This is a genomic window from Micromonospora sp. NPDC051925, from assembly GCF_044548625.1.
Classification (GTDB): Bacteria; Actinomycetota; Actinomycetes; order Mycobacteriales; family Micromonosporaceae; genus Micromonospora.
Map to the genome: position 1 here is coordinate 8440 of NZ_JBIUCH010000002.1, position 230686 is coordinate 239125.

General features: G+C 72.3%; 151 protein-coding genes, 4 pseudogenes and 2 CRISPR repeat arrays. Of the genes and pseudogenes, 95 read left to right on the forward strand and 60 right to left on the reverse strand.

Annotated elements, in window-relative coordinates:
• Nucleotides 1–5 precede the first annotated feature (5 nt).
• Nucleotides 6–340: direct repeats of the CRISPR family, unit length 29 nt; unit sequence GGGATCACCCCCGCCTGCGCGGGGAGCAG.
• An 856-nt stretch (nt 341–1196) separates the two neighbouring features.
• Nucleotides 1197–1391: a hypothetical protein gene (locus ACIG87_RS03000; protein ID WP_396847631.1), complete on the forward strand. Its 195-nt coding sequence runs from the start codon at nt 1197–1199 to the stop codon at nt 1389–1391.
• Here ACIG87_RS03000 and ACIG87_RS03005 read toward each other — a convergent pair.
• Nucleotides 1370–1525 (reverse strand): hypothetical protein, encoded by a 156-nt coding sequence (locus ACIG87_RS03005; protein WP_396847633.1) that lies wholly within the window; start codon nt 1523–1525, stop codon nt 1370–1372. The genes ACIG87_RS03000 and ACIG87_RS03005 overlap by 22 nt on opposite strands.
• A gap of 177 nt (nt 1526–1702) precedes the next feature.
• Between ACIG87_RS03005 and ACIG87_RS03010 the strand changes: the two genes are divergently transcribed.
• Genes ACIG87_RS03010 through ACIG87_RS03020 form a run of 3 tightly spaced genes read left to right on the forward strand, consistent with a single transcriptional unit; the run spans nt 1703 to nt 4877 of the window.
• The gene (locus ACIG87_RS03010) at nt 1703–2380 is read left to right on the forward strand and encodes a hypothetical protein (RefSeq protein WP_396847634.1); all 678 of its coding nucleotides are present in this window, start codon (nt 1703–1705) and stop codon (nt 2378–2380) included.
• Entirely contained in the window at nt 2377–3231 is an 855-nt protein-coding gene (locus ACIG87_RS03015; protein ID WP_396847636.1) for a protein phosphatase 2C domain-containing protein, read from the forward strand. The genes ACIG87_RS03010 and ACIG87_RS03015 overlap by 4 nt, the downstream gene beginning before the upstream one ends.
• Nucleotides 3228–4877 (forward strand): hypothetical protein, encoded by a 1650-nt coding sequence (locus ACIG87_RS03020; protein WP_396847638.1) that lies wholly within the window; start codon nt 3228–3230, stop codon nt 4875–4877. The genes ACIG87_RS03015 and ACIG87_RS03020 overlap by 4 nt, the downstream gene beginning before the upstream one ends.
• Nucleotides 4878–5709: 832 nt before the next feature.
• Here the strand turns inward: ACIG87_RS03020 and ACIG87_RS03025 are convergent.
• Complete coding sequence (locus tag ACIG87_RS03025) at nt 5710–6084, reverse strand: hypothetical protein (protein WP_396847640.1); 375 nt, start codon at nt 6082–6084, stop codon at nt 5710–5712.
• Nucleotides 6085–6137: 53 nt separating this feature from the next.
• Between ACIG87_RS03025 and ACIG87_RS03030 the strand changes: the two genes are divergently transcribed.
• On the forward strand, nt 6138–9008 hold the full coding sequence (locus ACIG87_RS03030) for a CHAT domain-containing protein (RefSeq protein WP_396847641.1): 2871 nt from the start codon (nt 6138–6140) through the stop codon (nt 9006–9008).
• Nucleotides 9009–9093: 85 nt separating this feature from the next.
• Here the strand turns inward: ACIG87_RS03030 and ACIG87_RS03035 are convergent, their stop codons facing one another.
• The 4 genes from ACIG87_RS03035 to ACIG87_RS03050 form a co-directional block, all read right to left on the reverse strand.
• Nucleotides 9094–11325, reverse strand: coding sequence for a HelD family protein (locus ACIG87_RS03035; RefSeq protein ID WP_396847643.1), 2232 nt, complete (start codon nt 11323–11325; stop codon nt 9094–9096).
• Between the two features lie 746 nt (nt 11326–12071).
• The gene (locus ACIG87_RS03040; protein WP_396847645.1) at nt 12072–12332 is read right to left on the reverse strand and encodes a hypothetical protein; all 261 of its coding nucleotides are present in this window, start codon (nt 12330–12332) and stop codon (nt 12072–12074) included.
• A 258-nt stretch (nt 12333–12590) separates the two neighbouring features.
• The gene (locus ACIG87_RS03045) at nt 12591–13196 is read right to left on the reverse strand and encodes a GNAT family N-acetyltransferase (protein WP_396847647.1); all 606 of its coding nucleotides are present in this window, start codon (nt 13194–13196) and stop codon (nt 12591–12593) included.
• 287 nt (nt 13197–13483) lie between these two features.
• Nucleotides 13484–13663: a hypothetical protein gene (locus ACIG87_RS03050; protein WP_396847649.1), complete on the reverse strand. Its 180-nt coding sequence runs from the start codon at nt 13661–13663 to the stop codon at nt 13484–13486.
• A 753-nt stretch (nt 13664–14416) separates the two neighbouring features.
• On the opposite strand from ACIG87_RS03050, the gene ACIG87_RS03055 reads away from it, so the two are divergent.
• Nucleotides 14417–14902, forward strand: a complete 486-nt coding sequence (locus ACIG87_RS03055) for a cellulose binding domain-containing protein (protein ID WP_396847651.1) — start codon at nt 14417–14419, stop codon at nt 14900–14902.
• A 185-nt stretch (nt 14903–15087) separates the two neighbouring features.
• Here ACIG87_RS03055 and ACIG87_RS03060 read toward each other — a convergent pair whose 3' ends face one another.
• On the reverse strand, nt 15088–16272 hold the full coding sequence (locus ACIG87_RS03060; protein WP_396847653.1) for an acyl-CoA dehydrogenase family protein: 1185 nt from the start codon (nt 16270–16272) through the stop codon (nt 15088–15090).
• A 225-nt stretch (nt 16273–16497) separates the two neighbouring features.
• On the opposite strand from ACIG87_RS03060, the gene ACIG87_RS03065 reads away from it, so the two are divergent.
• Nucleotides 16498–17247, forward strand: coding sequence for a DUF899 domain-containing protein (locus tag ACIG87_RS03065; RefSeq protein ID WP_396847654.1), 750 nt, complete (start codon nt 16498–16500; stop codon nt 17245–17247).
• A 189-nt stretch (nt 17248–17436) separates the two neighbouring features.
• On the opposite strand, the gene ACIG87_RS03070 is transcribed toward ACIG87_RS03065, so the two are convergent.
• The gene (locus tag ACIG87_RS03070; RefSeq protein ID WP_396847655.1) at nt 17437–18300 is read right to left on the reverse strand and encodes a helix-turn-helix transcriptional regulator; all 864 of its coding nucleotides are present in this window, start codon (nt 18298–18300) and stop codon (nt 17437–17439) included.
• 128 nt (nt 18301–18428) lie between these two features.
• On the reverse strand, nt 18429–19313 hold the full coding sequence (locus ACIG87_RS03075) for an alpha/beta fold hydrolase (protein ID WP_396847658.1): 885 nt from the start codon (nt 19311–19313) through the stop codon (nt 18429–18431).
• Nucleotides 19314–19422: 109 nt separating this feature from the next.
• Here ACIG87_RS03075 and ACIG87_RS03080 point away from each other — a divergent pair, with 109 nt between their 5' ends.
• From ACIG87_RS03080 to ACIG87_RS03095, 4 genes are all read left to right on the forward strand, one after another.
• The gene (locus ACIG87_RS03080) at nt 19423–19761 is read left to right on the forward strand and encodes a YciI family protein (RefSeq protein ID WP_396847660.1); all 339 of its coding nucleotides are present in this window, start codon (nt 19423–19425) and stop codon (nt 19759–19761) included.
• Nucleotides 19758–21017: an RNA polymerase sigma factor gene (locus tag ACIG87_RS03085; protein ID WP_396847661.1), complete on the forward strand. Its 1260-nt coding sequence runs from the start codon at nt 19758–19760 to the stop codon at nt 21015–21017. Before ACIG87_RS03080 ends, ACIG87_RS03085 begins: the two co-directional genes overlap by 4 nt.
• A 96-nt stretch (nt 21018–21113) precedes the next feature.
• On the forward strand, nt 21114–21914 hold the full coding sequence (locus tag ACIG87_RS03090) for an SDR family NAD(P)-dependent oxidoreductase (RefSeq protein WP_396847663.1): 801 nt from the start codon (nt 21114–21116) through the stop codon (nt 21912–21914).
• Nucleotides 21915–22130: 216 nt separating this feature from the next.
• Nucleotides 22131–23591: an MFS transporter gene (locus ACIG87_RS03095; RefSeq protein ID WP_396847665.1), complete on the forward strand. Its 1461-nt coding sequence runs from the start codon at nt 22131–22133 to the stop codon at nt 23589–23591.
• Nucleotides 23592–24115: 524 nt separating this feature from the next.
• On the opposite strand, the gene ACIG87_RS03100 is transcribed toward ACIG87_RS03095, so the two are convergent.
• Both ACIG87_RS03100 and ACIG87_RS03105 read right to left on the reverse strand, forming a co-directional pair.
• Nucleotides 24116–25654: a GMC family oxidoreductase gene (locus tag ACIG87_RS03100; RefSeq protein ID WP_396847667.1), complete on the reverse strand. Its 1539-nt coding sequence runs from the start codon at nt 25652–25654 to the stop codon at nt 24116–24118.
• Between the two features lie 267 nt (nt 25655–25921).
• Complete coding sequence (locus tag ACIG87_RS03105; RefSeq protein WP_396847669.1) at nt 25922–26572, reverse strand: TetR-like C-terminal domain-containing protein; 651 nt, start codon at nt 26570–26572, stop codon at nt 25922–25924.
• A 96-nt stretch (nt 26573–26668) separates the two neighbouring features.
• Here ACIG87_RS03105 and ACIG87_RS03110 point away from each other — a divergent pair, with 96 nt between their 5' ends.
• The 3 genes from ACIG87_RS03110 (at nt 26669) to ACIG87_RS03120 (ending at nt 29357) form a co-directional block, all read left to right on the forward strand.
• Nucleotides 26669–28015 carry a carotenoid oxygenase family protein gene (locus ACIG87_RS03110; protein WP_396847671.1) on the forward strand — a complete coding sequence of 449 codons (1347 nt, stop codon included), beginning with the start codon at nt 26669–26671 and terminating at the stop codon, nt 28013–28015.
• A 156-nt stretch (nt 28016–28171) separates the two neighbouring features.
• Entirely contained in the window at nt 28172–28762 is a 591-nt protein-coding gene (locus ACIG87_RS03115; protein WP_396847672.1) for a hypothetical protein, read from the forward strand.
• Complete coding sequence (locus ACIG87_RS03120) at nt 28752–29357, forward strand: copper resistance protein CopC (protein WP_396847674.1); 606 nt, start codon at nt 28752–28754, stop codon at nt 29355–29357. Before ACIG87_RS03115 ends, ACIG87_RS03120 begins: the two co-directional genes overlap by 11 nt.
• Nucleotides 29358–29436: 79 nt before the next feature.
• On the opposite strand, the gene ACIG87_RS03125 is transcribed toward ACIG87_RS03120, so the two are convergent.
• Both ACIG87_RS03125 and ACIG87_RS03130 read right to left on the reverse strand, forming a co-directional pair.
• Entirely contained in the window at nt 29437–30312 is an 876-nt protein-coding gene (locus ACIG87_RS03125; protein WP_396847676.1) for an SDR family NAD(P)-dependent oxidoreductase, read from the reverse strand.
• 25 nt (nt 30313–30337) lie between these two features.
• A complete protein-coding gene (locus tag ACIG87_RS03130) occupies nt 30338–30937 on the reverse strand; it encodes a carboxymuconolactone decarboxylase family protein (RefSeq protein ID WP_396847678.1) in 600 nt (199 codons plus the stop codon).
• Between the two features lie 323 nt (nt 30938–31260).
• Between ACIG87_RS03130 and ACIG87_RS03135 the strand changes: the two genes are divergently transcribed.
• A complete protein-coding gene (locus tag ACIG87_RS03135; protein WP_396847680.1) occupies nt 31261–32301 on the forward strand; it encodes a carboxymuconolactone decarboxylase family protein in 1041 nt (346 codons plus the stop codon).
• Nucleotides 32302–32791: 490 nt separating this feature from the next.
• A complete protein-coding gene (locus ACIG87_RS03140; protein ID WP_396847681.1) occupies nt 32792–33532 on the forward strand; it encodes a helix-turn-helix transcriptional regulator in 741 nt (246 codons plus the stop codon).
• A gap of 205 nt (nt 33533–33737) precedes the next feature.
• On the opposite strand, the gene ACIG87_RS03145 is transcribed toward ACIG87_RS03140, so the two are convergent.
• The gene (locus ACIG87_RS03145; RefSeq protein WP_396847683.1) at nt 33738–34439 is read right to left on the reverse strand and encodes a maleylpyruvate isomerase family mycothiol-dependent enzyme; all 702 of its coding nucleotides are present in this window, start codon (nt 34437–34439) and stop codon (nt 33738–33740) included.
• Nucleotides 34436–35527, reverse strand: coding sequence for an SDR family NAD(P)-dependent oxidoreductase (locus tag ACIG87_RS03150; protein WP_396847684.1), 1092 nt, complete (start codon nt 35525–35527; stop codon nt 34436–34438). The genes ACIG87_RS03145 and ACIG87_RS03150 overlap by 4 nt, the downstream gene beginning before the upstream one ends.
• Nucleotides 35528–35760: 233 nt before the next feature.
• On the opposite strand from ACIG87_RS03150, the gene ACIG87_RS03155 reads away from it, so the two are divergent.
• Nucleotides 35761–36747, forward strand: coding sequence for a DUF1702 family protein (locus ACIG87_RS03155; RefSeq protein ID WP_396847686.1), 987 nt, complete (start codon nt 35761–35763; stop codon nt 36745–36747).
• Nucleotides 36744–38111: a cytochrome P450 gene (locus tag ACIG87_RS03160; protein WP_396847688.1), complete on the forward strand. Its 1368-nt coding sequence runs from the start codon at nt 36744–36746 to the stop codon at nt 38109–38111. Before ACIG87_RS03155 ends, ACIG87_RS03160 begins: the two co-directional genes overlap by 4 nt.
• Before the next feature lie 381 nt (nt 38112–38492).
• On the opposite strand, the gene ACIG87_RS03165 is transcribed toward ACIG87_RS03160, so the two are convergent.
• From ACIG87_RS03165 to ACIG87_RS03185, 5 genes are all read right to left on the reverse strand, one after another.
• Nucleotides 38493–38951: a flavin reductase family protein gene (locus ACIG87_RS03165; RefSeq protein ID WP_396848166.1), complete on the reverse strand. Its 459-nt coding sequence runs from the start codon at nt 38949–38951 to the stop codon at nt 38493–38495.
• A 63-nt stretch (nt 38952–39014) separates the two neighbouring features.
• Nucleotides 39015–39491 (reverse strand): acyl-CoA thioesterase, encoded by a 477-nt coding sequence (locus ACIG87_RS03170; protein WP_396847689.1) that lies wholly within the window; start codon nt 39489–39491, stop codon nt 39015–39017.
• 4 nt (nt 39492–39495) lie between these two features.
• The gene (locus ACIG87_RS03175; RefSeq protein ID WP_396847690.1) at nt 39496–45315 is read right to left on the reverse strand and encodes a type I polyketide synthase; all 5820 of its coding nucleotides are present in this window, start codon (nt 45313–45315) and stop codon (nt 39496–39498) included.
• Complete coding sequence (locus ACIG87_RS03180) at nt 45312–46289, reverse strand: enediyne biosynthesis protein (protein ID WP_396847692.1); 978 nt, start codon at nt 46287–46289, stop codon at nt 45312–45314. The genes ACIG87_RS03175 and ACIG87_RS03180 overlap by 4 nt, the downstream gene beginning before the upstream one ends.
• Nucleotides 46286–48202, reverse strand: a complete 1917-nt coding sequence (locus ACIG87_RS03185) for an ASPIC/UnbV domain-containing protein (protein ID WP_396847694.1) — start codon at nt 48200–48202, stop codon at nt 46286–46288. The genes ACIG87_RS03180 and ACIG87_RS03185 overlap by 4 nt, the downstream gene beginning before the upstream one ends.
• A 635-nt stretch (nt 48203–48837) precedes the next feature.
• Here ACIG87_RS03185 and ACIG87_RS03190 point away from each other — a divergent pair.
• Together ACIG87_RS03190 and ACIG87_RS03195 are read left to right on the forward strand one after the other, a co-directional pair.
• Nucleotides 48838–49152, forward strand: coding sequence for a hypothetical protein (locus tag ACIG87_RS03190; RefSeq protein ID WP_396847695.1), 315 nt, complete (start codon nt 48838–48840; stop codon nt 49150–49152).
• A gap of 153 nt (nt 49153–49305) precedes the next feature.
• On the forward strand, nt 49306–50859 hold the full coding sequence (locus ACIG87_RS03195) for an NAD(P)-binding domain-containing protein (protein WP_396847697.1): 1554 nt from the start codon (nt 49306–49308) through the stop codon (nt 50857–50859).
• 4 nt (nt 50860–50863) lie between these two features.
• Here the strand turns inward: ACIG87_RS03195 and ACIG87_RS03200 are convergent, their stop codons facing one another.
• The 3 genes from ACIG87_RS03200 to ACIG87_RS03210 form a co-directional block, all read right to left on the reverse strand.
• On the reverse strand, nt 50864–51463 hold the full coding sequence (locus ACIG87_RS03200) for a nitroreductase family protein (RefSeq protein WP_396848168.1): 600 nt from the start codon (nt 51461–51463) through the stop codon (nt 50864–50866).
• A gap of 149 nt (nt 51464–51612) precedes the next feature.
• Nucleotides 51613–52731, reverse strand: coding sequence for a glutamate--cysteine ligase (locus tag ACIG87_RS03205; RefSeq protein WP_396847699.1), 1119 nt, complete (start codon nt 52729–52731; stop codon nt 51613–51615).
• Between the two features lie 50 nt (nt 52732–52781).
• Nucleotides 52782–53948, reverse strand: coding sequence for a M20/M25/M40 family metallo-hydrolase (locus ACIG87_RS03210; RefSeq protein WP_396847700.1), 1167 nt, complete (start codon nt 53946–53948; stop codon nt 52782–52784).
• A gap of 237 nt (nt 53949–54185) precedes the next feature.
• On the opposite strand from ACIG87_RS03210, the gene ACIG87_RS03215 reads away from it, so the two are divergent.
• Nucleotides 54186–54737, forward strand: coding sequence for a carboxymuconolactone decarboxylase family protein (locus ACIG87_RS03215; RefSeq protein ID WP_396847702.1), 552 nt, complete (start codon nt 54186–54188; stop codon nt 54735–54737).
• A 52-nt stretch (nt 54738–54789) separates the two neighbouring features.
• On the opposite strand, the gene ACIG87_RS03220 is transcribed toward ACIG87_RS03215, so the two are convergent.
• Nucleotides 54790–55725, reverse strand: coding sequence for a hypothetical protein (locus ACIG87_RS03220; RefSeq protein WP_396847703.1), 936 nt, complete (start codon nt 55723–55725; stop codon nt 54790–54792).
• 115 nt (nt 55726–55840) lie between these two features.
• Here ACIG87_RS03220 and ACIG87_RS03225 point away from each other — a divergent pair, with 115 nt between their 5' ends.
• Complete coding sequence (locus tag ACIG87_RS03225) at nt 55841–56686, forward strand: maleylpyruvate isomerase N-terminal domain-containing protein (protein WP_396847704.1); 846 nt, start codon at nt 55841–55843, stop codon at nt 56684–56686.
• A 153-nt stretch (nt 56687–56839) separates the two neighbouring features.
• Nucleotides 56840–58024, forward strand: coding sequence for an acyl-CoA dehydrogenase family protein (locus ACIG87_RS03230; protein WP_396848170.1), 1185 nt, complete (start codon nt 56840–56842; stop codon nt 58022–58024).
• A gap of 192 nt (nt 58025–58216) precedes the next feature.
• Here ACIG87_RS03230 and ACIG87_RS03235 read toward each other — a convergent pair whose 3' ends face one another.
• A complete protein-coding gene (locus ACIG87_RS03235; protein WP_396847706.1) occupies nt 58217–59506 on the reverse strand; it encodes a low temperature requirement protein A in 1290 nt (429 codons plus the stop codon).
• A gap of 252 nt (nt 59507–59758) precedes the next feature.
• On the opposite strand from ACIG87_RS03235, the gene ACIG87_RS03240 reads away from it, so the two are divergent.
• A complete protein-coding gene (locus ACIG87_RS03240; RefSeq protein WP_396847707.1) occupies nt 59759–61951 on the forward strand; it encodes a S8 family serine peptidase in 2193 nt (730 codons plus the stop codon).
• Nucleotides 61952–62125: 174 nt separating this feature from the next.
• Here ACIG87_RS03240 and ACIG87_RS03245 read toward each other — a convergent pair whose 3' ends face one another.
• The gene (locus tag ACIG87_RS03245; RefSeq protein WP_396847709.1) at nt 62126–62746 is read right to left on the reverse strand and encodes a TetR/AcrR family transcriptional regulator; all 621 of its coding nucleotides are present in this window, start codon (nt 62744–62746) and stop codon (nt 62126–62128) included.
• Between the two features lie 147 nt (nt 62747–62893).
• On the opposite strand from ACIG87_RS03245, the gene ACIG87_RS03250 reads away from it, so the two are divergent.
• Nucleotides 62894–63658 (forward strand): siderophore-interacting protein, encoded by a 765-nt coding sequence (locus ACIG87_RS03250; protein WP_396847710.1) that lies wholly within the window; start codon nt 62894–62896, stop codon nt 63656–63658.
• Between the two features lie 29 nt (nt 63659–63687).
• Nucleotides 63688–65859: a 2Fe-2S iron-sulfur cluster-binding protein gene (locus ACIG87_RS03255; protein ID WP_396847712.1), complete on the forward strand. Its 2172-nt coding sequence runs from the start codon at nt 63688–63690 to the stop codon at nt 65857–65859.
• A 161-nt stretch (nt 65860–66020) separates the two neighbouring features.
• Here ACIG87_RS03255 and ACIG87_RS03260 read toward each other — a convergent pair whose 3' ends face one another.
• Nucleotides 66021–66641, reverse strand: coding sequence for a hypothetical protein (locus tag ACIG87_RS03260; protein WP_396847714.1), 621 nt, complete (start codon nt 66639–66641; stop codon nt 66021–66023).
• Nucleotides 66642–66864: 223 nt separating this feature from the next.
• Between ACIG87_RS03260 and ACIG87_RS03265 the strand changes: the two genes are divergently transcribed.
• The 7 genes from ACIG87_RS03265 (at nt 66865) to ACIG87_RS03295 (ending at nt 74435) form a co-directional block, all read left to right on the forward strand.
• Nucleotides 66865–68163, forward strand: a complete 1299-nt coding sequence (locus ACIG87_RS03265; protein ID WP_396847716.1) for an efflux RND transporter periplasmic adaptor subunit — start codon at nt 66865–66867, stop codon at nt 68161–68163.
• Nucleotides 68164–68266: 103 nt separating this feature from the next.
• Nucleotides 68267–68986 carry a response regulator transcription factor gene (locus ACIG87_RS03270; protein WP_396848172.1) on the forward strand — a complete coding sequence of 240 codons (720 nt, stop codon included), beginning with the start codon at nt 68267–68269 and terminating at the stop codon, nt 68984–68986.
• Nucleotides 68983–70635 carry a sensor histidine kinase gene (locus ACIG87_RS03275; RefSeq protein ID WP_396847718.1) on the forward strand — a complete coding sequence of 551 codons (1653 nt, stop codon included), beginning with the start codon at nt 68983–68985 and terminating at the stop codon, nt 70633–70635. The genes ACIG87_RS03270 and ACIG87_RS03275 overlap by 4 nt, the downstream gene beginning before the upstream one ends.
• A 46-nt stretch (nt 70636–70681) precedes the next feature.
• Nucleotides 70682–71926 (forward strand): efflux RND transporter periplasmic adaptor subunit, encoded by a 1245-nt coding sequence (locus tag ACIG87_RS03280; protein ID WP_396847720.1) that lies wholly within the window; start codon nt 70682–70684, stop codon nt 71924–71926.
• The gene (locus tag ACIG87_RS03285; protein ID WP_396847722.1) at nt 71926–72660 is read left to right on the forward strand and encodes an ABC transporter ATP-binding protein; all 735 of its coding nucleotides are present in this window, start codon (nt 71926–71928) and stop codon (nt 72658–72660) included. Before ACIG87_RS03280 ends, ACIG87_RS03285 begins: the two co-directional genes overlap by 1 nt.
• A complete protein-coding gene (locus ACIG87_RS03290) occupies nt 72657–73850 on the forward strand; it encodes an ABC transporter permease (RefSeq protein ID WP_396847724.1) in 1194 nt (397 codons plus the stop codon). The genes ACIG87_RS03285 and ACIG87_RS03290 overlap by 4 nt, the downstream gene beginning before the upstream one ends.
• Before the next feature lie 21 nt (nt 73851–73871).
• Nucleotides 73872–74435, forward strand: coding sequence for a hypothetical protein (locus tag ACIG87_RS03295; RefSeq protein WP_396847725.1), 564 nt, complete (start codon nt 73872–73874; stop codon nt 74433–74435).
• 179 nt (nt 74436–74614) lie between these two features.
• Here the strand turns inward: ACIG87_RS03295 and ACIG87_RS03300 are convergent.
• Nucleotides 74615–74863: pseudogene (locus ACIG87_RS03300) on the reverse strand (serine hydrolase); the annotation flags it as partial.
• An 11-nt stretch (nt 74864–74874) separates the two neighbouring features.
• Here ACIG87_RS03300 and ACIG87_RS03305 point away from each other — a divergent pair.
• Nucleotides 74875–75162: pseudogene (locus ACIG87_RS03305) on the forward strand (2-amino-3-ketobutyrate CoA ligase); the annotation flags it as partial.
• 75 nt (nt 75163–75237) lie between these two features.
• Here the strand turns inward: ACIG87_RS03305 and ACIG87_RS03310 are convergent.
• The 8 genes from ACIG87_RS03310 to ACIG87_RS03345 form a co-directional block, all read right to left on the reverse strand.
• Nucleotides 75238–75708, reverse strand: a complete 471-nt coding sequence (locus ACIG87_RS03310) for a DUF6314 family protein (RefSeq protein ID WP_396848174.1) — start codon at nt 75706–75708, stop codon at nt 75238–75240.
• Nucleotides 75709–75923: 215 nt separating this feature from the next.
• Nucleotides 75924–76895, reverse strand: coding sequence for a zinc-dependent alcohol dehydrogenase family protein (locus tag ACIG87_RS03315; RefSeq protein WP_396847727.1), 972 nt, complete (start codon nt 76893–76895; stop codon nt 75924–75926).
• A 74-nt stretch (nt 76896–76969) separates the two neighbouring features.
• Nucleotides 76970–78157 carry a thiolase family protein gene (locus ACIG87_RS03320; protein WP_396847729.1) on the reverse strand — a complete coding sequence of 396 codons (1188 nt, stop codon included), beginning with the start codon at nt 78155–78157 and terminating at the stop codon, nt 76970–76972.
• Nucleotides 78148–79683, reverse strand: coding sequence for a class I adenylate-forming enzyme family protein (locus tag ACIG87_RS03325; RefSeq protein ID WP_396847730.1), 1536 nt, complete (start codon nt 79681–79683; stop codon nt 78148–78150). The genes ACIG87_RS03320 and ACIG87_RS03325 overlap by 10 nt, the downstream gene beginning before the upstream one ends.
• 2 nt (nt 79684–79685) lie before the next feature.
• Nucleotides 79686–80264: a biotin transporter BioY gene (locus ACIG87_RS03330; protein WP_396847732.1), complete on the reverse strand. Its 579-nt coding sequence runs from the start codon at nt 80262–80264 to the stop codon at nt 79686–79688.
• Nucleotides 80265–80287: 23 nt separating this feature from the next.
• Nucleotides 80288–80938 (reverse strand): energy-coupling factor transporter transmembrane component T family protein, encoded by a 651-nt coding sequence (locus tag ACIG87_RS03335; protein ID WP_396847734.1) that lies wholly within the window; start codon nt 80936–80938, stop codon nt 80288–80290.
• Nucleotides 80935–81564, reverse strand: a complete 630-nt coding sequence (locus ACIG87_RS03340; RefSeq protein WP_396847735.1) for an energy-coupling factor ABC transporter ATP-binding protein — start codon at nt 81562–81564, stop codon at nt 80935–80937. The genes ACIG87_RS03335 and ACIG87_RS03340 overlap by 4 nt, the downstream gene beginning before the upstream one ends.
• 52 nt (nt 81565–81616) lie before the next feature.
• Nucleotides 81617–82105 (reverse strand): acyl-CoA thioesterase, encoded by a 489-nt coding sequence (locus ACIG87_RS03345; RefSeq protein WP_396847737.1) that lies wholly within the window; start codon nt 82103–82105, stop codon nt 81617–81619.
• Here ACIG87_RS03345 and ACIG87_RS03350 point away from each other — a divergent pair.
• From ACIG87_RS03350 to ACIG87_RS03400, 11 genes are all read left to right on the forward strand, one after another.
• Nucleotides 82093–82674, forward strand: a complete 582-nt coding sequence (locus tag ACIG87_RS03350; RefSeq protein ID WP_396847739.1) for a DUF418 domain-containing protein — start codon at nt 82093–82095, stop codon at nt 82672–82674. The genes ACIG87_RS03345 and ACIG87_RS03350 overlap by 13 nt on opposite strands.
• 232 nt (nt 82675–82906) lie before the next feature.
• Nucleotides 82907–84121, forward strand: coding sequence for a dipeptidase (locus tag ACIG87_RS03355; protein ID WP_396847740.1), 1215 nt, complete (start codon nt 82907–82909; stop codon nt 84119–84121).
• Nucleotides 84118–85758 (forward strand): ABC transporter substrate-binding protein, encoded by a 1641-nt coding sequence (locus ACIG87_RS03360; RefSeq protein WP_396847742.1) that lies wholly within the window; start codon nt 84118–84120, stop codon nt 85756–85758. Before ACIG87_RS03355 ends, ACIG87_RS03360 begins: the two co-directional genes overlap by 4 nt.
• Before the next feature lie 32 nt (nt 85759–85790).
• Nucleotides 85791–86744, forward strand: a complete 954-nt coding sequence (locus ACIG87_RS03365) for an ABC transporter permease (protein ID WP_328345372.1) — start codon at nt 85791–85793, stop codon at nt 86742–86744.
• A 55-nt stretch (nt 86745–86799) separates the two neighbouring features.
• Nucleotides 86800–87678, forward strand: coding sequence for an ABC transporter permease (locus tag ACIG87_RS03370; protein WP_396847744.1), 879 nt, complete (start codon nt 86800–86802; stop codon nt 87676–87678).
• A 5-nt stretch (nt 87679–87683) separates the two neighbouring features.
• Nucleotides 87684–88859: a M24 family metallopeptidase gene (locus ACIG87_RS03375; protein WP_396847746.1), complete on the forward strand. Its 1176-nt coding sequence runs from the start codon at nt 87684–87686 to the stop codon at nt 88857–88859.
• Nucleotides 88856–89689, forward strand: coding sequence for an alpha/beta fold hydrolase (locus ACIG87_RS03380; protein WP_396847747.1), 834 nt, complete (start codon nt 88856–88858; stop codon nt 89687–89689). Before ACIG87_RS03375 ends, ACIG87_RS03380 begins: the two co-directional genes overlap by 4 nt.
• Nucleotides 89689–90675, forward strand: a complete 987-nt coding sequence (locus ACIG87_RS03385; protein ID WP_396847748.1) for an ABC transporter ATP-binding protein — start codon at nt 89689–89691, stop codon at nt 90673–90675. Before ACIG87_RS03380 ends, ACIG87_RS03385 begins: the two co-directional genes overlap by 1 nt.
• Nucleotides 90659–91699, forward strand: coding sequence for an ABC transporter ATP-binding protein (locus ACIG87_RS03390; protein WP_396847750.1), 1041 nt, complete (start codon nt 90659–90661; stop codon nt 91697–91699). Before ACIG87_RS03385 ends, ACIG87_RS03390 begins: the two co-directional genes overlap by 17 nt.
• 39 nt (nt 91700–91738) lie before the next feature.
• Complete coding sequence (locus tag ACIG87_RS03395) at nt 91739–92941, forward strand: dipeptidase (RefSeq protein WP_396847751.1); 1203 nt, start codon at nt 91739–91741, stop codon at nt 92939–92941.
• 125 nt (nt 92942–93066) lie between these two features.
• Entirely contained in the window at nt 93067–93795 is a 729-nt protein-coding gene (locus tag ACIG87_RS03400) for a GntR family transcriptional regulator (RefSeq protein ID WP_396847753.1), read from the forward strand.
• Between the two features lie 207 nt (nt 93796–94002).
• On the opposite strand, the gene ACIG87_RS03405 is transcribed toward ACIG87_RS03400, so the two are convergent.
• Nucleotides 94003–94509 carry a hypothetical protein gene (locus ACIG87_RS03405; protein WP_396847754.1) on the reverse strand — a complete coding sequence of 169 codons (507 nt, stop codon included), beginning with the start codon at nt 94507–94509 and terminating at the stop codon, nt 94003–94005.
• A 25-nt stretch (nt 94510–94534) separates the two neighbouring features.
• Nucleotides 94535–94696: a hypothetical protein gene (locus ACIG87_RS03410; protein WP_396847756.1), complete on the reverse strand. Its 162-nt coding sequence runs from the start codon at nt 94694–94696 to the stop codon at nt 94535–94537.
• A gap of 197 nt (nt 94697–94893) precedes the next feature.
• A CRISPR array of direct repeats spans nt 94894–95166; the repeat unit is 28 nt; unit sequence GGATCACCCCCGCGTGCGCGGGGAGCAG.
• 188 nt (nt 95167–95354) lie between these two features.
• Between ACIG87_RS03410 and ACIG87_RS03415 the strand changes: the two genes are divergently transcribed.
• Nucleotides 95355–96368 carry a serine/threonine protein phosphatase gene (locus ACIG87_RS03415; protein WP_396847758.1) on the forward strand — a complete coding sequence of 338 codons (1014 nt, stop codon included), beginning with the start codon at nt 95355–95357 and terminating at the stop codon, nt 96366–96368.
• Between the two features lie 42 nt (nt 96369–96410).
• Here ACIG87_RS03415 and ACIG87_RS03420 read toward each other — a convergent pair whose 3' ends face one another.
• The 6 genes from ACIG87_RS03420 to ACIG87_RS03445 all read right to left on the reverse strand — a co-directional run bounded on the left by ACIG87_RS03420 (nt 96411) and on the right by ACIG87_RS03445 (nt 104167).
• A complete protein-coding gene (locus tag ACIG87_RS03420; RefSeq protein WP_396847760.1) occupies nt 96411–98798 on the reverse strand; it encodes an ABC transporter permease in 2388 nt (795 codons plus the stop codon).
• Entirely contained in the window at nt 98795–99514 is a 720-nt protein-coding gene (locus ACIG87_RS03425) for an ABC transporter ATP-binding protein (protein WP_396847761.1), read from the reverse strand. Before ACIG87_RS03425 ends, ACIG87_RS03420 begins: the two co-directional genes overlap by 4 nt.
• A 125-nt stretch (nt 99515–99639) precedes the next feature.
• Nucleotides 99640–100302, reverse strand: coding sequence for a response regulator (locus ACIG87_RS03430; RefSeq protein WP_396847763.1), 663 nt, complete (start codon nt 100300–100302; stop codon nt 99640–99642).
• Nucleotides 100299–101477: a sensor histidine kinase gene (locus ACIG87_RS03435; protein ID WP_396847765.1), complete on the reverse strand. Its 1179-nt coding sequence runs from the start codon at nt 101475–101477 to the stop codon at nt 100299–100301. Before ACIG87_RS03435 ends, ACIG87_RS03430 begins: the two co-directional genes overlap by 4 nt.
• A 151-nt stretch (nt 101478–101628) precedes the next feature.
• Complete coding sequence (locus ACIG87_RS03440) at nt 101629–103485, reverse strand: sensor histidine kinase (protein WP_396847767.1); 1857 nt, start codon at nt 103483–103485, stop codon at nt 101629–101631.
• Nucleotides 103478–104167, reverse strand: a complete 690-nt coding sequence (locus ACIG87_RS03445) for a response regulator transcription factor (protein WP_396847769.1) — start codon at nt 104165–104167, stop codon at nt 103478–103480. Before ACIG87_RS03445 ends, ACIG87_RS03440 begins: the two co-directional genes overlap by 8 nt.
• 102 nt (nt 104168–104269) lie before the next feature.
• Here ACIG87_RS03445 and ACIG87_RS03450 point away from each other — a divergent pair, with 102 nt between their 5' ends.
• The 5 genes from ACIG87_RS03450 to ACIG87_RS03470 all read left to right on the forward strand — a co-directional run bounded on the left by ACIG87_RS03450 (nt 104270) and on the right by ACIG87_RS03470 (nt 109254).
• Complete coding sequence (locus ACIG87_RS03450; RefSeq protein ID WP_396847770.1) at nt 104270–104854, forward strand: hypothetical protein; 585 nt, start codon at nt 104270–104272, stop codon at nt 104852–104854.
• Entirely contained in the window at nt 104838–105884 is a 1047-nt protein-coding gene (locus tag ACIG87_RS03455; RefSeq protein WP_396847771.1) for a hypothetical protein, read from the forward strand. Before ACIG87_RS03450 ends, ACIG87_RS03455 begins: the two co-directional genes overlap by 17 nt.
• A complete protein-coding gene (locus tag ACIG87_RS03460) occupies nt 105881–106552 on the forward strand; it encodes an ABC transporter ATP-binding protein (RefSeq protein WP_396847773.1) in 672 nt (223 codons plus the stop codon). Before ACIG87_RS03455 ends, ACIG87_RS03460 begins: the two co-directional genes overlap by 4 nt.
• A complete protein-coding gene (locus tag ACIG87_RS03465; RefSeq protein WP_396847774.1) occupies nt 106549–107736 on the forward strand; it encodes an ABC transporter permease in 1188 nt (395 codons plus the stop codon). The genes ACIG87_RS03460 and ACIG87_RS03465 overlap by 4 nt, the downstream gene beginning before the upstream one ends.
• A 144-nt stretch (nt 107737–107880) precedes the next feature.
• Entirely contained in the window at nt 107881–109254 is a 1374-nt protein-coding gene (locus ACIG87_RS03470) for a hypothetical protein (RefSeq protein WP_396847776.1), read from the forward strand.
• A 132-nt stretch (nt 109255–109386) separates the two neighbouring features.
• Here the strand turns inward: ACIG87_RS03470 and ACIG87_RS03475 are convergent, their stop codons facing one another.
• The 5 genes from ACIG87_RS03475 to ACIG87_RS03495 all read right to left on the reverse strand — a co-directional run bounded on the left by ACIG87_RS03475 (nt 109387) and on the right by ACIG87_RS03495 (nt 115658).
• Nucleotides 109387–110985: a hypothetical protein gene (locus tag ACIG87_RS03475; protein WP_396847777.1), complete on the reverse strand. Its 1599-nt coding sequence runs from the start codon at nt 110983–110985 to the stop codon at nt 109387–109389.
• Between the two features lie 592 nt (nt 110986–111577).
• Nucleotides 111578–112549, reverse strand: a complete 972-nt coding sequence (locus tag ACIG87_RS03480; RefSeq protein WP_396847779.1) for a nitroreductase — start codon at nt 112547–112549, stop codon at nt 111578–111580.
• Complete coding sequence (locus ACIG87_RS03485) at nt 112550–113638, reverse strand: GNAT family N-acetyltransferase (RefSeq protein ID WP_396847780.1); 1089 nt, start codon at nt 113636–113638, stop codon at nt 112550–112552.
• Nucleotides 113635–114075, reverse strand: coding sequence for a DUF4188 domain-containing protein (locus ACIG87_RS03490; RefSeq protein WP_396847782.1), 441 nt, complete (start codon nt 114073–114075; stop codon nt 113635–113637). Before ACIG87_RS03490 ends, ACIG87_RS03485 begins: the two co-directional genes overlap by 4 nt.
• A gap of 2 nt (nt 114076–114077) precedes the next feature.
• Nucleotides 114078–115658: a phenylacetate--CoA ligase family protein gene (locus tag ACIG87_RS03495; RefSeq protein ID WP_396847783.1), complete on the reverse strand. Its 1581-nt coding sequence runs from the start codon at nt 115656–115658 to the stop codon at nt 114078–114080.
• 467 nt (nt 115659–116125) lie between these two features.
• On the opposite strand from ACIG87_RS03495, the gene ACIG87_RS03500 reads away from it, so the two are divergent.
• From ACIG87_RS03500 to ACIG87_RS03515, 4 genes and pseudogenes are all read left to right on the forward strand, one after another.
• Entirely contained in the window at nt 116126–125872 is a 9747-nt protein-coding gene (locus tag ACIG87_RS03500; protein ID WP_396847785.1) for an RHS repeat-associated core domain-containing protein, read from the forward strand.
• A gap of 58 nt (nt 125873–125930) precedes the next feature.
• The gene (locus tag ACIG87_RS03505) at nt 125931–126374 is read left to right on the forward strand and encodes a hypothetical protein (protein ID WP_396847787.1); all 444 of its coding nucleotides are present in this window, start codon (nt 125931–125933) and stop codon (nt 126372–126374) included.
• Between the two features lie 3 nt (nt 126375–126377).
• Entirely contained in the window at nt 126378–127865 is a 1488-nt protein-coding gene (locus tag ACIG87_RS03510) for a hypothetical protein (protein WP_396847789.1), read from the forward strand.
• Nucleotides 127866–127879: 14 nt separating this feature from the next.
• A pseudogene (locus ACIG87_RS03515) lies at nt 127880–128173 on the forward strand (inositol monophosphatase family protein); the annotation flags it as partial.
• On the opposite strand, the gene ACIG87_RS03520 reads toward ACIG87_RS03515, so the two are convergent.
• Nucleotides 128160–128450 carry a hypothetical protein gene (locus ACIG87_RS03520; RefSeq protein ID WP_396848189.1) on the reverse strand — a complete coding sequence of 97 codons (291 nt, stop codon included), beginning with the start codon at nt 128448–128450 and terminating at the stop codon, nt 128160–128162. The pseudogene ACIG87_RS03515 and the gene ACIG87_RS03520 sit on opposite strands and share 14 nt — an antisense overlap.
• 81 nt (nt 128451–128531) lie before the next feature.
• Here ACIG87_RS03520 and ACIG87_RS03525 point away from each other — a divergent pair, with 81 nt between their 5' ends.
• Nucleotides 128532–128759, forward strand: coding sequence for a hypothetical protein (locus ACIG87_RS03525; RefSeq protein ID WP_396848176.1), 228 nt, complete (start codon nt 128532–128534; stop codon nt 128757–128759).
• 100 nt (nt 128760–128859) lie between these two features.
• Here the strand turns inward: ACIG87_RS03525 and ACIG87_RS03530 are convergent, their stop codons facing one another.
• Entirely contained in the window at nt 128860–129840 is a 981-nt protein-coding gene (locus tag ACIG87_RS03530) for a GlxA family transcriptional regulator (RefSeq protein WP_396847790.1), read from the reverse strand.
• 196 nt (nt 129841–130036) lie between these two features.
• Here ACIG87_RS03530 and ACIG87_RS03535 point away from each other — a divergent pair, with 196 nt between their 5' ends.
• Nucleotides 130037–130726 carry a DJ-1/PfpI family protein gene (locus ACIG87_RS03535; protein WP_396847792.1) on the forward strand — a complete coding sequence of 230 codons (690 nt, stop codon included), beginning with the start codon at nt 130037–130039 and terminating at the stop codon, nt 130724–130726.
• 144 nt (nt 130727–130870) lie between these two features.
• Here the strand turns inward: ACIG87_RS03535 and ACIG87_RS03540 are convergent, their stop codons facing one another.
• Nucleotides 130871–131368, reverse strand: a complete 498-nt coding sequence (locus tag ACIG87_RS03540) for a septum formation initiator (RefSeq protein WP_396847794.1) — start codon at nt 131366–131368, stop codon at nt 130871–130873.
• A 104-nt stretch (nt 131369–131472) separates the two neighbouring features.
• On the opposite strand from ACIG87_RS03540, the gene ACIG87_RS03545 reads away from it, so the two are divergent.
• From ACIG87_RS03545 to ACIG87_RS03555, 3 genes are all read left to right on the forward strand, one after another.
• Nucleotides 131473–132174, forward strand: a complete 702-nt coding sequence (locus tag ACIG87_RS03545; RefSeq protein ID WP_396847795.1) for a response regulator transcription factor — start codon at nt 131473–131475, stop codon at nt 132172–132174.
• The gene (locus ACIG87_RS03550) at nt 132171–133460 is read left to right on the forward strand and encodes a sensor histidine kinase (RefSeq protein ID WP_396847797.1); all 1290 of its coding nucleotides are present in this window, start codon (nt 132171–132173) and stop codon (nt 133458–133460) included. The genes ACIG87_RS03545 and ACIG87_RS03550 overlap by 4 nt, the downstream gene beginning before the upstream one ends.
• Before the next feature lie 87 nt (nt 133461–133547).
• On the forward strand, nt 133548–134081 hold the full coding sequence (locus ACIG87_RS03555; RefSeq protein WP_396847798.1) for a PepSY domain-containing protein: 534 nt from the start codon (nt 133548–133550) through the stop codon (nt 134079–134081).
• A 103-nt stretch (nt 134082–134184) separates the two neighbouring features.
• Here the strand turns inward: ACIG87_RS03555 and ACIG87_RS03560 are convergent, their stop codons facing one another.
• Entirely contained in the window at nt 134185–135567 is a 1383-nt protein-coding gene (locus tag ACIG87_RS03560) for a PQQ-binding-like beta-propeller repeat protein (RefSeq protein WP_396847800.1), read from the reverse strand.
• Between the two features lie 116 nt (nt 135568–135683).
• Between ACIG87_RS03560 and ACIG87_RS03565 the strand changes: the two genes are divergently transcribed.
• Nucleotides 135684–136076, forward strand: a complete 393-nt coding sequence (locus tag ACIG87_RS03565) for a hypothetical protein (RefSeq protein ID WP_396847802.1) — start codon at nt 135684–135686, stop codon at nt 136074–136076.
• A 296-nt stretch (nt 136077–136372) separates the two neighbouring features.
• Here ACIG87_RS03565 and ACIG87_RS03570 read toward each other — a convergent pair whose 3' ends face one another.
• Nucleotides 136373–136780, reverse strand: coding sequence for a nitroreductase family deazaflavin-dependent oxidoreductase (locus ACIG87_RS03570; protein WP_396847803.1), 408 nt, complete (start codon nt 136778–136780; stop codon nt 136373–136375).
• Nucleotides 136781–137034: 254 nt separating this feature from the next.
• Here ACIG87_RS03570 and ACIG87_RS03575 point away from each other — a divergent pair.
• The 4 genes and pseudogenes from ACIG87_RS03575 to ACIG87_RS03590 form a co-directional block, all read left to right on the forward strand.
• A pseudogene (locus tag ACIG87_RS03575) lies at nt 137035–137175 on the forward strand (adenylyltransferase/cytidyltransferase family protein); the annotation flags it as partial.
• Between the two features lie 130 nt (nt 137176–137305).
• A complete protein-coding gene (locus tag ACIG87_RS03580) occupies nt 137306–138958 on the forward strand; it encodes an amino acid adenylation domain-containing protein (protein ID WP_396847804.1) in 1653 nt (550 codons plus the stop codon).
• The gene (locus tag ACIG87_RS03585; protein ID WP_396847806.1) at nt 138955–140307 is read left to right on the forward strand and encodes a hypothetical protein; all 1353 of its coding nucleotides are present in this window, start codon (nt 138955–138957) and stop codon (nt 140305–140307) included. Before ACIG87_RS03580 ends, ACIG87_RS03585 begins: the two co-directional genes overlap by 4 nt.
• A gap of 16 nt (nt 140308–140323) precedes the next feature.
• Nucleotides 140324–141088 (forward strand): enoyl-CoA hydratase-related protein, encoded by a 765-nt coding sequence (locus ACIG87_RS03590; protein WP_396847808.1) that lies wholly within the window; start codon nt 140324–140326, stop codon nt 141086–141088.
• A gap of 42 nt (nt 141089–141130) precedes the next feature.
• Here the strand turns inward: ACIG87_RS03590 and ACIG87_RS03595 are convergent, their stop codons facing one another.
• The 3 genes from ACIG87_RS03595 to ACIG87_RS03605 all read right to left on the reverse strand — a co-directional run bounded on the left by ACIG87_RS03595 (nt 141131) and on the right by ACIG87_RS03605 (nt 147034).
• Entirely contained in the window at nt 141131–141811 is a 681-nt protein-coding gene (locus ACIG87_RS03595) for a response regulator transcription factor (RefSeq protein ID WP_396847809.1), read from the reverse strand.
• A 56-nt stretch (nt 141812–141867) separates the two neighbouring features.
• On the reverse strand, nt 141868–143196 hold the full coding sequence (locus ACIG87_RS03600) for a sensor histidine kinase (protein ID WP_396847811.1): 1329 nt from the start codon (nt 143194–143196) through the stop codon (nt 141868–141870).
• Between the two features lie 289 nt (nt 143197–143485).
• Nucleotides 143486–147034 (reverse strand): ThuA domain-containing protein, encoded by a 3549-nt coding sequence (locus ACIG87_RS03605; protein WP_396847813.1) that lies wholly within the window; start codon nt 147032–147034, stop codon nt 143486–143488.
• A 521-nt stretch (nt 147035–147555) separates the two neighbouring features.
• Between ACIG87_RS03605 and ACIG87_RS03610 the strand changes: the two genes are divergently transcribed.
• From ACIG87_RS03610 to ACIG87_RS03635, 6 genes are all read left to right on the forward strand, one after another.
• Nucleotides 147556–149067 (forward strand): sugar ABC transporter ATP-binding protein, encoded by a 1512-nt coding sequence (locus ACIG87_RS03610; protein WP_396847815.1) that lies wholly within the window; start codon nt 147556–147558, stop codon nt 149065–149067.
• Between the two features lie 114 nt (nt 149068–149181).
• A complete protein-coding gene (locus ACIG87_RS03615; protein WP_396847817.1) occupies nt 149182–150156 on the forward strand; it encodes an ABC transporter permease in 975 nt (324 codons plus the stop codon).
• Between the two features lie 2 nt (nt 150157–150158).
• A complete protein-coding gene (locus tag ACIG87_RS03620; protein ID WP_396847819.1) occupies nt 150159–151142 on the forward strand; it encodes an ABC transporter permease in 984 nt (327 codons plus the stop codon).
• A gap of 28 nt (nt 151143–151170) precedes the next feature.
• Nucleotides 151171–152352 (forward strand): substrate-binding domain-containing protein, encoded by a 1182-nt coding sequence (locus ACIG87_RS03625; RefSeq protein ID WP_396847821.1) that lies wholly within the window; start codon nt 151171–151173, stop codon nt 152350–152352.
• 6 nt (nt 152353–152358) lie between these two features.
• Nucleotides 152359–153231, forward strand: a complete 873-nt coding sequence (locus tag ACIG87_RS03630) for a sugar phosphate isomerase/epimerase family protein (RefSeq protein ID WP_396847822.1) — start codon at nt 152359–152361, stop codon at nt 153229–153231.
• A 161-nt stretch (nt 153232–153392) separates the two neighbouring features.
• A complete protein-coding gene (locus ACIG87_RS03635) occupies nt 153393–154469 on the forward strand; it encodes a cellulose binding domain-containing protein (protein WP_396847824.1) in 1077 nt (358 codons plus the stop codon).
• 94 nt (nt 154470–154563) lie between these two features.
• Here ACIG87_RS03635 and ACIG87_RS03640 read toward each other — a convergent pair whose 3' ends face one another.
• Nucleotides 154564–155289 carry a hypothetical protein gene (locus tag ACIG87_RS03640; protein WP_396847826.1) on the reverse strand — a complete coding sequence of 242 codons (726 nt, stop codon included), beginning with the start codon at nt 155287–155289 and terminating at the stop codon, nt 154564–154566.
• A gap of 344 nt (nt 155290–155633) precedes the next feature.
• Here ACIG87_RS03640 and ACIG87_RS03645 point away from each other — a divergent pair, with 344 nt between their 5' ends.
• The 22 genes from ACIG87_RS03645 (at nt 155634) to ACIG87_RS03750 (ending at nt 225567) form a co-directional block, all read left to right on the forward strand.
• Nucleotides 155634–156617, forward strand: coding sequence for a Gfo/Idh/MocA family protein (locus ACIG87_RS03645; RefSeq protein ID WP_396847828.1), 984 nt, complete (start codon nt 155634–155636; stop codon nt 156615–156617).
• A complete protein-coding gene (locus ACIG87_RS03650) occupies nt 156614–157576 on the forward strand; it encodes a Gfo/Idh/MocA family protein (RefSeq protein ID WP_396847829.1) in 963 nt (320 codons plus the stop codon). Before ACIG87_RS03645 ends, ACIG87_RS03650 begins: the two co-directional genes overlap by 4 nt.
• 33 nt (nt 157577–157609) lie before the next feature.
• Nucleotides 157610–157927, forward strand: coding sequence for a DUF5988 family protein (locus ACIG87_RS03655; RefSeq protein WP_396847831.1), 318 nt, complete (start codon nt 157610–157612; stop codon nt 157925–157927).
• Nucleotides 157928–157967: 40 nt separating this feature from the next.
• The gene (locus ACIG87_RS03660; RefSeq protein WP_396847832.1) at nt 157968–159161 is read left to right on the forward strand and encodes a cytochrome P450; all 1194 of its coding nucleotides are present in this window, start codon (nt 157968–157970) and stop codon (nt 159159–159161) included.
• Between the two features lie 40 nt (nt 159162–159201).
• Complete coding sequence (locus ACIG87_RS03665) at nt 159202–174669, forward strand: type I polyketide synthase (protein WP_396847834.1); 15468 nt, start codon at nt 159202–159204, stop codon at nt 174667–174669.
• Nucleotides 174670–174702: 33 nt separating this feature from the next.
• The gene (locus ACIG87_RS03670) at nt 174703–190494 is read left to right on the forward strand and encodes an SDR family NAD(P)-dependent oxidoreductase (protein WP_396847836.1); all 15792 of its coding nucleotides are present in this window, start codon (nt 174703–174705) and stop codon (nt 190492–190494) included.
• Nucleotides 190495–190539: 45 nt separating this feature from the next.
• Nucleotides 190540–195978, forward strand: coding sequence for a beta-ketoacyl synthase N-terminal-like domain-containing protein (locus ACIG87_RS03675; RefSeq protein WP_396847838.1), 5439 nt, complete (start codon nt 190540–190542; stop codon nt 195976–195978).
• Nucleotides 195979–196052: 74 nt separating this feature from the next.
• A complete protein-coding gene (locus tag ACIG87_RS03680) occupies nt 196053–201425 on the forward strand; it encodes a type I polyketide synthase (RefSeq protein WP_396847840.1) in 5373 nt (1790 codons plus the stop codon).
• 52 nt (nt 201426–201477) lie between these two features.
• Nucleotides 201478–211932, forward strand: a complete 10455-nt coding sequence (locus ACIG87_RS03685) for an SDR family NAD(P)-dependent oxidoreductase (RefSeq protein ID WP_396847842.1) — start codon at nt 201478–201480, stop codon at nt 211930–211932.
• A 68-nt stretch (nt 211933–212000) separates the two neighbouring features.
• A complete protein-coding gene (locus ACIG87_RS03690; RefSeq protein WP_396848178.1) occupies nt 212001–212723 on the forward strand; it encodes an arylamine N-acetyltransferase in 723 nt (240 codons plus the stop codon).
• 33 nt (nt 212724–212756) lie between these two features.
• Nucleotides 212757–212921, forward strand: coding sequence for a hypothetical protein (locus tag ACIG87_RS03695; protein ID WP_396847844.1), 165 nt, complete (start codon nt 212757–212759; stop codon nt 212919–212921).
• The gene (locus ACIG87_RS03700) at nt 212918–213979 is read left to right on the forward strand and encodes a 3-dehydroquinate synthase family protein (protein WP_396847846.1); all 1062 of its coding nucleotides are present in this window, start codon (nt 212918–212920) and stop codon (nt 213977–213979) included. Before ACIG87_RS03695 ends, ACIG87_RS03700 begins: the two co-directional genes overlap by 4 nt.
• On the forward strand, nt 213976–215244 hold the full coding sequence (locus ACIG87_RS03705) for a 3-deoxy-7-phosphoheptulonate synthase (protein ID WP_396847848.1): 1269 nt from the start codon (nt 213976–213978) through the stop codon (nt 215242–215244). Before ACIG87_RS03700 ends, ACIG87_RS03705 begins: the two co-directional genes overlap by 4 nt.
• Nucleotides 215244–216116 carry a shikimate dehydrogenase family protein gene (locus ACIG87_RS03710; protein ID WP_396847850.1) on the forward strand — a complete coding sequence of 291 codons (873 nt, stop codon included), beginning with the start codon at nt 215244–215246 and terminating at the stop codon, nt 216114–216116. Before ACIG87_RS03705 ends, ACIG87_RS03710 begins: the two co-directional genes overlap by 1 nt.
• 71 nt (nt 216117–216187) lie before the next feature.
• Nucleotides 216188–217354, forward strand: a complete 1167-nt coding sequence (gene rifK / locus ACIG87_RS03715) for a 3-amino-5-hydroxybenzoate synthase (protein WP_396847852.1) — start codon at nt 216188–216190, stop codon at nt 217352–217354.
• Nucleotides 217351–218427, forward strand: a complete 1077-nt coding sequence (locus ACIG87_RS03720) for a Gfo/Idh/MocA family protein (RefSeq protein ID WP_396847853.1) — start codon at nt 217351–217353, stop codon at nt 218425–218427. Before rifK ends, ACIG87_RS03720 begins: the two co-directional genes overlap by 4 nt.
• A gap of 11 nt (nt 218428–218438) precedes the next feature.
• Nucleotides 218439–219137: an HAD-IA family hydrolase gene (locus ACIG87_RS03725; RefSeq protein ID WP_396847855.1), complete on the forward strand. Its 699-nt coding sequence runs from the start codon at nt 218439–218441 to the stop codon at nt 219135–219137.
• A 3-nt stretch (nt 219138–219140) separates the two neighbouring features.
• A complete protein-coding gene (locus tag ACIG87_RS03730; RefSeq protein WP_396847857.1) occupies nt 219141–220127 on the forward strand; it encodes an ROK family protein in 987 nt (328 codons plus the stop codon).
• A 189-nt stretch (nt 220128–220316) separates the two neighbouring features.
• Complete coding sequence (locus ACIG87_RS03735; RefSeq protein ID WP_396847859.1) at nt 220317–221204, forward strand: NAD(P)H-binding protein; 888 nt, start codon at nt 220317–220319, stop codon at nt 221202–221204.
• 88 nt (nt 221205–221292) lie between these two features.
• Entirely contained in the window at nt 221293–222498 is a 1206-nt protein-coding gene (locus ACIG87_RS03740) for a cytochrome P450 (RefSeq protein ID WP_396847860.1), read from the forward strand.
• 188 nt (nt 222499–222686) lie between these two features.
• Nucleotides 222687–224642, forward strand: a complete 1956-nt coding sequence (locus tag ACIG87_RS03745) for a multicopper oxidase family protein (protein ID WP_396847862.1) — start codon at nt 222687–222689, stop codon at nt 224640–224642.
• Between the two features lie 151 nt (nt 224643–224793).
• A complete protein-coding gene (locus ACIG87_RS03750; RefSeq protein ID WP_396847864.1) occupies nt 224794–225567 on the forward strand; it encodes a PIG-L deacetylase family protein in 774 nt (257 codons plus the stop codon).
• A 430-nt stretch (nt 225568–225997) separates the two neighbouring features.
• On the opposite strand, the gene ACIG87_RS03755 is transcribed toward ACIG87_RS03750, so the two are convergent.
• Both ACIG87_RS03755 and ACIG87_RS03760 read right to left on the reverse strand, forming a co-directional pair.
• The gene (locus ACIG87_RS03755) at nt 225998–227209 is read right to left on the reverse strand and encodes a cytochrome P450 (RefSeq protein WP_396847866.1); all 1212 of its coding nucleotides are present in this window, start codon (nt 227207–227209) and stop codon (nt 225998–226000) included.
• Nucleotides 227210–227480: 271 nt separating this feature from the next.
• Entirely contained in the window at nt 227481–228746 is a 1266-nt protein-coding gene (locus ACIG87_RS03760) for a cytochrome P450 (RefSeq protein WP_396847868.1), read from the reverse strand.
• Nucleotides 228747–229242: 496 nt separating this feature from the next.
• On the opposite strand from ACIG87_RS03760, the gene ACIG87_RS03765 reads away from it, so the two are divergent.
• Nucleotides 229243–230439, forward strand: a complete 1197-nt coding sequence (locus ACIG87_RS03765; RefSeq protein ID WP_396848180.1) for a cytochrome P450 — start codon at nt 229243–229245, stop codon at nt 230437–230439.
• Complete coding sequence (locus ACIG87_RS03770) at nt 230436–230630, forward strand: ferredoxin (protein WP_396847870.1); 195 nt, start codon at nt 230436–230438, stop codon at nt 230628–230630. The genes ACIG87_RS03765 and ACIG87_RS03770 overlap by 4 nt, the downstream gene beginning before the upstream one ends.
• The last annotated feature ends 56 nt before the right edge of the window (nt 230631–230686 follow it).

The window sequence follows — 230686 nt, forward strand, 5'->3', positions numbered from 1 at the left end:
CCGTCGGGATCACCCCCGCCTGCGCGGGGAGCAGCGTACACCGGACGGGCCCCGTCCGAGACCGTCGGGATCACCCCCGCCTGCGCGGGGAGCAGCGTACACCGGACGGGCCCCGTCCGAGACCGTCGGGATCACCCCCGCCTGCGCGGGGAGCAGCTCAGAGCATCGGGGATGCGGTTTCGACTGCTGGGATTACCCCCGCCTGCGCGGGGAGCAGATGCCCAGACCATCGGGCGCGTTGCCGAACAGGGGGATCACCCCCGCCTGCGCGGGGAGCAGGCGGGCACGGTGGCAGCCGGGGACGACCCCCGGGGATCACCCCCGCCTGCGCGGGGAGCAGACTTCCTGACCTGGGGTGCTAAAGATCAAATCCGTGGTTTTCCTTCACTTTGCTTTGCAAGATCATCTCCGTGGAGTTTCCCTGGGTCTGATTGTCGCGTTCGGGTGCTTGATGGGTGAGCGTACCGGCCGGTCGTGCTTCTGGAGCCGCGCTGCGGTGGTCGATGCCAGCGGTGGTCGATGAGTGTGGACGGAGCCGTATCGCTCGTACGTGAAGTTCGTGCATACCGGAGCACTCGTTTCTGTCGGGCCCTGTGGTCTCGAGGAGTGGGTCTGTCGTACCCCTTTGTGGTGTGGCTGATGGGGGCGGTCTCAGCGAGACGGCGCGTCTGGTCTGGGGAAGACGAACCGTGACCGCGGGCTGGTCTGGTTGCCGGTGTTCCGGTACCTGGCCGGAGTGCTGATGTTGCCGGATTGTTGTGGGATGTCTGAGTACCGGTCACTGTCCGGCGGCGGTTGCCGAGTCACTGCCGGGTGGTGTGGTGGATGCGCGTCGAGGCGAGCCGTCTGCTGGCGTTGCCGGTGGTCGCGGCTTGGGCTTGGTCGAGGAAGTGAGGCCCAGTCGAGGTGGTAATTTGCCGTCCTCGTTGTTGCCGGTGCCGAGAAGGGACGTTCGCGTGACTGAGGACCACTCCGGGGCTGATTCTGTGGCCGAGGTGCCGAGGCGGCGTCGCGGTTGGGTCGGTCTGTTGGTGGTGTCCCTTGTGCTACTCGTGGTGGGTGGCGGTGGCGCGGCGGCGTACTGGCAGTGGGCTGATCGGGAGGATGAGGATCCTGGGGTGACGGCGTGTCGATCGGCGGGGTTTGTGGTGCGGGCTACGCAGGGTGACGTCGCGCCTGCCGATGAGGTGCAGCGGGTGGGTGAGCTGTTTCAGCGTTCCGCTCATGAGGATCTGAGGTCGGCGGGGGTGTTCGCGGTGGGCATGGTGCAGCGGGTGCAGGATCCTCGCGGTTATGAGGAGACGAACAACTTCGAGCAGGTCACCTTGGCTCGCGCTGTTCCCGGGCTCATTGCCGCCTGTGAGAACCATCAGGTCACCGTCAAGCCGTAGTGGCGGAGGCTCGACGTCGCTGCCGTGCAGAAGGTGACCCGCTCGGCGGTCTCGGCCAGTTGCCGGGCGAGGTGGTCGGAGCCGAACCGGGCCGACTCGATCGCGGTGGCGATCACCGAGGTCAGCTTCGCCACCGGCACGACCCGGCGGCCAACCAGCGGCAGCGGGTCGCTCGGCCTGAGCCGCAATCCGCCGGAGCGGGCCGTGATCCTGGCCGTGGACGCGGGCGAGACCCTTTCTGAGCGTGACTCTCGTATAGACGGGCGGTGCTACGTTGATGCCGTCCACTTGCGATGGTCTGCGGGGTGTGCATGGCTGAGACTGCTGGGCGGGTGCTGCCGGTCTACCTGGTGGCGGACGAGTCCGTCTCCATGACTCCGGTCGTGGACGAGCTGAACGCGGGACTGCGGTCGCTACACGACGCACTGCTGCGTGAGCCCCTCGCGGCGGCCAAGGTCCGCTTTTCGATCGTCGGCTTCTCCGAGGACGTGATCGTTCATTCGGCGCTGTCCGACCTGCGCAACGAGACTTCGCTGCCGCAGCTGTCGGTGCGGGCCGGGACCGCCTATGGCGTCGCGTTCAGCCTGCTGATCGATCGGATCCCGGCCGACGTGCGGGCCCTCAAGCGGGAGGGCTTCGCGGTGCATCGGCCGGCGGTGTTCTTCCTCAGCGACGGGCAACCGACCGACCCGGGCGAGTGGGAGCCGGTCTATGCCGAGTTGATCGATCGGGAGCGCACCCCGACCGCGCCGAACATCATCGCGTGTGGCATCGGTGACGCGCGTGCCGAGACGATTCTGCATGTGGCGACCCGGCCGGAGTTCGCGTTCGTGGCCACGCCGGGTGTGGAGGTGGGTTTCGCGATCGCCGAGTTCTGCACCGCCCTGACCCGCAGCGTCATCAGGTCGGGGCAGGCCGTCGGCGGTGACACGGCGGAGCTGGTCGTGGAGCGGCCGGACAGCTTCCGGATGGCCGTGGACGTGGTGTGACCTTCGACTGGGCGCCTCCGCTGATCGGGGCGACGGGCCCGGAGCTGTCGGCCCGCGCCCCGCAGACGCAGCCGTACCGACCGGACACGGTGATCGACGGCTGGGCGGCGGTCGGCTTCGAGGTGCGGGCGGCCTCGGTGCGCGGGCCCGGCCACCGGGCGTCCGGCGTACCCCGGCAGGATGATTTCGCGCTGGCCACGGCGGGCGGTTCGGTGATCGCGGTGGTGGCCGACGGGGTCTCCAACGCCCCGCTGTCCCACCTGGGCGCCACCATGGTGTGCCGGACGGTCGTCGACTATCTGCTGCGCGCCGACGCCCCGATCGACTGGCACGACCTGCTGCGCTGCGCCGGATGGGCGCTGGTGGAGTACGCCGGGCGGCAGCTGGGTGAAACCGATCCGCAGCGGGCCGAGACGCTGCTGGCCAGTACCGTGGTCATCGCCCATGTCCGGCCGGACGGCCCCGGTCGGGCCGTCGCCCAGCTGGTCCGGGTCGGGGACTCGGCCGCCTGGCGGTTACGCGACGGCAGGTGGGAGCCGCTGTTCGCCGCACTGTCCGACCCGCAGGACGAACTGCTCCCGGACGGTGTCGCCGCCCTGCCCCGGGTGCCCGCCGAGGTCGACCCGGTGGAGGTGGCGATCGCCGAGGGCGACGTGTTGGTGCTGGCCACCGACGGCTTTGCCGAGCCGCTCGGCGACGGCACCGGGGACCTCGGGCGACTGTTCCGCGACGGGCTGACCACGCCTCCTGCGATGACCCGGCTCGCCTGGATGCTCGACTTCACCGGCGGGTCGTGGGACGACGATCGCACCGTGCTGGCCGTCTGGCCGGTGTCGTCCGATCCGTCATGACCAGCCCGCTGCCGCCCGAGGTGAGCCTCTCCGCCCTCGGCCCGCGTACCCGCATCGGGGTCGGCGGTCAGGGCACGGTCTACGCCCTCGCCGAGGATCCGCGGTGGGTCTACAAGGAGTACGCGAGCCGGCTCGTCGACGACGTCGACGTCACCACGTTGAACCGCTTCGTCCGGCTCGCCGCCGAGGCCGGACCGGATGGGGACGCGCTGCTCGGTCTCGCCGCCTGGCCCACCGCGATCGTCCGCAAGGAGGGCGTGGTCCGTGGGTTCCTGATGCCACGGGTGCCCGACCGGTTCCGGGTCCGGATCCAACTGCCGCGAGGGCCGGACACCGTCCTGGCACAGGTGCAGTACCTACTGAACAGTGACGACTACCTGCTCGACCGCGGGCTGCACATCGACAAGCGGATGCGCCTCGAGCTGCTGCGGGACACCGGCGAGGCGCTGACCCTGCTGCATCGGCTCGGCGTCTGCGTCGGCGACCTGTCGCCGAACAACCTGCTCTTCAGCCTCGACGCCCGGCCACGGTGCTACTTCATCGACTGCGACGCGATGCGGCTGCACGGCGACTCGGTGCTGGCGCAGGCGGAGACCCCCGAGTGGCACGTGCCGGACGCGGACGTCGAGGAACTGGCCACGCCGGCCACCGACGCGTTCAAGTTCGGGCTGCTCGCGGTTCGCCTGTTCGCAGGTGACCAGCAGACACGTGATCCGGACGCGGCCCGGCGGCGGCTCGACCGGCAGCTGGTCGCCCTCGCCGGCAAGAGTCTCGACCCTGCTCCGGAACGCCGGCCGGCTCCGGAGCAGTGGTTGGACACGCTGGACCGGAGCATCCAACGCACGCCGCCGACGCCGCCGCCAGCGGAACCGGTTGCTCCCGTGACGGGCCAGGAGCCGCCACGCCAGGAGTCGACGCGCCAGAACGCGTCAGGTCAGCACCCCGTACGCCGGATCATCCCGAAGCCCAGGGTGGTCAGTCCTCAACCGGCCGGCCGACGCTGGGGTCCGCTCGTCGTCGCGGCGATGACCATGATCGCGGTGCTGGCCGGCCTGATCAGTGCCAACGGCGACTCGTCGGGCACGACCCCGCAGGCCCGGCAGAACCTGCCGACGGGATTCTGGTGGAACACCACCCAGCCGCCTGCCTACCCCGGGTTGTCGACGAGGATTCCGGGTCTGGTCTCGCCCACTGGCAGCTCGGGAGGGGTGCCCGGATATCCCGGCCTGCCCCTGCCGACCTATTTCGACCTCGGGAGCCGCTATCCCCGGGTCAAGCTCTGTCTCCTCGCCGACGTCAAGGTGGGACGGGGCCTGAACCGGACGTCCGCCCGGACGAAAGCCGCAGTCTCCGCCGTCCGCAGCTTCCTCTGCTCGATCAACAACGAGACACCACCCCTGGACGACCCGAGCAGGACCCAGGCCGCCCGCGTCGCCACGTTGACGGGGAAAGGCCCGTTCTACGTCGCGACGATCATCGGGATCCGCACCGCGGCCAACGGCAGCCCTCAGGTCAACGTGGTGTTCGCGCCGAGCGGTGACGGCTCGTCATCCGGTTGCTGGCGCTCCCGGCTGTCGCTCGCCAAGGACGGTGACGGATACCACGTCAGCTCGCTCTCCGCACCGGTCCGGGCCTCCTGCCCGTGACCGCTGGCACCCTTGTGCAGCAGGTCGTTGACGGCGCCAGCGGTGGACGGCGGCAGCGGACGACCCTCCTCGACCGGGAAGCCCAGCTCGGCGACCAGGCTGCGGTGACGCAGGTCGACGGTCGCCTCCACGATGTCGGAGTACAGGCCCGCCGCAGACCGGGCCCGCCGCCAGGAGACGGCACCGAGGGTCGCGCCGAGCAGCGCCGCCGGCCACCACCATGGCGTCAGCGCGAGATAGAGCACCGCCCAGCCGGCCGAGGCGACGGCCCGGTCGAGCCGGTCGCGTGCCTGCATCACGTCGGTCCGCCCGTCGGCGCTGAGCAGCAGCCACAGCCGCGGCCAGATCAGGCCCAGGCGGAGGCCGTACTGCGCGGCCACCCGGTCGTCGGCGAGCCGGATCCGGTCGGCGATCCACGTCGGACGCGCCGGCAGGTACACCGCCGGAACCACCCGGCGCTGCTCGGCCAAGCGACGTACGGCAGCGGCACGCCGGCGAGCGGTCACCGCAGCCGCGATCCGGCTCGCCGGGCCGGCCCAGGCCCCCAGCCAGATCTGGCGGGCGACCCTGCCGGCCGCCCGAGCGCCGACTGCGGCCGTCGCAGCGGTCGCGACGACGAGCAACCCGACCACCACGGCCAGGCTGGGCCGGTCCTTCAGTCGATCGAGCGCGTCGGCTGCGGCGAGCGCCGCGCCGGAAACGTCGAAGACGGAACTGCGACCCGGGAGTACGGCGAAGGCGGCCACCGCGCACCACAGCAGGGCGGGGCCGAGAGCCCGGGTCAGCCAGCGGTCGTTGATGCGCCGTCCGACCTCGCCCAGCAGCACTTCGATCATGGCTCGGACCGGTACGTCATCGGCGTCCCGGCGAGCGCACAGTGCGGCACCCGGCCCCGGTCGTCGCGGTGGGCCCGGCGCGAGCACCGGTGGCGCGGGCAGCGGTAGTCGCCGTCCAGCACCACCGGCGCGAGACCCTCCAGCTGGGCGCCCTCGGCATAGTCGGGGAACGACGGGCTGGTGCCGACGCTGCGCTCCGTCTCGATCTCGACCATCCAGCCGAGCTGCCGGCAGACCTCCACCACCGGTTTGCCGGCGGCCAGGTCGTCGAGTGTCTCGTCGAGCAGGTCGGTCCACAGCCCCGCCTCCGCACGCTCGCGCAAGGTCGGCACGGCGGCGCACAACGATGCCAGCAGATGACGTTGCTCCATGCACGACACTCCTGTCGGTTGACGCCCCGGCTGCTGTCGAATCTACTGAGTCGGTGCCATCCGCAGCGGACAACATCGATGCGGTGGACCCGCTCATCGTCGCGTACAACGACAGCGGCGACGAATCGCTGCTGGTCCGCGCCGAGGGCCTGGCGCGGGACCTGCTCGCAGCCGATCCGTCCCGGGTGGACGTGCTCGCCGCACTCTCCACCGTGTTGATGTTGCGCGGCCGGACCTCGGACCCGGCGTACCTCGACGCCGCCGTGGCCACCGCCGAGAAGGCAACGGCGCTGACCTCGCCCGACGATCCGTGGTGGCCGTACGTCAATGCCCAGCTCGCCTCGGTCGTCGGCTTTCGTTTCGAACACCGGCGCGAGGTGGCGGACCTGTCCGTGGCGAGGCGGCACGCGGACGTCGCGGTGGCCGCCGTCGGCGAGAGCGACCCCATCCGGACGGACGTGCTGATCCGCTGTGTGAACGTGTACCGGCTCAGTTTCGAAAGGTTCGGACGACTGACGGACGTCGACACCGCCGTCCGGCTCAGCCGGGAGATCCACCGGTCCACCGACCCGGACCACATGCTCACCGCCCGTCAGCTCCTGGCCCTCTGCCTGGTCATGCGCTTCGCCCGAACCGGCAGCCCCCGTGACATCGACGAGGCGATCGAGCACTGCCGCGGCGGCCTGGCCGCCATGCCTGAGCGGCACGTCGACCGGGCCGCCCTGAACGGCGTGCTGGTGATCGCGCTGGTGCAGCGCTGGGTGAGTGCCGACGGTGACGACGACGCCGACCTGCACGAGGCGGTCCAGGTCAGCCGGCGGGTCGTCGCAGACCTGCCGAACATCGGTACGGTCCGCGCGCAACTGTTGGCCACCCACGGCACCCTGCTGGTCGTGCACGGCCTCAGCAGCAACTCGTCGCTGCACCTGGACGAGGCGATCCGTAGCGCCCGGGAGGCCGTCGACTCGCCGACGGCCGGCACGCAACGGGCCGGCCACCTGATCAGCCTGGCGCACTCGCTGCTCATCCGGGCCCGGATGAGCAGCGACCCGGTCGGGGTCAGCGACGCCGTCGAGACCGGCATGGCCGCCCTGGCCGGATTCTCACCCGGTCACCCGGACCGGGCACGGGCCCTCAACGTGCTCGGCATGGCGTTGCGGACCCGCTACCTGATCGATCACGACCCGGCCGACCTCGACGCCGCAGTCGGCATGTGGCGCTCGTCGTCGGCTTCCCGGGCGGGTGCGATCGAGATCCGGATGACCGCGGCCCGCACCTGGGCGCAGACCGCCGCCGAAGCCGGCGACGCGGAGCTGGCCCTGGAGGCGTACGGCACCGCCGTGGGTCTGCTGCCACTGCTGGCGTGGCGTGGCCTGGACCGCACCGTGCAGGAGAAGCGGCTGACCGCGGTGACCGGCCTGGCCGGCGACGCGGCTGCCTGGGCCATCGCTGCCGGGCAGCCGGAACGCGCGGTGGAGCTCTTGGAGCAGGGCCGCCAGGTGCTGTGGTCACAGGCCCTACAGACCCGCAGCGACCTGTCCGAGCTGGCCGCGGTCGCGCCCGCGCTCGCCGACGAGCTCGACCGGACGCGCCGGGAACTGGACGGGGCCGAGGCCTCTCAGATCGTCGAACTGCCGGCCCACCCCGGCTGGGAGATGGGCCGTGACCTGCTGACCAGCGCGCTGGGTGGACCGCATCGCGCCGAGACCGAGGAAGCCGGTCACCGCCGCCGGTTGGCGGAGCACTGGGAGAACCTCGTGGCCGGGGCCCGCCGCCACCCGGGCTTCGAGAATTTCCTCCATCCGCCGTCGTTCGCCGCCCTGCAGCCCGCGACCACCGGCGGTGCGGCGGTGCTGGTCAACACCTCGCGGTGGCGCAGCGACGCGATCATCGTCACCGCCGACGGGGTACGGGCAGTGCCGCTCCCGTGGCTGTCCCACGCCACGGCACAGCATCGTGCTGCGGCGTTCCTCGATGTGCAGCGGGCGGTGGAAGGGGGCGGCGGGCCGGCCGAGCGGGTCGCGCTGCACCAGACGCTGGTGTCGCTGCAACGGTGGCTCTGGGACACCGTCGGGGAGTCCGTCTGCACGGCCCTCGACGACATCCTCGGTAGCGCGCCGGAGCGGCGGCACCGCGTGTGGTGGTGCCCGACCGGGCCGCTGACGATGCTGCCGCTGCACGCCGCCGGCCGATTCGGTGCGAGCGCGCCGCTTGCCGCGAAACGCCGGATCTCGGTCGCCGCCCGATGCGTGTCGTCCTACACCCCGAGCCTGTCCGCGCTGCTGCGCGCCCGCGCCACCCCGGCGCCACCCGGACCGCCGCGGGCTTTTGCGGTGGGACTCGGCACCCTGCCCGGCCAGGCACCGCTGCCGGCGGTCAGCGACGAGCTGCGTGCGGTCAGCTCGCACGTGCCCGCCCTACGGGTGCTGTCCGGCCGCAGCGCCACCGTCGATGGCGTGCTGACCGCGCTCGAACAGCACAGCTGGGCGCACTTCGCCTGCCACGGCAAGCAGGACTTCACGCGGCCCAGTGCCGCCGCCCTCAGCCTGGTCGACGGCAGGCTCAGCGTCCTGGACCTGGCCGGCCGTCTCGCCGCCCGCAGCCGGTCGGCCGGCGGTGCCGACCTCGCCTACCTTTCCGCGTGCCGCACCGCAGCGGGTGGCCGTGACCTGCCCGACGAGGCCATCCATCTCACCGCCGCGCTGCAGATGGCCGGCTTCCGGCACGTCATCGGCAGCCAGTGGGCGGTCTCCGACCGGGTGGCGGCCCAGGTCGCCGACGACGTCTACGCCGGCCTGAAGGCCGGGAAGCACCTGGACGCGGACGGTGCGGCCGTCGCGCTGGACAAGGCCATCGATCGGGTACGACGTGAGCACCCGGACCGCCCGGAACTGTGGGCGGCGCTGATCCACACCGGCCCCTAGCTGGCGTCCTGGCCGACCATGCTCGGTGTCCACGTCGCTGCTGTGTCGCGGCCCAACCCGGCCCAGGCACGCCCGGCAAGTGGGGCTACGTGAGAACCAGCTGTCCGAGTTCCTGGGTGCATCGGGTGAGCGCGACGTAGAGGCCGTTCCAGCCGCGCGGTTCGGCGGCGATGCCCTGGGGGTCGATGAGTAGCGCGGCATCCCATTCCAGTCCCTTGGACTGGGCGGCGGTGAGCACCGGCACATCGCTCAGCACGGCCAGGAGTTCGGCGATGCGGTTGGCGGGGGCGATGACGCCAACGGTGCCGCCGTGCCACCGTTCCCGCAGCTGTCGCACCGCTCGGGCGGCGGTGTCGGCAAGCTCCGCGGGCGTGATCGTGAGCACCCAGGGGGCGATGCCGGAGGACCGTACCGCCCGTGGCGGGGCGTTGTGGCTACCGGCTTGCCGCAGGACGGGTTCGGTGAGTTCCATGACCTCGCGCGGGGTCCGGTAACAGATGGTCAGTTCCGCAGCGGTCCAGCGTTCTCCGAAAGCTGCCTGCACCGCTTGCGCCCAACTGGTGTGGCGGTGCGCTGCCTCCGCCTGGTCGATGTCGCCGACCGCGGTGACGGAGCGACTGGGACAACGCCGTAGGACCATTTGCCACTGCATCTCGGACAGCTCTTGCGCCTCGTCGACGGCGACGTGGCCGTACACCCAGCCGCGCTGCCGGCGCGCGTGGTCGGCGACGAACTCGCCCTGTGGTGGCGGGGCCTCGACCTCGCCCAGCAGGTCGGCGAGGGCGTCGAGCAGGGGGATGTCGCTCGATGCCCACAGTGCGGGCTCGGCGGAGACGGCGGTGATCTCCTCCGTGGACAACCGGGGAGCGAAGCGGGCCAGCAGGGTGCGGTCGGAGAGGAGATCACGCAGGAGGGTCTCGGCGTCGACGGTGGGCCACCAGGCCTCGACGAACCGGGCGATGGTCGCGTTCTCCGCGATACGACACCGAAGTTCTTCTATTTCTTCCTCGGAGAGCAGCCCGTCGACGTCACTGCCGGTGGCCCCGCCGCGGAGCTGGTGGTCATGCTGCATGCTCCTGTCGACGCGGGCGAGGATGTCCTCGAAGCCCTCCTCCATCTCGTTCATCAGCACCTCGCGCTGTTCGACGACGGCTTCGGCGAGGATGTGGTGCAGCTGCTCGGCGAACGCCTGGCGGGCGCGGTGGTACGGGCGTCCCTGCACCGAGGCGAGCGCGTGTGCCACGGTGGCGGCGGCGATGACGTAGAACTCGCCCGCCCAGCGCAGCTTCAGCTCGCGGGGCCGGGGGAGCAGCGACGTGACGTAGCTTTCGAGCGCGGGTTGCCAGAGTGCGCGGCCCTTGATTTCGGCGAGAAGCCGGCTCTCGTCGCGGCCGACGCGGATTTCGGGCAGCAGAGTGTCGCAGGTCGCCGAGACGACGGCGGTCTCGCCGAGGGCGGGCAGCACCTGGGCGATGTACTGGAGGAACCGCGGGGAGGGGCCCAGGACCAGGATCGCTTGGTCGGCCATCTTCGCGTGGGCGAACAGCAGGTAGGCGACGCGGTGCAGGGCAACCACGGTCTTGCCGGTGCCGGGGCCGCCCTGAACGATCAGCGGGCCGGTCGCCTCCGCCCGGATGATGTCGTCCTGTTCGCGTTGCAGCGTGGAGATCGCCGTCGACATGCGACCGGTGCGTCGCTGATCCAGGGCGGCCAGCAGGGCGCCTTCACCGACGAGTTCCGTCGTCATGGCCCCATCCAGCGGCTCGTCGTCCACGCCGACGACGGCTGATCCCGTGGTGCGGATGTGACGGCGCCGTGCTTGGCCCTGCGGGTCGACAGCCGTCGCGGTGTAGAACGGCCGAGCTGCGGGAGCGCGCCAGTCCAACAGCAGCGGTTCGCTGTCCTCGTCGTCGCTGCGCAGACCGACACGGCCTACGTGCCGCACGGTGCCGTCAAGACCGTCGAGGCGGCCGAAGACCAGCCCTTCCTGTGCGCGCCGTAGCTCCTCGTACTGCTGGCGGAGCATGCGCAGCCGCGCCCGTTCCAACGCGTCCAGGGCGTGGGACGAGAGTTCGGCCTGTAGGTGGTCGACAAGTCTGTCGCGTCGGGCCGTGGCCAGGTCGAGAAACTCCTGTTCCTCGGCAACCGCGGATCGGCGCGCGACGTCCTCTGCGCTGGAGGCTGGCGCTGCGCTACTTGGCTTTATTCTGCTGGCGCCACCGGTGCCATTATGCAGAGCAGATTCCCGGCCCATTCGCAAATCCTTGTATTGGTGCCTTCCTTCGGCCCGATCGGGCGTCAGGTATTCCGGCGGCAAGCATAGGTTCGGTGTCTCCCCGTCGGACACAAACCCTGGCGGCGGAGATGAGAATCTCAATGCCTTGCAGTTCGGAGCCGCCTGTGGCCTCACTCCATCTTGATTCGCCTATTGAGAGTGCGGTTCTCACTTGATCGGGAATTCGACCGGTGGCGCTGCTCGCGGGCGGCACCCGACTACCGTGCGAATGTCGGCCACGGCACGGCCTTTGCGTCCACCCCTTTGTCCGCTGCCTCGGCAGGCGGGTGCTGCGGGTAGCGCTGCGCCGCGATGACGGGGTGGGATGCCGGTACCGCTGCGGCAGGTTGCCGGCATCCCACGGAGCGCCGCCGGGAGGGGCAGGGCGGCGTCGACGCCGACGGCCGATGTCACGGCCCGGATCGCGGTCCGGTCGTAGCCGAGTTCGGCGAAGATCTGGCGGGCTGCGGCAAGGATGCGCTCCTCGCTTCGGAGGCGTTGTTGCGCGCTGGTGGCGCGGGCGCTGGGTCCGGTCACGGGTTCATCTGGCGTCCGACCAGCAGGTATACCGGGCTGTGTGGAGGTTCGCGACCAGTTCCGCGGGTTCCTGGCCGGCAAGCCAACGGCCTCGTCACGATCGACGAGTACTGCAACACGATGATCCACCGGACCGCCGATCCCGAGGTGGTGATCGTCGAGTACGAGGCTCACGGCACCGTGATCTCCACGGGCGCCCCTGCATCAGCCCGGCGGGTGCTGCGGCGACCTGATCCGGTTGCCCGGCGGTCCTACCCCGGCAGCCAAGCCCGGAAGTACCAGCCGTCGTACTCGCTGTTGGGCAGGGTGCGGTACTCACAGCTGTTGCTCACCTCACCCCAGTAGCTGGCCTGGATGCGGTAGAGCTCGCACTCGTCGTAGGTCACGAAATAGCCGTTCCAGTCGAATTGCACGGCGGCGGCCGGGGTCGGCTGGACCGTGAAGCTGACGGCTGCTGCGGCAGCGGTGACAACTGCGAGACGGGTGAGCCTGCGGCGGAGCGGCTGGGGCATGGCGAGTCCTTCCGGAGTGGCGACGAGCCTGCCCGACCATCCTAAATCCATGGTCACCGATTCATGCTCCACCATTCGGGCAGTCCGGACCCGCTAATATCGGTGGATGTCACCGTCACTGCCGGCCTGGCCCTGGTCAGGCCGGTGCCTTCGGCGCGGAGAACAACGACGTCCTCACCCGGTTGCGCTATCGAACCCCGCTGTCACGGCTGGTGGTGATCTTGCCGGACAAGGGCGGAGCGAATCTCGCGTACTTTCTCACCGGCACCCCTGCCCTGGATCGGGAGCCTGGACGCTTCTACGCCGGGCGCGGCGGGTACGCCATTCCTCCGCCAGGACGGCGAAGACGCGTCGGTCGGCCCACCCTCCACGGAACAGGTAGCTCTCCACGTGGTACGCCTCCTGGCGCATGCCGAGCCGGGCCATCAGGCGGGCGGACGCATCATTCCTGCCATGACAGCGAGCGTAGATCCGGTGTAGACCGAACTCATCGAAGCCCCAGTCCAGGACGGCCGTGGCGGCTTCCGTGGCCAGCCCACGACCCCCGTGGTCGGGGTGGAAGACATACCCGAGTTCGGCAGTCCGGTCCGGCTCACTACGCCAGACCAACTCCACGATCCCGACAACCCCGAGGTCTGTCGCCGCCGCGAAGGTCAGGCAGTCGCCCTCCGTACGCAGCGCATCCTCGCCGGACATGGCGAGCACCGACGCCCGTGACTGCTCGCGGGTACGCGGCCCGGCCCCGTACATCCAGCGGACGACGTCGGACCGGCTCTGCCACGCGTGCACGTCGTCGAGGTCGTCCAGGGTGATGGGGCGCAAGGTGAGGCGCGCTGTCCGAATCGGGAAGGTCGGCTGGAACATCAAGCGAGCCTAGTTCCGTCAGGGAAATCGGAGATCCGCGGCACGGACGAGGGCGCAGGAATGACGGTGATGGTCTTCTGGGCGAAAGTGATCAGCTTCGACGAGCCCAGACACATCAGGCGTCGGTCGCTGTCCATCCGGACGTGGCCCGGTGCGGACCATGAACGCGGTGTGCGCGCCGTCGAGAACCTCGACACGGCCCTCTCGCCCTCGGCTCCCCGCGACCCATCGCGGGGAGCCGAGACGCATCCGGGATGGACGGCCCGCGATTCTCACACCGGTCCTGTTCAACCGTCCATGTTGCTGAGCGCTGCCTGCACCCACAGGATCGAGGCTGTGGCCACGCCCAGAAAGGTGAGAAACGACAGCCCGGACGCTGCCGCAGTGCCCAGTCGCTTGCGGGCGACGACGAAGACGGTGGCGGAGGTGACTACCGCGAACAGCGCCAGGTAGACCGAGAACCCCATTCTTGCTTCCCTCTTCCGGTTGGACGTCACACAGCTTCGGACTTTGCAGATGTTTGATGCTGGTGGTGTGGTTCGGCTCGGTGCCGAGGCGTCGCGTGCCGACACCGCGCCGTCCGTCGGCGGGTCGCCGCCACCCTGCTCGTGCGGCCGTACAGCCGGGTCACCCAGGGCTGTCACCCGGCGTACGGCAGGATCTGCAGGCCGCTGTACCCGTCCCCGGAGGCCGTGATGCGGCCGTTGTCGACTCGGAGGACGCCGTAGGCGCCGTGCAGTTCGAACAGCCCGGAGTCCGAACTTCTCGAATGGGCTGGCGGAGATCTGGCGGACGGTGCCGTCGCTGTCGGCCTGCGCTTTCCGGACGGCTGGTTGACTCTGTACAACGCCTTGGACGAGAACGGGCTCGCGTTCGGCCAACTCCAGCCGCAGTACCGCCGACACCGGTTGGGATAGGGCTTGTCCGGACATCGGGGCTCGGGCGGGAGGGCGTCGGCGTCGGTGGGAGCCCGGGGCCTGCTGTCGGCCGATCGGTCTCGAAGTGCCGGGAGATCGGCTGCTGGATCGGCCCGCCGGCCCGCCGTCCACCGTGGGCAACCTGGACGTTCACCAAGTGGGGCCGGTGCACCACCGGCTTGACAATCGAAAGTGCTCGATTAATGTTGGTGCTCGCGAGGTGAACCGAACGATCAGCGGCGGCTGGCCTCCCTCGTTCCGACACGCTGCCGTGCGCCGATCTCCGGAGGAATCGCCGCCACCATGAGACTGAAGAGCAGCCTTCTCGGTGTCGCTGCGGCGGCCGTAACGCTGGCCGCAGCCCTGGACGGCGCCGGCACGCCGACCACCGTGCCGGTCAGCATGACTCCGTCGCCCGGCAGCGCTCCGCCGCCCAGCACCGCCGTGCCGACCAGCCCGCCGCCGAGCGGGGCCGCGTGCAACGTCCGCTACTCGGTCTACACCTGGGACACCGGCCTGACGAGCAGCATCACCATCACCAACACCGGCCTGACCACGGTCACCTCCTGGAGGCTGAAGTTCCCGCTGCCCGCCGGGCAACACATCACCACCGGCTGGAACGCGGTGTACTCGCCGTCCAGCGGTGAGGTCACCGTCCGTGGCCTCGACGACCACGTCATCATCGGGCCGGGCGCCGCGATCGCCATCGGGTTCGTGGCCACCCACACCGGTGACACCGACAGCCCGTCCTCGTTCGCCCTCAACGGGACGCCCTGCTCGCTCGGCTGAGCTGCCGGTCGGTCAGGGCGGCCGGTCGGTCCGGGCGGCCGGGCCGGGGCACCGTTGCCGGTTTTGAGGCGGCTGGGATCAACGCGCTGCGCGGTTACTGGCGACGAGTAGGCGCCTACGAGAATTGGGGTGTGACGGGCCGCCCGGCGAGGGGTGCGCCGGGCGGCCCGCCACGTGGGGAAGGCTCAGATGAACAGGGTGTTCGGGCCCAGGCCGCAGACGATCCGGCCGTACAGCTCGGTGTTGGTGTCGGGGTTGATCAGCCCGTGCAGGCTCATCGCGTTGACGTCCCGCACGATGCGCTGGATCGGCACGTCGCGGTAGATGGACGTGCCGCCGCTGGCGGAGGCGAAGATGTCGACCGCCTCCTTGGCCAGCCGGGTCGCCCAGCCCTGGTCGGCGCGGACCCGGGCCCGCTGCTCGAGGGTCCACTCTGCGCCGGTGGCCGCGAAAGTGTCGACCAGGTCGGCGGCGTGGTACGCGTGGAACTCGGCCTGCTCGATCTTCATGAGCGCGGTGCCGACCTTCAGGTGGGTGACCGGGGCCTCGCTCTGGTTCTCGTACTCGGTGTAGGTGATCTTCCGGCCGGGCAGCCGGTCGAAGAACTCGTCGCGGGCGGACTTCGCCACGCCGACGGCCGCCCCCACGCCGGAGGCCGCCGCGTTGAGCGACGCCGGGGTACGCCACACGGGGGAGTCGGCGTTGCCCTGCGACAGGCCCTGCGGGATCATCGCCGCGCTCATCGGGATGATGTGGCTGCTCGGGACGAACACGTCCCGGGCCACGGTGGTGACGCTGCCGGTGGCGGTCAGGCCGGTGGTGTGCCAGTCGTCGACGATCTCCAAGCTGCCGATCGGCACCAGCGCCATGATCGGCTCCGGCTCGGCGTCCGGTCGCATCACGACCACCGCGATCTCCTGCCACTGCGCGTGGTGGGCCCCGCTGATGAAGTGCCAGCTGCCGTTGACGACGACGCCCCCGTCGGTGGGCACCGCCGTGCCGCCGACGCTGTTGGTGCCGCACACCCGGGCGTTGGGTACGGCGAACACCTCGTCCTGGGCCTCGTCGGGGAACAGGCCGGCGAGCCAGGTGGGAATCCACAGCACCGAGGTGACCCAGGCGGTGCTGGCGTCGCCCCGGCCCAGCTCGGTGGCGACCGCCACGAGCGTGCGGGTGTCTGCCTCGTAGCCGCCGTAGCGGCGGGGCGTGCGGAGCTTGAACAGCCCCGCTTCCTCGATCGCGGCTACCGTCTCGTCGTGGAGCCGACGATTCTCCTCCTGCCACGCCGCGTGCTTGCGGATCAGCGGGACTAGACCCGCCGCACGTTGGACCAGTTCCTCGCGGGTGGGTGCTTCGGTGGTCGTGGGCACGTGTCCTCCTCAACGGGCGACCGGATCGACCGGGGTCGTGTCGGCCAGGCACCATCGACGCTGTCACACTCCGTGTGCCGCCACCTCTTCCGGATTGCTCGGGTGTCGACTCGTGACCAGCGGCGGAAGGGCACGAGCGGAGAAGTCGGCCGTCCGGGCCCGTGTCACGCTCGCAGGTGTCGCCCGGCCTGCCCCGGCCCGGCGGCGACCGTTGAGGGAGGAACGATGAGTTTTCCGCAGATTGTCTCGCGCGATGAGTGGATCGTGGCGCGGGAGAAGCTCCTGGAGGAGGAGAAGGCGCTGACGCGCGCCCGCGACCAGCTCAGCGCCGCCCGCCGGGCCATGCCCGTCGTGCCGGTGGAGAAGGAGTACGTCTTCGACTCGCCCGCCGGCCGGGTCACACTGCTCGACCTGTTCCAGGGCCGCCGCCAGCTCATCGTGCGGCATTTCATGTTCGCCCCGGAGGCGGAGGAGGGCTGCGTCGGCTGCTCGATGCAGGCCGACAACGTCGGGGACCTGTCGCACATGCACGCCCGGGACGCCTCGTTCGTGATGATCGCCCGTGCCCCGCTGGAGAAGATCGAGCAGTTCAAGGCCCGGATGGGCTGGAGCCACATCCCGTGGGTCTCGTCGTTCGGCAGCGACTTCAACTACGACTTCAACGTCTCGATGGAGAAGGGCGAGCTGCCGGCGGTCAGCTCGTTCATCCGCGACGGTGAGAAGATCTTCCACGCCAGCTCGGTGTTCGACCGGGGCGGCGAGGTGTTCATCAACACCTACAACTACCTCGACGTCACCCCGCTCGGCCGGCAGGAGGAGGGGCTGGCGCACCCGTGGGACTGGTGGCGGCACCACGACCGTTACGACTCCGACGAGGCCGCCAACCCCGGTGAGAACTGGTGGACCGGGGTGAACAAGTTCCGGGTGCAGCACGAGGGCGCAGCCGCGCAGGCGGCGGAGGCCGGGACGCAGTGACGCCGGCGTGGTGGGGCGCGGCGGCGCTCCACCCGCTGGGGCGGCCGGTTCCCGGCCGGGCGGCTCATCCCGCCCCCGGGAGCCGGCCGCCGCCGCGTCCGGGCGGCCCTGTGTGCGTGGGCGGTCCCTGTGTGGGTGGGCGGTCCTGTGTGCGTGGACACGACCCGCTGTGTCGCGTGTGCGGGCGGCTCAGGGGACGGTGACGCTGTGCCGAGGCGCCGGCACCGGGGCCGGGGCGCGTCGGGGGATGCCGCCGAGCATCCGCAACGCCGCCGCCGACGGCGATCCCGCCTCGACGGTGAACGTCACCAGCATCAGGTCGGACGACTCCTCCAGCCGCAGCGTGTGCTGGTTGACCGTCAGCGCCCCGACCACCGGGTGGGCCATGTCGTAGGTCATCGTCTCGCAGGTGCTCACCGGGTGCTCGGCCCACATCCCGGCGAACTCCGGGCTGCGCGACAGCAGCTCCTCGACCAGCCCGACGATCCGGTGGTCGCCCCGGTAGCGGCCCACGGCCATCCGCAGGTAGGCCACCACCGAGCGGGCCTTGCCCGGCCAGTCGGCGTACAGCTCGCGCATGCGGGGGTCGAGGAAGACCGAGCGGCTCATGTTGGGTGCCTCGTCGAGGTGCCAGGCGAGCAGCGCGTGGCCCAGCGGGTTCCAGGCGTGCACGTCGGTCGCGGCGCCGAGCACCATCGCCGGCACGTCGGGCATCATCGCGAGCATCTGGCGCAGGGCCGGCGGCGCGGCGTGGGCCAGGGCGGCACGCTCGGACGCTGCCCGGCCGGGGCGGGCGAGCACGAACAGGTGGGACCGTTCGTCGTCGTCGAGCCGCAGGGCCCGGGCGACGGCGTCGAGCACCTCGTCGGACACGTTGTGCGCCTGGCCCTGCTCCAGCCTGGTGTAGTAGGAGACGCTCACGCCGGCGAGCTGGGCCAGCTCCTCGCGGCGTAGCCCGGAGACCCGCCGCCGCTCGCCGTAGCGGGTCAGGCCGGCGTCCTGCGGGCGGATGACGCCGCGTCGCGATCGGAGGAACTCGCCCAGCGAATTCATGCGAACCAGTATGACCGACGAGCATGACACTGTCAGTGGTACCCACGGTGGAAGTACCAACGGTTTCCGGCCGGGCGGAGCGGGGTTGCCGTGCCCGGCCGGAGCCGGTCAGTGTCCTGACCGGACGATCAGGCCGTCTCGGCCAGGAACCGCAGGATGTGGGCGTTGGTGATCTCCGGCTGCTCGGTGAGCGGCACGTGTCGCGAGTCGGGGACCAGCGCGCCGGCCGATCCCTTCGGCAGGGCCTCGACGATCCGGGCGAGCCTCTCCTCGTTCATCGCGAACGAGACGTCCTGCGCACCGAAGATGTTCAGCGTCGGCTGGGTCGGCAGGGCACCCCACAGCGCACCCTGCTCGGCTGCCCACTCCGGGCTGCCGAAGGTCGCCGCCGGGAAGTTGGTCCGGTACATGCCCAGGGCGGCGCGCAGGTTCTCCGGGTTGCCGAGGGCGGCCCGGATGTCGGCCAGGTCCTGCGTGACGTCGTAGCCGTCGCGGGAGTACTTGTGCAGCATGAACTCGAGGAAGGCCAGGTCGTTGGCGGCGACCAGCTCGTCGGCGGCAGCCATCTGGAAGAACCAGAAGTGGACCTGGACGTCGATGCCCCGGGGGTCGAGCACGAACTCGCCGAAGAACTGGAACGGCGGCACGTCGCAGGCGACCAGCCGCGACCAGCGTTGCGGCGCCTGCACGGCCGCGCACCACGCGACGGCGGCTCCGAAGTCGTGTCCGACCAGCACCGCCCGCTCGTCGCCGCCGAGAACCTCGTGCAGGGCGTTGACGTCGGCCATCAGGTCACGGATGTGCTCGCGGCCCGGCGGCGGGACCGAGCTGGGGGCGAAGCCCCGGGTGAACGGGGCCACGACCCGGTAACCGGCGTCGGCCAGCACCGGCATCAGGTGCCGGTACGTGTTGGGGGTGAACGGGAAGCCGTGCACGAGCAGGGCCAGGGGGCCCTCGCCCAGCTCACGGTATGCGATGTCGACGCCGTTGACGGTGACCTGTGATTGACGCATGGGATGCCTCCTCGGCGGGCACGGATTGCCCCAAGACTGGCCGAGCCGACCACCGCCCGCTTCTTCCTGCGTGCTGCCTCGTTGTAATGCGCGGACCTGGGAGGGGGCCGTGGAGTACGCACTGGTGATCTTTCACGACGAGGCCGGCGAGCTGAGCCCGGCGGAACTCGACGAACACCCCCGGCATCGCGCCTGGCTCGACGAGGTGCAACGACGGGGGGCGTTCGCGGGCGGGCAGCGCCTGCGCCCCGGCCGGGTCGGCCGCACGGTGCGCGCCCGGTCCGGGGCCATCCTGGTCTCCGACGGCCCGTTCATCGAGGCCCGGGAACAGGTGGGTGGGTTCGTCCTGCTGCGCTGCGCCGACCTCGACGAGGCGACGGAGCTGGCCGCCCTGCACCCGTTCGCCGAGCTGGGCACCATCGAGGTGAGGCCGGTCTGGACCCGGTGACGTTCGCGGTCGACGCCGCCGTGGCCGGGGCGTTCCGCCGGGAGTACGGCCAGCTCGTCGGCGGGTTGGTCGGCCTCACCGGGGACCGGGGCCTGGCCGAGGACTGCGTGCAGGACGCGTTCGCCGCCGCGCTGCGACGCTGGCGCGAGGAGGGCGTGCCGCGCCGGCCCGGGGCCTGGCTGACCACCGTGGCGCGCAACCGGGCCGTCGACCGGTTGCGCCACGAGAGCATGGCCGCCGCCCGGCTGCGCGAGGCCGCGGCCACCCTCCCGGCGTACGACGAGGCCCCGCCGGTGCCGCCGGTGATCCGGGACGCCCAGCTGCGGCTGATCTTCACCTGCTGCCATCCCACGTTGTCGCTGCCGTCACAGGTCGCGCTGACCCTGCGTACCGTCCTGGGGCTCGGCCCGGCGGAGATCGCCCGCGTCCTGCTGGTCGCGCCGGGGACCCTCGCCCAGCGACTGGTGCGGGCCCGGCGCGGCGTCCGCGACGCGGGCCTGTGCGGCGAACTGCCGCCGGTGGGCGAGCTGCCCGGCCGGGCCACGGCCGTGCGGGCGGTGCTGTACCTGCTGTTCACCGAGGGGTACGCCGCCACGGCCGGTGTGGACCTGCTGCGGCGCGGGCTGTGCGCGGAGGCCGTGCGGCTGGGCCGCCTGCTGGCCCGGCTGCTGCCCGACGACCCGGAGACCCTCGGGTTGCTCGCGCTGATGCTGCTGCACGACGCCCGGCGCGACGCGCGCACCGACGCCCACGGCGACCTGGTGCCGCTGGAGCGGCAGGACCGCCGGCGGTGGGATCGGGGCCGGATCGCCGAGGGGGTGGGCCTGCTGGACCGGGCGCTGCGCCAGGGCCGACCGGGCCCCTACCAGGTGCAGGCGGCGATCGCCGCCTGCCACGCCACCGCCCCCGACGCGGCGCGCACCGACTGGCCCCAGATCGCCGGGCTCTACGCCGAGCTGGCCCAGCTGACGCCGTCTCCCGTGGTGCGGCTCAACCGGGCGGTGGCGGTGGGGATGGCACACGGTCCGCAGCAGGGCCTGGCGCTGTTGGAGCAGGTGGAGCGTTCCGGCGAGTTGGCCGGCCACCACCTCGTCCCGGCCGTCCGCGCCGACCTGCTGCGCCGGCTGGACCGGCCTGCCGACGCGGCCGGGGCGTACCGGCGGGCGTGGGAGCTCGCCGGCAACGACGTCGAGCGCCGGTACCTGCGGGGCCGGTGGGCAGAGGTCACCGGCAGTCTTCCGGATCAAGCAGAGTAAATCAGCGGGGAAATGTATATTTCGCCGAGGTTCGCCCGTCGGTCTGACGAACTCGGTCCGGCATCGCCGGGCCAGCCCATGACGAGGGGATCAGACATGCTGCTGGAGAAGAGGACCGCGATCGTCTACGGCGCCGCGGGCGCGCTGGGCAGCGCGGTGTCGCGCGCCTACGCCCGGGAGGGCGCCACCGTGTACCTGGCCGGTCACCACCTTGACCGGGTCGAGACGCTCGCCAAGGAGATCACCGCCGAGGGCGGCCGGGCGTACGCCCACCAGGTCGACGCGCTCGACCAGGAGGCGGTCGAGGCCCACGCGGCGCTGGTCGCCGAACGGGCCGGGCGCATCGACGTGTCGTTCAACGCCGTCGGCCTGGACCACGTGCAGGGCGTCCCGCTGCGCGAGCTGGGCCTCGACGACTTCCTGATGCCGATGAACACCTTCGTGCGCACCCAGTTCCTCACCGCGTCGGCGGCGGCGCGGCGGATGGTGGCGCAGCACAGCGGGGTCGTCGTCATCCTGTCGACGTCCGCCGCGCGGGCACCCATGCCCTCGGGCGGCTTCGGGGTGGCCTGCGCCGGCATCGAGTCGCTCTCCCGTGAGCTGGCCGGCGAGGTGGGCCCGTTCGGGGTGCGCGTGGTCTGCCTGCGTCCCGACGCGATCCCGGAGAGCGTGCGGCACGGCTCCTACGTCCGCGAGACGTGGCGGCGCGCGGCCGAGGCGAACGGGGCGACGCTGGAGGACATGCTGGCGGCCAAGCCGGGCATGCCGAACCCGTTGCTGGGTCGGGCGGTGACCCTGGCCGACGTGGCCGGCACCGCCGTCTACCTCGCCTCCGACCTGTCCAGCGGCCTCACCGGCTCGATCACCACCGTCGGCTGTGGAGTGCTCGTCGACTGATCGTGCACCGGCCGCCCGACGGACTCCGTCGGGCGGCCGGTGTCCATCTCGACGCCGGGTGCGAAATTGAGCAAGCTCGAAGAGTGCCGCGACCGGGTAGCGTTGGTCGGGACCGCCAGCGGGTGCCGAGGGTGCCGTCACCGAGGGTGCCACTGCCAGTGGTACGCATGGCAGGGGGATAGGTAGCCGGGCCGAGGCTACCTAGTGTTCGTGGTCATGGCGGAGAACCAGAGCACGTCGGAGCAGCTCAGCTCCGCGCAGAAACTTGCCCTATTCGTCCTGCTCGGCGCACAGTTCATGCTGTCGGTCGACTTCTCCATCCTCAACGTGGCGCTGCCCAGGATGGGCGAGGGCGTCGGCCTGTCGCTGGCGGACCTGCCGTGGGTGGCCAGCGCGTACGCGCTGCCCGCCGCCGGCTTCACGCTCCTGTTCGGCCGGGTCGCCGACCTGTTCGGCCGGCGGCGGCTGTTCCTGACCGGCATCGCGCTGCTCACCGTGGCCTCGCTGCTCGGCGGCTTCGCGACCAACCCGGCGATGCTGTTCAGCGCCCGCGTGCTGCAGGGCTTCGCCAACGCGATCGCCATCCCGGCCGCGATGGCGCTGCTGATCACGACCGTCTCCGACGAGCGGGCCCGCGCCCGGGTGCTCGGCCTCAACGGCGCGCTGCTCTCCGGCGGCTTCACCGTCGGTGCCCTGGTCGGCGGCAGCCTGGTCAGCGCCCTGGACTGGCGCTGGGCGTTCTGGATCAACGTGCCGGTGGCGGTCGCCATCCTGGTGCTGACCCCGCTGGTGATCAAGGAGAGCGTCCGGCCCGCCGGCGTCAAGCTCGACGTGCCCGGCGCCGTGACGGTCACCGCCGGCCTGCTCGCCCTGGTCTACGGCGTGAGCATGCAGAGCTGGATCGCCCTCGTCGTCGGCGCGGTGCTCATCGCGGCCTTCTGGTTCGTCGAGCTGAGGGCCAAGGCGCCCCTGGTGTCGCTGACCCTGCTCAACCGGCCGAACATCAAGTGGGGCAACTACGGCGGCATCGTCGCCTTCGTGATGGCCAGCGGCGTCAACTTCGGCCTCACCCTGTACATGCAGGACGTGCTCAAGATGGCGCCGTTCACCACCGGTCTGGTGTTCGGCGTTCCGGGCCTGGTGGCCGTCGTCGCCGGCGTCATCGCGGGCCGCATGATCGGCAGGTACGGCTACCGCAACGTGCTCGCCATCGGCCTGCTGGCGCAGGGCCTGACCACCGTCCCGCTGCTGCTGACCGGCACGTCGACGACGCCGAGCCTGGCGCTGATCGTGCCGTCGCTGTTCCTGATGTACTTCGGGCACGTCACGGCCGTCGTCGCCTACACGGTCACCGCCACCTCCGGCCTGGAGGACTCGCAGCAGGGCCTGGCCACCGGCCTGGCCACCCTGGCCCAGCAGATCGCGGTCACCATCGGCATCCCGATCTTCGGGGCGCTCGTGGCCGCCCGCACGGACGTGCTGGACGGCGTCCACTTCGCCATGCAGGTGCAGATCGTCGTGATCCTGGTCTCCGTGGCACTGATCTGGATCGGCCTGCGGGACCGGGGCGTCCCGGCCGGACCGGCCGCTGAGCGGCAGGAGCCGGTGCCGACCGCCGAGGCGCAGCAGCCCGCCCCGGTGCCGCTGCCGCGCAATGTCAGCGAGAACACCGTCTAGCTAGCCGCAACCGGGTCCTTCCTGACCGTGGTGTACGGAGCGCCGGCCACCCCCTTGGGCGCGCTCCGTACACCACATGCTCGTGCCCCCGGGCCGTCCGCCACCCGGCGGGCGGCCCGGGGCCTGGGGTGGAGCGCGCAGACCTGTCGGCGCCGGCGGCGGGTGACTCGCCGGCACCGACGCCGCTGAGTCGAATCGACATCACGCACCCCCGACGCGCCCCGACAGGCTCCCCCTGCTGGCCCACCCGGACGCCCCGGACCGCCGGCCACGGGCGATGACACGCCCCGACCACGGACCACACGCCCCGACCACGGACCACACGGACCACCACGGGCGACCCGGAGACACGGACGACCAGGAGCGGCTACGTGGCCGGTGACGGCGCGGCCGGCGCGATGACGTCGGCGACTCGACCCACTGTGGGGCGGGCGGCACCGTCGACCGCTGCGCCCCCGGGGGCGGACAGCAGGACGGGCGCCCTGCGGGACTGCGCACCGCGGGACGCCCGTGCCGGTGACCGGTCAGGACTGCCTGAGCCAGTCGGCGAGCCGCTCACCGATCATGATGGAGGTGAGGTTGGTGTTGCAGTTGACGATCGACGGCATGACGGAGGCGTCGCAGACGTACAGGCCCTCGATGCCGTGTACCCGCAGCCGCTCGTCGACCACCGCTCCCTCGTCGCCGGCCACGCCCATCCGGGCCGTGCCGACGGGGTGGTAGCCGCTGTCCAGGCTGAGCCGGACGTAGTGGCGCATCAGCTCGTCGTCGGCGACCATGTCCTCGCCGAGCACCACGAACCGCTGACCCTGGTCGTTGATGCCCGCCGTCTGCATGAACTGCCAGCACTGGCGCACGGCGTCGACGAGGGTCTGGATGTCGCGCTCGGTGTCGAGGAAGTTGAGCACGACGTCCGGCGGCGCGGTGGGGTCGGCCGAGGTGAGGGTGAGCCGTCCCCGCGACTCGGGCCGCTGGTGCACGACCATCACCCCGAAGATCGTCTTTGCGGCGGCCAGCATCTGCAGCTCCGGGAAGAGCGTCAGGTCGAAGTGGTTGATCATGTAGTACTGGAGGTCGTTGAACTCCGTCGACCCCGGCGCGGTGGTCCGCAGGATCGTCTGGAGGAACGCGTCCTGCGGGTCGAAACTGCCCTCCTGCGGCACCATGAACGCGCCGGTGCGCGGGTGGTCGATCAGGTCGGCGCCGACCCCGGGCCGGTCCAGCAGCACGTCGATGCCCAGCCGCCGCAGGTCGCCGGCGGGCCCGATGCCCGAGCGCATGAGGATGGCGGGCGAGTTGACCGCCCCGGCGGCCAGCACGACGGTGCCGGCCTCGATCACCTCGGTGCCGCCGCCGGGCTTGGCGACCTCGACGCCGCGCGCCCGGTTGCCGGTGAACAGCACCCGGTTGACCTGGACCCCGGAGCGGATCTCCAGGTTCTCCCGGCCCCGGGCCTCGCTGAGGTAACCCATCGCGGTGGAGAACCGGTTGTTGCCCTGGCGGTTGGACGGGATCGGGCCGACGCCGGTGGCCTCCGGGTGGTTGTGGTCCTCGACGTCGGGGAAGCCGGCCTTGAGGCAGGCGTCGTGGAACACCTGCTGCACCGGGGCCATCTCGTCCTGGGTGAACCGGTGGATCGGGATCGGACCGCCCTTGCCGTGGTACTCGTCGTCGAAGTCCTGGTCGTCCTCGAGCCGCTTGTAGAACGGCAGCACCTCGTCCCAGGCCCAGGCCGGGTTGCCCAGCTCGGCCCATTCGTCGAAGTTGTTCGGGGTGCCGCGCAGCGCGATGGTGGCGCCGACGGCGGAGGAGCCGCCGGTGACCTTCCCCCGCGGGAAGATGATCCGCCGGCGGTCGGTGATCTCGGCCTTGAAGTGCCAGTCGTGGCGGTCCATCGACATGGCGCTGCCGTCGAGCAGATCGGATGGGGTCTCGGCCACCGTCGCGAAGTCGGGGCCCGCCTCCAGCAGCAGCACCCGGCGGGCGGGATCCTCACTGAGCCGGGCGGCCAGCGCGGCTCCGGCGGAGCCGGATCCGACCACCAGATAATCGATTCCGTGCATCATCGGCGTCCTTCGGTGCGTGGGGGATGGGCGATCCTGTCGGCGTGCCGGACAGGGGTGGATGCGCTTCCATTGCGGACGTGCTCGGGACCCAACCTGAGCATCACACCGAGCGCAGGCCGCCGCTTCTCCGCCGTTGCCGTGCCGCCCGCCGCGCCGCTGTCGTCGCGCTGCCGCTGCCGCTGCCGTTGTCGCCGTGCCGCCCGCCGCGCTGCCGTTGTCGTGCTGTCGTTGCCAGGCCGCTGCCGTCGCGTCGCGGCTGTCGCGTCAGGCGCGGGGCGAGCGCCGGCGCCGGGCGCGGGCCAGCGAGGCGGCTGTCGCCTCGTACCCGTCGCCCGCGCCGACCATCAGCGAGCGCAGCTGCGCCTCGAAGCAGACGTCGGCGTCGTACGGGTCGATCAGGTAGCCGCCGAGCTCGAGGCTCACCAGCCCGTGCAGGGCGATCCACATGTTCTGCGCGGCCAGCAGCGGATCCCCGGCGCGGAACCGGCCCTGCTCGGTGGCGCGGGCCACCGCGTCGACCAGCGGCTGGAGCGTGTACTTGCCGTGCTGCCGGTCGCCGTCGGCCAGGGCGAACCCGCCGAGCGCCCCGCTGCCGAACATGACCTGGTAGAGCTGCGGGTGGTCGAGCGAGTTGGCCCGGTACGCGTACCCGAGGGCCATCACGTCGGCGACGGCGTCGGAGGTGGCCCGCACGGTCGACATGCGCCGGTGCAGGCGGGCGAAGCCTTCGTGCACCATCGCCCGGACCAGGTTGTCCATGCCGCCGAAATGCGTGTAGACGGCCGTGGTCGAGGTGCCCACGGCGGCGGCGAGGCGGCGTGTGGTGAGGCCGGCGGCGCCCTCCTCGGCCAGCAGCCGGGCCGCGGCCTCGAGCAGGGCCGTCGCCAGGTTGGGGTCGATTCGGCGGGGACTCACGTTGACATGGTCTCACGCCCGGCGTACCTTCGATGAAGTAACGCTGTTACGTAACCGCGATACGCAAAAAGATCGCCCCAGCTCGTGGAGGTCCCAGTGAGCGTCGTCGCCCTCGCCCCCAAGACCCTCTCTCGCAACGACAACCGGCGCCCCGTCGCCACCGAGGCGACGGAGCTCGACCTGACTGTCACCGGGCGGCTGCCCGCCGAGCTGGACGGCTGCCTCGTCCGCATCGGGCCGAACCCGATGGGTGGCGACCGGCCCGGCCACGCCCTCGTCGGCGACGGCATGGTGCACGGGGTGCGGCTGCGCGCCGGCCGCGCGCTGTGGTACCGCAACCGGTGGATCCGCACCGACCGCACCACCCGCGCCCTGGGTGAGCTAGCCCTGCCCGGCCCCCGGCACGGGCTGTCCGACAACGCCAACGCCAACGTCATCCGGCACGGCGGGCGCACCCTCGCCCTCGGCGAGGCGGGCGTGCTGCCGGTCGAGCTGGACGACGAACTGGGCTCCGTGGCCCGGATCGACTTCGACGCCACCCTGCCGCACGGCTTCGCCGCCCACGCCGAGTGCGACCCGGTCACCGGTGAGCTGTTCGCCGTGGCCTACTACCACGAGCTGCCGTACGTCGAACACCTCGTGCTCAGCCCCGAGGGGCGGGTACGCCGCAGCGAGCGCATCGAGGTCAGCGGGCCGCCGCTGATGCACTCGCTGGCGCTGACCGACCGGCACTCGGTGCTGTTCGACCTGCCGGTCACCTTCCAGCCGGCGCTGGCCCGGGCGGGCTCCCGCTTCCCGTACGCGTGGTCGCCCGGTCGACCGGCCCGGCTCGGGCTGCTGCCCCGCGAGGGGCGGGGGGCCGACGTGCGCTGGTTCGACGTCGACCCCTGCTACGTCTTCCACCCCGTCAACGCCTACGAGGTCGACGACACCTGCGTGGTGGACGTGGTGCGCCACGACCGGGTCTTCGACCGCGACCTGCACGCCCCGGGGGAGTCCGCGCCGACCCTGTGGCGCTGGACGTTGGACCTGACCCGGGGCACCGTCGCCGCCGAGCAGCTCGACGACATCCCGCAGGAGTTCCCCCGCATCGACGAGCGCCGCAAGACGATGCCGCACCGGTACGCCTACACCGTGGCCATGCAGTCCGGGGCGGGGGTGCTGGGCGGCTCGGCGCTGCTGCGCCACGACCTGCTGCGCCGGGAGGTGGCGGTGCACGACTTCGGGCCGCACCGGGAGGCGGGGGAGGCGGTGTTCGTCCCGCGCGGCCCGCGCTCGGCCGAGGACGACGGGTGGCTGCTGACCTACGTCCACGACGGACGTACCGACCGCAGCGACCTGGTCGTGCTCGACGCCGGTGACTTCACCGGGCCGCCGGTGGCCGTGGTGCACCTGCCCGGCCGGGTGCCCAGCGGATTCCACGCCAACTGGATCGGATCCTGACCGGCATTCCGGGATCGGACAGATCTCCGACAGCATCTGGGCAATTTGAAGGAACCGTGGAACGGGCCGGCCGGTTAGCTTCGCGGCAACCGCTGTCTCGTTTCTCCACGGGCCGTATGGCGGATTCTCCCGCGTTTCCATGGAAGGTGCCAAAAGATGACCCAATCCCTCGCCGCCGCACCGTCTTCGGGGCTGCTCGCGCGGCTCAACGGGGCCTACCACCGGGCCGCCCTCAACGGCTTCCTCATCGTCGTGCTGGCGCACTGGGCCGAGCACCTGGTTCAGGCGTACCAGATCTGGGTCCTCGGCATGCCCCGGCCGAAGGCGCGGGGCGTGCTGGGCCAGTTCTACCCGTGGCTGGTCTCCTCCGAGTGGTTGCACTACGGCTACGCCATCGTGATGTTGGTCTTCCTCTTCGCGCTGCGCCGGGGCTTCGTCGGGCGTGCCCGCACCTGGTGGACCGTGGCGTTGGCCATCCAGTTCTGGCACCACATCGAGCACTTCCTGCTGCTGTGGCAGGTGCAGTCCGGCACCATGTTCTTCGGCCAGAAGGTGCCGACCAGCATCCTCCAGCTCGTGCTGCCGCGGGTGGAACTGCACCTGTTCTACAACTCGGTGGTGTTCGTACCCATGGTGATCGCGATGTACCTGCACCTGCGGCCGAACCGGCGCGAACAGGAGCTGATGACGTGCAGCTGCCTCGGACACCGCGTCGCCGGCCGGTCCCTCGCGCCTCATGCCGCGTGAGCTGAGCCGCCCGCCCGGCGGCCGTCGCCGGGCGGCGGCCGTCGCCGTGGCGGTGGCGGTCGCCGGGCTGCTCGCGTTCACCCCCGGCGCGGCCCGCGCCGACGGTGGCCCGGTCTCCGCCGACCCACCGGCCGGCGCGGCACTCACCGCCGCGCCGGCCGAGGTGACCCTGGGCTTCGGCGCCGGTGTCGACGAGGCACAGTCGCACGTCGCGGTGCTCGACGCCGGGGGCGGGCGGCTCACCGACGCCGAGCCGGTCCTGGTCGGCGCCACCCGGCTGCGGCTGCCGCTGCGCGTCGACGCGGCCGGCGACTACACGGTCGCCTACCACGTCACCTTCGTCGACGGCACGACCAGCACCGGGGCGTACCGGTTCAGTGTGGGCACGGGCATCGCTCCGGCCCCGCTGGACGCCGCCGCGCGCCGGGCCAGCACCGACGTGGTGGTCGACGCGCACGGGCACGGCATCGACGGCTTCAGCGCCTTCCTGCTGTTCGTCGACGGCGTCGTCCTGGTCGTGGTCCTCGCCCTGCTGTGGCTACGCCCTCGGGGCGGGCGGGCGCTGGCCCTGCGCATCGACGAATCCCGGACCTGACGGGCGGCACCACGTGACGGCAGTCCGGACAACGCGCAGCGGCGCCGACGAGATCCGTCGGCGCCGCTCGTGCGGGCGGTCAGGGGGTGGGGAAGAACGCGCGGACGAACTTCTCCCAGCCGCGCTCACCGATGAGCGCCCGCATCTTCGGCAGCAGGCGCGGCGGCATGCCGAGCCGGTAGCGGATGCGCGGGTTCGGGGTGGAGACCGCCGTCTCGAGGACCTTCGCGACGTTCTCGGCACGGACGGCGATCTTGCCGCGCAGCGGCGGGTTGTCGCTGAGCCGGTACGCCTGGTGCCAGTCGACGAAGTGCTCCCAGAAGTCCCGGTACAACGCGGGGTTCTCGTGCGAGTCCATGCCCAGGTCGGCGACGCTGTCGGGGACGAACCCGCCGAGGATGGGCGCCGGCTGGAGCACCACCACCTTGATGCCGAAGGGGGCGACCTCCAGGCGCAGGGAGTCGCTGATGGCCTCCAGCGCGTGCTTGGTGGCCTGGTAGTAGCCCCGGCCCGGGGTGGCGAACATGCCGAAGATCGACGACATCATGATCACCCGGCCGCCGCCCTGCTCCCGCATGCCCGGCAGGACCATCTGGGTGAGCCGGCACAGCCCGAAGACGTTCGTCTCGAACTGGGCGCGGACCTCGTCCATCGGGGTCTCCCCGATGGTGCCGTTGAGGCTGTACGCGGCATTGTTGATCAGCGTGCCGACCGCCCCGTGCTCGTCGGTGATCCGCTTGACCGCCGCGGCCATCGACTCCTCGTCGTTGACGTCGAGGTGGAGCACCGTGATGCCCTCGTCGGCCAGATCGGCCAGGGCCTCCACGTTGCGTCCGGTGGCGTAGACCGGCCAGCCGGCCCGGTGCAGCCGCAGCGCGGTGGCCTTGCCGCTGCCCGAGGACATGCCGGTGCCCGACGAGGCACCCGTGAGCAGGATGGCGCGTGACTGGGTCATGATGGCGTCCCTTCCCGGCCGGAGGTCACTCGTCGCCCAGCCGCGCGATGCGGCTGCGATCGACCGACGAACCCAGCCCGGTGGCGTCGACCAGGCGGTTGATGAACGCGAACAGGCAGGCGCAGAAGACCGCCTCCAGCATCTCGGCGTCGCTCCAGCCGGCCGCGGCGGCCTTCTCCCAGTCCGCGTCGGTGATCTTGTACGCGCCGGTGCTCACCTTCGTCACCAGCCGCATGAGCGGCATGGTGCGCTCGTCGACAGGCAGCTCCTCGACGCTGTCGGCGTCCGACACCGCCTCCAGCAGCTCGTCGCTGCCGCCGAACTGGCTCAGGAACCAGCTGTGCGTCCCGACGCAGTACGGGCAGCCGTTCAGCTTGGACGTCCAGGCCGAGATCAGCTCCTTGAGGTGCCGGGGCAGGGTGTCTCCGCCGAAGATGCCGCCGTAGCCGGCGAGCACCACCGCGAGCAGCCGCGGATTGGTGGAGGTGAGCCGGAACATGTCGGGCACGAATGGCAACCCGGTGACCGCCCTGATTTCTTCGTAGAGTTCGGCGGTGCGGCCCTGAGCCTGATCCTCGTCAATCAGCGGGACTCTGATTCCCGGCTGTCTCGTCGTCGTTTCCATGAGCCATCTCCTCGTTGCTCGGGCGATCCCGGGCCAGGTGGGCGACGTTGCGTTCCACGACGAAGTAGGGCCGCTGTCGGCGCTGGCCGCAGCAATCTCCGACGGGGCTGCGGGGCAACACGGAAACGCTGGCGACGGCGGTCGGGCAGCGATTCCGCTGGCCCATGATGGCACGTCGTCGCAGCTCCGGTGCTCTCCCAGATTGCCTAGTGCGGGAACTCCCGCGGTTGAACCGACGGCGCGGTTGAACCGTACTGCCTACTGGCTGAAGGCACTTTTCGCCGATAACCTGTTTCAATTCACAGAGATGGATGAGGTACGTGATGCCGGCAAGTGTTCTGCGACCGGTGCTGGGCGCGCTCGGGTTGACGCAGATTCGATACGTCGACCCGGTGCGTCGCGGGCGGGCCAGCGGCCTGGTGGCCGAGGTGTACAGGCAGTTGGAAAGGGACTTCGGTGTGCTGGCCCCACCGGTGGCCCTGCACGCCCCGGCTCCCGAGGTGCTGGCCGCCGCGTGGGTGCTGCTGCGGGAGACGCTGATCGTCCCCGGTGCCGCCCCCCGCGCGGCCAAGGAGGCGGTGGCCACCGCGGTCTCGCTGGGCAACGCCTGCCCGTACTGCGCGACCATCCACAACAACGCGCTCGGCCTGCTCGCCGGCGGCGGCTCCGCCCGGCCCGACGCCGGCGCGGCGGCGCTGGAGGAGGTCGTCAACTGGGCGATGCCGACCGATGGGGGCCCGCCGCAGCCGCCGCCTTTCCCCGCCGCCCAGACCCCGGAGCTGGCCGGGGTGGCGGTGCTGCTGCACTACCTCAACCGGATGGTCAACGTGTTCCTGCGCGACGTGCCGCTGCCGCCAGGTGTGCCGGAGGTGGCGTTGCCCGTCGTGCTGCGGGTGCTCGGCTGGGCCATGATGAGCGCCGCACGACGCCCGCACGGGCCCGGTCTCTCGCTGGACCTGCTGCCGGCCGCGCCGCTGCCGGCGGACCTGTCCTGGGCGGCCGGCAACCCGACGGTCGCCCAGGCGTTCGGCCGGGCCTGTGCCGCGATCGACGAGGCCGGCCGCCGCTCGGTCCCCGAGGCGGTCCGGGACCTGGTGCAGGTCAACCTGGTCGGTTGGCGCGGCGGTCCGCGGGGGATCAGCCGGGCCTGGGTGGAGGGGTTGGTCGAGGGGCTGCCCGAACGGCAGCGGCCGGTCGCCCGGTTCGCCCTGTTGGTCGCCTTCGCCTCCTATCAGGTGGACTCGGCGGTCGTGCGCGACTGCCGGGCCGCCGGCGCGGACGCCCCGACGTTGGTCGAGGTCTCCGCCTGGTCGGCGATGACCGCGGCCCGGTGGCTGGGTGCCCAGCTCCCGGCCGGGGGGTGATCGCTCCGGACAGGACTGGCATCGCCGAACAATTCGGATAATCGCTGCGCCTGTCAGAATAGATCGCCTGGCCGGGGGCGGGAACAGTCGAAGTCTCCGTATTGATTTATCTCCATGCGTGGTATCGTCCTACTTCATCCGGACCACATAGGAGCACTCACAGTAAGCGCGGTCCGATATGTTCCGGTCCGCTCTTACGCCACCCGACAAACCCGGCGTGCGGTATTTCGCGACAATTTAAGCCGGGTGGTCGAACACCTGTTCCGCCGCGGTGCGACGACGACGTCGTGGCCACCCTGGGCAGGGCCAGATCGCCGGTCGCCGGGATCCCGGCGACCGGCGACCCCAGCGCACGGGCGTGCCGTGCTTGGTGCGGTCGGAGTGTCCCCAACGTGTTAACCGAATGGAGTGATTGGCCGTGCACAACGCCGTCGAAAGAGCCATCTCGATCATGTGGGATCGCTACCACGAACCCCTGTCACTTAATGCGATGGCCGATTCTGCCTTTCTCAGTCGCTTTTACTTCTCTCGGCTGTTCCGGTCGAAGACGGGCACTTCGCCGGGGCGCTTCCTGACCGCCATCCGGCTCTACAAGGCCAAGAACCTGCTGCTCGAGACCGACATGAGCGTCACCGACATCGCCTACGCCGTCGGCTACAACAGCCTGGGCACCTTCATCAGCCGGTTCACCCGCAGCGTGGGCATCTCGCCGGCCCGCTACCGCTGGCTTGCCGAGAACGGCATCCCGCAGCTGTCCCGCACCCGCACGGCCGGCCCGCGCCGTCGGGCCACCATCACCGGGCGACTCGTCCTGCCCCCGGTCGACGTGCCGGTCAAGGTGTACGTGGGCATCTTCGACAGCCCCATCGTGCAGGGGTTGCCGGCCTCCTGCGACATCCTGGAGGCCTCGGGCGTGTACGTGCTGCGCGACGTGCCGGAGGGGCAGTGGTACCTGCGGGCCGCGGCGATCGCGCTCGGTGACATCGCGGCCCGCCCGTCCATGCGTCGCCCCCTCGCGGTCGGCTCCCACGACGCGCTCACCGTGGCCGGCAGCGACAACCTCACCGTCGACCTGGAACTGCACCACACCGGGGTGTTCGACCTGCCCATCCTGATCGCGCTGCCCGAGCTGGACAGCAACGACCCCGCCAGCCGCACCAGGCGCGGCTTCACCCGCACCGACCGGCGTACCGCCCGGCCGTCCCGGGTGCTGCACCGGGCCAAGTCGTGACCGCCGCCTCCGGGTGGTGGCGACCCCGGAGGTCGGACCCCGGCCCGGCGGCACGACGGGGCCGCGGACCGGGCGGTGGCACCGCCATCGGGGAATGAGGGCGCGGGTCGAACGGGACCCGGCCACGCGCCCAGGAACACCCCGCACGGAAGGCGACCGGCCGGTGGCGCCCGGGCCACCGGCCGGCCGCCGACAGCGGTGCGGCTCAGCGTACGGAGGTGGCGACCGGTGACTCCGGCACCCGGAACGGCCCCCAGGTGAACGCCGGCAACCAGCGCCCCGGGTCGGCGCTCCACCGCAGCGACCGGATCTGCGCCGCGCTGCGGCGACCGGCCAGCGACAGGTACACCTCGTGCCACGGACCGGCCACGGTCACCGCCGGCTCGCCCGTACCCGCCACGGCCCGCCCGTGCTCGGTCTGCACCGCCAGCGGCGGCAGGCCATGGCCGTCGAGCGCGGCGGACAATCCCCGCAGCAGGACGCCGAGGGCCACCGGCAGCGCCGGGTGGTCGACCGGCGGCGCGACGCCCAGCGCCTGACGCAGGTCCAGCTCGTGGGTGAACGCGTCCATCACGAGGATGTGCCCGTCCATCGAGTCCGGGCCGGCGAGGAACTCCTCCACCGGCCCGCTCAGCCGCCCCCACTCGGCGAGCAGCTCCGGCAGCCCAGCGTCGGGCGTCGCGTCGGGGACGGAACCGGTGACCCGGCCGTGCACCCGCGCGCAGACCTCCACCAGGTGCGCGACGAGCCGGTCGACAGTCCAGTCCGGGCAGTGCGCCACCGGCAGCGCGCCGGCACCGGGCGGCCCCTCGGCAAGCAGCTCCGCCGTGGCCCGCCGGACCTGACGGTAGGCCGCGTCGGCGGGAGCCCGGGACGGGCGGGACGGCTGCGGTTCGACGATGGTCACGGTCGTGCCTCCTCGCGCGGCGACGCCACGGCGTCGACGGAACCCGACGCGGGCGCGGCGGGAACGACAGGTGCGCCGGCCTCGCCGGCCTGGCCGGCGGTGAGCCGCCCCGTACGGTGCAGCCAGCCCACGGTGTCGACGAGCGTCTCACCGATCGGCCGGGGCGCCGGCCCCGCCGAGCGCGCCACGTCCTGCGGTCGGGCGTCGGCGGCGCAGACGTAGCAGGCCCCGTACTCGGCCGGGATGTGCCACGGCCACACCCGCTGTGCCAGGTCGGTGGCGTAGGCGAAGGGCAGCATCGCCCGGGCCGGCAGGAACAGCGTGGGCAGCCGGCGGCCGGTCGCCCCGCGAACGGCCCGCAGGTAGTCGCGGGTGCTCAGGTAGCGGCCCGGACCGAGGTGCCGCCCGCCGTCCCCGGCCGGCGCGGTGGCCAGCTCCGCGAGCAGCGCGGCCGTGTCCCGGACGTCGCCGACCGGGAAGCCGCCGGTGGGCCACACCGGCATCAGGCCGCGCAGCACGTTGCGCAGCCGGGCGTTCTGGTCGCCGAGCTTCGGGTCGTCCGGGCCCAGCAGGGCGGGCGGGTAGGCGATCACCACCGGGTCGCCCTGCGCCTGGTGACCCCGGGCGACCCGCTCCGCGGCGGCCTTGCTCGCCAGGTACGTCTCCCGGGCCATGGTCGGCGGCGACTGCGGGCCCACCGTCCCGGCCGCCGACGGCTCCAGCGCGCCGAACGTCGACACGTGCACCGAGCGCCCCACCCCGAGCCGGCGGGCCGCCGCGAGCACCACCTCGGTGCCGCGCGCGTTGGTCCGCCGGGTCGCCCCGTGCCACCGGCTGTCGAACGAGTAGACCGAGGCGGCGTGCACCAGCGCGTCGACGCCGCCGACGGCCCGGGCCACCGCCGTCTCGTCCACCACGTCGCCGGCGCAGACCTGCACCGCGTCGCCGGGCACCGACAGCGGGGACAGGGCCGGGGCGACCCGGTCCGGATCCCGGGCCAGCACCCGCACCCGGTGCCCGGCCGCGGCGAGCGCCGCCACCGTGTGCGCGCCGACGAAGCCCGTACCACCCGTCACGAGCACCAACATCGCGAGCTCCTCTCCGCCCGCGACCGGCGCGGGGACGCGCGGCGCGACGCTGCTGCCGGGCCTGGCGGGCGGCTCGATCGTGTCCCGCCCACCGGCGGTGGGCTACTCCCAACGTGCCGTTGTCCGGCCACTCCGTCGCAGGTCAGAGGGCAATCGGGAAGTGGCTGCGGGCGTCGGGCGGCCGGGAAGATTGGCCAGTTGGATCGTCGAATCTGGATGAATGGGAGCTACAGGTGGCCGGCACCATCAGGGCGCTCAGGCGCCGTATCCTCACCCCAGACGTCAAGGAGACCCTCGTCTCCACCCGGGGGTTCCACGACAAGGGCCCGGAGGCCCGCACCATCCTGGAGACGGTCGGCTCGTCATTTCTGACCGGGCTCTCCTCGGCCGCCGGCGCCCGCCGGGTGACCGACGTCGACACCGATCTCGCCGAGCTGCCGACCCGCTTCCAGGGGTTCGCCTACGAGGGCGCGGCCATGGGCTTCGCGCTGGTCGACGCGCTCACCCCGGGGACACCCCGGCGCAGCGCCGAGTTCCTCGCCGGCACCGGCGACCGCCACGTCTACATGGCGTACGTCGGGATCGGCTGGGCGCTGGCGCGGCTGCCGAAGTTCCTGTGGCGACGGGCCCTGGCCGCCGCCACCGACCCGCTGCTGCGCTGGCTCGTGCACGACGGCTACGGCTTCCACCAGGCGTACTTCCACACCACGGAGTACGTGCACGGCCGGCGGGCGGTGACCGACTTCCCGTGGCCGCCCGAGGGCCCCACCGCGTACGCGGCCCGCGCCATCGACCAGGGCATCGGCCGGGCCACCTGGTTCGTCGCCGGCTGTGACCCGACGGTCGCCGCCGACCTGATCGAGCGGTTCCCGGCGACGCGGCACGAGGACCTCTACAGCGGGGCCGGGCTCGCGGCGACGTACGCGGGCGGGTGCACCGCCGACGAGCTGCGGCTGTTCCTGGCCCGCTCGGGTGAGCACGCCCCGTTCGTCGCCCAGGCCAGCGCGTTCGCCGCGCAGGCCCGGATCCGGGCGGGGCTGCTGGTGCCGCACACGGAGCTGGCCACCCAGGTCTTCTGCCGGGCCTCGGCCGTCGACGCGGGTCGGGTCACCGACGAGCTGATCCCCGCCGGCCCGGACGCCTCCGGTCGGCCCGCGTACGAGGTGTGGCGGCGGGCCGTGGCCGCGCGGTTCCGGGCCGACGCCCAGGTACAGCCGTGACCGCGATCGCCGATCCGCACCGGCTGCGCCCGCCGGGCCCGTCGCCCTGGACCGCCCCGGCCCTGCTCGGGCGGATGGCCCGCAACCGGCTCGACGTCATGCGGGCGGTGTCCGCCCGGTACGGCGACGCGGTCCGGCTGCCGCTGGGGCCGAAGACGCTCTACTTCTTCAACCACCCCGACCACGCCAAGCACGTGCTCGCCGAGAACCCGGGCAACTACCACAAGGGCATCGGGCTGGTGCACGCCCGCCGTACCCTCGGCGACGGCCTGCTCACCAGCGAGGGCGCGTTGTGGACCAAACAGCGCAAGGTGATCCAGCCGGTGTTCCAGGCCCGCCGGATCGCCCGCCAGGCCGACGCGGTCGCCGAGGAAGCGGTGCGGATGGCCGCCCGGCTGCAACGCATGGTCGGCGCCGGCCCCGTCGACATCGGGCACGAGATGACCGAGCTGACCCTCGGCGTGCTGGGCCGCACGCTGCTCGACGCGGACCTCGGCGAGTTCGGGGGGATCGGCGCGGCGTTCGAGGCGGTGCAGGACCAGGCGATCTTCGAGATGATGTCGCTGGGTGCCGTGCCGACCTGGGTGCCGTTGCCCCGGCAACGGCGCTTCCGCCGGGCCCGTGCCGAGCTGCAGGAGATCGTCGACCGGCTGGTGGCGCACCGGCGGGCGGAGCCCGGCGGCATCGCCGGCCGCGACGACGTGGTGTCCCGCCTGATCGAGTCGACCAGCCGCGAGACCGACCCCCGGGTGGCCCGGCAGCGGATGCGCGACGAGCTGGTCACCCTGCTGCTGGCCGGGCACGAGACCACCGCCAGCACCCTGACCTGGGCCTTCTACCTGCTCGACCGGCACCACGAGGTGTGGGAGCGGATGCACGCCGAGGCCGTCGAGGTGCTCGGTGACCGCAACCCGGTGTACGAGGACCTGCACCGGCTGCGGTACACCGCGATGGTGGTCGACGAGGTGATGCGGCTGTACCCGCCGGTGTGGCTGCTGCCCCGCATCGCCCAGGGCGACGACGTGGTGGGCGGCTGGCACGTGCCCGCCGGCGCGGACGTCGTGCTGTGCCCGTACACCCTGCACCGGCACCCGGAGTTCTGGCCCGACCCGGACCGCTTCGATCCGGAGCGCTTCGATCCGGACCGGCGCACCGACCGGCCGCGGTACGCCTACATCCCGTTCGGCGCCGGCCCCCGCTTCTGCGTCGGCAACAACCTCGGCCTGCTGGAGGCGGTGTTCGTCCTGGCCTGCGTGACCCGGCAGCTGCGCCTGTCGCTGCGCCCTGGGCACCCGGTGGTGCCGGAGCCGATGTTGACCCTGCGGGTGCGGGGCGCCCTGCCGATGCACGTCTACGAGGCCTGACCCCGCCCCTGCCCCCGACCTGGCGCAACCGGTGCTTTCCCGGCCGGTTGCGCCTCGTCGTGTCCGCAGGCGGCGGCGTCGCGTCCGGTGCCCCGTCGCGGTCCGAGGTCCCAGCGCCCGTCGGTGTGGCCAGGTCCATAGCAGCCGCGGTGGGCGTGCCCCGCCGACCCGGACCCGGACCCAACCGACCCGGCCCGACCCGGATCCGACCGACCCAACCCGACCTGATCCGACCCGGATCCGACCGACCCGACCCGGCACGGCACGGCCGGCCCCGACCGGTGGGGGCCGAGGCGGCACGGCGACGGCCGGGCGACCACGCGGGGTGCGTGGCCGCCCGGCCGTCGGTTGGTCGGCCCGGCGGGCGCCGGGCCGACCCGGTCAATCCTTGCCGACCTCGCAGAACCGGCCGCTGTGGAACAGCAGCGCGTCGCTGCTGTCACCCCGGCCGGTGCCGAGCACGGAGCCGAGGAAGATGGAGTGGTCGCCGCCGTCGTACACGGCCGCCAGCTTGCACTCCACCCAGGCCACGTTCCCGGACACGATCGGCGCTCCGGTGTGCGGGCCCGCCTCGCACCGCACCGTGGCGAACTCCCGCTCGTCGCGGGGCCGGCTGGAGCTGGCGAAGTAGCGCGCCAGCCCCTCCTGGTCGGCGGCCAGGATGGACACCGCGAAGGTGCCCTGCGCCAGGACGGTGTCGTGCATGACGGAGCTGCGCTTCACGCACACCAGCACCATCGCCGGGTCCAGCGACACCGAGGTGAACGCGTTCGCGGTCATCCCGTGCGGCAGGTCCCGGCCGGACGTCACCACCGTCACGCCGGTGGCGAACATCCCCATCACCGCCCGCAGTTCGGCGTGGTTGGCCGTGGAGGTCGGTTGCTGGTCCGCTCTGGTCACGGCTCAGCCCTCCCCGACGCCTTCGAGGACCTTGCGCTGGCCGCCCGCGGCGGGGGCCACCGCGTACCGTGACAACGCCGTCCGCAGCGTGTCCGGTACCCGCGTCGGGCGGGTGTCGGTGTTCGGGCCGCGCATGCACGCGATCCGCTGCCGTCCCCGGGCCACCAGCTCCTCGAAGCCGTCGCGTAGCCGCACGTAGTCGAAGGCGAAGCCGATCTGGGTCTGCGTGAGGTCCTCCAGCCGCATCCGGATCGACAGCTCGTCGAACGCGGTGATCTCGGTGAAGAACTCGCACTCGCACTTGAGGGTGAACAGCTTCAGGTCGTCGCGGATGTCCGCCAGGACCTCCGGCGCCTGGTCGCGCAGGAACATCTCCCGGCACCGGCCCTGCCAGCGCAGGTAGTTGACGTAGTAGACGTTCCCGACGAGGTTGGTCTCCTCGAAACCGACCAGGTGCCGGTACTCGTAGTAGGACTCCACGACTTCACCTGCTTCCTTCCGCCAGCATCGTGAACACCACCGGCTCCTCGACGTCGTTGAGCGCGGTCACGAAGGTGGCGATCCGCGCCGCCCCCGACCGCAGGGCCACCCAGCCGGCCGGGCCGTTCGGCTCGGCCACCAGGTCGACCCGGGCGTGGCCGTTCTTGCGTAGGCACTCGACCGCGCCCCAGACCCGGGTGGCCGCGACGGACAGGTCCTCGCCCTGCTCCCGGGCCAGCAGCGTGGCCAGGGCGAGCCCGTCGGGGCCGATCAGGCCGGCCCACTCGTCGCCGGAGCGGGCCGAGGCCAGCTCCACGTCGCAGCCCACCGCCGCCGAGGCGCCGGCGACGGCGACGGTGACCCCGGCCCCGTGCGAGGCGGAGATCCGGACGTCGGCGTCGACCTCCGGCTTGCCGTCCGGCCGGTAGCGCACCGTCGTCTCCGTGCCCAGCGCCCAGCTCACCGCACGGGCGGTCTGCCGGCGGCGGGCAGACGTACCGGTGGCGTCCGCGTCGTCGGGCCGCACCACGACGCGCAGCTCGTCGGGGAGGAACGCGCCGACCCGCCGCTCCAGGTACGGGCCGACCAGCGCCGGCAGCCACGGCCCCGTGCCGTCCTGCTTGCGTACGGCGTGCAGGCGCAGCCCCTGCCACCGCTCGACGAGGTTGCCGTCGGCGTCGCAGACGTCCACGTCGTAGTGGTAGGTGTCGCCCTGGCGCAACCGCTCCACCGCGTGGATGGTGACGGTGTCCAGGGTGGCGGCGACCTTCGGATCGGCCAGGTGCAGCCGCTCGATGGCGCCCGGCAGCAGGGTCGCGTCCGGTACGCAGCACTGCAACGCGTGCATCACCGTGTCCCGGGTACCCGGGTCGCCCAGGACCAGGTCACCGGGGCGGAACCGGGCGAACCACGCGTCGACCGGCCGGTTGGACACCCGCGCCGTGCAACTCGTCGCCGCCAGGTCCTCGTAGCCCAGCAGGCGCTGGAACCGCCGTCCCTGGAACAGCACCGGTCCGTACAGGTCGCGGGCCGGGTCGATCGGCAACAGCTCCGCCGCGCCGGAGCCCGGCCGGGGCTCGACCCGCAGCGGCCGGTCCCAACGCAGCCGGGCCCGGAAGTGGTCGGCGGCGAAGTTGGTGTCGCTGCTGCGTACCACCGCCTCGACCGTGCCGTCGGCGGCGGCGAGCACCGCGATCCGGATCGTGGTGCTGCCCGTGGGCGGCACCACGATCGGACGCAGCAGCTCGACGTCCTCCAGCACCGGGGCCGCCGTGCGCCCGGTGAGCGCCGAGGCCGCCTGCGCCATCGCCTCCATGCCCAGCACGGCGGGGAAGAGCAGGTCCCCGTCGAGCAGGTGGTCGGGCAGGTAGAGGTCGTCGTCGGCGGTCAGGTCGGCGTCCACCACCAGCTCCACGCCCGGGTAGTGCACCTGCAGCCGGTCGACGAAGCGCAGCAGCGGCACTTCGCCACGCTCCAGCGTGACCGTCGGCAGGCCGTCGGCGCGACCCATCACCACCAGCGTCTGCGGTGCGGCCGGGCTGGCCAGCACCTCCTTCAGCGTCGCGATGCCGGCCTCCACCGGGATCGGCGCGATGCCGTCGCGGGTGAGGGCCTCCAGCACCCCGAGCCGCTCGCCCATGCCGGCGCCGGACCACACCGACCACTCCAGCGCCAGGCACCGGATGTGCGGGTAGTCCTCGCCGACCTTGCGGGTCAGGTCGGTCATCCAGTCGTTGGCCGTGGCGTAGTGCCCCTCGCCGCGCAGCCCGGCCCGGCCGATGATGCTGCCGAAGGTGACCAGCAGCCGTAACGTGTGCGGGTCGGTCGCGGCGAGCACGGCCTCCAGCCCGTCGATCTTCGGGGCGAGGGTCCGCCGGAACGTCGCCTCGTCGAGGTTGGCCACCGCCGTCGGCTCGTTGCGGCCGGCGCCGTGCAGCACGCCGGTGACCGGGCCGAGGACCCGCTCGATGTCGTTGACGGCCGCCTTCACCTCGTCCAGCGCGGTGATGTCCGCGCGGGCGTAGTGGAAGCGCACCCCGGCGGCGGTGAGCCGGTCGAGGTTGGCCGCCAGTTCCGCGTCGGTCGCCGGATCGGAGCGGCCGATCAGGCCCACCGCCGCGAGGGTGTCCCGGCCCAGGGCCAGGGCGCACTCCGCGGTGATGCCCTTGCCGCCGCCGGTGACCAGCAGCACGTCCTCCACGCCGAGCCCCGGCCCGCCGTTGGGCGGCAGGGTCGCCGGCCGTAGCACCGGCACGTGCCGGTTGCCGTCGGCGTCGTAGTGCACCTCGCTGAACCCGGCGGTGGCCGCCACGTCGGCGACCACCCGGGTCACCGTGGCCGCCACCGCCTCCTCGGACGGTTCGTCGGCAAGCGGCAGGGTGACCACCGTGGTGGCGATCTCCGGGTGTTCCTGGTGCAGCGTCTTGGCCAGGCCGGCGGCGTTGCGCCGGTCGCCGACCGTCACGAACCGGACGGCGTCGCCCTGCGCCAGCGCGGCCCGGGCCGCCCGCAGCATCACCGGGATGTGCTCGGGCTGGCAGTCGCGCGGCAGGCACAGCAGCACCCCGCCGCCGACCCGGGCCTGTTGCAGCGCCGTGCGCAGCGGCTCGGCGAGCGCGCTGTGCCCGGCGGTAAACGCCTGCCATCCGCCGTCGACCGGGGCGTCGACCCGGGGCCCGACCTCGGTGGGCACCAGGTCGATGGCGAACGCCCGTACCCACGGCGCCACCCCGGCGATCGACGCGTCCGGCGCGTCGGTGTCGGCCGTGCCGCCGGCGTCGTCGAGGATCTGCGCGATCTCCGCCACCGTGGCGGTGGCGTAGCTGGAGGTCAGCGTCGGCGCCGCCACGTTGAGCTCCCGGGCGGCCTGGTTGACGATCTGGCCGACGGTGATCGAGCTGAGGTGCAGCTCGTCGAGCGGCCGGCTGTCCGGCCGCACCGCCTCCAGGGGCAGCTCCGCCCGCTCGGCGGCGAGCCGGCGCAGCAGCCCCAGGCTGTCGACCGTGGCGCCGGGCCCGGACACCGCCATCGACGCGCCGCCCGGCGACACCGCGACGGCGGCCAGCTCCTCGGCGGTACGGGCCACCGCGAAGTCCCCGGCCGGCGCCGACTCGGCGGGGCTGGCGAAGAACAGCAGCGGCCGGCCCGGCTCCAGTGGCCGGGTGAACCGGTCCTGGAACAACGCCTCGTGGTTGACCGGCGCACCCGCCGCGTACGCCGCGCCGACCGCGTTGAGCAGGCCCGCGAGGGAGAGGCTGTCGGTCTCCAGCGAGATCGTCGGCACCTCCGGGGCGATGTCGGCGGCCAGCCCGCGCAGCACCCGGCCGGGGCCGACCTCCAGCAGCAGGTCGGCGTCGTCGGCCAGGCGGCGCACCGCCTGGGTGAACCGCACCGGGTCCAGCACCTGCCGGCGCAGCAGGTCCGGCACGTCGGTGTCGGCCGGCAGCACGTCGCCGGTGACCGTGGAGACCATGGTCTGCGACAGCGGCGCGAAGGTCTCGCCGCGCAGGTGCTCGGCGAACGCGACGGCCGCCGGGGCGACGGCCTCGGAGTGGAAGGCGTGCGACACCGCGATGCGGGTCCAGAACAACCCGGCCCGCTCGGCGCGCGCACCGACCTGCTGCACCTCCTCGACCAGGCCGGAGACCACGGTCTGCTGCGGGCTGTTGTAGCCGGCGATGACCACCGGCGTGCCGGCCAGCAGCGGTTCCACCACCTCGGGGGCGGCGGAGATGCTGGCCATCGTGCCGTCCCCGGCGCTGGCGTCGGCCATGATCCGCCCGCGTGCGCCGGCGGTCGCGATGAGCGTCTGCTCGTCCATCGCGCCGGCCCAGTGCAGGGCGGTCAGCTCGCCGAGGCTGTGCCCGGTCGCGCCGGTGGCCCGGATGCCGAGCATGGACAGCGCCCGCAGGCCGGCGACCGACGCGGTCACGATCCGCGGCTGCGCCACCGCCGTGGCCACCAGGTCCGCACCGGGCGGTGGCTGGTGGGCCTGGTACAGGGCGTCGATCTCCTCGAACCGGCGGCGCAGCGCGCCGCCGTCGGCCCGTCGGCCCGCGCCCTGGCCGGGGAAGAGGAACCCGATCCTCGGGGCGGGGCCCGCCGTGCCGAGGAAGACGCCGCCGGCCGCGTCGATCACCCGCTGCTCACCCGCGTCGAGCAGTTCGACCAGCCGCTCCAGCCGTTGCCGCGCCTGCTCGGGCGAGGCGACGACCACCGCCGCCCGCACCGGTCGGCCGGTGAGCTTTCCCGCCAGGGCCGCGGCCAGGTCGCCCAGTTCGGCGTACGAGAGCCGGCCCACCCACGGCGCCAGGTCCGACAACCGCGAGCCCAGCTCCTCCGGGGTGCGGGCGTCGAACATCAGCAGTTCGGTGTCCTGCCGGGAGCGCACCAGCGCGGTCGTCGACGCCCCGAGGCGGGTCCGTCGGCCGCTCTCCGCGCTCTCGACCACCAGGTGGGCGTTGATGCCGCCGAAGCCCATCGACGACACGGCCGCCCGGACCGGCTTGTCGGCCGGCCACAGCTCCGCCGTGGCGGGCACCCGCAGGGCGGGCTGCTCCACGTCGAGCACCGGGTGCGGGTCCACGTGCCCGGTGGCCGGGGGGATGACCTGCTGGCGTACCGCGAGGATCGCCTTGAGCAGCCCGGCGACCCCGGCGGCGGCCTTGGTGTGCCCGAAGTTGCCCTTCACGGTGCTGATCGCGGCGGGTGCGCCCGTCGGGTCGGCCTCCTGCCGGGCCTCGGTGAACGCGCGCAGCTCGGTGGCGTCGCCGACGGCGGTGCCGGTGCCGTGGCCCTCCAGGTAGGACACCGAGTCGATGCCGAAGCCGGCCCGTTCGTACGCCCGCCGGATGGCCAGCCGGTGGCCGCTGGCCTCCGGTCGGGTGATGCCGCCCTTGCCGTCGGAGGAGTAGCCCCAGCCGGCGATGACGGCGTGCCGGCGCAGGCCGCGCGCCACGGCGTCGGAGTCGCGCATCAGCACCAGCATCCCGCAGCCCTCGCCGGGCCAGAACCCGTTGGAGTTGCGGTCGTAGACCCGCATCTCGCCGGTGGCCAGCGCGCCGGTCTTGGCGAAGCCGATCACCTCGAACGGGTCGATGCTCAGGTCCACCCCGCCGGCCACGGCGGCGTCGAGGTCGCCCCTGGCCAGGGCGTTGCAGGCGGTGGCGACCGACAGCAGCGACGACGAGCAGGCGCCGTCGACGGTGAAGCCGCCGCCCTTGAAGTCGAAGTGGTTGCAGACCCGGCCGGCGATGGTGTTGGCCAGGCCGCCGGCCAGGGTGTCCTCGTCGATCGGCGGGAACGGCGCCTTGTAGCGCGGCTCCAGGTCGTCGAGGAACGAGCCGACGGCGGCGTCGTCCCAGCCCTGCTCGCGCAGCGCCGCCCCGACCGTGCGCCGCACGTACGGCCAGCGCAGCCGCAGCAGGTTGGCCCGGCTGAACTCGCCGGTGAGGGTGTTGCCGATGACCACGCCGGTGGTGGTCAGCGGCAGCCCCTCGCCGTCGGCGAAGCCGGCATCGGCCAGGGCCCGGGAGACGGTGTCCAGGGCCAGCCAGTGCGTCATGTCGGTGGACCGGAAGGTGCTTCCGGCGATCTTGTACTTGACCCGGTCGAACTCGAAGCCCTCGATCACGGCGGCCTTGGCCGAGTAGAACCGGTCGGGCGCGGCGGGGTCGGGGGAGTAGTAGTCCTCGGCGTTCATCCGCTCGTCGGGCAGCCGGCGGAAGGCCCGGCGGCCGGTGAGGACGTTCTCCCACAGCTGGTTGGGGTCCTCCGCGTCGGGATATCGGCAGGCGATCCCGACGACGGCTATGCGTTCGCTCACGCGATGCTCCTGGGGGTGTCGAGGGTCAACCTGGCGGCGGCCCGGGACTTCTTGCGCATGCCGGCGATCCACCAGCCGATGCCGCGGATGCCGCAGACGACGACCACCGCGAAGAAGAGCGTGTAGACGACGTTGAACAGCATCAGCACGCCGTAGGTCATGGCCACCGAGGAGCCGAACATGAACTGGTTCATCGGCTTGACCGGGGTGGTGCCCGGGTCGGTGATCATGTAGTTGGTGAACAGCACGAACGCCACACCGGTCATCACGCCCAGCGCGGAGAACAGCGCCACGTCCCAGATCCAGTGCCGGATGAACGCCTGGATGGCGAAGCCGCCGAGCCAGCCGACGATCAGCGGGACCTTGCGGGTCAGCAGCGCGTTGATCACGGTGCCGGCGGTCACGATGATGATCGGGATCATGATCCGGAAGTACGTGTTGGCGTTCTCCGTGAACTGGTACGGCGGGGCGATGGAGATCCAGGAGCCGAAGCAGATCAGCGCCATCGTGATGCCGAAGTTCGACGGGTTCATGTAGTGCCGCATCCGGCCGTAGACCGGTGCCTGGAAGACGTACTTGCCCGTCACGCCGACGATCACGGCGAACGCGATCGGCAGGAACATGTCGTTGGCGTACAGGAGCATGTTGCAGGCCAGCGCGGTGATGTGCGAGGGCAGCAGGAACTCGTACACCCGGCGGGCGCCGCCGCCGAGGAACCGGGGGGTGTCCTTCTTCGCCCAGGCCCGGATCAGCTCGAAGCTGATCTCGGCGGCGTAGCCGGTGAGCACGGCGAAGATGGGCCACAGCCACGGCTGCTCGAAGCCGAGCAGGGTGTAGCCGAAGATGTTGAAGACGCTGATGGACATGGCGAAGTTGCGCAGGGCCAGGTAGCGGCGGTCGGGCTCGGGTTTGGCCGGGACGACGGGAGCCGCGGGCGCGGTGTCGATGCTGGGGGGTGGGGCGATCGTGGTCATCGGTTCGGAACCTCCTCGACGCGGTCGGTCAGCACGAGGGTGTGCGTGCCGGCGGTGAGCTGATCGCTGACGCTGTGCTGCTGGCCGTTGAGGTCACGCCAACGCATGTCGACGGTGACCGGGCCACTGCTGGCTCCCAGCCCGAAGTGGACCTCGAAGCTGCGCTTGCCGCCGTGGCCGCTGCCGCCGTCGAGCTGGGAGATCTGCTTGCGGCCGTCGGGCGTGGTGACGGTGACGGTGGCGCCGTACGCCGGGGTGCAGAGCATCTGACCCGCCGGGGCGTCGACCGCCGGCCGGTACAGCCGCAGGTTCAGGTAGTTGCCCTTGCTCGGCGCCTCGTTGACGTAGAACGCCGGCGGGCCCCACTGGCGGGCCACCGCGAGGTCCAACGCGCCGATGCCCCGGGTGTCGGCCGTGGCGATGCCCCGGGTGGGGATCGGCACGTCCAGGCCGACCTGCTCGGTGATGTTGGCGAACTCGCCGCTGGCCGTGCGGGCGAAGAACGCCAGCGGCTGGCTGCCGGCGATGTCGTCGCCGGGCTGCATGTTCGGCCACATCGCGGGGTTGGACATCAGGTCGTCGTTCATCATGGCCATCTCCTGCAGCCACGGCCAGCGGTCGATCTTGCCCTTGACGAAGCCGAGGGTCTGCACGACCTCCAGGTCGCCGCTGTTGAGGAAGTCGCCGAACTTCACGTCCCAGCCCCAGCCGCTCCAGGCCAGGCCGAGCGGGCGGGCCTCCTGGGTGAACGGGGCGACGCCCTTGTCCAGCTTGGCGAGCATGTCGCCCTCGTCGCGGGCCCGGTTGATCCAGACGAAGTTGCTCTCCTCCAGGCCCCAGGCCGTGGTGATGTTGGAGACCATCATGTCGAAGGTGCCGTTGCGGTCCAGGTCACCGAAGTCGATGCCCATGCCCTTGAACGAGCCGTTGCCGAGCACGAACGACTTGGGCGTGGTGGGGGTGCGTTCGCCGACGGCGACCTTGAACTCGATGCGGCCGGGCCTGGAGACGTTGTGCAGCAGGTGGTCGTGGCCGAAGTCGTTGGCGACGTAGACGTCGGGCAGGCCCCGCCCGGTGAGGTCGGCGGCGTTGAGGCCCAGCGTCCAGCCGGTCGACGCGACGAACGGGATCGCGGCGCGCTCCGGCACGAAGGTCACCGAGGGGGCGTCGCCCGAGGTCGCCGACAGCCAGCGCAGGACGTGGCTGCCACCGCCGTTGGTGGCGCTGGACAGCGTCTCGTTCATCTCGACGTTGTCCTGGCCCCTGGTGTTGAGCACGTCGGACTCGGGGAAGTAGTTGCCGATCACCACGTCCGGTCTGCCGTCGCCGTCGAGGTCGCTGACCAGCGAGGCGTTGGTGTTCCACTTGGGTCCGTGGTAGAGGCCGTCGGGCGAGCTCTGCGGCAGCAGCTCCTGGCGCTGGTACGTGGCGTTGGACACCGTGGTGGCGCTGGCCTTGTGCAGGAACAGGATCGGCACCCGGCCCCAGAAGGTGACCATGAGGTCCATCCGGCCGTCGAGGTTGTAGTCGCCCGGCACGCAGCCCATCGGCGCCATCGTGTCGTCGATCGGCAGCGGCGCCGGGTCGAGGATGAACGGCGCGAACTGGTCCTCCTTCGGCGCGGTGGGCGCGTAGGTCACGACCACCTTGTTGGTGCGCACGTCCACGAAGCACAGGCTGTTGGCGCGGCCGTGGCCGGTGAGGTCGTTGACCGCGATGCTCGCGCCGACCGACGAGATCCAGGCGCGGATCTTGTGGTATGACCGGTTGACGTCGCGACTTGTCTTCTTGGGTAGCTGGTCGTAGCCGTCCGGGTAGGCGATCGGCTGCTCGGTGAAGCGGTATCGTGTGGCGGCCTCATCGGCACCGGCGACGGACACGCGGCTGTCGATGATGAAAAAGAGCGAGGCCACGAGTAGAATCGCGACTATTCCGGGACTGAGCGAGCGTGCGCGTTGACCCAGCACGGTACGGTCTCCTTACAACAGAGCCATCGGCTTCTGCCAAAGCCGATGGCGTGAACAGGGCAGACGGCATCACCGCGGCGGTGTTCCACGGGCGGTCCCGGGGTGCTGCGCGGTAAGGGATGGGAAGTGGCACCTGACGTCGTGTGTTTCACGGCGCGACGGTGCGGCCGGAGGAAGGCGTTTCTCCAGCCATTTCGGTCGGTGCGGCGAAGCTGCTTTCTGGCGTGCCTGGTTTCCTCCTGCGGCGGCGGGAAAGTGGATGCTCGGCGACCGGATCAGGCCAGGTTCATCGTGCGACGGTGGCGCCGGGGCGCGCTTCTTTCACATTGCTCCCGACGTTTTCGCAGCATGAAAGCGGTTTAGTTCGCGTATAGCGGACGATTTGCCGCGCCGGATCCCTATTGGCCGATCTCGTTCGCGTTGACCCGCTGTGTCCCCCCGCCCGGCCCAAGACGGCAATATGGCGACTAACTGTCGTGGCCGCGATGGCTAGCGTGGGTGGCGGCGCTGCCCGAGGCGCCGCCCGGGCGTCGTCCGCAGGGATCGCCCCCGCCCGGGCTCCGGGAAGAGAGGAAGCCGCCGTGTCTGTCGAGGGTTTCTGGAAGGTGGCCGTCGCCACCCCGTTCGGCGTCCGCCGCACCGAGTTGGAGCTGTTCAGCAAGGACGGTGTCCTGCAGGGCATCTCCCGTGGCGAGAAGGAGACGCTCACCCTGAACGACCTCCGGCTGGAGGGCAACCAGCTGTCCTGGTACCAGTCGATCAAGAAGCCGATGCGGATGGACCTGGCCTTCGACGTGACGATCGACGGCGACGAGATGACCGGCACCGCCAAGGGTGGCCCGATGCCGTCGGCGAAGGTCAGCGGTCACCGCGAGCCGGCGACCCAGCCCGCCTGAACCGCCGCCGTGCGCCGGCCCGTCCCCGTCCGTTCGGCGGGGGCGGGACCGCCGGCCCACCTCGGCTCTTCGGCTGCACCATCCAACCTGGATATGTATTGACTTAAGTGCATTTATCTACAATGGTCATGGGTACTCGACGCGGGAGCATCCATGACCGACTTGCCAGCGGGCACCGAGCACCACCGTTACCTGATCATCGGCGGTGGTCCGGCCGGCCTTCAGCTCAGCTACTACCTCCAGCAGGCCGGCAGCGACTACCTGACGCTGGAACGCGCGGCCGAGCCCGGCGAGTTCTTCCGCCGGTTCCCCCGCCACCGCAAGCTGATCTCCCTGAACAAGGTGCACACCACGAGCACCGATCCCGAGATCCGGCTGCGCTGGGACTGGAACTCGCTGCTGCACACCCCGGCCGACCTGCCGTTCGCCGACTACAGCCGGGAGTACTTCCCCTCCGCCGACGACATGGTCCGCTACCTCGGCGACTTCGCCCGCCACCACGGGCTCGCCGTCCGCTACGACACGACTGTCGAGCTGGTATCCAGGACCGAGGACGGCTTCCTCGTCCGCGCCGGCGGGCGGCTGCTGCACGCCGACTGCGTGGTGGTGGCCGCCGGCTGGGGCCGGCCCAACATCCCCGACGTACGCGGCATCGAGCACGCGGTCGGCTACGAGGACATGAGCACCGACCCGGCCGACTACGCCGACCAGCGGGTCCTCATCCTCGGCAAGGGCAACTCCGCGTTCGAGACCGCCTCGGCGATCCTCGGGCACGCCGCCATGATCCACCTGGCCAGCCCGCGCCCCCTGCGGCTGGCCTGGAACACCAAGCACCCCGGCGACGTACGCGGCCACCACGGCGCGGTCCTGGACAGCTACCAGTTCAAGACCCTGCACTCCGTGCTCGACTGCGTCATCGACGAGATCCGCCCGGTGGGGGACAAGTACGAGGTGCGCCTGACCTACACCCACGCCGACGGCGAGACGGCCGTGATGGAGTACGAGTCGGTGCTGCGCTGCACCGGCTTCGCCATGGACACCTCGATCTTCGCCGACAACTGCCGCCCCGGCATGGTGCCCAGCGGGCGGCTGCCCGCCACCCGGCCCGACTGGCAGTCGGTCGACGTCGACGGGCTCTACTTCGCCGGCACGCTCGCCCAGGACCGGGACTTCAAGAAGGCGTCGTCGGCCTTCATCGACGGGTTCCGCTACAACCTGCGTACCCTCACCGCCCTGCTGCGCGAGCGGTACGAGGGTGCGCCGCTGGCGTACGAGAAGGTCGCGGCGGACGCCGAGGCGCTCACCGAGGTGGTGCTGGACCGGGTCAACTGGAGCTCGGCGCTGTGGACCCAGTTCGAGTTCCTCTGCGACGCCCTCGTCGTCGACGCCGCTGCCGGGGTGGTGCGCCACTACCACGACCTGCCCGAGGACCACGCGGTCGCCCGGTTCGGCGGCGAGAGCCACTACTACACGTTCTCGCTGCGCTGGGGCCGTGACAGCTACTCCGACGTGTTTGCCATCGAGCGGCATCCGCAGCCCGACCGGGCTGCCGAGAGCGCCTTCATCCACCCCGTGGTGCGCCGCTACCGGGGCGGGGAACTGGTCGAGGAGCTGCACCTGCTGGAGGACCTGCTGGCCGAGTGGCGCCGGCAGGACCGGCACGTGCAGCCCCTGCGCGACTTCTTCACCGCGGACCTGGGGCGGTGAGGCCCTACCGGAGGACCATGACCTCCGACAACGCCTTGCGGCTCAGCTGCGGGACGGTGACCCCCTCGGCCGGGTAGCCGACCGGCATCACCAGGCAGGCGCGCTCCTCGCCCGGACGCTCGCAGATGTCGTTGAGGAACCGCATCGGGCTGGGCGTGTGGGTGAGGGTGGCGAGCCCGGACAGGTGCAGGGCGGTGATCAGCACCCCGACGGCGATGCCGACCGACTCCTTGACGTAGTAGGGCTTCGGGGTGTGCGGCCCCTGATGCACCTCGAACACCACGATGACCACGGGGGCGGTCTCCAGGAACGGCTTCTGCCAGTCGGTGCCCATCGGGGCCACCGCCTCCAGCCACTCCTGCGAGGCGCGGCGGGTGTAGAACTCGGCCTCCTCGGCCTCGGCGGCCTCGCGCAGCCGGCGCTTGCGTTCGGCGTCGGTCACCACCACGAAGCGCCAGGGTTGCAGGTTGGCGCCGCTGGGGGCGGTCGCGGCGGCCCGGACGGCCTCCTCGACGACCTCCAGCGGCACCGGCTCGGCCGAGAAGTGCCGCACCGACCGGCGGGCCGCCATCCGGTCGGCGAAGTCCCGGGCGGTGCGGTTCATCAGCGTGGGATCCAGCCGTTGCAGCTGGAACGGGGTGGTCGCGATCTGGTTCACGGGGGGCCTCCATCGGCAGGTCGGGGCCCCTCCAGCATCACCCACGCCACCCGCCGCCGGTTGTGCGCGATTGCCCAGATCGCCCCGGCGAAAAGTCAGCCCGCCGTCCGCTCCGCGAGGTCGTCGACGACGTCGGCGAGCGTTCCGCCGTCGCGGACGACGGCCCGCTGGCGTCGCGCCCCGGTGCCGTCGGCGCTGAGCCGCTCCAGCCACTGTCCGACGGGGTCGTGGTCGCCGTGGGCGCGTAGCGCCGGCTCGACCGTGGTCAGCAGGTCGCGGGCCAGCTCGGTCGTCGGCCGCAGCCGGCCCGTGCGCGGGTCCAGGCCCTCGCCGTCCAGGCCGTCGCGGGCTGCCCGCCAGTAGGCCGCCCGCAGCAGTTCATCGGCGACCTGCGGGGTGGGTTCGCCGGCGGCCACCACGGCCGACAGGTGCACCACCAGCGCCCGCACCAGCGCCGCGTACCGCGCCGCGTCCTCGGCGGTGGCGGCGGAGTCGGCGACCCGGACCTCCAGGGTCGGGTACCGCTCCGAGGGGCGTACGTCCCAGAAGATGGTGGCCCGGTCGACGAGCGCGCCGGCGTCGAGCAACTGGCGTACCACCTGGTCGTAGTGCTCCGCCGAGTCGAACACCGGCGGCGGGCCGGCGACCGGCCACCGGCCCCAGACCGTGGTGCGCCAGCTCGCGTACCCGGAGTCGCGGCCGTCCCAGTACGGCGAGTTCGCGGTGAGGGTCAGCAGCAGCGGAAGGTAGGGCCGCAGGTGGTTGCCGACCAGCACCGCACGCTGCCGGTCGGGTGTCTCCACATGCACGTGCAGCGCGCACAGCGCCAGCTCGTCGTGCAGGCCCCGGTACATCTCGTTGCCGAGGGTCTGCCGCGGGCCGACGGTCATCGGCGGCGGCACCGTCCCCGCGACGGGGGCCGTGCCGGTGGCCACCACCCGCAGCCCGGCCGCCCGCGCGCAGTCCGCGACGACCTTGCGGGCCTCGCCGAGCTGGTCGGTCAGCTCGCCGAGGGTGCCGCAGGCGTGGGTCCGGGTCTCCAGTTGCAGGGTGGTGATCTCGCCGGACACCCGCTCCCCGAGCGACGCGGACGCCGCCGCCACGACTTCGGCGGCCCTGGGCGCCGGGGCCCGGGTGACGGCGTCGACGACGAGGAACTCCTCCTCCACCCCGAAGCGGGGCGGCGGGGCGGCCGGGGGTGTGGTGAGGGTCATGACACACCATTATGGACGGTGAATCGGCCCGTGGCCAGCAGCGACGCGCCTCACAGGCGCGCGGGGACGCCCCGAGTCGCGCCGACCGGACCCCGCCGTTGCGGGGCGAGGACGCCGGCGACCGTCGCGGCGAGCAGGGCGGCGCGATCGGGCAGCTGGCTGACGTCCACCCACTCGCTGCGGGCGTGCGACCCGCCGCCCACCCCGCCCAGGCCGTCCAGCGTGGCCACGCCCAGCGACCCGGTGAAGTTCGCGTCGGACGCGCCGGCGGCGTGCGCGGCCTCCAGCGGCGGCAGGCCCAGCTCGTGGCCGGCCCGCCGGGCGATCTCCAGCAGCGGCGTCGCCACCGCCTCCTGCAACGGGTAGCGGTTGATCCCGCCGCCCACCACGAGAGCGGCCTCGGCCAGTTGGGGGGTCAGCGCGTGGATCAGCCGGTCCACCCGGTCGAGTTCCTCCCTCGTCCAGGCGCGCACGTCGACGCAGAACGTCGCCGACTCGGGCACCTGGTTGCTGATGCTGCCGGCGCTGAGCACCGTCGGTGTGACGCTGGTGCCCTCGGCGGCGAACGCCCGCACGGCCAGGACCTGGTGGGCCAGCTCGACGGCCGCGTTCACCCCCCGGTGCGGCTCCACGCCCGCGTGCGCGGCCCGGCCGCGTACGGTGATGTCGTACCTCGAACCGCCCTTGCGGGCGACCTTGAGTGCGCCGGTCTCCGTGGCCGGCTCGCCCACCAGCACCGCCCGCGACCGCCGGGCCTGCTGCTCGATCAGCGGCCGGGAGGTCGGAGACCCGCTCTCCTCGTCGCAGGTCAGCAGCACCCCCACCCGGGACGTGTCGGGCAGCAGCGACAGCGCGGTGACCAGCTGCACGATGCCCGACTTCATGTCGGCCACCCCGGGCCCGGTGGCGATGTGGTCGGCGAGCGCGAAGGGCCAGTCCCGCGTGGTGCCCTCCGGCCACACCGTGTCGTAGTGCCCCAGCAGCAGCACCCGCTGGTCCTCGGCCTGCCAGAGCAGGTGCGGCAGCCCGTCGCGCATGACCCGCACGGCGGGCCGGCCCAGCACCGGGCTGATCCAGCTCTCCAACAGGTCGGCGCAGGCGTGCAGGCGCCGCACCGCCCCGGGCGGGGATTCGGCGTGCACGAGTTGGCGAAGTCGGTCCACCATGGCCCCGGCCTGCGTCCGGGCCTCCTGCCGTATGTGCGTCGTGTCGACCATGGTGCCGATCGTGGCAGCGGCCCGTACGCAGCGGCAATACGCGTACGTGCCCTGCTCGTCGCCCTGAGTGTCGGCCCAGGTGTCGGCCTCGCGGACGGCACTTTCGAAGAGATCGCGACCCGTGGCGTCGGGCCGCAGTGGGCACGGTCGAAGAAGCGGGCGGGCCGCCGGGCCGGCAGCATGCGCAGCAGGACCGCGTCGCCGCCGGCCGCGGCCTGTCACGCCGAGGAGAGACACGTGGCACACATCGATCTGGGTCTGGACGAGACGCAGTACCCGGGGATCAGCGGGCTCATGCACTACCGGCCGGAGACCGCCGTGGCGCTCAACGCCCTGGCCGAAGCGCTTCTGCACGCCCCGCACCCCACCCTCAGCGCCGGCGAGCGGGAGCTGATCGCGGCGTACGTCTCCGGGCTGAACGACTGCACGTTCTGCTGCTCGTCGCACTCGGCGTTCGCCGCCGCCCAGCTCGACGGCGGCATGCCGTTGGTGGTCCAGGTCCGGGCGGACCCGGACACGGCCGAGGTCACCGCGAAGCTGCGCGGCCTGCTGCGGATCGCCGCCGCGGTCCAGTCCGGCGGTCGCAACGTGAGCGCCGCGCTGGTCGACGCGGCCCGCGCCGAGGGCGCGACCGACCTGGAGATCCACGACACGGTGTTGATCGCCGCCGCGTTCTGCATGTTCAACCGCTACGTCGACGGGCTCGGCACCCGGCTGCCGGAGGACCCGGTGGCCTACACCGAGACCGCGGAGCGGATCAAGGTCGGTGGGTACGTGGGCTCGGCCTGACCCGCCCCGGTCCGGCGGGCGCGGGGCCGCGCCCGCCGGCACGACCACCGTCCTATCCGTTGTACGGCATGGTGGGGAACCAGCCGTAGCCGAACATCGCGGGCAGCCGTACGTCCCAGTACACGACCATGAACACGCCCAACGCGATCAGCAGTGCCCCGGTCACCGCGGCGGTGCGGGTCGGGCTGGCGGCGAGCCACTGCACGAACCGGCCCCGGGTGGCCACGATGACCAGGGCGAACAACGCGGTGACGATGGCGATGTTGCCGAGCGACTGGAGCACGAACGCGCCCGCACCGTACAGTGGATTGCCGGTGTCCACCGCCCAGTGGAACAGCTTGTTGAACAGCGGGTACGGCCGGCCGATGAGGAACCCGCCGACCAGCGCGCCGAGCACCACCACCCGGGCGACCGGGCGACGCGCGAACGAGTCCGGCAGCGTGCCGAGCGCGGCCAGGCCGAGGTAGACGAAGGCGAGCCCGATCACGCCGAAGACGACCATCGACTGGACCAGACGCACCGGCAGCCCGCCGACGGTGTCGGTGGACAACTGCGGCAGCCGGTCGCCGAGCAGCACGCCCACGAAGCCGTAGGTCGCGGCGACCGCCACCATCCCGACGGTGAGCCAGCCGACCGGCCGCAGCAGGACACGCAGCCCGGCCCGGGTCGCATCGGCGTCGCTGGCCTGGCTCATCGGGCCGACCGCGGCGGCCATCGCGATGTTGCACGCCGTGAAGGTGCCGGCCAGGCCGGAGACGAACGCGAAGACCAGACCCGCGACGGTGCCACCGATGGCGGTGGTCTTCGCGTCGTGGCCCAGCAGGGTGTTGGCGACGTTGTCGCCGATCACGTGGTCGACGAACTCGTACGACCACAGCACCGCCAGCAGGACTCCCGCCGCGACGCCGCCCAGGACGATCCGCCCGCGCGTGCGCGGGTAGGCGTGCGCGGTGAGCTGGACCGCGCGCCTTCTTTCGGTGTCAGTCATGGATGGATTGTGGGGACGGATCCCCCCGTTGCCTTCTTCCGGATTGCCCTGTCCGTCGGGCAGGACGGCAACCTCGAACAAGTGTCCGGGTGTCCGGCTCCTCCATCGTGGACTCATGTCGGTCACTCCGTACCAGTGGCGCCGCGTCCGTACCTCCGTGCCCGTCGTCCTCGGGCGACTGCTCGACCTCGTCTGCGAGGCCCCGCCCGATCGGCCCGCCACCGCGCACTGGACGGTGGCGGACACCATGGCCCACCTGTGCAGCGTCGCGGCGATGGGGCTGGCCCTGGTCCGGAGCGCCCCACCCGACCTGCCGGTGCCCGATCTGCTCGAGCTGCGCCGGCACACCACGGTCGACACGATCTCGGTGATGAACGCCGAGGTGCTGCGGCACTTCACCGAGCGGCGGCTGCCGGTGCTGGCCGACCGGTTGCGCGCCGACGTCGAGGAGGTGCTGCGGGCGGCCGACGAGGCCGGGCCGGACCACGAGGTGTCCTGGCTGGGCGGGGCCCGGCTGCCGGTCGCCGGGCTGCTGGCCCACCTGCTCAACGAGCTGAACCTGCACGCCTGGGACATCGCGCGGGCACTCGGTCGGCGCTGGGTCGTCGACCCCGCCGACGCCGCGCTCTTCGTCGACCTGTTCATGATCGGCATGACCCGCCGCGGCTACGGCCGGCTGCTGGACCGGGACGGCCCGGCGCACCCCGGACCGATCTCGGTGAACTTCCGGCACCGCTTCGGTCCCGAGGTGACCATGGTGCTGATCGACGGCCGGGTGACGGTGGCGCCGACGGAGCGCCGTCCCGACGTCCGGCTCTCCTTTGATCCGGCCACCTTCACGCTGATGCTGTTCGGCCGGGTGTCCCGGGTACGCGCGGTCCTCGGCGGCGCGTTGCGGGTGGGCGGCCGGCGGCCCTGGCTGCTGCCGATCTTCCTGCGCACCATGCGCCTGCCGTCCTGACCCGGGTCGCCGACCTCGCCTGCCGCGGGGGAGGCGACCGTGCCGGCGTGCGAAGGACGCGGGGCGCAACACGGAAGAAGTTCCCCCGCGGTGACGGGTGCGACCGTGGGATGGACAAGGTCCACGAGGCCGGAGAGCCTGCCCAAGGAGGAACTGGTGACGATTACCGAAACCCCCACGCGCGAGGAGATCCTCAGCCGCGTCGCCAAGGCCGAGCCGGTGCTGCGGGAGCATGTGGCCTGGTCGGAGGAGAACCGCCGGCTGCACGAGGCGACCGTCGAGGCGATGGCCGAGGCCGGCATCTTCCGGATGCGGGTGCCCAAGCGCTACGGCGGCTACGAGTGCGACGGCGCGACGCTTGTCGAGGTCGGCACGGCGCTGGGCCGCATCGACGGCTCCGTGGGCTGGGTCGCGATGGTGAACTGGATCCCCACCTACCTGGTCTGCATGTTCCCCGACGAGGTGCAGGACGAGGTCTTCTCGATTCCGGACGTGCGGGTCTGTGGCACCAACGCCCCCAAGGGCACGATGGTCCCGGTCGAGGGTGGCTACATCCTCAACGGCCGGTGGCCCTTCGTCAGCGGGGCGCACCACGCGCACTGGATGGAGGCGGCGGCCGTCATCCTGCGCGACGGCGCCGAGCCGGAGCCGGTCATGACCATGGTGCCGATGTCCGACATGGAGATCGTCGACGACTGGCACACCACCGGGCTGCGCGGCTCCGGCAGCATCACGACGGTGGCCACGGACGTCTTCCTTCCCGCCGAGCGGGTCATCCCGCTGGGCGCCGCGCTCGGCCCGGACACGCTGTCGGCGACCAACCGGAACATTCCGATCTACTCCACCCCGGCCACGCTGGTCGCCGCGGTCTCCGGGGTCGGCATGCTGGCCGGGCTGGCCAAGGCGGCCCGGGACACCTTCTTCGACCGGCTGCCCGACCGGAAGATCATCTACACCGACTACCCGAGCCAGGCCGAGGCCCCGCTGACCCACCTGCGGGTCGGCTCCGCCACCCACAAGATCGACCAGGCGGTGTTCCACGCCCGGCGGATCGCCGAGGTCGTCGACCACAAGGCGTTCAGTGGCGAGGCGTGGACGGTCGAGGAGCGGGTCCGGGTGCGCGCCGACCAGGGCGAGGCGGCGCGACTGGCCAAGGAGGTCGCCGACATCTTCCAGATGGCCAGCGGCGGCACCTCCATCTACACCGACGTCCCGATCCAGCGCATCGTGCGGGACATCACCTCGGCCGCGCTGCACGGCCTCGTCGTCCCCGACGTCAACACCGAGCTGTACGGCAGGGTGCTGTGCGGGCTGGAGCCCAACACCCTCTACATGTGACGCCTGCGCGCCGTGCCGGGCCCTCCCACCACCGCCGCTGGGAGAGCCGGCGCGGCGTCGGCGCACGGCGATGACGACCGTGCGGCAGCCGTTCGGCGTGCTGGGCGTGACCGCCGTACGGCTGGTCCTGACACCGGCGGCGGGAGGGACTCCCGGACACACCCTCGTCGAACTGCCGACCACCTGTCGTGTTCACAGATGGCGGCGTCGCCATGCGGACTGCTCGTGCTCGGCGGCGAGCTGCTCGTCCAGGGCCGTCTCGCGTACCTGTCGGCGGAACGGGTCGGCATGGCGTAGCCCGGTCACCACCAGGGTCAGGCAGACGATCGTGAGCAGTGCCAGTCCGACGACCGCGGGTAGTGAGGTGGTCGCCGGCACCAGGAGCCCCAGCACGACGGCCGCGACCACCAACGCCGGGCGGATTCTTCGCACGGTGCGCCACTGCAGCGCGAGCAGGCCGGCGGCGTAGACGCTCACCCCTCCGAACAGCACACCGTCGTCGACGTCCGACGGACGGACGAGCCACGCGTCGCGGTCCGGCTCGCCGATCGTGGTCAGGTACCGCTTGAGCCCGAGAGCGAAGAGGATGGCCCCGGCGATCAGCACGAAGTGCAGGACGACGTACGCGTCTCTGGCGAGGGCGAACCGCTGGCCGGGATCGCGGGTGCGGTGCATGGTCTGCTCCAGGCCGAGCGCGAGAGAGTCGAAGTACATCCACCACAGCGCCGCGATGACGGCGACGCCGAGGATCACCGCCGTGATCACCGGCCAGACCAGCGGCAGGTTGGTGGTCAGCCCCGCCCCGGTGCCGAGCGCGATGATCGACTCTCCGAGCGCGATGAGCAGGATCAGCGCGTACCTCTCCGCCCAGTGTCCGGCGGAGACGACCGTCAGGCCGGAGCCCCTGAGGCTGCCGGCGACGAACTCGGTGCCCACCGCGCACGTCCACAATCCGAGCTTCGCCCACGTGGCCCACGGCGTCGCCGTCGGATTCGGTGGTAGCGCGGCCGTCAGGATCAGCGTCGTGCTGACGACGACCGGTAGGCCCAACCGTCTCAGGCTCCCGCCCCGGTCCTGGCTCTTGGCCACCAGCACGAACACCTGCAGTCCTCGGATGATCAGGTAGCAGGCCGCGAAGACCAGCGGCCCCGGCGCTCCACCGGGCCGGTCGACCAGAGCCTCGGGCAGCGACAGGGTGAGCACCAGCAGAGCCGCCACCGTCACCGCGCCGACCAGCGGGACGACTCCCTGGTCGGCCCGCAGGTAGTTGCCGAGTGCGGCGAAGCCGACCCAGCACCACCACAGCAGCGCCAGCACCACCAGCCCGCCGAGCAGCGCCACCGTACTCAGATGCTCCGCCAGGACGGTCGTGACATTGAGAAACGCGAACACGAACACGAGGTCGTAGAACAGTTCGAGACGCGTGACACGCGAGCCCGGTGCCGTCGGGAGGAACCGGTCCGGGCGACGGAGGGATCCCACTCTGACGAGTGTGGCAGCCAGCGGGACTCCCGAGGCGAGAAACCGCAACTGCGGCCCGTCCAACCGCAGTAGCGGTCGACGCGGCGAAGAATCATTGCCGAGTAAAGAAGTTGATGGACATCTTTGGTGTCGAGGTGTTCGGGGTGTCCATGATGTTGGCGGTACGGCTTCCGGAAATCCGCCCCACCCTGTCGCCTGACGTGCTCGACGGGGCCGGCTCCGGGCACCTGGAGCACGTCAGGGGAGGTAACCATGGCAGCGGCAGGAAAACGCCGACCCTCTGTCCTCCGGACCGGCATCGGGGCCGCAGCGACCCTGCTGGCCCTCACCGCGACCGTCATGCCCGCGACGGCCGCTCCGGCCGAGGGCGCGGTCCTCGCCGCCGGTGGCCCGACCGCCGTGGCCGGCTCGTACATCGTCGTGTTGCGGGACTCCGCCGTCGCGGCCGACACCGTGGACGCCACCGCGCGTTCCCTCGCGTCGCGGCAGGGCGGCGGCGTCGGCCTGGTCTACCGGCACGCCCTGCGGGGGTTCGAGGCCCGGCTGTCCGAGCGGGGCGCGCGCCGGCTCGCGGCCGACCCGGCGGTGGCCTCGGTGACGCAGAACCACACGGTGTCCGTGTCGGACATCCAGAGCCCCACCCCGTCCTGGGGCCTCGACCGGGTGGACCAGCGCGCGCTGCCGCTCGACAACTCGTTCACCTACCCCCGCGTCTCGCCGGCCGTGCGGGCGTACGTCATCGACACCGGGATCAATCTGACCCACACCGAGTTCGCCGGGCGGGCGGTGTCCGGCTGGGACGTCGTCGACAACGACACCGACGCCACCGACTGCCAGGGCCACGGCACCCACGTGGCCGGCACGGTCGGCGGGTCCACCTTCGGGGTGGCCAAGAACGTGCAACTGGTGGCCGTACGCGTGCTCAACTGCGACGGGCGCGGCAGCATCGGGCAGGTGATCGGCGGGGTCGACTGGGTGACCGGCGATCACGACCCGGGGGAGTTGGCCGTCGCGAACATGAGCCTCGGCGGCCCGACGTATGCGCCCATGGTCGAGGCCGTGACGCGATCCATCGCCGATGGCGTCACCTACGCGGTGGCGGCGGGCAACGACAACGGCGCCGACGCCTGCGGCACCAGCCCGGCTGTGGTGCCGGAGGCGATCACGGTGGCCGCCACCGGCGCCGACGACGCGCGCGCGTCGTTCTCCAACATCGGCCCGTGTGTGGACCTGTTCGCGCCGGGTGTCGACATCACCTCGGCGTACATCGGCAGCAACGTGGCCACCCGTACGGCCTCCGGAACGTCGATGGCCAGCCCGCACGTCACCGGCGCGGCGGCGCTGATCCTGGCCGACGCCACACCCGGGGTGGTGACCGACGCGGGCGTCGGCTCGCCGAACCGGCTGCTCCATGTCAGCGCCACCCTCCCGGCCAACGACTTCACGCTGGCGGCCACCCCGGCGAGCGGCGTCGTCACGGCCGGTGGCGCCATCTCGACCACGATCACCGGCACCGTCACGAGGGGCGCGGCCCAGTCGGTGTCGTTGGTGGCCAACGGCCTGCCCGGCGGCGTCACGGCCACGTTCCAGCCCGCGAGCATCTCCTCCAACGGGAGCACCACCCTCACGATCAGCACGGCGTCGACGACGCTGGCCGGCACCTACACCGTCACGGTGATCGGCACCGGGGCAGGTGCGATCCGTCCGGCGGCGTTCCAGTTGCGCGTCAACGACGTGCCCGGCTGCGTCGGCACGAACGGCACCGACACGGGGCTCACCCGGAACGGTCCCGTCGAGATCCCCATCACGATCACTGACTGTCCCGGCGTCGCCGCCCGCAACAGCACGGTGGAGGTGCACCTCGACCACACCGCCATCGTGGACCTCGACGTGCGGCTGACCGCGCCCGACGGGACCTGGTACTACCTCGTCCTCCGTACCGGCGAGGGCAGCAGGGACATCGACTACACGTTCACCTTCGACCTGTCGGCCGAGACGGCGAACGGCGCCTGGAAGCTGTACGTCGACGACTCCGGGCCCTCGGGTACCGGGTTCTTCGACTCGTGGCGGCTCAACCTGGCCGGTGCCGACCTGCCGGCACCGGCGTGCGGTGGTGTCGCCACCGCCGACGTGCGGATCCCGGACGTCGGCGTGGCCGAGTCGCCGATCAGCGTGGCCGCCTGCGGCCGGGCACCGTCCGCCGGCAGCTACGTGGAGGTCAAGGTCCGTCACCCGTGGGGCCGGGAGCTCAGGCTCTCCCTGGTCGCACCGGACGGGCAGACGATCCTGCTCAAGGACGTCAACGGGATGGGGCTGCCGAACGTCTACGAGACCTTCGTCGTGAACCTGTCGGGGAAGTCGACGGGCGGCACCTGGAAGCTGCGGGTCGAGGACTTCTTCGGTGGCAACGAGGGCGTGATCGACGGCTGGAAACTGACCCTCTGACAGGCCGACCAGACCTCGTCAGATGACGACCACGGCACCGCGTACACCGGTGTCCCCTACCGCCAGCACCTGGACGGTCCTGGCCGTCAGGCGCGAGCGTCCCGACCGGTCGTGCCGGTCGGGACGCTCGGCGGGAAGCGAACGTGTCTCCGACGGCGTCCCGCTGGTGAGTGGCTACCGGTCACCGTGGAGATAGCGCGTGATCATGTCCACCAGCTCGGTCTCGAACGTCTCGATCGGGATGGACCGTGGGTCGGCCATGAACTTGTGCGCGTTGATCTCCACGGTGAACGTGATCAGCTCGGCGGCGGTGTCGAGGTCCCGTACGGTGACGTCCGGGTGGCGGGCGAGGAGGTCCCGTACCTGAGCGACGCGGGCCCGTCCGTGCCGGTCGATCGTGTCGAGCAGTTCCTTCGAGACCGGCGCTTGCTCGATCATGATCCGGAGCAGGTGCGGATCGTCGGCGTGGTTGTCGATGGCGTCGCGGACCAGCGCCCGCACCGTCGCCTTCAGGCTTCCGGGGGACAGGTCGAGTCGGTCGGCCTGCGTCCAGGTGCCGCGGTCGATGTGGCGCACCAGTAGCTTGGCGAGGATGGCGTCCTTGTTGGGGTAGTACTGGTACAGCGAGCCGATGGAGACGCCAGCGCGTTCGGCGATGCGGTTGGTGGTGCCGGCGGCGTAGCCGTGCTCGGCGAAAACGTGAGCAGCGGCGGTGAGGATGCGCTCGCGGGTGAGTTCGGCGCGTACCTGGAGGGGCTCGCGACGTGGCTGAAGGCGGCGTTCGGGCGACGGCATGGGAAGGCCCCTCCGGGAGTCGCAAAGCGAGTAGCCAAAGAGCTGAACTATTGCTCACAATAGCATCGTGAACTGCGAAAACAAGCCAACCCCAGAGGTGGGTGGTAGGCCGTGATCCCCAAGGTGCGCCGGCCCGGATCACGCACGATGATCACGCTGGAGGTGCGTCGCCGAGAGTTTCTCACGCCGGGATTCGTGAGCGTCACCCTCGGTGGTCCAGGCGTGCGGGACCTGGTCGTCGCCGGCAACGACCAGGCGGTCCGGCTGTTCTTCCCCCGCGAGGCACAGACCGCCCTGCGCATGCCGACCGTCTCGAACGAGGCCTGGATGGCCCAGTTGATGGTGATGCCGAAGTCGGCGCGCCCGTGGGTCCGCAACCTGACGATCCGGCGCGCGCGGCCGGCGGACGACGAGATCGACATCGAGTTCGCCGTGCACGCTGACTCGCCCTTGTCGTCCTGGGTACGCCGAGTCGAGCCGGGTGATCCGGCGGGGATCTTCGACATGGGCACCATGTACCGGCGGCCGGAGCACGCGCAGGGGCAGTTGCTGGTCGGCGACGAGACTGCACTGCCTGCCATCCTGTCGATTCTCGACGGAACGCCGCCGTCGCTGGCCACGGAGGTCTACCTGGAGGTGGCGTCCGCTGCCGACGTCCGCTCCGTCGAGGCACCTGCCGGCGTCCGCATCCACTGGTTCGGCCGTGACGACGCAGCTCTGCGGCCCGGCACCTTGGTGCTCGACGCGGTGCGCGGCGCGGCGCTGCCGGCCGGTGACTTCTACACGTGGGTCGCGGGCGAGTCCCGGCTGGCTACGACGGTGCGGCGGCATCTGGTCAACGACCGTGGGGTGCCCAAGCGGGACATCTCGTTCTTCGGGTACTGGCGCCTGGGCTGGTCCACCCCCGGCTGAGAGGAATCACCGTGCAGCAAACAGACCGAGTGAGCATTCCGCGCCGGCTGACGACCGTGGAGGAGGTCGAGACGATCGTCGGCCGACCCATGCCGATGATCATGCTCAAGCAGATCAGCGCGCTCGACGAGGGATGCCGAACCATCCTCGCCCACTGTCCGATCGCGGCCTTCGGCTACCGGGATGCCGATGGCACCAGCAGGACGACCTTCATCGGCGGCACGCCGGGGTTCGTCCGCATCCATTCGCCCACGCGGATCTCGTTCCTCCTGCCCGAACCCGGCGACCCGAACGGTCCGGTCTCCTTCTTCTTCCTCCTGCCAGGCGTCGGTGAGATCCTGCGCGTCAACGGTTCCGTCACGGCGGGCAAGGGCGCGGAGACGACCGTCGACATCGCGCAGGCGTTCGTGCACTGCGCACAGGCCGTCCTGCGGTCCCGCCTGTGGCAGCCGCCCGCCCCGGCGGAGCCGGCCGCCGAGATCGCGGGCGAGGGACCACTGTGCCGACCGGGCGTCGCCGAGTTCCTGGCCGCGGCACCGTTCCTCGCCCTGTCCACCTGGGATTCCTCGACTGGGAGTGACACGAGTCCGCGCGGGGACCGGCAGACGGTGGCGCGGATCCTGGACAGCCGCACGCTCGTCATCCCGGATCGTAAGGGCAACAAACGCGCCGACACCCTGCACAACCTGCTGGAGGACGACCGGCTCTCGTTCGCCGCGCTCGTCCCGGGACGCAGTGGCGTGCTGCACGTCCGTGGCCGCGCTGCGATCACCGACGATCCGGCGCTGCTGGAGACGATGGCGTTGCGCGGCCTGCCCCCGCACCTGGCGCTACTCGTCGACGTCGAGCACGCCGAGGTGACCGGCAACGCCCCGGTGGCCCGCTCCCGGATGTGGATGCCCGGCGCACGCCTCGACCGCGGCGCGGTGCCGGACCTGATGGCGCTGGCGGGAGAGCACCTCGCCACCAACGCGACGAACGCCGAGGGCCGCTCGCCCGCGTACCTGCTGAAGGTCGTCAGGGTGATCCCGGGGATAACCCGGTTGCTGCGGCTGGTGATGAACCGTGCCTACCGTGCCGGGTTGCGGAAGGAGGGCTACGAGAATGTCGCGTCCGGCGCGGGCGGGCGTGGCCCTGGCCTGCTGCGCCGACGTCGTGCCGACAGGGGAGGGGCGCAGCGTCCCCTGCGGGAGGTGTGCATCGCCGAGGTGCGGAGGGAGACACCGAGCACGGTCACCCTCGTGCTGCAGGATGCCGACGACCTCCCTGGTTCGTTCCACTTCCGGCCTGGCCAGTTCTTCACCCTCGTCTGCGACATCGACGGCATCCCGGTGCGGCGGGCCTACTCGGCATCGTCGCCGCCAGGGTCGCCTCGACTGGAGGTCACCATCAAGCACGTCGAGGGCGGCCGGTTCTCCACCCACGTGCACCGGAGTCTCCGCGCCGGAGACCGTCTCGCGGTGCTTGGCCCGTCGGGGTCCTTCCACGCCGGGCCACAGCCCCCGGACGAGATCGTGCTCGTCGCGGCGGGCAGCGGCGTGACGCCGATGATGAGCATGATCCGTACTCGGCTCGCTGCCCGGTCGGAGCGCGGGCGAATCTCGCTGCTCTACAGCAGCCACAGCGCAGATGAGATCATCTTCGCCGACGAGCTGGCCCGACTCGTGAAGGACGAGCCCGACCGGCTGACGGTAACGCACGTCCTGACCCACCGGGACGGGCGGCTCGACGCGGACCGCGTCCGCCACTGGGTCACCGGCCTGTCCCCGGCCCGGCACGCCCACTACTTCGTCTGCGGCCCCGAACCGTTGATGAACATCGTCCAGGGTGTGCTGACCGAACTCGGAGTTCCGGACCCGCAGGTGCACCACGAGCGCTACACCAGCGGAGCAGACACAGATACCGAGACCGCGACGACCGTGCCGCAGGAGATGGCCGTCGAGAAGGACGGATTCCCCATCGGTACGGCGACGGTCGAACCCGGCCAGACACTGCTCGAAGCGGGACTCGCGGCAGGGCTACCGATGCCGTACTCGTGCACGGTCGGGAACTGCGGCGATTGCACGATGCTGCTCCGCAGCGGAGAAGTCACGCAGAACGCACCGAACTGCCTCACGCCACGACAGAAAGCTGAAGGCTACGTGCTGACGTGCACAGGCCACCCCCTGTCGAAGGTCACCCTCGACATCGTAGAGCCCTGATCACCTCACTGGAGATCCTGGATCTGCTCGGCCACCCGGACGCCGAGCAGATCCAGCCGCACCCCCGTAGTCGTAGCCCTTCTCTCGCCAGGTGGAACCTCTCCAAGGCGAAGGGGCCTGCTGCACCAGCAGACCCCTTCGACACGGGTGCGCGGCGGTGGTCAGGTCGTCGGGGACGGGCTGAGCGCCGCGCAGGCGGTCAACGCCTCCCGGGTCTTCGCGTCGCTGTCGACGAGCTGGTCCGGATTCAGGCCCCGGTCACTGAGGCAGGTGCGGTAGGCGGCGGACCGCCCGTCGCCCGATCCGCCCGGCTGGGCGCCCGGCGCGCCGGACGCGCCGGGGCCGCCCGGCCGGCCGCTGGGCTGCACCGACGCACACGCCTCCTGTGCCTTCTGCCAGGTCTGTTCGTCGACGCCCTCCGGCCGGCCGCCGCCCGGGAAGCCGCGCCCTGCGCCCCGCGACGGGTCGGCGCTGCCGGACGGGAAGCCGGATGGGCGGTCGCTGGGGACACCGGACGGGAAGCCGGACGGGAAACCGGTGGGGGCACCTGACGGACGCGCGCCGCCGGGGCCGCGTGACGGGTCCATCGTCGGCATCGCCACGCCGTTGTTCCGCAGGCATTCCTGGTACGCGGCGAAGGGGTTTCCAGCCCCACCAGCGTCGCTCGATGCGTCGCTCGGCGTGTCGTCCGATCCACCGCCGCAGGCCGCCAGCAGCAACACCGCCGAGGCTGCGGCGGTCATGACGGTCGCCAACCGACGGCGTCTCTTAGTCAACGGCACGGGTACTCCTCAGGCTTCATCCGGTAGCTGCCCAGGAAACCGGTCGTACCTCGTCGGCCGCTCGGACCCGGCTCGGAGTTCCCTCGGAACGCGGCCCAGGGCATCGGCGCCACCGGTCGCCCGCGCTGCGGCGGGGGGAGCATCCGGACCGGTGTCCGGTTCCGAGCCAACTCTGAGGTGGGGTCGAGCCGGCCGCGAGGCGCGCTGCGCAGACTGCCCGACCATGGGGATCGGTCTGAAGCGACGCTGGCGTTCCCGGCGGACCCGGTGGTGGGCGGCCGGTGCCGCCGGCCTGCTGCTGTTACTCGGCGGGGCCGGGGTGCGGGCCTGGACGGCGGACGCCGCGGACGCGCCGACCCGACCGGTGACCGTGGCCGTCGACCGGGGGCCGGTCGCGGTCGAGGTGGCCACTTCGGGCACCGTCCAGCCGGCCACCACCCGCAACCTCAGCTTCACCGTCGCCGGCACCGTGCAGACGGTCAGCGTGCGGCCGGGCAGCGTGGTCAAGGCCGGCCAGCAGCTCGCGGTGATCGCCGACGCCGACCTGGCCGACGCGGCGGACAGCGTCCAGGATGCCAAGACCGACCTGGCCGAGGCGCGGGACGCGCTGACCGAGGCGTGGGACGAGGCCGACGACCCGACGCCGAGCTGCCCCACCGGCACCGGGGTACGACCGGTGGCCTGGCGCTCACCGCAGCCCACCGGCACGCCCGAGGCGACGCCGGCCACGGGCACGCCCGCCCCCGGTAGCAGCACCACGCCCCGCCCCACCACAGGCTCCGCCACGCCGAGCCGTACGCCCGGTGGCCCGGTGCCGACCGCCACCGGTGGACCGGGCGCGTCCCCGGCGCCGGCGGGCCCCGGGAGGAGCGACGCCGACTGCGGCGCGGACGCCGGCGCCACCGCACGGGGCACCGACCCGATCCTGGCCGCCCAACGCCGGGTCAACCAGGCCGAAGCCGCCCTCACCGAGGCGCAGGAGGCCCTCGACGGCGCCACCATCAGCGCGCCGATGGCTGGCACCGTGCTCTCCGTAGCCGGGTCGGTGGGTAGTCAGGTTACCCGGGGTGGCACCTTCATCACCCTGGCCGACACGTACGCCATGCAGGTGGTGGCGAAGTTCCCGGAGGCCGACGCCGGGGCGCTCGCGGTCGGGCAGAGCGCGACCCTGACCCTGGCCGACCGGCCGGAACAGACGTTCGAGGCGACCGTGGTGCAGGTCGACCCGGTCGGCACCGCCGACGGCACGATGGTCCGCTACGGCGTCGTGTTGTCCTTCGCCACCGCCCCGGAGGACCTGCTGGTCGGGCAGAGCGCCGCCGTGACGGTGCAGACCGGTGCCGTGGCGGACGCGCTGCGCGTGCCGTCCACCGCCGTGCACGACGGCGCGGACCGTACCGGCAGCGTGCTGCCGGCGGACGGCGGGCCGGCGCGCACCGTCACCATCGGGTTGCGCGGCGGCCAGTACACCGAGATCACCTCCGGGATCACCGCCGGGGAACTGGTGCGGCGCTCCTGGTGACAGGCGGCGCACAGGTGCGGCACAGTCAGCATGGAGGCTGGTCCGGTACGCAGTTCGGGTGCACACCGACATCCTCCGGCCGCCCACGGCCGGCCCCACCCCGATCACCGAGGGTGAACCTGCCCGTGCCCGCCTGTTGGTGGTCGACGACGAGCCGAACATCTCCACCCTGCTGGCCGCCACCCTGCGGCTCGTCGCGTACGACGTGCGGGTGGCGGGATCCGGCAGGGCCGCGCTGGCCAGCGTGGAGGAGTTCGCCCCGGACCTGGTGATCCTCGATGTGATGTTGCCCGACCTGGACGGCTTCGAGGTGGCCCGCCGGCTACGCGCCGCCGGTCGGCCGGTGCCGGTGCTCTTCCTCACCGCCCGGGACACCGTCGAGGATCGGGTCGCCGGGTTGGTGGCCGGTGCGGACGACTACGTGGCCAAGCCCTTCAGCCTGGAGGAGGTGGTGCTGCGGATCAGGGCGATCCTGCGGCGTACCCGGTTGGAGCTGCAGCCGGCCCCGGCCACCCAGCTGCTGCGCTACGCCGACCTGGAGCTGGACGACGACGCCCACGAGGTACGCCGGGGCGGCCGGCCGGTCGACCTGTCGCCCACCGAGTTCCGGCTGCTGCGCTACCTGCTGCTCAACGCCGGGCGGGTGGTGAGCAAGGCGCAGATCCTGGACCGGGTCTGGAACTACGACTTCGGTGGCGACGGGCGGATCGTGGAGTCGTACGTCTACTACCTGCGGCGCAAGGTGGACCGGTCCGGTCCACCGCTGATCCACACGGTGCGCGGCGTGGGCTACACCCTGCGGCTGCCACGCGGCAACGAGTGAGACGCCTGCCCCGGGTGCGCCCGTGGTCGCACTGGACGCTGCGCTCCCGACTGGTCCTGGTCGTCGGGGCGCTCGCCACGCTGGCCCTGCTCGGGGCGAACACCGCCGGCCTGCTGCTGCTGCGCAGCTACCTGGTGGACCGGGTCGACGAGCAACTCGCCGGACAGGTCCGCCCGTTCACCGGCGAGGCCCGCCCGGGCCCCGGTCCAGCAGGTCCCGGTCCAGCGGGCACCGGTCCAGCGGGCACCGGTCCAGCGGGCACCGGTCCAGCGGGCACCGGTCCACCGGGCACCGGTCCACCGGGTGGCCCGGCCGGCCGGATCGCCCGGCTCGGGCCGGACCAGCTCGTGCTGTTCTACCGCGCCGACGGCACCCGCGACGCCGAGCGCAGCAGCACCCCCGGCGAGACGGCACCGGACCCGGGCTCGTTGGCCGAGGTGACCGCGCGCGCCCACGCCGGCCAGCCGTACACCGTCTCCGGCAGCCACGGCGGCGCGGACTGGCGGCTGCTCGCCGTGCCGGTGGGCGGGACCGGCGCGGTCGTGGTGGTCGGCGCCTCCCTGGCCGAGGTGACCCAGACCGCCGACCGGCTGCTGCTCATCGACGTCGCGGTCACCGGCGGGGTGCTGCTCGTCCTCGGCCTGCTGGCCGCTTCGGTGGTGCGGCTCGGGCTGCGCCCGCTGACCCGGATGGAGCGGGTCGTCGCCGGCATCACCGGTGGCGACCTGACGCGTCGGGTGGACGACACCGACCCGCACACCGAGCCCGGTCGGCTGGGTGCCGCAGTCAACCTGATGCTGGATCGGATCGGCACCGAGATGAGCGCCCGCGCCGCCTCCGAGCGCCGGCTGCGGCAGTTCGTCGCGGATGCCTCGCACGAGCTGCGAACGCCGCTGACCTCGATCCGCGGCTTCGCCGAGCTGTACCGGCGCGGGGGCGCCCCACCCGGTCGGGTGCTGGACGAGACGATGGGCCGGATCGAGAGCGAGGCGGCCCGGATGGGCGTGCTGGTGGAGGACCTGCTCCTGCTCGCCCGACTGGACCGACAGCGCACCCCCGCGCTGCGTCCGGTGGATCTGCTGGAGATCGCCGCCGACACCATCCGGGACGCGCACGCCCGCACGCCGGGCCGGCCGGTGCGGCTGAGCACCCTCGCCGAGCACGACCCGACCTTCGAGACGCCGACCGTGCTCGGCGACGAGCACCGGCTGCGCCAGGTCGCCGCGAACCTGGTCGGCAACGCGGTGCAGCACACCGGCCCGACGACCCGGGTGACCGTCCGCGTCGGTCGGCTCGCCGCCCCGCCGGCCGTGCCGGTCGTCCGCTCGGGGCCGGTCTCCGCGTCGGACGCGGACGGATACGCCGTGCTGGAGGTGCACGACGACGGGCCGGGCATCCCCGCCGGGCACGCCGGCCGGGTCTTCGAGCGGCTCTACCGGGCCGACCCGAGCCGGGGCCGGGCCGGTGGGGGCGGTTCCGGCCTGGGACTGTCCATCGCCGCGTCGATCGTGCACACGCACGGCGGCTGGATCGAGCTGGAGACCGGTTCGGGCCCGGGGACGACCTTCCGGGTGCTGCTGCCCGCCGTACCCCCGCAGTCGACCCCGCCGCGCGACGAACCGGCGGCGTCGACTCCGAGCCAGCTCTGAGCTTGCGCCGAAGATCCTCCCAGCCGGCCCGACGAAGCTGACCGGCATGCGAGTGCGCCTGCCGGACGTCCTGCGTCGGCCCCCCGCCGCGGTCAACGCCACCCTGGTCCTGCTGCTGGCCGGCGGCGGCTGCTGGGCGTGGCTGTCGGTGCGCGGCGATTCGGCGGCGGATGCCACGCCCACCGGCACCCGGACCGTCAGTGTGTCCAGGGGCACCGTGACCGCCACCGTCACCGCCGACGGCTCGGTGCGCAGCGCCTCGACGGCCACCGCCAGCTTCGCCACCGCCGGCACCGTCACCGCCATCGCCGTGCAGGTCGGCGACCGGGTGAAGAAGGGCCAACTGCTGGCCACCGTCGACCCGGCCGACGCGCAACGCGACCTCGACGTGGCGAAGGCGGACCTGACCGCCGCGCAGGACGCCCTGGACCGCGCCGAGGAGGCAGGTTCGGACACCTCGTCGGCCCAGACCTCGGTCACGCAGGCCGAGCTGGCGGTGTCCGAGGCCAAGGCCGCGGTGAGCGGCGCCCGGCTGACCGCGCCGATGGCCGGCACGGTCGTCGCGGTCAACGGCACCGTGGGCAGTTCCTCCGGCGGGTCGGCCACCGGCGGCGGCTCGACCGGCGGCTCCTCCGCCGGGCAGCAGGGTGGCAGCGGTTCGACCGGCGCCACCAGCTCCGGATCCACCTCCTCCAGCGGGTTCGTCGAGCTGGCCGACCTGACGAAGCTCCAGGTCACCGCCGGCTTCGCCGAGGCGGACGCGACCCGGCTCAAGGACGGCCAGGCAGCCACCATCACGTGGAACGCGTTGCAGGGCGCCCAGGCCGGCGGGAAGGTCGTCGCGGTCGATCCGCAGGCCACCACCACCAACAACGTGGTCACCTACGGAGTCACGGTCAGCGTCGACGAGCTGCCGACCGGCGCCAAGCCGGGGCAGACCGTACGGGTCTCCGTGGTCACCGGCACGGCCGCGGACGTCCTGACGGTCAGCTCGGCGGCGGTCAGCGGCAGCGGCGACCGACGCACCGTCACGGTGGTCACCGACACGGGGCAGGAGAACCGGCGGGTCACCGTGGGTCTCGCCGGCGACCAGGCGTACGAGGTCACCTCGGGGCTGACCGAGGGGGAGCGGGTGGTGCTGCCGCAGAGCAGCGGCACGACGGGCAACACCGGCGGCGGATTCCCCGGTGGGGGTGGCCTGTCGGGCGGCGGTGGCTTCCCGGGCGGTGGCCTACCCGGCGGGGGCGGCGGCCCCGGCGGCGGCGCCCGGGGCGGGAACGGAACCCGTTGATGACACCGGGAAACGCACGCCGGCCGGTCCTGGACGTCCGCATGCTGACCAAGGTGTACGGCGAGGGCCCGGCCGCGGTGCACGCCCTGCGCGGGATCTCGCTGGCCGTCACCGCCGGTGACTACGTGGCCATCATGGGTTCCTCCGGATCGGGCAAGTCGACCCTGATGAACATCCTCGGCTGCCTCGATGTGCCCTCCGGCGGGCAGTACCTGCTGGACGGGGTGGACGTGGGCAGCCTCGCCGACCGTCAGCTCGCCCTGGTCCGCAACCGCCTCATCGGCTTCGTCTTCCAGGCGTTCAACCTGATCCCCCGGACCAGTGCGCTGGCCAACGTCGAGTTGCCGCTGGCGTACGCCGGGGTACGGGCCGGCCAGCGGCGGAAGCGGGCGCTCGCCGCGCTGGACGCCGTGGGGCTGGCCGATCGCGCCGACCACCAGCCCAACCAGCTCTCCGGTGGTCAGCAGCAGCGGGTCGCGGTGGCCCGGGCGCTGGTCACCGAGCCGGCGCTGGTGCTCGCCGACGAGCCGACCGGCAACCTGGACAGCAAGTCCACCGACGACATCCTGGCCGTCTTCGACCAGCTCCACGCGGCCGGGCGGACCATCGTGCTGATCACCCACGAGCCGGAGGTGGGCGCTCGGGCCGGGCGTCTGATCCGGCTGCTCGACGGTCAGGTCCGCTCGGACGTCCGGCAGGGCGGGCGGCACGCGGTGGCGGGGTCGGGCCGATGAACCTCACCGAGACCGTCCGGTTCGCGCTGCGTGGCGTGGCCGCCAACAAGCTGCGCTCGGCGCTGACCATGCTCGGCATCCTGATCGGTGTCGCCGCGGTGATCCTGCTGGTAGCGGTCGGCAACGGGTCTGCCCAGGCGGTCAACGACCGGATCGAGGCGCTGGGCACCAACACGCTGACCGTCACCGGCACCAACCGGGGCGGCAGCGCTGGTGGGCTGACCCTCGAGGTCGCCGGCGCGCTCGCCGACCCGGTGCTCGCGCCCGACGTACGGTCGGTCTCCCCGCTGGCCACCACGAGCGCCACGCTGACCTTCGAGGGGACCGACCACGAGGTGTCGCAGTTCGTGGGCACCCGGCCGAGCTGGTTCACCGCGTCCAACTCGCCACTGGCCAGTGGCACGGCGTTCAGCGCCGACGACGAGGCGCAGGGCCGTCGGGTGGTGGTCCTCGGTCGGACCGTGGCCGACGAACTGTTCGCCGGGGTGGACCCGGTGGGCCGGCAGGTCACGGCGGGCGGTGCGCTGTTCACCGTGGTCGGGGTGCTGGCGGAGAAGTCCTCGACCGGCTTCCAGGACGCCAACGACACCGCGATCGCTCCGCTGCGGGCGGTGCGCGAGGTGCTCACCGGGTACGGGTCGCTGAGTTCGATCATGGTGGAGGCGAGCGATCCGAGCCGGGTGTCGGCGGCGCAGGAGCAGATCTCCACCGTGCTCGCCCAGCGCCTGCCGACGTCCACCTCGGGCAGCACCCCGTACCGGATCCAGAACGCCGCGCAGCTGTTGCAGACCCAGTCCGAGACGGCCGACACGTTCACCGTGCTGCTGGGCGCGGTGGCCGCGATCAGCCTGCTGGTCGGCGGCATCGGCATCACCAACATCATGTTGGTGACGGTGACCGAACGGACCCGGGAGATCGGCATCCGCAAGGCGCTCGGCGCGCGTCGGCGTACGGTGCTGACCCAGTTCCTGGTGGAGGCGACCCTGCTGAGCCTGCTCGGTGGGGCGCTCGGGGTGGCGGCGGCGCTGATCGGCGCCCGGTTCACCATCGTCGGGGTCCACCCGGTGATCGTGCCCAGCTCGGTGGGGCTGGCCCTCGGGGTCTCGGTCGCGATCGGCCTGTTCTTCGGCGGACTTCCGGCGGCCCGCGCGGCCCGGTTGCGCCCCATCGACGCCCTGCGCTACGAGTAGGCCGACATGCGAGGAACCGACATGGACAGCAGCGACACCGTCGTCTTCGACCGGGTCGACGACCAACCACCGGCTCCGGCGGGGGCTCCGGACCGTGATCTGACCGCCGCGCTCGCCGCAGCGGCGCCCCGCCGGTGGTGGAACCGGACAACCCTGGCACTCGGCGCGCTGGTGCTGGTGCTGGCCGGTTTCCTGGGCGGGGTTCACGTGCAGCAGCGGTGGGGTGAGGAGTCGAGCACCGCCGGGTCGGGGCGGGCCGGGTTCCCGGGTGGTGTGCCCACCGCCTTCCCCGGCGCCGCCGGGCGTGGCCAGAGCGGCACCGGGCCGGGCGGCGGGGGAGCGCCCGGTGGTGCGACCGCGTCGGCGACGACCAGCGGGAAGGTGAAGCTGGTCGACGGCGACACGCTCTACGTGGAGACCGCCGACGGCACCCTGATCACCGTGCGCACCACCGACGCCACCATGGTCCGTACCGCCAAGCCCAGCAAGCTGAGCGCGCTCAAGGCCGGGCAGAGCGTCACCGTGCAGGGCGGCTCGGCGACCGACGGCACGGTCACCGCCACCGCGGTCACCGCCGGGGGCTGACCGCGCTCAGGGCCGAGGCCGCCGTGCGGTCGTGGGTTCGCGCTGCCCGGCGGGTGTCGCGGTCTGCGTGACTCCTTCCTGTCGCAGCTCCAGGAGATGGGTCCGGTGTGATGGCCCCGCGCGACCAGGGGCCCTCGCTGATGCGGAAACTGCTGGTCGAAGCTGCTGTCGGCCATGGCAACCGGTGCCAGCACCAGAGTTCGCATGAGGGCCTCGAACGGGGTGCCGGTCGCGTCCTCCACCAGCTGCTGGAGTACGGAGTAGTGGCTGCCCGAGTACCGGAAACGACTACCCGGCAGCATGGTCGACCGAACCGGTGGGGTGGTCGTCGAGCCGGTGCCTGCCAGGACCTCCAACAGCGACGGGGCACGATCCGCGGCATAGCCGCGGTACCAGGTGTCGGACAGACCCGCCGGGTGCGCCAGCAACTGTCGTAACGATCCGGACCGCCGACCCGGTCTGGCAGGCAGCGGCCGACCACGGGTTGACCGGGATCAGGGTCGACACCCCCACTGGCGAGGCGAACAACCGGCTCGTCGACCGGGCGACCGGCCGCGAGTTCGTCAACATGTGTTCCTGCGCCTACCTCGGGCTCAACCACCATCCGGCGGTGATCGAGGGCGCGATGGCGGCGCTACGCGAGGCCGGCGCCACCTGGCTGGTCACCTCGACCACCCGCATCCGGCACCAGTTGCTGGCCAGGCTGGAGGAGGAGCTGGGGGAGCTGGGGCGGCCGGTGACGTGATCACGTCGACGTTGATTCCGGGAGCACCCGGGGCCGGGTCAGGACCGACCGGATCGGTCACGACGTGGTGGGTCGGGTGTACGTCGTGTCGAGGTCGTATTCCTTCGTCGGGCCCTCGACATGCCATTGTTCGGTGAAGGCGTCAGCGTGCAGGAGCCGTCCGGCTACCCGGTACGTGTCGGCGTTGCAGAGGTGGCTTGCGCTCCACTGCCCGTCGCGCAGGTCCAAGCGGTAGAAGGGCCGACCGTCGGCGAAGTGCACGTCCATGGCTGGTCCGCCACGATCACGGTAGATCAGCCTGCGGCTGGCCGGGCCGCGGTACGTGCCGATGGCCACCTCGCCCTGCTCGGCGTACCACAGTTCACCGGGTGGGCCGGGAGAGAACACTGCCCGTCCGGTGAACACGCCGTCCTGGTGGGCCCGGTGGTCGAAGATCGTCCGGTGTACGCGCCATTCGCCGGGCAGGAACCGCAGGGGTGTGACAGGGAATGGGAGGTCCGGCTCCTCCGCCTGATGTTTCGCCCTCAGCGCCGTCTCCCCTCCGAGCGGACCACCATGTCGCCGGCAGCCATGTTAACTACCGGTTCACGGGCTCACCTGGTCGTGGATGTTCGCCGACGGATCCATCGCGGGCGGTGTCGGCCGGTGAGGCCGAGCGCAACACCAACGCTCCGCTGCGGTGGGCGGTGTCCGGTCGACGCCCCCAATTGCGATCTCACCGGCCGGTCGAGTCCGGCACCGAGCTACCGGCCGATCCGGATGAGGACCTTTCCCGGTGTCGTCTCCGCCCGTCGCAACGCGCCGCCGAGATCGTCGAGGGTGAACTCCGCCGCGATCGGCGTGCCGAGCCGGTCAGCCCTCAGCTGGGTGAAGACCCGGGCGAAGGCGTCCTCGATCTCGGACCGGCGCATGGCGTACACCCGGTCGCGCAGCCGGAAGAAGCGCACCGCCTGGCCGGCGTGCCGATCCTGCGCGGCAATGGCGAGAGGCGTGCCGGACAACAGGCCGAAGTGCACGAGTTCTCCGCCGTCGCGCAGCAGCGACATCAGTAGCGGTCCATCCGGGCCGCCGACGCAGTCGAAGACGACGTCGACCGGGCCGCCCGCCGCCGCGCCGAGCGCATCGCGCCAGCCCTCGTCGCGGCGGTCCACGATCGCCGTGAACCGGCCGGAGTCGGCCGGGGACCGGCCTGCGCGCCCCGTGGTCAGGCCGATGGCGGCGACGCCCCGCGCCCGAAGCAGGTCCGCCAGGTGGCCGCCGATCGCCGATCCCGCGGCGGTGATCACCACCGCGCGGGCCCCGTCGGGCACGTGTGAATCGACCATGAGCAGGGCGGTGACCGGATTGATGTACGCGAACGTCGCCGCCGCGTCCGGGATGTCCGGGGGGATCGGGAAACACCAGGATGCGGGCACGGTCCGGTACTCCTGCCAGTTCCCGGCGCCACCGATCGGGACGACGCGTTGCCCGACGAGGCTGCGGTCCACGTCCGGCGCGGCGGCGACGATCTCGCCCGCACCCTCGAACCCGGGCACGAAGGGGAAGGTGGTCCGGGACGCGTACGCCCCCGAGATCGTGATGAGGTCGGACGGGTTCACGGTCGTGGTCAGCATCCGCACCGTCACGTCGCCCGGAGCCATCGACGCCGGCGTCGCGTCGACGAGTTCGACGACGGAGGACGCCCGGCCGGATCTCACCGCCAGCGCTCTGAGCATGTGGGGTCCTCGGGGTACAGGTGGCGTCGGCGGAGTGATCCCGCGGATGGCGATTGTCGCATCTCGAGCAGCGGTCAGCCGGGACCGGTCAGCCGGACCGCCCGGTAGAGGGTGGCGGCTCCCACCCCGCCCGCGGCGGCCATGAGCGCGAGTCCGAGCCGCCCGGCACGGGGGTTCCCGGTGCGGACGAGCTGGGTGAAGATGCGGGTGGTGAGAATCGCCCCGCTGGCTCCGTAGGGGTGACCGATCGCGATCGCGCCGCCGTCGCGGTTCACCCGGGCCGGATCCACCCTGAGCTGGTCGAGACAGGCGAGCGTCTGGGCGGCGAACGCCTCGTTGAACTCGATGACGTCGATGTCCGCCAGACTCAGCCCGGGGTGTCGTCCCAGCAGGTTCGCGCAGGCCGGAACGGCCGCGAGCCCAAGTTCGACCGGGTCCACGGCACCGACGCCGCTGTCGACGAAGGCGAGCGCGTGCTCGTGACCGAGGGTCCGGGCGACGTCGGCCGAGGTGACGACGACCGTGCTCGCACCGTCGTTCAGCGGGCAGCAGTTGCCGGGGGTGACCGTGCCGCCGGGCACGAACGCCGGCTTCAGCCGGGCCAGCCGTTCGGCGGTCATTCCCGGCCGGGGGCACTCGTCGACGGAGACCTCGGCCGCCACGCCGGCCAGGGGCGCGATCTCCGCGGCGAAGATGCCGCGCTCCTGGGCCCGGATCGCCCGGCGGTGGCTCTCGGCGGCGAACCGGTCCTGCCGCTCGCGGCTCACGTGGTACCGCTGCGCGAGGGTCTCGGCCGCGACGCCCATCTCCGGGTCGTCCATGCCCTCGGGCGTGAACCGGGCCCGGGTGTAGAGGCGTGGCACCTCGAGCCGGCTGCGGGGGCGGCTCTGCCGCCAGGGCGCGGTGCTGACGCTCTCCACGCCGCCCGCGACGACGACCCGGGCGGCGCCGGTCTGGACCAGGCGGGCCGCGAAGTTGACGGCCTCGAGGGCGGAGGAGCACTGCTGGTCGATCGAGGTGGCGGGGACCGTGCTGGGCAGGCCGGCGGCCAGCGCGCCCACCCGTGCGACGTTGCCGCCCGGACCTGCCGCGTTGCCGATGATGACGTGCTCGACCTGGTGCGGTTCGAGCCGCGCGTCCCGCAGGGCGGCCCGGATGACGGCGGAGAGCAGCCGCTCCGCCGGGACGCCGTCGAACGCGCCGCCGGCCCGCCCGACAGGGGTGCGGCGGGCCGCGATCAGCACCGCTTCGGTCAGTTCCACGGCAGCTCCCGTATGTCCGGGGTGGCGGCGAGGTAGGCGGCTCTCAGCGCCTCCTTGTCGACCTTGCCACTGTTGGTCATCGGCCACCGCGGGACCGCCACGAGCGCACGGGGCAGTTTGTACCTCGGGAGGCGGGCGGCGAGGTGCGCACGCAGATCCGCGACATCGATCGTGGCCGCGTCGGCCGCCGACACGACCGCGACGAGCTTCGTGCCGCGCTGCGGGTCGTCGACGGCGATGACGTACGCGTCCGTGATCCGGCCGAACGACCGGAGCGCCGCTTCGACCTCGGAGGGGTAGATGTTGTTGCCGCCGACGATCACCATGTCGCCCTCGCGGCCCAGGATGTGCAACCGCCCGCCGTCGAGGTGACCGTAGTCGCCGACGGTGCACCACTGCCCGGCGCGCCGGAAGCCGGACTGTTCCTCGGTGAGGTATCCGTCGCTGACCAGCGGGCTCCGCACGTACACGAGGCCCGACCGTCCGTCCGGCAGGGCGACGCCGGATGCGTCGCGCACCTGCACCTCGACGCTGGGGAAGGGCGTGCCGACGTCGGTGACGTCCGAGGTGGCCGTGCTGCCGACGCTCGCCGCCGTGGACCTGCTCACCGAGACGAAGCTCAGCTCGGAGGCCCCGTAGTACTCCAGGAAGGTGCCTTCCGGCGCGACCTCGAAGAGCCGGGCCAGGACCGCCGGTGGCATCTTCGCGCCGCTGGAGACGAAGGTACGGACCGTGCGCAGCGCGTCCGCCGCCGGGGGCGTGTCGAGGAGGCGCTGGTACATCGTCGGAACGCCGACGAACCGGGTGGGTGGGTCGCCGTCCGCCGCAGCCGCGACCCCGCGCGTGTCGAACCGGGGGAGCGCGACGAAGGTGCCGCCGGTGAAGAGCGACTCGACGAGCGCGTAGAGGCTGAGCCCGTGGGCGAGTGGACCGGGAGCGAGCGTCACCGAGTGCTCGTCCGCCGCGAACACCGCCTCGCTGTGCTGGAGGCTGCCCAGCCAGGACCGGCGGGTCCGGACGAACGCCTTGGGCCGGCTCGTGGTACCCGACGTGAACCCGATGAGGAACCGGCTCGCCGGGTCGGATTCCGCCCAGCCGGGGCCGGGTGGGTCCGTCGCGTCGGCCTGCGGTTCCAGCCGGGTCGTACGCCCGCTCCTGGCGATGCCGCGCCGGGCGACCTCCGGGTCGTCGGTGATCAGCGCGTCGGGGCGCAGCAGGGCGATCGCGGCCTCCGACTGCGCGGGCGGCCACGCCGGATCCAGCACCGCCACCACGGCCCCGGCGACGGTCGTGGCGACGAACGCGCGCACGAACGCCGCCGAGTTGGGCAGGCTGATGGCCACGAGCGGCTGGGTCCACCGCTGCCCGAACCGGGTGGTCGCCGTTCGCCGCTCCCGGATGGTGCGCGCGAGGCCCGTCGCGGAGGAGAACAACTCCGCGTACGTCATCCGGTCGTCGTCCAGGGCGAAGGCGAGGTGATCCGGCCGGGCGGCCGCCCACCGCGCGAGGCGGTTGTCGAGCGGCATGGTCAGGCGTCGAGCAGCCGGCTGTAGCTCCCGTGGATCCTGACGGCGACGAGGGTGGCCACGGTCGCCTTGAGCAGATCACCCGGCAGGAACACCAGCGAGCCGCTGAGCGAGGTGCCGAGCGACAGCCCCGCCGAGAGGCTGGTCCACGGAATGCCGAAGGCGTAGACGACCCCGATGCCACCGACGATCGTGCTGGCACCCACGCAGAGATGGCGCAGGACGATGTTCTCCCGCTTGATCGCCCAGCGCTGCACGAGCAGCCCGACCACGAACGCGCCGAAGATGAACCCGACGAGGTAGCCACCGGTGGGACCGAGGAACACCCCGAACCCGCCCCGCCCGCCCGCGAGGATCGGCAGCCCGGCCACCGCCAGGACGACGAAGACCAGGGCGGACAGCATGCCGCGCCAGGCACCGAGGAGGGCGCCGGCGAGCATCACCCCGAGGGTCTGCAGCGTGATCGGTACGGGGAGGACGCCGACCGTGATCGGTGGCACGATGCCGAGCGCGGCGATGATCGCCGCGAACACGGCGACGAGAACGGTGTTCTGCGTGCTGGCGGACCGGGTCGCGGCCATGGGTCTCCTTCGGGGTGGCTGGATCATCGGACAGAGGGCTGGCGGTCCAGCGGCTCGGTGTCGTAGCAGCGCGCGTCGATGGCCGCGGCGGTCTCCTGCGCCGCCTCGAGTGCGCGTACGACGAGCGGCACGACCACCGCCACGGGATTGTTCTGCAGTCCGCGCGCGAACTGCGCCTCCCGGACCTCGAGGTACTTCGTCCGGATCTCCGGGATGAACCGCACGGCCATCGACAGCGCGAGGCTCATCTGCTCCGGGTTCAGACCGATCCGCCTGGTCGGCCGGAGAAACGCCTCGAACAGGGCGAGCATCTCACTGAACCGGGTCGTGAGGCTGACCGCGTACGCGAACAGGCACAGCGTCAGCAGCCGCAGGCACACGGTGGTGGCCGCCGCCCAGGAGGTCTGCACGACGGTGGTGACGAAGACGAACCCGACGATGATCAGCAGCCCGGACATCGTCTTGAGCAAACGGAGCGCCGGAACCCGGGTGAGCGCTGCCGCGAGTACCGCGACGACGAAGACGACGACCTGCACGACGACATCGGAGATCAGGTACACGCCGATGCCCGCCAGGAAGAGGAACACGAACTTGTACCCCGGCGGGATCGCGGCGAGGACGCCGCGTGACGGGCCGCTGTCGGTGACGCGCAGTGCGTCGGGTCGATCGGTCACCCGCACAGCTCCTGGTAGAACGCGATTGCGTCGGCGGGGACGCCGTCGAAGGCGATGGTGCCGTTGTCGATGACGATCGTGCGCTCGTAGTCCGCCGTCATGTCCAGATCGTGGGTGACGACGATCGCCCGCTGGTCGAGCCGGTCGATCTGCTGCTGCAACCGGCGTCGGTTCCGCAGGTCGAGCATCGTCGTCGGCTCGTCGAAGACGATCGTCGACGGATCCATGACCAGCACCGACGCGAGCGCGATCAGCTGCTTCTCGCCGCCGCTGAGCGTGTACGACTCACGGTGGCGCAGGTGCGCCACGCCGAGCCGCGCGAGGATCTCGTCGACGCGTTCGCCCAGCTCGGCACCGCGCAGCCCGAGGTTCTTCAGGCCGAACGCGATGTCGTCGGCGACGAGCGGCATGACGATCTGGTTCTCCGGGTTCTGGAAGACGAACCCGACCTGTCGGCGGATGCGTTTCGCGTCGCGCGTCGTCACGAGGTCGCCGACACGCACCTCGCCCGCCGTCGGCAGCACCAGGGCGTTGAGCAGCCGGACAAGCGTGCTCTTGCCCGACCCGTTCAGTCCGATGATCGCTATGCGCTGTTCGTTCAGCTCAAGGCTGATGTCGCGCAGCACGTCGTTGCCGGCACGCGTGACGGTGACGTGGTCGAGGTGGATCGTGGGGGGGTCAACGATTCGTGGTAGCAACGGCGCTCTTCAACTGTTCGGCGAGGTCCGGTGGAATGCGGACCGGCGACTCCGACGCGAGATTGACGCGTACCCACATGACGGTGGCCGACGCGGTCAGTTCCCGGTGCTGCCGGATCCGGTGGATGTCGACGGCGAAGGTGACGCTCGCGACGCCGACGTCGACCGAGCGCAGGGTGCACGCGTACCAGTCGCGGTAGCGCAGCGGCGCGATGTGCTCGACGGCTGTCCTCTTCACGAGGAAGGCGTTCTCGGCCGCAGCGGGGTCGTACGCGAGGTCTGTCCCCGCCGCGAGCAGGGCGTCGTCGATCGCGGCCTCCGCGAGCGTCAGTAGGCGTGCGTTGTGCAAGTTCCCATGCATGTCCACGTCTGCGAACTGCACCCGTCCGGTCGGGCCCGTCGACCCGTCGGAAGCACCCCGACCCGCGTTCACCGCGTCTCGAATGACAGATCGGTGTGCAGCCGGCACCCCAGCACCTGCCGCAACAGGGCCTCCTCCCCGGTGGCCTTGACTTTCACGGGCGCTGCGGACGCGTAGGCCCGTTCGATATTACCGAGTGCGCCGCGGAGGCGGTCACCGGGTGGCTGGGGATCGGCCACCCGATCCGGACGATCGGGGCCTCGCGCAGCGCCGTCGGCTCGATCCGGACACCGGTCGGTGTGGGAAGGCCGGCGAGCGGCACCTACCGGCCGCTGAAGGTGTCACCCGCCCACGACATCGACGTCGGGCTGGCCGCCAGAAATCCGTCCGAGAGGGTGTCGATCCTGCCGTTCCCGTGCCGTTCGTCGCCCGCCGGGACCACGCGGTGGGAGCAAGCCGTCTTCTTCACGGGGGTGGGACTGCGACTCGCGGGAACCGTCGGACCGCCGGCCGTGCTGCTCATCGCGATCGGAATCTACGCGGCGCAGGTCGTCGCCAGCGCGGCCTGGCTGACCCGCTTCCCGTCCGGCCCGGTCGAGTGGCTGCTGAGAAGGTGGACCGTCGACGCCGGCGGCGCGAGGTCGAACGACTCGCGCCGGAGCAACACCCACGGCTGACCGGCGGGCCACCGCGAAGAGCAGGGCAACCCGGACCGGGCACGCCCGCCGACGGCGGGCTCCGCGAGGCGGGCAGTGCCACGCTGAGCTGCGGCTTTGTTGCCGGTTGGTTAATTAGGGGCGGCCGGGTAACGGTCGGATAACGAACTCTTCCCAAGGTGTTTGTCGCTCACATAACCTCCCGGGAGGCAGGAGGTCAGACCTCCATCCTCATGCCTCTAGCCATGGCGAGGTGAGTACGCAGGTGCAGGAAGTTGCCCCCCGCTACGACGGGTACCGGTCTTTCGACTATCTGGAGCCAGTGGTCGACTACAAGGTGTTCGACCTGGCGCCCCAGCTGGGCCGGGTGCCGGCACACGATCTCGGCCTGACCGACGACCAGCGCGACCGGGTCGCCCGGCTGCTGCGCGAGCAGATCGCCATCTCGCTGCACGAACACCCGAAGATCCTGCCGGCGGACGTCTCGCAGCTGCGCGACTACAACCGCACCGGCCGCAACGCCTTCGGCTTCGAGGGCCTGGCCCGATCCGGCATGACCGCGGTCTTCGACAACTTCATGAACGGCACCGGCTGCGTGACCAGCGAGCACGCCTGGAAGTGGGACGACGTCATCTACGACATCGGCCTGCGCTTCGCCGACCTCGCCAAGCAGGACCACGTGGTGTTGGCCACCACGCTGGAGCAGATCCTCGCCGCCAAGCGCAACGGCCAGATCGCCCTGGTGGCCGGCCTCGAGGCGGCCACGATGATCGAGAATGAGCTGGACCGGATCGACATCCTCTACGGCTTCGGCGTCCGGCAGATGGGCATCGCGTACAGCCAGGCGAACATGCTCGGCTCCGGGCTTTCGGAGCGGGTCGATGGTGGGTTGACGCATTTTGGGCGTCGGGCGGTGGACCGGATGAACAAGTTGGGGATTGCGATCGACGTGTCGCATTCGGGTGACCGGACGTCGTTGGAGGTCGTCGAGGCGAGTCGGGTGCCGGTGTTCATCACCCATGCCGGGGCGCGGGCGGTGTGGGACACGCCGCGGATGAAGTCGGACGAGGTGATCCGGGCGTGTGCGGAGCGGGGTGGGGTGATCGGTATCGAGGCTGCGCCGCACACCACGTTGTCGGCGGCGCATCCGCATCACTCGATCGAGTCGGTGATGGACCACTTCACCTACTGCGTCGACCTGGTCGGCATCGACCACGTCGCGTTCGGCCCGGACACCAACTTCGGTGACCACGTCGGGCTGCACGACAGTTTCACCCAGCACCTGGCGATCGGGCAGGCCCACGGCGCGGTGGACCACCCCCGGGTGCCGTACGTCTCCGGCATGGAGAACCCGGCCGAGTGTTTCAGCAACATCGTCGGCTGGCTGGTCTCGCACGACTACTCCGATGACGAGATCTCCAAGGTCATCGGCGGCAACATCATTCGCGTTCTTCGGGAGGTCTGGTGACCACGTCCAACAACCGCCGTCCCGGTCGCTGGCGGTTCGCCGCCGCGATCGGCACGGCCGCCGCGCTGGTGCTCTCCGGCTGTGGCCTCAACGAGTCCGACGACGACTCCTCCGGTGGCAAGGCCGGCGGCAGCACGGTGCTGCGGATCGGCACCACCACCGACGTCTCCAACTTCAACCCGCTCCAGTCGTTGAGCAAGACCGACTCCTGGATCCTCAACGCGATGTACCCGCACCTGCTGCGGATCGACGAGAACGCCAAGAAGGCGCCGGAGCTGGCGAAGGACTACAGCTACGAGGACGGCGGCAAGACCGCCGTGTTCCACCTGCGCGACGACTTCACCTGGAGCGACGGCAAGCCGGTCGTGGCCGAGGACGTCAAGTTCAGCGCCGAGCAGATCATGAAGTACAAGCTGGGCAACGTCGCCGCCAAGCTGACCTGGGTCACCTCGGTCGAGGCGCCGGACGCCACGACGGTGAAGTTCAAGCTCTCCCAGCCGTACGCGCCGTTCGCCGAGGGCGTCGGCTTCTGGATGTCGATCGTGCCCAAGCACGTCTTCGAGAAAGCCGGCGACCTGTCGAAGTTCGCCAACGACGCCGACTGGGTCGGTGCCGGACCGTTCGTGCTCGACAGCGCCACCAAGGGCCAGCGCTACGTGATGAAGCGCAACGAGAAGTACCCGCTGGCGCCGGGGGGCAAGGCCGCGGTGAGTCAGGTCGAGTACCGGATCTACCCGGACGTCAACACGATGATGCTGGCGCTGCGCAACGGCGACATCGACCTGATGGGCACCCCCGTGCCGGCCTCGGCGGCGAAGACCTTCGAGAACGACGACAAGATCAAGTTGCAGAAGGTCGGCGCGCTCGGCTTCGCCCACCTGACGTACAACATGAACAACAAGGACCTGGCGAAGCAGGAGGTCCGGCAGGCGCTGTCGATGGCGGTCGACACCAAGGCGATCATCGCCTCGGTGCTGCAGGGTGACGCCCAGCAGATGGCCGGCCCGATCTCGCCGATCTTCGCCGACTACGACAACCCTGAGGTCCAGCCGTACCCGTTCGACCCGGCCGGGGCGAAGGCGAAGCTGGCCTCGGCCGGCTACCGCGACGGTGACGGCGACGGTCTGTTCGACAACCTCACCCTCGGTGTGGCCTGCGACCAGTCCAACGCCAACCTGACCCGGGTGGTGCAGCTGTTCCGGGAGAGCGCGGCCAAGGCCGGGATCAAGCTGGAGAACGAGTGCGTGGAGCGGAACACGTTCCTGTCCCGCACGAAGAACGGCGAGTACGACATCGACGCCTCGCAGTGGGGTGTCTTCGACAACCCGATGGACCAGCTGCGCAGCACCTACCTCTCCAGCAACCCGGGCGGGATCAACTACAACCTGCTCAAGTCCCCGGAGATGGACGGACTGATCAACGACGCGGCGGCCACCACCGACAAGGACGCCTTCGCCGAGAAGATCAAGAACATCGACAAGGTGGTGCACGAGCAGGCGTACCTGACTCCGCTCTACGTGGAGAACTTCCAGTTCGCCTACAACGCCAGCAAGTTCACCGGCTTCGTCGCCTCGCCGTCGGACCTGCTCGGCATGGTCACCGCCTACTCGCTGGCCCAGGTCAAGCCGGCCAGCTGACCGGCTGACGACGCAGAAGGGAGGGGTCCCCCGTGGCACGCTTCGTGCTCAGCCGGGCGGTGAAGGCCGTCCTGACCATCTGGATCGCGATCACCGCGACGTTCTTCCTGCTCCGGCTGCTGCCGGGGGACCCCACGACCCTCATGGTCGAGGGGGACATGACCCCGGAGATGCAGGCCGCCCTGCTCAAGACGTACGGCCTGGACCGGCCGCTCTGGGAGCAGTACGTGTCGTACCTGCGCGAACTGACGCAGGGCAACTTCGGCATCTCGTTCCGGCAGATCCAGCCGGTCACCGACATCCTGGTCGAGCGGTTGCCCTGGACGCTGCTGCTGGCCGGTACGGCGTTCGTGGTCACCATCGCGGTCGGCATCCCGATCGGGGTGTACGCGGCGGTGCACCGGGGCCGCTGGCCGGACAAGGTGCTCCAGGTGCTCGGCATCGGCGGGCACGCGCTCTTCGTGCCCAGCGTGGCGATGCTGCTGCTGGTCTACCTGGGTGCCCGGCTCGGCTGGTTCCCGATCGGCGGGGCGATCGACCCGGACACCCGGGGCGCGGCGGCCTACGCCAGCCTCGCCCACCATCTGGTGCTTCCGGTGCTCTCGCTGGTGCTGGTGCAGCTCGGTCCGTACGCGTTGACCCTGCGTACCAACATGATCGAGGTGCTCGGTGAGGACTACATCCGGGCTGCCCGCGCCCGGGGCCTCGCCACCCGTCGCCGGGTGTGGAAGCACGGCCTGCGCAACGCGATCCTGCCGGCGCTGACCCTGATGGGGCTGCAACTCGGCACCCTGGTCGGCGGCGCCGTGCTCACCGAGACCGTCTTCGCCTACCCCGGCGTCGGCCGCCTGATCTTCGAGGCGGTCGGGCAACGCGACTATCCCGTGCTGCAAGGAGCGTTCATCATGCTCGCCGTCACCGTCGTGATCGCCAACTCGCTGACCGACCTGCTCTACGCCGTCCTCAACCCCAGGATCCGGCTGTGAGCGCGAGGAGTGCAGCGCAGCGGAGCCCCGCAGTCGCGAGTGAAAGGCAAACCCCGTGAGCGCGCCGGTGTTGACCGAGCAGACCGTGGCGGTCCAGGAGGTCGGCGTCCGGCCGGCCTGGCGCAGCTACCTGCGCCAACCCTCCGCCCTGGTCGCGGTGGCCGTCCTGGTGGTGATGGTGGTGCTCGCGGTCGCCGCGCCGCTGATCGCCGACGAACCCGGCGGCACCAGCGCCGACGTGCTCCAGTCCCCGTCGGGACGGCACTGGTTCGGCACCGACGACCTCGGGCAGGACATCTTCGCCCAGGTGGTCTGGGGCACCCGGACCAGCCTGATGATCGGGGTGGCGGCCTCGTTGATCGCGCTGGTGCTCGGCACCGCGATCGGCCTGGTCTCGGCGTACTTCCGGCCGGTCGACGCGGTCGGCACGGTGATCACCGACGTGATGTTGGCGCTGCCCACCCTGCCGCTGATGATCATGCTGGCAGCGGTGGTGAACCCGAGTGTCTGGACGCTGACCGTCATCATCGGCGTCTTCGCCTGGCCCGAGGTGGCCCGCCTGATCCGCTCCCAGGGGCTGGTGGTGACGGCGATGCCCTACATCGACGGCGCCCGGGTGCTCGGCGCCACCGGTTGGCGGATCGTCACCCGGGAGATCATGCCGGCGGTCGTCCCGCTGATGGTGGTCAGCGTGCTGCTCACCGCCTCCCGGGCGGTCATCTCCGAGGCCGGGCTGAGCTTCCTCGGTCTCGGCGACCCGGACGCCTGGTCGTGGGGGCGGATCCTGCTCAACGCCCAGCGCAGCGGGGTGGTGGCGATCGCCTGGTGGCAGACGCTCTTCCCGTCGCTGGCGATCCTCGCCCTGGTCCTCGCAGCCACGGTCGCCGGCATGCGCTTCAACGACAACCGCGATCCCCGCCGGAACGGAGGCTGACCACGATGCGGCTGCCCGACAGCTTCTACGCCACGGTCCGGACCCGACTCAGCGCCGCGCTCGCCGAGCGCGACCTGGACGGCTTCCTGGCCACCGCACCCGCCGACGTCGCCTTCCTGGTCGGTTTCTTCTACATCGCCACCGAGCGGCCGGTCTATCTCTGGATGCCGCGCGAGGGCGATCCGCTGCTGGTCATCCCGCGCCTCGACGAGGAGTACGCGGCCCAGCAGGAGGTGACCGTCGACACGGTCAGCTACTTCGAGTACCCGGGGGTGGTCAGCGCCGAGGAGACCCTCGCCACCGCCCTCTCCGGCCGCCGGGCCCGACGGATCGGGATCAGCGCCGGTCTCTCGGTCGGTGCGGTGGACAAGCTGAACCGGGCCGTCACCGGGGTCAGCCTGGTCCCCACCGACGCGGTGGCGAACCTGCGGCTGACCAAGTTCGCCGAGGAGATCCCGCTGCACGAGGCGGCGGCCCGGATCTGCGACGACATGCTCGCCGCCGGTCGGGAGCTGATCGCCGACGCGCTGGCGCGTGGCACGGAGCTGCCCCGCGAGGACGAGTTGGCCCGGCATGTGATCGGGTACGGCACCGACCGGATGTACGCCGACTACGAGCGGGTCGTCTACACCACCAAGGTGGCCGGCGGGCTGGTCTACGCCGGCCCCAACTCGGCGCTGCCGCACGGACTGCCGACCCGTCGGCGGATCCAGCCGGGGGACACCCTGATCCTGTCGCTGGGCGCGGCGGTGGCGAGCCGGTTCGTGGAGAGCGAGCGGACCTTCGTCGTCGGCGAGCCCACCACCGAGCAGCGCCGCTACTACGAGGCCGACCGGGAGGCCCAGCAGGTGGGCACCGAGGCGATGCTCGCCGGCCGGACCTGCGCCGAGGTCAACCGGACCTGCCTGGACGTGCTGCGCGGGCACGGGCTCGGCGAGTTCATCCGGCACCGGCAGGGGCACGGCATCGGCCTGCAGAACCACGAGGCGCCCTGGGTGGAGGACGGCGACCACACCGTGCTCGCCCCCGGGATGCTGCTCTCCAGCGAGCCGGGCGTCTACGTGCCCGGCCACGCCGGCTACCGGATCTCCGACACCGTCCTGGTCACCGAGTCCGGCCCGCGCCGGCTGACCAGCTATCCGCGCGACCTGGAAGCCAACGTCATCGAGGGGGTCCGATGAAGATCAATGGTGCGGAGCTGGTGGTCGAGGCGTTCGGCCCGACCGACGCCCCGGCGATGATCGTGCACCACGGCGCACCCGGGCTCGGCTCGCGGTCGGAGCCGAAGCGCTCCTTCGGGCCGTTCGCCGACCGGTTCCGGGTCATCGTCTTCGACGCGCGGGGCTCGGGGGAGTCCAGCGACGACGAGCCGTTCACCCACGAGCAGTGGGTGGCCGACGTCGACGCCATCCGGGAGCACTTCGGCTACGAGAAGATCGTGATGGCCGGTGGCTCGTACGGCGGTTTCATCGCCCTGGAGTACGCGGTCGCCCACCCCGACCGGGTCTCCGCGCTGGTCCTGCGGGACACCGCCGCCGACACCGGGCACGACCACCTGGCCGTGGAGCGGGCCCGCAGCACCGACCGGACGGTGATCCCACAGTGGGCGATCGACCGGATCGGCACCGGCCACTTCGAGAGCAACGAGCAGCTCCGCGACTACTGGCAGGCGATCCTGCCGCTCTACGACCACCAGCACGACCCGGCGAAGGACGCTGCCCGGCTGGCCGCCACCCGGTTCCACTACCGCACCCACAACGCGGCCTTCGGGCAGAACATGCCGCGCTACGACCTGAAGCCGAAGCTGCCGCAGATCACCTGTCCCACCCTGGTCACCGTCGGCCGGCACGACTGGCGTACGCCGGTGGCGGCCTCGCAGGTGATCGCCGACCTGATCCCGGACGCCCGGCTGGTGGTCTTCGAGCACTCCGGGCACTCGCCGCAGTTGGAGGAGGCGGAGCTGTTCCAGCGGGTGGTCCGCGACTTCCTCGACGAGGCGGGGGTCGGCTGATGGACCCGCTGCTACAGGTCACCGATCTGTGGGTGTCGTTCCCCGGGGCGAGCGGGCCGGTGCGCGCCGTCAACGGGGTGTCGCTGACCCTCCAAGCCGGCCGGACGCTGGCCATCCTCGGCGAGTCCGGTTCGGGCAAGAGCGTCACCGCCCAGGCGGTGATGGGCATCCTGGACTCGCCGCCGGCCCGGATCACCGGTGCGGTCACCCTGCGCGGCCGGGAGCTGCTCACCCTGACGCCGAAGCAGCGCGACCGGGTCAGCGGCGAGGAGATCGGCATGGTCTTCCAGGACTCGATGGCCGCGCTCAACCCGGTCTTCACCGTCGGTGACCAGCTCACCGAGCTGCTCCGGGTCCGCCGGGGGATGTCCCGCGCCGACGCCCGCCGCCGCGCGGTCGAACTGGTCGACCGGGTCCGCATCCCGGCGGCGAAGGACCGGCTGCGCGACTATCCGCACCAGTTCTCCGGCGGCATGCGGCAGCGGATCATGATCGCCCTGGCGATCGCGCTGGAGCCGGCGGTGCTGATCGCCGACGAGCCCACCACCGCCCTCGACGTCACCGTACAGGCCCAGGTGATGGAGCTGATCGCGGAGATCCAGCGGGACAGCGGAATGGCCCTGCTGCTGATCACCCACGACCTGGGGGTGGTCGCCGAGGTCGCCGACGACGTGGCGGTCATGTACGCCGGCCGGATCGTCGAGCGGGGCACCGTCGAGCAGATCTTCGACGGGCCGGCCCACCCGTACACCGAGGGGCTGCTCGCCTCGATGCCCCGGATCGACCGCCGCGACGAGCAGTTGTACGCCATCCCCGGGGCCCCGCCCAACCCGGCCCGGCTGCCCGGCGGCTGCCCGTTCCACCTGCGCTGCCCCCGGCTGACCGAGGAGTGCCGCATCGTGCTGCCCCCGCTGGAGCCGCTGCCCCGGGGCCGGGCCAGCGCCTGCCACCACCGTACGGAGGTGCTGCATGCCACCCAGCGATGACGTCGTGCTCCGGGTCGACGGCCTGGTCAAGCACTTCCCGCTCAAGGGGCGGGTGCCGCTGCGCCCCGGCGGCGTGGTGAAGGCCGTCGACGGGGTCTCGTTCGACCTGCGTAAGGGGGAGACCCTCGGGGTGGTCGGCGAGTCCGGCTGCGGCAAGAGCACGCTGGCCCGGATGCTGGTCGGTCTGGAGCGTCCCACCGCCGGTGAGGTGCGCTTCGGCGACGCGGTGGTGCACCGGGCCCGGGGTCGGGAACTGCGGGCGCTGCGCCGGCGGATCCAGATCGTGCTCCAGGACCCGTACACCTCGCTGAACCCGCGCCGCACCGTGCGCGACATCCTGTTGCAGCCCTTCGAGATCCACCCCGACGTGCTGCCGAAGGCCCGCCGGCTGGACCGGATCCGTGACCTGCTCGACCTGGTCGGGCTGGACGCGAGCCTGCACCTGGACCGCTACCCGCACCAGTTCTCCGGTGGGCAGCGGCAACGGATCGGCATCGCCCGAGCGCTCGCCCTGCAACCCGACGTGATCGTCTGCGACGAGCCGGTCTCCGCGCTCGACGTGTCGGTCCAGGCCCAGGTGGTCAACCTGCTGGAGCGGCTCCAGGAGGAACTGGGCGTGGCGTACGTCTTCATCGCCCACGACCTGTCGGTGGTGCGGCACATCTCCGACCGGGTGGCGGTGATGTACCTCGGCAAACTGGTCGAGACCGGCCCCGGCACACCTCTCTACGAGCAGCCCCGGCACCCCTACACCAAGGCGTTGCTGTCGGCGGTGCCGGTGCCGGAGCCGGCCCGCCGGGTCACCCGGCAGCGGATCCTGCTCGCCGGCGACCCACCCAGCCCGGTCAACCCGCCGTCCGGCTGCCGGTTCCGGACCCGCTGCTGGCAGGCGACCGAGACCTGCGCCACCACCGAGCCGCCCCTGATGGCTATCGGTTCCCGGCCGGCCGGCACCGCGCCACAGAGCCCATCACCGTCGGCTGCCGGGCACCCGGTCGCCTGCCACTACCCGCTGGCCGCCTAGCGCGCCGGTGGCGACGTACCGTCCACGAAGGAGAGAGCCGTGCTGCAAGAATCCGCGCCGAGGTACCGGGGCCACAAGTCCTACGGGTACCTGGAGCCGCACTCGGACTACCGGGTGTTCGACCTGGCGGCGGAGGTCGGCCGGGTGCCCGAGCACGACCTCGGCCTCACCGAAGCGCAGCGGCAGCGGGTCGCCCGGCTGCTGACCGAGCAGATCGCCATCTCGCTGCACGAGCACCCGGTGATCCTGCCCGAGGACGTCCGTGAGCTGCGCGCCTACAACCGGACCGCGCGGCAGCGCACCGGCTACGAGGGGCTGTCCCGTTCCGGGCTGACCGCGGTCTTCGACAACTTCATGGCCGGCGCGTCCTGCGTCACCAGCGAGAACGGCTGGAAGTGGAACGACCTGGTCTACGCGGTCGGGATGCGCCTCAGCGACCTCTACAAGCAGGACTTCGTGGTGCTGGCGACGTCGCTGGCCGACATCCACGCGGCCAAGCGGGACGGCCGGCTCGCCCTGGTCGCCGGCCTGGAGTGCAGCAGCCCGATCGAGAACGAGCTGGACCGGATCGACATCCTCTACGGCTTCGGCATCCGGCAGCTCGGCATCGCCTACAGCCAGGCGAACATGCTCGGTGGTGGTCTCTCGGAGCGGGTCGATGGTGGGTTGACGCATTTTGGGCGTCGGGCGGTGGACCGGATGAACAAGTTGGGGATTGCGATCGACGTGTCGCACTCCGGCGACCGGACGTCGTTGGAGGTCGTCGAGGCGAGTCGGGTGCCGGTCTTCATCACCCATGCCGGGGCGCGGGCGGTGTGGGACACGCCGCGGATGAAGTCGGACGAGGTGATCCGGGCGTGTGCGGAGCGGGGTGGGGTGATCGGTATCGAGGCCGCGCCGCACACCACCCTGTCGGCGGCGCATCCGCATCACTCGATCGAGTCGGTGATGGACCACTTCACCTACTGCGTCGACCTGGTCGGCATCGACCACGTCACGTTCGGCCCGGACACCATGTTCGGTGACCACGTGGGCGTGCACAACACCTATGCCGCGAACTACGCCCACGACGCCGGCAACCGCCCCGAACACCCCCGGGTGGAGTACGTGTCCGGGGTGGAGAACCCGGGCGAGGCGTTCGGCAACATCGTCGGCTGGCTGGTCTCGCACGACTACTCCGACGACGAGATCGCCAAGGTGATCGGCGGCAACACGATCCGGGTGCTCGAACAGGTCTGGTGAGTCGGTGGCCGCTGACGGCGACGTCGGCGGCTCCAGCGGCGTGGCCGGTCCCTGGGAGACGTGAGCGACAACTACTACACTCCGTACGCCGCAGCCTGCGGCGCGGAGCGAAGAGGTGATGGTGGATGGCGCGGCGCGAGACCGCACTCCAGGCCGCGCAGGGCCGGCTGATGGCGCTGATCGGCAGCGACTTCGGCCCCGGTGACAAGCTGCCCAACGAGCGGGAACTGGCCGACCTGCTGGAGGTCAGCCGCGCCACCGTCCGTGAGGTGCTCGGTCAGCTCGCCGCCGAGGGAGTGGTGAAACGGACCTGGGGCATCGGCACCTTCGTGCACGAGCCGGCCGGACGGGTGCCGGTCCCGCTCGGCGACGTCACCGCGCTGCGCGACCGGATCACCGCCTCCGGGCACCGGCCCGCGCTCACCGACGCCGGGGTCAGCCGGTCGACCTGCCCGGCCGACTGTGCCGAGGTGCTCGGGCTGGCCCCGGGTGATCCGGTGTGGCGGGTCGAGCGGCTCTTCGCCGTCGACGAGGTGCCGGCGGTCTGGATCCGGGACCACCTGCCGCTACACGTCGACGGGCTGGACCTGGACCCGTCCGGCCTGGTCAGCATCGATCTGGACATGTTCGAGTTCCTGGCCAGCGCGACCGGGATGCCGGTGCGCCGGGCCGAGATCGAGTTCGCCGCGGTGCTCGCCGACGAGGCCGCCACGGGGCGACTCGGCGTGCCTGCCGGGCACCCGCTGATCAGCGCCACCCAGATCGGCTACAACGCCAAGGGGGTGGCCCTCTTCCACGGCCACATCACCGTCCGCACCGATGTGTTGACCCTGCAGATCAGCCGGGGAGGCTGACCGGGCAGCCGGGCGGGGAGCTGTCCGGCTGACCGGGGGGTGTCGAAGGCGCGGGCCGCCGGCTGATCCGGTCCCGCGCCGTCACCCGGCGACCAGAACCTGCCCCGCGTCGCCGCGCACGGCCTCCACGCTCTCCCCATGACGCCGGCAACTGGCACCCAGCCCAGCCGCGATCGGCTCGGTAGCCTGGCCCTGAGGCAGCGGTGGTCAGCTACGTCCGGCGACCTCCACGAGGATCGCCGGGGCGAGGGCAGTGCCGTTCACGTCGAGTGGCACCACCGAGACTGTCCGGTCGTCGGCTGCGATCACCGAGGCGGGAACGAGGAACACCCCAGAGTGAACCTCCGCGCGGACCTGGGTCGGCGACCCGACCGCGACGGCCGTCGCGCCAACGGCGGGCAGCTCGCCGACCAGCGCATCGAGGACCTCGCTCACGCTGTACCGGTCTCTGCCACCCATCGCCCCGACGGTCGCCTGGTGCCGACCGGACAGCAGGCTCTCGACATACCAGCCGGACGACCCGGTCCAGAGTCGCAACGTGTGCTCGTCGTCGAGTGGGACCGTGTCGGCGAGGACGTAGCCGGCTGGTGGCCGCCAGTTCTGTTCAGGCGTGGCCGAACCCGGAACGATGCTGATGACGGCCGCGAGGGCGAGACCGACAGCCGAGAGCCCGATCAGGCTGCGGAGGGTCGAGCGGGATCTGGCAAGGTCCATGACACAACTCTCGCGGTAGTCGAGGTCAGCCGGAGCGTCGGATCCTGCGCATGAGCATCGCCCACACTCCGTATCCGGAACCGACGTCGCCGGTGATCGCGCCGGCAGCCGAGCCCATCTGCAGGGCATTGGCGCAGTCGGGGCAGACCTCTCGGCCGGTGACGGTCTCCTCGAACGGCGCACTCACGCGCCGACCGCAGTCAGGGCAATTCCTGCCGGACAGACCCATTCCTGCCTCCTCCAACAGCTACGCGTGATGGTACGAGCACCGCGCCAGCCGGGCCGCCCCTGCTGCGGTCGTCCACGGGAGATTCACTGGTGGGCGCGGTTTCGATGTGGTGTCCGGACCGGCAGTACCCCGCACACCGGCTCTGCCTGCCGACAGGGATCACCCCCGCATACACGGGGAGCAGCACGGCGTCCTCTGGGAGCCCTCGGACTGGGTCGGATCACCCCCGCGTGCGCGGGGAGCAGCGTACGACGGACGGTGTCGAGACGTCCGGGTCGGGATCACCCCCGCGTGCGCGGGGAGCAGGCTGACGGCGGAGATGTTCCCGGCGGTCATCAGGGATCACCCCCGCGTGCGCGGGGAGCAGAGCCCGTACAGCGGCGACGCGACGTTACGCGGGGGATCACCCCCGCGTGCGCGGGGAGCAGGCTTTCTGAGCTGCGGTGCTATAGATCGACTTCCTGGTTTTCGTTCACTTCGGCTTTCAAGATCGCTGTCGTTCACGGGGGTTGCGGGTCGCGTAGAGGTTTGCTGCTGTCCGTTCCGTCAGCGTACCGGTCGGGTCGGTGGGACCAGTCGCGGCTGATCGACCGCGGCCGGCTGGCACGATGGTGCGATGCTCGCCGCCCGATGCCTGCGCCGTGACATCGTTGCGGCCTCGCTGGCGACGAGCAGCGACGACGAGTTGGTGGCGTCGCTGCGTGCCGTGCCCGACAGCGCTGTGGGCGTGGGCGGTGCCACCTCGGTGCTCGACGTCGACGGCGTGCCGGTCTTCGCCAAGCGGATTCCGATAACCGATCGGGAGCTGGCCCATCCGGACAGCACAGCGAACCTGTTCGACCTGCCGACCTACTGCCAGTACGGCATGTACCGCCTCGCCGGCCCGGGGTTCGGCGCGTGGCGCGAGCTGGCCGCGAACATGATCGTCACCGACGGGGTCCTCGCTGGCGAGACAGCGTCTTTCCCGTTGCTGTACCACTGGCGGGTGCTACCCGGACGCCCACCTGTCGTGTCGGAACACCTCGACATCGACGCCGTGGTGGCCCAGTTCGACGGCTCGCCGGCCGTGCGCATCCGATTCGAGGAACTGGCCGGTGCGACCTCCAGCCTCGTGCTGTTTCTCGAGTACATCCCCTCTCCGCTGCTCGACTGGCTGAACGAGCCGGCCGGCAGGGTCGAGACCTTCGAGCAGCAGTTGTTCGAGGCCGTGGCGTTCCTGCGCAGTCGCGAGCTGCTGCACATGGACGGACACTTCCGCAACATCCGGGCCGACGGTGACCAGATCTATCTCGTCGACTTCGGGCTGGCCACGTCGCCCCGGTTCGACCTGTCTGGTGCCGAGCGTGACTTTGTCGCGCACCACATCGGCCACGATGCCGACTATGCGGCGATGAGGCTGGTGAACTGGCTGGTCAGCACGGTGTGCGGGATGACGGTTCCGGCCAGCGGACGTCCCACTGCCCGCGACAGGTACGTGCGCCGGTGCGCACGCGGCGACATCCCGCAGGGCGTGCCGACGGCCGTGGCGAGAATCCTCGCCCGGCACGCCCCTGCGGCAGCGCGGATGACCGACTTCTGTTGGCGGCTGTTCGACGGTGACATCCACGCGGAGTACCCGGCGCACAGCTGACGGCCGACCATCAAGATCACCAACAGTGTCGGAACCGCCGACCTACCCGTCGGCGGCGAGATTCTCGGCTATCGGGAGGCGGATCGCCCGGCGGGCCGGAGCGATCGAGGCCGCCAGAGCCGCGAGCACCGCCACCGCGAGCAGCACGCCCAGGCGGTCCCAGGGCATCACCAGGGACGTCCCGTCGTCGTCCGTCTCGATCGAGCCCAGCGCCGACAGCGTGACGGCCACGCTCGCGGCGACGCCGATCAGGGTGCCGGTCAGGGCCATGACCAGTGCTTCCGTGGCCAGGGTGAGACGAAGCTGGCGGCGGGTCAGGCCGATCGCCCGGAGCAGGGCGTTCTCCCGGGTGCGTTCGACCACCGACAGGGTCAGGGTGTTGGCCACGCCGATCAGTGCGATGACGACCGCCAGCGCGAGCATTGCCGTGACCACGTCCAGGCCCTGGTTCAACTTGGCGTTGAGGTGCCTGGCGTACTCGTCCTGGTCGTAGACGACCGCGGCGGGGAAGGCGGCCAGGGCGGCGGCCAGGGCGGTGCGTGCGTCCTCCTTCGCGACACCGGCGGCCGGGTCGACCTGCACGTCGGAGAGGAACGGCCGGTCGAAGATCGCGGTGATGTCCTCGGGGGTGAGCCAGACCGTCCGGGTGCCGGCCGCGACCGAGGTGACCTCGAACGTACGCCCGCCGACCTCGATCCTTCCGCCGGGCGCGACGCCGGTATCGGCGGAGACAACCGCGGTTCCGGTACGCGACGTGCCCGTCTGGACATCGAGGCCGGCGTCCTTGTCGAAGAGCTGGTAGTTCGGGTGGGCGGCGGCCAGCTCAGGTCGCCTGCCCAGGGCGTCGAGCAGCTCGGCCGGCAGGATGCCGAGGTCGGCGGAGACCAGGAACGTCGCGAACATCTTCTCGTCGGCGCGCTGTTCGGCGGGAGCCTCGGCGCTGCGCGCGAGCAGCGTGAAGGTGCCGACGAGGGTCACGCCGACGACCAACGCGTTCGTCGTCGTGGCGATGCGGCGTGGATTGCGTACGGCATTGAGCAGCGCCAGGGACACGGTGGCCCCACCCAGCGCGCCGAACGGCCGGCGAACCAGCAGGATCAGCAGCGGCACCACGACCGGGCTGAGCAACAGGAAACCGGTGACGGTCAGCAGCGTGCCGGCAATCACCAGCCCCGTCTGGTGCGCGGCCGTGGCCCCGGCGAGGCTCGCGAGACCTGCGGCGGTGACGACGACGCCCCACACCCGGCGCGCGCGGCCAGTGGTGCGGGCGACCTGCACGGCGGCGTCGGAGAGCGCCTCCACGGGCAGGACTCTCGTGCCACGGCGGGCGGGCAGCAGCGCGGACAGCATGGTCACGCCGACACCGACGGCCAGGGCGACGAGCACCGTCTTCGCCGAGACCACCGGGCTGACATCGGCCGAGGCGCCGAGCGCGGACAGGCTGGCCGGCAGCCCGTACGCGAGAAGGATGCCCACCGTGAGACCGAGCACCGACCCGCCGAGGCCGATCACGGCGGCCTCCAGCACGACGGAACGGAACACCTGGCGGCGGGTCGCGCCGACCAGGCGCAGCAGTGCCGTCTCCCTGGTGCGCTGGGCGAGCACGATGGTGAACGTGTTGGCGATGACGAACGCGGCCATGCCCACCGCGAGCACGCCGAAGCCGAGCAACGCGTCACGGAACGTCTCCGCGTTGCCGACCGCCGCGTCCGTCGCCTGCTCCACCAGTCGGTCGTGCGGCAACGCCGGGGCGCCCACCGCGGCGGCGATCCGGGCGGCCAGCTCCTCGTTGGTGACGCCGTCCGCGGCGTCGACGATCACGGTGGTCGACGGGTAGCTGGCCACCGCCGAGAGGTCGGCGGTCGTCATGACGATCAGCGCACCCCCGTCGTCGATCGTGTCCTTGGTGGCCGTGGTCAGGCCCACCAGGGTGTACGTCCTGGCCGTACCGCCGAAGTTGCTGATCAGCAGCTGGTCGCCGACCCGCAGGTTCTCCCGCCCGGCGGTGCGCTCGTCGAGCACGACCTCGCCGGGAGCGGAGGGCATCGCGCCCCGGCTCGCGTCGAACGGCCGCAGCGCCGGGTCGGACGACACGTTGACGGCCCGATGCGTGCCACCGATCTTCCGGCCGTCCCCGGCGGCGAGACCCATGAACTCCAGCGACCAGGTCGCTTCGGCCGCCCGTACGCCGTCGACCCGGCGGACCCGGTCGACCAGGCTGCTGTCCGTGCTTTCCTGCGTGGTGACCTCGACGTCGATGTGGTGGTACCGCGCGACGGCGTGGCCGGTCATCGCCTTCGCCAGGCCGTCGGTGAACATCAGGCTGCCGCAGACGAACGCCACGCCCAGCACGACGGCGACGCAGGAGAGCAGCGAGCGGGTGAGGTTGGCGTGCGCCGTGCGCAGGGTCAACCGGAGCATGCCGCTCATCGGGCCTGCTCCAGCATCGCGGCGATCTCGTCGAGACCAGGGCTTTCCAGGGCGGTGGCGTAGCGGCCGTCGGCAAGGAACACCACGCGGTCGCAGTGCGCGGCGGCGTGCATGTCGTGGGTCACCATCACCACGGTCTGGCCGAGCGCCGCCACCGCGTCGCGCAGCAGGCCGAGCACCTCGGCCCCGGACTTCGAGTCGAGGTTGCCGGTCGGCTCGTCGGCGAACACCACCCACGGCCGGGTGATCAGCGCACGGGCCACGGCGACCCGCTGCTGCTGCCCGCCGGACAGCTCCGACGGTCGGTGGCCCAGCCGGTCGGCCAGCCCGACCGCCGCCACCACCCGGTCGAACCACTGCTTGTCCGGCCGACGCCCGGCGATGGTCAGCGGCAGCAGGATGTTCTCCCGCGCGGTCAGCACCGGCAGCAGGTTGAACTTCTGGAACACGAAGCCCACGTGGTCACGGCGCAGCAGCGTCAGCTTCTCGTCGTTCAGCGTGGTCAGGTCCGCGTCGAAGATCCGGACCGTACCGCTCGTCGGCCGGTCCAGGCCGGCCAGGCAGTGCATCAGCGTCGACTTGCCCGAGCCGGACGCGCCCATGACGGCATGGAACCGGCCTGCCGTGAACGTGACGTCCACGCTGTCCAGCGCGGTCACGGCGGTGTCGCCGTTGCCGTACACCTTGCTCAGGCCGATGGCCTGGAGACCTGACACGATCTCTCTCCCGCTCGTCGATGATCAGTGCCTTCGACGCTAGGGATCGGCGGACGGAACGGCGTCCACCACGGTGCTGGTTCGCCGGGTACGACCTGAGTCGTACCCGGGGCGGTGACTACGACTCAGGTGTCGCCGCCGGGACGCACCAGGCCTGACTCGTACGCGAACACCACCGCCTGCACCCGGTCGCGCAGCCGCAGCTTGGCCAGGACGCGGCCGATGTGGGTCTTCACCGTCGCCTCGGCGACCTGGAGCCGGCCGCCGATCTCGGCGTTCGACAGGCCCTGTGCGAGTAGCAGCAGCACCTCCCTCTCCCGATCGGTCAGGCCGGACGGGGCCGTCACGGCACCCGGTGGCGGCGCGAGCCGGCCGGCGAAGCGGTCGAGAAGCCGCCGGGTCACCCGAGGGGCCACCACGGCCTCGCCGTCGGCCACCACCCGGATCGCCGACAACAGCTCCTCCGGTGGCACGCTCTTGAGCAGGAAGCCGCTCGCCCCGGCCTGAAGCGCGGCGAACGCCTCCGCGTCGGTGTCGAACGTGGTCAGGACCAGCACCCGCGGCTCGGGACCGGCCGCGCAGATCCGCCGGGTCGCGGCGACCCCGTCGAGCACCGGCATCCGCAGGTCCATCACCACGACGTCGGCCTCGGTGGTACGCAGCAGGCGCAGCGCCTCCGCGCCGTCGCCGGCCTCGCCGACCACCACCATGTCCGGCTGGTAGTCCAGCACCATCCGGAACCCGGCCCGGACCAGCTGCTGGTCGTCGACGAGCACGACCCGGATCATGCCGGCACCGCCTCGGCGGCCAGCGGGATCCGGGCGCGGACCCGCCAGCCGCCGTCGAGGGCCGGTCCGGCGTCGAAGGTCCCGCCGTAGAGGGTGGCACGTTCGCGCATGCCGACCAGCCCGTGCCCGCTGGCGGGTGCCGGGGTGCCGCCGGCACCGTTGTCGGTGATCTCCAGTTCGACCGCGCCGGGCCGGTAGCCGACGCGTACGGTCACGGTCGGTGCCGGGCCGGCGTGCTTCAGCGTGTTCGTCAGCGACTCCTGGACTATCCGGTAGACGGCCAGCGCGATGCCACCGGGCACCTCGGCCGTTTCGCCGTCGACGATCAGGTCGACCGCCGCGCCCGCGGCCCGGGCCCGCTCCACCACCGAGGCGACGGCGTGGTCCCGGCCGGCTTCCTCGTCACCGTCGCCGCGCAGGATCCGAACCAACTGCCGGATCTCGTCGAGGGCGTCGCCGCCGGTGTCGGCGATCGTCCGCAGCGCCTGGCGGGCCCGGCCGGGATCGTGGTCGAAGGCGTACCCGCCGCCGTTGGCCTGCAGAACGATCACCGACAGCGAGTGGGCGACGATGTCGTGCAGTTCCCGGGCGATCCGGGCGCGTTCCTCGGCCACCGCGAGGCGGGTCAGGTGCGCACGCTCGCGTTCGGCGTTGTCGAGGCGCTCCGCCGCGGTCGCCTTCTGCTGGCGGAAGAACCGGATGCTCAGCGCGGCGGCCCAGACCACGGCGGCGTTCGCCAGCAGGCCCACGAAGGTGGCGCCGACGTCCGCCGGGCCGACCGGTGACCAACCGCCCCCCGCGGCCGACCGCCCCGTGACCAACAGGGCTGCGCCGAGCACGGTGGCGAGGACACCTGCCGCCGCCGTGCGCAGGGACGCGGCGTGGGCGACCACGGCGTGCGTGGCCGCGGCCAGGGCCACCAGCAGCGTTCCCTCGTGCAGTTGCGCGCCGTCGACCTCGATCGGGGCCGCCGCAGCCGACAGCACGGCCACCACCACGAGCACCGCGAGCGGACGGTGCCGACGCCACATCAGCGTCACGCCCACCAGCACGCCGTAGGCCAGACTGCCGAGCAGGAACTGGTGCCACCACCACAGGGGCAGGGCGGCCACCGAGAGGGACACCGCCACGTCGACCAGAACGGCTGAGTCGACGCGGCGCGGGAGGAAGGACATATCGCGAGGATAGTGATCCCCCGTGCGCGGGCACGCCTGCTCGCCGACCGCAGCGGCGTCTCCGGCCCGGTCCGCAGGCGGCGACCACCGCCCGGGATGTCGCTGCGCCGTGCCGTTGCGCGTACCGTCCCGGCTGAACCCTCGACCCGGTTCAACCTGACCGTTCGCGATCCGTGGGAAAGGGAGGTGCGCCGGCCGAGTCGTACGGCAGCCGCAGGGTGAAGGTGGCACCGTGGCCCGGTGTGCTGCTCAGCGAGACGGAGCCGCCGTGTGCTTCGGCGAGCTTGCGCACGATCGACAGGCCGAGCCCGCTGCCCCCGGTCGCCCGGCTGCGGGAACTCTCCGCCCGCCAGAACCGTTCGAAAACCAGGGCTTGCTGCGACTCGGGGATGCCCGGTCCGGTGTCGACGACGTCGATGACCAGCTCTGCACCCTCCGTACGGGCGCGGAGCGTGACCGATCCTCCGGCCGGTGTGTGCCGGATGGCGTTGGCCACCAGGTTGCCGAGCGCCTGCCGCAGGCGGATCGGGTCGGCGGTGCACGAGCCCACGCCGTCGGCCGAGACGACGAGTGCGACACCGGCGGCGACCTGGGTGAACGCGTCGGCGACGGCACGTAGCAGCTCGGGCACGTCGACCGGCTGCGGGTGCAGCCGCAACTCGCCCGCGTCGGCTGCGGACAGGTCCTGCAGGTCTTCGATCACATGTTGCAGCAGGACGGCTTCCTCGAGCAGCGAGGTGACCAGCTCCTTGTCGAGCGGCACCACGCCGTCGTGCGCGGCTTCGAGCCAGCCGCGGATGTTGGTGACCGGAGAACGCATTTCGTGGGCGATGTCGCCGACCATCGCGCGGCGCAGCATCTCGACGTGATGGCGCTGCTCGGCCATGGCGTTGAACGCGCCGCCCAGCCGGGCTATCTCGTCGTGGCCGGCGACCGTGACCCGGGTCGCGACGTCACCGTCGCGCATCCTTCCCGCCGCTGCGGTCAGCGCGTGCAGTGGGCGTACCAGCCGTAGGCCGACCACTGCGGTCACACCGATCGCGACCAGCAGGATGAGCCCGGTCACGCCGACGATGCGGGCGCGGTTCGTGGGGGAGAGGTCGAAGCCGCCGGCCGGTGCCAGGTCGCCGGGTTCGAGGATGAACAGCAGCGCGGCCGGGGGGACGTAGTCGGCGAGCTGTACGCGGCGGGCGGCGGTCAGGCAGGATTCCACGGCTTCGCGGTACGTGGAGTCCTGGCCGGTGGGGTTGGCCGTGACCCATCCACCGCCCAGGCTGACGGCGATCGGGGCCAGGCGTTGCCGGGTCAGGCAGGCGTTGGTGAGCTTGTCGAGCTGTCGCAGCGCGCGATCCTCGGTGGCGGTGGGCTTGGACAACCCCTGCAGCTGTCCGGTGCAGGGGGCGGAGTCGCCGTCCGAGCTGCTGACCCGGGGACGTCCGTTGGGCTCGCGGACGATCTCGGCCTGCGCGGCGGCGGGCACCACCCGGTCGAACTCATGCGGCACGTCAACGACGGCTGCGGTCGGCCCCCGCAGGCAGTCGAGGACGGCCCCGGCGAGCCGGTCGAGGGCCTGCCGTTCCTTGGCGAGCAGTTGGAAGGGCCCGACGACGCGTGGGTCGATGCTGCCCGGCGACGCCACCGAGTCGACCGCCAGCGGGTCGACCGTGGCTGACGCCCGAGCCGGGAGCGCGCCGGAGGCGGACCCGGAGGAGATCAGGGGTGTCCGGTCGAGCCGGGTCACCACGATCCGGCGGCCGGTGCTCGCGGCCAGTGATCGCACGAGCGGATCGGCCGCACCCCAGTCGCGGTGGGTGGCCGCGTATCCGAGCAGGGCGTCGTAGATCTTCGTGTCGTCGATGAGGGCCTGGCCGCGCTCCTGCTGGATAGCTTTGGTGGTCGTGCGTACGGCGAGCCAGGCGGTCGCGGCGATGGACAGCACCGACACCACGACCGACACGGCCAACAGCCGCAGGACCAGGCTGCTGCGCCACCACCGCCGCTCAGCCATCGGCCAGTTTGTAGCCGACGCCGTACACGGTGAGCAGCCGGGTCGGGCGGGCCGGATCCGGCTCGATCTTGCGGCGCAGGTTCATCACGTGCACGTCGACCGTCCTGGCGGTCACGTACGAGTCGACGCCGTGCAACCGGCGCAGCAGTTGGTCACGGGTGAACACCCGGCCGGGCTCGGCGGTCATCATCTCGAGCAACCGGAACTCCCCGGGGGTGCAGCTGACCGGTCCGCCGTCGACGCGCACCTCGTGGCGTACGGGATCGATCTGCAGGGCCCCCGCCTGCCGGAGCGTCGCGGGCCCGGTCGGGGCCGGAACCCGGGCCCGGCGCAGCAGCGTACGGACCCGGGCAGCCAGTTCCCGAGGGCTGTACGGCTTGGTCAGATAGTCGTCGGCGCCCAGGCCGAGGCCGAGCAGCAGGTCGTCCTCGGTGCTGCGGGCGGTCAGCATCAGCACCGGCAGCTCGCTGTCACGGCGCAGGATGCGGCACACGTCGTGCCCGTCGACGCGGGGCATCATCACGTCGAGCACGAGCAGATCGGGCGGGTTGCGGCGGATCTCGTCGAGGGCGGCGCGACCATCACCGACCACGGTCACCGCGTGACCTTCGTGTTCGAGGTAGCGGCGAAGCAGTTCGGCCTGCTTGGGGTCATCCTCGGCGACCAGCACGCTCGTGTTCACGGCAGCGATTCTAGGGGCCGGCAGGAGCACGAAACCGGGCAGAACAGGAGCACCACGGGATCACAACAGGTCCCTGACAAGCGCCGGCCAGTATCTTCCGCCATGACCGGATTCCACATCACCCGTCTCGCGTCGGCGGTGACGGTGCTGGCCCTGCTGACGGCCTGCTCCTCGCAATCCGACTCCAAGGGAGCCACTGACGGGACGAAGCCGCAGGTCGCGACACTGACCAGCGCACCCGCCACGACGGCCCCCCGGGTGGCGGCGGCCGAGGGCGTCCAGATGCGGCTGGACACCACCGACGAGGAGACCGCGAGGTACTGGGACGTCTACCAGGACTGCCTGCTCGACCACGGTGTCAAGAGGCAGACCGACACGGGCGGTGTCTCGGCGGGCGTCGGGTCGAAGGGTGTGCTGCTGGACAGAAGCGGTGAGCCCAAGGCCGCGTACGTGGCGTGCGCGGCCAGGAAGCCGCTGGAGCCGATCGAACTCGATCCCGCCCGGAACCCGAACTTCGCCGCCCAGTGGCAGGAGAACGTGCGTTGCCTGCGTGAGCACGGGCTCAAGGTGCACGTGACCAAGCCCGGTGAGTGGACCTGGGACAGCAGCGACACGGGGGTGCCCGACAACGAGGCCGAGATCGAGAAGCAGTGCATCGTGGAGACCTTCGGTGCGAAGAAGAACTAGCGTGCTGGGCGGCGTCGGCGTGCTCGTCGCGCTGGCGGCCGGCGGCCCGGTCGCGCTGCGTCTGCGGCGCCACCCGCCCGCAGCGCCGGCCCCGGTCACCCCGTCGGTCGCCACCGTAGATGTACACCGCACCGATCTCGCCGACAGCCGGCTCGTCGCCGGCACCCTCGGCTTCGGCGCGGCCCGCGACGTGCGGGGCAGCGGCACCGGGGTGCTCACCAGACTGCCGAAGGTCGGTGCGGCGGTCACCCGTGGCACCCGGCTCTTCCGCGTCGACGACCAGCCGGTCGTGGTCCTCTACGGCGACACCCCGATGTTCCGGGTCATCGACAAGGTCGGCATGACCGGCAACGACGTGCGCGAGTTGCGCCGCAACCTCGACCAGCTCGGCTACTGGAGCGCCGTGGCCAAGAACTCCGACACGGTCGACCAGCCGATGCTCGACAGCTTGAGGAAGTGGCAGGAGTCGCTCGGCGTGACCGGGCCGGGCGCGTTGCGGCCCGCCCAGGTGGTGGTGGTCGCCGGGCCCGGTCGGGTCAGCGAACTGGTCGCCGAGAACGGCACCCCGGCCGACACCGTGGTCCTCAAGATGACCGGCACCACGAAGGTGGTGTCGGTGCCGATGAGCGCCGGCGACGCGCACGAGATCAAGCTCGGTGTCAGGGTGACCGTCGAGCTGCCGGACGGCGGGTCCGCGCCGGCGACGGTCACCGCGATCAGCCGTTCGGTCGTGGCCGATCCGAACTCCGGTGAACCGCCCAAGCTCATCGTGACCGTCACCCCGACCAGGGCCAAGGACGTGGCCTCGTTCGACTCGGCACCCGTGCAGGTGCGCTTCACCACGGCGGCCCGCAGGAACGTTCTCGTGGTTCCGGTAGGCGCGCTCGTCGCGCTCCACGAGGGTGGGTACGCCGTGCAGCTCCCCGACGGCACGCTGGTGGCCGCCAGAACCGGCGCGTTCGCGGGCGGCCTGGTCGAGGTCAGCGGCGCGGGTCTCACCGAGGGCATGACGGTGGTGACCACGTCATGACCGAGGTGCTGGCCCTGGAGGGGGTCACCCGGGAATACCCCGGCGGGGTGACCGGGCTCGCCGACGTCTCACTCACCGTCGCCCGTGGCGAACTGCTGGCCATCGTCGGCCCGTCCGGTTCGGGAAAGTCGACCCTGTTGAACATCATGGGCACCCTCGACCTGCCCACCCGCGGCACCGTACGGATCGCCGGCAAGGACGTCACCCGGCTGTCCGACCGCAGGCTCTCCGACCTGCGCGGCGCCCGGATCGGCTTCGTCTTCCAACAGTTCCACCTCATCGAGGGGCTGAGCGCGGTGGAGAACGTCGCCACCGGCCTGCTGTACGTGGGCGTTCCGCGTCGGCGTCGGCGTCTGATGGCCGAGGCCGCCCTGGAGCGGGTCGGGCTGGGCCCACGGTTGCGGCACCTTCCCCACCAGCTCTCCGGCGGTGAGAAGCAGCGCGTCGCGATCGCGCGGGCGGTGGTCAACACGCCCGACCTGATTCTCGCCGACGAGCCGACCGGTGCCCTGGACACCGCCACCGGCCAGGACGTTCTTCAGCTGCTGACCGAGCTGCACCGCGACGGTTCCACCATCGCGGTGATCACTCATGACCGGGACATCGCCGCCAGCCTGCCCCGGCAGATCACGGTTCGCGACGGACGCCTCATCGGTGATGTCCGGTGAGGCTCGCGCCGACCGACGTCCTGCGGCTGGGCCTGCTGGGACCGCGTACCCGCAAGGCCCGCACGGCCCTGTCGGTGCTGGGGATCGCGATCGGCGTCGCCACCATGCTGCTGGTGACGGGCATTCCCGCGTCGAGCGGGGAGGCCCTGGACGAGCGGTTGGCCGGACTCGGCACCAATTTGCTCAACATCCATCCGGTGGCGATCGGCGACCATCAGGAGCCGCTGCCGACCACCGCGGTCGCCATGGTCGCCCGGATCGGCCCGGTGACCTCGGTCAGCGCCGTGGCGAACCTGCACGCGGTGGCCCGTCGCTCCGACCTGGTCGACCCGAACGACGGCTCCGGGCTGAGCGTGCTGGCCGCCCGCACCGATCTGTTGCCTGCGGTCGGTGCCCAGCTCAGCTCGGGCCACTATCTGAGCGAGGCCACCTCGCGCTTCCCGGTCGCGGTGCTCGGGGCAGCGGCGGCTACCCGGCTGGGTGTCCCCTCGATTCCCGCGACCGGCGGCAGCTTGCCACAGATCAGCATCGGGAACCGCTGGTTCGCCGTGGCGGGCGTGCTCGCGCCGGTGCCACTGGCTCCCGACCTGGACTCCTCGGTGCTGGTCGGCTGGGACGTCGCCGGCCGGCTGCTCGACTTCGACGGTCATCCCACCGTGGTCTACGTACGCGCGGACGAGAGCACCCTCGACGACGTACGCACGGTGCTGCCGGCCACGGTCAATCCGCAGCTACCCGGCACCGTCGACGTGTCCCGCCCGTCCGACGCCCTGGCCGCCAAGCGGGCGACGGCCACCGCGTTCGGTGCACTGGTGCTCGCCCTGGCCCTGGTGTCCCTGTTGGTAGGCGGCATCGGCGTGGCCAACACGATGGTCATCTCGGTGCTGGAGCGACGCCGTGAGATCGGCCTGCGCCGGGCGTTGGGCGCCCGTCGGGGTCAGATCCGCCTCCAGTTCCTCGCCGAATCGGTGACGTTGTCGGCGGCCGGTGGAGTGGCCGGCACGGCACTGGGCATCGGCGCTGTCGCCGGGTACGCCGGCTGGCAGGGCTGGCCGGTGGTGGTGCCGGCCTGGGCCGCCGGCGTCGGGCTGTGCGGCGCGGTGCTGATCGGCGTCATCGCGGGCGGATACCCGGCGATCCGTGCCGCCCGACTGCCCCCCACGGAGTCCCTCGGTGCGACGTGAACGCCGTCCCGAGCGAATCCGGATCCGAATCTCGAGGTCAGGAGCCGAATCGGACAGCTGCCGAAACACGAACCCCGGCGCGCCGAGGAATCGACGCCGTCATGACGAACCACAGTCCAGTCGCCGACTCTAAGGAAACGTGAAATGTCACCTGTCAAGGGCACACACCGCCACCCCGGTAGCGCGAGAGCTGTCCTACGCGCCACCGTCGCCGCGGCGGTTCTGCTGGCGGCCGGCGTCCTTGCGGCTGCTCCCGCCCAGGCGAACCGCCCGGACCCGGACGCGCCCGGCCCCTATCCGGTGGCCTCGCTCGACTACACCCTCGGCGAGACCGCCTTCACGGTCGATGGGTTCCACCCGGACTTCCCGGACCCGGAGCAGCCGCAGCCGCTGGCGCCCATCGAGCTGACCGGGAACGTGCACTACCCGACCCGGGGTCAGGGGCCGTTCCCGATGGTCGTGTTCTCCCACGGCTACTGGGGCACCTGCGCGGACCGCGCCGCCTCCGATCGGGCGGCCCAGGTGGAGGCCGAACTACCGGACAGCTACTACGAGGATCCACGGTGGCTGGCTGCGGTGACGAGTCTCAGCCAATGGCCCTGCGCACCCGGCGTCGCACCACTGCCCAGCTACCGGGGCTACGACTATCTCGCCGCGAGACTGGCCAGCTACGGCATGGTGGTGATCTCGATCAGCGCGAACGGCATCAACGCCGGCCAGATCGGCACGGAGGCCGACAACGCCCGGTCGATGCTGATCAACAAGCACCTGTCGATGTGGACCGAGTTGGCCCGCACCGGACGAGGTGACCTCGCCGGTCGCCTCACCGATCCCCGCACCCACCGTCCGGTGCCTGTCGACTTCCGACAGAAGATCGACTTCAGCCGGACCGGCACCCTTGGGCACTCGCGCGGGGGCCGCGCCGTGGCCTGGCACGCCGCCGACGTGCACCGTGGCGCACTTCCCTCCGGTGTTCGGGTGGCCGGGGTGCTCGCGCTCGCCGCCGCCGGCCCCGGCACGGCCACCGAGCCCGGTTCCCCGGATGCCCCGCTCTACCGGGTGACCTCGGCGCCACTCGCCGTCTGGGTCGGTGGCTGTGATTCGGACCAGGGCCTGGACTACGTCACGCTCGCCCGCAGGCGCAGCAGCAAGCCGATCTACCAGTGGGACGTCGGCGGTGCGAACCACAACTTCCTCAACACCCAGTGGTCGCCTGCCAGCGGCCAGGTCGGCGCGGTCGATGACGGTCAGGGCCCCGCCCCGGATCTCTGCGGCACTCCCACCTTGGGCGACTGGGACCCGGACAGCGGCACACCTGCGCCGCCGGTCGAGTGGGTCGACGTGGTACACAAGATGACCGAGCAGGAGGAACGTCGGGTCAGCGCCGCCTACGCGACCGCCTTCTTCCGCTCCGCTCTGCTCGGTGACAAGCAGGGGGAATCGCTCATCAGCGGCAACAGCCACCCCTACTCCGCGTTCACCGACGTCATCGCGGAACGCATCGATCCGAAGCGTTGACCGCGTGGCGGATCACGCGCCACGGCTGACCTCGGTCACTGGCCCGTGGTACGGCAGTCGCCGGTCCTGTCCCGCCAGGGCCACCCGTGGGTGCCGCCACCGAGTGATCGGTGGCGGCGCCCCGCTGTGCGGTCACGGGGTGTAGGTCACGGCCGGGTAGTCGGCCTGTGCCTGGACGAACTGCGCCTGCCAGTCGGTCGGCCAGCCGCCGAACGCGGTGGTGGCCAGGGGTTTGAGGTTCACGCCGGCCGCGCCGCTCCAGAAGTGCACGAACTCGCCCCAGTTCAGGTCCCGGGCGTAGACCCCGTCGAACTTGTGGAAGTTCTCAGACAGCAGCTGGAAGAACTTGTTCAACGCGAGCTTGCCGCCGTAGTTCTGGTAGATCGGGTAGAACCAGTCCCGGAACCAGTAGGTGTTGGCGACCGGGAAGTTGTCGGAGGTGAGCAGCTTCGCGTTCTTCCACCGGGTGGCGTCGGTGGTACGACCGGTGCCGACGTAGCAGTCGTACTGGAAGATCTCGGCCCACTTGCTGTCGCCCCAGATGGCGTAGGCCGGCGAGCCGTTCACGCCGAACGCGGTGAACTCGACGGTGTGGTTCATCTCGTGGGCGATCACGTCCTCGTTCAGGTCGGTGTTCGCCCAGCCACTGCCACTCATGTCGTTGACGTTCCGGAAGAGGGTGTTGGGGTCGAACTGGCTCAACGCGAAGCCGCCCGATCCTCCGCCGTCGTGCAGGACCTCGAACAGCCGCTGGCCGCTCAGGTCGCCGTAGTTCGCCTGGACGTACTCCCAGATCTGCTTGGCGTAGTCCTTCACCCAGGTCAGGTCCGTCGAGGCCAGCTCCGGATCACGGTAGACGGCCACGTTGGCGTCGTAGTAGTACCTGGTGAGCGTCTCGTTGGGGGCGTGCCAGGTCTCCGTCCAGGTGGTGGCCGGGGTGGCGCTCAGGGTGGTGGTGTCGGCCGTGGCGTAGCCGGAGTTTCCGGCCACCCCCTCGGCCCGCAGCCGGTAGTAGTAGTGGGTGCCCGCCGGCAGCTTGAGATTGTGGAACTTGGTCGTGCTGCCGGGCAGCACGTACGTGGTGGACCAGGTGGTGCCGTTGGTCGAGCGCTCCAGCCGGTAGGCCGTCTCCCACCGGGTGTTGTCGGTCCAGGTGAGCTGGATCTGGTCGGCAGCCGCGGTCGCGGTGAGCCCGGTCGGCGCTGCCGGCGCGGGTGTCGTGGCGGTGGTGGTCCCGAAGATCTGCCACTCACCGATCTGCATGTTGGCCGAACCGTTGGTGGCCGTCACGCGCAGCCGGTAGTACCGGTAGGAGGTGGTGTTGCCGAACGAGTAGGTGTTCTTGTGGAAGCCGGTGATGAACGTCTGGTTGCTCTGGGTGTCCAGCGGCGTCCAGGTGCTGCCGGTGGTCGACGCCTCGAACACCCAGTCGCGCGGGTTGCGGTCGGGCCAGTCGTTGGCCGAGGTGACGGAGTAGCTGGTCACCACGGCCGCCGTGGTCGCTTCGAACGTGATCCAGCCGGTGCCGCTGTAGGTGAAGTACTTGCGGTAGGGCGTGTTGTCGATGACCTTGTCGATGCCCTCGGCGCCGGTGGTCGTCCACTGGTCGGTGATCGTTCCGGGCATGTCGGTGATGTCCACCGCGGCGGCGAGCTGGAAGCCGCCTACGTGGCTCGGGATCCCGGCGGCGAGGAGGACGATCGCGGCAGCAGCGGCGAGGATGGGCGACACCCTCCCCGATGGGCTGATCCGGACCGGTCGCGGCGGGTTGAATCGCATGGAATGAGGTCTCTCTCCCGTAGTCGGTCCGCTGAGGTGCGTGCTGAGGGGCCGCTGTCACCTCCCCGTGACCCGCGCACGCGGCTCGACGACCCGACCTTGCGTTATTTAGGAGGGCGAGTGGTCGAGAATGGCTGGGAATCGCTCCGGAAGGTGTTTCGCGAAGGAGCGCCGTGAATCGGCTGGTCCCAAGCCTCGAAAGTATCCGCTGTGGAGGCGGCAACCGACCTTCGGAACCCCGTGCGCACAAGATGCTAGTTGTCGCATCGCAATCGGTCAATGAGACGATCTCGGCAGGGAATGGTGGGTGTCCGGACGGCGCGGATTCCAGCCCAGTTGGTGAAGTGCCGTCAGGGCGCGGGTCGCAGGGGCGTCGAACGTCGGATCTCCCGAGGGCGAGAGCAATCGGAAGTGCGCAGGGGGAGTGTCCTCGGCGGCGAACAGGTGCTGCCGGTCGGTCGCGGTGCCATCCGCCCGTAAGTGGTGGTGTGGACGCCCCGGCAGCCCGGCCGCCAGGCGGGAACGCCGACCGGTCCGTGCCTGGTCAGGCGCGCTTGCCGCTGACCCGGCGTGCCGATCGGGGTGCCGGCCGGGTGGGCCGGCCCACCCGGGTGACGTGCACCAGCCGCTGGGGTGCCACGTCGAGCAGCGCGCCGAGCGCCGTCCGGGTGGCGGGGACGTCGATGAGCTGGCTCAGCGGATGTGCCACCAGCCCCGCCGTCTGCAGGACCAGCCAGCACCGCAGCAGCACCCGCCCGAACTCGACCTGTCCGGGCAGGTCGAGACCGTCCGGGGCGACCAGGACCAGCACGGTCCCACCGCGGGCGAGCGGGTCGTCACCGGCGGCGAGCAGCCTCGGCAACCCCAGCGGACGCAGTACCGGGTACCCGGCCAGTGCCACCCGCAGCCCGGCGGCGGCAGGCCGGGACAGCGCGAGGCACCTGTCGGTGAGCCCGTCGGTGTGGTAGTCCGGGTGTGTCGGGTCCAGCCGCAACCAGCGGCGCAGCTCGGAGACGATCGTCGGGTCCGCGTACAGTCGGCGGTCGGCGGCGCGCAGCAGGGCCCCGAGCCGGCCGGCGTGCGGCACGGTCCGGACGACGCCGCCGGCCTGCCGGGCGACCGTTTCCATCGCGGCGAGCGTGTCCTCGTCCGCCGCCCCGGTGAGGGTGCCCCGGTCGGTACGGCGCTCCCACACGTCGGTGGTGCGGAAGGGCGTCGGGTAGCGGTGCCGGGCAGGCCGCAGCCGACCCACCCACCGGTGCCGTTCGTCGTGGTCGGCGACGTACTCCAGCGGTAGGCCGGCGTCGGCCGCGACGATCAGGCAGGTCTCGACGAACGCGCCGAGGGACAGCCGTAGGTCCCGGCCGGTGGGGTCGGCTGCGGGCAACGCGTGGGCGGCGTCCCACCCGACGCGGACCGCGCCGGGCTCGTAGCGCAGCCGCCAGGGCTGGGTGTTGTGTGCGCTCGGGGCCCGCCAACACCACGGTTCGAGCGCGCGGAACGCGTCGACGTCCACCTACCGCTCCTTGGCGTAGAAGGTGTACCCGTGCAGTGGCCGACCGCCGAGCCGTCGGTACTGGGCGGCCGACGCCGGGTTGTCCCGCTCGACGTAGGTGCTGCGCAGGGTGGTGTAGCCCGCGCCGTGCAGGTTGTGGTGCAGGTGCGCGGAGAGCAGCCGTTGGTAGCCACGTCCCTGGTACTGCGGGAGCACGCCCTTGACGATCAGCACCGCCTCCCGGCGGTACCGGCGGCGGGCGGCGAGCAACCGCACCTGGTTGACCCGGTGCAGGTCACCGCGGACCGCGATCAGGAATTCGCTGATGTCCGGCAGACAGAGCACGAACGCCACCGGCTGGCCGTCCCGGGTCAGGTAGAGCAGCAACGACTCGTCCAGCAGGTACGCCAACCCGTCGGTCTGCCGCCGCAACTGCGCGGCGGAGATCGGCGTGTAGTAGCCGAGCTGGGCGAAGGAGGCGTTCAGCATCCCGCGCAGCAGGTCGAGCTGTGCGTCGAGCCGCCGGACGTCACCCCGGTGCAGCTCGATCCGCGCGCCGTCCGGGTCGACACCCACCGGCGGTGCCGACCCCGGTGGGGCGGGCACCGGGCAGATCCAGGTGTCGGACTCGAACCGGCGGCCGAACCCGTACGCCTCGTAGGCGGTCGCGTACCACGGCGGGTTCCAGGCGCTGTCGACGAAGCCCCGCTCGGCGTACCCGGAGGTGATCACGCCACCGGCCTGGTTGGGCAGCAGCGCCACCGGGCCGAACAGCAGGTCCCGGTCGGCGTCGGCGTGCGCGGTGATCGCGTCGAACAGCGGCCTGGCGGCGTGCTCGGTGAACTCGGTGAGCCCGAAGAGCTGGCACCGGCGGCCGAGCTTGGCGTCGAAGTCCGCGTCGGTGTGCAGGGTGGTGCGGCCGACCACCGCACCGGCGGCGTCGCGCAGCAGGTACAGCGGCACGCCCGCCCGCCACCAGCCGCGGATCTGCTGCCGTGGCGTGGGCACGTGCCGCGGTTCGCCGCCGTACAGCCGGTCGGCGAAGGCCAGGAACTGCCGCAGGCCGCGCCGGTCGGTGACCCGCTCGAACCGGTGGCTGCCCGCGTTCATCGGCGGACCGCCGGCCCGGTCGTCTCCGCGCCCAGCGCGGTGAAGGTCGCGATGTGCCCCATCTCGGGGCCTTCGGCCCGCCATGCGCCGTTGGAGTACCCGTCCGGCGCGGCGGTGTAGAGCCGGATGAAACCGGCGGTCGCGTTGCGGGTTCCGTCGGTCAGCCAGACCATCAGCCGGCGGTGGTGCCGGGTCCGGGCGAAGCGCAGCATCGCGTCGCGGTCGGTGAAGAACGCGATCGTGCCGAGCGTCAACGGGAACTGCCAGTACACGGTGTGCCAGCAGTAGCCGTTCATCCGGCGCAGGTCACGGACCATCCGGAACCAGGCCGGGGCCAGCCGCAGCAGCACCAGCGGATTCGCGTAGCGGGTTCCGCCGATGAACATGGCGCCGGCACGGGCCTGCGCGGGGGCTCGGGAGAAGTCACGGGTGCGCATGGTCACCTCACCAGATAGCTGTTCTTGATCTTCTGTTGACCGGCGAACGGGCCGGTGCCGGGTTCGTGCAGCTCGACCCGCAGGTCGCCGGCGGTCGAGTCCTCCACCAGGGACTGGGCGAAGTCCCGGGAGACCGAGGTGAGGTGCCGGCGTACGCCACCGCGGCACGCGTCGATGAGCGCGTCGCGCTGCCCGGCGGCCAGCGGGCGGCGCAGTTCGAGGTGGATCACCGGTCGGCTCTCCAACGCCGCGTCCTCGACCAACGCGAGGCAGAACCGGCTGATCTCGGCCGCGTACGGGTTTCCGGCGTAGAGGCCGTACTCGACGTCCTGCGGGTAGAGGTTCGCGCCGAGGTAGGAGATCGTGGAGTCACTCCGACCGAAGAGCAGCAGCACCGGCAGGGTCATCCGCTCGGCCGAGACCGCGGTGCGCAGCTCGGCCCGACGCACCGGGTCGGCGCCCACCAGATCGACGACCCGCCGGTACGGCACGAGCAGCGCCTCGTCCCCGACGTTGTAGCGCAGCCGGGGCTGGAGCACGTCACCGCCGGTGACCGTACACACCAGTTCCCGCCGCTCGTTGGTCTCCAGGAAGGTGGTGAACGGGTTGTATTGGAACACCATCGGCAGCCGTTGCTCGTCGTCGCCGAGCAGGGCGGCCCGCAGTCCACGGTCGGTCTGCAGGCGTCGCCGCAGCCACACCGTGAACCGGGTCTCCGCACCGATGCCGATGCTCAGATCCGAGGCCCCGTACGCCGAACGGACCAGCGTGAAGCGTTGCTCGAGGTAGTCGCGCAGCGCCTCGGTCATCCCCTCGCCACCACAGCTGGCGAAGACGCGGTGCCGCGACCAGGCGAAGCCCTCGGCGTCGAGCCGGTCACGCAGGTGCTTCAGGAACGGCGGATAGGCGGTCACCAGGTAGTCGAAGCCGGGGCCGAACTCCCGGATGGTGTCGACGATCTTCCCGAGGTCCGGTCCGGTGTTCTTCACCACCGCGATCCGGGCCATCGCCGCGCCGGTCGTCGTCCCGGTCGCCCAGGCCCCCATCGAGTAGGCGTTGATGACGAACGGCCGACGCATCGGGAAGACCAGCCCGGTGTAGCCGGCGATGTCCCGGTGCACCGCGCGTAGTTCCCGGTCCCCACGGGGCCAGTTGAACGGCCGTCCCGCCGAGCCGGCCGACTCGTCGACCACCACCCCACGGGTGGGCAACCGCCCGTGCCGGCAGCGCGCGGCGGCGTCGTAGGCCACCACGTAGCCGAGCTTGTCGGTCTCCGGAAAGTCCTCGAGCCGGCGGCGGGCCCCGGCCGGGCGGGCGCGGAGGAAGGCCCGGTAGGCGGGGACCTGCCGGGCGGCCCGCGCGCAGGCCGCCTGGGCGTTCGCCGCGGCCAGCCGGTCCAGGACCGGGTGGTGCCGCCGTGCCGTCCACCGCCATCCGGCGGGATGGCGACCGGCGAGCCGGCTCAGCGCGGCGACCACCCGGCCGAGGGCCGCCAGCCCGACCTGCCGGCCGCGCGCCGCCACGGCCGGCAACGGCGATTCGGCGGTACGCAGTGCGAGGTGTCGGTGCGGTAGCTCGGCCATGACAAGGATCCTGGCCGTGCCGCCGCGGCGAAGCCTGAGGCCGCATACGGTGCCCCTGCTGAGTATCCCTACTCAGTCGACGGTGACGCGTGAGCCTCGCTCGGCGCATCACGCCTTCGACAAGGGCGGCGCCCTGGGCCGGCAGGTCGTGGAAATCGTGCGAACGGACGGTCCGGCAGCATTCGGAAAGTAGCGTCCGAAATGGGGCGGTGGCGCAGTGGAAATACCCGAGAATGCGCCCCGGTCGCGTACGGTGCGCTGGCCTGCCCACTTTTGTCCGTGATCGGACTACACAATCAACTGTCCTATAGCTGACACCGTTACCGTCGCCAGCCGCCGTTTGAGCCGGTAGACGACCCGACCACGGTGGGCGACCGGGTCGGGGAATCCGCTGTTCATCCGGCTATCTATTCGCGTTGATGGATCTCGCCTATCTTGCCACCAGAAGTTGCGTCTGGGGAGGCAGCATGTCGGGACCGCTCGGCCGCCGTACCATCCGATCGAGGGTCTGGGCAGGTGTCCGGCTACGGTCGACCGCGACGCTCGCCGCCCTCGTCCTGCTGCTGGCCTTCGCCGTCCGGGCGGACCTGCCGGACATCGTCCCGGCCTCGGTCTCCTGCGACTCCGTCGGCTACGCCTACGACGCCGCGGGGCAACTCACCGGGGTGCAGGACCAGGCCGGTCGGACCGCCCGTTACCGGTACGACCCCACCGGCAACATCACCTCGGTCAGCAACGACGGCAGCCCCGCCCCCGCCCTGGCCCTGCTGTCGGTGGTGCCGGCCCGCGCCGCCGTCGGCACCGAGGTGACCCTGGAGGGCGGCTGCTTCTCCGACGTGGCGGCCGAGAACACCGTCGCGTTCAACGGCGTCCCCGCCGTCGTCACCAGCGCCGCCGGCCGACGCCTGGTCGCCCGGGTTCCCGCCGGGGCGACCACCGGCCTGGTCAGCGTCACCGTCGGCGGGGTCACCGCGACCAGCCCGCAGTCCTTCGTGGTCACCGGGCCGGACGAGTCCGCGCCCACCGTCACCGCCGTCGCCCCTTCCGTCGTCGCGCCCGGCGGCACGGTCACGGTCACCGGCACCGGCTTCGCCACCCAGGCCGCCGACAACGCCGTCACCCTCAACCGCACCCGGGCCTTCCTCCCGACGGCCGCCGCCGGCAGCCTGACCGTCGAGGTGCCCGCCGGCGTCGCCTCCGGCCGGATCGGCGTCCGCACCGCCCACGGCAGCGGCGACAGCGCGGCCGACGTGTTCGTCGCGCCCGCCCCGTACACCGTCGCCGACGTGGCGCACACCGCCCGGACCACGCTCGGCGCCACCACGCCGGTGTCGATCCCGAGCGCCGGCGACATCGCGCTTGTCGTGTTCGACCTGGCCGAGGGGCAGCGGGCGAGCGTGAAGCTCGCCGACGGCACCTTCGGCTCCTGTGGCGTCTCCGCGAAGCTCCTCGACCCGTTCGGGCGCACCGCGGCGTCGGCCGGGTGCGTGGGCGCCACCGGCTTCATCGACACGGCGACGGCCCGCACGGCGGGCACGTACACGCTGCTGCTGGCGGCGGCGAGCACGGTCACCGGCTCGATCTCCGCGACCGTGCAGGAGGTGCCGGCCGACGCGGCGGCGAGCACCACGGCGGGCGGGGCCCCGGTCACCGTCACCACCACCGTGTCGGGCCAGAACGGCGCGGTCACCTTCCCCGGCAGCACCGGCCAACGGGTCTCGGTCAAGCTCAGCGGTGGCACCTACGGCACCTACAACGCCGCGGTGACGCTGCGCAAGCCGGGCGGCGGCACCGTCGTCTCCAACGGCTCCTGCGGCGCCGCCTGTTTCCTCGACACCACCGTGCTGCCGACCGAGGGCACATACACCCTCTTCGTCGACCCGCAGGCCGCCACCACCGGGGCGATCACCGTCCAGGTGTACGACGTGCCGGCCGACGCCGCGGTGGCCGCGACGCCCGGTGGTCCGCAGGTGACGGCGACCACGACGGTGCCCGGCCAGAACAGCGTCATCTCGTTCCCCGGCACGGCCGGCCAGCGGGTCCTCGTCCAGTTCACCGGCGGGACGTACGGCACCTACAACGCGTCGGCGGTGGTGCGTAAGCCGGACGGGTCGAACCTGACCGGCAGCGGCTACTGCGGCGGCTCGTGCATCTTCGACACCACCGTCCTGCCGGTCGACGGCACGTACACCATCCTGGTCAACCCCGACACCAGCTACGTCGGCGCGGTCACCGTGCAGGTCCACGACGTCCCGGTGGACGCCACGGCGACCGCCACGCCCGGGGCCGGCGCGGTCACGGTGACCACCGCCGTCGGGCAGAACGCCGTGGTCTCGTTCGCCGGCACGGCGGGGCAGCGGGTGTCGGTGCAGTTCAGTGGTGGGACGTACGGGACGTACAACGCGTCGGCGGTGGTGCGTAAGCCGGACGGGTCGAACCTGACCGGCAGCGGGTACTGCGGGGCGTCGTGTTTCTTCGACACGGTGACGCTGCCGGTCGACGGCACGTACACCGTGCTGCTCAACCCCGACGGGGCCACCGTGGGCCAGGTCGCGGTGCAGGTCCACCTGGTGCCGGCGGACGCCACGGCGACCACCAGCCCGGGTGGGGCGGCGGTGTCGGTGACCACCACCGTGCCGGGGCAGAACGCCGTGGTCTCGTTCGCCGGCACGGCGGGGCAGCGGGTGTCGGTGCAGTTCAGTGGTGGGACGTACGGGACGTACAACGCCTCGGCGGTGGTGCGTAAGCCGGACGGGTCGAACCTGACCGGCAGCGCGTACTGCGGGGCGTCGTGCTTCTTCGACACCACGGTCCTACCGGTCGACGGCACCTACACCATCCTGCTCAACCCGGACACCACCGTCCTCGGCCAGGTCACCGTCCAGGTCCACGACGTGCCGGCGGACGCCTCGGCGACCACCAGCCCGGGTGGGGCGGCGGTGTCGGTGACCACCACCGTGCCGGGGCAGAACGCGGTCGTCTCCTTCCCCGGCACCGCCGGGCAGGTCGTCTCGGTGACCCTGGGCGGCGGCACCTTCGGCACCTACAACGCGGGCGCGACGCTGCGCGCCCCGGACGGCTCCACCGTGGTCGGCGAGAGCTACTGCGGCACGAGTTGCGCGTTCAACGCCGTCACCCTCCCGGCCACCGGTACCTACACCGTGCTGGTCAACCCGAGCGGCACCACCCTCGGCGGCATCACCGCCCAGGTCTACGACCTGCCCAACGACGCGGTCGCCAACACCACCCCGGGTGGGGCGGCGGTGTCGGTGACGACGACGGTGCCGGGGCAGAACGCGGTGGTGTCGTTCCCGGTGACTGCGGGTCAGCGGGTGGCGGTGCAGCTCTCGGGTGGCACGTACGGTTCGTCCGAGGCGACGGTGACGTTGCGTCGTCCGGACGGCAGTGCGGTCGTCTCGAACACGTCCTGTGGGACGTCGTGCTTCCTGGACACCGCCACGCTGTCGGCCGCCGGCACGTACACCGTGCTGGTCGACCCGAAGGGCACGGTCGTCGGCGGCATCACGGTCAAGGTGCACGCCGTGCCCGCCGACGCCGCCGCGACCACCACTGCGGGTGGGGCGGCGGTGTCGGTGACGACGACGGTGCCGGGGCAGAACGCGGTGGTGTCGTTCCCGGTGACTGCGGGTCAGCGGGTGGCGGTGCAGGTGTCGGGTGGCACGTACGGTTCGTCCGAGGCGACGGTGACGTTGCGTCGTCCGGACGGTAGTGCGGTCGTCTCGAACACGTCCTGTGGGACGTCGTGCTTCCTGGACACCGCGACGCTGTCGGCCGACGGCACGTACACCGTGCTGGTCGACCCGAGGACGACCGCCGTCGGGGCGCTCACCGCCCGGGTGTACGCCGTGCCCGCCGACGCCGCCGCGACCACCACCCCGGGCGGGGCGGCGGTGTCGGTGACCACCACCGTGCCGGGGCAGAACGCCGTGGTGTCGTTCCCCGGCACGGCCGGGCAGGTCGTCACCGTCAGCCTCTCCGCCGGTGCGTTCGGCGGCGGCAGCGTGACCGTGACGTTGCGGGCGCCGAACGGCAGCACGGTCAGCTCCTCGGCCTGCGCGACGAGCTGCTCGTTCAGCTCGGTGTCGCTCGCCACGGCCGGCACCTGGACGGTGCTTGTCGACCCGGCCGTGGCGGCCGTCGGCAGCCTCACCGCGCAGGTGTTCGACGTGCCGGTCGACGCCACCGTCGGCACCACCCCCGGCGGCGCCCCGGTCACCGTCACCACCGTCACCCCCGGGCAGAACGCGGTGGTGACGTTCCCCGGCACGGCCGGGCAGCGGGTCCTGGTGCAGGGCACCGGTGGCACGTACGGGACGTACAACGCGACGGCGATCGTGCGTAAGCCGGACGGGTCGAACCTGACCAGCAGCGCGTACTGCGGGGCGTCGTGCCTGTTCGACACGGTGGTGCTGCCGGTCGCCGGCACGTACAGCATCCTGGTCGACCCGGCGTCCACCTACACCGGCGCGCTCACCCTCCAGGTGTACGACGTGCCGGCCGACGTCACCGCCGGCACTTCCCCGGGCGGGGCCGGCGTCACCCTCACCACCACGGTCCCCGGGCAGAACGCGGTGCTGTCGTTCGCGGGTGCGGCGGGTCAGCGGATCGTGGTGCAGGGTACCGGTGGCACGTACGGGACGTACAACGCGTCGGCGGTCGTGCGTAAGCCGGACGGGTCGAACCTGACCAGCAGCGCGTACTGCGGGGCGACCTGCTTCTTCGACGTGACCACGTTGCCGGTGGCCGGGACGTACACCATCCTGCTGAACCCCGACGGGGCCTTCACCGGAGCGGTGACCCTGCGGGTCTACGACGTGCCGGCGGACGTCGCGGTCGGTGCCACCGTCGGCGGCCCGGCCGTGCCGGTGACCACCACCGCCCCCGGGCAGAACGCGGTGCTGTCGTTCGCGGGTGCGGCGGGTCAGCGGATCGTGGTGCAGGGTACCGGTGGCACGTACGGGACGTACAACGCGACGGCGATCGTGCGTAAGCCGGACGGGTCGAACCTGACCAGCAGCGCGTACTGCGGGGCGACGTGCTTCTTCGATGTCACCACGTTGCCGGTGGCCGGGACGTACACCATCCTGCTGAACCCGGACGGGATGTACACCGGCACGGTCTCGCTGCGGGTGTACGACGTCCCGGCCGACGTGGCCGCCGGCACGACGCCGGGCGGCAGCGCGGTCACCCTGACCACCGCCGCCCCCGGCCAGAACGCGGTGCTGTCGTTCCCCGGCACCGCCGGGCAGCGCATCTCGGTGCAGGGCAGCGCCGGCAGCTACGGCACCTACAACGCCACGGCGATCATCCGCAAGCCGGACGGGTCGAACCTGACCAGCAGCGCGTACTGCGGGGCGACGTGCTTCTTCGACGTGACCACGTTGCCGGTGGCCGGGACGTACACCATCCTGCTCAACCCGGACGGCATGTCCACCGGCGCGGTCGCCCTCCAGGTGTACGACGTCCCGGCCGACGCCACCGCGGCCGTCACCCCGGGAGGTGCGGGGGCCACCGTGACCACCCCGGTGCCCGGCCAGAACGCCACGCTCACCTTCCCCGGCAGCGCCGGCCAGGTGGTCACCGTGGCGATGACCGCCGGCACCTACAGCCGCTACAACGCCACGGTGGTCATCCGCAAACCGGACGGGACGAACCTCGGCAGCAGCGTGTACTGCGGCGACACCTGCACCCTCAGCGCGGTCACCCTGCCGGTGGTCGGCACGTACACCGTCTTCGTCGACCCGTCGTCGAGCACCGTCGGCGGCATCACCGGCGAGGTACGGCTGCCGGCCGCAGCCCCCGCCGCGAAGAAGACGCCGTCGAAGGGCACGGAATCGGCGAAGCGCACGGTCCGGCCGGTCGGTGACCCCACCGAGACCTGGACCCCGGACCGGTTCAACCTCGCCGGTGAGGACTGGGCGAGCCACCGCACCGGCGCGTACGGCCACCTCCAGCCGGCGCTGCGGGCCGACCGGGGCGTCACCGCGCTCGCCGGGCAGGCCCTGCTGCTCAACGGCGAGCCGCTCGCCGACGTCACCCTCGCGGTGGGCCGCCGCAGCACCCGCACCGACGCCACCGGCCGGTTCCTGCTCACCGGGCTCACCGCCGGCCACCACGTCCTGGTCATCGACGGGGCGACGGCGAGCCGCCCCGGCCGGGCGTTCGGCCGCTTCGAGACCGGGGTGGACCTGCGGGCGGGGGAGACCGTCGAGCTGGGTTACCCGATCTGGATGACCCGGCTCGACACCGCGAACAGCGTCCGCTTCCCCTCGCCCACCCGCAAGCAGACCGTCATCACCACCCCGGCCATCCCCGGCTTCGAGGTGCGGCTGCCCGAGGGCTCGGTGATCCGCGACCGGGCCGGCAAGCGGGTCACCGAACTGTCCATCACCGCGCTGCCGGTGGACCAGCCGCCGTTTCCGCTCCCGGCCGGGGTGCGTACCCCCGTCTACTTCACCGTGCAGCCCGGCGGTTCGGTGATCCTGCCGGAGGGCGCGCAGATCATCTACCCGAACACCCAGGGCCTCGCCCCGGGCAGCCGGCTCGACTTCTGGGACTACGACCCGGGCCGCACGCCGTGCGTCAAGACGCCGGTGAAGTCGTACCCGAAGAAGCCCGCCAAGGCGGCGAAGGCCCCCGCCGTCTGTGCGGTGACCGGCGCGGAGGCCGGCTGGTACATCTACGGCCACGGCACCGTCACCCCGGACGGACGGCAGATCGTGCCCGACCCGGACGTGCGGGTCTGGGAGTTCACCGGGGCGATGTTCAACGGCAGCGGCAAGCGTCCCGCCGGCACCGGCCCGGGTGAGGACGGCGACGACGGCGGCGACCCGGTCGACCTGGCCAGCGGCCTCTTCGTCGACGAGCACACCGACCTCACCGTCAACGACGTGCTGCCGATCTCGATCACCCGCACCTACCGGCAGAACGACACCCAGAACCGCGAGTTCGGCATCGGCGCGAACTTCACCTACGGCATCTTCGTCAACTCCAAGCAGGAGTACGTCGAGGCCGACCTGATCTTCCCGGACAGCGGCAAGGTCCACCTCGTACGGACCAGCCCCGGCACCGGCTGGACCGACGCGGTGTTCAAGGCCGTCGACACCACCGGCCCGTTCCGGGACTCGGTGATGAGCTGGAACGGTGACGGCTGGGACCTGGTCCGCACCGACGGCATGGTCTACGTCTTCGGGGAGAACGCCCCGTTGCAGTCCATCCGGGACCGGCACGGCAACCAGATCACCCTCACCCGGTCCACCGGCGGGCAGTCCGGCGACATCACCCAGATCACCTCGCCCAACGGACGCTGGATCAAACTCAGCTACACCGGCGGCCGGGTCACCCGGGCGCAGGACAACGCGGGCCGGACCGTGCAGTACGGCTACGACTCCGCCGGCCGGCTCACCACGGTCACCTCGCCGGGCGGCCGGACCACCACGTACACCTACGACACCGCGCACCGGATGACCACGGTCACCGACGCCCGGGGCGTCACCTACCTCACCAACAGCTACGACGCCGCCGGCCGGGTGGCCGCCCAGACCATGCCCGGCGGCGTGACCTACGGGTTCGCCTACACCACGGACGCCGCCGGCCAGGTGGTGAAGACGGCGGTCACCGAGCCCGACGGCAGCGTCCGGGAGACCCGCTTCGACGGCGACCACCGGGTGACCGCCGAGACCACCGCCGCCGGCACCGCCCACGCGCGTACCTCGACCACCGCCCGCGACCCGGTCACCCACCTGCCGACCGCGCTGGTCGACCCGTACGGGCGGCGGACCACCCTCGGGTACGGCCCGAGCGGGCAGCTCACCTCGCTCACCGCGCTCGCCGGCACCGCCGCCGCGCAGTCCGCCACGGTCACCTCCGGCGGGCCGTACCGGCAGCTCACCTCGGTCACCGACGACCAGGGCCGGACCACCCGGATGGAGTACGACGACCGGGGCAACCTGACCGCCGCGACCGACGCCGCCGGCCGGACCCGGCGCTACGCCTACAACGCCGAGGGCCAGGTCACCTCGTTCACCGACCCGCTCGGCAACACCACCCGTTACCGCTACGAGCAGGGCGACCTGGTCGCGGTGACCGACCCGCTGGGCCGGACCACCCGCAGCTTCGTCGACGCCGTCGGCCGCCCGGTCGCGGTCACCGATGCGAACGGGGTGCTGGAACGGGTCCGCTACGACCCGGACAACCAGGTCGTCACCAGCACCGACGGCCTCGGCCGGGCCACCACCTTCACCTACGACGGCAACGGCAACCTGACCACTGTCACCGACGCCCGGGGCAACAGCACCAGCGTCGCCTACGACAGCTCGGACCGCCCGATCACCGTCACCGACCCGCTCGGCAAGCAGGTCCACCAGACGTACGACGTGCTCGGCCGGGTGGTCTCCGCCACCGACCGGCGGGGCAAGACCACCGTCACCGAGTACGACGTCCTCGGCCGGACCACCTTCATCGGGTACGGCGTCACCGCCGGCCCGACCTACGAGAGCACCAAGCGGTTCGGCTACGACACCCTGGACCGGCTCGCCACCATCGACGACTCGGCCGGTGGCCTGCTCACCCTCGGCTGGAACGACCTCGACCAGGTGGTCAGCGTCACCGGCCCGACCGGCACCGTCGGCTACAGCTACGACGCGGCCGGCCGGCGCTCCGGAATGACAGTGCCCGGTCAGCCGGCGATCTCCTACGGCTACGACCAGACCGGGCTGATCGAGCGGATCACCCAGGGCGGCACCACCGCCACCTGGCAGCGGGACGCCGCCGGCCGCACCACCCGGGTCGAGCAGGCCGGCGTCACCACCCGGTACGCCTACGACGACGCCTCCCAGCTCACCCGGCTGTCCTACGAGACCACCGGCGGGGTGCCCATCGGTGATCTCCGCTACGGCTACGACGGCACGGGTCGGGTGGCGAGCCTGGCCGGCAGCCTCGCCCAGGTCACCGTCCCCGCCACCGGGCCGACGGCCAGCTACGACGCGGCGAACCGGCTGACCAGCCGGGGTGAGCGGACGTTCGGCTACGACGACGAGGGCAACCTGACCGGCGACGGCGTGCGCGGCTACACCTGGAACGCCCGGGGTGAGCTGACCGGGGTGACCGGGCCGGGCCTGGCCACCTCGTACGGCTACGACGCCGCCGGCCGGCTGGCCAGCCGTACCTCCGGTGCGGCCACCACCACCTTCGGCTACGACGGCCAGAACCTGGTCCGGGAGCAGACCGGCGCGGCGGTGGCCGACCGGCTCACCGCCGGGCTGGACCAGACGTTGGTCCGCACCGACGCCGCCGGCGCCCGGGTGCCGGTCACCGACGCCCTCGGCGGCGTGCTCGGCCTGGCCGACTCCGCCGGCACGCTGACCACCCAGTACGCCTACGACCCGTTCGGCGCGGTCACCGCCAGCGGTGCGACCAGCGGCAACACCCAGGGCTTCACCGGCCGGGAACGTGACGCCGACACCGGGCTGTCCTACCACCGGGCCCGCTGGTACAGCCCGGAGACGGGCCGGTTCCTCAGCCAGGACCCGGCCGGGTTCGGCGGCGGCAGCACCAACCTCTACACGTACGCCCTCAACGACCCGGTCAACCTCTCCGACCCCAACGGCGACTGCCCGATCTGCGTGCCGATCCTGATCGGGGCGCTGATCGGCGGCGCCTCCTCGGTCGGCATCGGGGCGGGCCTCGCCGCGCTGACCGGGCGCAAGTACAGCGCGGGCGACGCCCTGAAGGACTTCGCCATCGGCGGTGCGCTGGGGGCGCTCACCGGCGGCCTCGGGGCGTACCTGAAGGCCGGCAGTTCGGTCTGGAAGCTCAACCAGTTCGAGCGCGGCCTGGCCATCGAGGCCAAACTCGGCGGCAACCTGCCCCGCAGCTTCCCGACCATCGACCGGTTCGCCAACGGCACCGCCACCAGCATCAAGAGCGTCGACCTGACCGCGAAGAGCTACCAGAGCGCCGGCCAGCTCACCAGCCGGTTGCAGGGCTACGTGGACAAGGCGGCCGGCTTCGCCAAGAGCAACCCGGTCAAGTGGGACGGCGTCACCATCAGACCGGGCCAGGTCGCCGCCCGGGAGTTGGAGATCGCCGTCCCACGCGGCGCGGCCACCAGCGCCCAGCAGAACGCGCTCAACCAGATAGTCCAGTACGGTGCCCAGAAGGGGGTGACCGTCCGGATCATCCCGATGAGATAGACCACCGGGGACGTCCCACGGGTACCCTGGGGCGTCCCCCTCTCCACCGAGGACACCAATGACCAGACTCGCCGCACTCGACCTGCGCAGGGGTCGGTACGTCGCGCACTCCTCCTCGCTGACCGGCGACGGCATGTGGATCGCCAACGGGGCCTTCGTACTCCTCGACGGGCCGGTCGACGACCGCGAGTTGGGCGCGGCGGTGCGCCGGATGCTCGACGCCTCGCGTACCGGGGTGCCCACCCCCGACCTGCGGGGCGGGCCGTCGGCGTTCGCGCCGGTCCTCGATGCCCTCGGCCTGCGCTCCTTCGCCAGCTACGCCAAGGGCACCCGGCACGTCGACGTCGAGGGGGACGCCGACGCGGTGCTGGTGAGCCCCACCCGCAACGGCGGGGCCCGGGAGGGCTTCGTCGGGCTCACCGCGCACACGGTGCGGCTGACCGACCCCGGCGACGAGGAGTTGGGCGAGGCGTTGCGCGCCGCGCTCGACCGGTCGAGCTGACGGGTGGGCGACGAGTCCCGGCTCAACCGCCGGACGATGCTGGCCGGCGGCGCGCTGGCCATGGCCGCCTCGGCCCTGGCCGCCTGCTCGGCCGGCGTGCGTACCCCGGCCCGACCGGCCGCCCCCGACCCGGCGGCGGGGCTGCCCGACATCCAGTTCGACGTGGCCCGGTTCAGCGCGCCCGAGCAGTCCTCGCCCACCGGCGGCCCGTTCGTCATGCCGCCGGTGCACACCGTCTACCTGACCGCCGCGCTGTCCCGCACACCCGGCGGCGACGACCAGCGGGAGCTGACCCGGGTGCTCGCCGCCCTGGAGTCGCGCTACCCGTTCGGCGCGGCGGACCTGATGACCTTCGTCTCCTACGGTCTGCCCTACTTCCGGCGGCTACCCGGCGGTCTCACCGGTGACCTGGTCGGCGCGCACCTGCCCCGGCTGCTCGCCGACCCGACCCGGTCCGTGCTGGAGGAGGCGACGCCCGCGCCGACCGACGTCCATCCGGACAACCCGGGGGTGACCAAGAGACGGTTCACCGTGCCGGTCCGGATCGAGGAGAACGACCTGCTGTTCACCTTCCGCAGCGACCGGGCGGCGGTGATCCAGGACGTGCTGGCCTGGTTCGACGGCAGCGACACGCTGGCCGGCCGACCGACGCCCGCGCCGGCCTTCGCCGGGCTGCTCACCGTCACCTCCAGCCGGCACATGTTCACCCAGGTCGGCCTGCCCCGCTCGGTGGCCGAGCAGAACCGGCTGCCGTACGCCCGGTTCATCCAGCCCGACTCGCCGATGTGGATGGGCTTCTCCGACCAGCAGGTCAACGCCTCCGGGCCGCCGGCGATCTGCACCTTCGCCGGCCACCCCTCGGCCCGGCTGAGCACCGCCCGACCCGGTGACTACCTGGACAACGGCGGCATCCAGCACCTGTCGCACGTCATCCTCGACATGCTCCAGTTCTACGACATGGCCGCGCCGGACACCCCGCCGAGCGAGAACGGCAACTTCACCAAGCGGGTCCAGTACATGTTCCACGCCCCGCCGGTGCACCCCGGCAACCCCGACCAGCTCACCGACGGCGGCGGGCCGTCCTTCCTGCCCGCCGAGAACCGTGGCCCGGACTACGCCGAGCGCACCGCCCGGGGGGTCGGCCTGCCCCGGGGCGAGCGGCGGATGGGTCACCTGTCCACCCTCCAGCGCAGCTCCCGGGCGCCGGACGGCACCCCCATGCACCTGCGGGTGGACGGCCCGGGTTTCGACCCGATGGACGTGCCGGACGGCAGCAGCCAGCCGAAGCTGCACTTCAGCGCCTTCGTGCCGACCGCGGACTTCTTCGCCCGGATGCGGCGCAGCCAGGCATCGGTGGACCTGGCGCGCAAGCATCGGGTGGCCGAGCAGGACAACGGCCTGGAACGCTTCCTGACCTGCACCCGTCGGCAGAACTTCCTGGTCCCGCCCCGGCGGCACCGGGCCTTCCCGCTCGTCGAACTGGCCGGCTAGGGTCCGTGCGTGCCATGTCGATCAGCGATCGGGATCTGGCCATCGAAGCGGCGGAAGCCGGGGCTTCGGTCGTACGCTCTCACTACGGGACGTCATTGACCCGCTTCGAGAAGGTGGGCGGGGACTTCGCCACGACGGCCGACATCGAAGCGGAGCGGGCCGTTCTCGACGTCCTGCACGCGGCCCGGCCGGACGACCCGGTGGTGGGAGAGGAAGGCGGGCGTACGGGAACCGGCGAAAACGGACCCGTGTGGCTGGTCGACCCGTTGTGTGGGACGCTGAACTATGCCGTACTCACCATGCCGGTGCGCCGACCCGGGCCCAGCCCTCCTCGTGGGCTGATCCCTCGGCGTCACGGCCGGGCACCGCGGCCTCGACGGCCTGGCGGATGAGCTGGAGCGGGCCGGTGGCTGCCGCATGCAGTTCGCGCAGGGCGCGGGCGGCGAGATCGGCACGGGCCTGGTGGCCGTCCGGACTGTAGCCGGTGAGCCCGTCGACCTCCTGCTCGCCGCCCTCGACCACCGCCGTACAAGGGTCGAGGCGGGCCACGTCGTGCAGGAGCCGGCTGGCGAAGTCCTCGATCACGGAAGCGACCCTATTCTCGGCAGGCATGGCAGGCGGCGTAATTCGGTCGCGTGCGCATCGGCCTGTGTGGATGATGTGGTGATGTCCGGTACACCGGAGGGATTCACCCATCGCCTGCGCAAGAACGGTGACGTGGAGCTGCTGCACCACGGCCGCCCTGCCGCTGTGCTTCGGGGCGCCGCCGCGGCGCGGTTCCTGATCGACGTGGACAGCGACGATCCGCAGGAGTTGATGGCACGCCTCACCGGCAACTACCGACACGGCAACGAGCGGACGGCCAAGGAGCATCCCCGCAACCGGCATCGGTAGCGCGTGTCTCGTCGGCTGGATGAGTATCCGTGGGCAGGAACACCGCGCCGCTGCTGCCCGGCTCCGTCGCTGCCGGCGGGCGGGGCGGGAGGAACGAGGGTCACCGCGGTGGTGGTTGCCGGCCCGGCTTGATGCGGGGGGAGTCACTGAAGGCGCGGCGGTAGGTGTGCGGGCTGACGCCGGTGGTGCGCTTGAAGCGGTCACGGAAGGCCGTGGGAGAGCCGAAGCCGACCTGAGCGCCGATGCGTTCGACCGAGTGGTGCGTGCTCTCCAGGAGGTGCTGGGCCTGGCGGATGCGGGCGCGGTGGAGCCACTGGAGCGGGGTGGTTCCCGTTTCCTCGCGGAAGCGGCGGATCAGGGTCCGGGTGCTGGTCGCGGCCTGGGCGGCGATGTCGGCGAGGGCGAGGTCGGTGCCCAGATTGTCGTGCAACCAGACGAGTAGGGGTTCGAGGGCCGAGCCGTGCGGGGTGGGTGCGTGGTCGTGGACGATGAACTGCGCCTGTCCGCCCTCGCGTTCCAGGGGCATGACGGACAGTCGGGCCGCGTCGGCGGCGACGGCCGAGCCGTAGTCGCGGCGGATCATGTGCAGGCAGAGGTCGAGGCCGGCGGCGGCACCGGCGGAGGTGAGGATCTGGCCGTTGTCGACGTACAGGACACCCGGGTCGACCTTGATCTGCGGGTGGGCGGCGGACAGCAGGTCGGCAGCGATCCAGTGGGTGGTGGCCCGCAGGCCGTCGAGGAGCCCGGTGGCGGCCAGAGTGAAGGTGCCCGAACAGATAGAGGCGATCCGGGTGCCGTGCTCGGCCGCTGCTCGCAGTGCGTCGCGGACGGCGGGGGCGACCGGGGCCGCCGGGTCCGCGGTGCCGGGCACGATGATCGTGTCCGCGCCCCCGAGCCCGTCCAGCCCCCAGGGCGCGCGCAGGGTGAAGGTGCCCGCGTCGATCTCCGGCTTCTCCGCGCACACGCGGATCTGATAGCCGGGGCGGCCGTCCGGCAGGCGGGTACGGGTGAAGACCTCGATCGGGGTGGACAGGTCGAACGGGATCACCCGGTCCAGGGCGAGGACGGCGACGGTGTGCATGGCCAGAACCTATCGGTCCACCGGATCCCCGACCTGGTCCCAGCGCCTGGGGATCTCGTCTTCGGCCAGTTCGGTGCCTTCGCCCTGGGCGTGGCGGTATCCCGTTGGAAGGCGTCACTAATGCCACTGGGAGGGCGGTTGGCGGCCGGTTAGCGTCGAAGCGACCCCGCACCCCGCCATCAATCGAGGGGCCTCCATGCATGCCCAGATCGTTCTGTTCGACGGCTTCGATCCACTCGATGTCATCGCCCCCTACGAGGTCCTGTACGCCGGCGGCACCGCCTCCGGCGGCGATGTCAGCGTGGAACTGGTCTCCGCCGAAGGCCCGCGCGAGGTGGTCAGCGGCACCGGGGGCCTGGTGCTGCGCGCCACCGGCACCCTCGATCCCGGGCGTCCGGGCCTGATCCTGGTTCCCGGCGCCTCGGGCCGCGTCGGAGAGCCCGGCGAGGTCCCCGACCATGACGCCGGGGCGGGGGAGTGGCAGCAGGACGAGTTCATCCCCGTCCTGCTCGGCCGCGCGCTGAGCACCGAGCTGCCCGTGCTGATGAAGGCCGCGATGGACAACCCGGAGGTGACAGTCGGCACGGTGTGCGGCGGCTCGCTCGTCCTGGCCATGGCCGGCCTGCTGGAAGGCCGCCATGCCACCACCCATCACCTGGGCCTGGACATGCTCGATGCCACCGGCGTCCACGCCGTCAGCGCCCGCGTCGTCGACGACGGGGACCTCGTCACGGGTGCCGGCGTCACCTCCGGACTCGACCTGGGCCTCTACCTCCTGGAGCGCGAGGTGGGCCCCCGGATCGCGCACGCCGTCGAAGAGTTGTTCACCCACGAGCGCCGCGGCACCGTCTGGCGCGCTCAGGGCCCGGTACCCGCCGCCCTCTGAGCGCCCGCCGCCCGCCCCGCATGGCCGACTCGCCCCGCACTCGTGAGGAAGAGGAACCGCATGTCCGTTGCCGGCACCTGGGACCTGTCCATCGCCACCCCCGTCGGCATTCCGGAACTGGACCTACCGCTACCGGGCCACAGTTCAGTCGCCGTCGTCCGGGCGGGCCACCGGTTCGCCGCCGATGCAGCCGACCTTCACCTCGAACTCCCCGGCCGGGCCGGCGAAGGTCACCTCGGCGTCGTCGTCCGGCCCCCGGTCCACGTCCTTCACCCGGTAGCCCTGCGCCGGTGCCCAGGAGACCAGTCGGACGTCGGCCCCCACACACTCGGCCACCGCCGTGCCGCCGGAGGTGGAGAAGCTGCGGCGTAGGCCGGCAGCCGTGGCGGGGACGCTCGACGGGGATACCGGCCCGGCCGCGCCGGACGAGGGCGCGGAGGACGTCGGGCTCGACGGCGACGCCGTCGTCGGAGTCGGCCCCGGAGCCGCCAGGGCCCGCTCGACCTCGGCCTGGCTGCGCACCCCGCCGGGCGTGCCGGTGATGCTCTCCCCGACCAGCCGGATCGCGGCCACCCCGATCAGGGTGGCGAGCACGGCGGCGGCCAGCCAGCCGGCAGTGGCGAGGAGCGTACGGCGACCCATGCCCCCGACTATGCCCGACCAGCGGCTAAGCCGAGCACCGCAGGAGGATAAGCGAGGGTTAACGAGCGGCCCGGGGCCGGTGGGACCGGCTAACCTGCCTAGCTGTGGCCCACCTGCTCCTGATCGAGGACGACCTGACGATCCGCACGCCCCTGATCCGGGCGCTGCGCGACCGCGGCCACGCGGTGGCCGCCGCCACCACCGCCATGGACGGCCTGCGCTCGGCCCTGGACGACCGGCCCGATCTGGTCGTACTCGATCTCGGGCTGCCCGACCTCGACGGCCGGGAGTTGCTGCGGATGCTCCGGGCGGTCAGCGCGGTGCCGGTGATCGTGGCGACCGCGCGGGACGACGAGACCGAGATCGTCCGGGTGCTCGACGCCGGTGCCGACGACTACCTGGTCAAGCCCTTCACCGCCGCCCAGCTCGACGCCCGGGTGCGGGCGGTGCTGCGGCGCGGACCGGCAGCCGCCACCGACCCGGCGGCGAGCAGCGTCGTCGTGGGCAAGCTCCAGATCGACCCCCGGTCCCGACAGGTACACCTCGACGGCGAACCGGTCGACCTGACGCCCCGGGAGTTCGACCTGCTGCACCACCTCGCCACCCGCCCGGACCAGGTGGTGACCAAGCGGGAGCTGATGACCGAGGTCTGGCAGGTCCCCTACGGCGGTGCGGACAAGACCGTCGACGTGCACCTGTCCTGGCTGCGCCGCAAGCTCGGGGAGAGCGCGCTGGCCCCGCGTTACCTGCACACCGTGCGCGGGGTCGGGGTGCGGCTGAGCGCTCCCGGGCAGGAGGACGGATGAGACGCCGGCTGGCGCTCCTGGTCGTGGCGACCACCTGCCTGACGCTTGTGGCGTTCCTGGTGCCGCTGGCCCTGCTGGTGCGGACGGTCGCCGAGGACCGGGCCACCGTCCGGGCGACCGCCGACGTGCAGGGGTTGGTGCCGGTGGTCGGCACCGCCGACACCCCGACGATCCGGTTGACCGTGGAGCAGCTCACCGCCGAGTCGGGCCGGCCGGTCAGCGTCTTCCTGCCCGACGGCACGGTGCTCGGCGCGCAGGAGCCGCGTACCGCCGCGGTGGCCCTCGCCGCCCGGGGCCAGAGCCTCACCGCGGAGCTGGACGGCGGTCGGGAGATCGTGATCGCGGTGCAGGGCCGGGCCGACGGCACCGGCGTGATCCGGACCGTGGTCCCCCGGGACGACATCACCGCCGGGGTGGCCCGCTCCTGGCTGGTGCTGGCCGCGCTCGGCATCGTGCTCGTGCTGCTCAGCCTGGCCGTCGCGGACCGGCTGGCCCGCACCCTGGTCCGGCCGATCACCGAGCTCTCCTCGGTCTCGCACCGGCTGGCCAACGCCGAGCTGACCGCCCGTGCCGAACCGACCGGCCCGGCGGAGCTGCGCGAGGTCGCCGGTGCGCTCAACCACCTGGCCGCCCGGATCCAGGTGTTGCTGCGGGAGGAACGCGAGCAGGTGGCGGACCTGTCGCATCGGCTGCGTACGCCGCTGACGGCGCTGCGGCTGGAGGCGGAGTCGCTGCGCGACCCGGACGACGCGGCCCGGGTGACGTCGGCCGTGGACGGGCTGGAGCGGGCGGTCACCGGCCTGATCCGGCAGGCGCGTTGGCGCAGCGGGCCGACCGACACCGACCCCGGTGTGGTCACCGTCGACGCCGCCGCGATCGTGGGCGAACGGGTCGCCTTCTGGTCGGTGCTCGCCGAGGACACCGGCCGCGCGGTCACCCTCGACCTCGCCGCCGGGCCGTTGCCGGTCGGGGTGCCCGCCGACGAGTTGGCCGCGGCCGTGGACGCCCTGCTGGGCAACGTCTTCGCGCACACCCCGGACGGCACCCCGTTCACCGTCCGGCTGACCCGGGAGGCGGCCGGTGCCGCGCTGGCCGTCGCCGACGCGGGGCCGGGGATCCCGGCGGGCCTGGTCGAACGGGGTGCCAGCCAGGCCGGCTCGACCGGTCTCGGTCTGGACATCGCCCGTCGCGCCGCGCAGGCCAGCGGCGGCCGGCTCGACCTGGGCGTCGGCGCGGAGGGCGGCGCGGTCGTGACGCTCCGGCTCGGACCGCCCCGCCGTTCTTAACCGGGGCTTATCGCTGGCACAGCGCGCCGCTATCCACCGCCGGGGCAAGCTCACTGCAACAACCGAGAAACCCCGGAGGTACGCACCATGAAGCGCACATCCCTGCTCCTGGCGGCGGTCGGCGGCGCCGCCGTCCTCGCTGTCACCGGCACGGCGCTCGGCGTGTCCGCCGCCGAACGGACGCCGGCTGCCACGCTCGCCGCGGCGACGACCGCTCCCGCCCCGGTCGATCCGAGCACCGCCCCGACCACCGGCACGTCCACCGGTGCGGCGACGCCCGGCTCGCCGAGTGGCGCACCGGCGACCGAAGCGCCGGGTGGCAGCACCGCCCCGGCCACCAACGACGCGGTCAGTCAGGAACGGGCCGGCGAGATCGCGCTGGCCAAGGTCGGTGGCGGCCGGATCACCGAGATCGAGCGCGAGCGGGAGGAGGGCCGCCCGGTCTGGAGTGTGGAGATCATCAACGGCGACACCGAACACGAGGTCGAGGTCGACCGGGAGAACGGCACGGTCGTCAGGTCCGAGCAGGAGAAGGCGGACGCCGACGACAAGTCCGGTAGGGACGACGACGATGACTCGGACGACGACAGGGACGACTCGGACGACGGCGACGACGACTGACCGGTCGGTCCACTGAGCGAGCCGTGCCACGGCAGTGGCGTGAGTGCCCCGGCGGATTCCGCCGGGGCACTTCGCTGCCCGGTGGTCGGTACTGGTGGCCCGATCAGAAGGTGTGCAGGTCCACCGCGAGGCCGTCGGCACCGGAGTGGCTGACCGCGACCCAGTCCTTCCCGGCTCCGGCGAGCCAGCCCGGATAGCGGCCGAGCTGACGGCCGGTGCGAGCCTCGTAGACGAGCACGAACGGCCGGTCGTCCTCGGCCGCGCTGACCGCCACCAGCCCCTCGGTCACCGTCGACCGCCAGCTTGCGGACGCCCCCGACAGCGCCGGATCCGGCGCTGTCCAGCGGGGCGCACCGGTGGCCAGGTCGAGCAACGCCAGCCCACCCGCGTCGGCGTTGCTCCGCACCAGCACCGACCGGTCGTCACCGTCGATCGGTACGCCGGTGGCGACGCCCGTCCAGACCGTCCTGCCGGTGCGCAGGTCGACCAGTTGCGGCCGCCCGTCGGCGGTGACCGCGACGAGCCGGGTGCCCGTCCCGATCAGGGTCAGCCCGCTGCGGTCGTCGGCCAGCCGCTTGGCGCACTCGCCGTCCTCCTTGCGTCCGCTGAAGACCACACCGGACCAGCCCTTGACGCCGGTGGCCGCGTTGACGGTGGCGATGCTGACCGTGCAGCGCTGGTCGCCCCGAGGAGGGTCGTTGTCGGTGCCCACCATCAGGTCACCGGCGACGAAGCCGTACCAGGCCCGGTTCGGCAGCCGCCCGGCACCGGCCCGGCCGGTGGTGGGGGCGACCGGGGTGTAGGCGGCCGACCGGGCGGCCGTGCCCAGCCGCACCGTGACGTACCGGCCGGTGGGCGGCGCGTACGGCGTGCGGCCACCGATGGTCACGTCGCTCACCCTGGCGAACCGGTCGGCGGGCAGTTTCCAGAGTTGGCGACCGCTCTGCACGTCCCGGCCGATGATCACGCAGGTCGCCGAGCTGCCGGTGCCGGCGCACTCCCTGGCGTAGACGACCTGCTCGTGGACGACGACGTCCTGGCTCTGCGCCGCCCGCCACCGGGTGGCTCCGGTGGCCGTGTCGAGCACCTCCATGCCGCCGTCGTCGTTGTCACTGGCCACGATCGACCCACCGGCGATCACGTACCGGTAGCCCGTGGTGAAGGGATGACGCCACCGGTCCTGCCCGGTGGCGCGGTCCACGGCGCGCAGTTCCCGCTCGTCGGGCACGACGATCACCTGACCGGTCTCGCCCAGCTCCTGGTCGAGCCGCCGGACCGACACCGACCAGGCCGGCAGCGGGCCCTCCGGGTCGGGCGAGGTGGCCCTGCCCCGCAGGCTCTCCTGAGTCTCCTCGACCCGTACGGACGGCCGCTCCGGCCGCTCCGACCGCTCCGCCCGGGGTCCGGTGCAGCCGACGAGCCCGACGACCAGGCTCAGGGCGCCGGCGGTGATGCGCCAACGGGCTGGGCGGTGCGACGGCGACAACGGTCTCTCCCTCGGTCGACGGTCAGGGCCACCACCGTAGGGCCCGACCGCACTCTCGCGCTCGGCCCGTCGCCGGTCGCGTGCCCCGATCACACCGGTTCCGCTACGGTGGGCCGATGCCGCGAATTACCGACGAGACGGTCCTGGCCGTCGGCAGGCTGACCCTGGCCGCGACCGAGTTGGAGTACCTCCTCGCCGGCATCGGCGCGGGTCGGACCGACGGCGACCACGCGGCGATCTTCACCGCTTCCGGAGCGCCGTTGCGGGCGGCACGGGGCCGTGCTCAGCTGGCCGCCCCGGCCCACCGTGACGAGTTCGTCGGACTGGTCGAGGCTGCCGCGACGTACCTGCTGCAGAGCCGGACGGCGGTACGCGCACTGTGGTTCGACAGCAGCCAGGTCGACGCGGCGACCTTCGACGAGATCTCCAGCCTCATCATGCGCTGCCGGAACCGGCTCCAGGCGCTGTATGACGAACCGGATCACCCGCCGGTAGGGGCCCCAGCGTGACCGCCGCAGCTCGCCGAACTCGTTTCCGCACGGACGGTTCTCCACCGTGCCCGGTGTTCCGCAGGACTTCTGGTTCACCGACCCTGAGGTGGGCCAGGAGCGTCACCAACGCCTGCATCAATCGCTGACCTCTGCCGGGCACGTTTACGTCTCGGCACGACCGCACTCCGCTCCCCGGTGGTCAGCGGCTGCGATCCGCGACGAGCGGCGCGTGCTCGTCACGTATCGCTACGCTCGCTCGGCGGCACCTGCGGTTGTGCGCCGCACCTGTGGGCACCGAGGTGCGCCTTCTCCGCCTACGGCGCGGGTTCCAGTAGGACGACGGGGATCTGGCGGGTGGTCTTCTGCTCGTAGTCGGCAAAGCCTGGATACGCCGCCTTCTGCGCGGTCCAGATCCGTTCCCGCTCGGCCCCGGCGGCGACTCTGGCGACCAACTCGACCGTGTCCGTGCCGATCTCCGCCCGGACCTGCGGATGGGCCAGCACGTTGTAGTACCAGTCGGGATTGGTGGGCGCGCCGGCCTTGGACGCGAACACTGCGTAGCCGCCGTCCACCTTCTGGTACATCATCGGGTGCACGCGAGCCTGGCCGCTCTTGGCGCCGACGGTGTGCAACAGCAGCAGCGGGGCGCCAGCGAATTGGCCGCCCACCTCGCCACCGTTGGCGCGGAACTCAGCGATGATCTTCTCGTTCCAGTCGCTCATGACCACTCCTTGCCCTGCCCGACGGCTCCCTGAGCACCAGCGCCGGCCTGATCGCCGCACCTAACTGGACAGTACCCTGCGTCGTGGCGGGCCGCCTGAAACGCGGGCCCGACTGGCCTCTGAGCAGGCCATCCGGGATGCGCAGCAGGTCTTGTGGCCGTGACACCGGAACCATCGGCAGGGCCACGTTCGATTGCCCGCAACCCCGTTCCGGTGCGCGCCGTCTACCCCGGCGGCTTTGACCCTTCGCTCCCGGGCATGTGAACGTGGCGAACCGGGCACGCGGCCTTTCCGACGAAGTCGTCGTGCTGGTCGGGGTCAACAGCACCACGCATCCAGGCATGGACGAAGAGGAGCGAGCGGCCACTGTCCGGGCCATTCTGCCGGTCGGGTGGACTGCCGGGGCAGCTCCCCGTAGGTCGGACACCCCGGTCGCCACACGGAATCTAAGACATTTCCCATTTGCATTGGCGAGCATCGATTCCGATCGCCGCACAGGGTGGCCGATCAGAACAGGAGCAGCCCATGTCCGTACGACAGTCCGGCACGATCGACGACGCGGCGGTGCGCCCGGTCAGCACCCTCTCCACCGAGCCGGACGGCTGGCGAGGGCCCTTGCTGGACCATCTTCCACCGCGCGAGCGCCGGCTCTTCCAGCGGTTCGGCCAGGGACCGGTGGTGCCCGTGCCCGACCTGCGCATCCACCAGGCGTTCGAGCGCTGGGCCGCCGCCACCCCGGACGCCGTCGCGGCCGAGCACCTCGGGGTGCGGATCGACTACCGCGAGCTGGACCGCCAGGCCAACCGGCTCGCCGCCCGGCTCGCGGCCCTCGGCGTACGGACCGGGGACACCGTGGGCGTCTTCGCCAGCCGGTCCATCCCGATGCTGGTGGGAATCCTGGCGACGCTGAAGGCCGGGGCCGCCTACGTCCCGCAGGACGTCCGGATCGCCCCACCCGGGCAGTTGCGGCAGGTCGCGGCGGCTGCCCGGTGCCGGGTGGTGCTGACCACGTCGGCGACCCTGGAGGCGGTTCCGGCGTTGCCCGGCGTGGCGCGGCTCGCGATCGACGAGGTCATGGCGGAGCCGCTGCCATCGGGTCAGCAGGTGACCGCCGTGGTCCCGGACCGCCCGGTGCGGGCCGACGACGGATGCTACGTCCTGTTCACCTCCGGCACCACCGGCATGCCGAACGGCGTCACCGTGACCCACGGCAACGTGGCCAACATCCTGCTCACCGCCCCGGGCAACCTGGGGATCCGGCCGGGCTGGCGGGTCGCCCAGTTACTCAACGTCGCTTTCGACATGGCAGCCTGGGAGATCCTGGGCTGCCTCGCCAACGGCGGCACCCTGCTCGTACGCGACCGCGACCTCACCGCCACCGCCGCGCGCGCCGAGGTGGTGATCGCCACCCCGTCGGTGCTCGGCCGGATCGACCCGGACCGCTGCGATCGGGTGCGCGTGGTCGCCGTGGCGGGCGAGCCCTGCCCGCGCCCGCTGGCCGACCGGTGGGCCGCCGGCCGCGCCTTCCACAACTGCTGCGGACCGACCGAGACCACCATCGTCAACACCATGCACCGCCACCGGCCCGGCATGGCGCTCACCATCGGCCGGCCGACGCCGAACAACACCGTCTACGTCCTCGACGCCGACGGTCGGCCCTGCCGCATCGGCGAGGTCGGCGAGATGTGGGCCGGCGGCGGCTGCGTCTCCGCCGGCTACCTGGACAACGACGCGCTCAACGCCGAGCGGTACGTCCCGGACCCGTTCCTGGGCGGGGGCCGGCTGATGTTCCGCACCCGGGACCGGGGGCGCTGGAGCACCGACGGGGAACTGGAGCACCTTGGCCGCACCGACGACCAGGTGAAGGTCCGGGGGTTCCGGGTCGAGTTGGACGCGGTCTCCACCGTGCTGGAGGCGGTGCCCGGCTGCCGGCGGGCGGTCACGCTCAGGCTGACCGACCGGGACCTGGTCTCCTTCGTCGCCCCGGCGGAGCTGGACCCGCAGCGGTGCCGGGACGCGGTGGCCGCCGCGCTGCCCTACTACTGCGTGCCGGCGGCCGTGCACCCGCTACCGGAGCTGCCGATGACCGGACGGGGGAAGGTCGACCGGGACGCGCTGCGCCGGCTCGCCCTCGACCTGCGCTGGCAGTGGGCGCACATCGAGGAGGCGGCGGCGTGACGACCACCGGTCTCCGGCCCCAGCCGGCCCCGCCGACGGGCCCGCGTACCGTCGCGGCGACCGCGCCCGGCGACGCGCCGCCACCTCCGGTCTCGATGCTGCGACGGGTCCTCGCCCACCCCCGGTTCATGCACCACCACCGCCTGGTGGCGGCGGTCCTGGCGACCAACACCGCGCTGCTGGCGTACGGGCTGACCGCCGGCTGGTGGCGCGGTCCCGGCATGCCCGACGCCCTGGGCGGCGCCGCGCTGGCGAACGTCTCGCTGGCGGTGCTGGTGCGCCAGCAGTACGTGATCAACCTGTTCTTCTGGCTGGCCACCCGGGCACCCACCCGCTGGCCCCTGCGGATCCGCTGGACGCTGGGCAAGGTCTACCACTTCGGCGGGCTGCACGTCGGCGCGGCGCTGGCCGGGACCGCCTGGTACCTGGCGCAGCTCGGCGCGCTGACCGTCGGCGACGGACCCGGCGGGACGGGCGCGCTGGTCACCGGCTACGCCGTCGCCGGACTGCTGCTGGTGCTCGTCGGCACCGCGCTGCCGCAGGTGCGGTCCCGCCGGCACGACCTGTTCGAACGCACCCACCGCCTCGGCGGCTGGGCGGCCCTGCTGCTGCTGTGGGCGCAGGCCGGCTTCCTGGCCGGCGGACCGGCCGCGCTGGCCACCTCACCGCAGGGCTGGGTGCTCGCCGTGTTGACCGCCAGCATCGCCCTGCCCTGGCTACGGCTGCGCCGGGTGCCCGTCGTGGTCGACCGCCCCTCGTCGCACGTGGCGCTGGTCCACTTCGATCACGGGGTGACGCCGTTCCCCGGCTCGTCCACCGCGGTCAGCCGCAACCCACTGTGGGAGTGGCACTCCTTCGCCAACGTGCCGGCGCCGGGCCGCACCGGGTTCCGGCTGACCGTCTCCCGGGCCGGCGACTGGACCGGGCGGTTCATCGACGACGCGCCGGACCGGGTCTGGGTGAAGGGGATCAGCACGGCCGGGGTGGCGAACGTCGAGACCCTGTTCCGGCGGGTGGTGTACGTGGCGACCGGCAGCGGCATCGGGCCGGTGCTGCCGCACCTGCTGGCCGAGCAGGTGCCGGCCCGCCTCGTCTGGGTGGCCCGCCGGCACCGGGAGACCTTCGGCGACGACCTGGTCGAGGAGATCCTCGCCCACCAGCCCGACGCGCTGCTGTGGGACACCGCCCGCGACGGCAAGCCCGACATGCTGCGGCTGGCCTGGCAGGCGTACCGCCAGTTCGACGCCGAGGCGGTCATCTGCATCTCCAACCGCACGCTGACCTGGCAGGTGGTGCGGGGCATGGAGGAACGCGGCGTGCCCGCGTACGGCGCCATCTGGGATTCCTGACGACATGGAGGCGATGATGAGGATCAGCGTGGAGCAGGACGACCGGGTGGTCACGGTGCGGTTGTGCCGACCCGAGGTGCGCAACGCGCTGGACACGGCGGTGATGACGGAACTGGTCGAGGCGCTGCGACCGCTGGACCGCGATCCGGGCGTGGGCTGCTTCGTGATCACCGGGTCGGAGCAGGTCTTCGCGGCCGGCGCCGACATCCGGGAGATGGCGGGAAAGTCCTTCCTGGACGTGGCGCTGGAGGACCACTTCGCGGGCTGGGACGCGTTCGCCGCGCTGCGTACCCCGAAGATCGCGGCGGTGGCCGGGTACGCGCTCGGCGGGGGCTGCGAGCTGGCGATGATGTGCGACCTGATTTTCGCGGCGGAGAACGCCCGGTTCGGGCAGCCGGAGCTGCGGCTGGGGGTGATGCCCGGCATCGGCGGCACGCAGCGGCTGACCCGCCTGGTCGGCGTGGCCCGAGCCATGGACCTGGTCCTCACCGGGCGGCAGCTCGACGCGGCGGAGGCGGAACGGTTCGGCCTGGTGTCACGGGTGGTGCCGACGGGACGGTTGCTGGCGGAGGCGCAGGCGGCGGCTGCGGTCGTGGCCGGGCACCCCAAGCTGGCGACCCTGCTGGCCCGGGAGGCGGTCCGGCAGGCCGAGGAGGTCGGTGTGCGCGCCGGGGTGCTGTTCGAGCGGCGGGCCTTCCACGCCCTGTTCGCCACCGAGGACCAGCGGGAGGGCATGGCCGCCTTCCTGGAGAAGCGTCCGGCCCGGTTCCCGGGTCGCTGAGCTACCAGGCCGCCCGGGGCACGCCGGGTCCGGGCGGCCTGCTCAGAGCGCGCCGATCTGGTAGCCGAGCCCGTGCACGGTGCGGACCACCCCGTCGCCGAGCTTGCGCCGCAGGTAGTGCACGTACGTGTCGACCACCGCCTCGGTCCGGTCGGCGCCGAAGACCCGCCCGCGTAGCTGGCTGCGGCTGTGCACCATCCGGGGCTGCGTGGCGAGCAGCCGGATCAGCTCGAACTCCCGCCCGCTGAGCGTCACCTCCCGGCCATCGGGCAGCCGCACCCCGCGCTGGGCCAGGTCGAGCTGCCCCGCCCCGATGGGGATCAGCTCGGCCCCGTCGAAGCGGCGGCGGGTCAGCGCCCGCACCCGGGCCATCAGCTCCGTCACCTCGAAGGGCTTCGGCAGGTAGTCGTCGGCGCCCGCGTCCAGGCCCTGGATCCGCTGGTCGGGCTCGGCCAGGGCGCTGAGCATGAGCACCCGGGCGGCGATCGCGCAGCGCCGTAGCCGGAGGAGCAGGTCGACGCCGTCGATCGCCGGCAACCGCCGGTCCAGCATGATCACCTGGTACCGGCCGCGCAGGGCCAGGTGCAGGCCCCGCTGGCCGTCCCGGGCCAGGTCGATCCGGTATCCCGCCCGGCGGAACAGCTCGACCAGCATGTCGGCGAGCTCCGCGTCGTCCTCGACGAGGAGCAACGGGCCGTGCGGTGGGGCTGACGGGTCGGTCATCCGTTCATGGTCGCATCGAAGCAGGAGAACGTTGACCGGCGGAATTTCTCAGCCGGTCAGAACGGGCTCATCTCGCGCTCGTGATCCGCCCGGTCGCGGTTCGGCCGCCACCAGAAGGGGCACCGGGGCCCGGCGGGGTCGCCGTCCGGCGGCGGCGGGTCGGCCCGCCCCGCGCCGGGCACCGGCAGCCGTACGGTGAAGGTGGCTCCCGTTCCCGGCCGGCCGGTGGCGCTGATCGTGCCGCCGTGCGCGGTGACCACCTCGCGGACCAGCGCCAGCCCGAGCCCGACCCGGCGGTCCCCGGAGTCGGGGCCACTGTGGAACCGGTCGAAGATCCGTTCCCCGTGCCGGGGGTCGAACCCCCGGCCGGAGTCGCTGACCACCAGTTCGACGTGGCCCGCGACCGCCGGGGGCAACCGCACCTCGACGTGACCACCGGCCGGGGTGTGGTGGAGGGCGTTCGCCAACAGCTCCGCCACCACCCGGCGCAGCGCCGGCCCGACGCCGTGGACCGGCACCGGCGCGTCCGCGCCGGCCACGGTGAGCGTCACGCCGTGCTCGGCGGCGCGCGGGGTGTCGGCCTCGACCGCCTCGGCGACGAGCGCGGCGAGGTCGACCGTGGCCGGCGGTCGGCTCATCGACGTCGTGTCGGCCAGCCGGGCCGACAGGAGCAACTCGTCGACGATCTCCCCCAGGCGTCGGGTGGTGTGCAGCAGCCGGTCCAGATCCTGCCGGTCCGCGTCGCTGTCGGCGCAGGTCGACCGCTGTGCCAGCAGCTGCGCCGCCGTGTGCACCCGGGTGATCGGGGCACGCAGCTCGTGGCTGGCGTCGGCGACGAAGCGGCGCTGCCGGTCGAGCGCCTCGGCCAGCGGCAGCACCGCCGCGCGGCGCAGCCGCAGGTCGGTCGCGGTCGCCGCGGCCAGGACCGCCACCGCGGCGAGCGACACCGCCCAGAGCAGGTGTCGCCGCTCGGCGAGCTGGAAGCGGGCGTCGAAGACCACCTGGACGACCTCGTCGCCGCGAAGTTGCGTGCGCACGTGGTAGACCGTGCCGTTACGAGCGACCTGGTCGACCTGCGGCCGGCCGGTGCGGGCCACGGCGTGGATGGCCTCGTGCTGTGGGAAGCCGGCCGGGGGAGCGCCGGCGTGCCCGGTGTCGCTCGCACCGCCGAAGATCCAGGTGCAGCCGGACGGGTCGGCCGGCCGGCCGTGCATCATCGCCCAGTCGAGCTCGTGGCGGATCTTCGCGTGCTGGACGTGCAGCAGGGCGGCGTACGCGATGCCCCCGACCAGGGCGAGCAGGGCGACGACCAGCAGGCCGACGGCCAGTCCGGTGCGGGGTCGGGCGCGGCGTGCGGTCGGCCGCACGCCGCCGGTCAGCGGCACCGCGCTCCCGCCCCATGCCTCCCTGCGCGGGCGCTACCTCGTCTGTCCGCGTGGCCATCGACCAACATCCATCGAAGATGGCACATCGCCCATCGGATCGGAAGGGATCGGGGCGTCCTCCCGGATGCCGGACCCGCCTCGTCGCGGCGGGGGCCGCAACTGGTCGGCGCTACCTGTTGGGCGCAGACCTGCCCGTCGCAGCCCACCGACGAGGTGTCGCCGGTGGGGGCCGGCTCCGTTCGTCGGAGCCGGCCCCCCGGATCGTCACCGCGACCCGCGGTGGGGCGGGTCACGCCAGGGTGAACCGCCACTGCTGGTTGGTGGCGCCGTGGCAGGTCCACTGCAACAGTCGGGCGCCGTCGGCGGTGGCGGCGCCGTTGACGTCCAGGCAGAGCCCGCTCTGCACGTTGCGCACCGTGTAGACCCCGGAGGTGGCGGTCGCCGTCGCGGTGAACTTCTGCTGGTTGCTGTTGTTGCAGGTGGCCTGCTGGAGGAACGCCCCCGTCGCGGTGGAGCCGCCGATCACCTCGGCGCACTTGCCGCTGTGCACCGCCTTCAGGTAGACCGCACCGCTACCGGCGTCGACGGCCTGCCACTTCTGGTTGTTGCCGCCGGTGGCCGCCCACTGGTTGATCTGTGCGCCGTCGGCGGTGGAGACGCCGCTGACGTCCATCAGCTTGCCGCTGTGCTGCGCGGTGAGCGTCCAGGTCTTCCCGGCCACACCGGTGCCGGTGCCGGGCGTGCCGACTCCGGCCCCGCCGAAGGTGTGCGAGTCGAGATCGAACCAGTTGCTCGCACTGCCCTTGAACACCAGGTAGAGCGTCTGCGTCCCGGCCAGGGCGGACACGCTCACCGGAGCGGTGGACTGGTAGTTGTTCCAGCCGCCGGTGCTGGGCACCGGGGTGGTGGCCAGCAGGGTGCCGGTCGGCGAGCCGGCCCGCAGCTCGATCGATCCGCCACCGGACGGCGACGACAGCCGGTAGCTGACCGTCGAGATGCCCGACAGGCTCATCGGGGTGAACGCGATCCAGTCGTTGTTGGAGATGTCACCGACCCGTTTGGTGCTCTCCGCACTGGCCTCGTCGACGACCCGGATGCCGGACTGGCTGCTGAAGTACTCGGCCTGCTTGTGCTTGGGCTGGAGGATCGCCTGCGCGGTGCCGGTGAGCGGGGACGCGCCGCCCGGCCCACCGCTGTCGGTGTAGCGCGCGTTGAGCACGTAGAACAGGTTCGCGCCGTCGGGGTGCCCACCGAGCAGGTCGGTGGAGATGGTGCCCGAGCAGCCCGGGTACTCGGTGGTCTCGTGCGCGTGGTCGTCGTGGCCCAGCGCCGGGTTGACGAGCACCTTGCTGCAGTCGACCGTGCCGCCGTCCGGGTCGGTGACGCTGACCTGGTACGACACCTTGTCACCGAAGGTGAGCATGCCGCCGTTGGCCGGGGTGGTGATGGTGACCACCGGCGCGGTGTTGCCGACGGTGATCTGGACGTTGGCGAAGCCCGTCTTACCGGTGTTGTCGGTGACCTTCAGCTGCGCCGTGTAGTTGCCGTTGGTGGTGTACACGTGCGACGGGTTGGCCGCCGTCGAGGTGGCGCCGTCGCCGAACGTCCACTGGTAGCTGAGCGTGTTGCCCGGGTCCGGGTCGGCCGTGCCGGCGCTGCTGAACTGGACGTTCAGCGGGGCGAGACCGCTGGTGGGCGTGCCCGCCGCCTTGGCGATCGGCGACCGGCCACCCTGGATGTAGTCGATCCGGTAGAGCCCGGAGTCGCTGTTGCCGCCGCCGAAGTTGGTGCCCCATTCCAGCAGGTAGAGCGAGCCGTCCTTGCCGAACTCCAGGTCCATCGGCTTGTTGAACTGTGCCGTGGGCAGGAACGCGTTGGTGCGGGTCACCGCCGTGGCGGAGTCGAAGTGCACCTCCTTGATGTAGTTGCGCGACCACTCGTAGAAGAAGTGCACGCCGTCGTAGTAGGGCGGGAACTTCGTGGCGGACGGGTTCGCCGCGTCGTACCGGTAGACCGGCCCGCCCATCGGCGCGGAGCCGCCGGAGCCCAGCTCCGGGAAGTTCGACGAGGTGCCGTAGCCGTACCACACGTTGGGCGCGACGATCGGACGCAGGCTGGTCAGGCCGGTGTTGTTGGGCGAGTTGTTGACCGGCGCGTTGCAGTTGAACTTGGCGCCGACGACACCGGTGTCCGGGTTGAACGGCGCGTAGGGCTGGTTGTCGCCGTGGCAGAACGGCCAGCCGTAGTTGCCGGGCTGCTTGATCACGTTCAGTTCGACCAGGCCCTCGGGGCCGCGGTTGGTGGTGGGCGGGTTGCGGTCCGGCCCGTAGTCGGCCAGGTAGACCCAGCCGTTGGCCGGGTCGATCGAGAACCGGAACGGGTTGCGGAAGCCCATCGCGTAGATCTCGGGCCGGGTCTGCGCCGTGCCCTGGGGGTAGAGGTTGCCCGTCGGGATGGTGTAGCCGCCGGTGTCCGAGGGGCGGATGCGCAGCAGCTTGCCGCGCAGGTCGTTGGTGTTCCCCGCGGTCCGGGCGGCGTCGAGGTTGGCCTTGCCCGACCGCCAGTCCAGCGGGGCGTAGCCCTGCCAGTTGGGGTCGAGGTTCGGCGGCGTGTCGTCGCCGGTGCCGATGTAGAGGTTCCCGTCCGGGCCGAAGTCGATGTATCCACCGGTGTGACCGGGTTCGGGGAAGGTGCGGTCCCGGTACGCCGGGATGTCGATGACCCGGGCCTCGGTGGACAGGTTGAGGGTGTCGCCGGAGAGCGTGTAGCGGGAGACGCGGTTGACGTCTGTCGTACTGCTCGCCGGCGAGTGGTACAGGTACACGTACCCGTTGGTGGCGAAGTTCGGGTCCAGCGCCAGGCCGGTGAGACCGTCCTCGCCGCCGGTGTAGACGCTCAGGGTACCGGCGGTCACGGTGCTGTTGCTGGCGGGCTTGAAGATCTTGACCTGGCCGCCGCGCTGGATGTACATGACCCGACCGTCCGGCAGCACGGCCAGCGCCATCGGGTCGACCGTGTTGTCGTCCAGGGTGCGCTTCTCGAAGTTGCCCCAGACGGTGCCGCCGCAGTCGCCGGGGGCGTTGCCGGCGGCCCACTTGACGCCGCCGAGGACGTGGTTGCGGAAGTTCGTCTCGCTGTAGGACTCGATCGCGTGGCCCATCGCCGTGGCCCACACCCGTCCACCGGCGGCGTTGCGGCACCAGGAGATCGGGTGGTCCGGGCCCATCGCCCGGGACCCCGGGTTGTAGGTGCGCTCGTCGGCGGTCACCAGCACGTGCACGTTGCCGCGCGGGTTGGCGTCGAAGTTGTACCACTCCTCGCTGCGGTTCCAGCGGTCCGGCAGACCGGTCGTCGACGGGTGCTGCTTGTCGGCGACGATGGCGGTGCCGGCCAGTACGCCGGGGGAGTGCTCGGGCATGTGGGCGCCGCCGTTGAGGGTCTGGTCCCACCAGGGGTACTCACCCTCGATGCCCATGTCCAGGGCGTTGTGGATGCCGACGATGCCCTTGCCGCTGGCCAGGTAACCCTCCACGGCCTGGCGTTGGGCGGCCGAGGTCCAGACCATGCCGGAGGTCTGGAACATGATGATCACGTCGAAGGTGGCGAGATTGGCCGGAGTGAAGACGCTGGAGTCCTCGGTCTGCACCAACTCGAAGTTGTTCGCCGCCGCCTGTTGCTGGAACATGCTGATCCCGGCGGGGATCGAGTCGTGCCGGTAGCCCGCGGTCTTGGTGAACAGCAGGGCGCGGAAGGCCGGGGCCGCTGATGCCGGTGGTGCGAGGCCGAGCGACAGTAACAGGCCGGCGATCATGGCGATGATCAGTGTGGTGCGACGCATGCCGTCTCCTCAATGTCGGCGGGCAACTCCGATGGCGACCACGGGCCCGACCGCGCGCCAGGTGGTGCCTGGACGCACGGGGGCGCGAGGGTGCTGCTCGGGTCGTCGTGCCGTCCGCCGCAACGGCCGTCAGCCCCATAGGTAGTCACAGACAGTGACTTGATGGTGTTCTCGTTCCGTGGGCCGCGAGGCCAGGATGATTCAGTCATCGATGACTGTCAATGGCCTGCCAGAGGTTCGATGTTTCGACGGGTCGGCGGTGGTCATGCTCGAGCCCTCTCGGCGTGACTCCGGGCGACAGAAGGGTGGGGCCTGGCAGTCGCGCCAGATCGAGGATTGTGGACAGGCATCGAAACATCTATCTTCATACGTGTGATGTTTCGGCGATGTCAAGGAAAGTTTGCGGCGTCGAGACGTAAGCATCCGTGGATGGCAGCGAAAGTTCGCCGTCCTGCTCCTCGAACGAACCGACCTCGGTCTGCTGATCACGTTAGTAACTACTGTCTGTGAGGTTCTCTGGAATGCCAGACCCGCCGCCGACGCCGCTGCTCACCCTTCGGGGCATCGGCAAGTCCTTCCTCGGGGTACGCGTCCTCGACGGTGTCGACCTCGATGTCGCGCCGGGCGAGGTCCACGCCGTCGTCGGTGAGAACGGCGCCGGGAAGTCCACCCTGATGAAGATCGTCTCGGGCGGCCTCGTTCCGGACGGGGGCACCGTCGAGGTCGCCGGTGAACCGCGCGTCTTCCGTGGCCCGCGGGACGCGCAGCAGGCCGGGGTCGGCATCATCCACCAGGAGTTCAACCTGCTGCCGGAGCGCACCGTGGCGGAGAACGTCTACCTGGGGCACGAGCCGGTCCGGCGTGGACTGGTCGACCGTCGGGCGATGCTCGACCGCACCAGCCGACTGCTCGCCTCGATCGGGGAGACCACCCTCGCGGCCGACGCCACGGTGGGGCGGCTCGGCGTCGCCCAGCAGCAGGTCGTCGAGATCGCCAAGGCCCTCGCCCTGGACGCCCGGCTGCTCATCATGGACGAACCGACCGCGGCACTGGCCGACCACGAGGTCGAGCTGCTCTACGGGCTGGTGCGCCGACTGCAGCATCGGGGCATCGGCCTGCTGTACGTCTCGCACCGACTCACCGAGGTCTTCGACCTGTCCGGTCGGATCACGGTCCTCAAGGACGGCCGCCGGGTCACCACCGTGGACACCGCCGGCACCACCGCCGACGAGTTGGTGCGGCACATGGTCGGGCGGGAGCTGTCCAGCTACTACCCCGACCGGGCCGGCCCGGACGACCTCGGCCCGGTGCGGCTCACCGTCCGCGCCGCGGGCAACCGGAAGCTGCGTGGGGTCGACCTTCAGTTGCGGTCCGGTGAGGTGCTCGGCGTCGGTGGCCTGCAGGGCTCCGGACGGTCCGCGCTGGCCCGTGCGCTCTTCGGCGTGTCCCCGTTCACGACCGGCGACGTGACACTCGACGGCAGGGCGGTCCGGCTGCGCTCACCCCGTACCGCCATGCGGGCCGGCATCGCCTACGTCACCGAGGACCGCAAGGGCGAGGGAATCGTGCCCCGGCAGTCGGTGCTCGACAACGCGCTGCTCGCCAGCCGGGCCGTCTTCGCGGCCCGGTCCGGTCGCGCCGCCCGCACCGAACGGGTACGGGAGCTGCTCGCCGCGGTGGAGATCCGCGCCGCCGGCGACGACCAGGAGATCCGCTTCCTGTCGGGCGGAAACCAGCAGAAGGTCGTGCTGGCCCGATGGCTCGCGATCAACCCGCGGATCCTGCTCTTCGACGAGCCGACGCGGGGCATCGACGTGGGTGCGAAGTCGGCCATCCACGACCTCGTCCGCCGCCTTGCCCGCGACGGCGCGGCCGTGTTGATGATCTCGTCCGACCTGCCCGAGCTGTTGGGGATGAGCGACCGGATCGTCGTCATGCGCGACGGCCGGATCGCCGGCGAACTGCCCGCCGGAGTGACCGAGGAGGACGTCGTCGCCCTGGCCGTCGGCAACCTGCCGGAGGCAATCCGGTGAGTGCGAGGAGTGAGCCGGTTTTGCGAGCCCCGCAGTCGCGAACGGAGGCAATCCGGTGAGTGCGAGGAGTGAGCCGGTTTTGCGAGCCCCGCAGTCGCGAACGGAGGCAATCCGGTGAGCGCCCTCTCGCTCCGGCCGGCCCGACGCCCGGTACCGGGCGTGTTCGTGGCCCTGACCCTCACCCTCGTGATCGGCTGGCTGGTCATCCTGCTCGACGGCGGTCAGCTGTTCAACCAGTCCACGACGGTGAGCCTGCTGCACGTAGCCGCCGGCCTCGGGCTCGTCGCCGTCGGCCAGACCCTGGTCATTCTCGGCGGGTCGCTCGACCTCTCCGTGGCGTACGTGATCAGCCTCAGCACCCTCGTCGCGGCCGAGACGATGAACGGCAGCGACGGCGCGCTGGTGCCGGCTATCGGCCTCGCGCTCGCGGTCAGCGCCGGCATCGGCCTGCTCAACGGGCTGCTCGTCACCAAGCTCCGGGTCAACGCCTTCATCGCGACCCTCGGCGTCGGGCTGCTGCTCAAGGGCTACCTCGACAGCGGCTACGACGGTCCGGCCGGCACCACCTCGCCCACCCTCGTGCAGTCCCCCGGCTACCAGCGCGTCGGCCCGGTGCCCCTGTCGTTCCTGCTGCTGCTCGCCGTGACCGGGGCGGCCTGGTTCGCGCTGTCCCGGACCCGCTTCGGTCACCACCTGGTCGCCGTCGGCGGCGATCCGGAGGTGGCCCGGCTCTCCGGTGTCCGCAACGACCGGGTCCTCGTCACCGCCCACGTGCTGTGCTCGCTGTGTGCCGGGCTCGCCGGGATCTACCTCGCCAGCCGGCTCGGCTCGGGTGCGCCCCGGGTGGGCACCGAGGGCCTCTACGACCTGGAGTCGATCGCCGCGGTGGTGATCGGCGGCACCGCGCTCGCCGGTGGGCGCGGCAGCGTCGTCGGCACCGTGGGTGGGGTGCTGCTGCTCGCCAGCATCGACGCGATCTTCAACCAGCTCGAGGTCGACGCGTTCTTCAAACAGGTGATCAGGGGCGTCATCATCATCGCCGCAGTCGCCGTCTACGCCCGCCGGGCCCTGCGAAAGGCGGCGTCCTAGCCATGCAGATCGTCCAGCGTCGTCCGCTGCCGCTGCGCCTGACCCGGATGCGCCCCGGCGGGATGCTGCCGATCCTGACCATTCTCGCGGTGCTGCTGGTGCTCGTCGGCCTCCGGCAGCCCGGCTTCCTCGACCCGCCGTCGTTGATGTCCTTCCTCGGCCGTTCCGCGCCGATCATCCTGCTCGCCGCCGGCCAGTACTTCGTGATCGTCTCCGGTGAGTTCGACCTCTCCGTCGGCTCGCTGGTCACCGCGCAGGTGGTCGTCGCCGCCCGGCTGATCGACGGCGACCCGACGCGCACCTGGCCGGTGGTGCTGCTCCTGCTCGCCTTCGGGGCGGTGGTCGGGCTGGTCAACGGCCTGATCACGACGCGACTGCGGGTGCCGTCGTTCATCACCACCCTCGGCATGTTCCTGATCCTCGTCGGCGCGGTGTACCTGTGGTCCGACGGCGCTCCGAAGGGCGGGCTCTCCGAGGAGTTCCGGCGGTTCGGCCGGCGGGCCGTCGAGGACGTGCCGCTGCTCGGCCGCGTGCCGTACGCCCTGCTGGTGCTGGTGGTCCTCGCGGTGCTCGCCGTGCTGCTCATGCGGTCCGACTTCGGTCGGACGCTGGTCGCCGTCGGCGACAATCCGCGCACCGCGCAGCTGAGCGGGGTAAACGTCGGACGTACCCGGACCATCGCCTTCATCCTCAGCGGGCTCGCGGCGGCCGTGGCGGCGATCCTCCTGGGCGGCTACAGCGGGGTGTCGTTCCAGGCCGGTGCGGGTCTGGAGTTCGGTGCGATCACCGCGGTCGTCCTCGGTGGCGTCGCGCTGGGCGGAGGCCGCGGCTCGGTCGTCGGCGCGATGCTCGGCGCGCTGACCCTGGAACTGCTGTTCGCCCTCATGAACTTCTACGGCGTCTCCGGCGCCCTCAGGTCGACCGTCCAGGGCGCGATCATCCTGCTCGCCGTGGCGGTCTCGGCAACCCGTTCTTCGTCGAGATAACGAGACAACGAGACAAGGGGAAACCATAGTGCGACGTTCCATGGCGGCGCTGGCCGCTGTCACCCTGCTGTCCCTCATCGGCTGCGCCACCGACGAGCCCGCCGCGGGCCCCTCGGGCAGTACCTCCGCCGCCGGATCGGGCACCGGGGAACAGTCGAAGTTCTTCGTGCAGGCCGACTACGACGCCGAGCTCGCGCTGCTCGACGCGGCCCCGACCGGCCCGGCGGACAAGCCGTGGGAGCAGATGCTCAACCCGACGATGGTGGACACCGCCAGGTACAAGAAGGCCGGGCCGCACAAGATCTGCTTCTCGAACGCGGCGCTGAACAACCCGTGGCGGCAGGTCGGTTTCAAGACCATGCAGGCCGAGGTCGAGGCGCAACGCAACCGGATCAAGGAGTTCGTGCACGTCGACGCCGAAGGCAAGGACCAGAAGCAGATCGCGGACATCAACGACCTGCTCGGCAAGGGCTGCGACGCGCTCATCGTCTCGCCGAACACCACCGCCACGCTCACCCCGGCCGTCGAGGCCGCCTGCCAGGCCGGGCTGCCGGTCATCGTCTTCGACCGCGGGGTCAACACGAAGTGCCCGGCGACGTTCATCAACCCCATCGGCGGTTACGGCTTCGGCCACGTCGGCGCCGAGTTCGTCAGCCAGCGGACGAAGCCCGGCGGGAAGGTCCTCGCCCTGCGGATCCTGCCCGGTGTGGACGTCCTGGAGACCCGCTGGTCGGCGGCGAAGGTGGCGTTCGACAAGGCGAAGGTCGACGTCGTGGGGGTCGAGTTCACCGATGGCGACCCGGCCAAGACCAAGAAGATCGTCGACGACTACCTCCAGCGGTACGGCACCATCGACGGGGTCTGGATGGACGCCGGAGCGGTCGCTGTCGCGGCGGTCGAGGCGTTCCAGGACGCGGGCAAGCCCGTGCCGCCGATCAACGGCGAGGACCAGCTCGACTTCCTCAAGATCTGGAAGGACAAGAACCTCACCGCGGTCGCGCCGACCTACCCGACCTACCAGTGGCGTACGCCGATCATCGCCGCGTTGCGGATCCTCGACGGCCAGCAGGTGTCCAACCCCTGGAAGCTGCCCCAGCCGACCATCACCCGGGACAACCTGGACCGGTACCTCGACCCGGGCATGCCGCCGCTGCACTACGCGATGTGCGGCTGCACCGACCTGCCCGGCTATCCGCAGCGGTGGAAGTAGGCGCCGGTGTACGCCATCGGTGTCAACCCCTGGGTGTGGGCCTCGCCGGTCGACGACGCGGCCCTCGCCGAGCTGATCCCACGGATCGCCTCGTTCGGCTTCGACGCGGTCGAACTGCCGATCGAGCAACCCGGCGACTGGGATCCGGTCCGGACCCGGGACCTGCTGGCGGCGCACGGCCTCGTCGCGGCCGGCGTCTGCGCGGTCACCCCACCGGGACGCGACCTGGTGAACGCCGCTGCGGCCGTGGTGGAGTCGACCGCCGCGTACCTCCTGGGGTGCGCGGCGAGCGCGGCGGCCGTCGGTGCGCCGTGCGTCGGCGGCCCGGTGTACGCCTCGGTCGGCCGCACCTGGCGGATGTCGCCGGCGGCGCGGGCGGCCTGCTACGCGGACTTCCGGCGGGCCCTGTCGCCGGTGGCCGAGCAGGCTGGTGAGTGGGGCGTGAGCATCGGCGTCGAGGCGCTGAACCGCTACGAGACGAGCGTCGTCAACACCGTCGAGCAGACGATCGAGCTGATCGACGGCCTGCCGGCGAACGTCGGCATCATGATCGACACCTATCACATGAACATCGAGGAGGCCGATCCGTACGCGGCCCTCTCCCTCGCCGGCCGGCACATCAAGCACGTACAGGTCAGCGGCACCAACCGGGGGGCACCCGGTGCGGACCACTTCGACTGGCCGCGCTTCTTCGCCGTCCTGCGGGACACCGGCTACCGGGGCGCGGTCTGCATCGAGTCGTTCACCGCGGAGAACGAGACCATCGCCACCGCGGCGGCGATCTGGCGTCCGTTGGCGCCCTCGCAGGACCGTCTCGCGACGGACGGCCTGCGTTACCTGCGGGAGGTCACCGCCGGGCCTGCGGCCGTGGCCGACTGAGGCGGTGTCCCGGGTGTGGCGCACGGGGGCGGTGACGGGCCGGTCGCCGTGCCGTCCTGCCGGCGGCAGGACTGTCTGCTGTGCCTTGACAGGAAGGTCGAACCGCAGGACAGTCGTCATATATATCGACGTCTAACGATATTATCTGGGCGGGGTGCGCCATGAGGAAGTCACTGCTGGCCGTCGTCATGGCAGCCGCTGTCGCCGTGACCGGGATGGTCGCCGTGGTCGCGCAGTCCAGCGCGGCGAACGCGGCGGCCGGGTGCCGGGTGAACTACGTCGTCAACAGCCAGTGGACCGGTGGCTTCAGCACCGACATCGCGATCACCAACCTGGGCGACCCGGTCGACGGATGGACGCTGCGGTTCGCCTTCCCCGCCGTCGACCAGCAGCTCGCGCAGACCTGGAGCGCCACCTGGAGCCAGTCGGGCCAGCAGGTCAGCGCGACCAACCTGGGCTGGAACGCCGCCCTGGGCACCAACGGAACGGCGAACATCGGCTTCGTCGGTACCTGGTTCGGTAACAACCCCGCGCCCAGGTCGTTCACGCTCAACGGTGTCGCGTGCAGCGGCGGCGTCCTGCCCAGCGTGACGCCGACCCAGACGACGCCGCCGCCGGTCGCCGACTACCCGGCGATCGTCACCTGGCTCAGCCCGGCTGCCGGCGCGATCTACCCCGCGCCAGGTCCCGTCCCGCTGGCGGTCACCGCGACGGTCGGAGGCGGCCACCACATCACCTCGGCGTCGTTCCGGGTGAACGGCGTCGTGGTGGCCCAGGGGGTGCGGACGACCGGTGACCGGTACGAGGCGCAGTGGACCCCACCGGCCGGGGAGCCCGGGACCAGCACCACCTTCGTGCTGGCCGCCTCCGCCGGCACCGACCAGTCGCTGTCCGGCGGTGCGCCGCCGCGGCTGGTGACGGTGGTGACGCCCGCGTCCACCGGCACCAACCAACCGCCGACGGTGGCGCTGAGCACCCCGGGCGGGCAGACGTACTTCCTCGAACCGACGACGGTCACGCTGGTGGCCGACGCCACCGACACCGACTCCGGGGACGTCGTCAGCCGGGCGGAGTTGTACCTCGGCGCGACCCGGGTGGCCACGGCCACCAACAGCGGACAGCGCTACCAGTTCGAGGTGGACCTGGCGGCCGGCACGTCGTACACCTTCACCGTCCGGGTCTACGACTCCCACGGGGGCGTCGGCATCTCGAATCCGCTGAGTCTCAGCGTCCATTAGACGCCGACGCCAGGTTCCCGGCGCGCGATCGGCCGACGGACCAGTTCGAGGGCGGTTGCCCCGCCTGCCGGTCCGTCCGGGCCCCAGGCCGGGATCAGGTCGCCACCGTGGCCGCGGCGGCGGCCAGGAGGCTCCGGAGCCTGGCGTGCGGGAACTCCTCTTCGGCCCCCGGTCGGGTCACCCGGGTGCTGTGGAAGGGGGTGGCGTGGTCGTCGTCCTGCGCGGCCCACAGGTTGCCCGCCTCGTCGCGGTGCCACACCACCTGCTGGCCGCGGAAGTCGGCGCGTTCGAGCCAGTCGACGCCGCTGGGCCAGTAGCCGTCCCAGCCCGGGGGCCGCAGCACGCCGTACGCCGCGTCCACGGTGGCGACGGCGGCGTCCACGTCGTCGTCCTCGAAGACCGCGGCGAACCGGCACAGCAGGGCCATCGGCGCCCCGGGGTGCGACAGCAGTGGATCTCGCATGCCGGCTGCCCGGCAGATCAGCTCGAGCTCCGACCAGCGCAGCGCGTACGGGTGCCAGTGCGCCAGATCGTCCCAGCCCAGCCCCGCCAGCTCGGCGGAGCCGGGGCCGGTGACGCCCAGCTCGTACGCGCTGAGCCGAGTGTCGACGTCGAGCACGACGAACTGGCCGCCACCGACGTCGAACGTGGCCCTGAGCGCGCCGTCCTGCCCGTCGTCATCGTCGTCGTGGTCGTCGTCGAGTAGGTCCTCGATGGCGCCGAGCCGATCGGCGCCGGGGCCGTCGTCTGCGGCAAAGGTGTACCGCGCCCAGAACACCGGATCCTGCAACGATTCGCGTAGGGGTGCTGGGATTCCCATCTCACGATCATTGCCTGTCGGTACGACATCCCGCAGGGCAGGGTCGTCGGTCCGTCGTGGCTCCGGTGGGCCGTGCCGTCGATCGCGGCGGATGCCGCGGTCGCGCGCGTCGGTCTGCCGCCGGACGTCCGTCGAGGCGGCGGTCGGGTCCGGGCCGCTTGCGCGCCGATGCGGGCGATCGCGCTCGGCGGGGCCCGCCGAGAACGCGGCGGATCGGTCACCGGCCCGAACTACCCACGTTGGTTATGGCCCCTGACGAGCAGGTTGGGCGAATCTGATCAGGCATAGATCTGTGCCTGTGAGCTTCGGAGGTCCGGCATCTGGCGGAAAGGGTGGGAATTGTCATGCGACAGCTTGAGGTGGCGCTGATCGGCGCGGGACTGATTGCACGTTTCCATCTGGACGCGTGGATCGGCGCCGGGGCGGCTGTCCGTGTCTATTCCGACGACGGCCGCGCCGCCGATCTGGCGCGCGATTTCGGCGTCAGAGCCGTCGGTTCCCTGGCCGAGGCGCTGGACGGCGCGGATGCCGTGGACATCTGCACCCCGACCGGCACCCACCGCGAGATCGCCCTGGCCGCGATGGCCCGGGGCGTGGGTGTGGTGTGCGAGAAGCCGTTGGCGGCCACCACCGCCGAGGCCGAGGAGATCGTCGACGCGTCGGAGCGGGCCGGTGTGCGGCTCTACCCGGCCCACGACGTGCGGTTCGCCCCGGCGTTCGCGCGGCTCCACGAGCTGGTGGCGTCCGGGCGGGTGGGCGAGGGAACGGTCGCGCGACTCCACTTCTCCGCGTACCACCCGAGGCCCTGGACAGGGCAGGCGTCGGCGCAGTCCGGCGGAATCCTGACCGACCAGATGCTGCACGGTGCCGATCTGGCCTACTGGATCTTCGGTGAGGTCATCCGGGTGCACGCCTGCTACCAGGGTGAGATCGCCGCGCCGGCCCCGGAGGGGGCGGTGGCGACCGGAACCGCCGTGCTCACCCACGCCAACGGCGCGATCAGCCAGGTCGTGAGCCGGTGGACGGCCACCCCGAAACCGCCCGTCCGGGTGGCGTTCCATGTCTCGGGCACCGGGGGGAGCGTGACCTACGACTCCGAGTGGCCCCAGGAGGTCCGGGTCGCCGACGGCGAGGCCGGGAGCTTCGGCTATGCCGGGAAGTCGGTGTTCGCCACCGAGATGCACGAGTTCGCCCAGGCCTTCCTGGGCGGGCCCGAGCCGCGCCTGGGGGCCCGTGACGCGCTGGCCGCGGTCCGCATCACCCAGGCGGCAGCCGAGTCCGCCTGGACGGGCCGTGCCGTGGAGCTGACTGTGAAGGGAGTCGCATGAAAGTCGCCGTCCTGTCCTTCGCGCACGAGCGCGCCGACGCCTACGCCCGCCTGCTGCACGACATGCCCGACGTCGAACTGCTCCTCGCGGACCCCGACGGTGCGCCCGACGACCAGGTTCGGGGCCGGACCGTCGCCAGGCAGCTCGGGGTGCCCTACGCGAGTGACTGGAACGAGGTGTTGGAGTGGCTCCCCAACGCCGTCGTGGTCACCAGCGAGGTCGGCCGTCGCCGGGAGCTGGTCGAGCGGATGGCCGAGGCGGAGGCGTTCGTGCTGTGTGAACAGCCGCTGGCCCTCAGTGAGTCGGACGTCAAGGAGATGGTGGACGTCTGCGACATGGCGGGTGTACGGCTCACGCTCGCGTCCCCGGCCTGCTACAGCGAGGCGTTCGCCGCCGTCCGCCGGGGGATCGCCGACGGCGTGGTCGGCACGCTGACGACCATTCACGGCACGTACCACACTCCGCCGGTGGCCGGCGCGGCTGGCGGAGCCCTTGCCGCCAACGCCCCGTACCTGCTCGACCTGGTGGACATGGTGCTCGACGGGGAACCCGCAGAGCGGGTGTACGCACAGGCGAACGACGTGCTCGGGGGCGGGCAGGGCCCGGAGAGCGCGGTGGTGGTCACCGTCTCGTACCGGAGTGGGACGGTCGCCTCGCTCGACTGCAGCTGGAGTCCGTCGGCGGCGGGCGGACCGGCCCTGACCTTCATCGGGGACAAGGCGAGCGTGGAGTACGACGCGGTGCCGCAGCTACTCGGTGGATTCGATGCCGCGACCGGCGGTGACCGGCGGGAACCAGGCGGGGAGGACCTCTACCCGTTGATGCTCAGAGAGTTCCTCGACACGTTCGAGACCGGCAAGGGAACCGGCCCGGACGGTCAGGTCGGGCTGCGCACGCAGCGGATCATCCAGGCTGCCTACGAATCGGTGCGCACCGGGCAGCCCGTCGACATCGGATGACGACGTCGGCCCGGCCGGGGCCGGGATCCGCGCATGTTGATCACCTCTCGTGAAGGTGGAGCCAGCGTTGTCGCCGGCGGTGATCGCGCGCCCAGGTTTCAGGCGGAATCGATCCGGCGAGAGTGGGAGAAAACGATGAGTGTCACGCAGGTGGAAGTCGTCCTCAGTGGTGGACCGATCGATTTGTCGACGACGCAACGCAGCGTCCCGGAGGCGGCCCTGGGGCAAATACTCAAGATTCGGCACGGGGCCGGGTACGAGCATTTCGTGCACGACGGTGAATACCGGACGGTGAACGGATATGAAGCCGCCGTATTCCGCTGGACCGGCCGCACGAAGATCGCCGAATAGCAGCCGTTCACCCGCACACCGTCCGAGGGAGAAGGATTCCATGACCGACGCCATTTCCTTCGAGGCGCCGTGGGCGCGGACCGACAAGTTCGACCCGCCTGCGGTGTTCGACGAGCTGCGGGCACAGCGTCCGCTCGCGCGGATGCGCTACCCGGACGGGCATGTCGGCTGGATCGCCTCCAGCTACGACCTGGTGCGTGAGGTCCTCAGCGACCCGCGGTTCAGCCACAGTTGCACGGTCGGTCACTTCCCGGTGACGCATCAGGGGCAGGTGATCCCGACCCACCCGTTGATCCCCGGCATGTTCATCCACATGGACCCGCCCGAGCACACCCGCTACCGCCGGCTGCTCACGGGGGAGTTCACCGTCCGTCGGACGAGCCGGCTGACGTCGTTCGTCGAGGCCGTCGCCGCCGAGCAGATCGAGGTCATGCGGGAGCACGGTGCGCCGGCGGATCTGGTCGAGACCTTCGCCCAGCCGCTGGTGCTCAGGGTGTTGTCCGAGATGGTCGGCCTGCCGTACGGAGAGCGTGACCGCTACCTGCACGCGGTCACCCTGCTGCACGACGCGGAGGCGGACCCGGTGGCGGCGGCCACCGCCTACGCCGAGGCGGGGGCGTTCTTCGACGAGATCATCGACAGGCGTCGCCGGCAGCCCGAGGACGATCTCATCAGCACCCTGGTCGCCGACGAGGAGCTGACCGGGGAAGAAGTGCGCAACATCGTCACGCTGCTGCTGTTTGCGGGATACGAGACCACGGAGAGCGCGCTGGCCGTCGGCGTGTTCGCGCTGCTGCACCACGCGGACCAACTGGCGATGCTCCGCGCGGAGCCGGCGCGGCTCGACGCCGCGATCGAGGAGCTCCTGCGCTACCTCACGGTCAACCAGTACCACACGTACCGCACCGCTCTGGAAGACCTCAAGCTGAACGGTGAGTTGATCAAGAAGGGGGACACCGTCACGGTGTCGCTGCCGGCGGCCAACCGTGACCCGGCCAAGTTCGAGTGCCCCGCCAAGCTGGACATCGACCGGGAGACCTCGGGTCACGTGGCGTTCGGCTTCGGCGTCCACCAGTGCCTCGGTCAGAACCTGGCGCGTGTCGAGCTGCGTGCCGGTCTGTCGGCCCTGCTGCAGGCGTTCCCCCACCTGGGGCTGGCCGTTGCGGCCGACGAGGTGCCGCTGCGCCTGCAGGGGTCCGTCTTCGCGGTGAAGAACCTCCCCGTCCGTTGGTGAGCGTTCCTCCCCGCTGATCCTCGAAAGGACCTGCCACGCCGTGCGTACCGACCTCATCAGGCCATTGCCCGTCACGCTTCAGGAGAACGCGGCCCGTTTTCCCGGCAAGGTGGCTTTCGAGGACGACCGGCGGGCAGTGACGTACGTCGACCTCGAGGCGCGGACGCGCAGGCTCGCCGGACACCTGACCGGCCTCGGCGTCCGGCCCGGTGACCGGGTTGCCATCTGGCTGCGTCAGTCGGTGTCGACGGTGGAGAGCTACCTCGCGGTCGTGCGCGCGGGTGGCGTCGGGGTGCCGCTCAACCCCGCCTCGGCGCAGGCCGAGCTGGAGTACCTGCTGGCCGACAGCGGCGCCACGGTGGTCATCACCGATGCCGCGCAGGCGGGACGACTCCGGTCGATGCCGCACATCACGCCGCTGGTGACCGGTGACGAGGTGCCGCCGGGAGCGCTGTCGTACGACGCGCTCGCCGGCACCGAACCGGACCAGCCGGCCGGGGACGGCCTCGGCCTCGACGACGTGGCCTGGATGTTCTACACGTCGGGGACGACCGGCCGCCCCAAGGGCGTCCTCTCGACGCAGCGCAACTGCCTGTGGTCCGTCGCCTCCTGCTACGTGCCGATCCCGGGGCTGACGGACCAGGACCGGGTTCTCTGGCCGCTCCCGCTGTTCCACAGCCTCTCGCACATCGCCTGCGTGCTGTCCGTCACCGTGGTCGGCGCGACTGCCCGGATCATGGACGGTAGTTCCACGCAGGACGTGCTCAGGGTGCTCCACGCGGAAGAGTCGACCTTCCTGGCCGGGGTGCCCACGACGTACCAGCACCTGGTGACGGCCGCCCGGCAGCACGGTTTCTCGGCACCCCGCCTGCGCATCGGCCTGGCCGGCGGAGCGGTCCTCGGGGCCGGGCTGCGCCGGGAGTTCGAGGAGACCTTCGGGGTTCCGCTGGTCGACGCCTACGGCAGCACCGAGACGTGCGGCGCCATCACCATCAACCCGCCGGACGGCCGGCGGGTCGACGGGTCCTGCGGCCTGCCCGTGCCGGGTGTCGGGGTCCGCATCGTCGACCCCACCACCGGGCTGGACCTTCCCGTCGGCGCTGAGGGGGAGGTGTGGGTCAAGGGACCGAACGTCATGGTCGGCTACCACAACAGCCCGGAGGCGACCGCCGAGGCGCTGCGCGACGGCTGGTTCCGCACGGGTGACCTGGCCCGGCGGGACGACGCCGGGTACTTCGCCATCTGCGGCCGGATCAAGGAACTGGTCATCCGGGGTGGGGAGAACATCCACCCCACCGAGGTGGAGGCGGTGCTGCGGACCGTCCCGGGTGTCGCCGATGCGGCCGTGGCCGGCGTGCCGCACGAGACGCTCGGCGAGGTGCCGGTCGCGTACGTGATTCCCGGCCCGGACGGGTTCGACGTCCAGGCCCTGCTGACCCGGTGCCGCGAGCAGCTCTCCGCCTACAAGGTGCCGGAACAGGTCCGCCAGGTCGCGCACATTCCGCGCACCGCGTCCGGCAAGGTCCAGCGGCGTCTCCTGGCCGAACAGCCCGGCGAGGTGCGGTACACGGCGACCGATCACCACGACGCGCTGGTGAACGTCGCCGAACCGGACGCCGCCGTCGCGGCGGCCCTGCGGCGTCGCCTGTCGGAACGTGACGAGCGCGCACAGCTGGCCCTCCTGGACGACCTGGTCCGGACGCAGGCCGCGGCGGTGCTGGGACAGCCGGGGCCCGAGTCGGTGCCGGCCGACCGCGCGTTCCGCGACCTGGGCTTCACCTCGCTGGCCATCGTCGAGCTGCGCAACCGGTTGACCGCGAGCACCGGACTGCGGCTGCCGACCAGCGTCGTCTTCGACTACCCGACCTCGCTGGCGCTGGCGGGCTGTCTGCGGGCCGAGGTCCTCGGAGTCGACCGGACGGCGGTCGAGCCGGTGCCGGTCGCCGACCCCGACGAACCCATCGCCATCGTCGGTATGGCCTGCCGGCTGCCCGGCGGGGTGACGGGACCTGAGGACCTGTGGAATCTGGTGGCCGCCGGAGTCGACGCCGTCGCCGAGTTCCCCGACGACCGGGGCTGGGACCTCGAGCGGCTGTTCGACCCGGACCCTGACCGTACGGGCACCTCGTACACCCGGCACGGGGGTTTCCTGCGCGATGCCGGTATGTTCGACGCCGGGTTCTTCGGGATCTCGCCGCGTGAGGCGCTGGCCATGGACCCGCAGCAGCGGCTGCTGCTGGAGACCTCGTGGGAGGCGCTGGAGCAGGCCGGCATCGACGCGTCGTCGTGGAAGGGCGCCGACGTCGGCGTCTTCACCGGCGTCTTCGGCCACGGCTACGGAACCGGCGTCGACGCGCCGGAACTGGAGGGCTTCACGACCACCGGGTCGGCTGCCAGCGTGGCCTCGGGGCGGGTGTCCTACGTGTTCGGCTTCGAGGGGCCGGCGATCACCGTGGACACCGCGTGCTCGTCGTCGTTGGTGGCGGTGCACCTCGCCGCACAGGCCCTGCGGCAGGGCGAGTGCTCTCTCGCGCTGGCCGGCGGGGCGACGGTGATGGCCACCCCCGACACCTTCGTGGAGTTCTCCCGGCAGCGGGCACTCGCTCCCGACGGCCGGTGCAAGGCGTTCGCCGACGCAGCCGACGGCACCGGCTGGGCCGAGGGCGCGGGCGTGATCGTGCTGGAGCGGTTGTCGGTGGCGCGGGAGCGCGGGCATCGGGTGCTGGCGGTGGTACGGGGCAGCGCGGTGAACCAGGACGGCGCGTCGAACGGGTTGACCGCGCCGAACGGCCTGTCGCAGCGGCGGGTCATCCGTCGGGCGTTGGCGGCGGCGGGACTGTCGCCCTCCGACGTGGATGCCGTGGAGGGGCACGGCACGGGGACGACGCTGGGTGATCCGATCGAGTTGCAGGCGTTGCTGGCGACGTACGGTCAGGACCGGGTTGCCGGGCGGCCGCTGTGGTTGGGGTCGTTGAAGTCGAACATCGGGCACGCCCAGGCGGCTGCCGGTGTCGCTGGTCTGATCAAGATGGTGCAGGCCCTGCGGTACGGGGTTCTGCCGGCGACCCTGCACGTCGATTCCCCGTCCACCGGGGTGGACTGGTCCGCCGGTGACGTGGAGCTGTTGACACAGCCCCGGGAGTGGCCCCGTGCTGGTCGTCCGCGGCGGGCCGGGGTGTCGTCGTTCGGGGTGAGCGGGACCAACGCGCACGTGATCGTGGAGGAGACGCCCGACGAGCCGGTTGCCGCCGAGGTGCCGCCGGCGGGGGTGGTGCCGCTGGTGGTGTCGGCGCGGAGCGCGGTGTCGTTGGCCGGTCAGGCGGGTCGGCTGGCCGGGTTCGTCGAGCGGTCCGGTGTGCCGTTGGCGGGGGTGGCCGGGGCGCTGGTGTCGCAGCGGGCGACGTGGGGCGAGCGGGCCGTCGTGGTGGCGGGCTCCGTCGACGAGGCGCTGGTCGGCCTGGGTGCGGTGGCCCGTGGTGAGCAGGCGGCCGGTGTGGTCACCGGCGGCGTGGACGTGCCGGGCCGGGTGGTGTGGGTGTTCCCGGGACAGGGGACGCAGTGGGTCGGCATGGGCCGGGAGCTGCTGGAGTCGTCGCCGGTCTTCGCGCAGCGGGTGGCGGAGTGCGCGGTCGCGCTGACGCCCTGGATCGACTGGTCCCTGGTGGACGTGCTGCGGGGTGTCGCCGAGCCGGGGTTGACGGACCGGGTCGACGTGCTGCAACCGGCGTCGTTCGCGGTGATGGTGGGCCTCGCGGCGGTGTGGTCGTCGGTCGGCGTACGGCCCGACGCGGTGGTGGGTCACTCGCAGGGTGAGATCGCGGCGGCCTGCGCGGCCGGTGCGTTGTCGCTGGCGGATGCGGCGCGGGTGGTGGCGTTGCGCAGTCAGGCCATCGCCTCGGTGTTGTCGGGGCACGGTGGCATGGCGTCGGTGGTGTCGAGCGAGGAGGAGGTGCTGGCGCACCTGACGCCGTGGGCGGGCCGGGTGGAGGTCGCCGCGGTCAACGGGCCGTCGTCGGTGGTGGTCGCCGGTGAGGTGCAGGCGTTGGACGAGGCGTTGGCGGTGCTGGCGGAGCGGGGGGTGCGGGTCCGGCGGGTGGCGGTGGACTACGCCTCGCACACCCGGCATGTGGCGGGCATCGAGGAGACGCTGGCCGAGGCGTTGGCGGAGGTCGACGCCCAGCCGCCGGTCGTGCCCTTCTACTCCTGCGTGACCGGCGGATGGGTGCGGGGCGCCGGGGCGGTGGACGGCGCCTACTGGTACCGGAACCTGCGTGACCAGGTGCGGTTCGGCCCGGCGGTGGCGGACCTGGTCGGCCAGGGGTACGGCGTCTTCGTCGAGGTGAGCGCGCATCCGGTGCTCGTCCAGCCGATCAGCGAGATCGTGGCCGACGCCGACGTGCTGGTGACGGGCACGTTGCGGCGTGACGACGGTGGTCTGCGCCGGCTGCTGACCTCGATGGCCGAGCTGTTCGTCCGGGGGGTGCCGGTCGACTGGGCCAGGATGCTCCCGCCGGTGTCCGGCCGGGTGGACCTGCCGACCTACGCGTTCGACCACCAGCACTACTGGCTGCGGTCGGTGCAGACCGCGACGGACGCGACATCGCTGGGGCAGGTGACCACCGGTCACCCGCTGCTCGGCGCGGTCGTCAGCCTGCCGAACTCGACCGGATTCGCGGCCACCTCGAGGTGGTCGTCGCGGTCGCTCCCGTGGCTCGCGGACCACCTCGTGGCGGAGGCCGTCCCGGTGCCGAACGCGGCCCTGGTCGAGGTGGCCATCCGGCTCGGCGACCTGGCCGCCGCCCCCGCCCTCGAGGAACTGACCGTCGACGTCCCCGTGCTGCTGCCCGCGCGCGGCGGTCGCGACATCCGGGCCGTCGTCGGCGAGCCCGGCGAGACCCGACGGCGCTCCGTGGAGATCTACTCCCGTGCCGTGGACACCCCGTTCGACGCACCGTGGACGCGTCACGCACACGGCACGCTGGCCCCCGCGGCCCCCACCGCCTCCCGGACGGCCCGCCCGGAGCCCGGAGCCGCCACCGACGTCAGCCTGGACGACACCGCCGCGCGGGACGCCGGACGCTACGGGATGCACCCCGCGCTGCTCGACGCGGCCGTCCGCACCGTCCTGCCCGACGGCACGCTCCCGACCGTGTGGACCGGGGTGACCCTGCTGGCGTCGGGGGCCACCGCGCTGCGGGTGCGGCCGGGCACGACGGCGCAGCGGGGGACCGCCCTGGCGCTGACCGACGCCACGGGGCACCCCGTCATGACCGTCGACGGCGTCCTCGGCACCCGCGTCTCCCCCGAAGCGGCGGGCGGCTCCGCCGCGCTGCCGCCCGACGCCCTGTTCCGCGTCGAGTGGACCGAACTGCCGCTCCCGCCGGTGGACCGCGTCCTCGACGTCGTGCCCGTCGCGACCGGCGAGGACGTCGCCGCGGCGACCGCGGCGGCACCGGACGTCCTGCTGTACGAGGCGGTCACCGGGGATCCCCGGGCATCGGTCAACGCCGCGCTGGCGCTGCTCCAGGCCTGGCTCGCGGAACCGGCCCTGGCGGACACCCGGCTGGTCGTCACCACCGGGGACCACACCGAACTCGACGCGGCAGCGGTGTGGGGTCTGGTGCGCTCCGCGCAGTCGGAGCACCCGGGGCGGATCGTGCTGGTCGACCTCGACGACGCATCCCGGTCCGTGCTGCCGGCGGTGCTGGCGACCGGCGAGCCGCAGCTGAGGGTGCGCGACGGCGTCGCGGAGGTGCCGCTGCTGGCCCGCGTCGCACCCCAGGTCGCGGCGGAGCGCCGTCCGCTCGACCCCGACGGCACCGTGTTGATCACCGGGGGTACGGGGACACTCGGCGCCACCACGGCGCGTCATCTCGTCACCGCGCACGGCATCCGGCACCTGGTCCTGGCCAGCCGTCGCGGCCAGGCCCCGGACCTGCACACCGAGCTGACCGCGATGGGGGCGTCGGTCAGGGTCGTCGCCTGCGACGCGGCGGACCGGGCCCAGCTCGAGGCGGTGCTGGCGGCGATCGAGCCCGAGCACCCGCTCACCGCCGTGGTGCACACCGCGGGTGTCCTCGACGACGGGGTGCTCACGGAACTGAGCCCGGAGCGTGTCGACACCGTGCTGCGGCCGAAGCTGGACGCGGCGCTCAATCTGCACGAGCTCACCCGGGACCTGGACCTCGCCGCGTTCGTGCTGTTCTCCTCCGCGGCCGGCGTGCTGGGCAACCCGGGGCAGGCCAACTACGCCTCGGCCAACGCGTGCCTGGACGCGATCGCCCGACAGCGGCACCGGCTCGGCCTGCCCGCCGTGTCCCTCGCCTGGGGCTACTGGACGTCGGTCAGCGCCATGACCCGGCACCTGGGGGTCGCGGATCTGAGCCGCCACCAGCGCGCCGGCATGGGCGGTCTGTCCGCCACCGAGGGAATGGCGCTCCTGGACGCCACCCTCGGCACCGCCGACACGGTGGTCGCGGCGAAGCTCGACGTGCCCGCCCTGCGGAAGGCCGCGGCGGGCGGCGATCCGGTCCCGCCGCTGCTGCGTGGTCTGGCCCCGGCACCACGACCGGTGGCCAGCGCCGCGTCCGGCCCCGCCTCGCTGGCCGAGCGCCTCGCCGGTCTCGCCGAGTCCGCGCAGACCGAGGTTCTGCTCGACCTGGTACGCCGGCACGCCGCCGCGGTGCTCGGACACGCCGACGCCCATGCCGTCCACCCGGGCCGGACCTTCAAGGACGCCGGCTTCGACTCGCTGACCGCGGTGGAACTGCGCAACCGGCTGGCCGTCGCGACCGGGCTCACGCTGTCCCCGGCCATGGTCTTCGACTACCCGAAGCCGGCAGCGCTCGCCGGGCATCTGCGCACCAGGCTTCTCGGTGGCACGCCGCGCCACCCGGCCGCGTCCGGTGCCCCCGCCACGACGACCGACGAGCCGATCGCGATCGTGGCGATGGCCTGCCGCTTCCCCGGGGGCGTGCACAGCCCGGAGGACCTGTGGCGGGTGGTGGCCGACGGGGTCGACGCGGTCACCGAGTTCCCCCGTGACCGTGGGTGGGACACCGAAGGGCTCTACCACGAGGATCCGCACCACGCGGGCACCTCGTACGTGCGCCATGGCGCGTTCCTCGACGACGCCGCCGGATTCGACGCCGCCTTCTTCGGCATCTCGCCGAAGGAGGCGTTGGCGATGGACCCGCAGCAGCGGCTGCTGCTGGAGACCTCGTGGGAGGTGTTCGAACGGGCCGCCATCGACCCGACCACCCTCGCCGGGCAGGAGGTCGGGGTCTTCGTCGGCGTCAACAGCCACGACTACGACACGCGGACGCTCCAGGCGTCCGGCACCGAGGGGTTCCGCCTCACCGGAAGTTCGGGCAGCGTCATCTCCGGCCGGGTCGCCTACCTGCTCGGTCTCGAGGGCCCCGCCATCACGGTCGACACCGCCTGCTCCTCCTCGCTGGTGGCGCTGCACATGGCAGCGCAGGCGCTGCAGCGCGGCGAGTGCACCATGGCCCTGGCCGGCGGTGTGATGGTGATGGGCACCGTCGAGACCTTCGTCGAGTTCTCCCGGCAGGGGGGACTGGCACCCGACGGCCGGTGCAAGGCGTTCGCGGACGGCGCGGACGGCACCGGCTGGTCCGAGGGCGTGGGACTGCTGCTGGTGGAGCGGCTGTCCGAGGCCCGCCGCCGGGGCCACCAGGTGCTGGCCGTGGTACGCGGATCGGCGGTGAACCAGGACGGCGCGTCGAACGGTCTCACCGCGCCGAACGGACCGTCGCAGCAGCGGGTGATCCGTAAGGCGCTGGCCAACGCCGGCCTGGGCACCTCGGACGTGGACGTCGTGGAGGCGCACGGCACCGGCACGACGCTCGGCGACCCGATCGAGGCGCAGGCGCTCCTCGCCACCTACGGCCAGGACCGGCCGGCCGACCGACCGCTGTGGCTCGGGTCGGTGAAGTCGAACATCGGGCACACCCAGGCGGCAGCGGGCGTCGCGGGGGTCACCAAGATGGTGATGGCCCTGCGGTACGGCGTACTTCCTCGGACGTTGCACGTCGACCGCCCGTCCGGCAACGTGGACTGGTCGTCGGGCGCGGTGGAACTGCTGACCGAGGCGCGTGACTGGCCGGAGACCGGCCGACCCCGCCGGGCTGCGGTGTCGTCCTTCGGCATCGGCGGCACCAACGCGCACGTCGTCCTCGAAGCGGCCCCCGACCAGCCGGCGCCCCCCACACCGGAGCCGGAGCCGACCGGCTTCCCGATACCGGTTCCCGTGTCGGCGCGGACGCCTGCCGGGCTGCGCGGCCAGGCAGGTCGGCTCGCCCGGTTCCTGGACGACCGGCCCGACGTACGCCTCGCCGACGCCGCCCACGCCCTCGCCACCGCCCGCGCCCAACTCGACCACCGCGCGGTCGTCCTCGCGGCCGACCGGGGGCAGGCCGCTGCCGATCTCCGCGCCGTCGAGCGCGGTGGGACAGCTCCCGGGGTCGTCTCCGGCACCCCGGTCCCGGGGAAGCTGGCCGTCCTCTTCACCGGTCAGGGCAGTCAGTGGGCGGGCATGGGACGCGAGCTCGCCGAGACGTTCCCGGTCTTCCGTGACGCGTTCGCCACCGCGTGCGCCGCCGTGGACCAGCACCTGGACCGGCACGCGTCGCGCCCGCTGCGCGACGTGGTGTTCGCGCCCGACGGTGAACTGCTGCACCAGACGATGTACACCCAGGGTGCCCTGTTCGCCCTGGAGACCGCGCTGTTCCGGCTCGTCGAGTCCTGGGGTGTGCGACCCGACCTCCTCGCGGGCCACTCGATCGGGGAGGTCACCGCCGCGCACGTCGCCGGGGTGTTGGACCTGGACGAGGCGGCCAAGCTGGTCGCCGCCCGGGGCCGGCTGATGCAGGACCTGCCCGCAGGTGGCGCGATGGTCGCCGTCCAGGCGAGTGAGGGCGACGTCGCGCCCCTGCTCGCCGGGGCGGCAGGTGTGGTCTGCGTCGCGGCGGTGAACGGCCCCGACTCGGTGGTGCTCTCGGGTGACGAGGACGTCGTGCTCGCCGTCGCCGCCGAGCTGGCGGCGGGTGGCCGCAAGACGCGGCGACTGCCGGTCAGTCACGCCTTCCACTCGCCGCTGATGACGCCCATGCTCGACGAGTTCCACGCCGTGGTGGCGGACCTGTCCTTCCAGCCGGGCGTCCTTCCCCTCGTTTCCACGCTGACCGGCGCGCTCGCCGGGGACGACCAGCTCGGCACCCCGGACTACTGGGTCGACCAGGCCCGCAACGCGGTCCGGTTCGGCGACGCGGTCACCGCGCTGCGCGAGCACGGCGCGACGACCTTCCTGGAGCTGGGCCCGGGTGGGTCTCTCGCCGCGATGGCGCTCAGCACGCTCGGCGTGCCGGAACAGAGCTGCCTCGCCGTGCTGCGCAGGGACGGCGCGGAAGCCACCGACCTGGTGACCGCGGTCGCGGCACTGCACGTGCGGGGCCTGCCCGTCGACTGGACGGGTCTGCTCGGCCGGCGGACCGCCACGGCGGGGGCCGACCTGCCCACCTACGCGTTCCAGCACGAGCGGTACTGGGCCGAGCCCGACGACACCGCCACGGGTGGCGCGGAGGCGCTCGGTGCCACCAGCGCCCGGCACCCGTTGCTCGGCACCGTGATCGACGTGCCCGACACCGGCGGCCTGCTGCTCACCGGCCGTCTGTCGCCGCGAAGCCCGGGACTGCTCCCCGACCCGGTCGCCCGGGTTCCGGTCGCCGTACTCCTCGAGATGCTGGTCAGGGCGGGCAACGAGGTCGGCTGCGGCAGCCTCGACCAGTTCATCGTCGAAGCGCCACTGACGGTTGCCGAGCACGGACGCACCCAGGTGCGGGTGACCGTGGACGGCCCCGGCCCGGACGGTCGGCGGGGCGTCGCCGTCCACGGCAGGCCCGATGGCGTGGCGCACGGGTCGTGGACCTGTCATGCCCGCGCCGTGCTGGTGCCCGGTGTGCCGCAGCCGACCTTCGACCTCCGGGACTGGTCGGGACCTGAGATCAACCTTCCGGACGGCCTGGCCGAGCAGGCCGCCGCGTTCACCCTCCACCCGCTGCTCGTCGACGCCGCGCTGCGCGTGCTGGCCGGCGACGACCAGCGGGACGTGTCGGCGTGCCGGGGGATGGCGGTGTACGCGGAGGGCGCCGTCGCGGCGCGGCTGCGGATAACTCCCACGCCGGACGGCCGTCACCTGCTGGAACTGGCGGACGCCGCAGGCGAACCCGTCGCGGCGATCGGCCCGGTGACCCTCGACGACGCCGTCGCGCCGGTGACGCCCGCCGTCGCCCCGGTGACGCCGGCCGTCGCGCCGCAGTCGGGGCCGCTCACCCGACGGGTGGTGCCCCGGGGCGAAGCGACCGGCGCGGCGATTCTGGGCCGGCTGGCCGGGCTGGCCGTCGCCGAGCAGCTCCGGGTCGTGATGGACCTGGTCAAGGAGAGCACCGCCACCGTCCTGGGCCATCGCGATTCGGACGCGTTCGACGAGGGGCAGGCCTTCAAGAGTCTCGGATTCGACTCGTTGAGCGCGGTCAAACTCCGTAACCGCCTGCAGGACTTCACCGGCGTCGACCTGCCCAGCACCCTGGTCTTCGACTACCCGACGCCGGTGCTCCTCGCCGCCCACCTGCGGGCCGAGCTGCTGGGTGAGCGCCGGGAAGTGCCCGCCGAGGTGGCCGGGGCCACGGTCTCCGACGAGCCGATCGCGATCGTCGCGATGAGCATCCGGCTGCCCGGCGGCGCGGACACCCCCGAGGAGCTGTGGAACCTGGTGCGGGAGCGGCGCGACGCGGTCGCCGGCTTCCCCGTCGACCGGGGCTGGGATCTCGACGGGCTGTACCACCCGGACCCCGCCAACCCGGGCACGAGCTACACCCGGATGGGCGGGTTCCTGTACGACGCCGCCCAGTTCGACGGCGGGCTGTTCGGGATCTCGCCGCGTGAGGCGCTGGCGATGGACCCGCAGCAGCGGTTGCTGCTGGAGGCGTCCTGGGAGGTGCTGGAGCGGGCGGGCATCAACCCGCTGTCGGTCAAGGGCAGCGACGTCGGCGTCTTCACCGGCATCGTCCACCACGACTACGTGACCCGGTTGCACCGGGTGCCGGACGACGTCCAGGGCTACCTGATGACCGGGGCGGCGGCCAGCGTGGCGTCCGGCCGGGTGTCCTACGTGTTCGGTCTGGAGGGCCCGGCGGTCACCCTGGACACCGCCTGCTCCTCCTCGCTGGTGGCGATGCACCTTGCCGCCCAGGCGCTGCGGCAGGGTGAGTGCTCGATGGCGCTGGCCGGTGGCGCGACCGTGATGGCCAGCCCGGATGCCTTCCTGGAGTTCTCCCGGCAGCGGGGTCTGTCCGCCGACGGCCGCTGCAAGGCCTATGCGGACGGCGCCGACGGCACCGGCTGGTCCGAGGGCGTCGGGGTCCTGCTGCTGGAGCGGTTGTCGGTGGCGCGGGAGCGCGGGCATCCGGTCCTGGCCCTGCTGCGGGGCAGCGCGGTGAACCAGGACGGCGCCTCCAACGGCCTGACCGCGCCGAACGGTCCCTCGCAGCAGCGGGTGATCCGCCGCGCGCTGGCCAGCGCCGGACTGGCACCCGGCGAGGTGGACGTCGTGGAGGGGCACGGCACCGGCACGGCGCTGGGCGATCCGATCGAGGCGCAGGCGCTGCTGGCCACGTACGGGCAGGGCCGGGATCCGGACCATCCGCTGTGGTTGGGGTCGTTGAAGTCGAACATCGGGCACACCCAGGCAGCCGCGGGGGTGGCCGGCGTGATCAAGATGGTGCAGGCGTTGCGGCACGAGCTGCTCCCCGCCACGCTGCACGTGGACATCCCCACGACCAAGGTGGACTGGTCGGCCGGGGCGGTCCGGGTGTTGACCGAGGCTCGTGACTGGCCGCGCGGCCCGCGTCCGCGCCGGGCCGCCGTCTCCTCCTTCGGGGCCAGCGGAACGAACGCGCACGTGATCCTGGAGGAGGCGCCGGCAGCGGAGCCGGTGCCGGTAACGGAGCCGGTGCCGGCCTCCCCCGAGGTCCCCGCCGCCGGTGCGGTGCCGTTGGTGGTGTCGGCGGCGAGCGCCGGTGCGCTGGCGGGGCAGGCCGGCCGGCTGGTGTCCTTTCTCAAGGGCTCCGCTGAGGTGCCGCTGGCCGGGGTGGCCGGTGCGTTGCTGTCGGGTCGGGCGATGCTCGGCCGGCGGGCCGTGGTGGTGGCGGAATCCGGTGCCGAGGCGCTCGCCGGTCTGGGCGCGTTGGCCCGTGGCGAGAACGCCCCGGCCCTGGTGACCGGCAGCGTGGACGTGCCGGGAAAGGTCGTCTGGGTGTTCCCCGGCCAGGGCTGGCAGTGGGTCGGCATGGGCCGGGAGTTGCTGGACACCTCGCCGGTCTTCGCGGCGCGGATCGCGGAGTGCGCCGCCGCGCTGGCCCCCTGGACCGACTGGTCCCTGGTGGACGTACTGCGCGGCGAGACCGCCCCCGACCTGCTGGAACGGGTCGACGTGCTGCAACCGGCGAGCTTCGCCGTGATGGTGGGTCTGGCGGCCGTGTGGTCGTCGGTGGGGGTACGGCCGGACGCCGTGGTCGGGCACTCCCAGGGTGAGATCGCCGCCGCCTGTGTGGCCGGGGCGCTGTCCCTTGCCGACGCCGCCCGGGTGGCGGCGCTGCGCAGCCAGGCCATCGCCGCGAAGCTGTCCGGTCGCGGCGGCATGGCGTCGGTCGCCCTGCCCGAACAGGACGCCGTCGGGCGGTTGACGCCCTGGGCGGACCGGGTCGAGGTGGCCGCAGTCAACAGCCCGTCCTCGGTGGTGATCGCCGGCGACGCCGAGGCGCTGGACGAGGCGCTGGAACTCCTGTCCGGCCAGGGCGTGCGGGTACGACGGGTGGCCGTCGACTACGCCTCCCACAGCTGGCACGTCGAGGACATCCGGCACACTCTCGCCGACCTGCTGGCCGGGATCGACGCGCAGCCGCCGACCATCCCGTTCTACTCGACGGTCACCGGCGACTGGATCTCCGACGGCGGGATCGTCGACGGTGCCTACTGGTACCGGAACCTGCGCCACCAGGTCGGATTCGGCCCCGCGGTGGCGGACCTGGTCGCGCAGGGCCATGCCGTGTTCGTGGAACTCAGCGCGCACCCGGTGCTGGTGCAGCCGATCACCGAGATCACCGACGGCCTGGTGGTCGGGTCGCTGCGGCGGGACGACGGTGGCCTGCCACGGCTACTGGCCTCGATGGCCGAACTGTTCGTGCGGGGCGTGGCCGTCGACTGGGCCACGATGCTGCCACCCGTCTCCGCACGGGTGGACCTGCCGACCTACGCCTTCGACCACCGGCACTACTGGCTGCACGAGGCCGACGCCACCACCGACGCGGCCGGCGCGGTCGACGGCGCCGACGCCGACTTCTGGGCCGCGCTCGAGCGCCCCGACCTGGACTCCCTCGCCGAGTTGCTGGAGCTGGCCTCGGCCGACCAGCGCGGTGCCCTGGACACCGTGGCACCCGCGTTGGCGGACTGGCGGAAGAAGCGCCGCGAGATGTCGAGCGCGGAGAAGCTGCGCTACCACGTCACCTGGCAGCCCCTCGACCGCGAGGCCGCCGGGGTGCCGGGTGGCCGGTGGCTCGTCGTGGTGCCGTCGGCCCACCGCGACGACGTGCTCCTCGCCGAGCTGGCCGGACAGGGGCTCGACATGGTCCGGCTCGAGATCGACGAACCGGACCGTACCCGGGAACGTCTCGGCGCACGGCTGACCGGGGTCCTGGCCGACCACGACCTGACCGGCGTGCTGTCCCTGCTCGCCCTGGACCCCGGCACGCCGGGCCCGACCGAGGTCGCGGCGACGACGCTCGCGCTCGTCCAGGCACTGGGTGACCGCTACGCCACCGCGCCGCTGTGGTGCGTGACCCGGGGTGCGGTGAACATCGGCATCCAGGACGCCGTCACCGCACCGGCCCAGGCTGCGTTGTGGGGTCTCGGCCGCGCCGTCGCCCTGGAGCGGCAGGACCGCTGGGGTGGTCTGGTCGACCTGCCCCCGACGAGCGACCCGCGCACGGTGCAGGGCCTGCTCGGCGTGCTGAACGCCGCCGGTGAGGATCAGCTCGCGATCCGACGGTCGGGCACCTACCGCAGGCGGCTCGTCCGCAAACCCGTGCCGGAGCCCACGGGCGGCGGACGCTGGCACCCCCGGGGCACCGTCCTGGTGACCGGTGGGGCCGAGGGGCTCGGCAGGCACACCGCCGTCTGGCTCGCGCAGGCGGGCGTCGACCGGCTCGTCGTCACCACCACCGCGCACGCGCCCGACGACAGCGTGGCGCAGCTCCGCGCCGAACTGGCCGGGCTCGGCCTGGCCACCGTGGTGGAATCCTGCGCCGACGCCGATCGGGACGCGGTCGCCGCACTGGTGTCCGCGACGGTCCCGCAGCAGCCGCTCACGGCCGTGGTGCACGCCGCCGACATCACGCAGACCAGTTCCGTGGACGACACCGGGGTGCGGGACCTCGCCGAGGTGTTCGCCGCGAAGGTGGACACCGCGCTGTGGCTGGACGAGTTGTTCGAGGACACCCCGCTCGACGCGTTCGTCGTGTTCTCGTCGATCGCGGGCGTCTGGGGTGGTGGCGGCCAGGGGCCGTCCGGCGCGGCGAACGCGGTACTCGACGCCCTCATCGAGTGGCGTCGGGCCAGGGGACTGCGGGCGACGTCGATCGGTTGGGGCGCGCTGGACCAGATCGGCGTGGGCATGGACGAGGCCGCGCTCGCCCAGCTGCGCCGCCGCGGTGTCCTCCCGATGGCGCCCTCGGTGGCGGTGACCGCGATGGTCCAGGCCGTCGGCGGCAACGAGAAGTTCGTGACGGTCGCCGACATGGACTGGGGCGCGTTCATCCCGGCCTTCACCTCCGTCCGACCCAGCCCGCTCTTCGCGGACCTGCCCGAGGCGAAGGCAGCCCTGGCGGCCTCGCAGCCCGACACCGGCGACAGCGACACCGCCGCGTCCCTCGCGGATTCCCTGCGGGGGGTCACCGACAGCGAGCAGCAGCGGATTCTGCTCCGGCTGGTCCGTGGGCACGCCTCGACGGTCCTGGGCCACGGCAGCGCCGAGGGAATCGGGCCGAGGCAGCCGTTCCAGGAGGTCGGCTTCGATTCGCTGGCCGCGGTCAACCTCCGCAACAGCCTGCACGCGGCGACCGGGCTACGGCTGCCCGCGACGCTGATCTTCGACTATCCCACGCCGGAGTCGCTGGTCGGCTACCTGCGTGCCGAACTCCTCCGGGAGCCCGACGACGACCTGGCGGGGCGGGAGGACGACCTGCGGCGCATCCTCGCGTCCGTGCCGATCGCCCGGTTCCGGGAGGCGGGCGTGCTGGAGGCCCTGCTGGGACTGGCCGACGCGGACGCCGCCGCGCCGGACGCACCACCGCCCACGGCGGCCGACGACGGGGAACTGATCGACGCGCTGGACATCGCCGGTCTGGTCCAACGCGCTCTGGGCACGACGAGCTGACCACCGATGACGAACGAACGTGGAGGAGGGGTTATGTCGGCGCCCGACGAGCAGATCGTCCAGGCACTGCGTGCCTCGCTGAAGGAGAACGCCCGGCTTCAGCAGGAGAACAGCGCGCTTGTCGCCGCAGCCGCGGAGCCCATCGCGATCGTCTCGATGGCCTGCCGGTACGCCGGCGGCATCCGTGGCCCCGAGGACCTGTGGCGGGTGGTGACCGACGGCACCGACGTCTACACCGGCTTCCCCACCGACCGTGGCTGGGACCTGGAGGGTCTCTACCACCCGGACCCGGACAACCCCGGGACGACGTACGTCCGGGAAGGGGCCTTCCTGCACGACGCCGGGCAGTTCGACGCCGCGTTCTTCGGGATCTCGCCACGTGAGGCCCTGGCGATGGACCCGCAGCAGCGGCAACTGCTCGAGGTGGCGTGGGAGACCTTCGAGCGGGCCGGCATCGACCCGCACTCGGTGCGGGGCAGTGACGTCGGCGTGTTCGCCGGGATAGTGCACCAGGACTACGCACCCGACCTCAGCGGGTTCGAGGGGTTCCTCAGCCTGGAGCGCGCCCTGGGCACCGCGGGCGGTGTCGCCTCCGGCCGGGTCGCGTACACGCTCGGGCTGGAGGGGCCGGCGGTGACGGTCGACACCATGTGCTCGTCGTCGCTGGTGGCCGTCCACCTGGCCGCCCAGGCGCTGCGCCGGGGCGAGTGCTCGATGGCGCTGGCCGGCGGTGCGACAGTGATGGCGACACCCGGTGGGTTCGTCGGCTTCGCGCGTCAGCGCGGCCTCGCCTTCGACGGGCGTTGCAAGTCGTACGCCGCGGGTGCCGACGGTTCGTCCTGGGCCGAGGGCGTCGGCGTGCTGCTGCTGGAGCGCCTGTCGGTGGCCCGGGAGCGGGGGCACCAGGTGTTGGCGGTGATCCGGGGCAGCGCGGTGAACCAGGACGGCGCGTCCAACGGGCTGACCGCGCCGAACGGCCCGTCGCAGCAGCGGGTGATCCGCAACGCGTTGACAAGTGCCGGACTCCGGCCGGCCGAGGTCGACGCCGTGGAGGGCCACGGCACCGGCACCGTCCTGGGCGACCCGATCGAGGCGCAGGCGTTGCTCGCCACGTACGGGCAGGGTCGGGATCCACGGCAGCCGCTGTGGCTCGGCTCGGTCAAGTCCGTCATCGGCCACACCCAGGCGGCATCCGGGGTGGCCGGTGTGATCAAGACGGTGCTGGCGCTGCGCCACGGGTTGTTGCCGGCGACCCGGCACGTGGACGCGCCCACGCCGCAGGTGGACTGGTCGGCCGGTGCGGTCGAGCTGTTGACCGAGGCCCGCGACTGGCCGCGTAACGGTCATCCCCGGCGGGCCGGGGTGTCGTCGTTCGGCGCCAGCGGCACCAACGCGCACCTGATCCTGGAAGAAGCACCGGAGGAGGCGACGCCGACCCCGCTGGAGCCGCCGCCGACCGGGGCCGTTGCGTTGGTGGTGTCGGCGCACACCACCACGTCGCTCGCGGCGCAGGCGGGTCGGCTGGCGTCGTTCGTCGAGGGCACCGGGGTGCCGCTGGCCCGGGTGGCCGGGGCGCTGGTGTCGGGCCGGGCCACGCTGGGTGAACGCGCCGTGGTCGTCGCGGGCTCGACCGACGAGGCAGCGGCCGGGTTCGGTGCGTTGACGCGCGGTGAGAACGCGCCCGGTCTGGTGACCGGCTCCGGTACGCCGGGCCCGGTGGTCTGGGTGTTCCCGGGCCAGGGCACGCAGTGGGCCGGCATGGGCCGGGAGCTGCTGGACTCCTCCCCGGTGTTCGCGGCGCGGATCGCGGACTGCGCCGCCGCGCTCGAACGATGGGTCGACTGGTCCCTTGTCGACGTGCTGCGGGGAGACGTCGACCCGGCGGTGATGAAGCGGGTCGACGTGCTGCAGCCGGCCAGCTTCGCGGTGATGGTGGGCCTGGCCGCGATCTGGACGTCGGTGGGCGTACGGCCCGACGCGGTGGTCGGCCATTCCCAGGGTGAGATCGCTGCGGCCTGTGTCGCCGGCGCGCTGTCGCTCGACGACGCGGCCCGGGTGGTCGCGCTGCGCAGCCAGGCGATCGCCGCCACGCTGTCCGGGCGCGGCGGCATGGCCTCCGTGGCCCTGAGCGAGGACGAGGCGACCCAGCGACTGACCGCGTGGGTCGGCCGGGTCGAGGTGGCGGCCGTGAACGGCCCGTCGTCCGTGGTGATCGCGGGGGACGCCGATGCCCTCGACGAGGCCCTGGACGTGCTGGACGACCAGGGCGTGCGGGTGCGGCGGATCGCGGTGGACTACGCCTCGCACAGCCGGCACGTGGAGGACGTCCGCGACATCCTGGCCGACGCGCTGGCCGGGGTCGCGGCGCAGGCGCCGACGGTGCCGTTCTACTCGACGGTGACGGGGGAGTGGATCCAGGCCGCCGGAGTCGTGGACGGTGGCTACTGGTACCGGAACCTGCGCAACCAGGTGCGGTTCGGGCCGGCGGTCTCCGACCTGCTCGCCCAGGGGCACGGCGTGTTCGTCGAGATCAGCGCGCACCCGGTGCTGGTCCAGCCGATCAGCGAGATCGTCGACAGGGTCGGCGGCGACGTGGTGGTGACCGGTTCGCTGCGGCGCGACGAGGGTGGCCTGCGCCGGCTGCTGACGTCGATGGCCGAGCTGTACGTCCGGGGCGTCCCGCTGGACTGGGCCGTGCTCCTGCCCACCGGGTCGGGGACGACGCCCGTCGAACTGCCCACGTACGCCTTCGACCACCAGCACTACTGGCTCCGGATGGCCGAGTCGGCCACCGACGCGACCTCCCTGGGCCTGGTCGGCGCCGATCATCCGCTGCTGGGCGCGGTGGTGCCGCTGCCGCAGTCGGACGGGCTGGTCTTCACCTCGCGCCTGTCACTGCGGACGCACCCGTGGCTCGCCGGTCACGCGATCGGCGGCGTGGTGATCATCCCCGGCACGGTCTACGTCGACCTCGCGGTACGGGCCGGCGACGAGTTCGGCTTCGGCGTCCTGGAAGAACTCGTGATCGAGGCGCCGCTGGTGCTGCCCGAGCAGGGCGGGGTGCGGCTCCAGGTCGCGGTCGGTGGGCCGGCGGAGACCGGGCTGCGCCCGGTCTCCGTGTACTCCCTGCGCGAGGACGGCACGGACACCTGGACCCGGCACGCCACGGGACTCCTGTCGACCACGCCGACGACACCGGCGGCGACGGGATTCGACTTCACCGCGTGGCCGCCGCCGGGTGTGCACCAGGTCGACATCGCGGACTTCTACCCCGACCTCGTCGGCCGTGGTTACGCCTACGGGCCGGCGTTCCAGGGGCTGCGCGCGGTGTGGCGGCGGGGCGACGAGGTGTTCGCCGAGGTCGCGCTCCCCGACGACCAGCGGGAGGACGCCGGCCGGTTCGGCATCCACCCGGCGCTGCTGGACGCCGCCCTGCACACCAACGCCTTCGCCAACCCGGACGACGACCGCCGGGTGCTGCCGTTCGCGTGGAACCGGTTGGTGCTGCACGCCGCCGGCGCGTCGGCGCTGCGGGTGCGGGTCGCGCCGTGCGGGCCGGACGCGTTGTCGTTCCAGGCCGCCGACGAGACCGGCGCTCCGGTCGTGACGATGGACTCGCTGGTGTCGCTGCCGGTCTCCGCCGACCAGCTGGAGACGGCGGCGCAGGAGAGCCACGACTCGCTGTTCCGGGTGGAGTGGACCGAACTGACCCCGGCCGCCGCGCTCTCCGCACCGTCCTGGACGTCGGTCGCCACGGCGGACGACGTGGTGGCCCTGGCGCGGAGCGCGGCCGTCGCACCGACCGCCGTCCTGCCGGCGGTCGGGGACGACGACGGGCCGCTGGCGCTGACCACGCGGGTGCTCGCCGTCGTCCAGGCCTGGCTGGCCGAGGCCGGGCTGGCGGATGCGCGGCTGGTGGTGGTGACCAGGGGCGCGATGCCCGCGGGTGACGGTGTGGTGAGCGATCCCGCCGGCGCGGCGGTCTGGGGTCTGGTCCGGGCCGCCCAGGCGGAGAACCCGAACCGGTTCGTCCTGGTCGACGCCGACCCCGCCGACGCGGACCCGATGCTGGGGGCGGCGCTGGCCAGCGGCGAACCGCAGCTCGCGGTGCGCGGGAAGACCCTCTCCGCGCCCCGGCTGGCCCGTGCCGCAGGGCAGGAGCCGGGCGCACCCGACGTGTTCCGGTCGGAGGGGACCGTGCTGGTCACCGGTGGGACCGGGTCGCTGGGTGCCATGATCACCCGGCACCTGGTGTCCCGGCACGGGGTGCGCCGCCTGGTGATGGCCAGTCGGCGGGGTCCGGCCGCCGACGGTGTCGCGGAGCTGGTCGCCGACCTGACCGAGCAGGGCGCGGACGTGTCGGTGGTGGCCTGCGACGTGTCCGACCGGGAGCAGGTCGCGGCGCTGCTGGCGGAGCACCGCCCGACGGCTGTCGTGCACATGGCCGGCGTCCTGGACGACGGCGTGATCGGCGCGTTGACCCCCGAGCGACTGGCCGGCGTCTTCGCCCCCAAGGTGGACGCGGTACGTCACCTCGACGAGCTGACCCGTGACACGGATCTGGACGCCTTCGTCGTCTTCTCGTCGGCCGCCGCGCTGATGGGCTCCGCCGGTCAGGGTAACTACGCCGCGGCGAACGCGTACCTGGACGGGGTGATGGCCGACCGCCGGGCGGCCGGGCTGCCGGGCGTGGCGTTGGCGTGGGGCCTGTGGGAGCAGCGCACCGGCCTGACCGCCCACCTCAGCGCCGTCGACCAGGCACGGATGAGCCGTGGCGGCGTCCTGGCGATGACCCCGGCCGAGGGCACCGCCCTGTTCGACCTGGGCCTGCACGCCGACCAGGCGCTGTTGGTGCCGATCAAGCTCGACCTGAAGGCGTTGCGGGCCCAGGCCGGGACCGGCGGGGACGTCCCGCACCTGCTGCGCAGCCTGGTCCGGGTGGGCCGGCGGGTGGCGCGGGCGTCGGCGGGCGACAGCGGCGGACTGGTCCGTCGGCTCGCCGGGCTGGCACCGGAAGAACAGGAAACCATCCTGGTGGGCATCGTCCAGGCCGAGGCGACCGGCGTGCTGGGCTTCAGCGGGCCGGAACTGGCGCAGGGCACCCGCCCGTTCAGCGAGATCGGGTTCGACTCCCTGACGGCGGTCGAGCTGCGCAACCGACTGAGCGCGGCGACCGGTGTGAAGTTGCCCGCCACGCTGGTCTTCGACTATCCCACCCCGGTGGCGTTGGCCCGTCACCTGCGGGCCGAGCTGGGCGACACGGTGGCCGGCACCACCACCACGGTCACCGCGCCCGCCGACCCGGACGAGCCGATCGCGATCGTCGGCATGGCCTGCCGGCTGCCCGGTGGCGTCACCGACCCCGACGACCTGTGGCGGATGCTGTACGAGGGTCGGGAGGGGATGTCCCCCTTCCCCGACGACCGGGGTTGGGACCTGGCGGGCCTGTTCGACCCCGATCCGGATCGTCCGGGCACGTCGTACACGCGTCAGGGCGGTTTCCTTCAGGGCGCCGGCCTGTTCGACGCCGGCTTCTTCGGGATCTCGCCGCGGGAGGCGCTGGCGATGGACCCGCAGCAGCGGCTGCTGCTGGAAGCCTCGTGGGAAGCCCTGGAGCGGGCGGGCATCGATCCGACCAGGGTGCGCGGCGACAACATCGGTGTCTTCACCGGTGTCTCCATCCACGACTACCTGGAGTCCCTGAGCAACATGCCGGCGGAGCTCGAAGGCTTCGTCACCACCGCGACCGCCGGCAGCGTGGCGTCGGGCCGGGTGTCGTACACGTTCGGTTTCGAGGGGCCGGCGGTCACCGTCGACACGGCGTGTTCGTCGTCGCTGGTGGCGACGCACCTCGCGGCGCAGGCACTGCGGCAGGGTGAGTGCTCGATGGCGCTGGCCGGCGGGGTCGCCGTGATGGGCTCGCCGATCGGCGTGCTCGGCATGTCCCGGCAGCGGGGGTTGGCCGAGGACGGGCGGGTCAAGGCCTTCTCCTCGACCGCGGACGGCACGGTGTTGTCCGAGGGCGTCGCCATCGTGGTCCTCGAACGGCTGTCGGTGGCCCGGGAGCGGGGGCACCAGGTGCTGGCGGTGATCCGCGGCAGCGCGGTGAACCAGGACGGCGCGTCCAACGGCCTGACCGCGCCGAACGGCCCGTCGCAGCAGCGGGTGATCCGCAGCGCGCTGGCCAACGCCGGCCTGTCGGCCTCCGACGTGGACGCGGTGGAGGCCCACGGTACGGGCACCGCGCTGGGTGATCCGATCGAGGCGCAGGCGTTGCTGGCCACCTACGGCCGGGACCGCGACGCGGACCGGCCGCTGTGGCTGGGTTCGTTGAAGTCGAACGTCGGGCACACCCAGGCGGCTGCGGGCGTGGCGAGCGTGATCAAGATGGTGCAGGCGCTGCGGCACGGGGCACTGCCACCCACGCTGCACGTGGCCGAGCCCACCCACCAGGTCGACTGGTCCGCCGGTGCCGTCGCACTGCTGACCGAGGCCCGGGACTGGTCACCCAACGGCCGACCGCGCCGGGCGGGGGTGTCGTCGTTCGGGATCAGCGGCACGAACGCGCACCTGATCATCGAGGAAGCGCCGACCGACGACGTCCGGGACCTTCCCGTGCAGGAGCAGCCGGACGGCGTGGTGCCGCTGGTGGTGTCGGCGCGGAGCACCGGTGCCCTGGCGGGCCAGGCGGGTCGGCTGGCGGCGTTCCTCGACGGGACCGACGAGGTGCCGCTGACGCGGGTGGCGAACGCGTTGCTGTCGACCCGGGCGGTGCTGGGCGATCGGGCCGTGGTGGTGGCGGGCTCGGCGCAGGAGGCGTCGACCAGCCTGGACGCGCTGGCCCGCGGCGAGAGCACGGCCGGTGTGGTGACCGGCAGCGTGCGCGTGCCGGGGAAGCTGGTGTGGGTGTTCCCGGGCCAGGGGACGCAGTGGGTCGGCATGGGCCGGGAGCTGCTGGACACCTCCCCGGTGTTCGCCGAGCGGATCACCGGGTGCGCCGCCGCGTTGGAGCGCTGGATCGACTGGTCCCTGGTGGACGTGCTGCGCGGCGAGACCGACCCCGAGCTGATGGACCGGGTCGACGTGCTGCAACCGGCCAGCTTCGCGGTGATGGTGGGGCTGGCCGCCGTGTGGGCGTCGGTGGGTGTGGTGCCCGACGCGGTGGTCGGCCACTCGCAGGGCGAGATCGCCGCGGCCTGCGTGGCGGGCGCGTTGTCGCTGGAGGACGCCGCGCGGGTCGTCGCGTTGCGCAGCCAGGCCATCGCCGCCGAGCTGTCCGGACGCGGTGGCATGGCATCGGTGGCCCTGAGCCGGGACGAGGTGGCCGCCCGGTTGGCGCCGTGGGGCGATCGGGTCGAGATCGCCGCGGTCAACGGTCCCTCCTCGGTGGTGATCGCCGGTGACGCCGAAGCGCTGGCCGAGGCGGTGGAGGCGCTGGGCGGCCGGCGGGTGGCGGTGGACTACGCGTCGCACACCTGGCACGTCGAGGACGTCGAGGACGAGCTGGCCGAGGCGTTGATCGGGATCGACGCACAGGCGCCGGTGGTGCCCTTCTACTCCACGGTCACCGGTGGGTGGATCCGGGACGCCGGGATCGTCGACGGTGACTACTGGTACCGGAACCTGCGCAACCAGGTGCGGTTCGGTCCGGCCGTCGCCGACCTGATCGACCAGGGTCACCGGGTGTTCGTGGAGGTGAGCGCGCACCCGGTGCTGGTCCAGCCGATCAACGACGTCGTCGACGGCATCGAGGGCGACATCCTGGTGACCGGCACGCTGCGCCGCGACGACGGTGGCGCGCGACGGCTGCTGACCTCGATGGCCGAGCTGTTCGTGCACGGTGTGGCGGTGGACTGGAGCGCCGTGCTGCCGCCGGTCACCGGTCGGGTCGACCTGCCGACGTACGCGTTCGACCACCAGCACTACTGGCTGCATCCGGCGGTGCCGGCGGACGCGCCGTCGCTCGGGATGGCCAGCGCCGACCATCCGATGCTCGGCGCGGTCGTACGGCTGCCGCAGTCGGACGGGTTGGTCTTCACGTCACGGTTGTCGGTGCGGTCGCACCCGTGGCTGGCCGAGCACACGGTCGACGGCGTCGTGGCCGTCCCGAACGCCGGGCTGGTCGAACTGGCGGTGCGCGCCGGGGACGAAGCCGGGTGCCCGGTCCTCGACGAACTGGTGATCGACACGCCGCTCGTCCTCCCCGCGCACGGTGGCGTGCGGGTGCAGGTCGCCCTGAGCGGGCCCGGCGCGCACGACGTACGCACGGTGGGCATCTACTCGCTGCGCGAGGACACCGGCGACGAGGTGTGGACGCGGCACGCCACCGGCGTCCTGTCGCACACGCCCGGGACACCGGAGTCGTTCGACTTCGCCGCCTGGCCGCCCCCCGGTGCGCGCCCGGTCGACGTCGAGGAGCTCTACGTCGACCTGGCCGAACGCGGCCACCGGTACGGGCAGTCGGGCCAGGCGGTACGGGCGGCGTGGCAGCGGGGCGGTGAGGTGTTCGTCGACGTCGCCCTGCCCGAGGAGCGGAGCGCGGAGGCGGCCGGATACGGCATCCACCCCGTGTTGCTGGACGCGGCCCTGCACCCGGCCCTGCTGGCGACGGACGAGGACGGGGCGCAGCCGCGGCAACCGCGGGACTGGCACGGGCTGGTGCTGCACGCCGTGGGCGCGTCGACGCTGCGGGTACGGCTGGTGTCCGCCGGCGGCGACACCGTGTCGCTGGCCGCCGCCGACGACACCGGCGCGCTGGTGGTGACCGCGGACTCACTCGGGCTCCGGCCGCCGCCCACCGGGGGCTCGGCCGCCGCCGGGACGGGCACCCCGCTCGCCAACTCCCTGTTCCAGGTGGAATGGACCGCACTGACCGACGTCGTGGGCGTGCCGGCCCCGTCGTGGACGCCGGTCAGCACCGCCGACGAGGTGGCTGCCCTGACCGACGTACCTGCGGCGGTCGTGCTGGAGGCGGCCGGTGCGGGCGAAGCCCTGCCGGTGACGTCCCGGGTGCTGGAGGTCGTGCAGGCCTGGCTGGCCGGATCGGGGCTGGAGGAGTCGCGGCTGGTGGTCGCGACCCGCGGCGCGGTACCCGCGGGGGACGGCGCGGTGCCGGACCCGGCCGGGGCGGCGGTGTGGGGTCTCGTGCGGGCCGCCCAGGGCGAGAACCCGGACCGGATCGTCCTGCTGGACCTGGACCCGGCCGTCGACGAGGGCGCGGAACCCGTGCTGGGCGCGGCACTGGCCAGTGGCGAGCCGCAGATCGCGGTGCGCGGCACGACCCTCTCCGTGCCGCGTCTCGCCCGCGCCGCCCGGGTCGCCGACGCGCCTGCCGTGTTCGGCCCGGAGAGCACGGTCCTGGTCTCGGGTGCGGGCGCGCTGGGCGCCCTGGCCGCCCGGCATCTGGTGAACCGGCACGGCGTCCGGCGTCTGGTGCTGGCCAGCCGGCGGGGTTCGGCCGCCGAGGGAGTGGCCGAGCTGGTCGCCGAGCTCACCGGGCAGGGCGTGGACGTGGCGGTGGTGGCCTGCGACGTGTCCGACCGGGATCAGGTGGCGGCCCTGCTGGCCGGGCACCGTCCGACCGCCGTCGTGCACACCGCCGGTGTGCTGGACGCGGGCGTGATCGAGACGGTGACCCCGGACAAGCTGGCCCGGGTGTTCGCGCCGAAGGTGGACGCGGTGCGGCACCTGGACGAGTTGACGCGTGGGCTGTCGCTGGACGCGTTCGTGGTGTATTCGTCGGTGTCTGCGGTGTTCATGGGTGCGGGTAGTGGTAGTTATGCGGCGGCGAATGCGTTCCTGGACGGGTTGATGGCGCGGCGTCGGTCGTTGGGGTTGCCGGGGTTGTCGTTGGCGTGGGGGCTGTGGGAGCAGTCCACCGGCATGGCGGCGAACACCGACGAGCTGACCAGGGCCCGGATGAGCCGGCGCGGCGGACTCCAGCTGATGACCCAGGCCGAGGGCATGGAGCTCTTCGATGCCGCCCTCGGCACCGGGCAGGCGTTGCTGGTGCCCGCGAAGTTGGACCTGCGCGGGGTCCGCGCCGACGCCTCGGCGGGCGGTGTGGTGCCGCACATGCTGCGCGGCCTGGTCCGCGCCGGTCGGCGGCAGGCACGCTCGGGTGGTGCCGGCGGGGATCGCGGCCGACTCGCCGAGCAGCTGGCCGGGCTCACCCCGGCGGACCAGCTGACCCTGCTGCTGGACCTGGTACGCGGCCAGGTCGCGGCCGTGCTCGGGCACTCCGGTGCCGGCGCGGTCCGGGCGGACGCGGCGTTCAAGGAGGCCGGGTTCGACTCGTTGACGTCGGTGGAGCTGCGCAACCGGCTGCGGGAGGCGACCGGCCTGAAGCTGCCCGCCACCCTGGTGTTCGACCACCCGAGCCCGCAGGCCCTCGCCCGCCACCTGCGCGACGAGCTGGGCGACGGCACGCCGACGGTGGTCGCGCCGACGGTGCTGGCCGCCGACCCCGAGGAGCCGATCGCCATCGTGGGCATGGCGTGCCGGTTGCCCGGTGGGGTGGCCGGGCCGGCGGACCTGTGGCGGCTGGTGGCCGAGGGCCGGGACGCGGTGTCCGGGTTCCCCACCGACCGTGGCTGGGATCTGGAGGGCCTGTTCGACCCCGACCCGGAACGACCGGGCACGTCGTACACCAGTCAGGGGGGTTTCCTGCACGAGGCGGGGCTGTTCGACGCCGGGTTCTTCGGGATCTCGCCGCGTGAGGCGCTGGCGATGGACCCGCAGCAGCGGTTGCTGCTCGAGACCTCGTGGGAGGCGCTGGAGGACACCGGCGTCGACGCGACCTCGCTGAAGGGCGCCGACGTCGGCGTGTTCACCGGCGTCTTCGGCCAGGGCTACGTCGCGCCCGGGGCCAGCGTGGTCACGCCGGAGCTGGAGGGCTTCGCGGGCACCGGCGGGTCGTCGAGCGTGGCGTCGGGCCGGGTGTCGTACGTCTTCGGCTTCGAGGGCCCGGCGATCACGATCGACACGGCCTGTTCGTCCTCGCTGGTGGCCATCCACCTGGCGGCCCATGCGCTGCGCCAGGGCGAGTGCTCGATGGCGCTGGCCGGTGGCGCGACGGTCATGGCGAACCCGGGCGCCTTCGTCGAGTTCTCCCGGCAGCGGGGCCTCGCCGTGGACGGGCGCTGCAAGGCGTTCGCCGCCGCCGCCGACGGCACCGGCTGGGCCGAGGGTGTCGGGGTGGTGGTCCTCGAGCGACTGTCGGTGGCGCGGGAGCGCGGGCACCAGATCCTGGCGGTGCTGCGGGGCAGCGCGGTGAACCAGGACGGCGCGTCCAACGGGCTGACCGCGCCGAACGGCCCGTCGCAGCAGCGGGTGATCCGCCGGGCGTTGGCCAACGCCGGACTGGCCCCGTCCGAGGTGGACGTGGTGGAGGCCCACGGCACCGGCACCGCGCTGGGCGACCCGATCGAGGCGCAGGCGCTGCTGGCCACGTACGGCCAGGACCGGGATCCCGGCACGCCGTTGTGGCTGGGGTCGTTGAAGTCGAACATCGGTCACGCGCAGGCAGCCGCCGGCGTGGCCGGCGTGATCAAGGTGGTGCAGGCGCTGCGGCACGGAGTGTTGCCGGCGACCCTGCACGTGGACGCGCCCACGCCCGAGGTGGACTGGTCCGCCGGCGCGGTCGAGCTGCTGACCGAGGCGCGGGACTGGCCGCGCAACGGGCACCCGCGCCGGGCCGGGGTCTCCGCGTTCGGGGTCAGCGGCACGAACGCGCACCTCATCCTGGAGGAGGCGCCGCCGTCGGACCACACCCCCGACCCCGGGCCGGCCGCGTCCCCGGACGTGCTGCCCGTGCTGGTGTCCGCGCGCAGCACCGCCTCGCTGGCGTTGCTGGCCGGCCGGCTCGCGGCGTACCTCGAGGAGGCTGACGAGGTGCCGCTGGCGAGCGTGGCCGGGGCGCTGGCGTCCGGTCGGGCCGCGCTGACCGAGCGTGCCGTGGTGGTGGCGGGCTCCCGGGCCGAGGCGACGGCCGGGCTCACGACGCTGGCGCAGGGTGGGAACGCGGCCGGCGTGGTCACCGGTCGGGTGGGTGCGTCGGGCCGGGTGGTGTGGGTGTTCCCGGGCCAGGGCACGCAGTGGGCCGGGATGGGTCGGGAGCTGCTGGAGTCGTCGCCGGTCTTCGCCGAGCGGATCGCCGAGTGCGCGGTCGCGTTGACGCCGTGGGTGGACTGGTCGTTGATCGACGTGCTGCGCGGCGAGGCCGCGCCCGAGCTGCTGGACCGGGTCGACGTGCTGCAGCCGGCCAGCTTCGCCATGATGGTCGGCCTGGCCGCGGTGTGGCGGTCGTGCGGGCTGCGCCCGGATGCCGTCGTCGGTCACTCCCAGGGTGAGATCGCCGCCGCCTGCGTGGCGGGCGCGCTGTCGCTCCAGGACGCGGCACGGGTGGTGGCGCTGCGCAGCCAGGCCATCGCCACGGCGCTGTCCGGGCGGGGTGGCATGGCCTCGGTCGCCCTGAGCGAGGACGAGGCGGTCGCGCGGTTGGCGTCGTGGGCGGACCTGGTCCAGGTCGCCGCGGTCAACAGCCCCACCTCGGTGGTGATCGCGGGTGACGCCCGCGCGCTGGACGAGGCACTCGACGCGTTGGCGGGGGACGGCGTGCGGGTGCGGCGGGTGGCGGTCGACTACGGCTCGCACACCAACCAGGTGGAGACGATCCGCGACCTGCTCGCCGAGACGTTGGCGCAGGTGCGGGCGCTGGCCCCGAAGGTGCCGTTCTACTCGACCGTGACCGGCGGGTGGATCCGTGACGCCGGGGTCGTGGACGGCGGGTACTGGTACCGGAACCTGCGCGGCCAGGTGCGGTTCGGGCCGGCTGTGGCCGAGCTGATCGGCCAGGGCCACGGCGTGTTCGTGGAGATCAGCGCCCATCCGGTGCTGGTCCAGCCGATCAGCGAGATCGTGGACGACGCCGATGTCGTGGTGACGGGGTCGGTGCGGCGCGACGACGGTGGCCTGCGGCGGCTGTTGACCTCGATGGCCGAGTTGCACGTCCGGGGCGTGGCGGTGGACTGGACCGGGCTGCTGCCCCCGGCGACGCGGCGGGTGGAGCTGCCGACCTACGCCTTCGACCACCGGCACTACTGGCTGCGGCAGCTCACCGGCTCGGCCACCGACGCGACGTCGCTCGGACAGACGGCGGCCGACCACCCGTTGCTGGGCGCGGTGGTGCAGCTGCCGACGTCGGACGGCCTGGTGTTCACGTCGTTGCTGTCGGTGCGGTCGCATCCGTGGCTCGCCGACCACGCGGTCGGCGGGGTCGTGATCCTCCCCGGCAGCGGGTTGGTGGAGGTGGCCGTGCGCGCCGGTGACGAGGCCGGGTGTTCGGTGCTGGACGAGTTGGTGATCGAGGCGCCGCTGGTGGTGCCCGAGCAGGGCGGGGTACGGGTGCAGGTGGCCCTGGGCGGGCCGGGCGCGAACGGCGTACGCGGCGTGGAGGTGCACTCCCGACGCGACGGCGGCACGGGTAGCTGGACCCGGCACGCCGTCGGTGTGCTGTCGGCGGCACCGAGCGGCGCTGGCAGCGGGTTCGACTTCACCGCCTGGCCGCCACGCGACGCGGAGCCGGTCGACGTCGGGAACTTCTACCCCGACCTGGCCGAGCGTGGCTACGGCTACGGCCCCGCCTTCCAGGGCCTGCGGGCGGTGTGGCGGCGGGGCGACGAGGTGTTCGCCGAGGTGGCCCTGCCCGATGACCTGCGCGCGGAGGCGGGCCGGTTCGGCGTACACCCGGCGTTGCTGGATGCCGCGCTACAGGCCGCCACGGCCGGCGACCCGGCGCAGCAGCCGGGGGAGGCGGTGCTCGCCTTCGCGTGGAACGGATTCGTCCTGCACGCCGCGGGTGCGGCGGCGCTGCGGGTGCGGCTCGCGCCGCACGGACCGGACGCCCTGGTCGTCGAGGCGGCCGACGAGACCGGTGGGCCGGTGCTGACGATGGACTCGCTGGTGTCCCGCCCGGTGTCGGCGGCGCAGCTGGGGGCCGCCGCACACCACGTCCGGGACTCGATGTTCCGGGTGGACTGGACCGAACTGCCCGCGGCTGCCGTCGAGCCGGTGCCGTCCTGGGCGCCGGTGGCCACCGCCGACGACGTGACGGCGCTGGCCCGGGGCAACGAGGTGCCGCCGGTGGCGGTGCTCGACGCCGTCGGCGGCGACGGCGCGCTCACGGTGACGTCCCGGGTGCTGGCGGTCGTGCAGGCGTGGCTGACCGAACCCCGGCTGGAGGAGTCTCGCCTGGTCGTCCGTACCCGTGGCGCCGTACCTGCCGGTGGTGACCACCTGGTGACCGACCCGGCCGCCGCGGCGGTGTGGGGACTGGTCCGTTCCGCCCAGGCCGAGAGCCCGGACCGGATCGTCCTGCTGGACGCCGATCCCGCCGCCGAGGCCGGTGCGGACCTGGTGCTCGTGGCCGGTGAGCCGCAGCTCGCCGTGCGCGGGGACGCCCTCCGCGTTCCTCGACTCGCCCGTGCCACCGGCCAGCTCCGGGATGCCCCGGTCGCCTTCGGCGCACCCGGAACGGTCCTGGTCTCGGGTGCCGGCGCGCTGGGCATCCTGGTGGCCCGGCACCTGGTGACGCGGCACGGTGTGCGGCGGCTGGTGCTGGCCAGCCGGCGGGGTCCGGCCGGCGAGGGGATGGCCGAGTTGGTCGCCGACCTGACCGCGCAGGGCGCGGACGTGTCGGCGGTGACCTGCGACCTGTCCGACCGGGATCAGGTCGCGGCCCTGCTGGCCGCGCACCCGGTGACCGGTGTCGTTCACACGGCCGGGGTGTTCGACGACGGGTTGGTCGGCGGGCTGACCCCGCAACGGCTGGCCGGAGTGTTCGCGCCCAAGGTCGACGCGGTGCGGCACCTGGACGAACTGACCCGGGGACTGGAGCTGGACGCGTTCGTGGTGTTCTCGTCGGTCGCGGGAGTGGTCGGCGGCGGCGGTCAGGGCAGTTACGCGGCGGCGAACGCCTTCCTGGACGCGGCGATGGCCCACCGACGCGCGGCGGGTCTGCCCGGTCTCTCGCTGGCCTGGGGCCTGTGGGAGCGGAGCACCGGGATGGCTGCCCACCTCAGCATCGTCGACCACGCGCGGGCGAGTCGCGGAGGGGTGCTGGAGCTGACCCGGGCCGACGGGTTGGACCTGTTCGACGTCGCGTTGGGCATGGACCAGGCGCTGCTGGTGCCGATGAAGCTGGACCCGGAGGCGATGCGGGCGGACGCCGCAGCCGGTGGCGCGGTGCCGTCGCTGCTGCGCGGTCTGGTGCGCGTGGGCAGGCAGCAGGCCAGGGCCGCGGCCGCGCCGCACGACTCGCTGGCGCGTCGGCTCGGCGGGCTCACCCCGGCCGACCAGGAGGCGCTGCTGCTGGATGTGGTGCGCGGCCAGGTCGCGGCGGTGCTGGGGCATGCGGACCCGCAGGAGGTACGGGCGGACGTGGCGTTCAAGGACGTCGGGTTCGACTCGTTGACCTCGGTGGAGCTGCGTAACCGGTTGCGCGAGGCGACCGGGTTGAAGCTGCCGCCCACGCTGGTCTTCGACTATCCGAACCCGCTGGCGCTCGCCCACCACCTGGGTACCCGGCTGCGCCCGGACGACGCCGCGCCCGGCACCGGCGCGAACGCCGACGAGGCGCGGCTGCGGCGGGCCCTCGCGTCGGTCCCGCTGGCGCGACTGCGCGCGGCAGGACTGGTCGACGCCCTGCTCGAACTCGCCGACACGGGGGAGCCGGACGACGGTGTCGGCGACGAGACCGGTGACGAGCGGGAGATCGGCGACCTGGACGTCGACGATCTCGTGGAACTGGTGCTCGGCGGTGAGTAGTCCCGTGTGGCCCGGCATCTGCTACCGAGTGATTGGGGGCGTCTGGTGAGTGCGTCGTATGAGAAGGTCGTCGAGGCGCTGCGACGGTCGGTGGCCGAGGTCGGCGAGCTGAAGAAGCGCAACCGCCAGCTCCTCGGCGCGTCCCGGGAGCCGATCGCCATCGTCGGGATGGCCTGCCGGCTGCCGGGCGGGGTGGCCGGGCCGGCGGACCTGTGGCAGCTGGTGTCCGAAGGCCGGGACGCGGTGTCGGGCTTCCCGACGGGCCGAGGCTGGGACCTGGAGAACCTCTTCGATCCCGACCCCGACCACTCGGGCACCTCGTACGTCAGCCAGGGCGGTTTCCTGCACGAGGCGGGGCTGTTCGACGCCGGGTTCTTCGGGATCTCGCCGCGGGAGGCGCTGGCCATGGATCCGCAGCAGCGGCTGCTGCTGGAGGCGTCGTGGGAGGCGTTCGAGAACGCCGCCGTCGACCCGACGTCGCTCAAGGGTGACGACGTCGGGGTGTTCGTCGGCACGGCCCCGCAGGGCTACGGGTCCGGTCCGATCGGGCCGGAGATGCAGAGCTTCGCGGGCACCGGGATGGCGTCGAGCGTCGCCTCGGGCCGGGTGTCGTACGTGTTCGGTTTCGAGGGGCCCGCGGTGACGATCGACACCGCGTGTTCGTCGTCCCTGGTGGCGATGCACCTGGCGGCGCAGGCGCTGCGGCAGGGCGAGTGCTCGATGGCGCTGGCCGGCGGGGTGATGGTGATGTCCAGCCCCAACTCCTTCGTCGTGTTCTCGCGGCAGCGGGGGTTGGCGGCGGATGGGCGGTGTAAGGCGTTTGCGGAGGGTGCGGATGGGATGGGGTTGGCGGAGGGGGTGGGGGTGGTGTTGTTGGAGCGGTTGTCGGTGGCGCGGGAGCGTGGGCATCGGGTGTTTGCGGTGTTGCGGGGTAGTGCGGTGAATCAGGATGGTGCGTCGAATGGGTTGACGGCGCCGAATGGTCCGTCGCAGCAGCGGGTGATTCGGGCGGCGTTGGCGGGTGCGGGGCTCACGCCGTCCGAGGTGGACATGGTCGAGGGCCACGGCACCGGCACGTCCCTCGGCGATCCGATCGAGGCGCAGGCGCTGCTGGCCACCTACGGGCAGGGTCGTGATCCCGGGAAGCCGCTGTGGCTGGGGTCGCTGAAGTCGAACGTCGGCCACGCGCAGGCCGCCGCGGGTGTGGCCAGCGTGATCAAGGTGGTGCAGGCGCTGCGGCACGGGGTGCTGCCGCCCACCCTCCACGTCGACGCGCCCAGCACCGGGGTGGACTGGTCCGAGGGCGCGGTGGAGCTGCTGACCGAGGCACGTCGGTGGCCGCGCGACGGGCATCCGCGTCGCGCCGGTGTGTCGTCGTTCGGGGTCAGCGGGACCAACGCGCACCTGATCATCGAGGAGGCCCCGGAGGAGCCCGCCGCCGAGGTGCCGACCGACGGGGTGGTGCCGCTGGTCGTGACGGCGCGCAGCGCGGCGTCGCTGGCCGGTCAGGCGGATCGGCTGGCCGGGCTCCTCGCGACGACCGCGCTGCCGCTCGCGGGCGTGGCCGGCACGTTGGTCGCGGGCCGGGCGGTGCTGGACGACCGCGCCGTCGTGGTGGCCGGTTCGACCGACGAGGCGCTGGCCCGGCTCGGTGCCCTCGCCCGGGGTGAGGACGCCGCCGGGGTGGTGACCGGTCACGGCCGCGCCCCCGGGAAGGTGGTGTGGGTGTTCCCGGGCCAGGGCTCGCAGTGGGCCGGGATGGGCCGGGAACTGCTGGAGTCGTCGCCGGTCTTCGCCGGCCGGATCGCCGAGTGTGCCGTCGCCCTGAAGCCGTGGATCGACTGGTCGCTGGAGGACGTGCTGCGCGGCGACGCCGACCCGGACCTGCTGGACCGGGTCGACGTGCTGCAGCCGGCCAGCTTCGCCGTGATGGTCGGCCTGGCGGCGGTGTGGACGTCGGCGGGCGTACGGCCGGACGCCGTGCTGGGCCACTCGCAGGGCGAGATCGCGGCGGCGCACGTGGCGGGGGCGCTGTCGCTGGAGGACGCGGCACGGGTGGTGGCGCTGCGCAGCCAGGCCATCGCCGCGACGCTGTCCGGCCGGGGCGGCATGGCCTCGGTCGCGCTGGGCGAGGACGACGCGGTCGCCCGGTTGCAGCCGTGGGCCGACCGGGTCGAGGTGGCGGCGGTGAACAGCCCGAGGTCGGTGGTGATCGCCGGGGACGCCCAGGCGTTGGACGAGGCGCTGGAGTCGCTGGCGGGCCAGGGCGTCCAGGTGCGGCGGGTGGCGGTGGACTACGCGTCGCACTCGCGGCACGTGGCGGATCTGCGCGACACGCTGGCCACGGCCCTGGCCGGGATCACCGCGCAGGCGCCGACGGTGCCGTTCTACTCGACGGTGACGGGCGAGTGGATTCGGGACGCCGCAGTGGTGGACGGTGACTACTGGTACCGGAACCTGCGCCACCAGGTCCGGTTCGCCCCGGCGGTGGCGGACCTGCTCGGCCGGCGGTTCGGGATCTTCCTCGAGGTCAGCGCGCATCCGGTGCTGGTCCAGCCGGTCAGCGAGCTGGTGGACGACGCCGACGTGCTGGTGACGGGCTCGCTGCGGCGCGACGACGGCGGCCCGCGACGGATGCTCACGTCGATGGCCGAGCTGTTCGTCCGCGGCGTGCCGGTGGACTGGACCGGGTGGCTGCCGGCCGGGGCGACGTCCGCCCGGGTGGAACTGCCGACCTACGCCTTCGACCACCGGCACTACTGGCTCCGGTCGGCCGACACGGCGACCGACGCGGCGGCGCTGGGGCAGTCCGTGACGGATCACCCGCTGTTGAGCGCCGTGGTGCGGCTGCCCCAGTCGGACGGGGTGGTGTTCACCTCGCAGTTGTCGTTGCGGTCGCATCCGTGGCTGGCCGACCACGCGATCGGCGGCGTGGTGCTCTTTCCCGGCACCGGCCTGGTGGAGTTGGCCCTGCGGGCCGGCGACGAGGTGGGCTGCCCGGTGCTGGACGAGCTCGTCACGGAGGCGCCGCTGGTGGTGCCCGAGCACGGCGGCGTCCGGGTCCAGGTCGCGGTGGGCGGACCGGACGACGACGGCGCGCGTCCGGTGGACGTGTACTCGCTGCACGAGGAGGGCGTCGACGGGTGGACCCGGCACGCCACCGGTGTGCTGTCGGCGAGGCCGGGCGACACCGGCGACAGGTTCGACTTCACCGCGTGGCCGCCCCCCGGCGCGCAGCGGATCGAGGTCGGCGACTTCTACACCGACCTGGTCGAGCGTGGTTACGGGTACGGGCCCGCGTTCCAGGGCGTGCGGACGGTGTGGCGGCGGGGCGAGGAGGTGTTCGCCGAGGTCGCCCTGCCCGAGGCGCACCGCGACGACGCCTCCGCGTACGGCATCCACCCCGCGCTGCTGGACGCGGCCCTGCAGACCGGCACCGTCGCCGCCGCGGCGGCCGGGACGGACGCGCAACCCGGGCGGTCGGTGATGCCGTTCGCGTGGAACGGTCTCGTGCTGCACGCCGTGGGAGCTTCGGCGTTGCGGGTCCGGGTCACGTCCGGTGGCCCGGACGCGATGACCGTCGAGGCCGCCGACCAGACCGGCGGCCCGGTCCTGACGATGGACTCGTTGGTGTTGCGCGCGGTGTCCACCGCACAGGTGGACCCGGCCGGGGCCAACTCCCTCTTCCAGGTCGACTGGGCCGAACTGCCCGCGGTCGCCGGGCAGCCGTCGCCGTCGTGGGTGGCGGTGGAGCACCCCGACGACGTGGCCGCGCTGACCGGCGCACCCGCGGCGGCGGTGCTGGAGGCGGTCGGGGACGGCGACGCGCTGGCCGTGACGTCGCGGGTCCTCGCGGTCGTGCAGGCGTGGCTGGCGGCGGTCGACCTGGACGAGTCACGGCTCGTGGTGACCACCCGGGGCGCGATGCCCGCCGGCGACGGCGTGGTGACCGACCCGGCCGCGTCGGCGGTGTGGGGTCTGGTGCGGGCCGCCCAGGTCGAGCATCCCGACCGGATCGTGCTGGTGGACTGCGACCCCGCCGCCGCCAGCGGAGCACAGGCGGTGCTGGGTGCGGTGCTGGCCAGCGGTGAGCCGCAGGTCGCGGTGCGCGGGACGACCCTGTCCGTGCCGCGTCTCGCCCGGGTCGCCCGGCCGGCGGACTCCCCGGCCGGGTTCGGCCCGGACGCGACCGTGCTGATCTCGGGCGCCGGCACGTTGGGCGCTCTCGCGGCCCGCCACCTGGTCGCCCGGTACGGTGTGCGGCGGCTGGTGCTGGCCAGCCGTCGGGGCCACGACGCCGACGGCGTGGCCGAGCTGACCGCCGAGCTGACCGCGCAGGGCGTCGAGGTGTCGGTGCGGGCCGTCGACCTGTCCGACCGGGATCAGGTCGCGGCCCTGCTGGCGGAGCAGCGGCCGACCGCTGTCGTGCACACGGCGGGGGTGTTCGACGCCGGGGTGGTCGGGGCGTTGACCCCGGAGAAGCTGGCCAGGGTGTTCGCACCGAAGGTCGACGCGGTGCGGCACCTGGACGAGCTGACCCGTGACCTCGCCCTCGACGCGTTCGTGGTGTACTCGTCCGCCTCGTCGATCTTCATGGGCGCGGGCAGCGGCGGCTACGCGGCGGCCAACGCGTACCTGGACGGCCTGATGGCCCACCGGCGGGCGGCCGGTGTGCCGGGGCTGTCGCTGGCCTGGGGGCCGTGGCAGCAGCTCACCGGCATGGCGGACACCATCGACGACCTCACCCTGGACCGGATGAGCCGGCGTGAGGGGCGCGGGGGTGTGCGGGGTCTGGGGTCGCAGGACGGCATGGAGCTGTTCGACGCCGCGCTGGCGTCCGGGCCGGCGCTGCTGGTGCCGGTCAAGCTGGACCTGCGGGAGGTGCGTGCCGACGCTGCCGCCGGTGGCGGTGTGCCGCACCTGCTGCGTGGCCTGGTCCGGGTGGCTCGGCAGTCGGCGCGGGCGGTGTCCGGCGGAGACGGGGGGCTGGCCCGCCGACTCGCCGAACTCACCCCGGCCGACCAGGAGGCACTGCTGTTGGACCTGGTACGGGCCCAGGTCGCGGTCGTGCTCGGGCACTCCGAAGCGGGTGCCGTCCGGGCGGACGCGGCGTTCAAGGACGCGGGATTCGACTCGCTCACCTCGGTCGAGCTGCGTAACCGGTTACGCGAGGCGACCGGTCTGAAGCTGCCGGCCACCCTGGTCTTCGACTACCCGAACGCGCAGACCCTCGCCCGCCACCTGCGCGACGAGATCGCCGTCGAGGAGGTCACCCCGGTCGATTCGGTGCTGGCCAACCTCGCCGGCCTGGAATCGGCGATCGGCTCCGTGGCCGGCGACGACGAGGCCCGCGACCGGATCACCGCGCGGCTGCGGGAGCTGCTGAACGCGGCCGAGGCAGCGGCTGATCCGGGCCCGTCCGACGACGACCTCGACACCGCCAGCGACGAGGAGCTCTTCGCGCTCGTCGACCGCTTCGCCTGACCACCGCACGACCCGCACGCAGCGGGCCCACCGACGGCAATCGCACACGGACATTCCCGGGGAGCTGAGTTCTCATGGCTGACGAGGTACAACTCCGCGACTACCTCAAGCGGGCCATCGGCGACGCGCGCGACGCCCGCAGACGGCTGCGCGAGATCGAGGACCAGTCGCGGGAGCCGATCGCGATCGTGGGGATGGCCTGCCGGTACCCGGGTGGGGTGACCTCGCCCGACGACCTGTGGCAGGTGGTGGTGGACGGGGTCGACGCGGTCGCCGACTTCCCCACCGACCGTGGCTGGGACCTCGCCGCCCTGTTCGATCCGGACCCGGACCGGGCGGGCACGTCGTACACGAGTCGGGGTGGCTTCCTCGACGGCGCGGGACTGTTCGACGCGGGCTTCTTCGGGATCTCGCCGCGGGAGGCGCTGGCCATGGACCCCCAGCAGCGGCTGCTGCTGGAGACCTCCTGGGAGGCGATGGAGCGGGCGGGCGTCGACCCGTCGTCGTGGCGGGGCGGCGACGTCGGGGTGTTCACCGGGCTGTCCAGCCAGGGCTACGGGGCCGGCTCCGGCCGTCCGGTCGCGCCGGAGCTGGAGGGATTCGCCGGCACGGGTGCCGCTCCGTGCATCGCGACCGGCCGGGTGTCGTACGTGTTCGGTTTCGAGGGGCCCGCGGTGACGGTGGACACGGGGTGCTCGTCGTCGTTGGTGGCGATGCACCTGGCCGTGCAGGCGCTGCGGCAGGGCGAGTGCTCGGCGGCGCTGGCGGGCGGCGCGATGGTGATGGCCCAGCCCGGCTCCTTCCTGTCGTTCTCGCGGCAGCGGGGGTTGGCGGCGGATGGGCGGTGTAAGGCGTTTGCGGAGGGTGCGGATGGGATGGGGTTGGCGGAGGGGGTGGGGGTGGTGTTGTTGGAGCGGTTGTCGGTGGCGCGGGAGCGTGGGCATCGGGTGTTTGCGGTGTTGCGGGGTAGTGCGGTGAATCAGGATGGTGCGTCGAATGGGTTGACGGCGCCGAATGGTCCGTCGCAGCAGCGGGTGATTCGGGCGGCGTTGGCGGGTGCGGGGCTCACGCCGTCCGAGGTGGACATGGTCGAGGGCCACGGCACCGGCACGGTGCTCGGTGACCCGATCGAGGCGCAGGCGCTGCTGGCCACCTACGGCCAGAGCCGGGATCCGCAGCAGCCGTTGTGGCTGGGCTCGGTGAAGTCGAACATCGGTCACACGCAGGCGGCGGCCGGGGTGGCCGGTGTGATCAAGGTGGTGCAGGCGTTGCGGCACGGCGTCCTGCCGCCCACCCTGCACGTGCAGCAGCCGAGCACCCAGGTCGACTGGTCGGCGGGCGCGGTGGAGCTGCTGACCGAGGCACGTCGGTGGCCGCGCGGCGACCGCCCACGCCGCGCCGGTGTGTCGTCGTTCGGGATCAGCGGGACCAACGCCCACCTGATCATCGAGGAGGCGCCCGACGGGACGCCCGAGGAGCCCGCCGACGTGGTGCCGGCCCCCGACGTGGTGCCGCTGGTGGTGTCGGCGCGCAGCGCGGCATCGCTGGCCGGACAGGCCGCCCGGCTCGCGTCGTACCTGGAGTCGGCCACGGTGCCGCTGGTGGGTGTGGCCGGCACGTTGGTGTCGGATCGGGCCCGGCTGGCCGATCGCGCCGTGGTGGTCGCGGGGTCGACCGGGGAGGCGGTGGCCGGGCTGGGTGCGCTGGCGCGCGGCGAGACCGCCCCCGGCCTGCTGACCGGTGCGGGCACGGCGGGCAAGGTCGTGTGGGTGTTCCCGGGCCAGGGCTCGCAGTGGGTCGGGATGGGCCGGGAGTTGCTCGACTCGTCTCCCGTCTTCGCCGCGCGGATCGCGGAGTCCGCCGCCGCGTTGGCGCCGTGGATCGACTGGTCCCCGATCGACGTGCTGCGGGGTGAGGCCGATCCGGGGCTGATGGACCGCGTCGACGTCCTGCAACCGGTCAGCTTCGCCGTGATGATGGGGCTGGCAGCGGTGTGGGCGTCGGTGGGTGTGGTGCCCGACGCGGTGATCGGCCATTCCCAGGGCGAGATCGCCGCGGCGTGCGCGGCCGGTGCGCTGTCGCTGGAGGACGCCGCCCGGGTGGTGGCGCTGCGCAGCCAGGCCATCGCCGCGAAGCTGTCCGGCCGGGGCGGCATGGCCTCGGTCGCGCTGGGCGAGGACGATACGGTCGCCCGGTTGCGGCCCTGGGCGGACCGGGTCGAGGTGGCGGCGGTGAACAGCCCGTCGTCGCTGGTGATCGCCGGGGACGCGCAGGCGTTGGACGAGGCGCTGGACGTGCTGTCCGGACAGGACGTCCGGGTGCGGCGGGTGGCGGTGGACTACGCCTCGCACACCCGGCACGTGGAGGACATCCGGGACGCCCTCGCCGACGCGCTGGCGGGGATCACGGCACAGGCCCCGGTGGTGCCGTTCTACTCGACCGTGACGGGGGCGTGGATCCGGGACGCCGGGGTCGTGGACGGCGGGTACTGGTACGAGAACCTGCGCCGGCAGGTGGGGTTCGGGCCGGCGGTGGCCGACCTGGTCACCCAGGGATACCGGGTGTTCGTGGAGGTGAGCGCCCACCCGGTGCTGGTGCAGCCGATCAGCGAGATCGTCGACGACACCGAGGCCGTGGTGACGGGGACGCTGCGTCGCGACGACGGCGGCCTGCGGCGGCTGCTGACCTCCATGGCCGAGCTGTTCGTCCGAGGTGTCCCGGTCGACTGGAGCGGTGTCCTTCCCCCCGTCGCCGGCCACCTCGACCTGCCGACCTACGCCTTCGACCACCAGCACTTCTGGCTTCAGGTCGAGCAGTCCGCGACCGACGCGGCGTCGCTCGGGCAGTGGGCGACGGACCACCCGCTGCTGGGGGCGACGGTCCCGTTGCCGCGCTCCGACGGCCGCGTGTTCACCGCACGGCTGTCACTCCGGTCGCATCCGTGGCTGGCCGACCACGCCGTCGGCGGGGTGGTGGTGCTGCCCAGCAGCGCGCTGGTGGAGCTGGCGGTACGGGCCGGCGACGAGGTGGGGTGTCCGGTGCTCGACGAGCTCGCGACGGAGTCGCCGCTGGTGGTGCCCGAGCACGGCGGGGTCCGGGTGCAGGTGTCCGTGAGCGGGCCCGGCGAGGACGGCGCGCGGACGGTGGAGGTGCACTCCCTGCCGGACGGCGTCGCGAGCGGGTGGACCCGGCACGCCGGCGCAGTGCTGTCCAGCACCCCGCCACCGGGTCCGGACTTCGACTTCACGGCGTGGCCGCCGGCCGGTGCGCAGCAGGTCGGGACCGCCGACCTCTACCTCGACCTGACCGGGCGTGGTCACGCCTACGGGCCCGCGTTCCAGGGGCTGCGCGCGGTGTGGCAGCGGGGCGAGGAGGTGTTCGCCGAGGTCGCCCTGCCCGAGGAGCAGCGCGGGGACGCCGGCGTCTACGGCATCCATCCCGCGCTGTTGGACGCCGCCCTGCAGCCGGCCCTGCCGACCGCCGGAGGTGGTCCGACCGCGCCGCGGCTACCGCTGGACTGGAGCGGGCTGGCCCTGCACGCGGCCGGCGCCTCGGCGCTGCGGGTGCGGCTGGTGCCCGGCCGGGCCGGCACCGTCTCGCTGGCGGCGGCCGACGAGACCGGCGCTCTGGTGGTGACGGCGGAGTCGGTCCTCGCCCGGCCGGTGCCCGTCGAGAAGCTCGCTGCGACGGCGGAGCCGCACGACGCGTTGTTCCGGGTGGAGTGGACCCGACTGCCCACCACGGCGGTGACGCCGGTCGACCGCCGGCCCGACGTCGAGGTCCTGGAGGTGGCCGGCGGCGCGGACGCCCTTGCCGTGACCTCGCGGGCGTTGGCCGCCCTGCAGACCTGGCTGGCCGGCGCGGAGGAGTCGCGGCTGCTGGTCGTGCTGCGGGGGGCGGTGCCGGTCGGCGAGGGGGTGGTGGTTGATCCGGCTGCGGCGGCGGTGTGGGGGCTGATGCGTTCCGCCCAGGCCGAGAACCCGGACCGGATCATTCTGCTGGACCTCGACGCCGACGACGCCGTGGAGCAGGTCCTGGGGTTGGTGCTGGCCAGCGGGGAACCGCAGGTCGCCGTACGCGCGGGGGCCCTGTACGTCCCGCGCCTGGCCCGCGCTGGCGAACCGGTGCGGACGGCTCCCGCCGGGTTCGGGCCGGACGGGGCGGTCCTGGTCTCCGGTGCGGGCGTGCTCGGCGCGTTGGTGGCCCGGCACCTGGTGATCCGGCACGGCGTACGGCGTCTCGTGCTGGCCAGTCGGCGGGGCCCGGACGCCGAGGGGACGGCGGACCTGGTCGCGGAGCTGACCGGGCAGGGCGCGGAGGTGTCGGTCGTCGCCTGCGACCTGTCCCACCGCGACGACGTGTCGGCCCTGCTGCGGGAGCATCGCCCGACTGCCGTCGTGCACACGGCCGGGGTCCTGGACGACGGCGTGATCGAGGCGTTGACCCCGCAGCGGTTGGCTCGGGTCTTCGCCCCCAAGGTGGACGCGGTGCGGCATCTCGACGAGCTGACCCGCAGCATGGACCTCGACGCGTTCGTGGTGTTCTCGTCCGGTTCGGGGGTGTTCGGCTCGCCGGGCCAGGGCAACTACGCGGCGGCGAACGCCTTCCTCGACGCCGTGATGGCGAACCGTCGGGCGGCCGGCCTGCCCGGGTTGTCGTTGGCGTGGGGTCTGTGGGAGCAGTCCACCGGCATGACCGCGCATCTCGGTGGCGCGGACCAGGCCCGGATGAACCGTGGTGGCGTGCGGGCGATGACGGCGGCGGAAGGCGTCGACCTGTTCGACGCCGCGCTCGCCTGCGAGCCGGCGTTGCTGGTGCCGGTCAAGCTCGACCTTCGGCAGGTGCGGGCCGGCGGTGCGGTGCCCCACCTGCTGCACGGTCTGGTGCGGCCGGGACGGCAGCAGGCGCGGGCCGCGGCCGGCGGGGACGGTGGCCTGGCCCGGCGGATCGCCGGACTCGCCCCGGCGGAGCAGGAGGCGCTGCTGTTGGACCTGGTACGGGCCCAGGTCGCGGTCGTGCTCGGGTACTCCGGTGCGGCGGCCGTCCGGCCGGACGGGGCGTTCAAGGACGCCGGGTTCGACTCGTTGACGTCGGTGGAGCTGCGCAACCGGCTGCGGGAGGCGACCGGCCTGAAACTGCCCGCCACGATGGCGTTCGACTACCCCACCCCGTACGTCCTCGCGCGTCACCTGCGCGCCGAGCTCGGCACCGGCGGCGACGCGCTCACCCAGGTCAAGGCCAGGATCGAGGAGGTCGAGTCGTTGATCGGCGACCTGGCGCTCGACGAGTCCACGAGATCCGCCCTCACGCTGCGCCTCCAGGGGCTGGTGGCCAGGTGCAACGGGGTCCGCGAGCAGGGGGAGGTCGCCTCGGTGGCGGAGCAGCTCGAATCCGCCTCCGCCGACGACGTCCTCGACTTCATCGACGCGGAGCTCGGGCTCACCTGACCTCGGTTCGCGGCTTCCCACCCCATCGACACCTTCGTGAGGACAGACGAGAATGGCCACGGACGAGAAACTCCTCCAGTACCTCAAGCGCGTCACGGCCGAGCTGCACACCCTGCGGCAGCAGGGTTCGGGGCACGCCGACGAGCCGCTGGCCGTCGTGGGCATGGCGTGCCGGTTCCCGGGTGGCGTGTGCTCGCCGGAGGACCTGTGGCGGCTGGTGGCCGACGGGGTGGACGCCCTCTCCGAGTTCCCCGAGGACCGGGGCTGGAACCTGGACGGCCTGTTCGACCCGGACCCGGACCGCCCCGGCACCTCGTACACCAGCCAGGGCGGCTTCCTCACGGGCGCCGGGCAGTTCGACGCCGGCTTCTTCGGGATCTCGCCGCGGGAGGCGCTGGTGATGGACCCGCAGCAGCGGCTGCTGCTGGAGACGTCGTGGGAGGCGTTGGAGGACGCCGGGGTCGATCCGACGTCGGTGCAGGGCACGGACGTCGGGGTGTTCTCCGGGGTGTTCACCCAGGGCTACGGGGCCGGCTCGATCACGCCGGAGCTGGAGGGCTTCGCCGGCACGGGGTCGGCGTCGAGCGTGGCGTCCGGCCGGGTGTCGTACACCTTCGGGTTCGAGGGACCGGCGGTCACCATCGACACGGCCTGTTCGTCGTCGCTGGTGGCGATCCACCTGGCCGCGCAGGCGTTGCGGCTGGGGGAGTGCTCGATGGCGCTGGCCGGCGGCGCGACGGTGATGCCGACACCCGGCACGTTCGTGGCGTTCTCCCGGCAGCGGGTGCTCGCCGCCGACGGGCGGAGCAAGGCGTTCGCCGCCGCCGCGGACGGCACCGGCTGGTCCGAGGGGGTCGGCGTCGTGGTGCTGGAGCGCCTGTCGGTGGCCCGGGAGCGCGGGCACCGGATCCTGGCCGTGCTGCGGGGCAGCGCGGTGAACCAGGACGGGGCCTCGAACGGTCTGACCGCCCCGAACGGACCCTCGCAGCAGCGGGTGATCCGCAAGGCGCTGGCCGGGGCCGGGCTGACGCCGTCGGATGTGGACGTCGTGGAGGCCCACGGGACGGGCACCGCCCTGGGGGATCCGATCGAGGCGCAGGCGCTCATCGCGACCTACGGTCAGGGCCGCAAGCCGGGCCGTCCGCTGTGGCTGGGGTCGGTCAAGTCCAACATCGGCCACACCCAGGCGGCGGCCGGCGTGGCCGGCGTGATCAAGATGGTGCAGGCGTTGCGGCACGGTGTGCTGCCGCCCACCCTGCACGTGGACGAGCCCACGCCGCAGGTCGACTGGTCTGCCGGCGCGGTCGAACTGCTGACCCGGTCCCGCGAGTGGCCGCGCCACGGCCAGCCGCGCCGGGCCGGCGTCTCCGCCTTCGGGATCAGCGGGACGAACGCGCACGTGATCCTCGAAGAGGCCCCCGCCCCCGCCGACGCGACGGTCGCCACGGACCCGCCCACCGGGCTGGTGCCGCTGGTGGTGTCGGCGGGCAGCGCCGCCTCGCTGGTGGCGCAGGCGGGTCGGCTGGCCTCCTTCCTCGACGGCACCGAACTGCCGTTGGCGCGGGTGGCCGGGGCGCTGCTGTCCGAACGGGCGGTGCTGGGTGAACGCGCCGTGCTGGTGGTGGACACGACCGAGAGGGCGCTGGCCGGGCTGCACGCGCTGGCGAGCGGCGAGACCGCGCCCGAGGTGGTGACCGGTTCGGGTACGCCCGGCAAGCTCGTGTTGGTGTTCCCGGGGCAGGGCTCGCAGCGGGCCGGCATGGGGCGCGAGCTGTACGACAGGTATCCGGTGTTCGCCCAGGCGCTGGACGATGCCTGCGCACACCTGGACTCGTGGCTGGCCGGGTGGATCGATCACCCGGTGCGTGACGTCGTGCTGGACCGGGTGCCGCGCAGCGGTGACCTGCTGAACCAGACGGTGTTCACCCAGGCCGGCCTGTTCGCGGTGGAGAGCGCGCTGTACCGGCTCGTGGAGTCGTGGGGCATACGACCGGACGCGGTGATCGGGCATTCGATCGGCGAGATCACGGCCGCGTACTCGGCCGGGGTGCTGTCGCTGGCCGACGCGGCCCGGGTGGTCGCGGCGCGCGGCCGGCTCATGCAGATGCTGCCGCCGGACGGGGCGATGGTCGCGGTGGCCGCGAGCGAGGCGGAGGTCGCCGAGTTCCTCGGCGGGGGCGTGGCGCTGGCCGCGGTCAACGGCCCGTCCTCGGTGGTGCTATCCGGCGACCACGACGCCACCCTCGCGGCGGCGGACCGGCTGCGGGAACGGGGCCACAAGGCGAAGCAACTCGTGGTCTCGCACGCGTTCCACTCACCCCAGATGGAGCCGATGCTCGCCGAGTTCGCCGCGGAGCTCGCCGACGTGGCATGGCACGCGCCGGCGATCCCGGTGGTGTCGAACGTGACCGGCCGGCTGGCGGAGCCGGGCGACCTCGCCGACCCGGGGTACTGGTGCGAGCACGTACGCCGGCCGGTGCGGTTCGCCGACGGGATCGCGGCGGCGGTGCAGCACGGCGCGGCCCTGTTCGTGGAACTCGGACCGGGCGCGGCGCTGGCCGCGATGGTGGCGGAGACAGCCACGGCGGTGGACGCCGAGGTCAGCTGCGTCCCGGCCCTGCGCGACGGCCGCCCCGAGGAACAGACGCTGCTGACCGCGATGGCCGAGTTGTTCGTCCGTGGTGTCCCCGTGGACTGGGCCACCATGCTGCCACCGGTGACGGGGCACGTCGACCTCCCGACGTATGCCTTCGACCGGCAGAACTACTGGCTCCCGCCCGGTGCGTCGGCGGCGGACGCCGCGTCGCTGGGACAGTCCGTGGTCGACCACCCGCTGTTGGGTGCGGCGGTACGCCTGCCGCAGTCGGACGGGCTGGTGCTCACCTCGCTGCTGTCGCTGCGGTCGCACCCGTGGCTGGCCGACCACGCGATCGGTGGCCGGGTGCTGGTGGCGGGGACCGGCCTGGTCGAACTCGCGGTCCGCGCGGGTGACGAGGTCGGGTGCGGGGTGCTCGACGAGCTCGTGATCGAGGCGCCGATGGTCGTCCCGGAGCGCGGCGGGTTGCGGGTGCTGGTGGCCGTGGGCGGTCCGGGGGAGGGCGGGGCGCGCGCGGTGGACGTGTACTCGCTGCGCGACGACGACGCGGACGGGTGGACCCGCCATGCCACCGGCACCGTGTCGGACGGGCCGGCGGCGCGGGGTTCCGGGTTCGACTTCGCCGCCTGGCCGCCGCCGGGCGCGCGTCCGGTCGAGACGGCGGGTCTCTACACCGACCTGGCCGAGCGTGGCTACGCGTACGGCCCGTCGTTCCAGGGTCTGCGGACGGTGTGGCAGCGGGGCGAGGAGGTGTTCGCCGAGGTCGCGCTGCCGGAGGAGACCCGCACCCAGACGGGCGGGTTCGGCATCCACCCCGGGCTGCTGGACTCGGCCCTGCACGCCGGCATGCTCGGCACCGCGGCGGCGGAGGAATCCGGCCCCCCGGTGCTGCCGTTCGCCTGGAACGGGATGGTGCTGCACGCTGCCGGCGCGTCGGCGCTGCGGGTGCGGATCGTGTCCGCCGGGCCCGGCGCGATCTCGGTGGAAGCGGCGGACGAGACCGGTGGTCTCGTGGTGTCGGTGGATTCGCTGGTGTCCCGGCCGGTCTCCGTCGACCAGTGGGACGCCGCCGGATCCCGCGACTCGTTGTTCCGGGTGCAGTGGACCGTGCTGCCCGGGGTCTCCGGGGAGTCCGTGCCGTCCTGGGCGCCGGTGGCGACCGCCGACGACGTGGCGGCCCTGGCCGAGGATGCGCCCGAGGTGGCGGTGTTCGAGGTGGTCGGCGCGGACGATGCGCTGGCCGTGACCTCGCGGGTGCTGGGCGTCCTGCAGGTGTGGCTGGACGCCGGGCCGCAGGAGTCGCGGCTGGTGGTGGTGACCCGGCGGGCGGTGCCCGCCGGTGACGGCGTGGTGGCTGATGCCGCCGCGGCGGCGGTGTGGGGCCTGGTGCGGTCCGCGCAGGCCGAGAACCCGGACCGGATCGTCCTGCTGGATCTCGATCTCGACGGCCCGGTCGAACAGGCGCTGGGACCGGTGCTGGTGTCGGGAGAACCGCAGGTCGCGGTTCGTGGCGTCGGGCTGTCGGCGCCTCGGCTCGTCCGCGTCACCGACCAGGCGGACGCCGCCCCCACCGTGTTCGGCCCGCCGGGGCGGGTCCTGGTCACCGGCGGCACCGGGTCGTTGGGCGCGCTGGTCGCGCGGCATCTCGTGTCCCGGCACGGAGTGCGGCAGCTGGTCCTCGTCAGTAGGCGTGGCCGGGCTGCCGAGGGTGCGGACGAGCTGGTCGCCGAGCTGACCGAGCAGGGCGCGGTGGTCTCGGTCGTCGCCTGCGACGTGTCGGACCGGGACCAGGTGGCGGCTCTGCTGGCCGAGCACCGGCCGACGGGCGTGGTGCACACCGCGGGGGTGCTGGACGACGGGGTGATCGGGGCGTTGACTCCGGACCGGCTGGCCACCGTGTTCGCGCCGAAGGTGGACGCGGTCCGGCACCTGGACGAGCTCTCCCGGGACCTGGACCTCGACGCGTTCGTGGTGTTCTCGTCCGCGTCGGGTGTGTTCGGCTCCGCCGGGCAGGGCAACTACGCGGCGGCGAACGCCTTCCTGGACGCGGCGGTCGCCCGACGTCGCGCGGCCGGTCTGCCGGCGGTGTCGCTGGCCTGGGGCCTGTGGGAGCAGACCGACGGGATGACCGCCCACCTGGGCGGCGCCGACCAGGCACGGGCGAGCCGGGGCGGTGTCCTGGCGATAACGCCCGCCGAGGGCATGGACCTGTTCGACGCCGCCGTGGGGTCCGATCAGGCGCTGCTGGTGCCGGTCAAGCTGGACCTCCGGGCCACCCGCTCGACCGTGCCGCACCTGCTGCGCGGCCTGGTCCGGCCGACCCGGCAGCAGGCACGCGCGGCGTCGGCCGGGGACCAGGGGCTGGCCCGGAGGCTGGCCGGTCTCGACCCGGCCGGGCAGGAGGCGCTGCTCCTGCACCTGGTGCGCGGTCAGGTCGCGCTCGTGCTCGGGCATGCCGGCGCGGACGCCGTACGGCCGGACACGGCGTTCAAGGACGCCGGATTCGACTCGCTGACCTCCGTCGAGCTGCGTAACCGGCTGCGTGAGGCGACCGGGCTGAAGTTGCCGGCGACCCTGGTCTTCGACTATCCGAATCCGGTCGTCCTCGCCCGCTACCTGCGTGACGTGCTGGGCGACAGGGTGGCCGACGCGCCGAAGACGGTCGTCGCGGCGGCGGATCCCGAGGAGCCGATCGCGATCGTGGGCATGGCCTGCCGGTTGCCCGGCGGCGTGCGCAACCCGGACGACCTGTGGCGCCTGGTGTGCGAAGGCCGCGAGGGCGTGTCGCCCTTCCCCGAGGACCGTGGCTGGGATCTGGCGGACCTGTTCGACCCGGATCCCGACAACCGGGGCACCTCCACCACCAACCAGGGCGGCTTCCTGCAGGACGCCGGCCTGTTCGACGCCGGGTTCTTCGGGATCTCGCCGCGTGAGGCGCTGGCCATGGACCCGCAGCAGCGGTTGCTGCTGGAAGTCTCGTGGGAGGCCCTGGAGGGCGTCGGCGTCGACCCGAACTCGTGGAAGGGCAGCGACGTCGGCGTCTTCACCGGGGTCTCCGCCCAGGGCTACGGGATGGGTGTGCCCGCGCCCGAGCTGGAGGGCTTCGCGAGCACTGCCGGGGCTTCGAGCGTGGCATCCGGCCGGGTGTCGTACGTGTTCGGCTTCGAGGGGCCGGCGGTCACCATCGACACGGCGTGTTCGTCCTCCCTGGTGGCGATGCATCTCGGCGCGCAGGCGCTGCGGCAGGGCGAGTGTTCGATGGCGTTGGCCGGCGGGGCGACCGTGATGGCGACGCCGGGCACCTTCGTGGCGTTCTCCCGGCAACGTGGCCTGGCCGGGGACGGGCGGTGCAAGTCGTACGCGGACGGCGCGGACGGCACCAGCTGGGCCGAGGGCGTCGGCGTGGTGGTCCTGGAGCGGTTGTCGGTGGCGCGGGAGCGCGGTCACCGGGTGCTGGCGGTGCTGCGGGGCAGCGCGGTGAACCAGGACGGCGCGTCCAACGGGCTGACCGCGCCGAACGGCCCGTCGCAGCAGCGGGTGATCCGCCGCGCCCTGGCGAGCGCCGGTCTCGACCCGGCTGACGTGGACGTCGTGGAGGGGCACGGGACCGGGACGGCGCTGGGGGATCCCATCGAGGTGCAGGCCCTGCTGACCACGTACGGGCAGGACCGGGAGCCCGGCAGGCCGTTGTGGTTGGGGTCGATCAAGTCGAACATCGGCCATGCGCAGTCGGCAGCGGGCGTCGCCGGTGTGATCAAGATGGTGCAGGCGCTGCGTCATGACGTGATCCCCCCGACCCTGCACGTGGACGCCCCCACGACCCAGGTGGACTGGTCCGGGGGCGCGGTGGAGCTGCTGACGCAGGCGCGGGAGTGGCCGCGCGACGGTCACCCCCGTCGGGCGGGCGTCTCGTCGTTCGGGATCAGCGGGACGAACGCGCATCTGATCATCGAGGAGGCGCCGTTCGAGGAGGTGCCGTCCGTGGCCGTCCGGCCGCCGGACGGTGTGGTGCCGTTGGTGGTGTCGGCACGCAGTGCCGGCGCGCTGACCGGGCAGGCCCGGCGGTTGGCCTCCGCCGTCGAGGACGCCGGCGAGGCGTCGTTGCCGGGTGTGGCGCGGGCCCTGGTGTCCGGGCGGGCGGTGTTCGGGGAGCGGGCCGTCGTGGTGGCGGGCTCCGGTGCGGAGGCGCTGGCCGGGCTGCGGGCGCTGGCCCGAGGTGAGAGCGCGCCCGACGTGGTGGTCGGCAGGGCGGCTGCCTCGGGTGCTCCCGGGAAGCTGGTCTGGGTCTTCCCGGGCCAGGGCGCGCAATGGGTGGGCATGGGACGGGAGTTGCTGGACTCGTCCCCGGTGTTCGCCGAGCGGATCGCCGAGTGTGCCTCGGCCCTGCGGCAGTGGGTCGACTGGTCCCTGTTGGAGGTGCTGCGGGGGGAGTCCGATCCCGAGCTGATGGAGCGGGTGGATGTGCTGCAGCCCGCGAGCTTCGCGGTGATGGTGGGGCTGGCGGCGGTGTGGTCCTCGGTCGGGGTGCTTCCCGACGCGGTCCTGGGCCATTCCCAGGGGGAGATCGCCGCGGCGTGCGTGGCGGGTGCGTTGTCGTTGGAGGACGCGGCGCGGGTGGTGGCGTTGCGCAGCCGGGCCATCGCCACGGAGCTCTCCGGGCGCGGTGGCATGGCCTCGGTCTCCCTGGGCGGGGACGACCTGGTGGCGCGGCTCGCACCGTGGGCTGGACGGGTCGAGCTGGCCGCGGTCAACGGGCCCGGCTCGGTGGTGATCGCCGGAGACGCCGAGGCGTTGGACGAGGCGTTGGACGCGTTGTCCGCCGACGGTGTCCGGGTGCGGCGGATCGCGGTGGACTATGCCTCGCACACCCGACACGTGGAACGCATTCGCGGCACCCTCGCCGAGGCGCTGGCGGGGATCAGCGCCCAGGCGCCGGTGGTGCCGTTCCTCTCGACCGTGACCGGTGAGTGGATCTCCGACGCCGGGGTCGTCGATGGCGGCTACTGGTTCCGGAACCTGCGCCACCAGGTGGGCTTCGGCACCGCCCTGGCAGACCTGATCGGCCAGGGGCACCGGGTGTTCGTCGAGGTCAGCGCACACCCGGTGCTGGTCCAGCCGATCACCGAGAGCACCGACGACGTCGATGCCGTGGTCGTCGGGTCGATGCGGCGTGGCGAGGGCGGGCTGCGCCGGCTGCTCACCTCCATGGCGGAGCTGTACGTCCGCGGTGTCGCGGTGGACTGGAGTGGTGTCCTGCCCACCCCGACCGGACACGTCGATCTTCCGACGTACGCCTTCGACCACCAGCACTACTGGCTGCACGCGGCCGAGCCCGCCACCGACGCCGCCTCGTTGGGGTTGGCCGGTGCCGACCACCCGATGCTCGGCGCGGTCGTGCGGTTGCCGCAGTCCGACGGTCTGGTGTTCACCGCCCGCCTCTCGCTGCGCTCCCACCCCTGGCTGGCCGACCATGCCGTCAGGGACGTCGTCATCGTTCCCGGCGCCGGGCTGGTCGAGTTGGCCGTGCGCGCCGGGGACGAGGCCGGCTGCTCGGTGCTCGACGAGCTCGTGATCGAGGCGCCGCTGGTGGTGCCCCGGCACGGCGGGGTCCGCGTGCAGGTCGCGGTCGGCGGACCGGGCGGGAACGGCGCACGTACCGTCGACGTGTTCTCCCAACGTGAGGACGCCACCGGAGAGGACGGCGCGGACAGTTGGACGCGGCACGCCACCGGCGTGCTCACGGTGGCGGCGCAGCGGGGGCGTCGCGACGCGGGGTTCGACTTCACCGCCTGGCCGCCCCCCGGCGCGCAGCCGCTGGACATCAGCGGCGGCTACCGTCGCCTCGCCCAGGTGGGCTACGGGTACGGGACGACCTTCCAGGCCGTCCGGGCGGTGTGGCGGCGTGCCGGGGAGGTCTTCGCCGAGGTCGCGCTCGCCGAGGAGCACCGCACGGAGGCCGGCAGGTTCGGCATCCATCCCGCGTTGCTGGACGCGGCCCTGCACTCGACCCTCCTCGGCGTCGCGTCCGCCGGTGCTGAGTCGGGCGAGCAGGAACTGTCGCTGCCGTTCGCGTGGAACGGGCTGCGACTGCACGCGGCCGGTGCCGCGGTGTTGCGAGTGCGGGTCACGAGCCCCGGACCGGACGCGATGGCGCTCGAAGCCGCCGACGAGGCCGGTGGCCTGGTGGTGACGATGGAGTCGCTGGTGGGCCGGCCGGTGTCCGACGAGCAGTTGGCGGCTGCGGCGGCGGGCACCGCGCTCGCCGATGCGATGTTCCGGCTGGAGTGGATCGGGCTGGTCCCGGCTCAGGGCGAGCCCGCACCGTCCTGGCTGCCCGTCGCGGACGCGGAACAGGTGGCGACCCTGGCCGACGACGTGTTGTCGGCAACGGTGGAGGCCCCGGCGGCGGCGGTCCTGGAGGCCGTCGGCGACGCCGACGTGCTGGGGTTGACCACCCAGGTGTTGGACGTGGTCCAGTGCTGGCTGGACGGGGGCGGGTTCGAGGAGTCGCGGTTGGTGGTCGCCACCCGCGGCGCGGTGCCCGCCGGTGACGGCGTGGTGACCGATCCCGCGGGGGCGGCGGTGTGGGGCCTGGTGCGTGCCGCCCAGGCGGAGAACCCCGACCGGATCGTCCTGGTCGACCTCGACCCGGCTACCCCGGACACCGTGGAATCCGTGTTGGGCGCGGTGTTGGCTTCCGGTGAGCCGCAGGTCGCCGTGCGCGGCGCGGCGCTGTCGGTGCCGCGGCTCACCCGGGCCGCAGGCCCGGCGTCGGACGCCGGGGAGGTGTTCAGCCCGGACGGGACGGTGCTGGTCACCGGTGGCACCGGAGCGTTGGGCGCCCTCGTGGCCCGGCATCTGGTCGCCCGGCACGGTGTGCGGCGTCTGGTGCTGGTCAGCAGGCGTGGCCCGGCTGCCGAGGGCGCGACGGCTCTGGTCGCCGAGCTCACCGGGCAGGGTGCCGAGGTGGCGGTGGTGGCCTGCGACGTGTCCGACCGGGATCAGGTGGCGGCCCTGCTGGCCGGGCACCGTCCGACCGCCGTCGTGCACACCGCCGGTGTCGCGGATGCCGGGGTGATCTCGACGGTGACCCCGGACCGGTTGGCGGAGGTGTTCGCGCCGAAGGTGGATGCGGTGCGGCACCTGGACGAGTTGACGCGTGGGCTGTCGCTGGACGCGTTCGTGGTGTATTCGTCGGTGTCTGCGGTGTTCATGGGTGCGGGTAGTGGTAGTTATGCGGCGGCGAATGCGTTCCTGGACGGGTTGATGGCGCGGCGTCGGTCGCTGGGGTTGCCGGGGTTGTCGTTGGCGTGGGGGCTGTGGGAGCAGTCCACCGGCATGGCGGCCGGCACCGACGACCTCGCCAGGTCCCGGATGACCCGGCGGGGCGGGCTCCTGGCGCTGACGCCCGCGGAGGGCATGGAGCTCTTCGACGCCGCCGTCGGTTCCGGCCAGGCGCTGTTGGTGCCCGCCAAGCTGGACCTCCGCGGAGTACGCGCGGACGCGGCGGCCGGCGGCGCGGTGCCACACATGCTGCGTGGCCTGGTCCGGGCGGGCCGGCAGCAGGCGCGCGTCTCGGCCGGCGACGAGGCCGGGCAGCTCTCCGAGCGGCTGGCCGGACTGCCGGCTGCCGAGCAGAACAGGGTCCTGCTCGACCTGGTGCGGGCTGAGGTGGCCGCGGTCCTGGGCTACCGCGCGGCCCACCACGTCGAGGCGGACCAGGGACTGTTCGAGATCGGCTTCGACTCGCTCACCGCCATCGAGCTCCGCAACCGGCTGCGGGACATCACCGACCGGAAGATCGCCGCCAATCTCGTCTTCGCCCATCCGACGCCGGAGAGGATCGCCGCCCACCTGTACGAGCTGATGTCCGGCGACCGGGCCGGCGTCCCGGTGGCGATCTCCGTCTGAAAGAGGGTGACGACGTGTTCGACGTGGACGGCTACCTGCGGCGGATCGGCTGTGGTGGAGAGACCGGGGTGAGTCTCGATACGTTGCGGATGCTGCAGAAGAGGCACCTGATGGCGATTCCGTACAGCAGTCTCGCCTACGACCTCGCCGACGGGGTGACCGTCGTCGACCTCGACGACGACGAGGTGTTCGCGCGGAGCATCGTCGACGGGCGGGGCGGCGCGTGCTATCACCTGAACCGCCTGTTCTACCGGCTCCTCAGCGAGTTGGGATACCAGGTCACCCTGCTGGCGGGCAGCACCGCCGAAGGCCGGGCCGCGTTCGGCAGCGACGTCGAGCACATGTTCGCCCGGGTTGCCCTGGACGGTGACGAGTGGCTGGTGGACGTCGGCTACCCGGGACCGACCTACGTCATGCCGCTGCGGGTCTGCGACACGGTGCAGGCCCAGTACGGCAGCCAGTTCCGGCTGGTCGACCAGGCGTCGGGGATCGCGCTGCAACGCCGGGGAGTGGCCACCCGCTGGGGCACCATCTACACCTTCACGATGCAGTCCCGGCAGTGGAGCGACTGGAAGGACATGGAGAACAACTTCCGGGAGATCCTGTCCGACCCGGGTCGGGACGACACCCAGGAGATCCTGTGCGGCCGGGCCGTGGAGAACGGTCAGGTGTTCCTGCGACAGCGCCGGTACCTGACCGTCCGGAACGGCCGTGAACAGGTGCGCACGATCACCGACGACGACGAGCACCGGATGCTGCTGTCCCGCATCCTCTCCGGCCACCTCGACTGAGGCTGAGCCCGGTCGTTACCAGAAAGGGAGACGATGGAGATTTCGGATCGTCCGCTCGCCCGGTTCGTCGCCTTCTTCCGGGACTGCTTCAAGGAGTACGCCCGGTTCGTGTGGGCGTTCTACGGCGGTGCGGCGGAGGCGAAGGTCGCCCGGCCCGCGCACCGGAGCTCACCGCCGGCCTGGGAGAAGGCGCCATGAGAAGAACAGTTCCGGTGCGACTCGGAGATCGTTCCTACGAGGTGACCGTCGGCCCGGGAGTCCGTGGATCGCTTGCCGAGGTGGTGGGCCGACTGGGCGCCAGACGGGCCGTCGTCGTGTCGGCCCGGCCACCGGAATGGGTTCCGGACCCGGGTGTGGAGACGTTGCTGCTGCCCGCCCGGGACGGCGAGCAGGGCAAGACCCTCGCCACGGTGGAGGCGTTGTGCGGTGAGTTCGTGCGGTTCGGGCTCACCAGGTCCGACGTCGTCGTCTCGTGCGGGGGCGGGACGACCACCGACGTCGTCGGACTGGCGGCCGCGCTCTACCACCGGGGTGTGGACGTGATCCACCTGCCCACGTCGCTGCTCGCCCAGGTGGACGCCAGCGTCGGCGGGAAGACGGCGGTGAACCTGCCCGACGGCAAGAACCTGGTCGGCGCGTTCTGGCAACCCCGTGCGGTGCTGTGCGACACGGACTACCTGTCGACCCTGCCGCCGCGGGAGATGCGCAGCGGCTTCGGTGAGATCGCCCGTTGTCACTTCATCGGTGCCGGTGACCTGCGCGGGCTGTCACTCACGGAGCAGATCGCCGCGAGCGTGACCCTCAAGGCGGGCATCGTGGAGGTGGACGAGCGGGACGCCGGCAAACGGCATCTGCTCAACTACGGCCACACCCTGGGCCACGCCCTCGAGTTGGCGACCGGCTTCGCGCTCCGCCACGGTGAGGCGGTCGCCATCGGCACGGTGTTCGCGGGTCGGCTGGCCCGCGTGCTGCGCCGGATCGACCAGTCCAGACTGGACGAACACCTCGCGGTCGTCCGGCACTACGCCCTGCCCACCGCCCTGCCCGCCGAGGTCGATCCCGGTCTCCTCGTCCGCCAGATGCATCGGGACAAGAAGGCGACCGACGGGCTCGGCTTCGTTCTGGACGGGCCGGTGGGCGCGGAGCTGGTCAGCGATGTGCCGGTGGACGCGGTCCTGCGTGCCCTCGACGGGATGCCGCGGGCACCCCTGGCCGCGCTCGTCGGGGCCGCCGCGTCCGATGCGGTCCCGGCATGAGACGGTTCCCGCGCCGGCCGACCGACGCCGGCGACCCGGCGCACGACGCCTGCGCGGCGGATCGGCTGCTGACCCGACGGCTGGACGAGGCGCTGGCCCGTCCCGCCGCGCAGCAGCCGTGCTGGCCGGACCCGGGTCGGGTGGGCGCCGTCGTCGAGCAGTTGCAGCAGGCCGAGCCGATCGTCGCGCCGGAGGAGACGGCACGGCTGGCGGACCGGCTCGCGTCGGTCGCCCGCGGTGAGGCGTTCCTGCTCCAGGGCGGCGACTGCGCCGAGACCTTCGCCGACAACACCGAGTCGCACCTGCGGGCCAACCTGCGGGTGCTGTCGCAGATGTCCGCCGTGCTGACCCAGGCCACCGGCCTGCCGGTGGTCAACATCGCGCGCATGGCCGGGCAGTACGCCAAGCCCCGGTCCAACGCCGTGGACGCGTCGGGTCTTCCGGTGTACCGCGGTGACATCGTCAATTCCGCGGAGCCCACCCCCGCCGCCAGAACGCCCGACCCGCACCGCATGCTGCGTGCCCACGCGCACGCGGCGGAGGCGATGGACGTGGTCCGTCGGGTCGGCGCGGGCGGGGTCTACGTGAGCCACGAGATGCTCCTGCTCGACTACGAGCGCGCCGGGCTCTGGGCGGACGCCTGCGGCCCCGCGACCCGGCTGACGAGTGGGCTCGCGCACTTCCTGTGGATCGGTGAGCGCACCCGTCAGCTCGACGGCGCGCACATCGCGTTCGCGGAGTTGATGTCGAACCCGATCGGCCTCAAGATCGGTCCAGGGGTGACCCCGGAGCTGGCCGTCGAGTACGTGGAACGCCTCGACCCGGACGCCACACCGGGCCGGCTGACGCTGGTGAGTCGGATGGGCCACGGTCGCGTCCGTGAGGTGCTGCCGCCGATCGTGGAGAAGGTCAACGCCTCCGGACACCAGGTGGTCTGGCAGTGCGACCCGATGCACGGCAACACCCGGGTGTCGGGGAACGGTTTCAAGACCCGGCACTTCGACCAGGTGGTCGACGAGCTTGCCGGCTTCTTCGAGGTGCACCGGGCACTCGGCACCCACCCTGGCGGCATCCATGTCGAGGTGACCGGCGAGGACGTGACGGAGTGCGTCGGCGGTGCCTCGGGAATCACCGAGCACGAACTGCCCACCCGCTATCGGACCGCCTGCGACCCGCGGCTCAACGCCGAGCAGTCGGTCGAGCTCGCCCTCGCCGTCGCCACGATGCTGGCCGGCCGGCGCGCGGACGTCCAGGAAGGGCCCTGATGACCGGAGCCCCGTCCATCAGCGGCACCACCCGCCTGTACGTCGTCCTGGGCCATCCCGTCGCCCAGGTCCGGTCGCCCGCGCTGATGAACCCGCTGTTCGCCCGGCTCGGCATCGACGCGGTGCTGGTCCCGGTGCACGCGAGGCCGGAACACCTCGAACGGATCGTCGACGGGTTGCGGTGCGTCGGCAACGTCGACGGCATCTTCGTCACGGTGCCGCACAAGGCGGCCGTCGTGGCGCTCGCCGACCGGTGCAGCCCGATGGTGGAGATCGCCGGGAGCGCCAACGCGTTGCGGCGGGACGCCGACGGCAGTTGGTACGCGGAGAACTTCGACGGTCTGGGCTTCGTGGCCGGTCTCGTGGCTGCCGGCCACGAACCGAAGGGCCGGCGGGTGGCGCTCGTCGGTGCGGGCGGTGCGGGCAGTGCCATCGCGGCGGCGCTGCTGTCGGCGGGCGTCGACCGGTTGTCGGTGTGCGACCCGGACACCGCCAGACTGGCCGGGCTCCGGTCCCGCCTGGACGCGCACTGGCCTGGCCGGACGGTCACCTCGGCCGAACCGGACCTGGACGGTGCCGACCTCGTCGTGAACGCCACCCCGCTCGGGCTCGACCCCGACGATCCCCTGCCGTTCCGGCCGGACCTCCTGCCCCCGGGCGGTGTGGTGGCCGACATCATAATGCACCCTCGGGAAACGCGGCTGTTGCGAGAAGCCGCGGCACTCGGGCATGACGTCCATTACGGAATCCACATGCTCGACGGGCAACTCGACTCGTACCGCGCCTTTTTCCGGTTGACCGACGTGCCGCCGACTACCAGACCGAGGGATGTTGGCCACCGAGCACGTCCATACCATGACACGAGAGGCTGAAATCGCAATTTCGCCGTCACACGGCCATTCACGCTTTTCTCTACTGAATCGACCACGAGAATCGGAGAGACATGGACGCGCGACAGGCACCAGAATTCCCCGCGTGGCCTCAGTACGACGATACCGAGCGGGACGGCCTGATCCGCGCGCTCGAACAGGGCCAGTGGTGGCGCATGGGCGGAGACGAGGTGAACTCGTTCGAGCGTGAGTTCGCCGACCACCACGGCGCCGAGCACGCGCTGGCGGTCACGAACGGCACCCACGCGCTGGAGCTTGCCCTGCAGGTCATGGGCGTCGGGCCGGGCACCGAGGTCATCGTGCCGGCCTTCACCTTCATCTCCTCCTCCCAGGCGGCCCAGCGGCTCGGTGCGGTCACCGTCCCGGTCGACGTCGACCCGGACACCTACAACATCGACCCGGGGGCGGTCGCCGCCGCCGTCACGCCACGCACCAGGGTGATCATGCCGGTGCACATGGCCGGTCTCATGGCGGACATGGACACGCTGGGGAAGATCTCCGCGGAGAACGGTGTGCCGTTGCTGCAGGACGCCGCGCACGCGCACGGCGCGCAGTGGCAGGGCAGGCGCGTCGGTGAGCTCGGCAGCATCGCCACCTTCAGCTTCCAGAACGGCAAGCTGATGACCGCGGGCGAGGGCGGCGTCGTGGTGTTTCCCGAGGGTGAGACCGAGAAGTACGAGACGGCGTTCCTGCGGCACAGCTGTGGCCGGCCCCGGGACGACCGCCGGTACCTGCACCGGATCTCCGGATCCAACATGCGGCTCAACGAGTTCTCCGCGTCGGTGCTGCGGGCGCAGCTGCGTCGCCTCGACGCGCAGATCGCGGTGCGGGACGAGCGTTGGACGTTGCTGTCGCAGCTGCTCGGGGCGATCGACGGCGTGGTGCCGCAGGGCGGTGACGTGCGCGCCGACCGCAACTCGCACTACATGGCGATGTTCCGCGTTCCCGGGATCAGCGAGGAGAACCGCAACGCCCTGGTCGACCGGCTCGTGGCGGCGGGCCTGCCCGCGTTCGCGGGGTTCCGCGCGATCTACCGCACGGAGGCCTTCTGGGAGTTCGGCGCACCCGACGAGAGCCTGGACGCCATCGCGGAGCGCTGCCCCCACACCGATGCCATCAGCCAGGACTGCGTCTGGCTGCACCACCGGGTCCTGCTCGCCGGGGAACAGGAGATGCACGTGACGGCCGAGATCGTCGCCGACGCCGTGGCCACCGTATGAGCGTCCGGGTCGCGGTGGTCGGGCTCGGCTGGGCAGGGCGGGAGCTGTGGCTGCCGCTGTTGCGTGAGCATGCCGACTTCGAGGTGGTCGCGGTCGTCGACGCCGATCCGGCGTCGCGCGCGGCGGTCCGGGAGTCGACGGGGATCGCCGCGCACGCCACGGTGGACGCGTTCACCGCGCGGGAGGTCGACCTGGCCGTCGTCGCGGTGCCCAACCATCTGCATGTCGAGGTGGCGGGCGCGCTGCTCGCCACCGGGATCTCCGTCTTCGTCGAGAAGCCGGTCTGCCTGACCTCGGCCGAGGTCGACGTCCTCGCGATGGCCGAACGCAGGGGCGGGATGCTGCTGGCGGGCAGCGCCGCCCGGTACCGGGGCGATGTCGAGGCGTTGCGGCGGGTCCTCCGGGATCTGGGCGACATCCGGCACGTCGACCTCGGCTGGGTACGGTCCCGGGGCGTGCCGCGGGCGGGCGGCTGGTTCACCCAACGCGACAAGGCCGGCGGGGGAGCGCTGTTCGACCTCGGCTGGCACCTGGTCGACACGCTGGCGTTCCTGCTCGGCCCGGCCAACTTCACGCAGGTGATCGGCGTGACGTCGGACGACTTCGTCAACGTCGGCACCTGGCGGGCGGCGTGGCGGCAGGACCAGCCCGCCACCGACGCCGCCGACGTGGAGGACACCGCACGCGGCTTCCTGGTGCGCGACGACGGTGTTTCGGTCTCCCTGCGGGCCTGCTGGGCGTCACACGAGGCGCGGGACGTGTCGTCGATCCACGTCGAGGGCAGCGCCGGAGCGGCGGCTCTGAGGTGCACCTTCGGCTTCAGCCCCAACCGTGAGCCCGAGTCCGTGCTGACGGTGACCCGCGAGGGCGTCACGAACCGGCTCGCGGTGCCGACCGAGCGGATCGGGATCGAGTACACCCGGCAGCTGGACTGCCTCGCCGCGATGCTGGCCGACACCGGCACCCGTGGCCGCGCCCTCGCCGAGGCCCGGCCCATCGTACGGATGATCGAGAACTTCTACGCGTCGGCGGGATCGGCGCGTGCCCGGCGGACGGTGCCCGCGTACCAGTGAAGAGGTGCTCCATGGCATTCCCGATCGTCGACCGGCCAGCCGCCGCGACCGACACCTCCACACCGGTCCGGCACGCGGTCATCTTCGATCTCGACGGGGTCGTCGTCGACAGCTTCGCGGTGATGAGCGAAGCCTTCGCCGTCGCGTACGCCGAAGTCGTCGGCGACGGGCCGGCGCCCTTCGCGGAGTACCGCCGGCACCTGGGTCGCTACTTTCCGGACATCATGCGGATCATGGATCTGCCGCTGGCGATGGAGGAGCCGTTCGTCCGCGAGAGCTACCGACTCGCCGACCAGGTGCAGGTCTTCGACGGCATCCTCGAACTGCTGCTGACCCTGCGGGTCCGTGGCCTGCGGCTGGCCATCGCCACCGGCAAGAGCGGGCCCCGGGCCCGCTCCCTGCTCGACCGGCTCGGCCTGCTCCCGTTCTTCGCCCACGTGATCGGCTCCGACGAGGTCGCCCGCCCCAAGCCGGCCCCCGACATCGTGCGGCGTGCCCTCGACCTGTTGGACGTGCCGCCCGAGCGGGCCATCATGATCGGGGACGCGCCGACCGACCTGGCCAGCGCCCAGGGCGCCGGCGTCGCCTCGGCGGCCGCGCTGTGGGCGCCGCCGGAGGACGTCGGCGAGTTGCTCGCCGGTGGTCCCGACGTGGTGCTGCACCGCCCGGCCGACCTGCTGGCCCTCTGCCCGGCCGTCCCCGCCGGCTGACGCGTGGAGGCGGCTCACTACCTCGGTGTCGACGTCGGCGGAACGAAGGTCGCCGTCCGGGTCGAAACCGACGCCGGTCACGTCTGGGAGACCACCTTCCGCTGGGGGCACCGGCACAGCGTGGCCCGGGATCTCGCCCAGCTCACCGGGGAGGTGGCGAGACTGGGGGCGAGGCTCGGCTCGCCGCCGCGTGCGGTGGGGGTCGCGATGCCCGCGACGGTCGGCCCGACGGGCCGGATCACCTCGTGGCCCAGCCGACCGGAGTGGACCGACCTGGACCTGGACGCGGCACTGCGGGCGCTGTTCCCCGGGACGACCGTCGCCTGGGCCGACGACGGCGACCTCGGCGCGCTCGCCGAGGCCCGGGTGTCGGGCTGCGACGACCTGCTCTACGTCGGGGTGGGGACCGGGGTCGGCGGTGGTCTGGTCCTGGGCGGGGCCCCGTGCCCGGGGCCCGGCCGTGGCTCGTTCGAGATCGGGCACGTCATCGTCGAGACGGGCGGGGCGCGATGTGTCTGCGGCCGGCGCGGGTGCCTTCAGGCGGTCGCGTCCGGACCGGCCACCCTGCGCCGCGCGGGTCGACTGCGCGGAGCGGACGTCACCTTCGACGAACTGGGCCCGGCGCTGCGCGACGGACAGTTCTGGGCGGTCGCCGCCGTCGACCGGACGTGCCGCGCCCTGGCCGCTGCCGTGACCAGCGTGCAGGAGCTGGTCCACCCGCAACGTGCGCTGATCGGAGGGGGCTTCGCGGCCGGTATCCCCGAGATCATCGACCGGCTGGTCGCTCGGCTGGCCGAGCTGGCGCGTACCGGACAGGATCCCCTGCCGGTGGAGCCGGCCAGGCTGGGCGGCCTGTCGTCGTTGCACGGCGCGGTGTCGCTCGCCCGCCTCGTCGCGCCGCACCCGGCGCGGCCCGCGTGGCCGCGGCCGTCACCTCCGCCCGGCGTCCCCGCCGCGTCGACCGACGGTCCTCCCGACAGTGGTCGATGACTGCCGACCCGCTCGCACCGTGTGGCTGGACAACGGCGGGTGCCCGCCGCGGTCGGTCGCCCCTGGTCGGGGGCGCACTGCGGTCCGCACAGCTATCAAGGCGAGGTATGCCCCGCCGGGTACGGCTGTCCTAGCCTACGAATGCTCGAGCGGATCACCGACGGGGCGAAGCAGACGGGGTGGGGAATCATGACGATCCTGGTGACCGGCGCGACCGGCAATGTCGGTCGCCATGTCGTGGACCTGTTGGTGCGGGCGGGAGCCGACGTGCGGGCGACCTCCCGCAATCCGGAGTCGCTCGACCTGCCGGCGGAGGTCGATGTCCGCAGGGCCGATCTCACCGACCCGAAGACGTTCGAGCAGGCGCTTCAGGGCGTCGAGAAGATCTTCCTGTACAACCAGCCGGCCGGCATCGACGGGGTCATGGCAGCCGCGAAGGCCGCCGGTGTCGAACACGCCGTGCTCCTGTCCTCGCTGGCCGCCGCCGGCCGCGATCCGGACCACTGGATCGCGCGGTGGCACCGGGCGGTGGAGGAGTCGATCGAGCGCTCCGGCCTGTCGTGGACGTTCGTCCGACCGGGTCCGTTCGCGGTGAACTCGCTGCTGTGGGCACCGTCCATCAGGGAAGGTCGGCCGGTCCGACTGCACTACGCGCACTCCTACCTGTCGTCCATCCACGAGCGGGACATCGCCGAGGTGAGCACCTGCGCCCTGCTGCAGGACGGCCACGCCGGGGCGAGGTACCACCTCACCGGTGGCGACAGCATCACCCAGGCCGAGCAGGTCGCCCTCATCGGTAAGGCGATCGGCCGTGAGCTGGCGTTCGAGGATGTCACCGGCGATGACGCACGCGCCGAACTGCGCGCCCGGTTCGGGCCCCGGCTGCAGGAGCTGATCCAGGAGGGGGTGATCGGCCCGACGGACCCGCCGGGGATCATCGAGACCAGGATCCGCTACTACCTGGAGGCCCTCGATGGGCCCGCCGAGGTCGACGGCACGGTCGAGAAGATCCTCGGCAAGCCGGCGCGGACCTTCGCCGAGTGGGCGGTCGACCACCGGGCGGACTTCACGAACTAGGGCCCGGAACCTGGCGCGAGCCGCCACGAGTTTCCGCACCGCATGGCCACCCGCACGTCACCGTACTGGTTGCTCGAAGGGTTCGCGTATGACTGACACCGTGGTGTTCCCACAGGACCGCACCTGTCCCTACCAGCCTGCGCCGGGCTACCCGCCGTTGGCCGAGCAGCGACCACTCGCCCAGGTCGCCCTCTACGACGGCCGGCGCGTCTGGGCGGTCACCAGTCGCGACCTGACCCGCCGGCTCCTAGCCGACCGTCGCATCTCCAGCGACCGCACCAACCCCGAGTGGCCCATGATGTTCCCGAGCATCGCCGCAGCCGTCAGCGATGCCCAACAGAAGGTCATGAAGATCGTCACCGCGTTGGTGGGCGTCGACGGCCCGGTGCACCAGGCGCGGCGCAAGATGCTGATCCCCAACTTCACGATCAGACGCATCAACGCCCTGCGTCCGATGATCCAGGAAATCGTCGACCAGCAGTTGGCCCGCATGATCGACAACGGCGCACCGGCGGATCTGATTCCGGCGTTCGCGGCGCCCGTGCCGGTGACGGTGCTGTACCGACTGATGGGCATCCCGGACGCCGACCACCGGTCCTTCGAGCGGCTGTCGCACCAGCTCGCTGCCGGCCCGAACGCCAACGAGGCGTACGACGAGCTGATGGCCTACATGAGCGGGCTGATCGCGGAGAAGCGGCGGAACCCCGGTGACGGGGTCCTCGACGACCTCCTCACGAAGCCCGGCGCCACCGGCGACGTGGAGCACGAGGAGTTGGTCTCGACGCTGGTCCTCCAGGTGGCCGGCGGCCACGGCACCACCGGGACCATGATCTCGCTCGGCCTGTTCACCCTGCTCCAACACCCCGAGCAGCTTGCCGAACTGCGCGCCGACCTGTCGCTGATGCCCACCGCGGTGGACGAGCTGCTGCGGTTCGTGTCCATCCCCGACGGTGTGACCCGGCTGGCCACGGACGACATCGAGGTCGAGGGAACCACCATCCGCAAGGGCGACGGCGTGTTCTTCATAACCTCCGTCATCAACCGCGACGCGGACGTCCACGACGCGCCGAACTCCCTGGGTCTGCGCAGCAGCTCCGCCCGGGACCACGTCACGTTCGGGTTCGGTGCCCACCAGTGCCTCGGCCAGAGCCTCGCGCGCGTCACGATGGAGATCGCCCTCGGCACCCTGCTCCAGCGCCTGCCCGACCTGCGTCTCGCCGTTGCGGCGGCGGAGGTTCCGTTCAATCCGACCGCGGGCTTCGAGGTGATCACCGAACTTCCGGTCACCTGGTGAGGGCTGGCCGGCGCCATCAGGGTCGGGTGAGCCGGGCAGCTGTCGGCCCCGGAAGCCGGCCCGCCGCCGGTCGTCATCGCCGTCCGGCCGTCCGGCCGGCGGCAGCCAGGTGAGGAGTCGGCGACCCGGGCGGTGGATCGTCGCGGCACGACCGGTGTACGCCCTCTGACAACGCAGGAGAAGATTCGATGGATGACCCCGTTGACCGCCGCGCCTTCATGGTTTCCGCCCTGCTCGGCACGGCAGGCGTCGTGGCGGGCGTGCAGTCGCTCGGTGCGCGCACTCCGAGGGGGGAAACCCCGGTGGCGACCGTCAACGGACCACAGACACCGCCGGCGCCGCTCTTCGGCCTCACCAAGTTTCTCGACCCGTTGCGGATTCCGCCGACGATCCGGTCGTACTCGCGGCAGTACCGCGACGAGCTCGACGTATCGCTGACCAACGCGCGGAGGCGGCTGCACTCCCAGCTGCCCGAGACCATGCTGTGGACCTACGAGGGACAGTTCCCCGGCCCGACCATCGAGGTGCGTCGCAACAGGCGACTGCGGGTCACGTGGACCAACGAGCTCCAGGGCACGGTGCCGCTGGTGGCGGTACGCGCACCGTACGCGGTGCCGACGCCGGCCAACACGCCCGGCTACCGGAACCCGGACCGCAGCCTGCCCGCCGGGGTGGAGCTGATCGACGGCGTCGCCGAACTACCGCCCTGGAACGTCGTGCACCTGCACGGCGCGTTGACGAACGGCGGCAACGACGGCTGGGCGCACAACGGCATGTCCCCGGGGGACTCACAGCTCACCGAGTACCCGAACCGCCAGGCCGCCAGCACCCTCTGGTACCACGACCACGCGATGGCCGTGACGCGCTTCACCGTCCACGCCGGACTCGCCGGCCTGTACCTGATCCGCGACGAGGAGGAGGACGGCCTGCGGTTGCCCAGCGGTGACCACGAGATCCCGCTGATCATCGCCGACCGCAACCTCGACACCGATCCGGTGACCGGCGCGCTCACCGGCCAGTTGCTGTTCAAGTTCCAGTACCAGCCCGCGACCGGCACGTCGGCCCCCGTCACCGGCCCGTTCACCCTCGTCAACGGCGTCATCTGGCCGCACCTCGACGTCGACGCGCGGTGGTACCGCTTCCGGGTGCTCAACGCGGCGAACGGTCGGTTCTTCCGCCTCGACCTGGTCGACGAGGCGGGCACCGTGCACAACGACGCGGTCCGGATCGTCGGCACGGACGCCGGCCTGCTGCCCGCGCCGGCGGCGGTGCCGGCGGGCGGACTGACCGTCACCCCGGCGGAGCGCGTCGACCTGCTCGTCGACTTCAGCCGGTTCAAGGGGCAGCGCCTGCGCCTGGTCAACACCGGTGCCTCCGTCGACCCGGACATCATGCAGTTCCGCGTCGAGAGCCGCAGCCGCCACGACTCGTTCACGCCGCCGGCCCGACTGTCCGCATCGTACGTCCGGCTGGGATCCGCAGTGACCGTGCCGGAGGACCACGACGAGGTGTTCGTGGCGACGACTCTGCCCGGTGTGGCCGGCCGGCCGCACCCGGAGATGTGGGAGCTGCAGGAGATCACCGAACCGGCCGAGCTGCCGACGCGGTTCCCCGAGGAGGGGGTCATCCAGCTCACCGATCCGGCCACCGGAGGGGTGCGGACGTTCCGGAGAGTCGCGCGCCTGTTCGACGACACGACGACCATCTTCATCGACCGGGGTCGGTGGGTGGTGTGGAACCTGATCCAGCTCGGCGGGGCCCCGCACCCGATGCACATCCACATGGCCCGGTTCCAGCTTTTGAGCCGGCGGAAGTTCGCCGACCTGACGGCTTTCGACGTCGCGGTCGGCGGTACCAGCAGGCCGCTGTCCGGAGCGGGCGACGGCCCGTCGATCGAGAAGCACGAGGAGGGCTGGAAGGACACCTTCAACCTGTGGGCGGGTGAGTGGATCCGGGTCGCCGGCCGGTTCGAGGGCGCCACCGGCGAGTTCATGTACCACTGCCACATCCTCGACCACGAGGACGAGGGCATGATGCGGCCCTTCGTCGTACACCCGCCCGAGGTCGCCCGGTTCCACATGCGCTCGGGCGGCCCGGCCCACCACTCGGGCGGCTCGGCCCACCACCCGGGGGGCGAGGGGTAGTCATGTGCGGCGTGACCACCGGCAGGACGTCGCGGCGGGTGGGGCCGGCTGCCGCCCCGCACCGCGCGGATCGGCTGCCGGTCGACAAGCCCGCCCTGTTCTGCTCATCTGCGGGATCCCGTCCGCTTCCGGCTCGCATAGGTTCCACGGCATGGCGACATTGGTTTCCTTCCATGCACACCCCAACGACGACACCACCACCTGCGGTGGCGTGATGCGCAAGGCACACGAGGACGGCCATCGGGTCGTCCTCGTGCTCGCCACCCGCGGTGAGCTCGGCTACCTGCCGGAGGGTCTCCTCGACGAGGGCGAGGAGTTGTGGCAGCGCAGGGCCGTCGAGGCCCAGGCGGCCGCCGATGTGCTCGGCGTCGACCGACTCGTGTTCCTCGGCTACACCGACTCCGGGATGACGGCCGTGACCACCGACGGGGCCGCCGGCACGTTCCGGGCCGCGGACGTCGAGGAGGCGGCGGTCAGACTCGCCGCCATCCTCCGTGAGGAGGACGCGGACGTGTTGACCGTGTACGACGAGAACGGCACCTACGGCGATCCCGACCACATCCAGGTGCACCGCGTCGGCCTGCGGGCGGCCGAGCTGGCGGGCACGCCGAAGGTCTACCAGTCCACCATCAGCCGCGAGCACATCAAGGCCAACCAGCGCGAGTACGCCGAGACCGCCGGCGTCGAACTGCCCTCCGGCCCGGAGTTCGGCACCCCCGACGCGGAGATCACCTGCGTGGTCGACGTCTCCGCGTACACGGAGTACAAGCGGAAGGCCCTGCTCGCCCACGCGAGCCAGATCACCCCACAGTCGAAGCTGTTCACCGACCTGCCGGAGGAGAAGTTCCGGCCCATGTTCGGCACGGAGTGGTTCATCCGCGCCGGTCAGGGCCCCGGGGTCACCGAGACGGACCTGATGGCGTAGGCGTCGACCGTCACCTGACGTGGCCGGCACGGCGACTCGCCCGCGCCGCACCATCCCCGGGTGGTCGGGGTCGGCGCAGGTGCGGCTGGCCGGGCAGGCGCCGGATCGCCTGGACCGGCTGGCGTGGGGCCGCAGGTCCGGGCCGGTTCCGGCGTCGAGGTGACGGGACTGCGGGGAGATCGGCTGCCAGCGCGGCGTGGCCGCGCTGGCAGTGACCCCGAGCGACGCCCCCGGGTCGGGAGCCGGCCCACGAGGGCCACCGGCACGCCGATGGCCCGGTGCCGTGCGCCGGCCGGGGCGGAGCCTGTCCCGGTGGTGGCCAGAAGTGGGGCTCCGGGGCAGGGGCCGGTGGCGGCGTCGCGGTGTGCGCAGCTGCCCCGGCCACCGGGGGACCGGCGGACGCTGCGGAAGTGGCCCGGACGCGGAGCGCCTACCAGGCGACGGGCAGCTCGACCAACCCCTGGAAGGCATCTCCGGGCTTGACCGGAATCTCCTCGCCCGGAACTGCGAGACGCAGGCCGGGCAGCCGCTCGATCAGCGTGCCGAAGGCGATCTCCATGATGGCACGCGCCAGGTTCTGCCCTACGCACTGGTGGGGGCCGAACCCGTACGTCAGGTGGTCGCGGAAGGCCGGGCGGTGCCAGTCCAGGGAGCCCGGCTCGTCGTAGGCGTTCTCGTCCCGGTTGATCAGGGAGAACAGGAAGAACACGCCGTCGCCCTTGCGGATGGTGGTGTCCCCGACCTCGATGTCCTCCGCGGCGACCCGCTGCAGGCCGTCGGGGACGGCCACGAGCCGCGTCAGCTCGTCCACGGCGGCGGGCAACAGCGACGGGTCGGCGCGCAGCTCGGCGAGGCGGTCCGGGTGTTGGAGCAGGGTGAAGGCGCCGAGCGCGATCGAGCTCGAGGTGGTGTCGTGGCCTGTCACCAGGACGATCAGCAACGCCTGGAGCACCTCCTCGTAGTCCACGTCGCCCGCGGCGTCGCGCGCCGCCAGAAGGTCGTCGAGGAAGCTCTCCTCGGGGTCCGGCTGTTGATCCCGCTTCTCGATGAGCTTGACGAGGTACGCCATGAGCTCGTCGTAGGCGCCGCCGGCGTTCGGGCCGAACAGGATCTGGTACGCCTTCTGCTCGAAGAAGTCCTGGTCCTCGTGCGGGATGCCCAGCAGCGCGCACAACGACATCAGGGGCACGGGCGACGCGTACGCGCGGAGCAGATCCGCCGGAGCGCCGCTCGCGATCATCTCGTCCAACTGCCGGTCGACGATCTCCTGGATCTTCGGACGCAGGGCGTCGATCCGCCTGATCGTGAAGCCCGCCTGCACCAACTTGCGCCGGGCCCGGTGCGGTGCGCCGTCGACGCCCACCAGCGCGGTGAGGAGCTTGATGACCTTCCGCTGGGCGTCGCTGAACTCCACGGCCGCGGCTGCGCTGACCATCGGCCACTGAGGGTTGGTGCGGTCGCTGGAGATGCGCGGATCGGTCAGGAGCTGGCGGGTCAGGGCATAGCCGGTGACCGCCCAGGCCTGGCGACCGTCGTAGAGGGTGATCGGGGAGAGCGGACGCTGCTCGGCCAACGGCTGGTAGCCCGGCGCCGGCTGGTAGGGGCAGGTGCGGTCCTGCGGGAAGGCGACGCTGTCGGTCATGCGGGGGTTCCTCCTCGTGCAACGAGGAGGTCCTGGTGGTCCGGACACCGGACCACCAGGACCTCTCTGCAGGGCGAGTGCCTTGGACACCGGATGGCGGAAGCTCGCCGACCCGCCGACGTGGGGCAGACACACCAGGCGCGCCTCCCCGACTGGTACCGGAGTGGACCCGGCTTCCCCCGTCGTGGCGGGTGCGGTGCGGCCGGTGGGGACACCGCCAGGTTCCGTTACGCGGACACCGTGGCGGTGTGACCCATGAGCCGGGGGTTGCTCAGGCGAGTTTCAGCGGGAGGGTCCTGGTCCGGGTGAATCCGGGCCGCAGGATCCACGGAATCTCCTCGCGCGGCACGGCGAGGGAGAGGTTCGGGAACCGGGTGAACAGCCCCTGTAGCGCCACCTCCGCCTCCTGGTAGGCGAGGTGCTGACCGAGGCAACGGTGGATGCCCTTGCCGAAGCCGAGGTGGCTCTCGCTGCCGACGGCCAGCCGGTCGATGATCAGCTCGTTGGGGTTGGGGAACTTGCGCGGGTCGGTGTTCGCGGCCAGCAGCAGCGGCGCCACCGGCGCCCCCCTCGGGATCGTCACGCCGCCCAGCTCGATGTCCTCCGAGGGGAACCTCGGCTGCGCGAACTGGATCGGACCCAGGCGCTGCAGCTCGCGCACCGCCTGCGGCCACATCGACGGGTCCTCCTTCAACCGCGCGAGCTGGTCGGGGTTCTCGAGCAGGATGATGACCGAGTTGCCGATCAGGTACGTCGTGGTCTGGTGCCCGGCGGTCACCAGGCTGAACAGGATGCCGATGATCTCGTCGTCGGAGACCCGGCTCGGGTCCTCGGCCTGCGCCTGCACCAGTGCGGTGACCAGGTCGTCCTGGGGCTCGGTGCGCCGCTTCTCGATCAGCTCCCGGGCCAGGTCGATGCACTTGAGCAGCGTGGTCGGGATGCGCTCGCCGTTCATCGTGGCCATCGAGTCACCCCAGGCCCGCCAGTGCGGCCGGTCAGGCTCGTCGATGCCTACCAGCTCGCAGATCACGGTGACCGGCAGCGGGTAGCAGTACTCCTCGACCAGGTCGACCGGCGAGCCGTCCTTGCTGTCCTCGGCCAGCTTGTCCAGCAGGTCTGCGGTGATCTGCTCGACCCGGGGGCGCAGCTTGCCGATCCGGTGGGCGGTCAGCGCGTACGAGACCAGCTTGCGCAGCCGGGTGTGGTCCTCGCCGTCGGACACGTTGAGGAGGTTGGCCATCCACGGGATCAGGTCCGGCGGGAAGTCCAGCCGCTTGAACACGCCGTCGCGGATGTCCGCGATGGTCGAGTCGGCCGGCGGGTTGGTGACGAACCGCGGGTCGGTGAGGACCTGACGCACGTCCTCGTAGCGGGTGACGAGCCACATCTCGGGCCCGCCCATCATGGTGCCGATGTTCAGTGTCCCGGTGGTCGGGCCAGTTTCCTCGCGCAACCGCGCGTACCAGCCGAACGGGTCGGCGACCACTTCTGGTGAGAACAGGTCGACCGTCTCGGCCGACGTCTCGGCAGTGGTCATGAGCCCCTCCCTTTCGTGTCGAAAAGCGTGCGATCCGTTGGCGTGGGGGCGGGCGCATTACGGCGCCTTTTCGGCAACGATAGGGAAGAATCGGCGGGCTGAGCATCCCTCAACCTGATAGGTGTGGGCGGCGACAGCCGTGCGGGAGGCCGGCGTCGGTCAGACTGTTCTCGCAGCCCACGGCCTGCCGATTTCGGCCGTGGTGCTGCCGGTCCCGCGACGCTATCAGGACGGGGGATGCCCGGCCGGTGCTGCCTGGCCTAGGTTTCGGAAGAGGAGTATGGGTCGCTGTTGATCGAAAAGCCGGGTGTCCGATGGCATTGACACCGGTCACCAGGGCTGGACCTCGGCAATCCTGGCCGAGTCGATCACCGACAAGCTGGCGGAACTGGTTCGCTGTCTGCTGGAAAGATGGGGAGGCCCTGCGGTGACGACCGAGACGATGAAAACTCCGCCCGCCGACGAGTCACTTCAGGCGCCGCTTTCCCGCGAGTTCCTGCAACGCGACGATCCGTTCCTGCTGCCGTCCGGGCTGGCGGCGTTGGCCGAGCAGTCCCCGGTGGGCAGGGCGACGCTGCCCAGCGGTGATCCGTTCTGGTTGGTGTCCGGGTACGACGAGGCCCGTGCGGTCCTGGCGGACCCGCGTTTCTCGGCCGACCGGTTCCGCTACCACCCCCGGTTCAAGAACCTCTCCGCGGAGTTGGGGGAGCAGCTCCGCAACGACAAGGCGCGGGCCGGGTCGTTCATCAACATGGATCCGCCGGAGCACACTCGTTACCGTAGGTTGCTCACCGGGCAGTTCACCGTCCGCAGGATGCGTGAGCTCGCCGCGCGGATCGAAGAGATCGTCACCGGGCGGCTGGATGCGATGCTGGCCGCGGGAACCAGCGCCGACCTCGTCGCCGAGTTCGCGGTTCCGGTGCCCTCGCTGGTGATCTGCGAGCTGCTCGGGGTGCGTTACGAGGACCGGGCGGAGTTCCAGCGACGCGCGGCGGGCCTGTTGCAGACGAACCTGTCGGTCAAGGAGGCGGTGGAGAACGCCGAGGCGCAGCGCGCGTTCATGCTGCGGCTGGTGGCGGACAAGCGGGAGAACCCCACCGACGACATGATCTCCGGTCTGGCCCACCACGCGGGCGCCGATCCCGCGTTGACCGACGACGAGTTGGTCGGCATCGCCAACCTGCTGCTCTTCGCTGGTCTCGACACCACCGCGAGCATGCTGGGGCTGGGCACGTTCGTACTGCTGCAGCGACCCGAGCAGCTCGCCGTGTTGCGGGACGACCCGTCCCGGATCGGTGACGCCGTCGAGGAGCTGCTGCGTTACCTGACCATCGTCAGCAGCGGGCTCTTCCGTTTCGCCAAGGAGGACCTGGAGTTCGGTGGGGAGCACATCCCGGCCGGCTCGACCGTGGTGGTCTCCCTGCTGGCCGCGAACCGGGACAAGCGGCACTGGCCGGAGCCGGAGGTGCTGGACGTGACCCGCGACCGCAGTTCGCACCTGGCGTTCGGCCACGGTGTGCACCAGTGCCTCGGCCAGCAGTTGGCCCGGATCGAGATGACGGTCGGCTTCACCGAGCTGCTGCGCCGCCTGCCCGGTGTTCGCCTCGCCGTGCCACCCGTGGACGTGCCCCTGCGCAACAACATGATCACGTACGGCGTGCACGCCCTGCCGGTCACCTGGGACGCGCCATGAGGGTGCGTGCCGACCGGGGCGTCTGCGTGGGTGCGGGGCTGTGCGTGCTGCGCCTGCCCGGGATGTTCGACCAGAACGACGACGACGGCACGGTGGTGCTCCTGCAGGCCGACCCGGACCCGGGCCAGGAGGCCACCGTGCTCAAGGCGATCGCGGCCTGCCCGTCCGGGGCGCTGCGGGCCGATCGCTGAGCAGGCACGTCGCCGCAGCCGGCCGCCGGGGACGCGGCCGAGCCCGCTCGGCCCAC

What these genes read in the sequence shown, in the direction of transcription:
- ACIG87_RS03550 (WP_396847797.1), top strand. Translation starts at nt 132,171, where the DNA reads ATGAGACGCCGGCTGGCGCTCCTGGTCGTGGCGACCACCTGCCTGACG.
- ACIG87_RS03430 (WP_396847763.1), bottom strand. Translation starts at nt 100,302, where the DNA reads ATGATCCGGGTCGTGCTCGTCGACGACCAGCAGCTGGTCCGGGCCGGG.
- ACIG87_RS03075 (WP_396847658.1), bottom strand. Translation starts at nt 19,313, where the DNA reads ATGCGTCAATCACAGGTCACCGTCAACGGCGTCGACATCGCATACCGT.
- ACIG87_RS03070 (WP_396847655.1), bottom strand. Translation starts at nt 18,300, where the DNA reads ATGAATTCGCTGGGCGAGTTCCTCCGATCGCGACGCGGCGTCATCCGC.
- ACIG87_RS03040 (WP_396847645.1), bottom strand. Translation starts at nt 12,332, where the DNA reads ATGCCCCAGCCGCTCCGCCGCAGGCTCACCCGTCTCGCAGTTGTCACC.
- ACIG87_RS03195 (WP_396847697.1), top strand. Translation starts at nt 49,306, where the DNA reads ATGACCGACTTGCCAGCGGGCACCGAGCACCACCGTTACCTGATCATC.
- ACIG87_RS03180 (WP_396847692.1), bottom strand. Translation starts at nt 46,289, where the DNA reads ATGACCACGATCGCCCCACCCCCCAGCATCGACACCGCGCCCGCGGCT.
- ACIG87_RS03100 (WP_396847667.1), bottom strand. Translation starts at nt 25,654, where the DNA reads ATGCACGGAATCGATTATCTGGTGGTCGGATCCGGCTCCGCCGGAGCC.
- ACIG87_RS03580 (WP_396847804.1), top strand. Translation starts at nt 137,306, where the DNA reads ATGTCCGTACGACAGTCCGGCACGATCGACGACGCGGCGGTGCGCCCG.
- ACIG87_RS03735 (WP_396847859.1), top strand. Translation starts at nt 220,317, where the DNA reads ATGACGATCCTGGTGACCGGCGCGACCGGCAATGTCGGTCGCCATGTC.
- ACIG87_RS03050 (WP_396847649.1), bottom strand. Translation starts at nt 13,663, where the DNA reads ATGGGGTTCTCGGTCTACCTGGCGCTGTTCGCGGTAGTCACCTCCGCC.
- ACIG87_RS03025 (WP_396847640.1), bottom strand. Translation starts at nt 6,084, where the DNA reads ATGGAGCAACGTCATCTGCTGGCATCGTTGTGCGCCGCCGTGCCGACC.
- ACIG87_RS03720 (WP_396847853.1), top strand. Translation starts at nt 217,351, where the DNA reads ATGAGCGTCCGGGTCGCGGTGGTCGGGCTCGGCTGGGCAGGGCGGGAG.
- ACIG87_RS03725 (WP_396847855.1), top strand. Translation starts at nt 218,439, where the DNA reads ATGGCATTCCCGATCGTCGACCGGCCAGCCGCCGCGACCGACACCTCC.
- ACIG87_RS03590 (WP_396847808.1), top strand. Translation starts at nt 140,324, where the DNA reads ATGAGGATCAGCGTGGAGCAGGACGACCGGGTGGTCACGGTGCGGTTG.
- ACIG87_RS03095 (WP_396847665.1), top strand. Translation starts at nt 22,131, where the DNA reads ATGGCGGAGAACCAGAGCACGTCGGAGCAGCTCAGCTCCGCGCAGAAA.
- ACIG87_RS03045 (WP_396847647.1), bottom strand. Translation starts at nt 13,196, where the DNA reads ATGTTCCAGCCGACCTTCCCGATTCGGACAGCGCGCCTCACCTTGCGC.
- rifK (WP_396847852.1), top strand. Translation starts at nt 216,188, where the DNA reads ATGGACGCGCGACAGGCACCAGAATTCCCCGCGTGGCCTCAGTACGAC.
- ACIG87_RS03380 (WP_396847747.1), top strand. Translation starts at nt 88,856, where the DNA reads ATGAAGATCAATGGTGCGGAGCTGGTGGTCGAGGCGTTCGGCCCGACC.
- ACIG87_RS03640 (WP_396847826.1), bottom strand. Translation starts at nt 155,289, where the DNA reads ATGGGAATCCCAGCACCCCTACGCGAATCGTTGCAGGATCCGGTGTTC.
- ACIG87_RS03770 (WP_396847870.1), top strand. Translation starts at nt 230,436, where the DNA reads ATGAGGGTGCGTGCCGACCGGGGCGTCTGCGTGGGTGCGGGGCTGTGC.
- ACIG87_RS03200 (WP_396848168.1), bottom strand. Translation starts at nt 51,463, where the DNA reads ATGAACCGCACCGCCCGGGACTTCGCCGACCGGATGGCGGCCCGCCGG.
- ACIG87_RS03610 (WP_396847815.1), top strand. Translation starts at nt 147,556, where the DNA reads ATGCCAGACCCGCCGCCGACGCCGCTGCTCACCCTTCGGGGCATCGGC.
- ACIG87_RS03325 (WP_396847730.1), bottom strand. Translation starts at nt 79,683, where the DNA reads ATGCCGCTCGACAACCGCCTCGCGCGGTGGGCGGCCGCCCGGCCGGAT.
- ACIG87_RS03250 (WP_396847710.1), top strand. Translation starts at nt 62,894, where the DNA reads ATGATCACGCTGGAGGTGCGTCGCCGAGAGTTTCTCACGCCGGGATTC.
- ACIG87_RS03090 (WP_396847663.1), top strand. Translation starts at nt 21,114, where the DNA reads ATGCTGCTGGAGAAGAGGACCGCGATCGTCTACGGCGCCGCGGGCGCG.
- ACIG87_RS03685 (WP_396847842.1), top strand. Translation starts at nt 201,478, where the DNA reads ATGGCCACGGACGAGAAACTCCTCCAGTACCTCAAGCGCGTCACGGCC.
- ACIG87_RS03450 (WP_396847770.1), top strand. Translation starts at nt 104,270, where the DNA reads ATGACCGGATTCCACATCACCCGTCTCGCGTCGGCGGTGACGGTGCTG.
- ACIG87_RS03500 (WP_396847785.1), top strand. Translation starts at nt 116,126, where the DNA reads ATGTCGGGACCGCTCGGCCGCCGTACCATCCGATCGAGGGTCTGGGCA.
- ACIG87_RS03420 (WP_396847760.1), bottom strand. Translation starts at nt 98,798, where the DNA reads ATGAGCGGCATGCTCCGGTTGACCCTGCGCACGGCGCACGCCAACCTC.
- ACIG87_RS03400 (WP_396847753.1), top strand. Translation starts at nt 93,067, where the DNA reads ATGGCGCGGCGCGAGACCGCACTCCAGGCCGCGCAGGGCCGGCTGATG.
- ACIG87_RS03495 (WP_396847783.1), bottom strand. Translation starts at nt 115,658, where the DNA reads ATGGCCGAGCTACCGCACCGACACCTCGCACTGCGTACCGCCGAATCG.
- ACIG87_RS03705 (WP_396847848.1), top strand. Translation starts at nt 213,976, where the DNA reads ATGAGACGGTTCCCGCGCCGGCCGACCGACGCCGGCGACCCGGCGCAC.
- ACIG87_RS03405 (WP_396847754.1), bottom strand. Translation starts at nt 94,509, where the DNA reads ATGGACCTTGCCAGATCCCGCTCGACCCTCCGCAGCCTGATCGGGCTC.
- ACIG87_RS03330 (WP_396847732.1), bottom strand. Translation starts at nt 80,264, where the DNA reads ATGGCCGCGACCCGGTCCGCCAGCACGCAGAACACCGTTCTCGTCGCC.
- ACIG87_RS03120 (WP_396847674.1), top strand. Translation starts at nt 28,752, where the DNA reads ATGCCGCGTGAGCTGAGCCGCCCGCCCGGCGGCCGTCGCCGGGCGGCG.
- ACIG87_RS03125 (WP_396847676.1), bottom strand. Translation starts at nt 30,312, where the DNA reads ATGACCCAGTCACGCGCCATCCTGCTCACGGGTGCCTCGTCGGGCACC.
- ACIG87_RS03745 (WP_396847862.1), top strand. Translation starts at nt 222,687, where the DNA reads ATGGATGACCCCGTTGACCGCCGCGCCTTCATGGTTTCCGCCCTGCTC.
- ACIG87_RS03670 (WP_396847836.1), top strand. Translation starts at nt 174,703, where the DNA reads ATGTCGGCGCCCGACGAGCAGATCGTCCAGGCACTGCGTGCCTCGCTG.
- ACIG87_RS03570 (WP_396847803.1), bottom strand. Translation starts at nt 136,780, where the DNA reads ATGAGCGACTGGAACGAGAAGATCATCGCTGAGTTCCGCGCCAACGGT.
- ACIG87_RS03555 (WP_396847798.1), top strand. Translation starts at nt 133,548, where the DNA reads ATGAAGCGCACATCCCTGCTCCTGGCGGCGGTCGGCGGCGCCGCCGTC.
- ACIG87_RS03135 (WP_396847680.1), top strand. Translation starts at nt 31,261, where the DNA reads ATGCCGGCAAGTGTTCTGCGACCGGTGCTGGGCGCGCTCGGGTTGACG.
- ACIG87_RS03490 (WP_396847782.1), bottom strand. Translation starts at nt 114,075, where the DNA reads ATGCGCACCCGTGACTTCTCCCGAGCCCCCGCGCAGGCCCGTGCCGGC.
- ACIG87_RS03620 (WP_396847819.1), top strand. Translation starts at nt 150,159, where the DNA reads ATGCAGATCGTCCAGCGTCGTCCGCTGCCGCTGCGCCTGACCCGGATG.
- ACIG87_RS03065 (WP_396847654.1), top strand. Translation starts at nt 16,498, where the DNA reads ATGAGTTTTCCGCAGATTGTCTCGCGCGATGAGTGGATCGTGGCGCGG.
- ACIG87_RS03650 (WP_396847829.1), top strand. Translation starts at nt 156,614, where the DNA reads ATGAAAGTCGCCGTCCTGTCCTTCGCGCACGAGCGCGCCGACGCCTAC.
- ACIG87_RS03595 (WP_396847809.1), bottom strand. Translation starts at nt 141,811, where the DNA reads ATGACCGACCCGTCAGCCCCACCGCACGGCCCGTTGCTCCTCGTCGAG.
- ACIG87_RS03130 (WP_396847678.1), bottom strand. Translation starts at nt 30,937, where the DNA reads ATGGAAACGACGACGAGACAGCCGGGAATCAGAGTCCCGCTGATTGAC.
- ACIG87_RS03485 (WP_396847780.1), bottom strand. Translation starts at nt 113,638, where the DNA reads ATGAACGCGGGCAGCCACCGGTTCGAGCGGGTCACCGACCGGCGCGGC.
- ACIG87_RS03205 (WP_396847699.1), bottom strand. Translation starts at nt 52,731, where the DNA reads ATGACCCTCACCACACCCCCGGCCGCCCCGCCGCCCCGCTTCGGGGTG.
- ACIG87_RS03505 (WP_396847787.1), top strand. Translation starts at nt 125,931, where the DNA reads ATGACCAGACTCGCCGCACTCGACCTGCGCAGGGGTCGGTACGTCGCG.
- ACIG87_RS03290 (WP_396847724.1), top strand. Translation starts at nt 72,657, where the DNA reads ATGAACCTCACCGAGACCGTCCGGTTCGCGCTGCGTGGCGTGGCCGCC.
- ACIG87_RS03440 (WP_396847767.1), bottom strand. Translation starts at nt 103,485, where the DNA reads ATGGCTGAGCGGCGGTGGTGGCGCAGCAGCCTGGTCCTGCGGCTGTTG.
- ACIG87_RS03760 (WP_396847868.1), bottom strand. Translation starts at nt 228,746, where the DNA reads ATGACCACTGCCGAGACGTCGGCCGAGACGGTCGACCTGTTCTCACCA.
- ACIG87_RS03635 (WP_396847824.1), top strand. Translation starts at nt 153,393, where the DNA reads ATGAGGAAGTCACTGCTGGCCGTCGTCATGGCAGCCGCTGTCGCCGTG.
- ACIG87_RS03525 (WP_396848176.1), top strand. Translation starts at nt 128,532, where the DNA reads ATGTCCGGTACACCGGAGGGATTCACCCATCGCCTGCGCAAGAACGGT.
- ACIG87_RS03140 (WP_396847681.1), top strand. Translation starts at nt 32,792, where the DNA reads ATGGCCGATTCTGCCTTTCTCAGTCGCTTTTACTTCTCTCGGCTGTTC.
- ACIG87_RS03710 (WP_396847850.1), top strand. Translation starts at nt 215,244, where the DNA reads ATGACCGGAGCCCCGTCCATCAGCGGCACCACCCGCCTGTACGTCGTC.
- ACIG87_RS03220 (WP_396847703.1), bottom strand. Translation starts at nt 55,725, where the DNA reads ATGACTGACACCGAAAGAAGGCGCGCGGTCCAGCTCACCGCGCACGCC.
- ACIG87_RS03295 (WP_396847725.1), top strand. Translation starts at nt 73,872, where the DNA reads ATGGACAGCAGCGACACCGTCGTCTTCGACCGGGTCGACGACCAACCA.
- ACIG87_RS03210 (WP_396847700.1), bottom strand. Translation starts at nt 53,948, where the DNA reads ATGGTCGACACGACGCACATACGGCAGGAGGCCCGGACGCAGGCCGGG.
- ACIG87_RS03010 (WP_396847634.1), top strand. Translation starts at nt 1,703, where the DNA reads ATGGCTGAGACTGCTGGGCGGGTGCTGCCGGTCTACCTGGTGGCGGAC.
- ACIG87_RS03435 (WP_396847765.1), bottom strand. Translation starts at nt 101,477, where the DNA reads ATGTCCTTCCTCCCGCGCCGCGTCGACTCAGCCGTTCTGGTCGACGTG.
- ACIG87_RS03315 (WP_396847727.1), bottom strand. Translation starts at nt 76,895, where the DNA reads ATGCTCAGAGCGCTGGCGGTGAGATCCGGCCGGGCGTCCTCCGTCGTC.
- ACIG87_RS03645 (WP_396847828.1), top strand. Translation starts at nt 155,634, where the DNA reads ATGCGACAGCTTGAGGTGGCGCTGATCGGCGCGGGACTGATTGCACGT.
- ACIG87_RS03540 (WP_396847794.1), bottom strand. Translation starts at nt 131,368, where the DNA reads ATGGGTCGCCGTACGCTCCTCGCCACTGCCGGCTGGCTGGCCGCCGCC.
- ACIG87_RS03285 (WP_396847722.1), top strand. Translation starts at nt 71,926, where the DNA reads ATGACACCGGGAAACGCACGCCGGCCGGTCCTGGACGTCCGCATGCTG.
- ACIG87_RS03240 (WP_396847707.1), top strand. Translation starts at nt 59,759, where the DNA reads ATGGCAGCGGCAGGAAAACGCCGACCCTCTGTCCTCCGGACCGGCATC.
- ACIG87_RS03470 (WP_396847776.1), top strand. Translation starts at nt 107,881, where the DNA reads ATGTCACCTGTCAAGGGCACACACCGCCACCCCGGTAGCGCGAGAGCT.
- ACIG87_RS03280 (WP_396847720.1), top strand. Translation starts at nt 70,682, where the DNA reads ATGCGAGTGCGCCTGCCGGACGTCCTGCGTCGGCCCCCCGCCGCGGTC.
- ACIG87_RS03225 (WP_396847704.1), top strand. Translation starts at nt 55,841, where the DNA reads ATGTCGGTCACTCCGTACCAGTGGCGCCGCGTCCGTACCTCCGTGCCC.
- ACIG87_RS03115 (WP_396847672.1), top strand. Translation starts at nt 28,172, where the DNA reads ATGACCCAATCCCTCGCCGCCGCACCGTCTTCGGGGCTGCTCGCGCGG.
- ACIG87_RS03530 (WP_396847790.1), bottom strand. Translation starts at nt 129,840, where the DNA reads ATGCACACCGTCGCCGTCCTCGCCCTGGACCGGGTGATCCCGTTCGAC.
- ACIG87_RS03655 (WP_396847831.1), top strand. Translation starts at nt 157,610, where the DNA reads ATGTTGATCACCTCTCGTGAAGGTGGAGCCAGCGTTGTCGCCGGCGGT.
- ACIG87_RS03265 (WP_396847716.1), top strand. Translation starts at nt 66,865, where the DNA reads ATGGGGATCGGTCTGAAGCGACGCTGGCGTTCCCGGCGGACCCGGTGG.
- ACIG87_RS03535 (WP_396847792.1), top strand. Translation starts at nt 130,037, where the DNA reads ATGCATGCCCAGATCGTTCTGTTCGACGGCTTCGATCCACTCGATGTC.
- ACIG87_RS03695 (WP_396847844.1), top strand. Translation starts at nt 212,757, where the DNA reads ATGGAGATTTCGGATCGTCCGCTCGCCCGGTTCGTCGCCTTCTTCCGG.
- ACIG87_RS03415 (WP_396847758.1), top strand. Translation starts at nt 95,355, where the DNA reads ATGCTCGCCGCCCGATGCCTGCGCCGTGACATCGTTGCGGCCTCGCTG.
- ACIG87_RS03605 (WP_396847813.1), bottom strand. Translation starts at nt 147,034, where the DNA reads ATGCGTCGCACCACACTGATCATCGCCATGATCGCCGGCCTGTTACTG.
- ACIG87_RS03700 (WP_396847846.1), top strand. Translation starts at nt 212,918, where the DNA reads ATGAGAAGAACAGTTCCGGTGCGACTCGGAGATCGTTCCTACGAGGTG.
- ACIG87_RS03055 (WP_396847651.1), top strand. Translation starts at nt 14,417, where the DNA reads ATGAGACTGAAGAGCAGCCTTCTCGGTGTCGCTGCGGCGGCCGTAACG.
- ACIG87_RS03385 (WP_396847748.1), top strand. Translation starts at nt 89,689, where the DNA reads ATGGACCCGCTGCTACAGGTCACCGATCTGTGGGTGTCGTTCCCCGGG.
- ACIG87_RS03165 (WP_396848166.1), bottom strand. Translation starts at nt 38,951, where the DNA reads ATGGGGATGTTCGCCACCGGCGTGACGGTGGTGACGTCCGGCCGGGAC.
- ACIG87_RS03680 (WP_396847840.1), top strand. Translation starts at nt 196,053, where the DNA reads ATGGCTGACGAGGTACAACTCCGCGACTACCTCAAGCGGGCCATCGGC.
- ACIG87_RS03460 (WP_396847773.1), top strand. Translation starts at nt 105,881, where the DNA reads ATGACCGAGGTGCTGGCCCTGGAGGGGGTCACCCGGGAATACCCCGGC.
- ACIG87_RS03755 (WP_396847866.1), bottom strand. Translation starts at nt 227,209, where the DNA reads ATGACCGACAGCGTCGCCTTCCCGCAGGACCGCACCTGCCCCTACCAG.
- ACIG87_RS03660 (WP_396847832.1), top strand. Translation starts at nt 157,968, where the DNA reads ATGACCGACGCCATTTCCTTCGAGGCGCCGTGGGCGCGGACCGACAAG.
- ACIG87_RS03740 (WP_396847860.1), top strand. Translation starts at nt 221,293, where the DNA reads ATGACTGACACCGTGGTGTTCCCACAGGACCGCACCTGTCCCTACCAG.
- ACIG87_RS03390 (WP_396847750.1), top strand. Translation starts at nt 90,659, where the DNA reads ATGCCACCCAGCGATGACGTCGTGCTCCGGGTCGACGGCCTGGTCAAG.
- ACIG87_RS03020 (WP_396847638.1), top strand. Translation starts at nt 3,228, where the DNA reads ATGACCAGCCCGCTGCCGCCCGAGGTGAGCCTCTCCGCCCTCGGCCCG.
- ACIG87_RS03150 (WP_396847684.1), bottom strand. Translation starts at nt 35,527, where the DNA reads ATGTTGGTGCTCGTGACGGGTGGTACGGGCTTCGTCGGCGCGCACACG.
- ACIG87_RS03750 (WP_396847864.1), top strand. Translation starts at nt 224,794, where the DNA reads ATGGCGACATTGGTTTCCTTCCATGCACACCCCAACGACGACACCACC.
- ACIG87_RS03565 (WP_396847802.1), top strand. Translation starts at nt 135,684, where the DNA reads ATGCCGCGAATTACCGACGAGACGGTCCTGGCCGTCGGCAGGCTGACC.
- ACIG87_RS03245 (WP_396847709.1), bottom strand. Translation starts at nt 62,746, where the DNA reads ATGCCGTCGCCCGAACGCCGCCTTCAGCCACGTCGCGAGCCCCTCCAG.
- ACIG87_RS03375 (WP_396847746.1), top strand. Translation starts at nt 87,684, where the DNA reads ATGCGGCTGCCCGACAGCTTCTACGCCACGGTCCGGACCCGACTCAGC.